The organism is Alteromonas sp. MMG017, from assembly GCF_018100795.1.
Taxonomy (GTDB): Bacteria; Pseudomonadota; Gammaproteobacteria; order Enterobacterales; family Alteromonadaceae; genus Alteromonas.
The window spans coordinates 1-230,686 of the sequence record NZ_JAGJDY010000010.1; the positions used below are offsets into that span (position 1 = coordinate 1).

174 protein-coding genes and 1 tRNA gene (1 of these 175 cut by a window edge) are annotated in these 230,686 nt (G+C 43.6%); 100 read left to right on the top strand and 75 right to left on the bottom strand.

Features of this window, described 5'->3' with window-relative positions:
* The first annotated feature begins 154 nt into the window (after nucleotides 1–154).
* From prpC to prpF, 3 genes are all read left to right on the top strand, one after another.
* Entirely contained in the window at nucleotides 155–1,279 is a 1,125-nt protein-coding gene (prpC, locus tag J8L84_RS15380) for a 2-methylcitrate synthase (protein ID WP_211071455.1), read from the top strand.
* A gap of 27 nt (nucleotides 1,280–1,306) precedes the next feature.
* Nucleotides 1,307–3,898 carry a Fe/S-dependent 2-methylisocitrate dehydratase AcnD gene (gene acnD / locus J8L84_RS15385; protein ID WP_211071601.1) on the top strand — a complete coding sequence of 864 codons (2,592 nt, stop codon included), beginning with the start codon at nucleotides 1,307–1,309 and terminating at the stop codon, nucleotides 3,896–3,898.
* A 348-nt stretch (nucleotides 3,899–4,246) separates the two neighbouring features.
* On the top strand, nucleotides 4,247–5,425 hold the full coding sequence (gene prpF, locus J8L84_RS15390; protein ID WP_211071456.1) for a 2-methylaconitate cis-trans isomerase PrpF: 1,179 nt from the start codon (nucleotides 4,247–4,249) through the stop codon (nucleotides 5,423–5,425).
* 69 nt (nucleotides 5,426–5,494) lie between these two features.
* Here the strand turns inward: prpF and J8L84_RS15395 are convergent, their stop codons facing one another.
* The 4 genes from J8L84_RS15395 to J8L84_RS20690 form a co-directional block, all read right to left on the bottom strand.
* The gene (locus J8L84_RS15395) at nucleotides 5,495–6,676 is read right to left on the bottom strand and encodes an ROK family transcriptional regulator (RefSeq protein WP_211071457.1); all 1,182 of its coding nucleotides are present in this window, start codon (nucleotides 6,674–6,676) and stop codon (nucleotides 5,495–5,497) included.
* A 74-nt stretch (nucleotides 6,677–6,750) separates the two neighbouring features.
* On the bottom strand, nucleotides 6,751–7,980 hold the full coding sequence (locus J8L84_RS15400) for a DUF4147 domain-containing protein (RefSeq protein WP_211071458.1): 1,230 nt from the start codon (nucleotides 7,978–7,980) through the stop codon (nucleotides 6,751–6,753).
* Nucleotides 7,981–7,991: 11 nt separating this feature from the next.
* Nucleotides 7,992–9,566 (bottom strand): sodium:solute symporter, encoded by a 1,575-nt coding sequence (locus tag J8L84_RS15405; protein WP_211071459.1) that lies wholly within the window; start codon nucleotides 9,564–9,566, stop codon nucleotides 7,992–7,994.
* Between the two features lie 82 nt (nucleotides 9,567–9,648).
* Nucleotides 9,649–12,102 (bottom strand): TonB-dependent receptor, encoded by a 2,454-nt coding sequence (locus J8L84_RS20690; RefSeq protein WP_211071460.1) that lies wholly within the window; start codon nucleotides 12,100–12,102, stop codon nucleotides 9,649–9,651.
* A gap of 189 nt (nucleotides 12,103–12,291) precedes the next feature.
* Here J8L84_RS20690 and J8L84_RS15415 point away from each other — a divergent pair, with 189 nt between their 5' ends.
* The gene (locus J8L84_RS15415; protein ID WP_211071461.1) at nucleotides 12,292–13,587 is read left to right on the top strand and encodes a trehalase family glycosidase; all 1,296 of its coding nucleotides are present in this window, start codon (nucleotides 12,292–12,294) and stop codon (nucleotides 13,585–13,587) included.
* Nucleotides 13,588–13,602: 15 nt separating this feature from the next.
* Entirely contained in the window at nucleotides 13,603–14,841 is a 1,239-nt protein-coding gene (locus J8L84_RS15420; protein WP_247670819.1) for an AGE family epimerase/isomerase, read from the top strand.
* Nucleotides 14,842–14,917: 76 nt separating this feature from the next.
* On the opposite strand, the gene J8L84_RS15425 is transcribed toward J8L84_RS15420, so the two are convergent.
* The 3 genes from J8L84_RS15425 to arcB form a co-directional block, all read right to left on the bottom strand.
* Nucleotides 14,918–16,588, bottom strand: coding sequence for a PH domain-containing protein (locus J8L84_RS15425; protein WP_211071462.1), 1,671 nt, complete (start codon nucleotides 16,586–16,588; stop codon nucleotides 14,918–14,920).
* Nucleotides 16,588–17,166: a PH domain-containing protein gene (locus J8L84_RS15430; protein WP_211071463.1), complete on the bottom strand. Its 579-nt coding sequence runs from the start codon at nucleotides 17,164–17,166 to the stop codon at nucleotides 16,588–16,590. The genes J8L84_RS15425 and J8L84_RS15430 overlap by 1 nt, the downstream gene beginning before the upstream one ends.
* 81 nt (nucleotides 17,167–17,247) lie before the next feature.
* A complete protein-coding gene (gene arcB, locus J8L84_RS15435) occupies nucleotides 17,248–19,605 on the bottom strand; it encodes an aerobic respiration two-component sensor histidine kinase ArcB (protein ID WP_211071464.1) in 2,358 nt (785 codons plus the stop codon).
* 650 nt (nucleotides 19,606–20,255) lie between these two features.
* Between arcB and gltB the strand changes: the two genes are divergently transcribed.
* From gltB to J8L84_RS15495, 12 genes are all read left to right on the top strand, one after another.
* Nucleotides 20,256–24,722, top strand: coding sequence for a glutamate synthase large subunit (gene gltB / locus J8L84_RS15440; RefSeq protein ID WP_211071465.1), 4,467 nt, complete (start codon nucleotides 20,256–20,258; stop codon nucleotides 24,720–24,722).
* Between the two features lie 13 nt (nucleotides 24,723–24,735).
* Entirely contained in the window at nucleotides 24,736–26,151 is a 1,416-nt protein-coding gene (locus J8L84_RS15445; RefSeq protein WP_211071466.1) for an FAD-dependent oxidoreductase, read from the top strand.
* Nucleotides 26,152–26,412: 261 nt separating this feature from the next.
* Entirely contained in the window at nucleotides 26,413–26,880 is a 468-nt protein-coding gene (locus J8L84_RS15450) for a hypothetical protein (protein ID WP_211071467.1), read from the top strand.
* The gene (locus J8L84_RS15455; protein ID WP_211071468.1) at nucleotides 26,880–27,107 is read left to right on the top strand and encodes a helix-turn-helix transcriptional regulator; all 228 of its coding nucleotides are present in this window, start codon (nucleotides 26,880–26,882) and stop codon (nucleotides 27,105–27,107) included. Before J8L84_RS15450 ends, J8L84_RS15455 begins: the two co-directional genes overlap by 1 nt.
* A gap of 142 nt (nucleotides 27,108–27,249) precedes the next feature.
* Entirely contained in the window at nucleotides 27,250–27,645 is a 396-nt protein-coding gene (locus tag J8L84_RS15460; protein ID WP_211071469.1) for a hypothetical protein, read from the top strand.
* Nucleotides 27,646–27,788: 143 nt separating this feature from the next.
* A complete protein-coding gene (locus J8L84_RS15465; protein WP_211071603.1) occupies nucleotides 27,789–28,376 on the top strand; it encodes a DUF2726 domain-containing protein in 588 nt (195 codons plus the stop codon).
* Between the two features lie 192 nt (nucleotides 28,377–28,568).
* Complete coding sequence (locus tag J8L84_RS15470) at nucleotides 28,569–29,267, top strand: 5'-methylthioadenosine/adenosylhomocysteine nucleosidase (protein WP_211071604.1); 699 nt, start codon at nucleotides 28,569–28,571, stop codon at nucleotides 29,265–29,267.
* A gap of 6 nt (nucleotides 29,268–29,273) precedes the next feature.
* The gene (locus J8L84_RS15475; protein ID WP_211071470.1) at nucleotides 29,274–30,242 is read left to right on the top strand and encodes a cobalamin biosynthesis protein; all 969 of its coding nucleotides are present in this window, start codon (nucleotides 29,274–29,276) and stop codon (nucleotides 30,240–30,242) included.
* Nucleotide 30,243: 1 nt separating this feature from the next.
* A complete protein-coding gene (locus tag J8L84_RS15480; protein WP_348771841.1) occupies nucleotides 30,244–31,080 on the top strand; it encodes a helical backbone metal receptor in 837 nt (278 codons plus the stop codon).
* Nucleotides 31,081–31,127: 47 nt separating this feature from the next.
* Nucleotides 31,128–31,532 carry a rhodanese-like domain-containing protein gene (locus J8L84_RS15485; protein WP_211071471.1) on the top strand — a complete coding sequence of 135 codons (405 nt, stop codon included), beginning with the start codon at nucleotides 31,128–31,130 and terminating at the stop codon, nucleotides 31,530–31,532.
* Nucleotides 31,533–31,706: 174 nt separating this feature from the next.
* Nucleotides 31,707–32,111 carry a DUF2721 domain-containing protein gene (locus tag J8L84_RS15490; protein ID WP_211071472.1) on the top strand — a complete coding sequence of 135 codons (405 nt, stop codon included), beginning with the start codon at nucleotides 31,707–31,709 and terminating at the stop codon, nucleotides 32,109–32,111.
* Entirely contained in the window at nucleotides 32,089–32,670 is a 582-nt protein-coding gene (locus tag J8L84_RS15495) for a GNAT family N-acetyltransferase (protein ID WP_211071473.1), read from the top strand. The genes J8L84_RS15490 and J8L84_RS15495 overlap by 23 nt, the downstream gene beginning before the upstream one ends.
* A 91-nt stretch (nucleotides 32,671–32,761) precedes the next feature.
* Here the strand turns inward: J8L84_RS15495 and tyrS are convergent, their stop codons facing one another.
* Entirely contained in the window at nucleotides 32,762–33,961 is a 1,200-nt protein-coding gene (gene tyrS, locus J8L84_RS15500) for a tyrosine--tRNA ligase (RefSeq protein WP_211071474.1), read from the bottom strand.
* A gap of 463 nt (nucleotides 33,962–34,424) precedes the next feature.
* Here tyrS and J8L84_RS15505 point away from each other — a divergent pair, with 463 nt between their 5' ends.
* Complete coding sequence (locus tag J8L84_RS15505; protein ID WP_211071475.1) at nucleotides 34,425–35,750, top strand: peptidoglycan DD-metalloendopeptidase family protein; 1,326 nt, start codon at nucleotides 34,425–34,427, stop codon at nucleotides 35,748–35,750.
* 7 nt (nucleotides 35,751–35,757) lie between these two features.
* Nucleotides 35,758–36,900, top strand: coding sequence for an anhydro-N-acetylmuramic acid kinase (locus J8L84_RS15510; RefSeq protein WP_211071476.1), 1,143 nt, complete (start codon nucleotides 35,758–35,760; stop codon nucleotides 36,898–36,900).
* A 15-nt stretch (nucleotides 36,901–36,915) separates the two neighbouring features.
* Here the strand turns inward: J8L84_RS15510 and J8L84_RS15515 are convergent, their stop codons facing one another.
* Both J8L84_RS15515 and fucP read right to left on the bottom strand, forming a co-directional pair.
* On the bottom strand, nucleotides 36,916–38,991 hold the full coding sequence (locus J8L84_RS15515) for an extracellular solute-binding protein (protein ID WP_211071477.1): 2,076 nt from the start codon (nucleotides 38,989–38,991) through the stop codon (nucleotides 36,916–36,918).
* A 284-nt stretch (nucleotides 38,992–39,275) separates the two neighbouring features.
* A complete protein-coding gene (gene fucP, locus J8L84_RS15520; protein WP_211071478.1) occupies nucleotides 39,276–40,607 on the bottom strand; it encodes an L-fucose:H+ symporter permease in 1,332 nt (443 codons plus the stop codon).
* 490 nt (nucleotides 40,608–41,097) lie between these two features.
* Here fucP and J8L84_RS15525 point away from each other — a divergent pair, with 490 nt between their 5' ends.
* Both J8L84_RS15525 and J8L84_RS15530 read left to right on the top strand, forming a co-directional pair.
* On the top strand, nucleotides 41,098–42,417 hold the full coding sequence (locus J8L84_RS15525) for a carbohydrate porin (protein WP_211071479.1): 1,320 nt from the start codon (nucleotides 41,098–41,100) through the stop codon (nucleotides 42,415–42,417).
* 272 nt (nucleotides 42,418–42,689) lie between these two features.
* Nucleotides 42,690–43,811, top strand: a complete 1,122-nt coding sequence (locus tag J8L84_RS15530; RefSeq protein WP_211071480.1) for an alkene reductase — start codon at nucleotides 42,690–42,692, stop codon at nucleotides 43,809–43,811.
* A gap of 128 nt (nucleotides 43,812–43,939) precedes the next feature.
* On the opposite strand, the gene J8L84_RS15535 is transcribed toward J8L84_RS15530, so the two are convergent.
* Entirely contained in the window at nucleotides 43,940–44,386 is a 447-nt protein-coding gene (locus J8L84_RS15535) for an SRPBCC domain-containing protein (RefSeq protein ID WP_211071481.1), read from the bottom strand.
* 238 nt (nucleotides 44,387–44,624) lie between these two features.
* On the opposite strand from J8L84_RS15535, the gene J8L84_RS15540 reads away from it, so the two are divergent.
* Entirely contained in the window at nucleotides 44,625–45,587 is a 963-nt protein-coding gene (locus J8L84_RS15540; protein ID WP_211071482.1) for a D-2-hydroxyacid dehydrogenase, read from the top strand.
* Here J8L84_RS15540 and J8L84_RS15545 read toward each other — a convergent pair.
* Both J8L84_RS15545 and erpA read right to left on the bottom strand, forming a co-directional pair.
* A complete protein-coding gene (locus J8L84_RS15545; protein ID WP_211071483.1) occupies nucleotides 45,581–46,153 on the bottom strand; it encodes a glutathione S-transferase family protein in 573 nt (190 codons plus the stop codon). The genes J8L84_RS15540 and J8L84_RS15545 overlap by 7 nt on opposite strands.
* Before the next feature lie 124 nt (nucleotides 46,154–46,277).
* Nucleotides 46,278–46,622: an iron-sulfur cluster insertion protein ErpA gene (gene erpA / locus J8L84_RS15550; protein ID WP_013782811.1), complete on the bottom strand. Its 345-nt coding sequence runs from the start codon at nucleotides 46,620–46,622 to the stop codon at nucleotides 46,278–46,280.
* Between the two features lie 211 nt (nucleotides 46,623–46,833).
* Here erpA and J8L84_RS15555 point away from each other — a divergent pair, with 211 nt between their 5' ends.
* Entirely contained in the window at nucleotides 46,834–47,667 is an 834-nt protein-coding gene (locus J8L84_RS15555) for a PPK2 family polyphosphate kinase (RefSeq protein WP_211071484.1), read from the top strand.
* A gap of 77 nt (nucleotides 47,668–47,744) precedes the next feature.
* Here J8L84_RS15555 and minE read toward each other — a convergent pair whose 3' ends face one another.
* The 4 genes from minE to J8L84_RS15575 form a co-directional block, all read right to left on the bottom strand.
* The gene (minE, locus tag J8L84_RS15560) at nucleotides 47,745–48,002 is read right to left on the bottom strand and encodes a cell division topological specificity factor MinE (protein WP_211071485.1); all 258 of its coding nucleotides are present in this window, start codon (nucleotides 48,000–48,002) and stop codon (nucleotides 47,745–47,747) included.
* Nucleotides 48,002–48,811 (bottom strand): septum site-determining protein MinD, encoded by an 810-nt coding sequence (gene minD, locus J8L84_RS15565; protein WP_013782808.1) that lies wholly within the window; start codon nucleotides 48,809–48,811, stop codon nucleotides 48,002–48,004. The genes minE and minD overlap by 1 nt, the downstream gene beginning before the upstream one ends.
* A 29-nt stretch (nucleotides 48,812–48,840) precedes the next feature.
* Nucleotides 48,841–49,596 carry a septum site-determining protein MinC gene (gene minC / locus J8L84_RS15570; RefSeq protein ID WP_211071486.1) on the bottom strand — a complete coding sequence of 252 codons (756 nt, stop codon included), beginning with the start codon at nucleotides 49,594–49,596 and terminating at the stop codon, nucleotides 48,841–48,843.
* A 298-nt stretch (nucleotides 49,597–49,894) separates the two neighbouring features.
* Nucleotides 49,895–51,286: a class II fumarate hydratase gene (locus tag J8L84_RS15575; protein ID WP_211071487.1), complete on the bottom strand. Its 1,392-nt coding sequence runs from the start codon at nucleotides 51,284–51,286 to the stop codon at nucleotides 49,895–49,897.
* Between the two features lie 380 nt (nucleotides 51,287–51,666).
* On the opposite strand from J8L84_RS15575, the gene J8L84_RS15580 reads away from it, so the two are divergent.
* The gene (locus tag J8L84_RS15580) at nucleotides 51,667–52,878 is read left to right on the top strand and encodes a putative manganese transporter (protein ID WP_348771843.1); all 1,212 of its coding nucleotides are present in this window, start codon (nucleotides 51,667–51,669) and stop codon (nucleotides 52,876–52,878) included.
* 64 nt (nucleotides 52,879–52,942) lie between these two features.
* Here J8L84_RS15580 and J8L84_RS15585 read toward each other — a convergent pair whose 3' ends face one another.
* Nucleotides 52,943–53,668 (bottom strand): DUF6776 family protein, encoded by a 726-nt coding sequence (locus J8L84_RS15585; protein ID WP_211071488.1) that lies wholly within the window; start codon nucleotides 53,666–53,668, stop codon nucleotides 52,943–52,945.
* 116 nt (nucleotides 53,669–53,784) lie between these two features.
* Here J8L84_RS15585 and J8L84_RS15590 point away from each other — a divergent pair, with 116 nt between their 5' ends.
* The 3 genes from J8L84_RS15590 to J8L84_RS15600 all read left to right on the top strand — a co-directional run bounded on the left by J8L84_RS15590 (nucleotide 53,785) and on the right by J8L84_RS15600 (nucleotide 56,158).
* Nucleotides 53,785–55,461, top strand: coding sequence for a chloride channel protein (locus J8L84_RS15590; RefSeq protein ID WP_211071489.1), 1,677 nt, complete (start codon nucleotides 53,785–53,787; stop codon nucleotides 55,459–55,461).
* A 2-nt stretch (nucleotides 55,462–55,463) separates the two neighbouring features.
* Nucleotides 55,464–55,892 (top strand): protoporphyrinogen oxidase HemJ, encoded by a 429-nt coding sequence (gene hemJ, locus J8L84_RS15595; protein ID WP_057789716.1) that lies wholly within the window; start codon nucleotides 55,464–55,466, stop codon nucleotides 55,890–55,892.
* Between the two features lie 68 nt (nucleotides 55,893–55,960).
* Nucleotides 55,961–56,158, top strand: a complete 198-nt coding sequence (locus tag J8L84_RS15600; RefSeq protein ID WP_211071490.1) for a hypothetical protein — start codon at nucleotides 55,961–55,963, stop codon at nucleotides 56,156–56,158.
* Here J8L84_RS15600 and J8L84_RS15605 read toward each other — a convergent pair.
* Entirely contained in the window at nucleotides 56,155–56,844 is a 690-nt protein-coding gene (locus J8L84_RS15605) for a UPF0149 family protein (protein ID WP_211071491.1), read from the bottom strand. The genes J8L84_RS15600 and J8L84_RS15605 overlap by 4 nt on opposite strands.
* Before the next feature lie 218 nt (nucleotides 56,845–57,062).
* Here J8L84_RS15605 and J8L84_RS15610 point away from each other — a divergent pair, with 218 nt between their 5' ends.
* Nucleotides 57,063–58,289: an Nramp family divalent metal transporter gene (locus J8L84_RS15610; RefSeq protein ID WP_211071492.1), complete on the top strand. Its 1,227-nt coding sequence runs from the start codon at nucleotides 57,063–57,065 to the stop codon at nucleotides 58,287–58,289.
* 128 nt (nucleotides 58,290–58,417) lie between these two features.
* Here the strand turns inward: J8L84_RS15610 and J8L84_RS15615 are convergent, their stop codons facing one another.
* From J8L84_RS15615 to typA, 3 genes are all read right to left on the bottom strand, one after another.
* The gene (locus tag J8L84_RS15615) at nucleotides 58,418–59,563 is read right to left on the bottom strand and encodes an aminotransferase class I/II-fold pyridoxal phosphate-dependent enzyme (RefSeq protein WP_211071493.1); all 1,146 of its coding nucleotides are present in this window, start codon (nucleotides 59,561–59,563) and stop codon (nucleotides 58,418–58,420) included.
* 141 nt (nucleotides 59,564–59,704) lie between these two features.
* Entirely contained in the window at nucleotides 59,705–60,097 is a 393-nt protein-coding gene (locus J8L84_RS15620) for a response regulator (RefSeq protein WP_211071494.1), read from the bottom strand.
* Nucleotides 60,098–60,292: 195 nt separating this feature from the next.
* Complete coding sequence (typA, locus tag J8L84_RS15625) at nucleotides 60,293–62,122, bottom strand: translational GTPase TypA (RefSeq protein WP_211071495.1); 1,830 nt, start codon at nucleotides 62,120–62,122, stop codon at nucleotides 60,293–60,295.
* Between the two features lie 432 nt (nucleotides 62,123–62,554).
* Here typA and glnA point away from each other — a divergent pair, with 432 nt between their 5' ends.
* The 4 genes from glnA to glnG all read left to right on the top strand — a co-directional run bounded on the left by glnA (nucleotide 62,555) and on the right by glnG (nucleotide 67,250).
* On the top strand, nucleotides 62,555–63,964 hold the full coding sequence (gene glnA, locus J8L84_RS15630) for a glutamate--ammonia ligase (protein WP_211071496.1): 1,410 nt from the start codon (nucleotides 62,555–62,557) through the stop codon (nucleotides 63,962–63,964).
* A gap of 105 nt (nucleotides 63,965–64,069) precedes the next feature.
* Nucleotides 64,070–64,639, top strand: a complete 570-nt coding sequence (locus J8L84_RS15635) for a DUF4124 domain-containing protein (protein ID WP_211071497.1) — start codon at nucleotides 64,070–64,072, stop codon at nucleotides 64,637–64,639.
* Between the two features lie 126 nt (nucleotides 64,640–64,765).
* On the top strand, nucleotides 64,766–65,851 hold the full coding sequence (glnL, locus tag J8L84_RS15640) for a nitrogen regulation protein NR(II) (RefSeq protein ID WP_211071498.1): 1,086 nt from the start codon (nucleotides 64,766–64,768) through the stop codon (nucleotides 65,849–65,851).
* Nucleotides 65,841–67,250: a nitrogen regulation protein NR(I) gene (gene glnG / locus J8L84_RS15645; RefSeq protein WP_057789694.1), complete on the top strand. Its 1,410-nt coding sequence runs from the start codon at nucleotides 65,841–65,843 to the stop codon at nucleotides 67,248–67,250. Before glnL ends, glnG begins: the two co-directional genes overlap by 11 nt.
* Nucleotides 67,251–67,365: 115 nt before the next feature.
* Here glnG and J8L84_RS15650 read toward each other — a convergent pair whose 3' ends face one another.
* Nucleotides 67,366–68,505: an HD domain-containing phosphohydrolase gene (locus J8L84_RS15650; RefSeq protein WP_211071499.1), complete on the bottom strand. Its 1,140-nt coding sequence runs from the start codon at nucleotides 68,503–68,505 to the stop codon at nucleotides 67,366–67,368.
* 232 nt (nucleotides 68,506–68,737) lie between these two features.
* Between J8L84_RS15650 and J8L84_RS15655 the strand changes: the two genes are divergently transcribed.
* The 6 genes from J8L84_RS15655 to J8L84_RS15680 all read left to right on the top strand — a co-directional run bounded on the left by J8L84_RS15655 (nucleotide 68,738) and on the right by J8L84_RS15680 (nucleotide 76,562).
* Nucleotides 68,738–69,463 (top strand): 1-acylglycerol-3-phosphate O-acyltransferase, encoded by a 726-nt coding sequence (locus J8L84_RS15655; RefSeq protein WP_211071500.1) that lies wholly within the window; start codon nucleotides 68,738–68,740, stop codon nucleotides 69,461–69,463.
* Between the two features lie 30 nt (nucleotides 69,464–69,493).
* Nucleotides 69,494–69,892 carry a ribonuclease E inhibitor RraB gene (gene rraB / locus J8L84_RS15660; RefSeq protein WP_057789688.1) on the top strand — a complete coding sequence of 133 codons (399 nt, stop codon included), beginning with the start codon at nucleotides 69,494–69,496 and terminating at the stop codon, nucleotides 69,890–69,892.
* 113 nt (nucleotides 69,893–70,005) lie between these two features.
* Entirely contained in the window at nucleotides 70,006–70,845 is an 840-nt protein-coding gene (locus J8L84_RS15665; RefSeq protein WP_211071501.1) for a choice-of-anchor H family protein, read from the top strand.
* Nucleotides 70,846–71,028: 183 nt separating this feature from the next.
* Nucleotides 71,029–72,435 (top strand): sensor domain-containing diguanylate cyclase, encoded by a 1,407-nt coding sequence (locus J8L84_RS15670; protein WP_211071502.1) that lies wholly within the window; start codon nucleotides 71,029–71,031, stop codon nucleotides 72,433–72,435.
* Between the two features lie 142 nt (nucleotides 72,436–72,577).
* On the top strand, nucleotides 72,578–73,864 hold the full coding sequence (locus J8L84_RS15675; RefSeq protein ID WP_211071503.1) for a substrate-binding domain-containing protein: 1,287 nt from the start codon (nucleotides 72,578–72,580) through the stop codon (nucleotides 73,862–73,864).
* 34 nt (nucleotides 73,865–73,898) lie between these two features.
* Nucleotides 73,899–76,562, top strand: coding sequence for an ATP-binding protein (locus J8L84_RS15680; RefSeq protein WP_211071504.1), 2,664 nt, complete (start codon nucleotides 73,899–73,901; stop codon nucleotides 76,560–76,562).
* 111 nt (nucleotides 76,563–76,673) lie between these two features.
* On the opposite strand, the gene J8L84_RS15685 is transcribed toward J8L84_RS15680, so the two are convergent.
* From J8L84_RS15685 to pepA, 3 genes are read right to left on the bottom strand one after another with little or no spacing between them, the layout of a single operon-like run.
* A complete protein-coding gene (locus tag J8L84_RS15685) occupies nucleotides 76,674–79,448 on the bottom strand; it encodes a valine--tRNA ligase (protein ID WP_211071505.1) in 2,775 nt (924 codons plus the stop codon).
* Between the two features lie 39 nt (nucleotides 79,449–79,487).
* Nucleotides 79,488–79,913 carry a DNA polymerase III subunit chi gene (locus tag J8L84_RS15690; protein WP_211071506.1) on the bottom strand — a complete coding sequence of 142 codons (426 nt, stop codon included), beginning with the start codon at nucleotides 79,911–79,913 and terminating at the stop codon, nucleotides 79,488–79,490.
* 6 nt (nucleotides 79,914–79,919) lie between these two features.
* Nucleotides 79,920–81,425, bottom strand: a complete 1,506-nt coding sequence (gene pepA / locus J8L84_RS15695) for a leucyl aminopeptidase (RefSeq protein ID WP_211071606.1) — start codon at nucleotides 81,423–81,425, stop codon at nucleotides 79,920–79,922.
* 261 nt (nucleotides 81,426–81,686) lie between these two features.
* Here pepA and lptF point away from each other — a divergent pair, with 261 nt between their 5' ends.
* Both lptF and lptG read left to right on the top strand, forming a co-directional pair.
* Nucleotides 81,687–82,787, top strand: a complete 1,101-nt coding sequence (lptF, locus tag J8L84_RS15700; RefSeq protein WP_057789675.1) for an LPS export ABC transporter permease LptF — start codon at nucleotides 81,687–81,689, stop codon at nucleotides 82,785–82,787.
* Nucleotides 82,788–83,849: an LPS export ABC transporter permease LptG gene (gene lptG / locus J8L84_RS15705; RefSeq protein ID WP_211071507.1), complete on the top strand. Its 1,062-nt coding sequence runs from the start codon at nucleotides 82,788–82,790 to the stop codon at nucleotides 83,847–83,849. It abuts the gene before it with no gap.
* A gap of 187 nt (nucleotides 83,850–84,036) precedes the next feature.
* On the opposite strand, the gene J8L84_RS15710 is transcribed toward lptG, so the two are convergent.
* Entirely contained in the window at nucleotides 84,037–84,498 is a 462-nt protein-coding gene (locus tag J8L84_RS15710; protein ID WP_348771845.1) for an RDD family protein, read from the bottom strand.
* Between the two features lie 446 nt (nucleotides 84,499–84,944).
* On the opposite strand from J8L84_RS15710, the gene J8L84_RS15715 reads away from it, so the two are divergent.
* The 16 genes from J8L84_RS15715 (at nucleotide 84,945) to J8L84_RS15790 (ending at nucleotide 106,170) form a co-directional block, all read left to right on the top strand.
* Entirely contained in the window at nucleotides 84,945–85,478 is a 534-nt protein-coding gene (locus tag J8L84_RS15715) for a sigma-70 family RNA polymerase sigma factor (protein WP_211071509.1), read from the top strand.
* On the top strand, nucleotides 85,475–86,176 hold the full coding sequence (locus tag J8L84_RS15720; RefSeq protein ID WP_211071510.1) for an anti-sigma factor: 702 nt from the start codon (nucleotides 85,475–85,477) through the stop codon (nucleotides 86,174–86,176). Before J8L84_RS15715 ends, J8L84_RS15720 begins: the two co-directional genes overlap by 4 nt.
* A 156-nt stretch (nucleotides 86,177–86,332) precedes the next feature.
* Complete coding sequence (locus J8L84_RS15725) at nucleotides 86,333–87,913, top strand: DUF4331 domain-containing protein (protein WP_211071511.1); 1,581 nt, start codon at nucleotides 86,333–86,335, stop codon at nucleotides 87,911–87,913.
* 12 nt (nucleotides 87,914–87,925) lie between these two features.
* Nucleotides 87,926–88,426, top strand: a complete 501-nt coding sequence (locus J8L84_RS15730; RefSeq protein ID WP_211071512.1) for an Ig-like domain-containing protein — start codon at nucleotides 87,926–87,928, stop codon at nucleotides 88,424–88,426.
* 76 nt (nucleotides 88,427–88,502) lie between these two features.
* Nucleotides 88,503–89,681 (top strand): hypothetical protein, encoded by a 1,179-nt coding sequence (locus J8L84_RS15735; RefSeq protein ID WP_211071513.1) that lies wholly within the window; start codon nucleotides 88,503–88,505, stop codon nucleotides 89,679–89,681.
* A 9-nt stretch (nucleotides 89,682–89,690) separates the two neighbouring features.
* A complete protein-coding gene (locus J8L84_RS15740; RefSeq protein ID WP_211071514.1) occupies nucleotides 89,691–90,845 on the top strand; it encodes a HupE/UreJ family protein in 1,155 nt (384 codons plus the stop codon).
* Between the two features lie 205 nt (nucleotides 90,846–91,050).
* On the top strand, nucleotides 91,051–92,424 hold the full coding sequence (locus J8L84_RS15745) for an MATE family efflux transporter (protein ID WP_211071515.1): 1,374 nt from the start codon (nucleotides 91,051–91,053) through the stop codon (nucleotides 92,422–92,424).
* An 86-nt stretch (nucleotides 92,425–92,510) separates the two neighbouring features.
* Entirely contained in the window at nucleotides 92,511–94,376 is a 1,866-nt protein-coding gene (locus J8L84_RS15750) for an IucA/IucC family protein (protein ID WP_211071516.1), read from the top strand.
* Nucleotides 94,363–96,129, top strand: a complete 1,767-nt coding sequence (locus tag J8L84_RS15755) for an IucA/IucC family protein (RefSeq protein ID WP_211071517.1) — start codon at nucleotides 94,363–94,365, stop codon at nucleotides 96,127–96,129. Before J8L84_RS15750 ends, J8L84_RS15755 begins: the two co-directional genes overlap by 14 nt.
* Before the next feature lie 16 nt (nucleotides 96,130–96,145).
* The gene (locus J8L84_RS15760; RefSeq protein ID WP_211071518.1) at nucleotides 96,146–97,453 is read left to right on the top strand and encodes an AMP-binding protein; all 1,308 of its coding nucleotides are present in this window, start codon (nucleotides 96,146–96,148) and stop codon (nucleotides 97,451–97,453) included.
* A 2-nt stretch (nucleotides 97,454–97,455) separates the two neighbouring features.
* Nucleotides 97,456–98,787: a DUF6005 family protein gene (locus tag J8L84_RS15765; RefSeq protein WP_211071519.1), complete on the top strand. Its 1,332-nt coding sequence runs from the start codon at nucleotides 97,456–97,458 to the stop codon at nucleotides 98,785–98,787.
* Complete coding sequence (locus J8L84_RS15770) at nucleotides 98,784–99,626, top strand: sugar phosphate isomerase/epimerase (RefSeq protein ID WP_211071520.1); 843 nt, start codon at nucleotides 98,784–98,786, stop codon at nucleotides 99,624–99,626. The genes J8L84_RS15765 and J8L84_RS15770 overlap by 4 nt, the downstream gene beginning before the upstream one ends.
* Before the next feature lie 33 nt (nucleotides 99,627–99,659).
* Nucleotides 99,660–100,754, top strand: coding sequence for a heparan-alpha-glucosaminide N-acetyltransferase domain-containing protein (locus tag J8L84_RS15775; RefSeq protein WP_211071521.1), 1,095 nt, complete (start codon nucleotides 99,660–99,662; stop codon nucleotides 100,752–100,754).
* A 166-nt stretch (nucleotides 100,755–100,920) separates the two neighbouring features.
* Nucleotides 100,921–101,007, top strand: a tRNA-Leu gene (locus J8L84_RS15780).
* Nucleotides 101,008–101,882: 875 nt separating this feature from the next.
* Nucleotides 101,883–104,468, top strand: coding sequence for a TonB-dependent receptor (locus J8L84_RS15785; protein WP_211071522.1), 2,586 nt, complete (start codon nucleotides 101,883–101,885; stop codon nucleotides 104,466–104,468).
* Nucleotides 104,469–104,661: 193 nt separating this feature from the next.
* Nucleotides 104,662–106,170: a tryptophan halogenase family protein gene (locus tag J8L84_RS15790; RefSeq protein WP_211071523.1), complete on the top strand. Its 1,509-nt coding sequence runs from the start codon at nucleotides 104,662–104,664 to the stop codon at nucleotides 106,168–106,170.
* Between the two features lie 72 nt (nucleotides 106,171–106,242).
* Here the strand turns inward: J8L84_RS15790 and J8L84_RS15795 are convergent, their stop codons facing one another.
* On the bottom strand, nucleotides 106,243–107,664 hold the full coding sequence (locus J8L84_RS15795) for a glycoside hydrolase family 32 protein (protein ID WP_211071524.1): 1,422 nt from the start codon (nucleotides 107,662–107,664) through the stop codon (nucleotides 106,243–106,245).
* A gap of 149 nt (nucleotides 107,665–107,813) precedes the next feature.
* Here J8L84_RS15795 and J8L84_RS15800 point away from each other — a divergent pair, with 149 nt between their 5' ends.
* The gene (locus J8L84_RS15800; RefSeq protein ID WP_211071525.1) at nucleotides 107,814–108,824 is read left to right on the top strand and encodes a LacI family DNA-binding transcriptional regulator; all 1,011 of its coding nucleotides are present in this window, start codon (nucleotides 107,814–107,816) and stop codon (nucleotides 108,822–108,824) included.
* Nucleotides 108,825–108,845: 21 nt separating this feature from the next.
* On the top strand, nucleotides 108,846–110,090 hold the full coding sequence (locus tag J8L84_RS15805) for an MFS transporter (RefSeq protein WP_211071526.1): 1,245 nt from the start codon (nucleotides 108,846–108,848) through the stop codon (nucleotides 110,088–110,090).
* A 207-nt stretch (nucleotides 110,091–110,297) separates the two neighbouring features.
* Here the strand turns inward: J8L84_RS15805 and J8L84_RS15810 are convergent, their stop codons facing one another.
* On the bottom strand, nucleotides 110,298–111,395 hold the full coding sequence (locus J8L84_RS15810; RefSeq protein ID WP_211071527.1) for a Gfo/Idh/MocA family oxidoreductase: 1,098 nt from the start codon (nucleotides 111,393–111,395) through the stop codon (nucleotides 110,298–110,300).
* Nucleotides 111,396–111,761: 366 nt separating this feature from the next.
* Here J8L84_RS15810 and J8L84_RS15815 point away from each other — a divergent pair, with 366 nt between their 5' ends.
* Complete coding sequence (locus tag J8L84_RS15815) at nucleotides 111,762–112,550, top strand: thioesterase domain-containing protein (RefSeq protein WP_211071528.1); 789 nt, start codon at nucleotides 111,762–111,764, stop codon at nucleotides 112,548–112,550.
* Nucleotides 112,551–112,834: 284 nt separating this feature from the next.
* Here J8L84_RS15815 and J8L84_RS15820 read toward each other — a convergent pair whose 3' ends face one another.
* Complete coding sequence (locus tag J8L84_RS15820) at nucleotides 112,835–115,978, bottom strand: glycosyl hydrolase (protein ID WP_211071529.1); 3,144 nt, start codon at nucleotides 115,976–115,978, stop codon at nucleotides 112,835–112,837.
* Nucleotides 115,979–116,238: 260 nt separating this feature from the next.
* On the opposite strand from J8L84_RS15820, the gene J8L84_RS15825 reads away from it, so the two are divergent.
* The gene (locus J8L84_RS15825) at nucleotides 116,239–116,496 is read left to right on the top strand and encodes a hypothetical protein (RefSeq protein WP_211071530.1); all 258 of its coding nucleotides are present in this window, start codon (nucleotides 116,239–116,241) and stop codon (nucleotides 116,494–116,496) included.
* Nucleotides 116,497–116,507: 11 nt separating this feature from the next.
* Here J8L84_RS15825 and J8L84_RS15830 read toward each other — a convergent pair whose 3' ends face one another.
* The 3 genes from J8L84_RS15830 to J8L84_RS15840 form a co-directional block, all read right to left on the bottom strand.
* Nucleotides 116,508–117,773: a GGDEF domain-containing protein gene (locus J8L84_RS15830; protein ID WP_211071531.1), complete on the bottom strand. Its 1,266-nt coding sequence runs from the start codon at nucleotides 117,771–117,773 to the stop codon at nucleotides 116,508–116,510.
* Nucleotides 117,774–117,966: 193 nt separating this feature from the next.
* The gene (locus J8L84_RS15835; RefSeq protein ID WP_211071532.1) at nucleotides 117,967–119,085 is read right to left on the bottom strand and encodes an adenosylhomocysteinase; all 1,119 of its coding nucleotides are present in this window, start codon (nucleotides 119,083–119,085) and stop codon (nucleotides 117,967–117,969) included.
* 238 nt (nucleotides 119,086–119,323) lie between these two features.
* Nucleotides 119,324–120,367 (bottom strand): UDP-N-acetylglucosamine 2-epimerase, encoded by a 1,044-nt coding sequence (locus tag J8L84_RS15840; RefSeq protein WP_211071533.1) that lies wholly within the window; start codon nucleotides 120,365–120,367, stop codon nucleotides 119,324–119,326.
* 223 nt (nucleotides 120,368–120,590) lie between these two features.
* Between J8L84_RS15840 and J8L84_RS15845 the strand changes: the two genes are divergently transcribed.
* Both J8L84_RS15845 and J8L84_RS15850 read left to right on the top strand, forming a co-directional pair.
* Nucleotides 120,591–121,673 carry an ADP-ribosylglycohydrolase family protein gene (locus J8L84_RS15845; RefSeq protein WP_211071534.1) on the top strand — a complete coding sequence of 361 codons (1,083 nt, stop codon included), beginning with the start codon at nucleotides 120,591–120,593 and terminating at the stop codon, nucleotides 121,671–121,673.
* A gap of 41 nt (nucleotides 121,674–121,714) precedes the next feature.
* Nucleotides 121,715–122,071 (top strand): RidA family protein, encoded by a 357-nt coding sequence (locus J8L84_RS15850; protein ID WP_211071535.1) that lies wholly within the window; start codon nucleotides 121,715–121,717, stop codon nucleotides 122,069–122,071.
* A 133-nt stretch (nucleotides 122,072–122,204) separates the two neighbouring features.
* Here J8L84_RS15850 and J8L84_RS15855 read toward each other — a convergent pair whose 3' ends face one another.
* The 9 genes from J8L84_RS15855 to J8L84_RS15895 all read right to left on the bottom strand — a co-directional run bounded on the left by J8L84_RS15855 (nucleotide 122,205) and on the right by J8L84_RS15895 (nucleotide 134,921).
* Nucleotides 122,205–123,341: a hypothetical protein gene (locus J8L84_RS15855; RefSeq protein WP_211071536.1), complete on the bottom strand. Its 1,137-nt coding sequence runs from the start codon at nucleotides 123,339–123,341 to the stop codon at nucleotides 122,205–122,207.
* Between the two features lie 8 nt (nucleotides 123,342–123,349).
* Nucleotides 123,350–124,036, bottom strand: a complete 687-nt coding sequence (locus tag J8L84_RS15860) for a hypothetical protein (protein WP_211071537.1) — start codon at nucleotides 124,034–124,036, stop codon at nucleotides 123,350–123,352.
* The gene (locus tag J8L84_RS15865; RefSeq protein ID WP_211071538.1) at nucleotides 124,033–126,213 is read right to left on the bottom strand and encodes a hypothetical protein; all 2,181 of its coding nucleotides are present in this window, start codon (nucleotides 126,211–126,213) and stop codon (nucleotides 124,033–124,035) included. Before J8L84_RS15865 ends, J8L84_RS15860 begins: the two co-directional genes overlap by 4 nt.
* 209 nt (nucleotides 126,214–126,422) lie before the next feature.
* Nucleotides 126,423–127,094 (bottom strand): hypothetical protein, encoded by a 672-nt coding sequence (locus J8L84_RS15870; protein ID WP_211071539.1) that lies wholly within the window; start codon nucleotides 127,092–127,094, stop codon nucleotides 126,423–126,425.
* A 23-nt stretch (nucleotides 127,095–127,117) separates the two neighbouring features.
* Nucleotides 127,118–127,744: a hypothetical protein gene (locus J8L84_RS15875; RefSeq protein WP_211071540.1), complete on the bottom strand. Its 627-nt coding sequence runs from the start codon at nucleotides 127,742–127,744 to the stop codon at nucleotides 127,118–127,120.
* Between the two features lie 113 nt (nucleotides 127,745–127,857).
* Nucleotides 127,858–128,442: a sigma-70 family RNA polymerase sigma factor gene (locus J8L84_RS15880; protein ID WP_211071541.1), complete on the bottom strand. Its 585-nt coding sequence runs from the start codon at nucleotides 128,440–128,442 to the stop codon at nucleotides 127,858–127,860.
* Nucleotides 128,439–131,699: a CHAT domain-containing protein gene (locus J8L84_RS15885; protein WP_211071542.1), complete on the bottom strand. Its 3,261-nt coding sequence runs from the start codon at nucleotides 131,697–131,699 to the stop codon at nucleotides 128,439–128,441. Before J8L84_RS15885 ends, J8L84_RS15880 begins: the two co-directional genes overlap by 4 nt.
* Before the next feature lie 152 nt (nucleotides 131,700–131,851).
* The gene (locus J8L84_RS15890) at nucleotides 131,852–133,060 is read right to left on the bottom strand and encodes a Xaa-Pro peptidase family protein (protein ID WP_211071543.1); all 1,209 of its coding nucleotides are present in this window, start codon (nucleotides 133,058–133,060) and stop codon (nucleotides 131,852–131,854) included.
* 85 nt (nucleotides 133,061–133,145) lie between these two features.
* Nucleotides 133,146–134,921: an ATP-binding protein gene (locus J8L84_RS15895; protein WP_211071544.1), complete on the bottom strand. Its 1,776-nt coding sequence runs from the start codon at nucleotides 134,919–134,921 to the stop codon at nucleotides 133,146–133,148.
* 108 nt (nucleotides 134,922–135,029) lie between these two features.
* Here J8L84_RS15895 and J8L84_RS15900 point away from each other — a divergent pair, with 108 nt between their 5' ends.
* Nucleotides 135,030–135,449, top strand: a complete 420-nt coding sequence (locus tag J8L84_RS15900) for a BLUF domain-containing protein (RefSeq protein WP_057789594.1) — start codon at nucleotides 135,030–135,032, stop codon at nucleotides 135,447–135,449.
* Between the two features lie 71 nt (nucleotides 135,450–135,520).
* On the opposite strand, the gene J8L84_RS15905 is transcribed toward J8L84_RS15900, so the two are convergent.
* The 9 genes from J8L84_RS15905 to J8L84_RS15945 form a co-directional block, all read right to left on the bottom strand.
* The gene (locus J8L84_RS15905; protein ID WP_211071545.1) at nucleotides 135,521–136,246 is read right to left on the bottom strand and encodes an HAD family phosphatase; all 726 of its coding nucleotides are present in this window, start codon (nucleotides 136,244–136,246) and stop codon (nucleotides 135,521–135,523) included.
* An 84-nt stretch (nucleotides 136,247–136,330) separates the two neighbouring features.
* Nucleotides 136,331–137,362, bottom strand: a complete 1,032-nt coding sequence (locus tag J8L84_RS15910) for an ABC transporter ATP-binding protein (protein ID WP_211071546.1) — start codon at nucleotides 137,360–137,362, stop codon at nucleotides 136,331–136,333.
* Nucleotides 137,363–137,372: 10 nt separating this feature from the next.
* On the bottom strand, nucleotides 137,373–138,203 hold the full coding sequence (locus tag J8L84_RS15915) for a carbohydrate ABC transporter permease (protein ID WP_211071607.1): 831 nt from the start codon (nucleotides 138,201–138,203) through the stop codon (nucleotides 137,373–137,375).
* A gap of 3 nt (nucleotides 138,204–138,206) precedes the next feature.
* Nucleotides 138,207–139,079 (bottom strand): sugar ABC transporter permease, encoded by an 873-nt coding sequence (locus tag J8L84_RS15920; protein ID WP_013782745.1) that lies wholly within the window; start codon nucleotides 139,077–139,079, stop codon nucleotides 138,207–138,209.
* A gap of 65 nt (nucleotides 139,080–139,144) precedes the next feature.
* Nucleotides 139,145–140,452: a sugar ABC transporter substrate-binding protein gene (locus J8L84_RS15925; protein WP_211071547.1), complete on the bottom strand. Its 1,308-nt coding sequence runs from the start codon at nucleotides 140,450–140,452 to the stop codon at nucleotides 139,145–139,147.
* A 158-nt stretch (nucleotides 140,453–140,610) separates the two neighbouring features.
* A complete protein-coding gene (locus J8L84_RS15930) occupies nucleotides 140,611–141,885 on the bottom strand; it encodes a hypothetical protein (RefSeq protein ID WP_211071608.1) in 1,275 nt (424 codons plus the stop codon).
* 800 nt (nucleotides 141,886–142,685) lie between these two features.
* Complete coding sequence (pedF, locus tag J8L84_RS15935; RefSeq protein ID WP_247670821.1) at nucleotides 142,686–143,186, bottom strand: cytochrome c-550 PedF; 501 nt, start codon at nucleotides 143,184–143,186, stop codon at nucleotides 142,686–142,688.
* A gap of 166 nt (nucleotides 143,187–143,352) precedes the next feature.
* The gene (locus tag J8L84_RS15940) at nucleotides 143,353–145,140 is read right to left on the bottom strand and encodes a PQQ-dependent methanol/ethanol family dehydrogenase (RefSeq protein WP_211071548.1); all 1,788 of its coding nucleotides are present in this window, start codon (nucleotides 145,138–145,140) and stop codon (nucleotides 143,353–143,355) included.
* 192 nt (nucleotides 145,141–145,332) lie between these two features.
* Entirely contained in the window at nucleotides 145,333–146,202 is an 870-nt protein-coding gene (locus J8L84_RS15945) for a transporter substrate-binding domain-containing protein (protein ID WP_211071610.1), read from the bottom strand.
* 223 nt (nucleotides 146,203–146,425) lie between these two features.
* Here J8L84_RS15945 and J8L84_RS15950 point away from each other — a divergent pair, with 223 nt between their 5' ends.
* From J8L84_RS15950 to J8L84_RS16020, 15 genes are all read left to right on the top strand, one after another.
* Complete coding sequence (locus tag J8L84_RS15950; RefSeq protein WP_247670822.1) at nucleotides 146,426–147,667, top strand: hypothetical protein; 1,242 nt, start codon at nucleotides 146,426–146,428, stop codon at nucleotides 147,665–147,667.
* Entirely contained in the window at nucleotides 147,664–148,644 is a 981-nt protein-coding gene (locus tag J8L84_RS15955) for a PQQ-dependent catabolism-associated beta-propeller protein (RefSeq protein WP_211071549.1), read from the top strand. Before J8L84_RS15950 ends, J8L84_RS15955 begins: the two co-directional genes overlap by 4 nt.
* Nucleotides 148,635–149,354, top strand: coding sequence for an ATP-binding cassette domain-containing protein (locus tag J8L84_RS15960; RefSeq protein ID WP_211071550.1), 720 nt, complete (start codon nucleotides 148,635–148,637; stop codon nucleotides 149,352–149,354). The genes J8L84_RS15955 and J8L84_RS15960 overlap by 10 nt, the downstream gene beginning before the upstream one ends.
* Nucleotides 149,355–149,399: 45 nt before the next feature.
* Nucleotides 149,400–150,209, top strand: coding sequence for an ABC transporter permease (locus tag J8L84_RS15965; protein ID WP_211071611.1), 810 nt, complete (start codon nucleotides 149,400–149,402; stop codon nucleotides 150,207–150,209).
* Between the two features lie 25 nt (nucleotides 150,210–150,234).
* Nucleotides 150,235–151,971, top strand: a complete 1,737-nt coding sequence (locus tag J8L84_RS15970; protein WP_211071551.1) for a leucyl aminopeptidase — start codon at nucleotides 150,235–150,237, stop codon at nucleotides 151,969–151,971.
* Between the two features lie 94 nt (nucleotides 151,972–152,065).
* Complete coding sequence (gene pqqA, locus J8L84_RS15975) at nucleotides 152,066–152,137, top strand: pyrroloquinoline quinone precursor peptide PqqA (RefSeq protein ID WP_073324441.1); 72 nt, start codon at nucleotides 152,066–152,068, stop codon at nucleotides 152,135–152,137.
* Nucleotides 152,138–152,207: 70 nt separating this feature from the next.
* Nucleotides 152,208–153,128, top strand: a complete 921-nt coding sequence (gene pqqB, locus J8L84_RS15980) for a pyrroloquinoline quinone biosynthesis protein PqqB (RefSeq protein WP_211071552.1) — start codon at nucleotides 152,208–152,210, stop codon at nucleotides 153,126–153,128.
* A gap of 1 nt (nucleotide 153,129) precedes the next feature.
* Nucleotides 153,130–153,885, top strand: a complete 756-nt coding sequence (gene pqqC, locus J8L84_RS15985) for a pyrroloquinoline-quinone synthase PqqC (RefSeq protein ID WP_211071553.1) — start codon at nucleotides 153,130–153,132, stop codon at nucleotides 153,883–153,885.
* Nucleotides 153,885–154,160: a pyrroloquinoline quinone biosynthesis peptide chaperone PqqD gene (pqqD, locus tag J8L84_RS15990; RefSeq protein ID WP_211071554.1), complete on the top strand. Its 276-nt coding sequence runs from the start codon at nucleotides 153,885–153,887 to the stop codon at nucleotides 154,158–154,160. The genes pqqC and pqqD overlap by 1 nt, the downstream gene beginning before the upstream one ends.
* Nucleotides 154,153–155,316: a pyrroloquinoline quinone biosynthesis protein PqqE gene (gene pqqE / locus J8L84_RS15995; RefSeq protein ID WP_211071555.1), complete on the top strand. Its 1,164-nt coding sequence runs from the start codon at nucleotides 154,153–154,155 to the stop codon at nucleotides 155,314–155,316. Before pqqD ends, pqqE begins: the two co-directional genes overlap by 8 nt.
* Nucleotides 155,317–155,334: 18 nt before the next feature.
* Nucleotides 155,335–157,053 carry an insulinase family protein gene (locus J8L84_RS16000; RefSeq protein ID WP_211071556.1) on the top strand — a complete coding sequence of 573 codons (1,719 nt, stop codon included), beginning with the start codon at nucleotides 155,335–155,337 and terminating at the stop codon, nucleotides 157,051–157,053.
* Nucleotides 157,054–157,182: 129 nt separating this feature from the next.
* Nucleotides 157,183–159,621 (top strand): TonB-dependent receptor, encoded by a 2,439-nt coding sequence (locus J8L84_RS16005; RefSeq protein WP_211071557.1) that lies wholly within the window; start codon nucleotides 157,183–157,185, stop codon nucleotides 159,619–159,621.
* A 215-nt stretch (nucleotides 159,622–159,836) separates the two neighbouring features.
* Nucleotides 159,837–161,066, top strand: coding sequence for a porin (locus J8L84_RS16010; protein ID WP_211071558.1), 1,230 nt, complete (start codon nucleotides 159,837–159,839; stop codon nucleotides 161,064–161,066).
* Between the two features lie 98 nt (nucleotides 161,067–161,164).
* Entirely contained in the window at nucleotides 161,165–161,965 is an 801-nt protein-coding gene (locus tag J8L84_RS16015; protein WP_211071559.1) for an SHOCT domain-containing protein, read from the top strand.
* A gap of 151 nt (nucleotides 161,966–162,116) precedes the next feature.
* Nucleotides 162,117–162,776: a response regulator transcription factor gene (locus J8L84_RS16020; protein ID WP_211071560.1), complete on the top strand. Its 660-nt coding sequence runs from the start codon at nucleotides 162,117–162,119 to the stop codon at nucleotides 162,774–162,776.
* A 53-nt stretch (nucleotides 162,777–162,829) separates the two neighbouring features.
* Here J8L84_RS16020 and J8L84_RS16025 read toward each other — a convergent pair whose 3' ends face one another.
* The 7 genes from J8L84_RS16025 to J8L84_RS16055 form a co-directional block, all read right to left on the bottom strand.
* The gene (locus J8L84_RS16025) at nucleotides 162,830–165,373 is read right to left on the bottom strand and encodes a PAS domain-containing hybrid sensor histidine kinase/response regulator (protein WP_247670823.1); all 2,544 of its coding nucleotides are present in this window, start codon (nucleotides 165,371–165,373) and stop codon (nucleotides 162,830–162,832) included.
* The gene (gene nosP, locus J8L84_RS16030) at nucleotides 165,360–166,535 is read right to left on the bottom strand and encodes a nitric oxide-sensing protein NosP (RefSeq protein WP_211071561.1); all 1,176 of its coding nucleotides are present in this window, start codon (nucleotides 166,533–166,535) and stop codon (nucleotides 165,360–165,362) included. Before nosP ends, J8L84_RS16025 begins: the two co-directional genes overlap by 14 nt.
* A complete protein-coding gene (locus J8L84_RS16035) occupies nucleotides 166,501–168,591 on the bottom strand; it encodes a 4Fe-4S binding protein (protein ID WP_211071562.1) in 2,091 nt (696 codons plus the stop codon). The genes nosP and J8L84_RS16035 overlap by 35 nt, the downstream gene beginning before the upstream one ends.
* A 39-nt stretch (nucleotides 168,592–168,630) precedes the next feature.
* On the bottom strand, nucleotides 168,631–170,148 hold the full coding sequence (locus J8L84_RS16040) for an aldehyde dehydrogenase family protein (protein ID WP_211071563.1): 1,518 nt from the start codon (nucleotides 170,146–170,148) through the stop codon (nucleotides 168,631–168,633).
* A 143-nt stretch (nucleotides 170,149–170,291) separates the two neighbouring features.
* Nucleotides 170,292–170,921 (bottom strand): response regulator transcription factor, encoded by a 630-nt coding sequence (locus J8L84_RS16045; RefSeq protein WP_211071564.1) that lies wholly within the window; start codon nucleotides 170,919–170,921, stop codon nucleotides 170,292–170,294.
* Nucleotides 170,918–172,159 carry a sensor histidine kinase gene (locus J8L84_RS16050; protein WP_211071565.1) on the bottom strand — a complete coding sequence of 414 codons (1,242 nt, stop codon included), beginning with the start codon at nucleotides 172,157–172,159 and terminating at the stop codon, nucleotides 170,918–170,920. The genes J8L84_RS16045 and J8L84_RS16050 overlap by 4 nt, the downstream gene beginning before the upstream one ends.
* A gap of 171 nt (nucleotides 172,160–172,330) precedes the next feature.
* Entirely contained in the window at nucleotides 172,331–173,155 is an 825-nt protein-coding gene (locus J8L84_RS16055) for an alpha/beta hydrolase (RefSeq protein WP_211071566.1), read from the bottom strand.
* Between the two features lie 687 nt (nucleotides 173,156–173,842).
* Here J8L84_RS16055 and J8L84_RS16060 point away from each other — a divergent pair.
* Together J8L84_RS16060 and J8L84_RS16065 are read left to right on the top strand one after the other, a co-directional pair.
* Nucleotides 173,843–174,574, top strand: a complete 732-nt coding sequence (locus J8L84_RS16060; protein ID WP_211071567.1) for a FadR/GntR family transcriptional regulator — start codon at nucleotides 173,843–173,845, stop codon at nucleotides 174,572–174,574.
* Between the two features lie 239 nt (nucleotides 174,575–174,813).
* Entirely contained in the window at nucleotides 174,814–176,277 is a 1,464-nt protein-coding gene (locus J8L84_RS16065; protein ID WP_348771844.1) for a polysaccharide lyase family 7 protein, read from the top strand.
* 161 nt (nucleotides 176,278–176,438) lie between these two features.
* On the opposite strand, the gene J8L84_RS16070 is transcribed toward J8L84_RS16065, so the two are convergent.
* The 6 genes from J8L84_RS16070 to J8L84_RS16095 all read right to left on the bottom strand — a co-directional run bounded on the left by J8L84_RS16070 (nucleotide 176,439) and on the right by J8L84_RS16095 (nucleotide 188,576).
* Entirely contained in the window at nucleotides 176,439–179,471 is a 3,033-nt protein-coding gene (locus J8L84_RS16070) for a TonB-dependent receptor (RefSeq protein WP_211071568.1), read from the bottom strand.
* A gap of 51 nt (nucleotides 179,472–179,522) precedes the next feature.
* Nucleotides 179,523–182,240, bottom strand: a complete 2,718-nt coding sequence (locus J8L84_RS16075; RefSeq protein ID WP_211071569.1) for a chondroitinase-B domain-containing protein — start codon at nucleotides 182,238–182,240, stop codon at nucleotides 179,523–179,525.
* A gap of 436 nt (nucleotides 182,241–182,676) precedes the next feature.
* Nucleotides 182,677–183,678, bottom strand: coding sequence for a polysaccharide lyase family 7 protein (locus J8L84_RS16080; protein WP_211071570.1), 1,002 nt, complete (start codon nucleotides 183,676–183,678; stop codon nucleotides 182,677–182,679).
* Nucleotides 183,679–183,723: 45 nt separating this feature from the next.
* Nucleotides 183,724–185,019, bottom strand: coding sequence for an MFS transporter (locus J8L84_RS16085; protein ID WP_211071571.1), 1,296 nt, complete (start codon nucleotides 185,017–185,019; stop codon nucleotides 183,724–183,726).
* Between the two features lie 75 nt (nucleotides 185,020–185,094).
* The gene (locus tag J8L84_RS16090; protein WP_211071572.1) at nucleotides 185,095–187,416 is read right to left on the bottom strand and encodes a polysaccharide lyase 6 family protein; all 2,322 of its coding nucleotides are present in this window, start codon (nucleotides 187,414–187,416) and stop codon (nucleotides 185,095–185,097) included.
* A gap of 413 nt (nucleotides 187,417–187,829) precedes the next feature.
* On the bottom strand, nucleotides 187,830–188,576 hold the full coding sequence (locus tag J8L84_RS16095; RefSeq protein ID WP_211071573.1) for an SDR family oxidoreductase: 747 nt from the start codon (nucleotides 188,574–188,576) through the stop codon (nucleotides 187,830–187,832).
* A gap of 771 nt (nucleotides 188,577–189,347) precedes the next feature.
* On the opposite strand from J8L84_RS16095, the gene J8L84_RS16100 reads away from it, so the two are divergent.
* From J8L84_RS16100 to J8L84_RS16120, 5 genes are all read left to right on the top strand, one after another.
* Complete coding sequence (locus tag J8L84_RS16100) at nucleotides 189,348–190,226, top strand: NAD(P)-dependent oxidoreductase (protein ID WP_211071574.1); 879 nt, start codon at nucleotides 189,348–189,350, stop codon at nucleotides 190,224–190,226.
* Between the two features lie 420 nt (nucleotides 190,227–190,646).
* Complete coding sequence (locus J8L84_RS16105; protein WP_057789516.1) at nucleotides 190,647–190,991, top strand: cupin domain-containing protein; 345 nt, start codon at nucleotides 190,647–190,649, stop codon at nucleotides 190,989–190,991.
* A 4-nt stretch (nucleotides 190,992–190,995) separates the two neighbouring features.
* A complete protein-coding gene (locus J8L84_RS16110) occupies nucleotides 190,996–192,303 on the top strand; it encodes an MFS transporter (protein WP_211071575.1) in 1,308 nt (435 codons plus the stop codon).
* 453 nt (nucleotides 192,304–192,756) lie between these two features.
* Complete coding sequence (locus J8L84_RS16115) at nucleotides 192,757–193,320, top strand: DUF2780 domain-containing protein (RefSeq protein ID WP_211071576.1); 564 nt, start codon at nucleotides 192,757–192,759, stop codon at nucleotides 193,318–193,320.
* Nucleotides 193,321–193,411: 91 nt separating this feature from the next.
* The gene (locus J8L84_RS16120) at nucleotides 193,412–196,741 is read left to right on the top strand and encodes a DUF748 domain-containing protein (protein WP_211071577.1); all 3,330 of its coding nucleotides are present in this window, start codon (nucleotides 193,412–193,414) and stop codon (nucleotides 196,739–196,741) included.
* A gap of 50 nt (nucleotides 196,742–196,791) precedes the next feature.
* Here J8L84_RS16120 and J8L84_RS16125 read toward each other — a convergent pair whose 3' ends face one another.
* Nucleotides 196,792–198,183, bottom strand: coding sequence for a DEAD/DEAH box helicase (locus tag J8L84_RS16125; RefSeq protein WP_211071578.1), 1,392 nt, complete (start codon nucleotides 198,181–198,183; stop codon nucleotides 196,792–196,794).
* 575 nt (nucleotides 198,184–198,758) lie between these two features.
* Here J8L84_RS16125 and J8L84_RS16130 point away from each other — a divergent pair.
* Nucleotides 198,759–200,837 (top strand): EAL domain-containing protein, encoded by a 2,079-nt coding sequence (locus tag J8L84_RS16130; RefSeq protein ID WP_247670824.1) that lies wholly within the window; start codon nucleotides 198,759–198,761, stop codon nucleotides 200,835–200,837.
* On the opposite strand, the gene J8L84_RS16135 is transcribed toward J8L84_RS16130, so the two are convergent.
* The 6 genes from J8L84_RS16135 to J8L84_RS16160 form a co-directional block, all read right to left on the bottom strand.
* A complete protein-coding gene (locus J8L84_RS16135) occupies nucleotides 200,834–201,262 on the bottom strand; it encodes a hypothetical protein (RefSeq protein ID WP_247670825.1) in 429 nt (142 codons plus the stop codon). The genes J8L84_RS16130 and J8L84_RS16135 overlap by 4 nt on opposite strands.
* On the bottom strand, nucleotides 201,250–202,449 hold the full coding sequence (locus tag J8L84_RS16140) for a hypothetical protein (RefSeq protein ID WP_211071579.1): 1,200 nt from the start codon (nucleotides 202,447–202,449) through the stop codon (nucleotides 201,250–201,252). The genes J8L84_RS16135 and J8L84_RS16140 overlap by 13 nt, the downstream gene beginning before the upstream one ends.
* Nucleotides 202,450–202,612: 163 nt before the next feature.
* Nucleotides 202,613–203,032 carry a hypothetical protein gene (locus J8L84_RS16145; protein WP_211071580.1) on the bottom strand — a complete coding sequence of 140 codons (420 nt, stop codon included), beginning with the start codon at nucleotides 203,030–203,032 and terminating at the stop codon, nucleotides 202,613–202,615.
* Nucleotides 203,032–204,228: a hypothetical protein gene (locus J8L84_RS16150; RefSeq protein ID WP_211071581.1), complete on the bottom strand. Its 1,197-nt coding sequence runs from the start codon at nucleotides 204,226–204,228 to the stop codon at nucleotides 203,032–203,034. Before J8L84_RS16150 ends, J8L84_RS16145 begins: the two co-directional genes overlap by 1 nt.
* 196 nt (nucleotides 204,229–204,424) lie before the next feature.
* Nucleotides 204,425–205,039: a bifunctional 4-hydroxy-2-oxoglutarate aldolase/2-dehydro-3-deoxy-phosphogluconate aldolase gene (gene eda, locus J8L84_RS16155; RefSeq protein ID WP_211071582.1), complete on the bottom strand. Its 615-nt coding sequence runs from the start codon at nucleotides 205,037–205,039 to the stop codon at nucleotides 204,425–204,427.
* Nucleotides 205,040–205,068: 29 nt separating this feature from the next.
* The gene (locus tag J8L84_RS16160) at nucleotides 205,069–205,998 is read right to left on the bottom strand and encodes a sugar kinase (protein ID WP_211071583.1); all 930 of its coding nucleotides are present in this window, start codon (nucleotides 205,996–205,998) and stop codon (nucleotides 205,069–205,071) included.
* Nucleotides 205,999–206,452: 454 nt separating this feature from the next.
* On the opposite strand from J8L84_RS16160, the gene J8L84_RS16165 reads away from it, so the two are divergent.
* On the top strand, nucleotides 206,453–207,184 hold the full coding sequence (locus J8L84_RS16165) for a FadR/GntR family transcriptional regulator (protein ID WP_211071584.1): 732 nt from the start codon (nucleotides 206,453–206,455) through the stop codon (nucleotides 207,182–207,184).
* Between the two features lie 446 nt (nucleotides 207,185–207,630).
* Nucleotides 207,631–208,956, top strand: coding sequence for a mechanosensitive ion channel domain-containing protein (locus J8L84_RS16170; RefSeq protein WP_211071585.1), 1,326 nt, complete (start codon nucleotides 207,631–207,633; stop codon nucleotides 208,954–208,956).
* On the opposite strand, the gene J8L84_RS16175 is transcribed toward J8L84_RS16170, so the two are convergent.
* Together J8L84_RS16175 and katG are read right to left on the bottom strand one after the other, a co-directional pair.
* Nucleotides 208,953–209,438, bottom strand: a complete 486-nt coding sequence (locus J8L84_RS16175) for a hypothetical protein (protein ID WP_211071586.1) — start codon at nucleotides 209,436–209,438, stop codon at nucleotides 208,953–208,955. The genes J8L84_RS16170 and J8L84_RS16175 overlap by 4 nt on opposite strands.
* Before the next feature lie 385 nt (nucleotides 209,439–209,823).
* Nucleotides 209,824–212,124 carry a catalase/peroxidase HPI gene (gene katG / locus J8L84_RS16180; protein WP_211071587.1) on the bottom strand — a complete coding sequence of 767 codons (2,301 nt, stop codon included), beginning with the start codon at nucleotides 212,122–212,124 and terminating at the stop codon, nucleotides 209,824–209,826.
* A gap of 501 nt (nucleotides 212,125–212,625) precedes the next feature.
* Here katG and J8L84_RS16185 point away from each other — a divergent pair.
* The 5 genes from J8L84_RS16185 (at nucleotide 212,626) to J8L84_RS16205 (ending at nucleotide 219,736) form a co-directional block, all read left to right on the top strand.
* Nucleotides 212,626–213,204 (top strand): porin family protein, encoded by a 579-nt coding sequence (locus J8L84_RS16185; RefSeq protein ID WP_057789472.1) that lies wholly within the window; start codon nucleotides 212,626–212,628, stop codon nucleotides 213,202–213,204.
* A 174-nt stretch (nucleotides 213,205–213,378) separates the two neighbouring features.
* Nucleotides 213,379–215,229: a monovalent cation:proton antiporter-2 (CPA2) family protein gene (locus tag J8L84_RS16190; protein ID WP_211071588.1), complete on the top strand. Its 1,851-nt coding sequence runs from the start codon at nucleotides 213,379–213,381 to the stop codon at nucleotides 215,227–215,229.
* Between the two features lie 188 nt (nucleotides 215,230–215,417).
* Nucleotides 215,418–216,578 (top strand): diguanylate cyclase, encoded by a 1,161-nt coding sequence (locus J8L84_RS16195; RefSeq protein ID WP_211071589.1) that lies wholly within the window; start codon nucleotides 215,418–215,420, stop codon nucleotides 216,576–216,578.
* A gap of 240 nt (nucleotides 216,579–216,818) precedes the next feature.
* Nucleotides 216,819–219,020, top strand: coding sequence for a VTT domain-containing protein (locus tag J8L84_RS16200; RefSeq protein WP_211071590.1), 2,202 nt, complete (start codon nucleotides 216,819–216,821; stop codon nucleotides 219,018–219,020).
* The gene (locus J8L84_RS16205) at nucleotides 219,008–219,736 is read left to right on the top strand and encodes an endonuclease/exonuclease/phosphatase family protein (RefSeq protein ID WP_211071591.1); all 729 of its coding nucleotides are present in this window, start codon (nucleotides 219,008–219,010) and stop codon (nucleotides 219,734–219,736) included. Before J8L84_RS16200 ends, J8L84_RS16205 begins: the two co-directional genes overlap by 13 nt.
* On the opposite strand, the gene J8L84_RS16210 is transcribed toward J8L84_RS16205, so the two are convergent.
* Complete coding sequence (locus J8L84_RS16210) at nucleotides 219,685–220,689, bottom strand: LysR family transcriptional regulator (RefSeq protein WP_211071592.1); 1,005 nt, start codon at nucleotides 220,687–220,689, stop codon at nucleotides 219,685–219,687. The two genes, J8L84_RS16205 and J8L84_RS16210, sit on opposite strands and share 52 nt — an antisense overlap.
* A 422-nt stretch (nucleotides 220,690–221,111) precedes the next feature.
* Here J8L84_RS16210 and J8L84_RS16215 point away from each other — a divergent pair, with 422 nt between their 5' ends.
* From J8L84_RS16215 to J8L84_RS16240, 6 genes are all read left to right on the top strand, one after another.
* On the top strand, nucleotides 221,112–223,712 hold the full coding sequence (locus J8L84_RS16215) for a TonB-dependent receptor (protein ID WP_211071593.1): 2,601 nt from the start codon (nucleotides 221,112–221,114) through the stop codon (nucleotides 223,710–223,712).
* Between the two features lie 118 nt (nucleotides 223,713–223,830).
* Entirely contained in the window at nucleotides 223,831–224,652 is an 822-nt protein-coding gene (locus J8L84_RS16220; RefSeq protein WP_057789454.1) for a sulfite exporter TauE/SafE family protein, read from the top strand.
* 32 nt (nucleotides 224,653–224,684) lie between these two features.
* Nucleotides 224,685–225,854: a histidinol-phosphate transaminase gene (locus tag J8L84_RS16225; protein ID WP_211071594.1), complete on the top strand. Its 1,170-nt coding sequence runs from the start codon at nucleotides 224,685–224,687 to the stop codon at nucleotides 225,852–225,854.
* A 249-nt stretch (nucleotides 225,855–226,103) separates the two neighbouring features.
* Nucleotides 226,104–226,472: a response regulator gene (locus tag J8L84_RS16230; RefSeq protein WP_211071595.1), complete on the top strand. Its 369-nt coding sequence runs from the start codon at nucleotides 226,104–226,106 to the stop codon at nucleotides 226,470–226,472.
* Nucleotides 226,469–227,053: a chemotaxis protein CheX gene (locus J8L84_RS16235; RefSeq protein WP_211071596.1), complete on the top strand. Its 585-nt coding sequence runs from the start codon at nucleotides 226,469–226,471 to the stop codon at nucleotides 227,051–227,053. The genes J8L84_RS16230 and J8L84_RS16235 overlap by 4 nt, the downstream gene beginning before the upstream one ends.
* Complete coding sequence (locus tag J8L84_RS16240; RefSeq protein WP_211071597.1) at nucleotides 227,053–228,336, top strand: ATP-binding protein; 1,284 nt, start codon at nucleotides 227,053–227,055, stop codon at nucleotides 228,334–228,336. The genes J8L84_RS16235 and J8L84_RS16240 overlap by 1 nt, the downstream gene beginning before the upstream one ends.
* 6 nt (nucleotides 228,337–228,342) lie before the next feature.
* Here J8L84_RS16240 and J8L84_RS16245 read toward each other — a convergent pair whose 3' ends face one another.
* On the bottom strand, nucleotides 228,343–229,350 hold the full coding sequence (locus tag J8L84_RS16245) for an MBL fold metallo-hydrolase (protein ID WP_211071598.1): 1,008 nt from the start codon (nucleotides 229,348–229,350) through the stop codon (nucleotides 228,343–228,345).
* Between the two features lie 220 nt (nucleotides 229,351–229,570).
* On the opposite strand from J8L84_RS16245, the gene J8L84_RS16250 reads away from it, so the two are divergent.
* Nucleotides 229,571–230,686: the 5' end (the start) of a DNA polymerase II gene (locus J8L84_RS16250; protein WP_211071599.1), read on the top strand. Its footprint extends 1,254 nt past the window's final position; only the first 1,116 of its 2,370 coding nucleotides appear in the window; the start codon lies at nucleotides 229,571–229,573; the stop codon falls past the right edge of the window.

Here is a 230,686-nt window from a genome sequence, read left to right on the forward strand (position 1 = left end):
ATGGATGCCGAAGCGGAGCCCCCATGGATGGGTTCACGGCGTGGCAGAGCCGCACTCTATACCTATGCAGCAAAGCGGCCTCAAGCAAATTGCGATAATTAATTAAACTAAACAAACTTTTGTACCTTACATACACAAGACCGGAGACAACAAGATGGCTAAACAATTAAGTGGCGCGGGATTACGCGGCCAAGTTGCGGGAAAAACAGCACTGTCTACTGTAGGCGTATCAGGTTCTGGCCTGACATACCGTGGTTACGATGTAAAAGATTTAGCAGCCAGCTGCCAATTTGAAGAAGTGGCTTATCTTATTTTGAAAGGCAAATTGCCTAACCAATCCGAGTTAGATGAATACAAAACCTTGCTTCGTGGAATGCGCGGATTACCTCAGGCCCTTAAAGATGTATTAGAGCGTATTCCAAAAGACGCACATCCTATGGACGTACTTCGTACAGGTTGCTCTATGTTGGGTAACCTTGAAATGGAAAACGACTTCAGCGAGCAAGAACACGCTACTGACCGCATGTTAGCTTGCTTCCCAAGTATTATTTGTTATTGGTATCGCTTTACTCACGATGGCATTCGTATTGATGTAGAAACCGATGACGATTCAATCGGTGGTCATTTCTTACACATGCTACATGGCGAAAAGCCTCGTGAGTTGCATGAGCAAGTGATGCACGTATCACTTATTTTGTACGCAGAGCACGAATTCAACGCCTCTACCTTTACCGCTCGCGTGTGTGCCTCAACCCTGTCAGACATGCACTCATGTGTCACTGGTGCTATTGGCTCTCTTCGCGGCCCATTACATGGCGGTGCAAATGAAGCAGCCATGGAAATGATAGAAGGCTTCACCTCAGCCGATGATGCTGAAGAAAAAATGATGGCTATGCTAGCGCGTAAAGACAAAATCATGGGCTTTGGTCATGCAATTTATTCTGAATCTGACCCTCGCAACGAGATTATTAAAGGCTGGTCTGAAAAACTAGCAGCCGATGTGGGTGACGATGTGCTTTACCCTGTTTCTGTGCGCTGTGAAGAAGTAATGTGGCGTGAGAAGAAATTGTTCTGTAACGCTGACTTCTTCCATGCATCAGCCTATAACTTTATGGGTATTCCTACTAAGTTGTTTACTCCTATCTTCGTAATGTCTCGCCTAACTGGCTGGGCGGCCCACGTGATGGAACAGCGCGCTGACAACCGCATTATTCGTCCGTCAGCGGAATATACCGGTGAAGATATTCGTGACGTACCTCCTATGTCTGCACGTAGTTAACGGCTAAGGCTTAAAATCATGAGTAATATGAATTACGAATACCGAAAACCTTTGCCTGGCGCAGGAATCGATTTTTTCGATACCCGCGAGGCCGTGGAAGCTATTGAGCCTGGCGCCTACGATAAACTTCCCTACACCTCTCGTGTGTTTGCTGAAAACTTAGTCCGCCGCTGTAACCCAGACGTATTAACTGATTCACTCAAGCAGTTTATTTACCGCAAGGACGATTTAGATTTTCCGTGGTTCCCTGCCCGCGTGGTATGCCACGATATTCTAGGGCAAACCGCGTTAGTTGACTTGGCTGGTTTACGGGATGCCATTGCCGCAAAAGGCGGCGATCCGGCGAAAGTAAATCCAGTCGTGCCTACCCAGTTAATTGTCGATCACTCATTAGCCGTTGAACATGCGGGTTTTGAACCCGACGCGTTTGAAAAAAACCGCGCTATTGAAGACAGACGTAACGACGACCGTTTTCATTTTATCGACTGGACTAAACTAGCGTTTAAAAACGTGGATGTGATACCGCCCGGTAACGGCATCATGCACCAAATCAACTTAGAGCGTATGTCACCAGTTATTCAATCACGTGACGGCGTAGCCTTTCCTGATACCTTGGTTGGCACCGACAGTCATACCCCGCATGTTGACGCACTAGGCGTTATTGCGATTGGTGTGGGCGGCCTTGAAGCGGAAAGCGTCATGCTAGGGCGCGCTTCTTACATGCGCCTACCCGATATTGTGGGTGTTGAGCTTACTGGTAAGCCTCAGCCAAACATTACTGCTACCGATATCGTGTTAGCCCTTACCGAGTTTTTACGTAAAGAACGCGTGGTGTCTTCTTATTTGGAATTTTACGGCGAGGGAACCACTCACCTCACCCTTGGCGATCGCGCCACTATTTCAAACATGACGCCAGAATATGGCGCTACCGCGGCGATGTTCTACATTGACCAGCAAACCATAGACTATTTGCGTTTAACAGGCCGAGAAGAAAAGCAAATTGCGTTAGTTGAACAGTACGCGAAGCACACCGGTTTATGGGCAGATTCATTAGCCAGTGCCGAATACGAGCGCGTTCTCACCTTTGATTTATCTTCTGTTGGTCGCAACATGGCTGGCCCATCTAATCCACATGCTCGTTTAGCCACCAGCGATTTGGCTCAGCGCGGTGTTGCTAGTGCCTGGGAACAAGAAGACGGCAAAATGCCCGATGGCGCAGTAATTATTGCTGCCATTACCAGTTGTACCAATACATCTAATCCTCGAAATGTGATTGCAGCAGGTTTAATTGCCCGCAATGCAAACAAGCGTGGTTTAACCCGTAAACCTTGGGTGAAAAGTTCGCTAGCCCCTGGCTCTAAAGCGGTAAAACTGTATTTAGAAGAAGCCGATTTGATGGGCGAACTAGAACAGTTAGGCTTTGGTGTAGTGGCTTTTGCCTGCACAACCTGCAACGGTATGAGCGGCGCGCTAGACCCTAAAATTCAGCAAGAAATTATAGACCGCGACTTATACGCCACAGCAGTACTTTCTGGTAACCGTAACTTCGATGGCCGTATTCACCCGTATGCGAAACAAGCCTTTTTGGCCTCACCGCCATTAGTAGTGGCTTACGCTATTGCAGGCACTGTCCGTTTTGATATTGAAAAAGACGTGTTAGGTATTGATAACGACGGTAACCCGGTCACGCTTAAAGATATTTGGCCAAGCGATGAAGAGATTGATGCCATTGTCGCGCAAAGCGTGAAACCAGAGCATTTTCGTAAAGTGTACGAGCCCATGTTCGACTTAAAAGTGAATACTGGCAGCGACATTAGCCCGCTATACGATTGGCGTGAAATGAGCACCTATATTCGCCGCCCACCTTATTGGGAAGGCGCGATGGATGCTGAACGTACTATGACGGGCATGCGTCCGCTGGCGATATTAGGCGATAACATTACTACTGATCATCTATCGCCTTCGAACGCGATTATGGCTGCTAGTGCAGCCGGTGAGTATTTGGCGAAAATGGGCTTGCCAGAAGAAGACTTTAACTCTTATGCCACCCACAGGGGCGATCATTTAACGGCGCTTCGCGCCACCCTTGCGAACCCGAAAGTGTTCAACGAGATGGTGCTTGAAAATGGCGAAGTGAAGCAAGGTTCGCTTGCTCGCATTGAGCCTGAAGGCAAAGTGGTTCGCATGTGGGAAGCCATTGAAGCCTACATGGAGCGCAGGCAGCCACTGATTATTGTGGCGGGTGCCGACTATGGTCAGGGCTCTTCACGTGATTGGGCTGCCAAAGGTGTACGCTTAGCTGGGGTTGAAGTGATTGCCGCAGAAGGCTTCGAGCGCATTCACCGTACCAACTTGCTTGGCATGGGTGTATTGCCACTTGAATTTAAACCGGGCACAACCCGTAAAACTCTCGAGCTTGATGGTACTGAAACCTACGACGTTAAAGGTGAACCTGCACCGGGCGCAACCTTAACCTTGGTGGTGAATCGTGCCAATGGTGAAACCTTAAACGTACCGGTAACCTGTCGCTTAGATACCGCAGAAGAGGTATCGATTTACAGCGCAGGCGGTGTACTTCAGCGTTTTGCCAAAGATTTCTTAGAAGCTGAAGCTACGTAGTTATCGCTGGGATAGGGGAAAGTAATGTCGGTACAGGGCACGCCGTAAATACGTCCCTGTAGGCTCCCAATTCGCATCCATGCGAATTGAGGGCCCTGAACCGACATTACCTTTCCCCATGCATTATCCAACAGCATTAATTAGAAGATGAATTTAGGTGGTAGATTTAGAGGTTGTTCAGAATTTAAATGTTTACCTCCCTTAACTACAGTATGGATTGGTGTGTTTTGAGCAGGGCTTAATCGTTATCACTCTTAGTAAGCAATGATCGTAATCAACCATTGCAACCAGCAATCGTAACAAATCATCGTAACCAACCATTGCCACCAATCAAAAAAGGAATAAACAATGAAGCATGCTCCTCAAATCCGTGTACCGGCTACTTATATGCGTGGTGGTACAAGTAAAGGTGTGTTCTTTAACGTATCTGATTTGCCCGAAGCGGCGCAGCAGCCCGGGCCGGCGCGAGATGCGCTTTTATTGCGAGTGATTGGCAGCCCAGATCCTTACGGTAAGCAAACCGATGGTATGGGTGGGGCGACATCAAGCACCAGCAAAACCGTGCTTCTAAGCAAGAGCGAGCGCGACGGCTACGATGTCGACTACTTGTTTGGTCAAGTCTCTATCGACAAGCCTTTTGTGGATTGGAGCGGTAACTGCGGTAACTTAACTGCCGCTGTGGGCGCATTTGCAATCAATAATGGGTTGGTCGATGCCAGTAAAATTCCAGACAACGGCGTTGCCGTAGTAAATATTTGGCAAGCGAATATCAACAAAGCCATTATTGCCAAGGTGCCTATTACTAATGGTGAAGTGCAAGAAACTGGCGACTTTGAGTTAGACGGAGTGACGTTTCCAGCCGCTGAAGTGGAAGTGGCTTTTGTCGACCCAGCCGATGGTGAAGGGGCGATATTCCCTACCGGCCGTTTAGTCGATACTCTTGAAGTGCCTGATGTAGGCTCTTTCAGCGCCACTATGATTAACGCTGGTATTCCTACTATCTTCATTAACGCTGAAGATATTGGCTATACGGGTACCGAACTGCAAGATGATATTAATAATGATGACGCCGCCCTAGCCAAGTTTGAAGCTATTCGTGCTTATGGCGCAGTTAAAATGGGGCTAATTAACGATATTGGCGAAGCAGTCACACGCCAGCATACCCCCAAGGTAGCTATGGTTGCGTCACCTAAAGGCTATAAGGCCTCTAGTGGTAAAGACATTTTAGGAAATGACATTGATGTACTCGTGCGCGCTATGTCGATGGGTAAATTGCACCACGCCATGATGGGCACGGCCGCTGTAGCCATTGCTGCAGCTGCGGCTATCCCTGGCACACTCGTAAACCTAGCGGCTGGCGGCACAGAGCGTGAAGCCGTTGTTTTCGGGCACCCATCAGGCACCTTGCGTGTAGGCGCAAAAGCTAGCTTCGAGAATGATAAATGGAACATTGAACAAGCGGTTATGAGTAGAAGCGCTCGAATTTTAATGGAAGGCTGGGTTCGTGTGCCCCAAGAGCAGAATTAGTTGACTGGCAATAAACGTAAGTGCCCCGTAACAGCTCACAAGCTAGTTATGGGGTACGATGATATTTTATTATTCTAAAAACCATTCCCTTAAAGGTAGCGTAGCCGCGCCAACCGCAACCGGACTTCTTGTGACTTCCGCGCACACAATTTCAGGTAAGGGTCGCTTTGCGCCTCGCCTGAACTGCGCATAAACATCAATTCGAGGAATGACCTTCTCAGCCAGCTGGGTAGGAATATGACCACCAATTATTATAGCTTGGCTGTCGAGTAACGCGGAGCTTGCGGTAGCGACCAAATCAAAAGAATCCTGAACCTTATAAATCCATTCATCTACCCCAGGCCAGTTAGGATCGAAGGTTTCATTTAACTTATAGATTGAAGGTACGTCGACACCGTGCTTTGACAAGATTCTCTGTAGCAATTGTAAGTTAGGATGACTATAAAGCTTGGCTGGAAGCATGTCACCGAGCTCACCGGCGTTGCCATGCGTACCACGAATCATGTCGCCGTTATTGACCAGCCCACCACCAAACGCACTTGAAACAAACAAGTACACAAAGTTTTTGTACTGTCGCCCTACCCCTGCAATACCCTCTCCAGCTGCCGCGCCAGTTCCATCGTTAACCACCCAAGTAGGCAGTTGAAAGGCTTCTGCAACCGTTTCTGCAATATTAATTTCCGCCCACTCTTCAATGGCATGGTGGGTATTCATTTTTCCATCAGTAGAACTGAAAAAGCCAGAGATCCCCACTCCCATACCTAAAATTCGGTCAGTAGGAATAGCGTGGGTCTCAATCAATTCATTCGCCATGGCTACCGCTTTTCGCAATACCGACTCAATACCCATATCATCAAGCTCAAGAATTAAGGTATCGACAACCTCGCCAGTAAAGTCCAGCACAGCTACCGAAATTGCATCGAGTAATACCGATAAACCAAACGAATAGGCGAACGCTGGATTGGGCGCTATACCTGATGCACTTTTGCCTTTCGATGATTTGGTTTCAGTGCTGCTTTCGTCTTTTTCTTCGTTAACTCGAAGTACGCCTTGTTCAATCAGTCCTTTCACAAGTCGTGACACGGTTTGCTGAGGAATTTGGGTCTGCTCTGCTATTTTGCTTTGCGTGGTGTTCATGTTCCAAAACACTTCACGCACAATAGCGCGAGGGTTATCCGGTAATAATTTATCACCTTTGCTAACAGTAAAAGCCGATCGTAAAAGCTGATTATTTTTAATAGACGCAAGCATAATTAGCACTTCATTAACGTAAGAGGGCAAGGTATAAAACCGAATTATACCCTTGCCATCACACAGTTACAGTTTTAAAAAACACAAATAACACGAAAGTCGTTTACGTTGGTGCGAGTGGGCCCGATGACAATATGGTCTTTTAAGCCATCAAAAAACGCAAAACTATTGTGCTGTTCAATAAGGTTATTTAAGTCTAGCCCTTTTTCTGATGCGCGAGAAAGCGTATTTTCGTCAATATAACCTCCCGCTACATCTTTGCTGCCATCAACCCCATCAGTGTCGGCGGCAAGCGCACATATACGTGCTTGTCCTCGCAAGGCTTCGGCCAATACCATCAAATATTCTTGGTTCGGCCCGCCCTCGCCCTCGGTATCACCCAAAGTAACTGTGAGTTCACCACCAGAAAACAATAAGCAGGTTTCACCTTTTCTTTTATAGTCTAACGCTATCTCAGCGTGACGTTTTGCCACCTCGGCAGCTTCGCCAGTTTCAGCGTAGCTAATAACGTGCGTATTCCAGCCCTCGGTTTGTGCTCTTTTAACCCCAACATCTATTGCCGTATTTGCGTTGGCAACAATGTGATAATCACCACTTATTCTGGGCAACGGTGGGGCGTGCTTCAAATGTTCGGCAATACCACTGACTTCATCCCAACCATATTGCTCTAATATAGCGAGTGCTTCGTCAGGGGTGGAGTTATCTTGTACCGTTAAACCAGACGCAATAAAGGCGGGGTTATCACCCACAACATCCGATATCACCAAAGACGTGTTTTTACCTTTGCTGGCTGCGGCTAACCGCCCACCTTTAATTAATGAAACATGCTTTCGTACCGTGTTCATTTCTTCAATACTGGCACCGCTTCGTAGTAAGAACTTATGTAGTTTTAGTTTTTCTTCAAGAGTAACGCCCTTAGCCGGTGCACAGGCCAGCGCAGAGCCACCACCAGAGATAAGAAAAATAACGTGCTCGTTTTTCGGCACACGGCTAGCGATATCCATTAAGGTATTAGCCGCTATAACACTTTTTTCATCGGGTACCGGATGAGAAGCACTCATTACCTTTATATTCCCAGTTGACCCCGTGGCTTCGTACCCATAACGGGTAACCACCGCGCCGTAAGCATTGTTGCCAAAATAACGATAGGCCTCTTGCGCCATATCGGCGGCGGCTTTACCCGCACCGAGTATGCATACCTTCTCGTAAGGCGAGAAAGCAGTAAAATAGGAGCCAAGACACGCTTTAGGTTTACTTACGTCTACCCCTGACAGGTAAAGCGAGGTTAAGAAATCTTTATTCATAGCACATCCTGTTAGCTAAAAAGTGATGGTAAAATCATGCAGGTTATCACCATGAAAGCGAAAAATGCGCTTAGTAAAATGATGTCTTTCCACGTTAAAATTGAATGGAAAGTTAATTTTTGCAGTGCTACCCCTTTTGGGTGATGTGTAGGCCATGCAATGCTAGTAACCCACGCTACCGAACATGTCACCACGAACCCAATCACGTTCCACCAGAACCAGAAAACCTCGGGTACAAATAACCACACTATGATATTAGTGCCTACGCCAGCGATAAGTCCTAGGTTCACATGGCGCCCTTTTAGCGTTTGACTTAATACTGCCAATAAGAACAGCGCCAAAATAGGACCATAGAATACCGAGCCTACTTTGTTGATAGCTTCAATAATAGTAGGCGCAATATTACCTGCGAACAGTGAAAGCACTAGCGTAATAGCGCCCCACACCAGCCCTGTAAACTTAGCCAGACGCAGGTAGTTAGAATGCTCTAAGTCTTTATTGGTAATGCGACAATAGTCTTCAACGGTAACCGCAGATAAAGAATTAATGGCCGAACTTAGTGAAGACATAGCCGCTGATAATATGGCTACAATCAGCAAGCCGATAAGTCCATGTGGCAAATAATTAAGAATAAACGTGGGCATTAGCCAATCAGGGTTATTGGCTGGAATTTTTTCAAAGAAATCTAAGTTCGTTAACGCCAGCGTACCGACAATAAGCCCTGAAAAGCAGTACAGCAAGGTGATCGGAAAACGTACTATACCGTTTGCCACAATCATTTTTCTTAGGTCGTTTTCATTCCTAGCCGATAAAGCGCGCTGCGCCTGTGTTTGGTCACAGCCATAATAAGATGCATATAAAACAAGACCACCAAATAGCATAGGTAGAAAGCCAAACCCATCACCATTGAAGCCGAATGATGTAAAGTTAATCGCCACTAGACGTTCTTTTGGCACCTCGGCGATAAGCACATCTAGCCCACCTAGTGCATTAAGGCCAATGGCGATACAAGCAATGGTGCCAAGCACTATAATAACCATTTGAATGGCATCAGCGTAAACCACCGCTTTCATGCCGCCTTGAAGCGAGTAAAGCACGGTAATAATACCGGTCAATATTACCGCTTGCCACGCTTCAATACCCATAGTGCCCTGTAGAATGATAGACACCGCATAAATCATTATTCCCGTGGCAAACGCGCGGCTAAATTGAAACACAACGCTAATTAACACCCGCGTTGCGCGGCCAAAGCGTTGCTCAAGGTAATCATAAATACTAACCACGCCCGACTTATACAGTGTGGGCAAAACAGTACCTAGTAGCAATATCATCGCAATAGGAATTGCTAGCTCGTAGGAAAGCCAAATCATGCCCCCACCTTCACGCAACCCTACGAATGCAGGTGCAGAGATAAAGCTAATGGCAGAAAGTTGAGTCGCCATGACTGAAAGAGTAAGAGGTTTCCAGCCTAATGAACGGCCGCCAAGAAAATAATCACCCTTGCTTTCTTGTTGTCGCATGGAAAAACCCATTACAAGCAAAGCACCCAAGTAGCCAACCACGACAATATAATCTAGTAAATTCATATGCGGTTCTTATTATGCGTTAGTAATAAAAAATGCTGATAGCGCCATACGGAACTATCAGCAATGGGGAGGTCAACGTCGACTAAAAATCGTAGCGTACACGCAGCGATACGCGGCGTGGTAAAATGGGACGACCTACAAAATAAGACTCGCCCGCCGTTTGGCTATTGCCAAGACGTGGAGAACCTTCTGTAACACCATCTGAATCAAACAAGTTCCAAACCGCGATACTGGTTCGAATGCGTTCACCTTGTCCAAGCTCCCAGGTGTAACCTGTATCTAAACGGAACACATGGAAATCATCTAGCTCAACGGAGTTCGCATCATTGGTGAAATTTTTACCGTGGTAGTTGTGATAAAAAGAGATGTCCCAGTCATCTAGCGTATAGCGTAGTGAAGAGTTGAACATAACTTTCGGCTTTCTGCGTAACTCGTTACCTACCACACTTGGATCAGATTCATACTCTGTGAACTCATGGTCGGTGTAGGTGAAGTTAGCATCGAAAATAAGGTCGTCGGTAATATTGTAGCTACCCACTACCTCAACCCCGTAAGCCTCGGTAGATTGAAAAACGGGCACTTCTACAGCAACGCCATTTTCATCATTTACAAAGTCGACTGAGCGGCGATCTTCAAGGTCGGTTTTAAACAGCGCTACGGTACCCACGAAATCGTTGAAGAAGAATTTGGCTCCAAGTTCCGCTTGCTTAACAATTTCACTTTCGTAGGTGCCTGGCTCACCGTTCGGATCGAACGCAACACCACGCAGTTCTGGGAAGAAGAACCCTCGAGAATAGTTGGCGTACACATTGAAGTTGTCTGCCATTTTATACAATGCTGCAACCGAGTAAGCGATTTCAGAATTAGACACGTTGCCATGTGTAAGCGCACCATTACCTGTGACGTTTTGCTGTAAATCGGTATAAAGAGAAGGGTCATCATTTACAATTACTGTTTGGCTTCCTTCGCGTGTTATGGTGCCGTCAATATCTTCCCAGCGAATACCTACGTCAATAATCCAATCGTCGCTTTGCATTTGATCGGCAATATAGAATGCGCTTCTGCGAGCAGAAATAGTGGCATCAGAGAAGCTTATGCCAGGGCCTGTTACCCCGTTTTGGCTAACAATAATGTCGTTGTTGTCGCCATCGGTGATGGTTAAATCAACCAATCTTGCTTGGTTGTTAAATTCACCTAAGTAACGGGTAATAACATTGTTGTCTTCTGCTTCTGAACTAGAAAAGAAGGTACCCACAGTAATGCTGTGAGAAAAGTCGCCTACATCTAAGTATTTCACTAGGTTCAGTTCAGATGAAAAGTCGGTAACCGGTCTGTCTCGGTCCAGAATACGGTTAGCAAATAACAAGTCACCTTCAGGTAACGCAATATCGGTACCAGCATAGGTAAACTGCGCATCTTGAACATCGCCTAAGCCACGGCTTGCTAAATATTCACTCTGCGTTTCGGGTACGTTGATTATACCGTCGCCATCAAGAAATAAGTTAAATTGATGGTCGTAGCTGGCATACTTAGCACGAGCAAGCACGTTGAAATCGTTGCCCAGTTCTTTTTGAAACTCCATAGAAATTGAGCCACCCTGAGTGGCCACACCTTCTTCAATGGGGGTTGTATATCTGCCGTTCGCGGTATCGTAGGATAAGCCAGAAGCATAGAAGGTTTGTGTCGACTCTACTTCGCTACCATCATTACCGGCTACGCGGTCTCGGCTTTGAGAATCCAGCGGTATAGGTAAAAAGAACTGCACTTGATCATCAATAGCTTGGCCATAAATAGTGAAATAACCACTCCCATCATCGAATTCTTTGTGTAAGTTACCGCGAAGCTGATAGCCCTCTGTAGGTAAACCAGTATCAATGGGGCCCTCATCGTAACGATAAAAACCTGATAGGGCGTAAAATAGCCCTTTTTCGTTAAGCGGGCCGCTAGTCGCAAAATCTATTCTTTTACGATTATTGTCTGAAAGCTCAAGTTGCACTGTGCTTTCCGCTTCTTCAGTGCCCTTTTTAGACAGGTAGTTAATGACACCGGCGACAGAACCTTGCCCAAACAAATTAGATACACCGCCTCGCACAAACTCAACCCGTTCAATACCTAGGTCATTTCGATAGTAAACATCGTAAGCGGACGAGTTTAAGCCAAACGCACTCAATGTTGGCGACCCGTCATATAACAAAGGCGTGAATTGAAACTGGCCTGAAGAAGGTAAACCACGAACTTGAAGGTTAGTTGCTACTTCACCTCCACCACCTTCAACTTTAACGCCTGGTACATAACGCAACACATCTGCTTGGCTACTCATCGAAAGCTTTGCCACTTCAGCCTCACCAAGTGAAGTTGTCGATTGCGGCGTTTCGGCAATTAGGCGCGCTCGGCTCGTTCCTGTTACGACAATCTGTTCGTAGTCGACTTTCTTCTTATCAACACTTTCTTCTTTGGTTTGCTGATTTGTGTCTTGCGCTAATGCATTTCCTGCTAATAGCGAAGAAATGGTAGTGGCTAGAAGTAGTTTGTTCACGGTGTATCTCCAATATGTTTTGGCATTTGGTGTTGCTAACGGCTTCCCACTTTGCCGTACATCACCTATTTATAATTAACTTCGCATTTACAATAAAACACATTTTTCTTACTTTCAACCCAAAATGGGTTTATTTTTTTAACTATTGTGTAATAATCATCTTAATTCGAACTCAAGATGGGTATTTAGATGACTACTATCGCCACACAAACTGACGAACAGTTAATTGCTGACGCAAAAGCTACGCTAATTAAAAACGACTTAGGTGGGTACACAGTGCCTACTCACGGCCTTTACCCGTTTCAGTGGAATTGGGACTCTGCCATTGTGGCGCTAGGCTGGCTTCCGTTTGATGAACCTCGTGCATGGGAAGAAACCACTTCACTGTTAAGTGCTCAATGGAAAAACGGCATGGTGCCTCACGTTGTTTTCCACCAGCATTCTGATACCTATTTCCCTGGCCCTGATATTTGGGGTGTTAAAAATAATCCCGACAGTACATCGATTACTCAACCGCCGGTGCTGGCCACGGTTATTCGCCAATTATTCGAACAAACTAAAGATAGAGCGCTAGTCGACTCTCAAATATCGCAGATTGTTCAACAACTTATTGACTATCACTTATGGTGGTATAAGCAGCGCGATCCTGAATACACTGGGCTAGTGGTAAGCTATCACCCATGGGAATCAGGCATGGATAACAGCCCAGCGTGGGATGATGCATTACGCGCTGTACCCAAAGTGGGTTGGGAATACACCCGCCGCGATATCAATCACATCGATGCCTCTGAGCGTCCGCACAAAGAAGAGTACGACCGTTTTCTATACCTTGTAGATTTCTTCCGCAAAATGAATTTTGATGACACGCTGATTTATCAAGACTGCCCTTATCGTGTTAATGATGTAAGTATCATCTCGATTCTGCATCGCGGGACAAAGGATCTCCTTGCCCTATGCGACACGCTAAACATCGATAACAAACAAACGGCCTATTTAGCCCATCGTATGGATTTAACCGAAGCGGCAATAGGTAAACTGTGGTCTGGCGAAACCAGTATGTTTCATAGCTTTGATACCCGCAGCGGCAAATTGTGCAGTGCAAGAACCAATGCTGGATTACTGCCATTTTTTGCAGGGCTGGTAAACGAAAACCTCACGCCAAAACTTATCGACGTACTTGATGACTGGCTTACCGATCAACCCTTTGCTATATCGTCAACTCATCCTGAAGATCCTTGTTATGAGCCACAACGTTATTGGCGCGGACCTATTTGGTTACACATTAACTGGATGATTACGCTGGGATTAGAAGACTACGGTTTCTTAAAGCAAGCTAAACAAGTGACCGATGCGAGCAGAAACCTTATTTACACTAGCGGGTTTAATGAGTCTTTCCATGCAGAAACAGGCGCAAGAAGTGGTGGAGCTGACTTTTCATGGACAGCGGCCATGGCACTTTATTGGCTTCTACCCAACCAAGAATAATAAGGTGAGGGAATAATGATGACTTCAGTGACAACGAATAAAACGCCTCGCGATCTCGCGTTCTCATCACCGGATTTTCTTAGCCAACATATAAAAAGTATTTTGGCATTTTATGAACCGAATGTTGACGCCCTGTCTGGAGGCTTCCATCAAAACTTTTCTGATGATGGCAGTGTGTTTGATGAAAACACACGCCATTTGGTTAGCTCAACCAGATTTGTTTTTAATTATGCTCGCGCTTATTTAGCGTTTGGTGATAGCCGGTACCTATCTAGAGTAGCGTCTGGAATTAAGTTTCTTCGCGAGTATCACTTAAACCCCGAAACTCAAGGCTATGCGTGGGTGTTAAATGTAGAGGGTGTTAAGCACAACGTTAAAGATGCTACCAATCATTGTTATGGATTAGCCTTCGTGATGCTGGCTTACAGCTGGGCATATCGAGCTGGTATGACTGAGGCGAAAGACTATTTAGACGAGACCTTCGCGTTAATGGACACCCACTTTTGGGATAAGGATTACGGGCTCTACAAAGACGAGTTTAATGCTGATTTTAGTACTTGCAGTGACTACCGTGGACAGAATGCAAATATGCATAGCTGCGAAGCGTTAATAGCGGCCTTTGAAGCCACTCAAGACCAGCGCTTCTTAAAACGCGCTTTACTGGTTGCCGAAAATATTACCTTACGCCAAGCAGCAAAAGCTGATAACCGCATATGGGAACATTACACTTCAAGCTGGGAGGTTGATTGGGAGTACAACAAAGACGATCCTAAAAACCTATTCCGCCCATGGGGTTTTCAGCCTGGTCATCATACTGAATGGTCTAAACTCTTGTTACAGCTTAATCAGTATAGCCCTCAACCTTGGCTGGTTGAGCGAGCGCAAAGCCTGTTTGATGCTGTGATAGATATAAGTTGGGATAGCATAAATGGCGGCATAGCCTATGGGTTTGCGCCAGATAGCAGTGTATGCGACAACGAGAAATATTTTTGGGTGCAGGCAGAAAGTTTCGCCTGTGCAGCAAGATTGGCTATCGTCACACAAGATGATAAATACTGGGATTGGTACCATCGTATTTGGCAATACGCGTGGACGCATTTTGTCGATCATGAGTATGGAGCCTGGTTCAGAATTCTATCGCCTGAAAACGGCAAGTTAGAAACCACTAAAAGCCCAGTCGGCAAAACCGATTACCATACTATGGGAGCCTGCTACGATGTAATGGACGCATTAACCTTTAATGCTCATAAATAGTAGATAGCTGATAGTAGCATTATCACTTTTTAATACCTTGGATGCAGCGGCACTTAGCTTTTTAACAACGTTGCCGCTACATCCAAGATTTTCGTTTCGATTCCACTTCAAACAACACATTATTCGCCAATTCATTCGCATAATTTTCAGGTAAAAATGGGACTGAAATAGCGCCAGATGCTAATACAAACTGCACCGTTGCCAGCTTTCGCCTTTTCATAAATACACTTTGCTTTACCACTACCTGCTGAACTTTGTAGGGTTCGAAGCATAAATAATCCACGCCTATGCGCCCTCGCCTTACATAAATGTATTTATCATCACTTGCCACGCCCCAGCGCCACCATCTAAGCGCAATAACACCCAGCAGTACTGCGCTAACAAAGGTGACGCCTGCGGTAATATCTAAATGCTCTATATAGATACCAAATCCAGTACCTACCACGAAAGGAATAGAAAGCCCGGCGATAACCCAATGTAAAATATACCGCTTGCTAATGGGCTGGTAATCGCTACGGCGAATTTTACTCTGCGGCATGACCTCTTGGCTTAATTCATCCGCTTCGTCTTCGGTAACAGAAGGTACAATAAGCCGGTTTGGCGACATTAGCTCATTGGTACTGTGCCCAATTGATGCGTTTTGCTCGAAATACAAGTTCACGCGCTTAAGAATTCTGTCTAACCAATCTTGCTTTGCCGAGATAACCTGAATGCGAGATGCTCGCATACTCACTTCTTGTTTGTTCAATAAACCACTTCTACGGATGTACCTGTCATGCTGACGAGATAACGTATAGTCGTAAAAGGTAAATAACGCGCCGCCGATACTAATCAGTGCCACTATTGCCATAGCCATCATCAGCATGACAAAGGCGTACAAACCAAACTGCCACCAGGCTATGGTTTGCTCACCAACCAGCTGGTTTAGCTGCAAGCCCTTTTCAGCCAACCATTCCGATAGATAGCCAAAGGCATTGTCATAAAACGGGGCTGCGGCGCCTAACAAAATCCATACTCGGTTGTTGGTAATGCCGTGAATGACAATATCGGTGATAGAGCGCCTGTTGAGTACGGTTTCGCCATCTCCATTGGTCTGTGAATAACGCTTGCCTTGATCGCCATTAACCACACTATTAATAGCGCTATCAGCATTGGCAACTGCAGTGCCATGATTTGTATGAGAACTGTCCTCGCTGTCTTCTACAAACTTGTGGTCTTGATGCTCGGCTAGTACCTGCTTTCTTAGCGCATGGGCATAGGCCAAAGGAACGGCAACTATTTTGGCCTCTTCTCCGGCACTTCCCGCGGTATCAAGTATCACCAGTGCAAAACCGAACGGTCGGTAGTAGAAAGGTAATTCAATTTTTACATTCTGAATGCGCCAAAAAGGCAGGTTAGTATAACTTCTTGAAAACACCCCACTGTGAATTTCAACGTGCTGATTGCTAACTCTAAAGCGGTACATAAAGAAGCTAACAACACCGCTTGAAAAGAAAATAATGAGAATAGCCGCAATACCTAATAGGGTGTTTGGCGATTGAATGTTATCGGTAATATTGGCCGTTACCGCTATGGCTGGTACGGCGTAGATAGCGCCTTGCGCCATGTTTTTAATGCTGCGAAGGGTGAAATACGCAATGGCTATGGGTGAAAGTCTTCGCCAGTCTTCGCCGGTGTCCACCTTAACGGCTTGCCCTCCCGCACTGCTTTCGGAAGGCTTCGCTGTGTCTACTTCGGGGGAAGCCACTATTTTGCACTCACATCTTTATGATCGAGAATGAACTGCCTTAATCGCTCGGCCACTTCCACTTCTATACCTGGAATTTCAAATGTGTGGGTGGCGCCACCAGCTGAAAATACCTGCAAAGAAGCTAACCCCGCTAATCGGGCTAGCGGCCCTCTTTTCAATTCAACGTGTTGAACACGCAATATAGGTTGGCAAGACAACGACCTAAATATTAAGCCTGACTGCAAGCTTAGGTCTTGTTCACGTAGGGCATATTTAATAAGCGGATCGGCAAAGAAATGATAGGTCGCCCATAAACAACCCAATACACAAATTCCTATAATAATGTATGGATACGCTATGGCTAAAGGTTCGGGCAGCATAAAGAAAGACTGATAACGTAATGCGCTTGCAACCATGATTAAAACAAACGCAATGCCAAAAGCCAATGAGATATTAATAACGCGGTAACGCGGAGAAATAGCTTCTAAGTTTAATTGGTTGAGTTGCGGTATGTCTGACGCAGTCTTGTGCTCATTAGTCGTTACAGCGTTTAGCTGAGCATTGCTAAACGTCTCGTTGTCGGTGCCCATTGTCATTACGTCTACCCCTTGTAAACTCGCGAAATCGACTTCCAAATAAAAACGGGGCTTAATCAGCCCCGTTTTTTGGTAAACGATTTAATCGTCTACCCGCTGCTGATTAAGCCACTCTTGTAAGGCTTTCATGTCGTGCTGTACGGCCATTTGCAACTCTTCAACCCAATCGTGGACGTTCTGCCACCACGTAGGGTGGTCACCCTGTTGGATTTGATTAGCAATACGCTGTACACGTGCAAGCCCTACAGAGCCTGCCGCGCCTTTAATCTTGTGTGCTTGTGAGCACACTTCAGATTTTTCATCGGCACTTAGGCTTAACTGCAAAATTTCCATGTATTCAGGCATTTTTTCCTGAAACACTTTAACGCTTGCCCGCACCATGTCATCGCCTATTGTATCCACTAACATCTGGAGCAAGTCCATATCTAAAATGTTACTTAATATTTTGCTAGGCTCTGGTGGGCGCTCTACCTGCCCTTCAACTTCTAACGGTGCAGGTGGCGCATGGAATAACTCGTTAAACACCTCAATCACACGAGACTTCTTGATGGGCTTGGCAATAATATCGTCCATGCCGTTCTGCAAATACTCTTCCCGCTTTTTAATCACATTTGCAGTAAGTGCCACAATAGGCGTTTGCATCACTAAATCTTCTTCATGCAGCGTACTGGCCACGTCGAAGCCGGTCATATCAGGTAATTGAATGTCTAACAGTATTAAGTCGTATTGATTCTCGCGGGCTTTATCAATAGCTTCTTGTCCTGTCATGGCCACATCCACCTTTTGCCCCATTTTTTCAAGCAAGGCTTTGGCAACCATCACGTTAAGCTCAATATCTTCTACCAACAGAATATTCAAATCGGTAACTTGAAGCTGCGCCACTTGCATAGGCTTTTTCGATATTTCTACCGGTAGCTCTATTTCAAAGCGCGTACCTTTACCTACCACACTGGTAACCTTGATATTGCCCTTCATTAAATCGACCATTTGCTTACAAATAGCCAAACCAATACCGGTACCCGTGGCTGATTGATGATCAGGGTGGTCAACTTGATAATACATGGCGAAGATTTTTTCTATCTCTTCTTCAGGTATTCCTACCCCAGTATCTTCAATCACAAAGGTGACGAACGCTAAGTCATTTTCAGGTTTGGTGGCTTCAATCGATAAACTTACGTGACCTTTTTGGGTAAACTTCACTGCGTTAAACAGGATATTCCACAAAATTTGGCGCAAGCGCGTACCGTCTACTTCAACCAACCTTGGAAGAGGTTCTTTAATTGTCGTTTTAAGTTCTAGCTGTTTATCACCGGCTAACAGTCGAATAATACTGCTTAGCTCTTCGGTAAAATCTCGCAGCGACACGGTTTTTAAACTTAGCTCGACCTTGTCTCTATCTAGCTTATCCAAATCGATAATATCGTTGAAGATGTTACCCAATGTGATAGCACTAGCATAAATAGTACTTACCCAGCTAAATTGCTCTTCACTTAATTCGGTATCGCGCAGCATTCTACTTAAGCCAACAATACCGTTTAGCGGCGTACGTAGCTCGTGGCTAATCGTGGCGATAAAGCGCGTTTTATCGGTACTGGCTTTCGCTGCTGCATTTTCTGCTTGTTTACGTTCAGTCATGTCTCGACCAAATGATAGCAAGCCTAAACGGTTGCCTTCTTTATCGAAGAATGGAACCCGCTTCATTTCGAAGTAGCGGCGGCGGCCATCGGCAAAGCGTAGCCATAACTCTTCGGTAATACTGGCGTTTGTTTCTAGTACTTCGTGATCACTGGCAACAATTTGGCGTGCCAAGTCTTCTTCATAAACATCGGTAGGGGTTAAGCCCAACAGCTCCTGCTCTGTTTTACCGGTCATGAGTTCTGCTATACGGTTGCAACCAGCAAAGCGCCCTTCTTCGTTTCGGTAGTAAATAAGATCTGGCGAGGCATCAATTATCGAGCGAAGTAAGGTAGATAAGCGGCGGGCTTGTGCTTCTTGTTCAGATTTATCCTGAATTTCACGCTCTAAGTCTTTAAATAAGGCTTCACGCTCTTCTTGTGCTAACTTGCGTTGCTCAATTTCGTGATTTAATTGGCGAATATTAGTTTGCAGTTCACGGTTGAGAAAAACATCTTCTTCTCGCAAGCGCTCTAATTGGCTCACCACTTCTTTAAGATTGGTACGTGAATTTTCTAACTGTTTTATCAGCTCGCTAAAAAAGTACAGCACCCAAGGTGCCGAAAGCATGGTGAGGATAACCGCGCTGATAAAGTCATCAGGTTGTACCGCACTGCCCATGCTTACGCGAATGACGTAAGAGCCACCAAGTGTGAAAACCAGCGACAGCACCACGAACAGAATACTTAACTTAAGCGTACCGAAGCGCTGCACAAATTGTGCAAAGCGAATAGCCCAAGAGTCATTTGGAGAATCTGAATGCATGAACGACTTATTGTTAGGATTATTTTCAGCATATCCTATCAGGCTTTATGCGTTACGGAAATGCTCACGAGGTCCGACGCGCTTGATGAGCAATGGCGCGGCAAAATGAATCTTGATTACACGGTGCATTTTTTGTACAACGCATTGTGATTCTGGTATCGTGTAATAAAGGCTTTACAACTACATAAAAATACAGCAAACACGCCCTTGACTAGATATTAAACTCCTCTATGTGAATTTTTATTCATTATTGGTGATTTAATGATACTTGCTATAATTACATTGCCTACCAATAAGACGATATATCGGGTTATAACAAATTTATTACAAAGATGAATTTATAAGTTTAACACTATGAAAATAGTGAAGATTTTAAACTATATGCTAAATCTTTGTTATACCCCCTGTTTTAGCGTTTGATTTTACATATCAATATAGGTATTTTGTACGCCCCGCAAAGCAATAATGCATAAAAATGCGGAACACGACTGGAATCCTCTAATAATAAATAACGACAAGAAAAGGCGCATAGAGCGGTAATAGTGCCAGCTCGACAAAAGACGTCTGAACAATGTTGTGATACGCAATACCTAGGCGCATCTACACGCAACGCACACCTTGCCCCAGTCAAAGGTTGAAGGAGTTAAGAGATGAGTTTATACAACCCCAACGATTCCCGGGATAACTGTGGATTTGGCTTAATCGCCCATACCCACGGAGAAGCTAGCCATGCGCTAGTTGAAACTGCTATTCACGGTTTAGACCGTATGCAGCATCGAGGCGGTATTGCCGCTGACGGGAAAACCGGAGACGGCTGTGGTTTACTACTGCAGAAACCGGATGCGTTCTTCCATACTATCGCCGCAGAAAATGGCTGGAAACTCAGCAAAAAATACGGCGTTGGCATGATCTTTCTAAGCCAGGACCAGGCCCTTGCGCAAACTGCGCGTGAGGTGTTGAATGAAGAACTTGAAAAAGAAACCCTTAGTGTTGTTGGCTGGCGCGAAGTGCCTGTCGATCGCTCTGTTTTGGGTGAACTTGCTCTTACCGGCGTGCCACAAATAGAACAAGTATTTGTGAATGCACCAGCAGGTTGGCGCAAGCGCGATCTTGAACGCCGCCTTTATATGGTGCGTCGACGCGCTGAAAAGCGCCTTGAAAGCGATCCAGACTTTTATGTTGCCTGCCTATCTGGTTTGGTAACGATATATAAAGGCTTGGTAATGCCGAAAGACTTACCAGCCTTTTATTTAGATTTAGCCGACGAGCGTTTAAAAAGTGCTATTTGTGTATTCCACCAGCGCTTTTCAACCAATACGCTTCCACGTTGGCCGTTGGCTCAGCCGTTCCGTTTCTTGGCCCACAATGGTGAAATTAACACTATTAAAGGTAACCGAGATTGGGCAATGGCACGTGCATCTAAATTTGCTACGCCGCTTATTCCTGATTTGAAAGAAGCAGCCCCTTTCGTTAATACCGAAGGTTCTGATTCATCGTCACTTGATAACATGCTTGAGCTATTTTTAGCCGGTGGTATGGATTTATTCCGTGCCATGCGTTTATTAGTGCCGCCTGCATATCAAAACAACAAAACCATGGATAACGACCTACGTGCATTTTATGAGTTTAACTCAATGCACATGGAACCGTGGGATGGCCCTGCCGGTATCGTATTGACGAACGGCCGCCATGTGGCATGTAACCTTGACCGTAATGGTCTTCGCCCTGCCCGCTACGTTATCACTAAAAATGGCTTCATCACTCTTGCCTCAGAAGTGGGTATTTGGGATTACGAAGAAGCTGACGTTATTGAAAAAGGCCGCGTAGGCCCAGGTGAAATGCTAGCCGTTGATACCTACACAGGTAAAATCTGGCGTTCCACTGAAATTGATGAAGATTTGAAAGCGCGTCACCCTTATAAAGAGTGGCTCGATAAACATATTCGTCATTTGACCCCTATTGAAGAACTAGATGCTTCACTGATTGGTAAGCGCGTTTTTGATGACGACACCATTTCAGTATTCCATAAGCAGTTCAGCTATAGCTATGAAGAAATTCAGCAAGTTATCAAGGTACTTGCGAAAGACGGACAAGAAGCCGTAGGTTCTATGGGTGATGATACGCCAATGGCGGTCATGTCTTCACGCCAGCGTACCGTATACGATTACTTCCGTCAGCAGTTTGCACAGGTCACTAACCCGCCTATCGATCCGTTACGTGAAAACCATGTAATGTCGTTAGCCACCTGTATCGGCCGCGAACAAAACGTATTCAGCGAAACCTCAGGTTATGCAGACCGCGTATTGTTTAACTCGCCAATACTTATGTATACCGATTTAAAACAGCTACGTGAATTTAACCCTGATAACTACTATTCAGAAGTGGTTGAACTTCAGTACCAACCGCAAGAAGGTTTGAAGAAAGCCATCGAGCGTATTTGTAACGAAGTAGAACACTTAGTTAAACAAAAGCGTGCGGCGTTCGTGATTTTATCCGACCGCAACATCAGACAAAACCGCTTACCTATTCCAGCTGCTATGGCCGTTGGTGCAGTACAGCGCCGTCTAGTTGATAAATCACTACGTTGCGACGCGAACGTAGTCATTGAAACCGCCAGTGCCCGTGACCCACATCACTTTGCCGTACTCATAGGTTTAGGTGCTACAGCGGTATATCCGTTCTTAGCCTACGAAACCATTGAGCAGCTTTGTGAAAAAGGCGAACTCGACATTTCACCAATGCAAGCCACATTGAACTACCGTAAAGGTATTAATAAAGGCTTGTACAAAATAATGTCGAAAATGGGTATCAGTACCGTGGCGAGTTACCGTAGCTCGAAACTATTCGAAGCGATTGGTATTAACGATGCGGTAATGGAACTGTGTTTCAGAGGTGTTACCTCGCGCCTTCAAGGTGCCGATTTCGACGACTTCCAACAAGATACGGTTAACCTAAACCGCGTTGCTTGGTTGAAACGTAAGCCTGTTGATCACGGTGGTTTGCTTAAGTATGTACATGGCGGCGAATACCATGCGTACAACCCAGATGTAGTTAGCACACTGCAAAAAGCAGTGATGACCGGCGAATACAGCGATTACCAGCAGTATGCAAAACTGGTTAACGAGCGCTCTCCTGCGCACATTCGTGACTTGTTAGCGCTAGACCCACAAAGCGAGCCTGTTGATATTAGCGAAGTAGAAAGCGCGCAGAACTTGTTCCCGCGTTTTGATACCGCTGCTATGTCAATTGGTGCATTAAGCCCTGAAGCGCATGAAGCCTTGGCGATTGCTATGAACCGCTTAGGCGGGCAGTCGAACTCAGGTGAAGGTGGTGAACATCCATCACGCTTTGGTACTGAAAAGAACTCAAAAATTAAGCAGGTTGCTTCTGGTCGCTTTGGTGTAACACCGCATTACTTAGTCAATGCGAATGTTATTCAAATTAAAGTGGCTCAGGGCGCGAAGCCTGGTGAAGGTGGTCAGTTACCTGGCGACAAAGTGAATAAGTATATTGCTCAGCTGCGCTTCTCAGTACCTGGTGTAACCCTTATTTCGCCTCCACCGCATCATGATATTTATTCAATTGAAGATTTAGCCCAGCTTATCTTCGACTTGAAACAGGTGAACCCAACTGCACTGATTTCAGTGAAGTTAGTGTCTGAACCTGGTGTAGGTACTATTGCTACGGGTGTAGCAAAAGCCTATGCAGACCTTATTACAGTATCAGGCTACGACGGCGGAACAGGCGCAAGCCCACTTACGTCGGTTAAGTATGCTGGAAGCCCGTTCGAATTAGGTTTGTCTGAAACACAACAAGCCCTAATTGAAAACGGCCTTCGCCATAAAGTCCGCGTACAAACTGACGGCGGCCTTAAAACAGGTTTAGACGTGGTTAAAGCCGGTATTTTAGGTGCGGAAAGCTTCGGTTTCGGTACGGGTCCTATGGTGGCGTTAGGGTGTAAATACTTACGTATTTGTCACTTGAACAACTGTGCGACCGGTGTAGCAACACAAGATCAAAAGCTTCGTGACGACCACTTCATTGGTTTACCAGACATGGTAATGAACTACTTTAAGTTTATCGCCCAAGAAGTACGTGAAATTATGGCCGCTCTTGGCGTGACTAAGTTTGACGACCTTGTTGGCCGTACTGAGCTACTTAAAGTGATAGATGGCGTGACTGCGAAGCAAAACCGCCTTGATTTAACGCCATTGTTGGTAAGACCGAAAGCAGGTGAACATACCCGTCTATTCTGCTCACAAACTACCAATGAGCCCGTTGATAAAGGTGTGCTTAACGCACAAATGCTAAAAGACGCGCAACAAGCAGTAGTAGATAGCGAATCTATTGAATTGAAGTACCCTGTGCGCAATACCGACCGCTCGGTTGGTGCATTGCTATCAGGTGAAATTGCCAAGCACCATGGTAACCACGACTTTGAAGATACACCGATTAAAGTGAATCTTACCGGTACTGCCGGCCAAAGTTTTGGTGTGTGGAACGCGGGCGGCTTGCACATGCATCTTGAAGGTGACGCAAACGATTACGTAGGTAAAGGGATGACTGGCGGTAAGCTTGTTATTCATCCACCAAGAAATATTACTTACGATGCGCATGAAAGTGCCATTATGGGTAACACCTGCTTATACGGTGCAACGGGCGGTAAATTATTTGCTGCGGGCCGTGCTGGTGAACGTTTTGGTGTACGTAACTCTGGTGCCATTGCGGTAGTTGAAGGTATTGGTGACAACGGTTGTGAATACATGACCGGTGGTATTGTTGCAGTACTTGGCCCAGTAGGCGTTAACTTCGGTGCCGGTATGACAGGTGGTTTTGCGTACCTTATGGACGACAACGACGACCTCGATAACCGTGTAAACCAAGATCTTATTGAGATTATGCCTGTTGACGGTAAAGCGATTTTAGTAGAGCACTTACGTGGCCTTATTAATCAGCATTACGAAGAAACTGGCAGCGACCATTCGTTAGGCTTGCTAACCGATTTCGCGGCAACGCTGAAACGCTTCAAGCTTATTAAGCCGAAGACCAGTGATGTGAAGAACCTATTAGGCCACATCAGTCGTTCAAGCGCTGAATTGCGCATTCAGGCTCAGTAGGAGGAAAAAGTTTATGGCAAAGAACGTATACCAGTTTGTCGATGTTGAACGTATCGATCCGCCGAAAAAGCCGATCATGGTGCGTAAACACGAGTTCGCTGAAATTTATCAGCCGTTAAGTCAATCACAAACCGAGGGCCAAGCAGATCGCTGCTTGGACTGCGGTAACCCGTATTGCGAATGGAAGTGCCCAGTACACAACTACATTCCTCAATGGTTAGACCTTGCCAATGAAGGTCGTATTATTGAGGCGGCTGAGTTGTCGCACAAAACCAATAGCTTGCCAGAAGTATGTGGCCGCGTTTGTCCTCAAGACAGATTGTGCGAAGGGGCATGTACCCTAAACGACGATTTTGGTGCGGTAACCATTGGTAGTATTGAAAAATACATTACCGATACCGCATTTAAAATGGGCTGGCGCCCAGATATGTCTGACGTAGTTTGGACTGATAAGAAAGTCGCTATTGTAGGTGCCGGCCCTGCCGGTTTAGCTTGTGCCGACATTCTTGTTCGTAACGGTGTGAAGCCTGTTGTATTTGACAAGTACGAAGAAATTGGCGGCTTGCTAACTTTTGGTATTCCATCGTTTAAGCTTGAAAAAGATGTTATTAAGCTTCGCCGCGAAATCTTTACCGACATGGGTGTTGAGTTTGTACTTAAGACTGAAATTGGTAAAGACATTGAAATGCAAACCCTGCTAGATGACTACGACGCCGTGTTCTTAGGCATGGGTACGTATAAATCAATGCAAGGTGGCTTTGAAAATGAACATGTACACGGTGTTCACGATGCCCTGCCTTTCCTTATTTCAAACACAAACCGCGTGATGGGTCTTGAAAAAGACGAAGCCGACTTTGTTGATATGAAAGGTAAGCGCGTAGTGGTACTTGGTGGTGGTGATACCACTATGGACTGCGTACGTACGTCTATTCGCCAAGAAGCCGACCGTGTAGTGTGTGCATATCGTCGTGACGAAGAAAGCATGCCTGGTTCTCGCCGAGAAGTAGTTAACGCAAAAGAAGAAGGGGTTGAATTCATGTTCAACATTCAACCTTTAGACATTGCTGTTGATAGCGAAGGCAAAGCTTGCGGTGTTAAATTCGTGAAAACCGAAATGGGCCCACCGGATATTAACGGACGTCGTCGTCCAGTTGAAATTGAAGGTTCTGAGCACGTGGTTGAAGCAGATGCAATTATTATCGCGTTTGGTTTCCAGCCTAGCCCTGCCCCTTGGTTTGCTGAGTTTGGCATTATGCTAGACGAAAAAGGCCGCGTACGCGCGCCTGCTGCCGGTAAATATGCTTTCCAAACCTCACACCCGCAAATCTTTGCAGGCGGTGATATGGTGCGTGGTAGTGACCTTGTGGTTACCGCTATCGACGAAGGCAGAAAAGCCGCAGACGGAATCATGGATTATATTGGCGTTTAATATCGACGTGTAAAACGGCACGTTAACCATGCCCCGCCGCATGTAATCTATTTAAAAGCTCGCTTAGGCGAGCTTTTTTGTGGCCAATATATCTAACCATTCAAATAAATCCGCTCTGGGCGCCTTCACCTATAACATACTTTGTAACAACCTGCTGCTAGCTTTCTACAAGCACCAATGTATATTATATTTAACATCGAGTTAAATTTAACATACACAAAGTAAAATTTAATCACCATTATTAGGGCATGGAGAAAGATAATGATTTCGTTCAGAGAGAAAAGTTTGTGGGTGTCTTTGTTAGTATCTGCGGTGATCGCCTCTATTTATGGAGATAGCGTATATGCACTTATATTTTTGCAACCAAATATTAGCCCTAGTGACACTACCGCCCTCATCGTGCGAATTACTATTGCCTTCATTATTTTAGAGGTAGCTTTGCATATTGCGTTAGCCATGAGCCAGCAAGAAGATGCCAACACACCTGAGGATGAACGAGAGCGTTTTCATCGACTTACCGCGAACAATGCGGGTTACTGGGTACTGTCAGTTGGTATCGTGAGCTGCGTGATACAGCACATGATCAACAGTAACATCGACTTTGAAGCGCAAAATAACTACACCAATTATGCTCTTGCACCTATCGAGCTAAAGTTAGTCCTTATTTTTTGGCTATCGGAAGTAACTCGCTTCGGTACTGAGATTTACTATTGCCGGAAAGAAAGTTAATGGCTGATAATTACATCATTACTAATAACATAAGAACCTTGCGCTTTCTTGTCGATGAAATGACACAGCAAGAACTCGCGTCAAAAGTGGGTGTTACACGACAAACTATCATGGCAATTGAAAAAGGAAAATACTCCCCTTCCCTTGAAGTCGCCTTCAAAATTGCTTTGGTTTTTAATAAACCCTTTAATGAGGTATTTCAGTATTCGAGAGAGGGGGAATGCTAATATGGAGCACCCAGTTCACGAATAGTTTTGACTCTATACCCATCATGTTATGAACATACCTTGTGCAACTATTTACCTATTGCTCTTATATAGTTAGCCCACTATTATCGATACAAAGAGTGATTACAGGTTAACAAGAATAATGACAAGCGGTTTACGTAAAAGCATCAATATAGTTTTACTTGGCGGGTTAGCAATGGCCAGCCAAGCTTTAGCCGATACTGTGACCACCAACAGTTCATTAGATGCACCTGTTGTTCAGTCTTGCCCTGCTTCCTTTTTTGACGTCTCGCTGATGGCCAATGCCCGTCAGTGTCAGCAATTCGACGATAGCTTGCCTGCTAGCTTGGTTTATTTTACTAAGCACACACCTAAAGATGTTATTGCCTACTATCAAAATGCCTATCCCCAACTTGTAAAAAAATCGCCGGTCAATCAACGCACCATGTTTGCAGCAACAGATGACTCAGTTCGTATTGTGGTGTCACCGGATAATATGGGCACGCAAGTTGATGTACTTATCATTAGTAAGCCGTAACCTCCCCTAAGTTTTATTATCGCCTAGCTTCTTTCCTCGTTCAATGTGGCACTGCCTTTGCAAAATCAGTGAAGAACCACAGTGGTGTCAAAAAAAGCGTCATTTTTATGACGCGCATTACACGTTGATATGCGAGGAATATGATGGAACTGGCAATTATTTTAATGATGTTACTTATTGTGGTGGCATTAGGCGCCATAAAATTATCAGATGGTGGCGTAGCGTTTCCTTTTCGCCGAAAGCCACAGCTTTTCACGCCTGTAGAGCACTCATTTTTAAACCTTATTGAACAAGCAATGGGGCGAGAGTTTCGTATCATTTGCCGTGTTCGCTTGAGCGACATAGTGTCAGTAAGGCAATCGGCCAATAAGAAAACGGCCAGCCAAGCTATCTCTAGAGCCTCTTCGCGCCAACTCGATTTTATCTTGGTCGACAAGCAGGACATGAGCCCGATATTAGCTATCGACCTTGTGCATAACCAAGGGAAAGAAGGTTACAAAACCCAGCGCGATTGGTTTGTATCTGGCGCATTAGATGCGGCGGGTGTTCCCCATGCTCGCATTAAGGTTAAGTCGGGTTATACCGTAGAAGATATTCGTGAATGCCTTGAAAACAAGCTTATTCCTTATAGAAGAATTCAACAAAAAATGTCACAGCTTCCTACGCACAACCCTGAGCCGACTAAGCGCCCTACTCGTCCAGTAAGGTCTAGCCGCGCGGCAGCTGCGTAAAATACTACTATTTCCCCCTAGCCTTTGTTGCGCTCCATTATTGCTGTAATAGCAGGTGACAAAGGCTTTTTCCTGTCAGTTTTCCTCATTTCCTTATACAATTCATTACCATATATATAGCAATTTTTGCTTCCCCCCATATTTGACTAAATCGTTAATGACGTGAAAGAGACTGACATGAAAGAGACAGGCATGAAAAAAATTGGCATTCTAGGCGCAATGGACGAAGAAGTTGCGTTACTTAAAGCTTCACTTTCAAACCTAAAAGAAACCACGTGGAAGCACTTAACCTTTTATGAAGGCAGCCTTAATAACGTTGAGGTTGTGTTGGTAAAATGCGGTATCGGAAAAGTAGCAGCGGCACTTGCCACTACGGTACTTATTGAGCAATACGCGCCAGATGCTGTAGTAAATACAGGTTCAGCGGGCGGCTTTGATAAAAGCTTAAACATTGGTGACTTGGTGATTGCCACCCACGTTATCCATCACGATGTGGATTTAACCCATTTCGGTTACAAGCTTGGCCAATGTGCTGGTATGCCTGAAGACTACCGCTGTGACAATACGCTCATTGAAGCTGCGAAAACGGCTACGGGCGAGTTAGAAAATATCCAATCTACCAGTGGCCTTATTTGTACTGGCGATTCGTTTATCGGTACCGACGAAGCGGTAGAAGCGCTGCGTGAAAGTTTCCCCGATATGAAAGCGGTTGAAATGGAAGGTGCTGCGATAGCCCAAACCTGTCACATGCTTGATGTTCCGTTTCTCGTCATACGTTCTCTGTCGGATATCGCTGGCAAGACATCAACCGTTAGTTTTAAAGAATATTTAGATACTGCGGCAAAGCATTCAGCACAACTCGTTATGGCTATGATCAAAGCGTTGGCGTAGCGGTAAATGGAAGCATTGCTGACCCAATCAGCATATCAGTCGGTGCTGGTGTTATGGTTGGCAGTTATTTTAGATGCCCTTTGGCGGTGGCCGCTTAGCAGCCACCCGCTTACTCTTATGCGTTATCTGGTTAGGCAGATGGGGTTTAAAGTTCTCCCCTCTTTAAGCTACTCACGTTCTCAACATTATATCTCCGGTTCATTAGCCGCCATTGTATTATTGGCGCCCTTAATTGTTTGCCTTGCCATACTCATATACATGGCCCAATACCCTGCTTTTTTCGAAGCCGTGATCATGGTTGCCTTGCTCGATTTTGCCTATCAGCGCCATCAATTCAGTCAAATTTTAAAAACGGTAGGTAAAAATAAAAAAGTACTTACCAGAGAAACCGTAGACACCATAGTTGCCCGTGAATGCACCCAATTAACCGATGTAGGTATTGCGAAAGCCGCTATCGAATCGTTATGGCTTAAGTTTTTATATCTTTATTGCGGCGTTATTTTTTACTTTATGTTGGCTGGCCCGATTGGGGCGCTCACTTACCGTCTGTTATTGCTCACCTCATGGCAATGGCACTATCGAAATCCTAAAATGGTGCATTTTGCTAAACCGGTGAGAAAGCTTGTTTCTTTGTTAGTTATTCCCCCTGCACTACTCGGTTGTATTGCTGTGCTTCTTTTCACTCATCCTGTAAAAGGCATTCGAGCGGTAAAACGAAGTAAGGCAAGAGATAAAACCTCCTTATTGCTCGCGTTATTTGGTGGAATACAAAACATTCAATTAGGTGGCCCTGCTATCTATCATGGCCGTAAATACCGCTACCCTCGCGTGGGTGGTGCCGAGCAAGTAAAGTATTCAGATATGATACGCAGCAAGCGCACAATAGTCGGTGCCATGGCTGTAGTTACCGCCATCGCGAGTGTCTGTTTGTTATTAGTCGCAGTACAAACACAAACTTTAAGCGAGGTCTTCTAACGTGAAAAGCGTATATCACAAGCTGCGCACGCAAGTTGCGTCAATAACCGCTACATTGCTACTCGCACTAGCCCCTCATTGTGTATCTGCTAACGAGTCAACGCCGCGAATTATCACGCTTGCACCTCATTTAACCGAGTGGGTTTATAGTCTTGGTTTAGAGTCACACTTAATTGGCGTTAGCGACTACAGCAACTTTCCTCAAGAAGCTCAGCTATTACCTAAAGTAGCCGACTATCAAGGGGCAGATTTATCCCAAATAATGGCGCTGCAGCCTACCTTAATTTTGGCTTGGGAGGGGGGCAATAAGCCGCAAGATTTGCACCGTTTAGAAAGCTTAGGTTATAAGGTGTTTCGAGCCAAAATCACCGAAGTTGAAGACATTGCCAGTGAGTTGAAGCGTTTAGGTAAAGCGACTAACACAGAAGAAAAAGCCAACGCGCTCACCAATGCGTTTTTACGCCATTTAGCGGCATTAAGAGACCAGTACGCCACGCCATCAAAACATGAAGTGTTCTACTACTCTTGGACATCGCCACTAATGACCATAGGTGACAATGCGTGGCCAAATAAGCTACTTAACGTATGTGGTGCGCAAACCTTATTTGCTGACAGCCCAGTCGATTACCCACAAGTGTCGGTACAAGAAGTGCTATCTAGACAGCCCTTTGCATTGGTAGCGGCAAGCAACCAGCCAGCGTCCGATCTTGAGCAATTTTGGCATCCCCACCGCCGCTTTATGTCAGCCCCCTTAATTGTCGTCAATCCGGACATTACCAGCAGGTTCTCACTGCGGTTAATTAATGAACTAAAAACACTGTGTAAGGGTATTAACTAGCACTGCCACAAGGTATAATACCGTCTCGTTTTATCTAAAGGTTATTCATGCGAATCGTTTTAGTCATGTTTCTCTGCGTTGTTGCAATTACGTTATTTGTGTCGATGCAATGCACAGCGAAAGCAACCTCTCAAGGATCGGTTGCGGCTTCCCCGTACCTCATTGAGCGGGTGAAAAACAATGACTGGATGCTTATAGACGTGCGCTCTCCAAGCGACTTTGCCGATGGACACATTCCTGGTGCCATCAATATGCCTCAAGAAAACATTAACGACTATCTTACCGAGTTAGAAGGTCATAAAGACAAGCCTATTATTATTTATTGCCAATCTGGCACTCAGGCTAAACTTGCTATGAAGTTTCTAAAAGACTTAGATTTTTCTGAAGTCATGCATTTAGAAGGCGACATGTTAGGCTGGAATGCGTCTCAAATGCCAATTGACAGAATGTAGCTTTCTGTAATTAAAACCTGTGTAAATATAACTTCTGTAAATAGAGCCTTTGCAACGGCGTTTCACTTTCAACAGCCAGCTAAACGCTCCTCTACACCGCTATTCACTATCAGACGACAACATCCCTACACTTTTGATACACTGACACGCATTCACCAAGGTGACAGACAATTCATGAAAATAGATCTCGCAACACCCGCCATGCTTTTTCCAGCAATCTCATTGCTGTTGCTGGCTTATACCAACCGTTTTTTAACCCTTGCTACGCTTATTCGTAACTTTTCAAAAGAAGAGCGTGACGACAATACCCTAGCCCAAATCAAGAACTTGAGACTGCGTATTCAGCTTATTAAGCGGATGCAAATTGCAGGGGTTGGCAGTTTCTTTTTGTGTGTCGTATCTATGCTTGCGATTTACCTTACTTATCAACAAGTGGGGAATTGGATATTCGCATTAAGCCTAGTGTCTCTTCTATATTCACTTTGGATGTCGGTAAAAGAAATACTCATTTCTGTAGAAGCATTAGATTTTCACCTTGATGGTATGAAAGAGCAACATGACAGCACCAAACTTAAATAGCGTTAGGTACCTACCTTTAGCGCCCGAACATTTTGATGATGTTATACGCTTAGGCAATGAAGTTCAGGGTGAAAATTACCTGATGCCTGACACATTAAAGACCATGTACGATAAAAGCTGGCACAACAATATCAATGCTAGCTTGGTAAGCTATTGTGGTAACGACATTGTTGGTTTTCGAATTACCTACGCTCATTCGCAGTGGCAATGTGATAAATGGTGCAACCCAGAACTATGGCCGGTGGCTCCGGAGAAAGTATGCTATTTCAAATGCAATACGGTATCGCCTGCTATGCAAGGAACGGGCATTGGAAGTACCTTATTAGCGAAATCGGTAAGCGCGGCCAAAGCACAAGGCGCTGAAGCAGGACTTGCCCATATTTGGCTTTCTAGCCCAGGTAATAGTGCGTTTAAATACTTTACTAAAAACGGCGGCGAACTCATTAAGAAACACCCAAACAAATGGCGCTATGAGTCAATCCACGAAGGTTACGACTGCCCTGTGTGCCCTGAAACCTGCGAATGCGAAGGCGCAGAAATGTTACTGCGGTTTTCCTAAAACCTACAGACATTAAAAAGCCCCGATAAGTCGGGGCTTTTTGGTATTTGCATTAACACCAAAATGCTAAGGCCTAAGCGCTAATACCAAACTAGGCTAACGTAATTCTCGCAAATTTACGTTTACCTACTTGATAAACGTTTTCGCCAGCTTCGGTCAGTACAAGACGAGTATCTTCTACTTTATCGCCGTTAATCTTCACAGCACCTTGCTTAATCATACGCATAGCGTCAGACGTTGAGCCTACTAGCTTGGTTTCTTTTAATAAGTTACCAATAGCAATACCTTCTTCGCCAAGTGCAATTTCAAACTCTGGCATTTCATCCGGAATAGCATTTTTCTGGAAACGCTGAATGAAGTCTTGGTGCGCGCCTTCTGCTGCCGCATCGTCGTGGAAACGAGCGATAATTTCTTTCGCTAGCAATATCTTAATATCACGTGGGTTTTCACCGTTTTCAACACGCTGTTTAAGTTCGGCAATTTCTTCAAGCGGACGGAAACTTAGTAGGTCGTAATAACGCCACATCAAGTCATCTGAAATCGACATCACTTTACCAAACATATCGTTTGGCGCATCAGTAATACCAATATAGTTATTTAATGACTTAGACATTTTTTGAACGCCATCTAGGCCCTCAAGTAATGGCACCATCACAATAGACTGTGGCTTGATACCTTGCTCTTTTTGAAGCTCGCGGCCCATTAGCAAGTTAAAGCGTTGATCGGTACCACCTAACTCAACATCAGATTTAAGCGCAACTGAATCCCAACCTTGCACGAGTGGATACAAAAATTCGTGTATCGCAATAGGCTGGCCATTGTTGTAACGCTTTTTGAAATCATCACGCTCAAGCATACGTGCAACCGTTTGGCTGGCAGCTAGTTTAATCATGCCCGCAGCGCCTAACTGATCCATCCACTCTGAGTTAAAGCGAATTTGAGTCAGTTCAGGATCAAGAATTTTGAACACTTGTTCTTGATACGTTTGCGCGTTTTCTAATACCTGTTCTTTGCTTAAGGGCTTGCGTGTCACATTTTTCCCTGTAGGATCGCCAATCAGGCCAGTAAAATCCCCAATAAGAAAAACAACGGTATGGCCTAACTGCTGAAAGGTACGCAGTTTATTGATCAAAACAGTGTGACCAAGATGAAGATCAGGCGCAGTAGGATCAAAACCCGCTTTAATGGTTAGGGTTTTGCCGGATTTTAATTTCTCAATTAAATCCTCTTCGGGGAGAATTTCATCCGTTCCCCGTTTAATTTCAGCTAGCGCTGTTTGCCAGTCTTTCATCGGTTATTTCACACTCTTGATGTTGTAGAATCTATTTTGAGCGGCATTTTACGCGGACATTGGAACCATTAAAAGGTTTCTGCGTCAAAAAGCGGATGACTTGTCGTCACGTTCGTTATTGAACGCAATGGTTACAGGCTTTTAACTGCTGCACTTTGCATATCAGGGTGCACGTCGAGGGCATTGAGATCAGGAGGAAGGGGGCTTCCGCAAACACGCGGTAAACCCATCCATGGGCGCTCCGCCATCGCATCCATGCGATGGAGGGTTTGCTACAGCCCCCTCCCTCCTGCTCATGCCCTCGATGCATAGCTACCAGCAGTCAAAGTCGCTTTTCGCTATTTATTATAGCCATTGCGTTCAATAATTAACTTTTGCGCTAAAAAACAATGAGAAAAGTTGCATTTTTGAGCAACTTATGTGACAAGTACATTGCACATAAAATTCTCAAGTAGGTAGTATTATGAGAATCAAACTAGACGCCCTAAAGGCGCTAAACATATTTAAACAATTGCCAAAGCAACACCGAACAGGATTAGCTATTGCTAGTATGTTTTTAGGTGGGCTTATTCTTTTGCCGTCTGACACGGTAGAAGCGAGTCGTCATCAAGACGCTTTGGTACTTGATACCGGTATTCGTTACCCTCTCGATTTGAAGATTATGCCGTCAACCGACGTGTTTTCAATTGAAGAAGAGTCGAACTGGCAAACCTATAAAGTTCGCAGCGGCGATACCCTTGCAAAACTGTTTAAGCGTGCGGGTTTTACCTCTCGTGACGTTTACAATGTTACTCAAGCTGGTGACCTTGCTAAAACACTGGTGACCTTATTACCTGGTGATGAGCTTTCGTTTAAAATTAATAACGACGGTACCTTTGGTGAGCTTAAATATAGGCTTTCTTCTACCGAAACCTTATTCATTCGCCCCGACCCCACCAGCGAAGATAATAGTTTAACGGCCGATCTTGAAAAACGTGACGTTGATATTCGCTATAACTTTGCACAAGGTGAAATTCATTCAAGCTTTTGGAATGCTGGGGCAACGGCCGGATTAACCAGCAATCAAATTATGAACCTTGCGGGTATTTTTGGCTGGGATATCGATTTTGCGACAGAAATTCGTTCAGGCGATACCTTCAATGTGGTGTTTGAAGAACAATACATCGATGGTGAGTTCGTAGGCTATGGCGACATAGTCGCCGCAGAATTTACTAACCAAGGTGAAGACTTTAGCGCTATCTTGCATGAAGATGGTACTTACTACACGCCTGAAGGCAGAAGTATGCGTAAGAGTTTCTTACGCGCGCCAATTAATTTTAGGTACGTGAGCTCTAACTTCTCCAAAGCACGTTTCCACCCTGTGCAAAAACGCTGGAAAGCACACCGTGGTACTGATTACGTAGCTGCAGTTGGTACGCCAGTGATGGCGGCGGGTGATGGTAAAGTCATTAAGTCAGCGTACGACAAATACAATGGTCACCATGTATTTGTTCAACACGGTGAAAAATATACCACTAAGTATCTGCACTTTAAAAAACGTGCAGTGAAAGTAGGCGACACGGTAAAACAGGGTCAAACTATTGGTTATTTAGGTAGCACTGGCTTGGCGTCTGGCCCGCATGTGCACTATGAATTCTTGGTAGACGGCGTACACCGTAACCCTCGCACTGTTTCGCTGCCAAAAGCATTACCTATTGCCGCTGAAGAGCGTGAAGCATTCATGGACATTGCCCATGTACGTCAACAGCAGCTTAATAACAACAAACGCATAATGCTTGCAATGAAATAGCCTACTTATGGCAAAGTATATTGGCCTTATGTCAGGAACTAGCATGGACGGCGTTGACGCCGTCCTTTGCGATATCACTGCCAATAAGTGCCAAACCTTACATGCGGTATCTATTTCTTATCCAGCCAATCTACTTTCTTTACTTCATTCACTTTGCACACCTTCTCCTAACGAGCTCAATGCTATGGCAACCGCCGATAGGTTGGTGGCCGAAAGCTTTGCACAAGCCGTAAATGTGTTGCTATCAGAAACTCAGCTTTCATCAAGCGATATCACCGCAATTGGCTCTCATGGACAAACCATAAGGCACTTTCCGCAGGGAATCGAACTTCAAAACGACATAGAACAAAAAGGTTTTACGTGTCAGATTGGCGACCCTAATACTCTTGCCGTGTTAACAGGTATTGATGTTATTGCTGATTTTAGGCGTAAAGATATTGCTCTTGGCGGCCAAGGTGCGCCCTTAGTTCCAGCCTACCATAATGCTATCTTCGCGCACGATATCCAGCCAAGAGTGTTGGTTAACATTGGCGGTATTGCGAACATTTCAGTATTAGCAGCAAAACAAAATACTATTGCTCCTCTTGGCTATGATACTGGCCCAGGCAATACCCTAATGGATGCGTGGGTTAAGCAGCATTTGAATAAGCCCTATGATGACAAGGGGCAATGGGCTAATACCGGTGAAGTAAGTGATGACTTATTAACAAAGTTACTTTCAGATGGCTATTTTCATCAAACCGCGCCGAAGAGCACAGGCAGAGAATATTTTAATATAGCATGGTTAACGTCTTATCTTGATACGCTCGCCAGCACACTTCCCCCTCAAAATGTGCAAGCGACGCTACTAGCGCTAACAGCAACGAGCATTGCTGATGAGATTAACAAGCAAAAAATGCCTATAGGCGCACAAGTCATCGTTTGTGGGGGCGGTGCCTTTAACCCTGTGTTGATGCAACGCATAGCCAACTTATTGCCAAGTTATCAAGTGAGTGACAGCCACAGCATCAATATTCACCCCCAACACGTTGAAGGGGCCGCATTTGCGTGGCTCGCTTTTGCACATCGAAATAGTATTCCAGGCAACGTACCAGCTGTTACCGGCGCTTCGCGAGAGGCTGTATTGGGTATTTTTTGCCCTGCAAGCTAAATGTAAGTGGGAATTTTAGTTTTGATAATAACCAGCGCGCCTCATTACAGCTTCAGATTGGTGTTGCGCTGTTTTTAATGCCTCTTGAATAGTAATTTGCCGCTTCACTGCTAAATTTATCTGTACTCCCACTAGGTAACCGAGTGCCGTAAATTCAGGGATTGGAACAAACTGGCTTCCAGTCGTGGGGATATTAATATTATCAAGCTCAGTCGCTAGCAATGCGTTGTATTCATAGCTAGCATAAGGAATAGCGCTTATATAGCTGTCACTGTAGGTTGAATGACGAGTGCCAGCTGGCGCTGCGTAATAACCATACTTACCTTTAACCGAAGTTATAAACGCTTTAGACGTTAACCAATAAGCTAATTCCTGTGCTATTTCTTTATTTTGAGATAAATGAGGTATAGCGAAATTCCACGACCAAAACCATTGTGCTCCTTTTGGTGTTGTTCCTATTGGCGCATAAGTCACACCGACATTCTCCGAAACCTTCGAGGAAGAAGGATCTAGGATGTAGCCACCTAATGATGATGCATCAACAAAGAATGCTAATTTTCCGTCAGCAAAGAGTTGCTGGTTATCTTTCCACCCTAAATCGTATTCACCTGGCGGACCGTTGTTTACCGCGATTGAAACATAGTCCTTGATTGCTCGCTCCCACGACCTAGAAGTAAGCAACGGCTTCATATCTTCATCAAACCAGCTTCCACCGTACGTATTTACCATGGTGCCAATTAATGCCATATTTTGTCCCCAACCTACTTTTGTGCGCAGCCCTACACCATACAGTTGCGATTTGGGATCTTGAATTTCCATAGCTATGGCACTTAAGTTTCTATAAGTCATCTGCTTGGGCAAACTAATATCAGCGTTCTGCAACAGATCTTTTCGGTAAAAGGTCAGCGTTGTTTCTCCTACAAACGGTAAACCATAGACCTCACCTTCGTATGTATTTGAATGCTTTGCGATGGGTACAATATCTTTCATATCGTAGTTCGAGGGCGGATCGGAGAAAGGTAACAACCAACCATTTCTAGCCCAAATAGGCACTTCGAAATTACCTAGCATTACCAAGTCAAACTGTGTTTCGTTAACTGCAAAATCTCCCTGAAGGTGCTTTCTTAGTATGCTCTCCTCCATGACACGCCACTGAATTTTTTGCTCTGAAAAAGGCGTACCGCTGTCATTCAAGTATCTAATAGCGGTTTCAATACCATTAATATTAGGCGCTCCAACTATTAATCCTCTTTCCCTAACAACATCATCCGGCTCGAGGAAAATACCGTATCGCTTTAATATTGTATCGATAGTTCCATCAGCTTCTAGAGAAGCCAATGCTTGATTGAAACGCGCCATAATTTGTGGGGCGTTGGGTAGTTTTTTAGATATCCCTAAGAAATGGGGATTACTTTTCCTAAGCGATTTAATGAATTTAAATTTTTGTGATAAATGGGGACGATGATTAGTTATTGTTTGTTTTGCGCTGTACTCATCGATATAAATGAAATCAACTCGCCCCCTATCTAACATATCTAACAATGTCGGTAATGATTTGGCTAAAAGTACATCGATATTTTCAGCCTCACGAAGACTCGACGGCAACTGTGCGCCGCGTAAAACCCCAAGACGGGAAAGACCTAAGCTATTGAATTGTGTAATCGAATCGCCTAATTCGGCGTTTAATAAGCTCTGAATGTTTCGACTGTTATGGATAAGATAGTTGATGCTCCCACCACGGATAGCATCGGAATATATCATCCCCTCAACACGTGCTGTGCTATCGCGAAGCGGAAAAACACCTTCAACTTGTCCGCCGTCGGCGAGATATATCGCTCTAGCATGCGGAAAGAATTCAATTTTGGGGATGTAGCCCATTTTTTCAAATGTAAGGTGAATGACCTCGTTTACGTACCCTTGTTTAGGGTCGTGCGCGCTACTGAATGGACTCGCTTCTGAGGTGGCTAAAGTAATTGTGTTTCGTTGATCGGCGTAAACGCCAAGCGAAAACGTATAGCTTCCAAATAGAATCAAAAATATCGAAAAAAGGCTGATGATATTGGAGTTAATAGAACCAGACCAATTATTCATAATCTCAATAGCAGTTGAAAACCATTAAGTTAGTATTGGCATGAACGACCAAAATTGCCAGTTAATCTAGTTTTTCGCGCAACTCGAATTTTATGTAATTGGCCTTTTGATATTGAGACAGCAATCTTATCTACTCGTGTTTTCAGTCCGCACAACGTTGCCCGCAACTATTAGCTCCTTGCTTCTTGAAACAAGCGACTTCGCTGTTCATCTCACATAAAAAATGCCAGCAAAGGCTGGCATTTTTTTAAATCATGATGAGCATCACTACAGTAGAGTAAGTATTACTTCGCCATGTTTGTCTTCAAATTGTTGGTCTTCAAATCGTCAATGGATACTTTCTGAGGACTTTTAACTGCTTTAATGTCAAACAGTCCATAGCCAGCCACAAACATAAAGCATACAGCAGGAACAATATAAGAAATAACGATACCTGCTGAGTCGATAATTGCAGCTTGGAAGAGTGGCATAATTGCACCACCTAAAATAGCCATTACCAAACCCGCTGCGCCAAGTTTAGTATCTTTCCCTAGCCCTTCTAACGCGATGCCGTAGATAGTAGGAAACATTAGCGATAAACATGCAGATATTGAAATTAGTGCCACCACACCGACTATATTTGGCGATTGTGTCATAACAATACACAACCCTACTGCCACCAGTGACATCACCATAAGCAGTCGTGCTGGATAGAGATATTGCATTACCCACGTCATCACAAAACGTGAAATAAGAAACACTATCATGCTGTATTGAAGTACATCGCCGCCTTGTACCTCATTACCTCCAATCGCTTTCATGACGTATTGGATAGTAAAAGTCCACACACAAGTTTGCGCGCCAACGTTGAAGAACTGAGCCATTACACCAAAACGATAATGTTTGTTCGCCACTAGGCGCTTCAATGACGCTGCAATGTCGATATCATCAGCTTTAGACTCAGTGGCTTCATCCACAGGGGTTTTAATCAAAGCTACAGCAACCCAAACCACAAGAAGCACACACGCCATAGCAACATAAGGGATCATCACCGCATCCAGTTCAGCACCTATAACAGATTTTAGCTCAGTCACAGACATAGCACTTCGCTCTTCAGCTGAAGCCTGATTCAAATTAGGCAGTATGAGCGTTGCGGCTAAGAATACGCCAAAGTTTGTCCCTACAGGGTTGAATGCCTGTGCTAGGTTTAATCTTCTGGTGGCGCTTTGCTCGTTGCCCATCGCCATGACATAAGGATTAGCGGACGTTTCCAAAATAGACAACCCACCGGCCATCACAAACAAGGCCAACAGGAAAAAACCATAAGTCATTGTTTGACTTGCAGGATAAAATAGAAAGGCACCAGCAGCAGCACATCCTAGCCCTACTAGCACACCCGTTTTATAAGAGTATCGTTTATTAATAAAGGCTGCGGGTATCGCTAAACAGAAATAAGCACCGTAGTAAGCGAACTGAACTAAGGCCGATTGTAGTGACGACATAGTAAATATCTTACTAAAGACTTTCACTAGTGGATCTGTCATGTTGGCGGCAACACCCCATGCAGCAAAACACACCGTTAATAAAATAAACGGTAATAGCGTATCTCTGGAAACTATAGGCGCTTTAGTTTGCATCACCCCAACCTCATCTTGTAAACAATTTGTTGAGCAATTTAAACAACAAAGAATGTCCATGTCAATAAATCAACAAAGCTTATTTAATAATAAATCAAACTATAAAACTCTCATCAAATTCACATTAATGCGATTACTTCAACTATTCATACCATTCCTATTTTTATAAATTCTTTATAATAAACAAGGCTTAAAATGCATTCAAAGCTGAAAAACATACTACAAAAGTTTATAAAAATTGCATTTCCGTACTCAAAAAATGTCATACCGCCTCATCTTAACCATTAACACCCATGTAAAATAAAAATAAATAAACATGATTGATTTATTGCTTTATCTGCATTAAATTGCGTTTCCTATACGAAAACTGTTAACACAATGTAACTCAAGATCACTCTGTTCTAGGCATTGAAAACAAATGTAAACATCGTGATGAGCACAAAGATAAGTGCAAGTTATAAGCACGTTCAATCAACTCTAAGGGTAAGATATGAAGCATAATTTTCATTGGTTAAAACAAAAAACGCTCAATTTAAAGCCACTTACACTTACTTCCTGCTATCTATTAGTCAGTTTTTCTTTTCCTACATTTTCTGCTCAAGATACATCGGAATACATAGAATGGCAGGCTAGCTACACGGGAGAAGCCGCTGCTAATGTTGATGGGGGTAAGCGTGAAGGGAGTGCTTATGCTGGTCAATTATTTTTGGGCGCAGAAATAGACTTAGAAAAATTTGTAGGTTGGGACGATACTAAAGTCCATGTGGCATTTACTAATCGTCACGGACAAAACCTAGCGGCTACGCATATTGGAAGCAGTACGTCTGTTCAAGAAATCTATGGCGGCCAAAACTCCCGTTTGGCCAGGCTTACCGTAGAGAAAAGCTTTTTTGACGACCAGCTACAAGTAGAAGTTGGCAGAACTGTGGCTAACATCAGCTTTCTTGGTTCAGAGCTATGCCAGTACTTTCAAACGAATTCTGCCTGCGGTAACCCCACCTTTGTATTTAAAACCAGTAACTTTACATGGTGGCCTGTTTCAAGTTGGGGAGGCCACGCAAAGTACTGGCTATCACCTGAAATCTATTTTCATACTGGTGTGTATGAAGAGAACACTCCTCACCAAGATTTGAGTGATCATGGTTTTGATTGGTCAACGGATGAATCTACTGGCGTAGTCGTACCTGTGACATTGGGCTATCAGACTACATGGGAAAATGACGACTACCCGAGACGTTACGAAATTGGCGGTTGGTACGATGGCGCTGACTATACCGATCCAGCTAAAGATGAGAATGGTGATTTTGCGGCTGCCACGGGCAACGACTATGCAACGCTAAATGGGCGCTCTGGTATTTTTGCCAGATTCGAGCAAACCATTTTACGTCCAGATTTACATTCTAAACGCAGCGTTACGATTTTTGGTGCCGTGTTAACGGGCACATCGGGTGAGCTTATAGAAGATGAATATATTAAAGCTGGCTTTGTTAAACGCGGTACCTTCGAAGGACGAGATAAGGACACGATAGGCTTTGTTGTCACTCAACAGTTTTACAATGAAGATGCCATTGAAGACCAACGTATATTGCGCGAAGCAAATGGCGGTTCAGGTCGCCCTGCAAGCAGCCAAACCATGATGGAGTTAAGTTATGGCATCCATATTAATGACAACATACGGGTTCAACCTAACGTGCATTATATTATCAATCCAGACCAGTTTAGCGAGCGTGATCGCCTTCAATCGTTAGATGATGTATGGGTTGTCGGGGTTCGGTTTGACGTTAACCTAGCTGGATTACTACTGCACTAATTACAGCAAACTTCCCTCTCATTTCCACCGGACGGGTCGTCATTTTGATGACCTTTTTTCTTTTTAGCTTATGCACATTTTCATTAGTTAACGCTTCTTTTCGTATTACGCTATTAACACCTGCATTACCAACTACGCAGGGTTCCCCCTAGCCTCTCTTGCTCTCATTTTGCTATTTATTAGTTCCAATCGGCATATCCTTTCATCTTGAATCAATCCAAGTCGCGTCCATTTCTGTAATCACTATCACACAGTATTAAAAGGATGGACAAATGTCAGAGTTATCTCTGTTTAAGCCTTTAGAATGGGCAGACAATACGCTTCAAAACCGCATGGTATTAGCACCAATGACACGTGGCCGAGCAGGCAGCAACCGCATACCTAACAAAATCATGGGCGATCAATACGTACAGCGCGCCGATGCTGGTCTTATTATTACCGAAGCGACAGCTATCTCAGAAGAAGGTATTGGCTGGGTAGACACCCCCGGAATCTATACCGATGAAATGGTAGAAGGGTGGCGCTCTATTAACGAAAGAGTGCATGAAGCTGGCGGCAAGATTATCCTTCAGTTATGGCATACAGGCCGTGCGTCGCACAGTGACTTTCATGACGGCGACTTGCCATTTTCTGCTTCTGCTATTGCCATTGACGGCGATGAAATTCACACGCCAAAAGGTAAAAAACCTTACGAAGTGCCACGAGCAATGACACAAGATGACATTCGTAGGACGGTTGCTGATTTCAAACATGCGGCGGTAAATGCTAAAGCTGCAGGCTTTGATGGTATAGAAGTGCATGCAGCTAATGGTTACCTGCTAAATCAGTTTTTAGACAGTCGCAGCAATCAACGTAGTGATGAATACGGCGGCAGTGTAGATAATCGATATCGCTTCCTTAGTGAAGTGATGGACGCGGTATTAGAGATTTGGCCTGCAGAGCAAGTCGGTGTGCGTTTATCGCCTAACGGCGTATTTAATGATATGGGTGCTGATGATTTCCGCGATACGTTCACTTATGTCGCCCAAGCACTTAATAAGCTTAACCTTGGCTATTTACATGTGATGGATGGTCTAGCGTTTGGTTTCCATGAACGCGGTGAGCCGATGACACTTGCTGAGTTTCGTGCATTGTTCGACGGCATGTTAATGGGTAACTGTGGTTATACCCAAGAAGAGGCAGAGAAACGTATTAGCGACGGTGATGCCGATATGATTGCTTTCGGGCGACCTTGGATCACCAACCCAGATTTACCGACACGGTTTAAAAACAACTACCCGCTAGCAGCGTTTGATGACCCATCTACATGGTACGGTGGCGGTGAAGAAGGTTATACCGACTACAATACTTACCGCGAAGAAAGCGGCAAAGCAGCTATGGAGTCTTTAACCTAAATAATAAGGTTAACCTCATCGCTGGAGCAAATATCTTGTAGTCAGTTGATAAAAAGCAGTCATTTGATGACTGCTTTTTTATATCTTTAGTAATACTGCGTTAGTACTATTTCGTGAGTAACACTGCGCTAGTTAAACGCCACTTGTTTATCGGCTAATACCGCAAGCTTTTCTAGGCAAGACATCCATGCATATTGATGTTGATCGCATTCTTGTTGGTTACTGAAACCACTATGAATTAATGTTAACGCCACTTCCCCTTCGCTCGTTTCTTCAAATGAAATATCCACTGAGCTCATAACGGTTTCTTCTACACCATCTTCCCACGCCCAAGAGAACACAAGCTTTTCGTTGGCTAAAATAGTCACGTATTCGCCAGTTAGCGCTATTTCAACGCCGTTGGGTTCAAGCATTTTTATACGGTATCTTCCGCCTTCTTTGAAGCTACTCATAATCTGCGATACCGTGCAATTACCCGGTGCAAACCATTCAGATAAGTATTCAGGTTCGTGGAATGCAGCAAACAAAAAAGAGATGGGCGCATGAAGGGATACATTCAGGGTAAATTGAAACATGTTAAGTCGCCTATAAAAAACCTAGTGCCTTGTTAAGTTTAGGCGCTAGAAGAAAAGGATTCTAGGCTGTTATCGGCTATGTTCGACATTTCCTTTAGTTCGAGCTGTAGCGTTGCCTTATGTAAATGATTATCTTAGGGTATCCTCACTAGCAGTATCGACCCTGCGTAAACTATTTAAGCTATGTATTGATGTGCTAATTATAAAAGCCACCAATAAAGATTCTTAAGGCTCACTTATGTCAACTCAATCGCCTACACTCAATGTCTCTATTCTCAGTGAAGATGCCAGTGCATTAGCAGAGGAAATAGCAAATGCATGGCCCACGCCTAATACTTTGCATATCTGCCAAGCCGTTACTACTTCTGAACAAATTAACCCTGACGAGGTTGAGGTACTACTTGCCGACCCTAATTTGGCGGCTAAAGTTATCGACCAATGCACGGGCTTGAAGTGGTGCCAATCCACGTGGGCTGGCAATGCACCGCTGCTTAATTTGGACAAAAGCGATTACATACTCACTGGCGTAAAAGGCGTGTTTGGAAAACTAATGCGCGAATATGTGTTTGCCTACCTTTTGCAATACGCACGCAATATTCCAGCGTTCGCGCATAACCAAAATCATCAGCCTCCAATTTGGAAAGAAAGTCCTCGCGCGCCTCTTACGGGTAAAACCCTTGGCATTTTAGGTGCAGGTTCAATAGCCCAAGCACTTATTCCCGTGGCTAAAAGCTTTGAAATGAAGGTCATAGGCTTATCGAGAAGCGGTCAAGCGGTAGAGGGATTTGATAACGTCTATGCAGCAACTGACCTGCTCAAGTTTGCTCAAGAAGTCGATCATGTAGTGAACCTGATGCCAGATACCCCCGCGACTACAGGGGTATTAGACCAAGCTTTCTTTGAAGCACTAAAGCCACACAGTGTGTTTATCAACGCAGGGCGTGGAAGTGCGATTGTCGATGATGCGCTTTTAAACGCACTGAACAGCGGGCAACTGCAAGCCGCCGTTCTTGACGTATTCACCCAAGAGCCCCTGCCAGAGCAGCACCCGTTCTGGCGCCACCCTAAGGTGGTGGTTACTGCACATACTGCGGCAGTATCATCACCTGAGGATGTAGCTGGCGTGTTTGTAACGAATGCAACGCGTTATATGACCAACGAACCGCTTCTATATCAATTTGATTTTAACAAAGGCTACTGACGGGGATCGGTAGCGGTTAGCTCTATACGGTCGCGGTGTTTTTCATGGAATTCCAGTAACAAAGGATAGTCTTTAAAACTGTCCAATTCTCTGAATAGCACCCAATCTACCATTGAGTACAAACATATTTCGGGATACGTCCAGCCACTAAAACCACCCGCTTCGAGCTGCTTAGACAGTGATGAAAAAACCGATTCGATACGTTCTTTTTGCAAACGAATGATGAGCTTATCTTGATTGATATCGATATCAGAGCGCTTAAGTAGCATCAATTGCACGAATGAATCGTTAGCTGCGTCTATCAGAGTAAGCAGGTTTTCTTCCTCCCATGACAGAGAGTCATGGTCGAGTTTGCTCGCCAAATAGCTATAAATAACTCTAGAATCAAAAATGAGTTGCCCATCGTCTTCTAGGCAAGGCACTTTCAAGGTGGGGTTTCGTGATGCGAGTAGCGCTCTGTCTTCCCCAGAGAATATTTGTAAATCGAGGAATTCATGGGGCGTGTTGGAAAGTACTACGCGAATTCGACGTACAAATGGAGATGTTACCGAACCATACAATTTCATAGCTTCAACCTGAGTGAATTTACTTACACACTTAGTTTAGCCATAAAATTAACGAGGAGAAAAGCACTATACCGTAAAGGCGAGACAAGCATACACCAAGATGCGGTGTACGCCCGATAATCATTTACACGCTGAAACTAGCGCCGCATCCACAAGTAGTGGTTGCATTTGGGTTTTGTACTAAAAAGCGTGACCCTTCTAAACCTTCTACATAATCAACAACGCCACCCACTAAGTATTGCAAGCTCATAGGGTCTACCACCAAGGTAACGTCATCTTTATCAATTGTCATATCTCCGTCGTTCACCTTCTCATCAAAAGTGAAACCATACTGAAAGCCAGAGCAACCGCCTCCAGTAACATAAACCCGCAGTTTTAACGCAGGATTTTCTTCTTCCGTGATGAGCGCTTTTACTTTTGTCGCCGCTGCATCAGAGAACTCAATTGGCAACGCCATTTCTACGGACATACTCACCTCTTCATTAACCATGTGCGCCTGCACGGATTCACGTACACGCATTGATAACCCAATTATCTAATACTTGAGTAATGCTATCAACTATTGGGGTGAAACTAACTGAAACAATAGCTATCGGCCTTTCATTTAGCATGAAAATGCGTGGCGACATGGACACTACTGGCCTTAAGGCATACTCTAAAAAGAAACCGGCGGGATTAACATGACGCATTCAGTATCTTCTATTTCCCTTCAAAATCGTAAGCTTAGGCTGCCAGAAGGTGCACAAGCACCTGCTATCGATGAACGTGAACATTACAAACAAGCATTGAAAAGCTGGCAAAAAAAGTTGCTCCATGTTCAACAGGCTTACTACCACCAAGGCCGACGCGCAATTATTGTATTTGAAGGATGGGATGCCTCAGGAAAAGGCGGCGCGATTAGAAGGGTAACCGAAAAGCTCGATCCTCGCGGTTTTCGAGTCCACCCCTTTGCCAAACCTACCCCAGAAGAGCAAGGTCGCCATTACCTTTACCGGTTTCAAACACGACTCCCCACACCGGGTAGGCTTGCCATTTTCGATCGCTCTTACTATGGTCGTGTCATGGTCGAGCGCATTGAAGGCTTCACACCACAACCTGCATGGGAAAGAGCCTTTCAGGAGATTAATGAGTTTGAGCGACTGTTAATTGATGACGGCGTGACAATTATAAAACTCTTTATGCATATTTCAGCAGCCGAGCAATTAGAGCGCTTTGAAGAACGCTTAAATAACCCTTACAAACGCTGGAAGCTAACCGAAGAAGATATACGAAATCGTGGCCGACGAGATGACTACATTACTGCCATAGAAGAGATGTTTGATAAAACCGATACTCAAATGGCGCCATGGCATGTGATACAGGCTGAGCATAAATGGTTTGCTCGTATTAGCGTGTTAAAAACCATTGTTGAGGCGCTGAGTGAAGGCGTGACAGTAGAACCTCCGCCAATCGACCCAACCGTGGTGCATTTAGCGAAGCAGCAACTTGGTATTACGTTTGACCAAAGCAAATAAACGACAGCAGTTTACCCATGCCTTGTTACTAAGACATGGGTAGTACTATTTTATGGCAAGTCGTGGCTGTGGGAGCCTTAGCTTTCAGGCAAGGTAACGTTTAGCTCTAACACGCTACAATCGTCACTGTTCTCCAACTGTACCGATACTTGGTCATCTGCAATGCTCACATACTTGCGTATTACCTGAATGATTTCTTGCTGCATCATTGGCAGATAATCAGGCTCAGTACGTTTGCGTCTTTCATGCGCAACAATAATTTGTAACCGTTCTTTGGCCACTGCCGCAGTACTCGGCTTTTCCTTTTTCTTGAGTAGGTAATCGAAAATACTCATTACTTGCCTCCTAGCAGGCGTTTAAAGAACCCTTTCTTCTCTGCTTCTAGAAATCTATGTTCAATGGTTTCGCCTAACAAACGGCGAACGGCGTCTGAATATGCCTGACCTGCGTTAGCTTCTAAATCTAGAATAACTGGCTGACCTTGGTTAGAGGCCTTGAGTACGGCTTCTGATTCAGGAATAACACCCAACAATGGTATGGCTAAAATTTCTTCAACATCAGCAACGCTAAGCATTTCTGCACTTTCTACTCGCTGAGGGTTGTAGCGGGTAAGCAATAAATGCTCTTTTACCGGCTTTCCTTGTTCAGCACGCAAAGACTTACTTTGCAAAATACCTAAAATACGATCTGAATCACGTACCGAAGATACTTCTGGGTTAGTAACCACAATAGCTTCATCGGCAAAATACAATGCCATCTGAGCGCCTTGCTCTATACCCGCTGGCGAATCACAAATAATAAAGTCGAAGTCTTCTTTCAACTCGTTAAGTACGGCTTGAACACCATCAATGGTAAGCGCGTCTTTATCACGGGTTTGCGATGCTGGCAGAATAAATAAGTTGTCGGTACGCTTATCTTTGATTAGCGCTTGTTTCAGCGTAGCTTCTTTATTTATTACGTTAACGAAGTCGTAAACCACTCGGCGTTCACAGCCCATGATCAAATCAAGGTTACGCAAACCCACATCAAAATCGATCACGACGGTTTTATGACCCGCTAAGGCTAAACCTGTACTGATAGCCGCACTTGAGGTGGTTTTACCCACCCCACCTTTACCCGATGTTACTACGATAATCTTTGCCATTTTTAATTCCTTGTAGAATACGTTAACACTTAGGCGATAGGCTCAATGCGTAACGTGTCCTCTTCTAAATAGATTTGTGCGGGCTGTTTCCAGCATGATGCTTTTACGGTTTCATGCATAATGAATTGCCCAGCAATTGAGATAAGTTCTGCATCTAACGACTGACAAAAAACGCGGGCATGCACGTTGCCTTTTACGCCCGCCAGAGCTCGGCCTCTAAGTGTGCCGTAAACGTGAATATTTCCATCTGCAAGTACTTCCGCCCCTTCACTTACTGCCGCGGTAATGACCAAATCACCACCTTCAGCATAGACTTGCTGCCCTGAGCGTACTGGGCGACTAATAACTTTTACTGGTTTTGTGACAGGTGCTGGTGTAGGCACTGGTGAAGAAACTGGAGTAGGTGCTGCAGGCTCATTCGCGGCCTGCTCTTTTAACGTGGTGCTTTCTGGTTTTGTTGTTTTCAACGAGCTTTCTGTGAATTTACTTTGGCTAACATCCGCTAAGCCCAAGTCGTTGATGATACTTCTCAGTGGCCCTACTTCACCGCGTACAGCCATAGGTTGAAGCTTAAAGCGTCGACACAATGCAACGAGCAACTCGAACTCGGTGGCATTCAGTGATTTGACTAAATGCAAAATTAGCGATGAACGAGTGAAAAACTGGGGTGCACTATTTACCTTCTCAGCAAGCTGAGATTCAAAGGTATCTGGATCAAAATCGATCACTTCTAACACGATACTGGTTAGTGTAGTGCCCTTCATGCGAAAGCATGTATCTGTCATTAATTATTCCTGAGTAATTTTTATTGCTCAACTGCCCAACCATGAGGGCTTAAAGCGAGTATGCACTCTATCAAATTCCGCTTCATCGGCAATAGGCAAGCGCTTAACAAGCGCACAACTGCTCACAAAATAATCACAATCTAGCATTCCTTTGCACTGGGCATCTAGTATCGACCAAAAATAACATTCGAAACCCATAAAAAAAGCGTGGGGCTCCACGCTTTGTATATCAACATTTTGTCCATAGAGCGTTTCAACCAGCGCATTAAAGCCCAAGTTAAACGCTCTATTTACAACCTTAACGCTGAGTTTCAGTCAGTTTTTTAGGATCTAATAACGATTCCAATTCAGACTTTGGTAAGTCGGTCATCGCTTCTGCAACATCGATAACAGGCATTTTATCTTTGTAAGCTTTTTTCGCTATTTCTGCGGCTTTCGCATAACCAATGATAGGGTTAAGCGCCGTCACCAAAATAGGATTCTTTGCCAATGCTTTCTCAAGGTTTTCTTGGTTAACCGTAAAACCTTCAATGGCCTGTTCGCCCAACAGCACACAGCTATTAGACATTAGCTTAATACTCGAAAGCAAATTATCGGCAATCATGGGTAGCATAACGTTAAGCTCGAAATTACCCGACTGCCCGCCTACTGTTATGGCTGCATCGTTCCCTATCACCTGCGCCGAAGCCATTGCCACCGCTTCGGGTATTACTGGGTTCACTTTGCCCGGCATAATAGATGACCCTGGTTGCAATGCGGGTAGCGATACTTCACCTAAACCAGCAAGTGGCCCTGAATTCATCCAGCGTAAGTCATTTGAAATTTTCATTAAGGTGACCGCGAGGGATTTTATCGCGCCAGATAAGGTTACCGCAGTGTCTTGCGAACTAATTAATGCGAAGCAATTGTCAGCAGGGGTAAATGCGATGCCAGTAAGCTCAGATAGCTTATTAGCAAAGGTTTCAGCAAAGTCAGGATGTGCATTTACACCTGTGCCCACTGCTGTTCCACCTTGCGCTAACGTTTGAATGGCAGGTTGAAGCATTTTTACGGTTTCTAACTGCTGGCTAAGCTGCGCAGACCAAGCACGTAAACTTTGATCCATCCTAACCGGCATAGCATCCATTAAATGAGTACGGCCCGTTTTGCAATAATCAGACACTGAATTCGCTTTGGTATCAATGATACTAATTAGCCTAGTAATGGCAGGGATAAGCGACTCTTTCAGTTCAATGGCGGCACTTGCGTGAATAGTAGTGGGAATAACATCGTTTGAGCTTTGCCCGTTGTTCACATGATCGTTAGGGTGAACCACTCCCCCTTTACGTTTCCCCTGTTGTTGATTCGCCAAGTTAGCGATAACCTCATTGGCATTCATATTTGTACTAGTCCCTGAGCCTGTTTGGAATATATCTACAGGGAAGTGCTGCTGTAACTCAGGTTCACTCAGTAATGTGTCACAGGCTTGTTCGATAGCGTCGGCAATGTCGGCATCAAGTGTATCGAGTTTTTTATTCGCAAGTGCAGCGGCTTTTTTAATTGTCACTAGAGTGCGAATGAAAGTAAGCGGCATTCGCTCACCACTTACTGGAAAGTTATTAATTGCGCGTTGTGTTTGGGCGCCATATAACGCATCGCTAGGGACTTCTAGTTCCCCCATACTGTCACTTTCTGTTCGGGTATTTGTCATAACGGTCCCCTTAATCTGAAGAAATAAATCTTACTGCTACTCTTGGCTACTTCGCCCTGCACGGTTTGGATCCTTATTTACCTTTCAACAACAGTGCATCTGTCAATACATTCATCAAAGCACTTATAAAAGCATTTATAGAAGCACTGCCCAATACATGTGTTTTATAAGCGTTGAAGATGAAGATTGACAGATTAATGTTGAATGATAATAATTACTATTATCATTAGTGGCATTTGCAGCATGATCTGAACACGCAAGTATTCGTAGGAATTAGTACAGTTCGCTAACGAAAAACGTTGTAAGAGTCTTCGGTAAAACTTTTATTTTTTACCATATCACGTGGGTTAACCACATATTGCTATCATTTGGAATCGAGAGTGTCTTCCCTAACCTCAACTGAAAAAGTCAGCATTAGGCAAAAAACACTAATGTTAAACAAGCGCCTCTTCTTACCGGCGTTTGTCGTTATGCTCCTTGTTTACTCATTCACTCAGGAAGCGACCATCGCGGTTTTGTCTGATGCCTATTTTCAAGTAGCGGCATTTGTTTACGCGTCACTTTCTATTTACTACATTGCCACGTTAAAAGTCTCTGCTGAAGCCATCGGCGACTTTATGCGCAAGCATCCATTTTATGAAGTAGGCTTAGCCTCATTCCTCGGTGCCCTTCCCGGCTGCGGGGGCGCGATCATAGTGGTCACTCAATACACCCGAGGTGTCACAAGCTTTGGTGCGGTAGTTGCTGTACTAACAAGTACCATGGGTGACGCCGCGTTCTTATTATTGGCACAAGCGCCGTTTGACGGTTTAACGGTCATGGGTGTTGGAATGGTGGTAGGTACCCTAACCGGCGTTATTGTGAACCGTTTCCACAATTACCAAACACCGTCCTCAACTAGAGCACTAAATAGTACCGATGGCCATGTAGGTAGCAATAGTGACGATAGTGAGCAAGCACCAAGCACGGCTCCCTCTTCTATTGATAAACTTTCTACCTACTTCTGGCTGATTGTAGCGTTACCGTCACTTGCCATCGCACTGGGCTTGTCGTTTCAATCGCCAGTTCATGAATATCTAGGTATTACGGAACCAACGTTGCAACTTATTGGTGCTGTGTTGTGCCTATCGGCAATTACACTGTGGTCATTAAATGGTGGCAGTGCAGGTTACGCCTCGCTTACCAAAGAAGATGCTATTACGCCTCCACCACGCTGGCAGAGTAAAGCCGCGTTAGACACCCAATTTGTATTAGCTTGGGTTATCGTCGCTTTTTTATTGTTTGAATTATCGATACTGTGGTTTGGACTAGATATAGGTGCCACGCTAACATCAATGGGCGCAAGCGTTGTAGGCCTAGCAATTTTAGTTGGCTTTTTACCTGGATGTGGTCCACAAATTTTAGTGACCAGCCTGTATTTGAATGGTGCAGTGCCATTTTCAGCTCAGCTTGGTAATGCTATTAGTAACGACGGTGATGCATTGTTTCCCGCCATCGCCCTATCGCCAAAAGCGGCCATTCTAGCCACTGTTTATTCCGCGGTTCCTGCCATAGCAGTAGGTTACGGGTATTATTTTCTATTTGAGAGATAGCGATGTCAGTAAGGCTAACCGTTGCAAGATACTGTCGGTTTGCATTTAATGTATCGACGAGGCGCTACTGAGTATCTTCCGACAAACTGTCACGGTTCAATGCGTCTTCCCATTTGACCGTTTTAGCTAAGTCTCCGCGCTTAGCATTATATTGGTACACGGTAGTTTCTAGCGTAATTGATGTCGGTTGAAATCCATCAGGTAGCGTAAAGCTTGTATTAATGGCTTGAAAATATTTAAACCTATACTCAATTTCTTGCTGAATAAACTCTGGCTCGCCAATAGCAACCGTGTACTCCTTCCCTTCCCGCTCACCTACTAAGGTGACTGCAAGTTTGCCCTTAACTAACGCTTTGTTTTGTCGCTGCTGAAGCACTACAAAACGCATTTGAAATTGATTAGGCTCTGGCAGTGAGACAACCTCTACCCCTTCAATGACAAAACCATCTTGGGTGGTTTCAGGTGCCATAATTCGCTGGTAAAAAGCCAATTGCTGTTGAAGCTCAGCCTGCTCGATTTGAACGTTGTTGAGCTGCTCAGCTATCGATTTTTTTTCCAGTTCTGTTAACTGTAACGCGACTTCCAGTTGATTAACCTGAGTCACATATTGATTATTTTCACTGACTAATATCGCAATGGTTTTATCTTGAGCGGCTACCTTCAGGCTATCACCCTCATCCACTATTCGCGCTAACTTGTAGCCAAACGCTATCATTACCAGTAACAAAGCAGCGACAAGCAATGACCACTTATAATCGCCTAGGAGTTGTTTCAATTTATCAGTTGTCATGAATAGTTTTGGTTCTTAATTTGCTTGAGCCAGAGACATTAAAATTCTTAACATTATGAATTTCAAGTGTTTGTGGTAAGCTGCTTATATCTACGATTTCTCTACTGTATCACAACATGCGTTTGCAGGCTTTACGACAAGAAGTGGCTCACCCGAGGACGTCTATACAACTTTGCCTCTTGGGTATAGTGGGCGGCGTAAGTGCTGCATCGCTGATCATCATGTTTCGTCTTTGCGTGGAATGGCTTCAAGCCTCAGGTTTCGGCGCACTGCGGGAGTGGTTCAATGATGAATGGCCGGTTTGGTTTCTCATGCCCTTACTTAGCGTGCTGTGTATTTTGCTTATTGCCTATATCACCGGTTTTAAGCACTATCGAATGGGTATTCCCTTTGTTATCCACCGAGTAAAATATTACTACGGCCATATTCCCTTTCGCACCACTATTAATCAGTTTTTCGGCGGTATGTTGGCCTTAGCCGGCGGCTTCGTGGTAGGCCGAGAAGGCCCCTGTGTTCATTTAGGTGCATCGGCCAGCAGTTTCTTAGGTCAATGGCTACGGCTTCCCTACAACAGCATTCGTATTTTAGCGGGCTGTGGTATTGCTGCGGGTATATCCGCCTCATTTAATACCCCGTTTGCGGCAGTTATCTTCGTTATGGAAGTGGTGCTGCGGGAATATAAAATACATATATTTGTGCCTGTAATGCTTGCCGCCGCCTGTGGATCGGTACTAACCCGTATCGTATTTGGGCAGGTAAACGAACTGTCATTTTTGTCTTTTACCGCATTTAGTCAATGGATGTACCTATACCTCGTTTTACTAGGCGTATTACTCGGTATGCTCGCTACATTATTTAATAACCAACTTATGCGGGTAATGACCTGGTTTAGACCTGTCCCTATGGTGTGGCGACTCATGCTGGCGGCGCTAATAACGGGTACCGTGGGTATGCTGTTGCCCGAGGCATTAGGGGCGAACTTTATTGATGTTGAAACGCTGTTTGCCAGTAACCCAGAAACCCTTTTACTGTGTGCTATTTTAGTGAGCAAGGTTGTACTGGCTGTATTTGCTATTGGGCTGGGTATTCCCGGCGGCATTATTGGGCCTGTCATGGTTATCGGCATGCTTGCTGGCGCTGTACTATTGGTGCCCCTATCATATTTTATCGATGTGCCTGAATTTACTAACAGCTTTGCCTTATTAGGCATTGCAGGCATGCTTACCGCCGTACTTCATGCGCCGTTAGCGGCATTATCTGCGGTAATGGAGCTATCTTACAGCCCTGAAATTATCTTGCCCGCTATGCTGGTCATCGTGCCTGCGTATGTGACATCAACACAGTTTTTCGGCAATCGGTCTATTTTTATTCGCCAATTAGACTATCAGAACTTACCCTATGCTATCTCTTCCATTCGCGAAGCCCTTGAAAAAACCGGTGTACTGGCGGCATTAAGTAAAGACTATAAGCTTTTTCATGATGCCCCAGATAAAGCGCTAGAAGACTATTTGTCGAAGAACCCGACAAAAATCGTCATTCAGCAGTCAAAATTTGAAATAGATGTGCAGTATCGTCTGGTCCAATATAATGTGAGCTTAGAACACGATGCTAATGCTCTCAGTTATCACGAGATGGAAGGCTTGAATGCCCAAAGCACTCTACATGAAGTGTATGAACATCTTAAAAATACGCGCTCTGGCGCGGTCTATATTTACGATCAGGAACACAACGACATCATTGGCGTTATTACCTGGAATATTTTGCAAAGCTTTTTACAAAAGGCACAGTATTAACAATGTACATTTTATGGTTCAAAGCACTTCACATTTTTTTTATGCTAGCGTGGATGGCAGGCATTTTTTACCTTCCTCGACTATTTGTTTATCACGCTGAAGCTACATCGCAAGACGTGAAAGATCAGTTTAAAGTGATGGAGAGAAGGCTGTGGTTTTTTGTCACCCCTTTCGCTTTTTTAACCTTAGCGTTTGGCGTCGCACTTATCGTAAGCTACGGCAGTACGTGGTTTAAAATGTCAGGTTGGCTGCACATTAAATTCATGCTTTTGCTTGCACTTTACAGCTATCACTTCTATTTGTTTAAGCTAGTAAAACAATTCTCCCGTGATGAAAACCGTCACAGTGCCAAATTTTACCGCATTATTAATGAAGCTCCGGTACTGCTAATATTGGCTATTGTTTGTTTAGCAGTAGTAAAACCGCTATAAATTGAACAGGCCGTATTACCACGGACTGATGTTATGGAATAACCGTTAAATAACCTAAAGGAAACTACATGGATGATAGTAACCAGCATTTAAAAGACTTGTTGTCGCAAACTGATTTAGCGTTTAAAGCGCTGATGCGCCAACCTAGCTCTAGCGAGTTGAGTAACGCTTACGACAGCGCTAAGGCTGAGTTAGACGCCTATATGAAGTCGTTGCGAAATACGCTTTCTCAGCGCAAACACCTACAACGCCAGAAAGCCCGTTAAGAGATTTTCGTAAAGGTTTCAAACTGGTTAGGTAATGCTGCGCTCAGCTCTCCAGCCAGAGCAATATAATCTTGGATCATCGCAGGAAGCTGCTTCCACAATAAGGGTAAGTTTTCTTTTAGCTGTTGAGCTTGGTCGGGGTTACGATACTGCAACGCCAGTTCAACATTCGCTAGGGTAGTAAATAACTTCAAGCAACGAGACAGCCTTTTCTCTGGGGTATCTGAGGCATTGATATCTTCTCGCAAGGCCTCTTTTGCACTTAGCTTTTCCCACGCCTGTTGCCAGACTTCTTCAAGTTGCTGATGCACATAAAGTAACCCTTCAAGCCATTGGGCTAGTTCAGGGGCGATTTCAGGCGAAAGTTCAGGCGCAGTATCAAGTTCACCATCTGAATACTCACAGCGCGTGGGCATTAAGGGTTTTTCGTCTGTCATACACTGCAGGTGAGCCCTTAAGTTATTCATCAGTACATCCGCTAAAGCATCTACATCTTTGTCTACTAGTGCACTTGAAGAGCTTTGAATCAACCATGGCATCCACTGCTCTGGCATAGGGATTTCTGGTGATGCCGCAACGGCGAATATCATACCGTCGGCTTTGTAAGCGCTAGGTAGTACGTGCGTTAATTTGCCCTTTTCAAACACAGGCAAAAGAATATCGATGGGACGCGCCGTTTCTGACATTAAAATTTCCTACTAGCGGTTGAAATGACCTATTTATAACCTGTACCCTTCGCGCCCGTTTACCATGTTGGATTAAAAACGTTGGCTAAAAACGTATTTTTTCAATTGTATCCAAAGCACAAGAACATAGTGAGCGAATAGCAATAGCGTTTGTTTGCGTAGTTGCGCAATAGCTAACCTATTGTCATGATAGCAAAACTAAACTAAGAGTGACTGCAATGGCAAAAGATAAATCAGGATATATTATCGCGGCCGCCTTTATTGGCCCAGGTACAGTAACAACGGCAAGTCTAGCAGGCGCTAACTTCGGTTTTCATTTGGTGTGGGCATTATTGTTTTCAATTTTTGCCACCATCGTATTACAAGATATGGCTGCTCGCCTAGGGGTGGCAACGGGCAAAGGCTTGGCATCAGCGATGAAAGATATGGTGTCTACGCCATGGCTGAAAATGCTTTTTATTGCGTTAATTGTTAGCGCAATTGGTATTGGGAACGCCGCCTATGAATCAGGCAACCTAACCGGCGCCGCCATTGGTCTGGATGCGTTTTGGGAAATTGGCACAGGCACTTGGGCACTTATTCTTGGTGCGCTAGCTATCGCACTGCTTTGGACGGGTAGCTATTCATGGATAGAAAGCGTACTGGTGTACCTCGTGTTTATTATGGCTGGGGTGTTTTTCGTTACCCTTGTTGTAGCTAAGCCTGATATATCATTAATGTTTAGCCAGTTACTGCAGCCCCGTTTAGCCGCCGATTCCATTACTACCATACTTGCGTTAATAGGCACCACCATTGTGCCTTACAACTTATTCCTTCATGCGAGTCTTGTGGCGAAGTCATCCCGAAACACAGAGAACCCAACCCCGGATAAAACGAATTCTGATAAAAGCGATGCGATTAAAGCGTGCAGAAAACAATCGGCAACGGCTATTAGCATGGGCGGCTTAATTACCCTTGTGGTGATGGCCACGGCCATGATGGCTTTTTTCAATCAAGCCGCCACCATGGATGCAGGTAACATGGGCGAACAGTTAAAGCCGGTGTTAGGCGACAAAGCCCAGTGGTTCTTTGCACTAGGCTTATTTGCGGCTGGGCTAACCAGCGCCATAACCGCGCCTCTTGCGGCTGCATATGCAGTATGTGGTGCGCTGGGGTTATCTGACAACATGAAGAGCAAGGGGTTTCGCGCAGTATGGTTAGCAATCATTGTGTGTGGCGTTGCCGTTGCTGCATTAGGATTTAAACCCTTGCCAGCTATCTTATTTGCTCAGGCTACCAACGGCTTATTGCTGCCTATTATTGCTATTTTTTTGTTAGTAGTGATGAATAAAAGCAAAGCCCTCGGTGATTTCAAAAATACCCTATGGAGCAATCTTGCAGGGGTTTTAGTGGTATCGGTTGTGGTGGGATTAGGTCTCTATAAACTGACTAGCCTATTCATCTAATCCGCTAATTTTAGCCACTAAAAAGCCCGTTATGCGTTAAGCAAACGGGCTTTTTTTATATGCTAGCGTTTAATGAGTAATTAGCGCGTAAATAGTGGCTAGCGTGTAATTTGTCGCTAACTTGTGAACTACTTAGCTAAACGTTGTAGTACATCATTAAGCATCGACTGGCTGCAGCCAAAGTTAATTCTGAAATGATCCGCTTTATGAAAATCTGCGCCAGGAGAAGGCCCTACGCCTTTTTCCTCTGCCCATGTTTGCACGTTTTCTACGCCTAAACCACTTGCGTCAACCCAAGCTAAAAAGGTAGCGTCAGGCTTCAACATTGATAACCCGTCGATACCGTTTATGGTTTCAAACACGGCATCACGGTTCGCACGTAAATAGTCAATTTGAGCACTGTGCCAATCATCACACAACGTAAATGCGGCTTCGGTAGCGGCTAATCCCAGCACGGTAACCCAAGGCATAATGCCCGCGGCTGCGCTGGTAAATTGCTGCCTAAGTTTAGAGTCTGGAATAATCGCAAAAGAAGTGCCTAAACCCGCAACGTTAAAGGTTTTGCTAGCAGCCATTAGGGTAACACTGTTGTCGGCTAAGTTAACCTCACGACCTGCAGGTATATGCTTAAGGCCTGGCTCTAAGATTAAATCACAGTGGATTTCATCTGAACATAAACGCACGTCATTGGCGTTACAAATATCAGCAACCCGATCTAGCTCTGCTTTAGTTAATACCGAGCCAACTGGGTTCATTGGATTACAAAGAATGAATAGCTTACATTTGGGGTCGGCCGCATGGGCTTCTAATGCTTTGAAATCCAACGTATAGCGCTTTCCTTGTGATTCTGGGTCAATCACAGTGCCAATATCGATACGCTCTAGTTCATTTAATTTTGGCGCCGCTAGCAATGGGGGGTAGTTAGGTGTTTGAATAAGCACCTTATCGCCTGGCTCACAATACGCTTTACAGGCTACGTTGAACGCAGGCACTACGCCTGGTGTCCACACAATCCATTCTGATTTCACATCCCAGTCATGTTTGAGTTTCAACCAGCGCTGAATTGCGCTTATAGCGCCTTGATGCTGACCCGGTAGTACATAACCTAAGTTGCCGTGCTCAACTTGTGCTGAAATTGCATCCAAAATAGGCTGTGCGCAACGAAATTCAGTATCGGCAACCCAAGCAGGAATAATGTCCTTACCTTTATATTTTTGCCACTTAAACGAATAGGTATCTTTACGAGGTGGAGTTTGGTCAAAATTAATCGTCACACATACATCCTGTTGCCATTACATTATGGGCACCAGTGTAATAATTCGTAAGCATATAAACTAGCGCTGCTTAGACCATTTAGGACTTTTTTATTTGTTTGCTAGCACCATTGCATACTTTTACTGACGAGTAGCTCGTTATTAACTAACGCGACTTTTCGTATTTGCTAGCACTACGGATTTCGCCTTTGCGGCCAAGGCGTCCATTTCCAGCGGTTTCGCTAAAAATCCAGATACACCTAATTTGCGCGCTTCCATGACGACTTCTTTATTGGGATCGCTAGTGATAAGTAAAAAAGGAACGGATAAATTCGCAGATCGGCATGCTTTTAACAAACTTAACCCGTCATACTCTTTCATGACTTGGTCGCTGATAATAAGCTGAAGGGTGTCTGGTGTTTGTTGGAGTAAGAATTCACGGGCAATTTTACTTCGGCTAAACGGGTAAACCGTCGCCGACAAGCGGGTTTCTAATGCATCGGTAATAAGATCGAGCGTGATAACATCGTCTTCAATAACTGCTACAGAGAACACGGGCTTTGCCTTTTTAGTTTCATTAACTTGATGATAGAGGCCAAACTCGATGTTGCCAACTCATCTTTCGTCGAAATTTCAGCAAAAAGCTTATGCAAAATGCTTTAGCAAAAAAAACGCCAGCGTTAACGCTGGCGTTTCTTGAATCATCTTTACTGCTTTTAATAACCTATGAGGCTAACAAAGCAAAAGTGATTACTTTTTCTCGCGTGAAGCACGCTTACGTTCGTTTTCAGTAAGAAGTTTCTTACGAATACGAATAGACTCAGGCGTTACTTCTACTAGTTCGTCTTCATCGATAAATTCAAGCGCTTGCTCAAGAGACATATTGATCGGCGGAACCAAAGTTTGCGCTTCATCAGTACCAGAAGCACGAACGTTGGTTAACTGCTTACCTTTAAGGGCGTTAACAGTTAGGTCGTTGTCGCGGCTGTGAATACCGATAACCATACCTTCGTAAACTTCTACACCGTGACCGATAAACAAACGACCACGCTCTTGTAAGTTAAACAAGGCGTTAGTTAGCGCTTTACCATTAGCGTTGGCAATAAGAACACCGTTCTTACGCTTGCCAATGATACCGCCTTTGTACGGACCATAGTGATCGAATGTATGGTAAAGCAAACCAGAACCAGATGTCATCGTCATGAATTCAGTTTGGAAACCAATCAAACCACGGCTAGGAATAACGAAGTCGATACGTACACGGCCTTTACCATCTGGAGACATATTGGTCATTTCAGCTTTACGCAGACCAAGTTGTTCCATGATAGAGCCCTGATGCGCTTCTTCACAGTCTACCGTTAGTGTTTCGAACGGTTCTTGTGTTTGGCCATCTTCTTCTTTAAGAATAACTTCTGGACGTGATACTGCTAGTTCGTAGCCTTCACGACGCATGTTTTCAATAAGGATACCCAAGTGAAGTTCACCACGACCTGATACGCGGAATTTATCCGGATCTGGTGTTTCTTCAACACGTAGTGCAACGTTGTGTACTAGCTCGTCGTTCAAACGCTCTAGAATGTTACGTGAAGTAACATACTTACCTTCTTTACCAGAAAACGGTGAAGTGTTTACTTGGAAAGTCATGGTTACTGTTGGTTCATCAACAGATAACGGAGTCATTGCTTCTACTTGGTTAACATCACAAATAGTGTCAGAGATTTTAAGCGGACCTAAACCTGTGATTGCGATGATATCGCCTGCGCTTGCACCTTCAACTTCGTGACGTGCTAAACCAAGGTAACCATATACTAGGCCAACTTTACCGTTACGCTTTTCGCCTTCAGCAGTTACCACAGTAACTTGTTGGTTTGGCTTAACAGTACCGCGCTTAATACGGCCAACACCTATTACACCTACATAAGAGTTGTAATCGAGTTGAGAAATTTGCATTTGGAATGCGCCAGATGCATCTGCGTCTGGAGGAGATACTTGGTCAACGATTGTTTGGAACAACGCATTCATGTCATCTTCAGGTTTGTCGGCATCTAATGAAGCCCAACCGTTTAGTGCTGATGCATAAACAACTTGGAAGTCTAACTGGTCGTCAGTTGCACCAAGGTTATCGAACAAATCGAATACTTGATCCATAACCCAATCAGGACGTGCGCCAGGCTTGTCAATTTTGTTGATAACAACAATTGGCTTCAAACCTTGAGCGAATGCTTTTTGCGTTACGAAACGCGTTTGAGGCATTGGGCCTTCTTGCGCGTCTACTAGAAGCAACACTGAATCAGCCATTGACATTACACGCTCTACTTCACCACCGAAATCGGCGTGTCCTGGAGTATCTACGATGTTGATACGGTAGTCGTTCCAGTTAATAGCAGTGTTTTTAGCTAAGATTGTGATGCCGCGTTCTTTCTCGATGTCATTCGAGTCCATCACGCGCTCTTCTTGCTCTCCGCGAGTTTCAAGAGTGCCTGATTGTTGTAACAGTTTATCAACCAAAGTTGTTTTACCGTGGTCAACGTGAGCAATAATAGCAATGTTACGTAATTTATTAATATCAGTGGTAGTCATCTAGGGAGCCTGTGTAAATCATTACATGCCAATAAGCATGCATTAGATTTGTTGCAAAAAATGCAGATAGTAAATTTTGCGCGGATTGTACAGAAAAACCACGGCGTTTGCGCACCTTTTTTTTAAAGGGAGGCATGTTTTTCATTATTATAGTCTTTGATTAACGAATTTATTACTTTTGCGCCCTGTTTTCGGTGGTAACTGAAGACGAGTTACTCTAGGCTAGCTAACGGCTACTTAATTTTAATTTGCACCAAAATATAGCGATTGAGCACCATTTGGGTGCATCACCATTAATCATTCAGTAATCCTCTTGCTGCTAAGCCAGCAAAATCGGAATCACGATAGATGGCATGAAAATCGCTTTTAGTTTTTCCACTGTTGGGATGAAGCTGATCATTCCGCATTTTTACATTAAACCTGGAGGACACGATGTCAGTAGAAAAGGCATTAGAGCTAATTAAAGAAAGTGAAGCGAAATTTGTTGATTTGCGCTTTACTGATACTAAGGGCAAGGAACAACACGTATCTATTCCTGCTGGTACAGTAGACGAAGAGACATTCGAAGAAGGTAAAATGTTCGATGGTTCTTCAATTGCTGGCTGGAAAGGCATTAACGAATCAGACATGGTTCTTATGCCAGACCCTACGAGTGCGGTAATCGACCCATTCGCAGAAGAAACACAAGTTAACATTCGTTGTGACATCTTAGAGCCTTCAACAATGGAAGGTTACGAGCGTGATCCACGCTCTGTTGCACGCCGCGCAGAAGAATTCCTAAAATCTACCGGCATTGGCGACACAGTATTCTTCGGTCCAGAGCCAGAATTCTTCTTGTTTGACGATGTAAAGTTCCACACAGATATGGCTGGCTCTTTCTATAAGATTGATGCTGCTGAAGCAAAGTGGAACTCAGGCGCTGATTTTGAAGGCGGAAACATGGGTCACCGTCCTGGTGTTAAAGGCGGTTACTTCCCAGTTCCTCCAGTAGATTCAGCTCACGACATTCGTGCTGCTATGTGTCTAGTAATGGAAGAAATGGGCTTAGTTATTGAAGCGCATCACCATGAAGTTGCTACTGCTGGTCAAAACGAAATCGCTTGCGAATTCAACACACTAGTAACAAAAGCAGATGAAATCCAAGTATATAAGTATGTAGTACACAACGTAGCTCACGCTTACGGTCAAACTGCTACATTCATGCCTAAGCCTCTTGTAGGTGATAACGGTTCTGGTATGCACTGTCACCAATCAATCTCTAAAGATGGCGTAAACATCTTTGCGGGTGATAAGTATGCTGGTCTGTCTGAAGAAGCGCTTTTCTACATTGGCGGTATTATTAAACACGCTCGTGCAATCAACGCTTTTGCTAACGCATCAACAAACTCTTACAAGCGTTTGGTTCCAGGATTCGAAGCACCGGTAATGCTTGCATACTCTGCACGTAACCGTTCTGCATCTATCCGTATTCCATACGTAACGAGCGATAAAGCCCGTCGTATCGAAGTACGTTTCCCTGACCCAACAGCTAACCCATACCTTGCTTTCTCAGCAATGCTTATGGCTGGCCTTGACGGTATTAAGAACAAGATCCATCCTGGCGACTCTATGGATAAAGACTTGTACGACTTACCACCAGAAGAAGCGGCAGAAATTCCAACAGTTGCTAGCTCGCTAGAAATGGCACTAGAAGCATTGGATAACGACCGTGAATTCCTTAAAGCTGGCGGCGTTATGACTGACGACATGATTGATGCATACATCGATCTTAAGTCTGAAGAAGTGACTACGCTTGCCATGTCAACTCACCCAGTTGAGTTCGATATGTACTACAGCGTTTAATCAACGTTTAAGTGCTTGAATATACAAAGGCCCGCTTATGCGGGCTTTTTTTTATGCTAAAGCTTTTCTACTATATAAGTAAGAAACTATGAGCAGGCCTATCTATTGAAAATTTATCCTTATATTGCGTTACTTACCGCGATTGCGTTAATCCCTTATGAAAGCCATGGGCAAAGCACCTCAAATGTCCCAGAGGAGACTAACACCACAAACACACCTGTGTATAAAGTGAAGCAAGCCGATGGCACTATCCTTTATACGGATAGCCCTTCACCAAAAAGCGACACCGTCGAGTTTGACGCGAAAACACAGAATGTTGTGTCTAGCCCATCAGCACCAAAACCCACTCTGGCTCAAACGACTAAATCGAAGACAAAAACCTATAACGTGGTTATTGCCTCTCCAGCCCCTAACGCCACCCTTCGAAACAATGCCGGAAACTTCACCATACGTGCGAACCAACCGACTTCAGTAAAGGCGCCGCGCTATCAATTAATCTTCGATGGCGCCCTATTGCAGAGCAATACAACAGGCGTATTTACCTTAAATGGCATAAATCGGGGCGAACATCAGTATAAGGTTGAGCTGACAGACAATAAGGGCAAGACTCTTGCATCCTCTGCACTACAAACGCTGTTTCTGCATCAAGCATCAGCGTTAATAAATAGCAACTAACGTTCAATCGTAGCGCAAAGCCCGCACCATAGCGGGGAACAGAAAAAAAGTAACACCAATTCTGTGCCTACAAATTTTGTTGATACGTTACAATGCACCTATATAGTGCAGAGGAGATAAGCTCGGATGCAATCAACCGAGTTAGACACGCAACAATTTTTAAATAGCCTGAATACTGCGCTTGTAATGGTGGACGATAAGTTAAATATCGTTTACGCCAACCACGCAGGGGAAGCGCTGTTTGAAACAGGCAGAAAGCAACTGTGCGGCCATCGTCTTGATGACTTTTTCTTGCCTGGAAATATTGACACCGCTCGCTTACGCGCAGCACTAAGACACGGAGAAGACTTTACCGAAAACGAAATTCGCCTGTGTTTTAGAGACAACCGCAATGTCATGGTTGATTTAACCGTAACGAACTTGCAGTTAGAAGAAGGGGCTAGGCTACTCTTTGAAGTAAAAAAAATAGACCAGCAAAAAAGAATATCCCGTGAAAATTTACAAAACGCACAACATTATGCAGCGCGTGAACTTGTCCGTGGGTTAGCTCATGAAATTAAAAACCCGCTAGGTGGCATTCGCGGGGCGGCGCAATTACTTGAAAAAGAATTGAGTGAAGAGCATAAAGAGTTTACTCAGATGATTATTGAGCAATCTGATCGACTGAGAAATTTAGTCGACCGCTTACTTGGGCCAAATTCACTTCCTCGATTTAATTGGAGCAATGTGCATCAAGCATTGGAGCAAGTGAGAAGCCTAATGCGGGTTGACTCAGAAACCCCCATAACCATCATTCGTGATTACGACCCTAGTATTCCGCCACTGATGATCGACGCCGATATGATTCAACAAGCCGTGTTGAATATCGTTAGAAATAGCATTCAGGCGCTTACTGAAAGTGAAACACCTAACCCTCAAATTCGTTTAGTAACGCGGATTGAGCGACAGATGACAATTCAGGGAAACCGCCATGCGCTAATCGCTAAAATAAAAGTGATAGACAATGGCCCTGGTATTCCCTCTGAAATAAAAGACACGCTTTTTTACCCCATGGTGAGCAGTAAGCAAAATGGTTCCGGCTTAGGGTTATCGATATCGCAAACATTGATAAACCATCACGGCGGAAAAATAGATGTAGAAAGCCACCCTGGGCACACCGAATTCGTAATTTATATTCCGATAGACCGCAAGGAGACAGGCAATGACGAATGAGTCAGTATGGATTGTCGATGACGACAGTTCTATTCGTTGGGTGCTTCAAAAGGCCTTACAAACAGCAAGCATTGGATGCTTGTGTTTTGAAAACCCGCAAGATTTACTCCTTCAGTTACAAAGCGGTCAAGCGCCAGAAGTGATTATCTCTGATATTAAAATGCCGCAGATGGACGGTATGACACTGCTTAATGAAGTGCATGCCACCCACCCCATGATGCCTGTAATCATCATGACTGCGCATTCCGATTTAGACAGTGCGGTAAACGCCTATCAAAAAGGGGCATTTGAATATTTACCTAAACCCTTCGATATAGATGAAGCGGTCACGCTTACTCAACGTGCGCTAGCGCATGCAAGGGAACAGTCAAAAACGCAGCAAGCCCCGCAGGATGATCCGGAAACCGAAATTATTGGTGAAGCCCCTGCCATGCAGGAAGTGTTTCGAGCCATAGGTAGATTATCTCGCTCATCAATTAGTGTATTGATTAATGGCCAGTCTGGTACCGGTAAAGAGCTTGTTGCCCACGCTTTGCATCGCCATAGCCCGCGCTCTAGCAAGCCTTTTATCGCACTTAACATGGCCGCTATTCCCGCCGACTTGGTGGAGTCTGAGCTATTTGGCCATGAAAAAGGCGCGTTTACCGGTGCACAAAATGCGCGTCAGGGTCGCTTTGAGCAAGCTGATGGCGGCACCCTTTTTCTTGATGAAATAGGTGATATGCCGTTAGACGTTCAAACCCGCTTATTACGGGTATTGGCCGACGGACAGTTTTACCGTGTGGGCGGACACCAATCGGTGGCAGTAGATGTACGTATTATTGCCGCAACCCACCAGAATTTAGAAAAGCGTGTGGCAGATGGAAAGTTTCGTGAAGATTTGTTTCACCGTTTAAACGTTATACGTGTGCATCTGCCTTCCCTCTCTGAACGCCGTGAAGATATTCATTTGTTAGCGCGTCACTTCTTACGCCGAGCGGCGAAAGAGCTAGATGTAGAAGCAAAAAGCTTAAGCAAAGATGCTGAAAAGTTGATGGCTCAGCTTCCTTGGCCAGGTAACGTGAGACAACTCGAAAACGTATGTCGATGGCTAACCGTGATGGCCAGCGGACAAGAAGTTTTACCCAGTGACTTACCTCCTGAAATCCACTCTGACAGCAGCATAGAAAAGCCCGCTGCCGAAGCTGGAGATTGGCCAGATTTACTCGCCCGTTGGACCGACAAACAACTTCGCGATGGCAGATACAATATTCTAAATGACGCCATGCTTACGTTTGAAAAAATCATGTTGGAACGTGCCCTTCAGCACACTCACGGTCATAAGCAAGATGCCGCTAAGCGATTAGGTTGGGGCCGTAATACCCTTACTCGCAAGCTAAAAGAGCTAGGTATTACTTAGTTTACGCTAGGTTTTAAGACCTGTTAATACACAAAAGCCCGCTTTATTCATTGTGAAATAGCGGGCTTTTTTATGTTTGTTGAAAACAAGAAATAGGTTCGTTAGTAATCGGAGACTAGCCGCCTTTTTTCAACAAACTTGTCATCGCTTGGTTGAACAACCTCACCCACTGCATGCTAAATTGGCCTTTGGCACTGCGGTTAATTTCAATAACCGCCTCTTTCTTGGATAGTTGCTTTTCATCATTATGGGCCCGAGAATGTGTCATCGCATCATAAGTATCAACAATGGCGAGTAACTTAGCCCCATCACTAATATCTTCTTCTTTAAGGCCTAATGGGTAACCGGTACCATCAGTACGTTCATGATGCTGCATCACTATTTTACGCGCCAAATCCCATTGGTCTAAGTGTTCGAGCAAACGAGAGCTTTTATATACATGGGACCGCATTAAGTTAAACTCTATATCGGTTAATGCCTCGCTTTTATGCAAGAGCTTTAATGGCATGAATGCCATGCCAAAGTCATGTACATAACTGGCTACGGCTAGCTGAGATTCATCAATTGGTTTGCCCGCAGTGCTATTAATATATAACGCTAGCTTAGCAACCCTATCCCCTCTTCCTACCCAAAAATTTGAGCGTTTTTCGATAGTTTGCATAAGGTCGCGAAAGAAAAGCACATCCAGCTTCTTTTCATTACTCATGTCTTTGGGTATGCCCGACGTTGCCAATGTCGGCGGTTTTATTTGGATATTTTCAGGGTTGCTGTCATCGGTAATGACATCTAAAGCGGGGTTGAGTAACAAAACCGCCTCAGTAAGACGCTTCTCATGTTCATCACCATTATCCGGTGTAATTCGACTTATCGCCATGACCAACTGTTGGTGCAAGGTATCGTCATATTCGGCTTTTCCTTCAGCCATAACAGCTTCTACAAATGCCTTAACCCTATCCATGGTAAGTAACACCAAGTCACTCATGGTGCTGGTATACGACACCTGCCCTTTACGTAAGTAATCGAGTAAGTCTTCTACATGCTGAAGCAAGGGGATCATAGGTGAGAAATTCACTAACCCAAGGTCGCCTTTAATGGTATGGATTGACCGGAACAACGCACGTTGCAGTTCATTGTCTTCTGGACGAAGCTCTAATTCGATTAATGTCTGCTCACTTGATTCGTAAAGCTCATTGATTTCTTCCATTAAGTCACAAAGAATATCTTCTTCGAGGTCGTCAGGTACAAATGTCTGCATTATAGATACCGGGTTGGTGATGGTGAGGTTACGCTTTCTCTTATTGTAAGATGCTATCGACAAAGTTACCTCATACTAAAGTTAAGTATTTTAGATTAACTTACCTAATTTGAACGTATTTCTAGCTATACCATGGCAACAGCACCGCTAAAGCATCTATAATAACTCATCGGACAAGTGTACGCTGAAACTTACTTTATACTTCGCGCGTCATTTATATTCAGGAGCCACTTTGATTGCTTTACTACGCGTTCCCGCGCTTTTACTCACCTTTTTGCTAGTTAATATAGCCCTATTTGCAGTATGCATTTTTCGTCCTTTTCACAAAGACAACGTACATACGGCAGGCAAACTTTATTCATTAATGTCGTATGTGATGGGTTTAAAGGTGATTGTTCGAAAAGATTCAGCCGTAGACATAAAAGAGCCCTACGTATTTATTGCGAATCACCAAAATAATTACGACCTGATGACTATTTGTAAGGCCGCGTTACCGGGCGTGGTGACTATTGGAAAGAAAAGCCTTAAGTGGATCCCCATTTTCGGTCAAATTTATTGGCTATCAGGCAATATTCTCATTGATCGAAAAAACTCGGGTAAAGCCCGTAACACGTTAGATATCGCTGCCAACCGCATTGCTAAAAAGCGGACCTCAGTGTGGTTTTTCCCTGAAGGGACAAGAAGCTATGGTCGCGGTTTATTGCCTTTTAAACAAGGCGCATTCAGGCTAGCGAAAACCACTAATGAACCCATCGTTATGGTGACTGCCAGTAATCTACACAATAAAGTAAAGTGGAACCGATGGAACAACGGCGTAGTACTTATCGATATTAGTGCACCTGAACCACTTACCGACGACAAGCCACTTAAAGCGTGGATGCAGTATTTCAACGACCAGATGAAAAACAAGATGGCTGAGTTGGATGCTGAAGTCGCTGAAATGGAAAAAAGCAGGTAAACTTGCGAAAAATGATTGAGGTTTTGCGTTATGAGTCAGTTTGATGAAAGAGAAGAATGGTATTCCTTTAACGAGGAAACCATAGAAGCGCTACTAGAAGACGGTAGTCAGGCCGATGCCGAATACACCATTGAGCATCACTTTGCGAGTAACGACTTCGACAAGCTAGAAAAAGCCGCGGTTGATACGTTCAAAGCAGGTTTTGAAGTGACTGACGCAGAAGAGTTAATGCTTGATGATGGCGGTACAATTTTTTGTTTCGATGCTATCGTTGAGCGAGAGTTAAACCTTGAAAAACTCAATGCTGATTCCGATGCTTTACTTAAAATTGCTGACAAACAAGACGTTCAATACGATGGCTGGGGAACGTATTTCATGCCCCGCGGCGATGACGAAGATGAGTACGAAGACGATTACCTAGAAGACTAAATCTCGCAGTCTACTCCCTTTACTCAACACTACATTAAGGGTGGCTTCAGTTTTTGTTCATCTTATTTAATCAACAATGGCACCTGTCATTTTGATTAGAAAGGATGTTAACAATGAAATCACCCATTCAACCCCTAGCAAAGCTCTGCCTACTAGCCCTATTACCTTGCTCGTTGATTAACACTTCATACGCGGAACAAACGCTATCAAGTGACACTGTGTCTGTTGAATCAACGGAATATCGCTACGGCTCGGTTTACTCTCCTAATGAAGCATCTACTCAGGCTGCAATTAACGCGGCGGCCAAGGTCGCCACTACCAGCGCCATTAACAATATTAAAAGCAATAACGTTACAAAAGCTGACACGTTGGGATCGGCATCACTGGCTGAGAAAAAAGCGAAACGTGAAAGCCTTTTTAGCGGCACCAGTAAATCCTATGCCGAAGCACAGTCAATCACACTATTGCCCGATTATTGGATTTATGACAGCTGGGTGTCTTTAGATACTGATATTGATTATGACGGCTATTATTCTGAGTTTACCGTTGAGTTCGATGCAGATACTGCTTACGACAGTGCTCTTGTATATGGGGTTATTTACTTAGGTAGAAACGATCGGTACGAAGCCATTCATGTCACCTCAGAATTTGTGCTGTATGGCGAAGATTCTTCAGATGCTTTTGAGGTGGAAAGCCACTTGCTTTCAGGCTTCCCTGCGGCAGATTATGATGTGCTCATCGAACTATATGATGCCTACTCAGAGCAACTGGTCGCTTTTTCTGACGGATACGATGACGCCGACCTTGCTTACTTAAGTTTAGAAAGCGACAACCATGAGTATATCTACGAAGATACGGTCATAGTGGTTGAGGAACACGGCGGTAGCACCACTATCTTCGGTTTACTATTCATCGCCTTTGTTCTAGTAGCACGTAGAGGAGTTCAACGATAGTACGTTAGCGTTTACTAAAAAGACTTTCATTGAAAAGCGGTGTTTTATCCGTTTATTACTATACTAAAGTAGTAGAACAAAAAATAAGCATTATGCAATAAGGTCAGCCCGCATAATGACTTACGAACGTGGTTACCAATTGGTAACCACATCGATATGTTAAGTCGAGATGGTATACGTGCGATGAAAATTGAAAATGTAAACCTGATAAACCTTTTGGAACATGCGCATATTGGCGTAGTGATACATTCTTGGGATTCACAGATTATTTATGCGAATCCTGCCGCGATGAAACTTTTTAAAACATCTATTGATAGCTTAAAAAACAAGCACCATTTGGAAGATGGGTGGGAGTTTATAGACCGGCAAAATCGTCGATTGCATCCAGACGAATATCCGGTCAATAAAGTAATATCGCTCAATGTCTCTATTACTGATGAAGTGATAGGACTGGTTGACGAAACCAGTGCTGAAGTGTGTTGGTTAAGTGTAAGTGCTTACCCAGAGAATAGTAATGATGCAGGCTTTGTGGTGGTTTATTTTACTGAAATCACCGAAAAAATTGCCGCTTTCTCATTCCTCGATATCGTGCAAAGTGCACAAGACATGATTGTAGTTACCGAAGCTAAAGCCATTGATGGTCCTTTGTCGCCTAAAATCATTTACGTCAACGATGCGATTTGTAAATTGACAGGTTACTCTCGAGAAGAGCTCATAGGGGAAACACCTCGAATTTTCCAAGGCACGCTTACAGATAAAGAGGCAACCAATCGTATTCACAGCGCCCTTGCAGAGCAAAAACCCATTACTGAAACGCTCCTCAATTATACTAAAACCGGCACCCCCTACTGGGTTGAAATGAGTATATTCCCCTTGCGAAACCAACTCGGAGAAGTGACTCACTTCGCTTCGGTTGAACGAGATGTAAGTGCCGTTAAGTTTCAAGCCGAGCAACTGAACAGCCGTAACTTTGAGCTAAAAAATATTCGAGAAAATTTAGAAAACTTGGTAACCCAACGCACTAGAGAGCTTCGTAACGTTAACGTGAAACTTGAAAAGCTCGCCTATTTCGACCCTCTCACAGACATTCCAAACAGGCGGGCGTTTGAAGAGGCATTAGATAAATCTGTGCATTTCGCTCATCGTCATGGACACTCCCTATTAATCGGCATTGCCGATGTTGACCACTTCAAGAAACTCAACGATACCTATGGTCATGCCTTCGGTGATGATGTACTGATAGCTATTGCGAAGTCGATGAAACAATTTTTTCGTCAAGAAGATGGCATTGGCCGGGTGGGCGGAGAAGAGTTTGCTTTTTGCATGGTATTACCCGGCTCCCACGACCCCATAGATATTCTTGAGCGTCTCAGGAAGCGGGTTGAAGTAATTTCAAGTACACTTCCTGCACTTAAGGGGTACAACGTAACTATTAGCATTGGGGCGTATTATGTGAGCGAGATAAGCCCTAACCAAACAAAAGAGATCGTAAGCAAGGCTGATGAAGCACTCTACCGTGCTAAACGGGACGGAAGAAATCAGGTTTGCCTAGCTAAACAAGATAAAACAGAATTTAATTCAGTGAGTTAATCACATACTGGGAACAGGGATGTTGAGTTAATTTTTATCGTTCTTTTGTCTAAAGCTTTACTCATATTGGCAAATAATTTGGTAAATATCGAAAATCGATGCCAGAATAAAAATACTATAAAGAACAACTGGAATCGTTCTAATGCCACCCAGCCAACGTTTATCTTCTCGCCCTCGGCGTAGTTTTATCAAGGGAGCGGCAGCGCTAGGTGTAACGGCTGGTGTCACTGCCGGGGTAGCGCCTTTTGCTATTGGCAAACCCAAGCCAACGTTAAAAGTCATGGGTACTCATGTCACACTGCAAGAAGAAATCCGTCAACATGCAATGGCCGACCTAGGCATCAATATAGCGTTTCAGCCGGGTGGAAGCGCGACTGTACTTCAAAAAGCATCAATGAACCCTGATGCTTTCGATTTATATGAACAATGGTCAAACAGCATTAATGTTTTGTGGCGTTCAAAAGCTATTCAACCTATCGAAAAGAAAAAGCTTACCTATTGGGATGAAATAAACGATTTAACCAAAACAGGTAAAGTGACGGATGCAGCACGATTAGGCGCTGGTGATGCCCCTCATAAGATTATTAATGTACAAGCTGATGGCAGTTTGGGTGTAGAACATACAGACACCATTAGCTTCCTCCCCTATGTGCACAACGTAGACTCGTTTGGCTACAATACATCTCAATTTCCTGAACAACTGCAAAACCAAGAAGAAAGCTGGGGATGGCTACTCGATAGTCGGTTGTCTGGCAAAGTGGGGATTGTAAATGATCCCACCATTGGACTTTTCGACTTAGCGTTGGCGGCACAAGCAAAGGGCTACATTACATTTGAAGATATAGGGGCAATGACCACGCAAGAGCTAGATAACTTATTCAGTATTCTTATTGAGTTATCCCAGTTAAATCACTTCAGTGGCTTTTGGACATCAGTGCCTGAATCTGTGCAATTTATGAAAAGCCAACGTGTCTCTATAGAAAGCATGTTCTCTCCTGCGGTATCGGCGTTAAACAGCCAAAACATCCCCGTTAAATTTGCTGCGCCGAAGGAAGGTTACCGAGGCTGGCATGGGGTAATGTGTTTATCGTCAGCTTCACAAGGAAGAAGTAAAGATGTGGCTTATGAATATATGAATTGGTGGCTGTCAGGCTGGCCCGGGGCATTTATTGCTCGTCAGGGCTATTACATATCTAATCCAGAGCGTTCTGCAAAATATTTGTCGCAAGCCGAATGGGATTATTGGTACAAAGGGTTACCTGCGAGCGAAAACTTAAAAGGCCCGGCAGGTAAGGTTAGCGTTCAAAAAGGTGAACAGCGCTCAGGTGGAAGCTATGAAGATAGGTTTAGTAACATCGCAGTATGGAATACTGTCATGCCAACCTACGAATATAGCCTCCAAAAATGGTATGAATTTATTACGTCTTAACCCCATTGGTTAAGTCAAAGGCACTATAATAGCTATGCTGTCATCGATTCGAACGCAACTTATTCTCGTATTAATTGCTTTAGTCGCTCTGCTCTTAGTACAAGGGTATATTGCTAGAGAGAACCAATCTGTATTAAGTAGCGGCATGGCGGCATCGAGTCGTGCTGTGGTTGATGTAGGAATAGTTAAAGAACTCGAAAGAGATGTTATCGACTTACAGCGTAATGTACTTATCTACAAAGAAAATGCGAGCCAATCTGCGGTAACGCGTTTTGAAAGGTTGATGCTCTCTATCAATAAAAGGCTAGATGAGCTTGCCGATCCTGTTACCCAAAGCGGTGAGATTGACGATACCTATGTGCTGTCTCGTATGCATAAGCACCTTAGTGCCTACCAAGAAAATTTTCGCCAGGTTATTGATGCACGCTCTAGAAAAGACGACTTAATCATTGATGGATCATTGTCAGATTTATTGGCGATTAAGCGGCTATTTGATACTGCCAATGAAGACTTCGCCCTTCCTCAAAGTACCATTGATAAACTTAACTTCCACATTGCTAAAGCGGAAAATGCAATCCTTCTCTATTTGATGAAGCCTGATATGGCGTTAATCACTCAATTCAATGAAGCAATTACTGCAGTTAAAGCGATTACCATAAACAATCAGACGCTTCATAGCCAAGTGAATGAGTTACTTGAAAAGGCCGAAGCTGACTTATTTAAGCTAACACAAATAACCCAAGGGAATTTGTTTTTGGTTAATGTGGTTATGGCCGGTTCGGCGAATGAATTTTTATATTTAAGCGGCGAACTTGCCAATCAAGTAACATCGAAAACCGAATCTATTACTCACAACACCTATTTGGTAGCGCAAGAAACACAACGTAATGGTGAGATATTTTCACTGGTCGCCATTCTACTTGCGGTCATCGCCGCTATATTTACTACCTATCGTATTTTAGGCCCTATTCGTACCATTACCCACGTATTCAATCGGCTATCTGAAGGCCAAAACATTTCGAGTATTCCAGGCAACAGCCGCAACGATGAAATTGGAAACCTTGCTCGAGCCGCCCATGTATTTAGTGATAAAAACAAGCAAACAGAAAGGTTACTATCGGAAGCCCGTGGACTGAATGGCAGATTGGAATCCTTAAACTCAGAACTGACTGAAAGTAAAATTAAAGCTGAGCGAGCGACGGCCTCGAAGAGTATTTTCTTGGCCAATATGAGCCATGAAATTCGTACGCCCATGAATGGTATTATTGGCTTAATAGAACTTGCACAGCAACACCCAGTGCCTGATATTGTAAGTGGCTATCTTGATAAAGCCGCCTATTCAAGCCAAATTTTAATGAGCGTTATCAATGATATTTTAGATTTTTCCAAAATTGAAGCCGGTAAACTTAAAATTGAAGAAGTCAGTTTTTCCCTTCATTCTTTGTTCGATAATCTCATTGCTGTTATTGCCCTTAAAGCCAAAGAAAAGAACTTAGCCGTTCGTTTTATTGTGTCACCATCCATACCCCCCCAAGTTATTGGCGATCCGCTACGTATTGCGCAAATCATCATGAATATTGGAAGCAATGCGGTGAAATTCACCGAGCAAGGGCAAATTTGCATTCGATTTGATGGCAATATTAACGATAAAGGTAATTTGCTGTCCCTAACAATGAACATTGAAGATTCGGGTATTGGAATGAGTGAGCGGCAACTTGCTCGTATTTTTAACCCCTTTACTCAGGCAGATGACGCGACCAACCGCAAGTATGGTGGAACAGGTTTGGGTTTAACCATTGTAAAACAACTCACCGACTTGATGGGTGGCTCACTATCAGCCACTTCAGTAGAAGGTAAAGGCAGTACCTTTAGAATATCCTTGCCCCTTCGTGTATTTAAGAACCAGCCTGGTATTTTTGACCTTACGCCTCAGTTGCCCACATCCAGTGTGTACTTGACCTCTTCACCTCTTCTACCAGATATCTATCAGTCGGTAATACAGATAAGCCAAGCCAATATCATGGACATCAAAGCCGCCCAGTCCCTCGACTCTCTGCCTAAACACCTTATTGTTGATATTCCAAGCTTTAGCGTGTTTAAAGACAATATCCGCTGGTTACATGAGCTCGCGGACAAAGGCACCCATGTTGGCTTGATCATGGATACTGTAGGTAGTGCGCTGCAAGATAAGTACAACAGCCTGTGGAAAGGCCCGCTTATTATGCACCCTTTTACGCCTGCACAATTTGAACATTTCATGTCTATGGTAGTCAGTAATGAAACACGAAAAACCATGACTAAAAATGCAGATATCATTGAAGATATTAGCTTAGAAGGACATGTATTGTTGGTTGAAGATAACAATATAAATCAGATTGTTACCGGTGAAATGCTGAAAACCTTAGGGATTACGTTTGATATAGCAGAAGATGGCAATCAAGCGGTGCGCAAAATAGAAAACGCACCTCATTATGATTTGGTGTTAATGGATGTACAAATGCCCGTAATGGATGGTTATGAGGCAACAAAAGCCCTAAGAAAAGCGGGCTTTACTACCCTTCCCATTATCGGGCTCTCGGCTAATGCTATGAAAGAAGACAAACAAAGCGCTATCGATGTAGGCATGAACGACTATCTTACTAAGCCAATTAAACGCAAAGCCTTGGTAGATATGTTAAAGCGATACATGAATCACTAAAAGCATTCAAATGTTACGCGGTACATATTGTGTAACGAGTAATCAAAAAAAAGGTTGTCTTACGACAACCTTTTTTCGTTAGCTTGCTAGCCTTAATTTATTAAACCGTGGCTATAACGCAGCAATCGTCTCGTACTGTGCTTTAAGCTTCTCGAGCTGCTTCTCGCCTTCTTCCAGCTTAGCGCGCTCTTTCTCAATTACGGCGTCTGGAGCGTTGCTTACAAACTTCTCGTTACCCAGCTTGCCGCGTGTACGTGAAACGTCTTTATCCACTTTATCCATGGCTTTAGTGATACGAGCAAGCTCGGCATCTTTGTCGATAAGACCCGCCATTGGAATAAGTATTTCCATTTCACCGACTAGCGCTGTAGCACTCGCAGGCGCTTCTTCACCGTCTTTAAGGATAGTGACTGTTTCAAGCTTAGATAACTTGTCTAAGAAGGCTTTAGCAGCCTCTAAACGGCGGCTATCTTCCGCACTTACGTTTTTAAGTAAGGCATTAAGCGGTTTATTTGGAGAAATATCCATTTCACCGCGAATATTACGAATACCCACGATGAACTTCTTCACCCACTCAATATCGGCAAGCACGTGTTCATCTTGCTTAGCAGCATCTTGTACTGGGAATGCTTGCACCATAATGCTGGCATTCTCTTCAACCTGTAGCGCGCTTAATGGCACAACACGCTGCCAAATAGTATCGGTAATAAACGGCATTAATGGGTGCAACAAACGTAGCAAGTTTTCTAGTACGTTAATTAACGTATGACGTGTACCACGCTTCTCAGCTTCACTGCTAGCTTCGTTGCTAAGCACAGGTTTAGTCAGTTCTAAGTACCAATCGCAGAACTGGTTCCAAGTAAACTCATAAACAATATGCGCAGCAATGTCGAAACGGTAGTCTTCTAACGCTTTTTCAAACTCAACAAGGGTTTGTTGGAATTTAGCCCAAATCCAGCGATCAGCAATACTTAATACCATTTCGCCGCCATCACGGCCGGTATCGTGCTCTTCGGTATTCATCAGTACAAAACGTGATGCATTCCAAATCTTGTTACAGAAGTTACGGTAGCCTTCAACCCGCGCCATATCAAAGTTGATATCACGGCTGGTTGACGCCATTGCAGCAAAAGTAAAACGAAGTGCATCTGTACCGTAAGCATGAATACCATCTGGGAATTGCTTACGCGTACGCTTTTCAATTTTTTCAGCTAGCTTTGGCTGCATCATGCCTGAAGTGCGTTTTTTCACTAGCGTTTCAAGGTCAATACCGTCAATAAGGTCGATAGGGTCTAGTACGTTCCCTTTCGACTTAGACATTTTATCGCCATTCTCATCACGGATAAGACCGGTAATATAAATATCTTTAAATGGAATTTGGCCTGTGAACTTCTTCGTCATCATGATCATTCTGGCAACCCAGAAGAAAATAATATCGAAGCCAGTTACCAATACCGATGAAGGCAAGAAGGTTTCAAGCTCAGGTGTTTTTTCTGGCCAGCCCATGGTCGCGAACGGCCATAATGCAGATGAGAACCAGGTATCAAGTACATCATCATCTTGGCGAAGGGAAATGTCGTCCCCCAAGCTGTTTTTAGCACGAACTTCTGCTTCAGTACGACCCACGTATATGTTGCCGTTGTCGTCATACCATGCAGGAATGCGGTGTCCCCACCACAACTGACGTGAAATACACCAATCTTGAATGTTGTGCATCCACTGGTAGTAGGTTTTGTTCCAGTTTTCTGGCACAAAACGAATCTCGCCGCTTTCAACCGCTTCAATAGCAGGCTTAGCCAGTGACTCAACCGCAACATACCATTGGTCAGTAAGGTAAGGTTCGATAACCGCACCAGTTCTGTCGCCACGAGGTACTTTAAGCTTATGCGGTTCAATTTTAACCAATGCGCCTTGGGCGTCTAAATCAGCGACTATCTGCTTACGTGCATCGAAACGGTCTAGGCCGCGATAAGCCTCTGGCGACTCATCGTTAATTTTCGCATCGTCAGTTAAGATATTGATCATTGGTAGGCTATGGCGCTTACCCATGTCGTAATCGTTAAAGTCGTGAGCTGGCGTAATTTTAACGCAGCCTGTACCGAACTCTTGGTCAACATAGTCATCGGCAATAACAGGAATTAAACGGCCAGTAATAGGCAGTTTAATGTCTTTACCAATGTAAGCTTGGTAGCGTTCGTCATCAGGATGCACCGCTACTGCAGTATCACCTAGCATGGTTTCTGGACGGGTAGTCGCGACCACTAACTCACCGCTGCCATCAGCAAGTGGGTAGCGCATGTGCCACATGTGGCCATCTTCTTCTTCGTTTAGTACTTCTAAATCTGATACTGCGGTGTGCAGCACTGGATCCCAGTTTACCAAACGCTTACCGCGATAAATTAGGCCTTCTTCGTGAAGCTTTACGAAAGTTTCGGTTACCGCGTCAGACAACTTGTCGTCCATGGTAAACACTTCACGAGACCAATCAGGTGAGGTCCCTAAACGGCGCATTTGACCGGTAATGGTTCCGCCACTGTGCTCTTTCCATTCCCAGACTTTTTTGATGAAGTCTTCACGACCTAAGTCATGACGGGTTTTACCTTCTGCATTTAATTGGCGTTCTACCACCATTTGGGTAGCAATACCCGCGTGGTCGGTACCCACTTGCCATAGGGTGTTGTCACCCTTCATGCGGCGATAGCGGGTTAAGGCATCCATAATGGTTTGTTGAAAACCGTGCCCCATATGAAGGCTACCGGTAACATTAGGCGGTGGAAGCAAAATACAATACGGATCGCCGCTGCCCGATGCTTTAAAAAGGCCCGAATTTTCCCATTTTTCATAGCATTGCTGCTCAATGGACTGTGGTTCGAAGGTTTTATCCATTACTTACTCTCGTTGTGAAGCTCGATTCTGATGTGATCACTAGGCAGTTTTCTTAAACTGCATATTACATCCGGCTTGCTGGTAGTTCTTATATCGCACCCGCGCAGCCTGTTTGGCTTCGTCATCTACGGGAACAAAATCGATAATTTGGCGATGTTGATTTGGCGAAGGCACCATACCCGAACCAACGTTGACCACCATTTGACGGCGGGCAACCTGCTCGGGTTGCCAACAAATTTCCACCGGCGTGCCGCTTTGTGGCCCTTCACCATATAGGTTGTGGGGAACAAAGCGATTAGCTGGCAGTTGCCATAAAAATTCATCAACTTCTTCGGCTTGCTTTTGCGTATCGCATAACACGCTTATCTTTTGCTTGTTCGCAAAAGCATCTGCAATAAGTTCGCTCGCACGAGACGCCACACTGGTGTCGCTCGCACTTAGTTGATAAAACACGACTTGAGGCATCGTGCGTTAGTCCTCTAACTTGGTGCCAGCGCGGTTCATTAAGAACTGCGATAACATAGGAACAGGTCGCCCTGTTGCACCTTTGTTCTTGCCACTGCGCCATGCAGTACCGGCAATATCTAAGTGTGCCCAGTTATATTTCTTGGTGAAACGAGACAAGAAACACGCCGCGGTAATGCTGCCTGCCGGACGCCCACCTAAGTTAGTCATATCAGCAAACGGGCTTTCAAGCTGTTCTTGGTAATCATCCCACACGGGTAAACGCCATGCGCGATCTGAGCTTTGCTCAGAGGCATTTAGCAGTTCATGGGCAAGCGGGTTGTGCGTGCTCATTACGCCAGTTGCATGGTGGCCTAGCGCAATAATAACGGCGCCGGTTAGGGTAGCCACGTCAATCACTAACTCTGGCTCGTAGCGCTCAACGTAAGTTAACGCATCACAGAGTACTAAGCGCCCTTCTGCATCCGTATTTAATACTTCAACAGTTTGGCCTGACATGGTGGTTAGGATATCGCCTGGACGATATGCGGTACCATCTGGCATGTTTTCACAGCCGGCTAATACACCAATTATGTTAATCGGTAGGTTTAACGCGGCAATAGTATGCATAGTACCAAGTACACCAGCTGCTCCGCCCATGTCGTATTTCATTTCATCCATGGCTTCGCCAGGTTTAATCGAAATACCACCTGAGTCAAAAGTAAGCCCTTTACCCACCAGCACAATTGGCGCTTGATCGGCTGGACCGCCACGGTGATGCATAATACTCATCATGCTTTCGTTTGCAGAACCACGGCCCACAGCTAAATAAGCTTGCATGCCTAATTCAGCCATTTGGGTTTCATCCACAACTTCAGCACTTATGCTTTCGTACTGGCTAGCTAATGACTGCGCTTGCTCCCACAAATAAGCAGGGTTACAGATATTCGGCGGCATGTTAGCCACGTCTTTGGTTACTTTCGCGCCGCGAGAAATAGCGAGCCCGTGTTCTACTGCACGCTCACCCACGGTGAGTTCGCGGCGTGTAGGTACGTTAAATACGATTTTACGTAACGGACGACGTGGCTCACCTTTCTTAGTTTTAAGTTGCAAGAAGGTATACAAAGAATCTTCGGTAGCTTCAACGGCCTGGCGCACTTTCCAATACGTGTCGCGCCCTTTTACGTGTAATTCCGTTAAGAAACACACCGCTTCCATCGAGCCCGTTTCATTTAGGGTAGTAATGGTTTTGGCAATAATTTGCTTGTATTGGCGCTCATCAAGTTCGCGCTCTTTTCCGCAACCCACTAGTAATACGCGCTCACTCAGTACATTTGGTACGTGGTGCAGCAATAGCATTTGCCCAGCTTTCCCTTCTAGGTCGCCGCGGCGTAATAAGTTGCTAATATAACCTTCACTGATTTCGTCTAGTTGTTCAGCCACCGCGGTAAGGCGGCGCGGCTCGAAGACCCCGACAACAATACAGGCACTGCGTTGTTTTTCCGGACTGCCACTTTTTACACTAAACTCCACGATATCACCTCGTTTTTCGTCGTTTAAGATTTGCATGCTGACTAAATTCACATAACGTTTCGCGCTGCTTTATGTTTTAATACGCAGCCATACTTGCATGCTAGCTGCGAATGACGCAATGTTGACGTAAATTATGTCAAATTTGCTTCGCCACACCATGCAATTAATTTTATGATTGCAGGCAAAACTTGTAAAAACGGTAAGTTTACTCAAAATTGTGGTTTCTTTCACTAAAATTCCAAAGTTTCCGGTAGGACTGAGATGTTGATATTCCGCTATTTGCTTAAGGAAACCCTTAAGTCTCAGTTAGCCATATTCTTCATTCTAATGGCGATATTTGTCACCCTTAGATTTGTACGTGTGCTTGGTGATGCCTCAGACGGCGATATACCAGCAGGACTAGTACTTGGCTTTCTTGGGCTCTACGCCCCTATTCTCGCATCACTCGTGCTGCCTATCAGTGCTTATTTAGGCATTATGCTTGCCCATGGGCGGCTGTATGTAGACAGCGAAATGACCGTCATGCGTGCATGCGGTATCAGTGAGTGGTACATCACCCGGGTAATGTTGTTCTTATCTGTACTCATTATGATAGTAACGGGGGCCATTACCCTCTACTTTGCCCCTATGGCGGCTGAAAACGAATACCAACTTAGGGAAAAAGCCCGTAATGAGGCGGGCCTTTCTGCCATTATCCCTGGTCGCTTCCAACAAACCGGTAATGCAAAAGCGGTTATTTTTGTTCACGACATTGATACTGACGACCAATTACGCCGCGTGTTTTTATCGCAAAATAAAACTGAAAATGGTGAAAATCAGGTTCAAGTGGTTTACGCGCAAACCGGGCAAGTGGCCAGCAACCCAGACGGCACTCGAAACTTGGTGTTAAAACAAGGGGTGCAGTACGAAGGTCAACAGTCGCAAAAAAGCTACCGGAAGGTAGAGTTTGATGAGTACCAAATTCAAATAGCAGACAAGCCCGCAGAGGAAGCAAGGCGCAAGGTAAGCGTATTGCCCACTACCGAATTATGGGGTGATGAGTCGATAGAAGCCCGTGCAGAGTTACAATGGCGTATTGCCATTCCACTTTCACTGCCCTTCTTGATTTTAATTGCCGTGCCCTTGAGTGCTGTAGATCCTCGCCAAGGTCGATTTGGAAAAATGTTCCCCGCTATACTGCTCTATCTTGGCTACTTTTTGTTGTTACTCGCCAGCAGACGAGTCCTAGAAGACGGCAAAATACCGCCTCAACTTGGACTGTGGTGGGTGCATACCATCATGCTATTTATTGGGGTTGCGCTAATTGTGCGAGACAGAAAAACAGGCACCCAATTTAGGGCCTGGATATTGGGGAAAAAATAGATGTTTAAAATCCTCGATTTATATATTGCTCGCACGCTGTTAGGTACAGTAACGGTTACTTTATCGGTCCTTATTGGCTTAAGCGCTCTTATTAAATTTGTAGAGCAACTGCGTAAAGTAGGCGAAGGCGACTACGACATGATGGTGGCGTTCCTTTACGTGGTGCTTAGCTTACCAAGAGATTTAGAACAGTTTTTCCCTATGGCAACCCTGCTAGGTGGATTAATTGGTATGGGTGTACTTGCCAGCAACAGCGAGCTTGTTGTTATGCAAGCAGCGGGCATGAGTAGATGGAACATTATTGTCTCTACCATGAAGTCTGCCACTATTATGATTTTATTGGTGATGGCGGTGGGCGAATGGGTAACACCGTTCAGTGAATCTAAAGCAAAACAAATTCGCACCGAGGCCATTTCAGGCGGTAGCTTGTTCTCTTCAGAGCAACTGGTTTGGGCAAAAGATGGCGAGCATTTCGTGAGTATCGGTGAAGTGCTGAGCAGCGATTCACTTAAAGACATCAATATTTTTGACTTTAACGACGACCTTTCACTTGAAAGTATTACCTATGCTAAATCGGGTAATTTCGATGGCAGTGAGTGGCGCTTAAACGATGTAGACGTTACCCGTTTTAGTGAAACTGCGGTAACGCTAGATAATGAAAAAAGCATGCAATGGAACTCGACGTTAACGCCAGATAAGTTGGGTATTGTGGCGGTAAAACCTGAAGCCCTATCTATTTCTGGTTTGCTAGATTACGTGGGCTATTTAGCCAATAACGGGCAAGATCCATCACGCTATGAGTTGGCACTGTGGCGTAAAATATTACAGCCTGTGTCAGTAGGGGTAATGCTGTTAATGGCCCTGTCGTTTATCTTTGGGCCATTACGAAGCGTTACCATGGGCGCCCGGGTGATCATGGGCGTACTAACGGGCTTTGGCTTCTTTATCTTAAATGAAGTGTTTGGCCCGCTTAGTTTGGTTTATCAAATTCCGCCGTTTTTAGGGGCTTTACTACCTAGCTTATTGTTTGCGGCCATTGCCGCTATTATGCTGCGGAAGTAGTCTAATTTCAGTAGCATAATTTAAAATCGCCTAGTTTGAGTCGCTTAAATTAAGCGTTTGGTTGAATCAGCATAAGTTAAAGCGGATTAGGCGTTGAATTACCAGACACTAAGTTCTACCGTTCAATAATGGATACAAAAAAGGGAAGCACTGCTTCCCTTCCTTAAATCTGTAAACTGGATTTCGCTTACCAGCTTTTATGGTCGTTACTTTCTTTCGTCAATTTAAGTACTTGGGTTTGCGCCAATCTATCTTGCAACGACTGCTTGTGCTTAAAATCAAAAAGTACTAACAACGTGCCTAATCCCCCTAATGATGCCACTAAGCGGATAATCAGACGCGGCCATGTCATGGGCGCATCTACCGTACTAAAGATACGCAGTCGCCATGCACGCATGCCCAAGGTTTGCCCACCTCGCTTCCAAAACCATAAAAAGAAACCAACTACCCACAAACCAACCCATACCTGGATAAGTAATTTATACCCCGTCGATGCCTGAATTAATTCAGCAGGTTGCTCATAACCTTGTAAATCTAACACACCGTTTGAAAGCAAAACGATAAGCGTCACTATTACCACCATAGCTGCACACATCCCCACTGCTACAGCAACCAGAGTATCGTAAATCATGGCAGCTAAACGGCGAATAAACCCTGCTCGCTCAGAGGAAGAGCTTAACTCGACAGCTTCATTTTCGGTGTGTTCTTCACGCTTATTTACTTTTTTAGTCTTGCGCGCGGCACGTGACGCTTTGTTGTTACTTTTGTTCAAAATACTTCCGATACAGTTCAATACCGCGCTAGTGTGCCACAACGCTGACAAGGCATAAATAACCGATAGTGAAACAGGGCTAGTTTTAATACTTAGTAATGTGTACTGCTAAGCCGTAATCGATTAGAAACAGCTGTAGGGTGAAGCTCACAAAGAAAATTTGTACTTTTTGCATCTAATTACAGGTGGTAAACGTTTAATAACATGTAAACACAAATAATCGATCGAAAAAATTCTTGTGTCTATACCCTGATCAGAGTTCCGATGCTTAAGGCCATTTAATTTCTAAATGTCATGTATGGCTCGGTAAAGAAGGATACTTTATGGAACATGAAACCTTGTTTCCCCTACTGTGTGAAACAGCGAATGGCAATAAAGCCGCTTTTGCTGAGCTATACAAATTAACCAGCCCTCAGCTATATGCTGTGGTGTTAAAGCTTTTAAAGCGGCCGGAACTAGCCGATGAAGCCACCCAAGATGCGTTTATAAAAATATGGCATAACGCAGGCAGTTACCAACGAGGTAAAGGTACGGTATTGACTTGGATGGTAAGCATTGCGCGCTACCGCGCATTAGATTTAATGCGCTATCACAATGTGCGAAACGAAGTTGAATTGGATAACGAAGCGCCTCAATTAGATGAGTCTTCTAACAACGTTCGGATGAATACCGAGCAAGATAAATTAGCCGAATGCTTGGATGAATTGGACCACTCCCAACGCCAAGCCATACAACTAGCTTATGTAAACGGACTTTCCCATCAAGAAGTTGTGAACCATTTGTCGTCGCCTCTGGGCACTATTAAAAGCTGGATCCGACGTGGCCTTCAAAGCTTACAAAGGTGTTTGTCATTATGAATTATTTAAAAGAAGAACGGTTAAACGCACTTGCGGCCGAATATGTGGTGGGCACCTTACGGGGCAAAGCGCGTTTACGCTATCAAAAGTTATTGATGCAGTACCAAATCGTAGGTGAAACCACAGCGAAGTGGGAAGAATACTTAGCGGGCTTTTCAGATGGCATTACTCCCGTAGAACCTCCTCATGCGGTGTGGGAGCAAATTCAGCGCCGTCTTGATCACGGCAATTCAACAAAACCAGCATCTAACGTGCTTGAATTTGAACAAGCAAAGCAGGCTAGGTGGCGCTATTTCTCTTTCTTATCTACCGCTGCTGCAATGATATTTGCAGTACTTCTTGTCGTAATGATGCCGGTAGCTGATGAAGAAATTTCACATGTTGCCGTTGTTAATAATGCAGACAACGCACCTTTGTGGGTAATAGAAGTATCTGAGTCTACTATGGATGTAAAAGTAACCAGCGCATTTGCTGCGATTACCGACAAAGACTATGAGTTATGGATGGTGCCCGAAAATGGCGAAGCCCCTATTTCGTTAGGCTTGTTGCCTGAATCTGGCTTTGAGCATTTTGCGACGAATGCCATATTACTTAATGGCAGTATTGCAGCGCTTGCCGTGAGCTTAGAAGCACCCGGCGGTTCCAAAACCGGCGCGCCTACTGAAGTGCTATACATAGCGCCGTTGGTTTCCGTTTAATAGCGAAGACGTTTTAAAACACACTGACAAAAGCCGGCGTTCAAGTCGGCTTTTTTATGTTTGATAAAAAGGTTTTAAATAAAAGTAAATTATTTTGCATCCAACTTCCCATCCGAATCGTTTGGCTTTATGAACTCACTCACTAAGAGACATAATATGATTTCGATAAAACGTTCAGTAGTTGCTGTATCTTGCGCACTTATTGCCGCAGGCGCAGTGGCTTCAAGCCATCGTGAAGCACCTAATATTACACGTCACCCTGCTTTAGACAGTACCGACTTTTACGCATTTAATAGCTATGAAGAAGGACGTGAGGGCTACGTGACTTTCATCGCAAATTACATTCCACTGCAAGATGCCTACGGCGGCCCTAACTATTTCGCCATGGATCCTAACGCGCAATACACTATTCATATCGACAGCGATGGCGATGCAGTAGAAGACATTAGTTTTGTTTTTGAGTTTCAATCTATGCTTGCCGCAGAAAACGAAGGCATTGCATTGCCTATTGGCGCAGCTGGCGAAGAAAAAATGGTGAAGGTCCCGTTAAAGAATATCGGCCCAGTCAGCGCAGACGATCAAAGCGCCGCTAATTTTTCAGAAATGTATAGCTTAACTATGGTGTCGGGCGACATGCAAAGCGGTGAGCGAACTACGCTAACCCCAAATGCTGGTGATATGTTTACCAAACCGCTCGATTACATTGGTAATAAAACCTTCACCAGCGAAGCAGAATACGCTCGTTATGCTGAAAGCTTTATCTATTCGTTTTCGATACCTGGCTGTGATGATATGGCGAAAGTATTTGTCGGTCAACGCAAAGATGCCTTTGTGGTAAACCTAGGTAAAACTTTCGATTTGGTTAACTACGTCCCCGTTGAAGGCGACAGCGCCCCTGGCGCTGGTGATGGAGGCGGCTTCCCCGGCGGTATCACCCAAAGTAATGACAACGATGATTTGGCCGATAAAAATGTGACGTCGATATCTGTAGAGGTGCCTTCTACCTGTGTGACTGGTGATGGAAACGGCGTAGTAGGAAGCTGGACAACAGCAAGCCTTCCGCAAGCCCGTATTTTAAACCCTGATGCTACCTTTGCATCGCCAGAAGCAAATGGCGGCGCGATGACCCAAGTATCTCGCTTAGGCAGCCCATTGGTTAACGAACTGGTTATCGGTATTGGCGATAAAGACACCTTCTCTAGTGCCCACCCAAGTGATGACGGCCAGTTCGCTGATTATGTTACCCACCCTGCACTACCAGAATTACTAAACATCTTGTTTAAAGATGCAGTGAACACAACGTTAGGAACATCAATTGAAACCTTAGCACCGACTAATTTCCCTAGAAACGATTTAGTTGCTGCATTCTTAACAGGTTTCCCTAGCGTTAACCAACAGGCCACGGTAACGGCGTCTGAAATGCTTCGTTTAAATACAGGCATTCCAGCAACACCTGCAGCCGATCAATCTGCATTTGGTGTAGCAGGCGACGATTTAGCTGGCTTCCCGAACGGAAGAAGACCAGGCGATGATGTGGTAGATATTGCTCTTCGTGTGGTAATGGGGCGCTTGTGTTATCCCATCCCAGTAAATGGTGAAGATACTGCTCTAGGCCTGTGTACTGAAGAAGATGCAAGCGTAGGTAATGTTCCATTCACTGATGGTGCGCCAGTTGATGCCAGTATGACTGATGCGTCATTCCCTTACCTTAAAACACCTATTGCGGGTTCTGAATAAGGAGTGATGATTATGAACAACACTCTTTTAAGAGGCTTAGTGTTAGTGGGCGCAGTAAGCGCGCTTACTGGATGCTTTGATAATGACGATGATAAGCCAGAAGTAAACGTAGCACCGGTAGCTGAAGATGCCATGTTCACTACCCAGGCAGATATTGCGTTTACCGACATGCTAAGTGCAAGTGATGCTAATGGCGACGCGTTAAATTATACGCTAGCCACAGACAGCGAAAACGGAACCACAACGGTAACAGCAGACGGTGATTTTACTTATACACCGAATGCGCAGTTTACCGGTACTGACTCTTTTGTTTTCAGTGTATCTGACGGCGTAGCCGATGCTGACACAGGTGAAGTCACTATTACTATAGATGCGCAACAAGTCTCGTTTTCAAGCTATACACGAGATGCGTTTACTCAAGAGGCGACTGATGAGCCCCTTCCGGTTAACGGAAGAGAATTCACTCAGGATGCCGAAGAAAGTAGTTTTGATGATTTACTACCTCAACAGTAAATAGCAGTAGCGCCATGGATGGCGCTCTTTTTTAAGGTTGCTTACCTTACGCTTATCAAACCTAGGAGATTAGGCAATGAGATTATTGACTCGGCTTGTCGCGTTTAGTGCTTTATGCACCTTGTGTTTATCGGCCTATGCGTTTGACGATGAGACTTCACCTAAAGACACACCTAGCAATATGCAAAGCGATATGGTTATTGCAACATGGCATGCACAGCCTCAAGCAAAAATGACCGTAGCACTCGCGCAAACCATACTCAATAAAAGCCGTTACCCCGATGCTACCGGCAATGAAAGACAGCAGGTAATGCGCTTCATCCATTATCAAAAACAGCAAAAAAATTCGCTTTCAGCCAGCACGCAAATTCAGCTGAAGGTGTTAGAAGCTAGGGTGTTGCAAGGCACCCACCAATTTAGCGAAGCTGAAGCTATTTTAAACAAAATCAAATCGCCTCTTTATGCCCCAGCTTTATTGCTACTAGCAGACATCAACATACAACAAGGCGCCCCCGCAGCGGCCAAAAACTTATGCCAACAACTAATTGGTAAAACCAGTTATTTGTTAGCCTTCACGTGTATTTTAAATGCCGAGTTCACACTAAATACCAATACTGCTAGCTACGAGAAATTACTAAATCTTGAGGCATTTGCCGAGAAATCTCGTGTAGAAAAGCCCTCAATAGAAAAAACTCGTTTAGAAAACCCTAACGCTAATAACACTGCGCAAGCGGCTGCGAGCGAACGTTTGTGGTATTACGAAACCTTGGCAGCAATGGCTTATACCCTGAATAAACCCGAGGCAACACTTTTACACCTGAAAAAAGTAGACGCACAAAAACTGCCCGTAAGCGCATTGCTGCTATGGGCTGATGCAAAGCTCAAACTTTCGAAACCCCAAGATGTCATTCAAAGGTTTACCGCAATTCAGGCTGCCTCGAATCGCACATCCTACAGTACAGACAAGAACATAGACGATGGTTTATTGCTTCGCTGGGCAAAAGCAGAAAGACAATTAAGTCTTCATGATACTGAAATTCAAAAGCAATTAGCTGATAGAATGGCCTTACGTACTTGGCGAGAAGATGTGTCTCATGCAGCGCAAGTGGCTAGTTACTTTTTAGATATTGACTATAAACCTGCTATAGCCCTGAAGTTCGCTAGGCTAAACTGGCAAGCGGCTCAAACACGAAGTGACGCAAGGTTACTTGCGCGAGCTGAAAGCGCCGTGGCCACATCATCTACATTAAATTAAAGAACATATATGAAAGCATTTGTAGTTACTCTTTTATTGTCATTTATTGTTATGAACGCAAGCGTTGTAAACGCCCACGAACTTAGTAGCGGGTATTTAACGCTAAACGCAGGCGAAGAAAACACTTACAGCGGCGAGCTTTTGTTAAAGCCGGATGATATTGGGCAAGTAGCAGGGCTAGATACTAACGGCAATGGCGCACTAACGTGGGGTGAAATTCACCAAAACCAGTCTTTATTAGAGAAATATATAGCAAATGTACTAAGCATTCGAGTAGATGACTCCCCCTGTAAAATTAGCCTTAGTATGCCAAATATCAGAAGTGTTTCCGGTGACTCTTACTTGGTTTCACCTATTAAAGTCATGTGTAAATCATCTGGCACACTCGGTATTCGCTATGACGGTATTTTTGAACATAGCCCTACTCACAAGCTTCTAGTGAACGTAAATCTTGCGGGTCAGTCAGGAAGCCGAACACAAAACAGCTCGCAAAGCAGCACAGAGAACACATCAGTTACCAGCGTACTTGATATTGATAACCGCAGCGTGACTTATGATGCTGTCACTACGTCGCTAACCGCACTGTTCATTTCGCTAGTGTACGAAGGGGTATGGCATATATTTATTGGCATCGATCATATCTTATTTCTCGTGGCCACCTTGCTTACGGTTAACCTAGTAAGAGAACAAAAACGCTGGCAAAAAGAACCTTCAGCCTCTCGAGTACTAAAGCATACGGTAATTTTAGTCAGCGCATTTACGCTTGCACACTCTATTACCTTAACCGCTACCGCACTTGATTTTATTGCGCTGGATAGCCGTTTAGTGGAGCTTGGTATTGCTATTTCAGTACTGCTAACGGCCCTTAACAATATTTACCCACTGATTGTGCGATTAGGTATTATCACCTTTGCTTTTGGTTTATTACACGGAATGGGGTTTGCCAGCGTATTTGCCGATTTAAATGCCCAGTCAAATAACCTTGTGCTGAGTGTGGCTGCATTTAACATTGGTGTTGAAGTGGGTCAATTAGCCATTGTGACCGTGCTACTTCCTTTACTATTGTGGCTGCGACATTTCGCGTTTTATGCCAAAACCTTGATGCCACTGGTATCATCAGTCATTGCCATCATTGCCATTAACTGGACGATTCAGCGCTGGTAGGTGTCTTCAAGGTAAGCCTTTTCTATCAGACCGCTTAGCACTGGTGTTAGGCGGTGCTTTTTGGATGCCATATCAAACGCACATCAAATGTCACAAATGTAACCTTAATTGCACCTAACGCTTCTCACGCATAACCTTTGCCTCTTCGCGCTGGCCACCGATGAGGTTCCCAGCACAGGCTTATATATTTACAAACGAGCAAGCAATGAGTAGTCGCGAGCAAAATCGGGTTCTGGCAGGCCCCACTATCCCCACGTTTTTTTATTACGTCATTCCCTCAATGATAGGGCTTCTATCACTGACTACAGCCAGTCTTGTAGATGGTATTTTTGTAGGAAACATCGTTGGTTCAGATGCCCTCGCGGCAGTGAGTTTACTACTGCCTTATTTAACCTTTCTTATCGCTATATCACTCATGCTCGCTATTGGCGGCGCAGTCACTGCAGGAAAGTACTTGGGCGAAGGAAACACTGCCGCCGCCTCTGGCATCATGAGTAAAACACTGATGACCGCCGTATCGGTTAACCTTTTTTTCGCACTGCTTAGCTTTGCTCTAGAGCCTACGCTCTATGTCATTTTAAACGTACCTGAGCCTATCCAACCGCTGGTGACAGAGTATTTTGCCATTATTCGCTGGGTATTTATTTTGCAACTTAGCACCATGGTGCTTTATTACTTTGTGCGCACCGATGGTCATCCTGTGCTAGGAACAAAAGCCTTAGCCATAGGGGCGCTTACTAATGTTGCCCTTGATTGGATATTCATACTGCACCTTGATATGGGAATAGCGGGCGCCGCCTATGCTACTGCCATCGCGCAACTTATACAGTGCATGGTGCTAACAACCTATTTTTTCAGTCCCAAACGTACCTTACGCTTTTCTTTTAAACAGCAAAATTGGCGCGCTATCGTGTCCACTGCCTATAACGGCGTTTCAGAATTCGTAAATGAAGTATCAGTTGGTGCGCTATTCTTACTACTAAATTGGCTACTGATTGCGCAGTTAGGTACAAATGGTGTTGCTGCGTTTAGCGTGGTGAATTATTTTATTTTTCTTAGCGTGATGGTGTCTTATGGGGTAGCCGATGCTCTTCATTTACTGGTTAGCCAGAATTACGGCGCCAAGAACACTCCTCGAGTTTACGCATTTTTAAAGATTTCACTTTCAAGTGTATTACTAACCGGCTTGCTGTTGGCGGGGGCACTGATTTTTGCACAAACATCTCTCACAACCTTATTTTTAAATGAACGGGACAGCGAGGTAACTGAACTTGTTGGTGACGTTATTGGCCTAATGTGGCCGGTATTTATTGTAAATGGTATTAATATTCTTTTAGGGTGCTACCTAACGGCCATTCATAAACCCGCGCCATCCGCACTGTTGGCGCTATGTCGTAGCATTTTGCTCCCTGCCACTATGCTGGTATTCCTCTACCTTGTTTTTTATCACAGCACACTATTGTCGCTGTCACCTTCCCCGCTACTATTTCTGATCGCACTGCCTATTGCAGAATGGCTTACCTTTGGCTTTGCACTCATATATAGCTTTCGATTTCGCCCCTCTACGCTTTTGGAATAAGTAACAAATGTAAACCAACTTGAGTATGATAATCATTCTCATTACGATGAAAGGGAATTTTAATGTCTGAGTAATGGGAGAAAAGCATGGCCACAACCGCCAAGCAAATCGCAGATAATGCATCCTACCAAGCTTTTGTTAACGGCTATTTAAAAGAAATAGATGAAGGAGTTTGGCACTCAATAGCACAATGGAAAACCGCGAGTGGTTTCGACACAGAAAATCACGACAAATTCATGCTGGAATTACAACTACAGCACAGTGAAATAAAGCTAGTATTCGGTGTGGCGTATCGGTCAATCGTAGGAAGACACAAACTCACTGGCATATACCATCAACGTCCAAACAGCATGGAATGGCACCCGCTAGACTCAGTGTCAGCCATCATGCTTTTGATTAAAGAAATTTACGCTCGGTCAAACAACACTTATGTTTGTGACCAGGAATTAGAGCTAACATCTCGCACTATTGAAAGCCATCAGGTCATGGCTGATTATATTCAAGAAAGAATAGATGATCCCGCACTACAAAGCCCTCGCTTTATTGACTCTGAACAATCGGTATTGTTTGGTCACTGGTTGCACCCAACACCCAAATCGCGTCAAGGCATGCACCGATGGCAACACACCCATTATGCCCCTGAACTTAAAGGTAGCTTCAAGCTCTATTTTTTTGCCGTAAAACGCAAATGGTTAAATCAAAGTTCGGCAATTTCACTGTCTGGCGAACAGATTGTGCTTCGTATTGCTGAGCAAGAAACTTGTGATGCACAACTCGCCGTGGTTAAACAGTTCAGTGAATCTGACAAGGCGTTAGTGGCAGTGCACCCACTTCAAGCAGAGTGGCTATTGAAACAAGATTACATTCAACAATTAGTTTCCACACAGCAACTACAGCCCCTAGGCCCGCTGGGCGCAACGTTCACACCAACGTCGTCGGTACGAACCCTTTATTGTGAACAGCTTAACTTCATGGTGAAAGTTTCCATTCCGGTTAAAATTACTAATTCCATGCGCATTAATATGGGTCATGAGCTTGATGCTGGCGTGACGTTAGCGAAGCTACTTAACACAACACGCTTTTCTTCTCTTCATCCTCAGTTTCAAGTGATAGGCGACCCCGCTTACCTCTCACTTTCTTTACCTAACAGGGATGAAAGTGGCTTTGAAATGATCTTGCGGGACAACCCGTTTACGCAAACCCAGCATGAATTAGGCATTGGAGGAATACAGTCGATAGCAGCACTGGTGCAGGACGCTATTGTTCCTAATGACCGTTCAAAGCTTGCCACCATTATTCACACCCTTTCGGATAAGCAGGGCAGCTCATTGCATCAGACAAGCATTGCATGGTTCAACCGTTACTGGCAATGCGCAATAGAGCCCGCCATACGATTATTCGATGAATTTGGTATTGCATTAGAAGCCCACCAACAAAACTCTTTGTTAGACCTTACAGAGGGCTACCCAAAAACGTATTTTTATCGCGATAACCAAGGCTTTTATCTTTCTAGTTCGGTTAAAAGCAGGCTAATGCAGCTAGAGCCCGATCTCATTAAATGTCCTGAGTTATTTTATGATAACAATATGATTTTTGACCGATTCGGCTATTACTTAGTTATTAACCAACTTTTCTCTGTCATTAATCGCTTTGGCATAGATGCGCTAGTTGGTGAAGAAACCCTGTTAAACCTAGCTCGCACCAAATTAGATAAACTATTCACCCAGCTCTCGCCCCTTGGGCAACATTTAATACAATCCATTACAGAGCGTAAATCTATACCGTGCAAAGGAAACTTACTGACTCGTGTAGATGACGTTGATGAATTACAGGCTGAGATGGAGCAAGCTGTTTATACCCAGATTAAAAACCCTTTCTATCGCAAAGCCCCCTCTATCTCTGTAACCGTAAACGTAACAACCACGCGCGAGGCCTGCCTTGAATCAGCCTAATATAGAAAGAAAAAACCAATTAGCGCATTGGTTGCATGGGCAAAATACAGCGTCAAAAGCTCGCGTGATCAAGCAGCTTGTTGAAGCCTTGCTCTTTGAACAGATTGTTCCTTACCACTACACCAATGGCAATTTTTGGTTTGCCGTTGGTGACACCCGGTATATTGCCCGCGGCCAGATATCAAGCTTTGGCCGCATTCGATTAGATGCTACTTATATAAAACAAATTGCCCCCTTTAAAACAGCTACTATTGATTTGCCTACGTTGGTAAATGCCTTGCCCGCAAGCGCTGCCACTAAAGGCCAATTACTGAACGAGTTATCTCAGACCATTGGGCTCTGTGAATGGAACGCTGCTCATTTAACCCGGCCTGAAAGCCGGCGCTCGTTTGATTACCCGGCATTAGAGTCAGCTATTTTAGAAGGGCACCCTTATCACCCTTGTTTTAAAGCGCGCACCGGTTTCAGCCTTGCCGATCATGCTAACTATAGCCCCGAAGCAAGTCGTTATTTCAAACTTCATTGGTTAGCTATCAAACGCACTTTTTTAGCATCAAATCTACCTACTGAGGAAGATTGTTTTTGGCAGCAAGAACTTGGCGATAAGACCCTACATGTACTCCAGCAACGTCTAAAGGCGTTAAGCCCACATAGCCAAGAATATGGTTTACTGCCAATACACCCGTGGCAACGCAACGCCCTCGACGAAGCACTCTTACACCCTATCAATAGCAAAGATATTATCGACTTGGGTGAATGTGGTGATAGCTATCAAGCCACCATTTCAGTAAGGACTTTACTGAATATCACTTCCCCCCAAAAAGCACATGTAAAATTACCGATGAACATGGTAAATACATCATCTTTGCGCACCATTGAGCCCCACTCGGTCACAACAGCACCGGTCATTTCAAACTGGTTAGATACCCTTATCAAGCAAGATAGCTGGTATCAAGAAAAGCAACATCTTGCCATTCAACATGAATATGCTGGCATCGTGGTTCGCCCCCCTAATACCGACGCGAGTAGCGAACATTGGGCAAGCCAATTAGCCCCAAGTCTTAGTGTGATATTTCGTAATAGCCAACCTCTACAGGAGTCACATTCACACGCCCTCCCCTTTGCTGCACTGTCACTTATTGAGCAAGACGGGTTACCTTTCATCGACCCATGGATAAATAAATACGGCTGCGAAACTTGGCTAAATCAACTCATTGAAGTTACCGTCATTCCAGTTTGGCATCTGTTAGTCAAGCATGGCATCGCTGTGGAAGCACACGCCCAAAATATGATTTTACGGCATCAAAAAGGATGGCCAACATCGGTCGTGCTTCGAGATTTTCACGAAAGTGTTGAGTATGTAGAAGACTACCTAGCACAACCTGAGCTAAAACCTGATTTCTGTGAATTACACCCCGACTATGTTGATGCACCCGATAATCAGTATTACTGGATGTCTGAAGTTGATGCCCTCCGGGAGTTATTGGTCGATACCTTGTTTGTATACAACCTTACCGATGTGGCCACACTAATGCAGCGCTTCTACCACTATGAAGAAGCCCAGTTTTGGCAACAGGTTACTCGTGCATTATCTGATTATGAGAAAACCGCACAATCGTGGCGTAGCCGCATACAAAAAATCGATTTGCTTGCACCCAAGGTTCAAACAGAGTCTCTGCTCGCTAAAAAGCTCAGCGGACAAGGTACGCAAGAATTCCATCACACTATTCCTAACCCTTTACATCCACTTTAATGTGCAGGAGATTTTCATGTTAAGTGTCGATTCCACTTTCTATTCCACCCACGATTTTGAACGTTTCTACCAGCAGTTCTCGAGCATTACCGCATTGCATGTTAAGCACGTCAACATAGCAGTCTGTCTTTATGACACTGCGACTTGGTTAGCGTTATGCCTTTATGCTAAAAACCATGAAATTTCTGTACTGCCAATACACCCAGACACACCACTAGAACTTGCTAAACGAACGGCAAGCCGGGCAAAGTGTACAGCGTTGTTTTACGGCGACATGCACAATCAAGTAACTGTTGAGTATAGTGGCGAGAACGACAAGGTAGCAGGGCTTATTCAGATGAGTTCAGGCACCACAGGTGAACCCAAATGCATAAAACGAAGCTGGGTGGCCATTGATATAGAAATTGCCAGTTACATTTTTCATTTTCAAGACGCGGATGACATGACCCCATTCGTAGCATGCCCCGTTACCCACTCCTACGGCCTCATTTGCGGCGTTCTGGTAGCCTTAGGCCGAGGCAAAAGCCCAACCGTTATTACCAATATTAATCCTAAATTCATTATAAAGAATGTAATGGCAGCTAAGAAGCCATTGCTATATTCCTCTCCCGCGATGCTAAGCATGATTAGCTTACTTTGGCCTAAAAACAGCTCGCTTTATGCTGCAATGACCTCCGGTACTTTGATGTCAAAACCAGCACTTGAAAAAGTGAGAGGGCGGATAACACATCTATACCAACAATATGGGTGTTCTGAGTCTGGATGTGTAAGCTTAAGCCGTATCGAATCTTCCAATACCAGCATTGGTAAAGTTCTCCCTCATGTTCAAATATCGAGTGGGCTAGATGCCAGTCATCCAAAAGAGATTGTTATAACCATACCTGCAATTAATGCGAGCCATCAGCCACAGGTTATCCATACCAACGACTTGGGCTATTTTGAACAGGCAGAAAATGGGTCGCCTACTCTGCATTTCGTTGCCCGCCAAGATGACACCATTATTGTGTCGGGTTTAAATGTATATCCGCAAGAAATTGAAGATATTGTTCTGGAACACCCAAGCGTATTAGATGCCGTACTATTTAAAGTGAACGATTCCGCAGCGGGCCAGCGTGCCTGCTTATATTTCACCACTGACACACTCGATGCTGATGCGCTGCGCACATGGTGCAGCGGCAAACTTGCCAAATACCAAATTCCACAATTTTTGCACGCCGTAGCACATATAGAGCGCTTGCCGAATGGCAAAGTAAATCGGAAAAAACTGGCAGAAAATTACGCACATCAAAAACAACAAAATACGCTTGAGCAGGTAACAGGTTAGCCATGAATAAAAACACCATTATTGATGCCATCAAATTGGTACTTGAACAAGAGCTTAATAATCAGAAGCTAGACCATTTCACTTCGTCGGCGCGGCTAAATGAAGATTTGTATTTAGACTCAGTACAAATTATGCAGCTACTCGTGCATATTGAATTAACCCTTGGCATCGATATACCTGACGCAGCGCTAAGCAATGACGACGTTGCTACCGTGTCTTCGTTAGCGGACTTCCTATTAACGCAATCTACTAGCGATAACGGTAACAGCAGCCATGCTCCTAATGACATAGCGCAGGTTCAAGAAGAATTTGAAGATATTAAGGTACACTGCTTTGTGAGTTGCTTATGTGAAAGCATTAAAGCTAATGAACAAGTTGATCACAGGCCTTTTTACTTTGGAGTATGGGACGCTGAAGTACTCGTTAACCAACATTATCAGTTAGCTTATCACTCCGATGACATCAACCACGATGTCTTTAGGGAATGGTATAAAAAACTTTATGGTGTCTCGGTTACCTCGTGGTACTGCGAGACCCTCAGTAAACAAGAGAACCTTCATACCTTACAAACGTTATTGGCACAGAAATCTAAAAGCGAACATATCATGGTTATGCTTGATATGTATTTACTGCCAGAGCGGGAGAACAAATTTAATCAAAACCCCTTCCCCCACTATGTGATGTTGGAAGAAACAAACGACCCAGCTACATGGTTCATGTACGACCCTGACTTTCGTTGGGAAGGGACCCAAAACAAAAACCAAGTCATCGCAGCTATTGAATCGGAAGCTGTGGCGGGCGGCTATATTTTTGATAGCAGAGACATAACGCCTACAAATAACACCGTTGTCGGTGAGTACTTTCTTGCCAGCTTCAATGCACAAAACAACCCCATGACCGATAAAGTGCGCGAAGTTGTTCATGCTCACATTGATAATGACAATAACGACACTGATGCCACCCAGCTAGGTGAAGCCCTTAAGCAACTTCCTGTATTAGCCATTCGAAAGTATGCCTATGAACACGGCTTTGCATTTTTCTGGCGTGACATTGGCTTTCCTGAAGCTGAATTTGAACACTGGTGTGATGTGATTGAAGCACTGGTTAGCAATTATAAAAACATTCAATTTCGCGCAATGAAATTAGCGACAGAGCAGCTTAGCTTAACGAATAAGAACGCATTAATCGCTGAAATATTCATGTTGTTAGATCAGCAAGATGAACGAGAATTCAGGATTAAGCAGCATTTATTCGACGTATTTTCACAGTGGTCCGCTTTACACAACCTACACCTGTATAACTCGCAGATCGTCGCAGAGGACGCTACAGCATGAACCTTTCAATTTGTACCATCTCTTTTCGACACCAATTGATATCGATAGAAGAAATAGCGCAGTGGGCACAGGCCAACCATTTTCAGGGCATTGAGCTTTGGGGCGCACATGCAAATAACCTTACTAACCAACCGCATTATGATAGACATTGGCTAGCATCATATGGTCTAAAGGCCACTATGCTTAGTGATTATCTTCCTCTGCTGGTTTCTGAAAACGTGCTTTACCACAAAGTACAACACCTTTGCAGACTAGCCAAACATTGGGGTGCAAGCAAAATTCGCACTTTCGCTGGGGGAAAAGGCAGTCATGATTACACAGAAACTCAAAAAGCAGAGTTGTTCAATCGTCTACAAAAAATATGCGACTGGTTAGCTCCCCATGACTTGAATTTGGTGATAGAAACCCACCCAAAAACCTACGCCGATTCAGTAACATCAACCCAAGAAATGTTTGCTCATGTGGATAGGGCTAACCTTCAGCTTAATTTCGACGTACTCCACGTGTGGGAATCAGGCGCAGATATAACCCGCGCGCTTGATGAACTACTGCCTCATATTAATCATTTCCATTTTAAGAATATTAGCAGTGAAAGCCACCTTTCTGTCTTCGCGCCTGAAAACGTTTATGCCGCTGCAGGAACGCGAGAAGGCATGGTACCTATATTTGAAGGGGCCGTAGATTATGAACATTTTATTGAGTATTTACACCTACACCATGGTGCAGGTATAGCCAATGCAGATACCTCATTGGAGTGGTTCGGAAACCATTGCAAACAAGTGCTCAGTCGCGATAGATATTTAATTCAGCAATTACAACAAACATGTTTAAGCGCATAGACGGCCACTTGTATAGTAAGTAAGGAAGTAAAAATGACCATTTCGGCCACAACGCCAATACAGGCTTCTCAGCCTGCTAATGAACGCCTTCTCACGTTCGATTTTGCCAGAGGAATACTTATTATCTTAATGGTACTGGTCCACGTCCTAGACTTCTATGGCGATACAAGTACGCGTGAAAGTTTAGTGGGCTCTACTATTAGGCTTCTTGCCAACTGGCAAGTGGCCGCGTGGTTTGTATTTATTATGGGAATGTTTATTACCTACAGCGGCCAACAATCGTTATCAACGGGTTTAAAACGCGCGTTAGGGTTATTCGCACTGGGCTATGCGCTAAATATTGCCAGAGGCTCCATTCCAATGTGGCTTTCGCTACAATTCGGGCTAGTAACACAGGAGCAATTGGGAAGCTATACGCCTACTACTGAATTTTTTATTGTGGATATTTTACAATTTGCTGGCTTAGCGTTAGCGTGCTGTTTACTTGTAAAGCATCTATTCTCCGCCCCTAAATACTGGATTGGCTGCGCCCTTTTAGTGACGTTTCTTTCGCCCTATTTTTGGGACATCACGACAGGGAGGAGTTACCCCGATGAAGCATTGAAACTCTTTTTTGGGAATAAACATCAAGGCGCAATGTTCCCTTTGTTTCCTTGGTTAGCTTACCCGCTTGCAGGCATGGTTTTTGGCTGTTGGTTAAAATATTCAAACAGCATTCAACTGTTTTTTAAAACATCACTTTGGATAGGCGCAGCATTAACCGCCACTGGCACGTTACTAACTATGACCAATACCGATTATCATATGGCCAGTAATATGCGAGCTGGCCCAGGAATGATAATTAGCCTAACAGGTGGTGCGCTTGTTTTTTTATGGCTCTGCCAACGTTTAACAGAAAATCTGAGTGCTAACCGTTTTGTTTCACTTTTGTGCTTTTGGGGGAGAAACGTTACAACCTATTACGTTATTCAATGGCTTTTGATTGGCTGGGGGTTAATGCTGGTAGGCTCTCAACAATTGCCGCAGATAGCGACGATTTCGGCAATGTTAGTGGTAATGGCACTGTCTCACTTTGGCGTATTGTTGTGGTTAAAGGTACATAGTGTTCGTGCAATGAGAGTAGCCTGACCAGCATCAACATTTTTGGCTGCAACCGGTATTCAACGCCTTTTGGAGCCAAGAATGTTTATCTTTTATTCAGTCAGACACATAACGGTAATAAAACCCTAAAAAAAACTTGTACACCTGAGCTACATCGCTATAATGCAGCCTCATTGATAGCAAGCCTATCTAAGCCAGTGTGATGGAATTGGTAGACATGACGGATTCAAAATCCGTTGCCAGCAATGGCGTGGCGGTTCAAGTCCGCCCACTGGTACCAAACATTTAAGCCAACTTTTTAGTTGGTTTTTTTGTGCCTGAAATTCATGAAATCGCCACGCAAGCGTGTCGGCCGAGTGTCGGCCCAGCCAAAGTCCGCCCACTGGTACCAAACATTTAAGCCAACTTTTTAGTTGGTTTTTTTGTGCCTGAAATTCATGAAATCGCCACGCAAGCGTGTCGGCCCCCGCGTGGCGACCAACCTAAAGTCCGCCCACTGGTGCCATCTCTTTTCTTACCAATGAAAGAGATAAACAATAAACCGACTTAATGTCGGTTTTTTTGTGTCTGAAATATATGAAGTCGCCACTCAGGCGTAGTGGCCGATCGACTTTTTTAATACTCCGATGACCTGAGAATCTGAATCGCGTGATGGTCCTTAGTCGTTTCCTGCATCAATTATTGTAGAAAACTTTAATTAGTCTGTCTCAGTTTAGGGGTAGTAGAGACAGGCTTTAAAACGCACTCAAATACTGTTCCGCGTAGCTTCATTGAAAGCATCTCTCCCCTCTCTTAACAGGGTAACACTCCCCTTAAAGGGCCATACCTATTTCCATAAGAGTGCTCTAACATTCAATTAACTTAATGAACGATATGTCAATTTTAAAGGGAGTACTGCGGGGCGGCAAATTTATATGTGAAAGCGATTGTATTTTATAGCTTTTCTTAGATTCAGCGGATTATTTTGCAGGAACCTTTTCATTAATCAAAAGTATAAATTTAGTTGAAAAGGCTAAAAACCTTCATTTTGTTGTTGCAAGTGAGTAAAATATTTGTAAAATGTCCAACGTTGGTCATAAACACACACATTATTACGCTACACAATTTTCGGTGTAAAAAGCACACTAAAAATTATTAGGTCTGTCAGGAGGCTTCATGAGTCATCGTCAAATAAGTCAACACAATACAAAGCATTTCCAGAAAAAGCGCTTGTCTGTTTTAGTATCCTCTCTTTTCGCATGCACTGGTGTAAGCATGCTAGCAATGAGCAATCTTGCTTATGCTCAAGAAGAAGTGCCGGAAAAAGAAATAGAACGAATCTTTGTTACTGCAGTGCCAGGTGGAAGTGCAGATCCACTGGAGTCTTCAGTATCAATTTCTAGCATAGACGCAGACAGCCCCGTTTTTGAAGTATCTCGTACAACAGCCGAGATACTTAGACAAATTCCAGGCGTTCGTTCAGAAGCATCTGGTGGTGACGGTAACGCGAACATTGCTATTCGTGGCTTACCGATAGCATCTGGCGGTGCTAAATTCTTGCAGCTTTGGGAAGACGGCCTTCCAGTATTAGAGTTTGGCGATATTTCTTTTGCTAACGCAGATATCTTTTTACGCGCAGACGCAAACGTTGCACGTGTTGAAGCTATTCGAGGTGGTTCAGCATCTATACTGGCGAGTAACTCTCCGGGTGGTGTTATCAACTTTATAAGCAAAACGGGCGAGCAAGGCGGCGGCTCAGCAAGACTTACCAAAGGATTAACTTACGATACTACTCGATTAGATTTTGAGGCCGGTCATAATTGGGAAAATGGTTGGTACGGACACATCGGCGGCTTTTATAGAGTAGGTGAAGGCCCTCGTGAAGCTGGATATGATGTTAACAAAGGCGGCCAGATAAAAGCTAACCTAACGAAAGAATTTGATGGTGGTTATATCCGCGGTAACGTGAAAATTCTTAACGATCGTGCAGTAGGTTATATGCCAACACCTATGTTCGTAAGTGGTACAAATGCGAACCCAACATATAGCTCTATTCCTGGCTACTCAGCCAATGGCGACACCCTGCAAAGTGTGCATACAGATACTATTCAAGTACTGGATGAACAAAATAATGTTGTGCAAAAGCGACTTTCAGATGGCATGCAGTCTGACGTTAAGCAATTTGGTTTTGAAGCAAGCTTGGATGACATTGGCGGCGGCTGGTCATTATTAAACCGCTTTAAAATGGCTGATATAAGTGGTGAATTTGTCGTTCCCTTCCCCGCGTCGGTTGGCACGCAGGACAATCGTGGTGCGTTCGTTGGAAATTATCTTGCTGGCTCTGAAGGGCGAACAGACTTCAGCTATATCTATGCAACGGGCCCCAATACAGGTCAAGCACTAGCGTCCGATACCTCTGTTGCCGTCATTCACACGTTTAATACAGAGATGCAAGATTTAAGCAACCTGATGAATAACTTAGATTTGAGCAAGGTGTTCACGCTATCTGATGATTCAGAGTTAGAAGTTCATACGGGTTGGTACCACTCAGAGCAAGCAATAGAAAACTTTCAAAGTTGGCCTTCTTATCTAACATCAGTTGAAGGCGGTGGTGACACTGCGTATGTCGATGTTGTAGATGACGTGAGTGGAGAAACTCTGACTAGTGGCGGATTAATTTCATACGGTCCAGCTGAGTGGGGAAATTGTTGTAATGGTGGTTTCGACTTAAACACTAAGATTGATGCACTTTATGCAAATACGACTTATTACAGTGGAGACTTAACGTTAGATGCAGGTATCCGTTACGACTCAGGACGTACTACCGGCTCTCGTTCACTTGATGCTAATTCAATTCGAGTTACAGACTTCGACGTGAATAACAACGGTACGATAGAGGGCGTAGAAGGTCAGGTATCTTTGCATAACCCAGAGCCTGAATTCGCTGTCGACTTTGACTATGACTATTTTTCATATTCACTTGGTGCAAATTACCTAATAGACACTGGTTTAAGTGTGTTTGGACGCTACTCCGTAGGCTATCGCGCTAATTCAGAACGTCTTATTGGCCTGGTCTATTCACCTGCGAATGTTGCAGATCCAGATAGCTCGGCCTTTGGTAAAAAAGTAGGTGATATTGATGATGAGCGTATTGAAGATCAAGTAAAAATGTTAGAAGTTGGTGTTAAGTATCGTTTCGATAGTTTAGATATCAACGCCGTTTATTTCTCAGCAGAAACCCAAGAAGTCGTTGGCGAAAGCCGTGTTACCGGCGGTCCATTATCGTTACGTGATTATGAGTCTTCAGGTATCGAAGTAGAAGCCTTCTACTCTATCAACAACTTTAACTTCTCTGGTAATGTAACCTGGACAGATGCTGAAATTGCAGCAGACGATTTATTCCCTGACTTTGTTGGAAACGTACCGCAACGCCAAGCGGATTGGGTATACTCTGCAATCGCATCTTATGACACAGACTCATACACAGTAGGGCTAAACATAGTTGGTACGACTGACTCATATGTACGAAATGAAAATGTATTAGTCATGCCCGGTTACCTAACAACAAATGTGTTTGCAACTTATCGTTTCAATGATGACCTTTCAGTATCGCTGAACGTTAATAACATAACAGATGAAATTGGTTTAACTGAAGGTGAGAATGCTGCTGTAGGTGCATCAGAGCCATTTACTAATGAATACGTAAGAATGCGTTCAATTAGTGGCCGAAGTGCAGTTGCAAGCATCAACTATACTTTCTAAGTGAGTTTACTTGCCAAAGTGTAAGTATGCCTCTCCATTATGGGTCAGTGTGCAGCCCAATATGTGAGAGTGTTGTGTGGCTCTTGTTATAAGAGCATGGAAGAGGGCCTTTGGCCCTCTTTTTTTCGTTATGCACGTTTTACGACATTTATAAGTACACTGAATATTTCATGTTGGTATTGAGAGTTTAAATATGCGCAAACCTGATAATGCGATAAAGAAAGTCATCATAGTTGGTGGCGGTACTGCTGGATGGATGAGTGCTTCTGCTTTAGCAAGCTCCTTTAAAAACAACAGCGTAGATATCACCTTGGTGGAATCTGACCAAATTGGCACCATTGGTGTTGGCGAAGCAAGTATTCCGCATATAAAAACATTTAACCGTCACGTTGGTATTACTGAAAAAGACTTTATGAGACGAACTCAAGCCACTTTTAAACTAGGCATTGAGTTTGTTGATTGGAAGCAAAAAGGCCATCAATACTTTCACCCTTTCGGGCCATATGGCGTAGATATGGATGGCGTGAGTTTCCACGCGTTTTGGCAGCGATTGCAGGCCTGTGGCCATAAAGACACCTTAGATCAGTACAACATAATGGCGATGGCTGCTAAACAACATCGCTTTAGGCACCCCGTTCAGCAGAAGAATACGCCGCTATCTGAAATTGGCTATGCGTATCACTTTGATAGCACTCTATACGCGTCTTATTTGCGTGATATCGCAGAGAGTAAGGGCGTCAAGCGCATAGAAGGCAAAGTCGTTGATACGACATTGCGAAATGACAATGGCTTTTTGAAAAGCATTACAATGGAAAATGGACAAACCTTAGAAGCCGACTTATTTATCGACTGTTCTGGGTTTTACGGTTTACTTATAGACAAAGTGTTTAAGGTCCCCTTCGTCGATTGGAGCCACTATTTACCAAATAATAGCGCTTGGGCCGTGGGTAGTGAAAAACTAAACTCTCAACCCCCTTTTACCCGGTCTACCGCTGTAGAAGCCGGATGGCAATGGCGGATACCACTACAATCACGTACAGGCAATGGCATTGTCTATTCTAGTGCGCACACGGACGATCAAAGTGCACAAGATACACTGCTGCGAAATATAGAAGGGAAATTAGTAGGTGAACCACGGAAAATAAGCTTCAAAACAGGTCATCGTGCACAGTTTTGGGTGAAAAACTGTGTTGCAATCGGACTGTCATCTGGTTTCTTAGAGCCTTTGGAATCGACATCCATTCACTTGATTCAGTCTGGTATCTCTAGGCTCATCAAACTCTTTCCAGATTTAGACTTTGAACAAATCGATATCGACCACTTTAATGAACAATCAACCACCGAGTTCCAACAGATTCGTGACTTTTTAATTTGTCACTACAAAGTGACAGAGCGCACTGATTCAAGCTATTGGCAGTTCTGCAAAAACATGGAAGTACCAGATAGCTTATCCCGCAAGCTTTCTCTGTTTGAAAGCAGAGGGCGGATCTTCAGAGAAAACGAGGAGCTATTTAATCGTTATTCTTGGCTTGCTGTCATGGTTGGGCAAGGTCTTACTTCTCGCGGATATGATGCAAATGCAGACATTTACTCTGAGCAAGAACTGAAGAAGAGAATGGCTGATATAAAACACATAATTGATGTAAACGCGAAGTCGATTCCGGAACACGGCGCCTACGTAGAGAATTACTGTAAAACCTAGTTTGCATAAGCGCTGAAACGCAATATCTTGTATGGCTAACTCACTAGATATTGCATTACAGCGCTTAAGTTTTTAAGTTAAGTCTTTTAAAGCAATGTTGGTAACATGTTCGGAAATATTCACGTTATTCAGGGAGGATGAAGGGAATACTAACGAGGTGATGCATTGCTCACCGTCGTTAAAAAAGCATTCGAATGAACACACATCAACATAAACCGCTAAACAAATAGTATCATTCACATCGAACACGATGGGTATGGTCGACGTTGAGTCAAATCCTTTGTCAGAAAAGCCCGTTTGACTTCGGTCTACTATTATTTCAGAGCGTTTTAGGTCAATAGAAATGGAAAAGACTTCACCTTCCTCATTAGTCCATACGATATCGGTTTGCGTTTCGCGTGGAGATATATTTAATGAGAGCTTGTAGGCTTGGGGTAGAGCCTGATTACACGCAAATTCTGTTTCTTGCGTTCCATATGAACTAAAATCTGGAAAGACTGGCGTCAACAGCCGATATGAATGATTACTTTTACCTAACTTAATGCTTCTAGGTAGCGTCATCGCACCACGCCACGTATCATCAGGGGTATTATTTGCGTAGTCCCAATTGCTCATCCACGCTGTGTACACTCTTTCTTCCAGTATATTTGGTGTGTTATCCCAAGTAATACCCGCATAGCAATCTGTACCATGGTCTAACCAACGAATTTCACCATCTTGCGGTACGAATTCGATACCGTCGAAGCTACCTATGAAATATTGAGTTGCCGAGCCACCATTAGGCCCACCAGGGTTAATGCTGATTAATAGCACCCAAAGTTGCTGCCCAGTTTCTTCACACCGTAAAGGAAACAAATCAGGGCATTCCCACACACCGCCATGAGCGCCAACGCCCTCACCAAACTCTGACAATTTTGTCCATGATTTAAGATTTTTAGACTTGTAGAAATGTACACAGTGCCCGGCGACTACAGCTTTAACCCAATATTGTTCGTCTTGTCCATCAAACCAAACCACCTTTGGATCTCTAAAGTCTTTAATACCAGGGTTAGCAATTACAGGGTTTTCATTAAACATGCTAAACGTATTACCACCATCAACAGAATAGGCGATACTTTGTACCTGTTCCTCTTTTATAGACTGTTGCGTGAAAGTAGCAATTATTGGAGGGACATTATCTATACCAAAGCCTGAAGTGTTTTTTCCATCGACTATTGCCCCGCCCGAGAAAATGTATCCCAACCCTTCTGGCTCAGCATACAACGCAATTGGTTTGTGCTCCCAATTGATCAAATCAGTCGACTCTGCTGCTCCCCAGTGCATATTGCCCCACACAGTCGCATCAGGGTTTAACTGAAAGAAAAGATGATACTTACCATCTAAATAAAACAGCCCGTTAGGGTCATTTATCCAATGACCAAACTTGTAAAAATGAAAGTGTGGCTCCCATTTGCCATTTTGCGATGGGGATGTCTCGCGAAGTGTACTATGCATAACTTACTCATCAATACGAATGTGGGAAAAAAGACTTGATTAAATGTCTATCGTTGGTCATTATGATGACTGATTTTAACAGTTTGTCAACAAATTCGAACAAATGTGAGACAATTAGTGTCTCCATAAACACATCGCAGTATATATTCATGTCATCTATAAAAGACGTAGCCGTAAAAGCTGGTGTATCAGTCAAAACAGTGTCAAGAGTGCTAACCAATTATGAAGGTGTAAGCGCTAAAACAAGGCTGAAAGTAAACAAGGCCATGGAGGAGCTAGAATTTTATCCTTCAGCTGCCGCTCAAGCCTTGAGAGGACAGGAAAAAGGCATTGTTTGTCTTATAACTGAGAACCTGACCACTACCCCTGACTCGTTCGACATTATTGCGGGGATCCAGCACGAGTGCGAAAAGCATGGCAAGTTGCTCATGATTGGTGAGTCAGGTGGCAATGTTAAAAGCTTTTCTCGCCTCGTTGATGATTTTAGGCGACAACGCGCTGAAGCAATCATTTTTGCTACCGTATCTCATAAAGAAGTAAGCATTAAAGAGTCATTCAACAAGTGCCCTCTAATATTGGTCAACTGTTACGAAAGCATTTTGAGACATCCAACAATAGTACCTGACGATTATTTAGGCGCGTTCAATCTCACCAGTGAATTGATCAAGTCCGGCCATAAGAAAATTGCCTACCTAACATTATTTGACGAGATGACCGCAACCCCACTTCGAGTAAAGGGCTTTAGAAAAGCGCACGAAGAAGCGGGGCTTAGCGTTGAAAACGAATTGATTGTAGAGGGTGTTTGTAAGAACCCAGATGATGAGTTTGCTAATCTCCCAGATGTCTTAAAGGACATTATGTCTATGCCAGAAAGGCCTACCGCCATCTGCTGTGGTAACGACAAAATGGCGATGCGTGTTTTTATGCTTATTCGAAAAATGGGGTACAAAATACCTGAAACTATCTCAATCGTTGGTTACGACAATTATAAATTGATTGCAGAAAACCTTGTGCCGAAACTCACTACAGTAAGCCTTCCGTATTTTGACATGGGGCAAATTGCCGCACAAATAGCTATTGATAAAGCATTACAAATAAACACTAAAACCCAAGAGATTAGCGGGCAATTACTTTTGCGTGATTCGCACCGCGCAATCTAACATCAAAACCAAGGAAAACTAATGACCGATGCCATATCAAAACGCAATTACTGGTTACTCAGCGGTTGCATACTTAGCTTTTTTTTAACATGGTCATTTTGTTTTTCGATTTACCCAATTTGGCTGAATCAGTCGATTGGTTTAGGCGGTACAGAAACAGGATTAGTTTTTAGCATTAATGCTTTAACCGCTCTTTTTATAATGCCCTGTTACGGTTTTCTGCAAGATAAATTAGGTATGCGTAAAAACTTACTCTGGTTTATTGGAGCAATGCTGCTACTCAGCGGCCCATTTTTTATCTATATATACACACCATTACTTACGCATTCTCTTTATTTAGGCGCAATAGTAGGAGGCTTTTATTGCTCTACTGCTTTTTTTGCCGGTGTTGGCGCTGTCGAAACTTATATTGAAAGAGTTGGCCGTTCAACAGGGTTCGAATTTGGTAAAGCTCGCATGTGGGGCTCTGTAGGCTGGGCTATTGCGACTTTCTTTACGGGTCAAATCTTTAATGTATCTGCAAGCTTGAACTTTGTGCTTGCTAGCTTCTGTGCGTTAATATTTTTGTCATGTCTTTACTTCGTTAAAATAAGTGAAAATACTGCGAAAGAATTAGATATTTCCAAACAAGCTAACTCATTGAAATTAAGTGACGCCCTTGGTCTATTTCGTCAGCGTAAGTTCTGGGCTTTTGCTACCTGGGTTGTTGGCGTTTCATGCATTTACGGTGTTTATGACCAACAATTCGCCGTCTATTTTGCAGCTCAATTTCCCACTAAAGCCGAAGGGAATGCTATGTATGGTTACCTAAATTCGTTTCAGGTTTTTCTTGAAGCTGGCGGTATGTTCATTGCACCATTCATCGTAAATAAAATTGGCGCGAAAAACGGACTGCTCTTAAGTGGAGCAATTATGGCGTTACGTATTATAGGTTCAGGATATGCTGCAGACCCTATCTCAATTTCAGCCATGAAGCTTTTACACGCCGCAGAGTTACCTATTATGCTGGTAGCAATCTTTAAATATATTGCAGCGATATTTGACGCTAGACTATCGGCGACTATTTATATTGTCGGCTTTCAATTTATGGGACAAGTTGCTGCCAGCGGTTTATCAGTATTACTTGGCATGTTGTACGATGGAATTGGCTTCGCCGATGCGTACAAAATTATTGGGCTTACCGTATTATTTTTCGTTTTAGTGTCTGCATTTGTACTCACTTCTGATAAGAAAGTTGACCCGTCTTGCGTTGCCTATGGCCGTTAAATAGGTGAATTTATTCCAGGCCAAAGAAGGCTAGTACCTTATTGATTGCCTTTTTATTTGAATCGCCACTGCTTTCTTAGACACCTCTTAGTTAAGTATTCTTACTATAAATAAAGAGGTGTTTATGAACGACAATCACTCCCACCGAAGAATATAAGCTGGTAGCGATTTATACGACGTAGTCGGTCTATTGTGTCTAACCACCACTCAAACCGGCACCGACTTTCCGGTTTGTGCAGCGCGAAATATTGCATTAACAATGCGAATATCGGCTAGCCCTTCACTTCCTGTTACTAGCGGTTGTCGGCCTGTAAGTATGGCTAAAGCATCATTGTCCATTTGAAGCGTTTGTTGCATGCCCTTAATAGGCTCAAGTATTTTCCCGTCAGAGGTTGTACCCGTTACACCGTTATAGCTTTGCATGGGTTTTAACTGATACCAACCTTGTTCGCAGTCCGCTTTAAAGTGGTTAAATTCTGTTACTACGCTGGTACCACAATCAGCCACCAATCCATCACCAAAATCCATGGTAAACATAGTAGTTTCATCAACGTCGGTAAATTTATTGGGGAAACGCTGGGGAGGATGACTACCTGTAACAGACAATGGTTCTTTGCCTGTTAAAAAACGGGCGCTATTTATAGCGTATACTCCCATGTCATAAAGCGCTCCACCTCCCATCTGTTTTTGCATTCGCCAATTGTTAGCGTCTCTACCTTGCCCTGCGTAACCAGCAAAGCTAGATACCTTTTTGAACTTCCCATAAGGCATGCTTTGCAGATAGTGATGAAAAGTGCGTGTGTTTGGCTCATGCTGCATTCGATAACCAATAGATAGCGTTACGCTATTCTTGTTGCATGCGTCTATAATGGCTTGGCATTCGTCACTGTCCATGGCCATAGGCTTTTCACACCAAACGTGCTTTCCTGTGTTCGCGGCTTTTACTGCAAAATCTTTATGTGTACCAGTTGGCGTAACGACATAAATAACATCAATATCTTTGTTATTCGCAATCTCATCCAAAGTATCGTAGGTATACACATTGCTATCCTGAATACCGTATTTACGCTGCCACTGTGAAATTTTGCTTTCTGTACCGGTAATAATGCCGCGCAGTTCACAATGCTCGGTATGCTGAAGTGCTGGTGCAAGTAAATTAGCACTGTAATTTCCTAACCCTAACAACGCAACGCCTAACTTTCTCTGCGATTGAGAGCCTCCTAATGCCAAGGAGAACGGACTATGAGCGGCTAATAAACCAGCCCCTGTCATACGAATAAAATGGCGACGTGTCACGTTTGACATAAAAACTCCTTAGCGAAGGCCTGTATTTCCATATAATTAATAGAGTGATTTATATACAGTTAGATCACTTTACCGCACCGCATTATTGCGTTTTATTCGGGGACGACTTTGATTGCAATCAATGGTGTATCAGCATTTTTATGAGCTTCGCATACTGCGGTTTTGTAGCCTGGTTATGATGATTTACTTCTCCTCTTTTGTTCGCCCTGCTTATTCCGCCCTCTACGTGACTTCTTTTATTCGCCCTCATTATTCTGTGCGTAATATCACTGAAATAAAAGCGCTGTAGCTTTATAGAATTCGAGTAATTGTGTGTGAATCTATTCAGATCACAATACAGAGCAAAGCGAGTTGATATAGTTTTCTATGAAAAAGCTGAAACGCTATCAATATGAACGATATGCTATTCTTTGCCAACTTGCCTATCCCGACGCCGAAGCGCATTACCGTCAAATACTTAAACCCTTTTACGAACGTCATTTAGTCGATAAATATGGCCGGATGAGTGTGAGAATATTATGGGTAGATAAAAAGAAAGAAGCTATCGTGGTATTTAGAGGCTCACTAGGTCTTAAAGACTGGTTAGCAAATCTGGTCTTCTTGCCGGCTAAAATTCAACAGGTAGATAAAAAATTCTATGTGCATTGGGGTTTTAGCCGGTTGCTTCATCAACCCATGTATTCAAGTACTAAAACGATTGACCAAGCACTACCACTACAGGAACTACTTGTAAAAGTATTAGAACCTTTGCAGCAACAAGGTAAGCGCTTTACGTTTATAGGGCATTCTTCCGGCGGCGCAGTGGCAGTATTAATGGCCGATTATTTCGAACGAAAAAATGCGAAAGCCGTTAAACGCGTTGTGACCTTTGGGCAACCTGCAGTGGGCAGTCGATCATGGTACAAAAACTATCTACTACACCATAAAACATATCGTATTTGCTGCGACTTAGACGTAGTCACGTTTATGCCCCCCTTCCCTTTTTATTTTTGGCACGTGGGCAAAATGCTATGGCTGCATGATGATCAAATTTATGAAAATACGCCTACGCATGAGCGCTTTTTAAAATCGTTACGTAGTTGGTTACTTCGGCCTATAACCTACCACTACATGCGAAAGTACATTAGAAATAAATCATTATTTGATGAGCATTAGGGCATGCTTATACGAGAAGTCTAAAATACATTGAGCTTACAAAAATAAAAAACCGACGTTAAGTCGGTTTTTGTTTAAATGTACAAAACATATCGATAATTTTTTGCTTTAGGCCAAGTGTTTAGGGCGTTCGAAAGTGCTATCGAACACCTGTCACCGCACCAATCGCTTAATTGATACATCCTATATAACGCAATCATTTAACGCGTTTATCTAATAGGCCCAATTTTAAGGGCCATACTTTAAGGACCATACCTTATGGACTTAGCCGGCTTACAAGCAGCCTACAAACTGTCTAAATCGTAAACGCCTTTTTCAGCAAGCGCTTCATTGACTGGCTTAACGTTTTCGTTAAATAGAACTTCTAGCTGCAGTTTGTACTTTTGCCATCTTGCTTCTAAATCTTCTAAACGTTGCACTGCACCAGCTTGCGCTGGCGCGCCAGTTCTATCGAAGTTATCCATTAGAAAGCGCACTTGCCTATCTAACATGTTAGGCCAGTTAATATCATCTTCGAATGTTTGGTGCTTAGGTTGAATCACCAAAGCCTCCCAGTCATCAATTGCGCTAATAATACGGTCAATAGAGGCCGACACTTCACTGGCCAGTACCACATTCGACTCAGTAACCCCATTGAGCGTTTTACGCACGTTCCGGGCTTTTTGCAAATGTGCAAATAAATCATTAAGAAGGGTTTCACTGGCCTGAATACTTTGCTCTACCACCTGTAATTGGGCAGCGTTAGCTTCTTCCCGTGGATCAGGTAACACCTTAAAGGCTCTGGTTTGAGAGTGCTCGCCTACGGTTATAGTGGCTTTATAGTCGCCAGGCATTACCCTAGCGCCTTTCCATCCACCAAACAGTTTTACATTATCAATACAATGCAATGGTGAACGGCGTAAGTCCCACACAAACTGGTTGTAGCCTGCTTTTGTAGAGGGGTGTTTAAACTTCAACGGGCTACGTGCATCTTCATTACCTTTCGCACATTTCTCAAACGCATCTGCGGTTGACGATAACGTACGCACAAGTTGATTTTTCGAATCAAAAATATCGATACGAAGGCTATCGTTTTCATTAAGCTCATCTTTTAAGTAGTAACGGAACCTTGCACCACGAGCGGGATTTTTCGCTTCTGGTTGGCCGCTCATATTACCGCCCGATAATAAACGCACTCCATCAACAGGGCTAAAGTGAAACAGCGCTTCGTTGTGTAACGAACTACTCACTTCACGCAGCGGGTTTATGTCATCTAAAATCCAGAAGCCACGCCCTTGAGTTGCCACAACCAAGTCATCACCTTTGACTTGCATGTCGGTTATTGCAACAGGTGGTAAATTAAGCGCCATTTCTTGCCAGTTTTTACCATCGTCGAAACTAACAAACATACCGCTTTCTGTACCCGCGAACAGCATACCTTCATGTTGCTTATCTTCGCGTACCACGCGAACAAACGCATCTTCCGGCAAGCCTTTATCTATACGAGTCCAGCGCTTGCCATAGTTTTCCGTTTTATAAATATAGGGCTTATAGTCATTCAATTTATAGCCAGTTACGGCCACATAGGCTTTACCCTCAGCGTGAACGCTTAGCTCAATCGCGTTAACTTGAGCTTCTTTTTTATGGGGCGTTATGTCCTTCCAGTTTTTGCCTTCATCTTTGGTTAAATGTAACTTGCCATCATCTGCACCTACCCATAATTCACCCGCGTTCGCTGGCGATTCAGCAATATAGAAAACCGTATTGTAGTATTCCGCTCCAGCTTGCTCGTTGGTAATAGGCCCGCCGTTTAAGCCCTGCTTTTCGGCATCGTTGCGCGTTAAGTCTGGGCTGATTTCTTGCCAATTAACGCCTCTATCAGTGGTTTTCAATATCATTTGTGTACCGTAGTACACTATTTTGGGGTCGTGCTGCGATACCAATACTGGAGCATTCCAGTTGGTACGGTATTTTTGATCTCGTGCGTTTCGGCCAAACACATATTCAGGGTAAGGCATGATAGGGCGAGTAAGCCCTGTGTCTTTATTAAACTCGGTTAGGGTGCCATTGATAGTGGTGGCGTAAATCAGCGTTGGGTTGTTTGCATCAAATGCGATATGTGCGCTCTCTCCACCGCCTACGGCGAACTGCTCTGCTATACCAATACCACTGTCATAAGTAGAAGAAGGGGTTGCCATGGTGGTGTTGTCTTGCTGGCCGCCATAAACATGGTAGGGTTCAAGGTTATCGGTTACTACACGGTAAAACTGCGCAGTAGGTTGGTTGTAAATACTAGACCAAGACTTGCCACCATCAAAGGTTACGGTTGCCCCACCGTCGTTGGCATTAATCATATTTAGGCTGTTTTCAGGGTTTATCCACATATCGTGGGTATCACCGTGTGGCAATGATTTTATTTCGAAGGTTTTGCCGCCATCAATAGATTTATGCAACTGTACGTTCATCACGTACAGGGTGTTTTCGTCGTTAGGGTCGACCTTAATATGATTGTAATACCAGGCTCTGGCTTTAAGAATATTGTCGCCATTCATTAGTTGCCAAGAAGCACCAGCATCATCGCTTCGATACAAGCCACCTTTGTCAGCTTCAATAATGGCGTAAACGCGCTTAGGGTTTGAGGCAGAAATATCAATTCCAACCTTTCCGATAAGCTTGGGTAAATCTTTTTCTAGTTTATCCCAAGTTTCGCCACCGTCGGTGGACTTATAAATGCCGCCACCGACGCCACCTGATTTTACAAACCATGGCGTTCTTCCGTGGTGCCACATGCTGGCGTACAACACTCGAGGGTTAGACGGGTCGAGTGCTAAATCTGCAGCACCCGTGTCGGCATTAACTTTAAGCACATGTTTCCAGCTTTTACCGCCATCGGTAGTTTTAAACACACCGCGAGCTTCATTTGGCGCCCAAATATTACCTTGAACAGCCGCCCACGCTATATCTGGATTGGTGGGGTGAATGCGAATTTTAGGGATTTGACCACGGTTTTCTAAACCGACTAGCTCCCATGTTTCACCTGCATCGGTAGACTTATATACACCTTTACCATGGCTGGTAGTTACACCGCGAATAGGTCCTTCCCCTGTGCCTACATAAATAACATTGTGATCGGAAGGTGCAATAGCAATAGCGCCAATACTACCTACTTCAAAGTGCTTATCTGACAACGGCTTCCAAGATAAACCGGCGTTATCTGTTTTCCAGACACCGCCACCTGCGGCGCCCATATAATACAGGTTGGGGTTACCATCAACACCTGAAACGGCAACAGAGCGACCGCCACGAAAAGGGCCAATATTACGATATTCCATTTTTTCGAAAAGCTTAGGGTTAACAGTATCTTCTAACGCAATTGCGGGAAAAGAGAGACTAACCAGCGTGCTAATAGATACTACTAAAGCGGCTAGTGTTCGCCGTAATGTCATCATTGAAGGCCTTTTTATATTTAGTGGTTTATTAAGGATAGGTTCTTATGATTTATATAGTGCAACGTATTTAGCCATACGGTAAAGGCTTAAATATTTAATTCATTAGTCATTCGCATTACCTTAATGAGTTCATGCACTTGTGTTTTTTTTAAACATTACCATTAAAACTCAGGGAAGGGATTTTAATTGGTACGACAAATACAGCGTCTTGTCGCATCTATACATATAAGTAGAATTGGAAGTGGAAAAGGCGGTGCAATATGGATTTTTTTAGCGATACCTTGTTTGCACTTAGCGTATTTGTAGGTTTCACTTTTGTTGTAGGCTTCTTTGTTCTCATGTATTTATGGGCCAGAAAACAAAAAGGTGCAGCAATAGTATTCGGTATGTTGATGCAGATGATTTTACCCGACCCCAAAGTGCAGCACACTATCGAAATGGTTACCGAGGCCAAGCAAGAAAAAAGCGGTCAAGAAGACATTAACCAAGATGATAACGAAAAGGGGGATGTCGACTAATTTCTGTAAGGTCAGGAAAAATCACTGAGAGTAGCAATACCCACAGCATTCTTTCCTTTATGCTTGGCGCTATACAAGGCTTCATCTGCGCTTGATAACATTTGGTTCGGCAAATCGGCCATCGTTAGCTGGTCAGGGGCAACACTGACTATACCAAACGAACAAGACGCACTAAATGAACAATCCCCTTTCCCAAAGCCTGTTTCAGCAATGCGTTTTCGAATTCGCTCGACAGTAGCAGGAGCGTAATTTTCATCCTGTTTACTGGCAAATAAAATGACGAACTCATCCCCGCCCAACCGTGCGATGCAATCAGACTGCCGAATATTGTCTTTGATAATATTCGTAATTTGGGTGAGCAACGCATCACCGTTTGCATGCCCGTATTGATCGTTGATGTTTTTAAAGTCATCTACATCAAATACGCATACTGATAGCCATTTCAACTCTTTACGAAGCATTAGGTTCACGGCTTCAGTTAAACGTATTTCTAGATAACTGCGTGAGAATGCTTGGGTTAAATGATCATACATAAGGCGGTTACTTAGCAAGCGCCTTTCTTCATAAAGTTCATCTATATGTAAAACCAAGACCCACGCGATACATGAAGTAACCGAAAATGAGCCTATCCAACTCAATGGCGGTAAATCAACTACCTGAATGCCCGTAAACGTATCGCAAAGTCCTGTAATCACCCATACGGTGTTAGCCATCAGCAGCAGCAACACTGTATTCGTATTGCTGTTTTCTTGCCTCACACGCTGGCGATTAAACACTCTCACGAGTATGAATATACAATAGGCGGCGAGTACTAATATCCATGCCCCCCACAACTGGAATAGCGCACCATACTTTAGGCCTGTGTAGTACTGAGATGTTGTGTAGAAAGCATTTTCTAGAAAGTAAGGATTAGGCACCAAAGTTAATAATGAAAAGACACCACAAATGACGTAGCACCATTTCAGGAAGGTGGGCACTTTGTATTGAAAAAAAGCAACGTAAAAATGCAAGCTTAGCACTATGGTAAACATTGCCGCAATAACGGTTATACGGTTAGAAATACTAAGATAAATAAGGTTATTGCTTGAGTTAACGAGCACCGCGAAGGCACCAAAAAAAATGCCACTGGTTAACGCTGAGAGCGCGAAAATCAGGTAATACTTCACAAACTCTTCATGGCGGGAAGTCAGGCGGTAATATAAAAGTAAAAAGAAAAAGCTTAAGAGTAAGCAGATACTGGCAGTAATAAACAAAGGGATAGAAGATGCTTGAACCATACTATTTTCCCATATCCCCAACTCCCTTTAGCTATACCTTGAGTCAGCGCCTTAGCAAAAGAAACGCTCTCGGCAACAGACAACACTGGTCCAGTGCTTACGCTTTTAAATTATGAATATGTTAGCGTAAATGTGCCCTGCTCGCTTACTTTTCGAAATAAAATCCTTACCCATGGTGGTAAAAGTTGGCGCCCTAAAGCGCCGCTTTCCATGCCTTTTCAGGTAATAAATATAGCCCATTTGGGTGGGTACTACCTTCCCCTACAATGTGCCCAATGCCCGCAGCCATTACAGCTAAAGTTACGTCGAAAGCGTTTAAGCTATCACCATAGCCTGCTGTCAGATTGAACATAGAGCCATCTGCAAGTAAGAATAGGGTTTTACCATTTAGGGTATAAGCATTCACGTAAGGCATTGGTTCGCTGTGGCTGGCATGCTCTTTAAGATAAGGCACATCAATTTCTTGCGCTACATGACCAACGTTCAATATAAAGGTGCCTTCTTTCATCGCATCCAGATGTTTCGCACTTACCACGCCGTAACCACCTGTGGCAGTAGCAATAACATCGGCATCTTCTACTGCGATGCCCAAATCAACCACCGGCCAGCCATCATATTTAGCTTGTAGCGCACGAGCAGGGTCTAGCTCTGCCACTTGCACTTGTGCACCAAAAGCTTTTGCAGATGCCGCAACGCCCTGCCCTACTAAACCATAACCTATGACTACTACTACTTTTTCATGCAGGGTTAGATGAGTGGTTTGGAAAAACGTTTGCCATGCACTCAAACCCACCATATGGCGATTGTGTAAGCCCTCTTTAACCGGTAAATCGTCCCAGTTAAAAATAGGATACTCGGGCTGCATACCGTTTAAACGCGTAATACCTGAACCTGTCGCCTCTAGTCCCGCAACAATGCTTGGAACCGCTTCATTCGTTTGCACTTTTTCATGCAGACGCGTGGTTAAATCGGCCCCCATTTCACACAAGTGGGTTGGCTGCCAAGCTAATGCTTTATCAAAAGAATCTGACCAATCGGCGTTGCTCATATCTCGCCATGCGTGAGCCGTAGCCCCTTTATCTACCAAATACTTCACTACGTCATCTTGAACTGTAGTGGGATTACAGGTTGTCAGAAACACCTCACATCCACGAGATAATAGCCCTTCAACCAAAGGGGCCATCTTTAAATCAAGGTGCATATTACAGGCTAGCCTAATGCCGTCTAAGCTGGGAAGAGAGGAAATAGCTTCACGAGTGCGCGGCATGTGTAAACTGGCCCAGGAAAGCTCAGCTTGAAAATCTTGATACATAGAGAAATCTTAATGTCGAAAAGGAGAAAACGCTATAGTACGCCACAATATCTTTGCTCTACAACTATCAATGTTGAACTAACCTATGGAAACAAGACCTTGAATTACATGAAATTAGTTTTCACAATCATCCATTTTTATGTCTAATGCTGTAACTAGCTTATTCTGGGTGAAAGGTTCAAGTTAGCGCTTGCCGATCAGGCGCTCTGTCAAAAGCGCGCTAAATCGAACGCCCTGATCACAACTTCCAATAGTTTAGTTTCTTTCTGATTTTAAAGTTTCTTAATAAGTTTTTAGGCTTTTTATCAGTCCAATTACTGCCCACCATTTCTTCCACCGCTTTCACCACGCGTTGTGACGATTTTCCATCTAGGTAGGGTGTTATTGATGGCCCGTATTTTTTTATGCTCTCGATAAGTTCAGACGATGGTGACAACGCGTGTTCTACCGCGCCCTCAAGCGCGTTGCTATCTGTGATGTTAATAAAGCAATCGAGTGGGTCGCGGTTGTTTACCGTAACGACAGGCTTATTTAATAATAAGAACTCTTGGAAAATAGAAGAGTTATCACAAATCATCACATCCGCTCTGTGCAACGCTTCGATGACTTGATTGTTTTCAAAAAACATTAGGTTTTCACTTTCTAACGCTTTGTATTTTTCAACCGTTGACGCTGCCATTTTGGGGTGCAATGTGACTAACCACTGCCAACTCCCGTTTTGACTTAATCGCTTTACCTCTTCATAGACGAGTTCAGCGCAAGACAAGGACGCAGAGAAAGTGGAACCAAATAGCACCTGCGGTTTATCGAAATGCTCTGACGATTGATATTGGAATAATGAGTCTAGCTTTACCCACCCAGTTTCAACCACATTGTAATGGCCTTTATTACTGCGTGTTAACGTACCCGTGCGTTCTGGCCCTTCTGTACAGTACAAGTCGAACAACCCTCGTTCAGGGTAAACATTGCCTCGTTTGCTTTCATTAAGACCATGAAAGACCTGCACCTTAATGCCGGGGATGAAATTGGGCACTCTATCACCGGGGACAAACACCGCATCAGGTTTAAAGATTATAGCTTGTTCAATAGAAGGTAATGACTGCTCATTTTCATGTAAAAAGTGTTTAGACGCATCATTTCCCACCACCAACCACTTAACCTGATGACCGTGCTTTTTCGCTTCATTTTGTATGGGTCGAAGAATATCGAAGGAGTAATTTTGCTCTACATACAATAGAAAATTTAAAGGTTTCCCTACGGTACTTGATGGCGATGCATGCATATCTTTACCCTTTATTTTCAAACTAAAACCCACACTAAAACTCAAACCAAAAAAAGAATAGTAATGAGACTGTCACTTTTTAGCAAATGGCTTTTAGAAACGCTCCCCTGCGATCAATATTCAATCAAACCACGTATTAAACCCTCTAATCATTCGATGTTATTTTACTTGTTGCGTATAAGACAAAACCAATAAGTGCATTAGCCTTTAAGGGGAAAACTAAGTGTCATCTGAATTATATAAATCACGGGTAATCGCGGCGCTAAAAAATGCATTTATTGCTGACGCTTTGGCAATGCCAGTACATTGGTATTATAACCCTGCCGACATTTTAAAAGATTTTCCCGGCGGCATTCAGCAGTTCGAAGACGCACCGTCATTTCACCCCTCCTCTATAATGTCACTGCATTCCACCAGCGAAGGTGGGAGGTCCAAAGTATCTAAGCAGGAAAAGAAAGACATTGTGGGCGATGTTATCTTAAAGGGTAAACGACAATATTGGACTGGTGCTAACCAGCATTATCATCAGGGTATGAAAGCGGGTGAAAATACCCTGAATGCTCATTGTGCAAGAGTGGTACTTAACGCTTCAGTACCGCACTATCAACAAGCTGCTTTTTTAGATGGGTACATCAAGCTGTTGTGCGCAGACAAGCCCGCCCACCCAGATACCTACGCGGAATCGTATCATAGGGGCTTTTTTGCAAATCTAGTGGACGGTAAACCTGCCGACAAATGCGCCGCAGTTACCCACGATACGGCATCTATAGGAGGCCTTGTTACCATTGGGCCTTTAGCCCTAAGTTGCGCGTTAAAAGGTAATGACCTGAATGATATTCAAAACCTATGCAGAAACCATTTGTTTTTAACTCACCCCAGTGACGAGCTTGGTGTAGTGTGTGACTATTATGTCGAGCTGCTGTATCGATTGCTCTATCGCACGAATGAATCTCTTCAAGACATACTTGAAGATATTGCCTTGCGAGGGAGCCACCTGTCTTTGGCAAAGCTGATCGCCAAGAATAAAAGTGATATCGAAATAGTGGGCCGTCAATTCTCTCCCGCCTGCTACATTTCTGATGCATGGCCCAGTGTGCTGTATTTTGCCTACCGCTACATAGCCGATGGAAAAAAAGCACTCACAGCCAACGCCAATGTAGGAGGGGATAACGTGCACCGTGGTTTTGTATTAGGTACACTCATGGGTTTGATTGAAGGCGCGCCAATTCGCGACATGTTTGAACAACTTGCTGATGCAAAAGAAATAGAGCATGAAATTCAGCAAGCTTGTAGAAATGAAAAATAAACCATTTAAACTCTTAGATTAAAAGCACGGACACCTCAGCAATGACCATAGAGCGAATAGAAACAAAACAGCGTATGAGCCGTATAGTAAAACATAACGGCACTATTTATTTATGCGGCCAAGTGTGCGCAGATGCAACCCAAGGCATTACCGAACAAACCCAAACTATGCTAGATAAAGTGGATACCTTGCTAGCACAAGCGGGTAGCGATAAAGCGCATATCCTATCAGCCACTATTTACATCAAAAGCATGGAATACTTTGCCGAGATGAACGCCGTTTGGGATAACTGGGTACCAGAAGGACATGCCCCAGCTCGCGCTTGCGTTACCGCTAACATGGCTCGTGAAGCTTTGTTGGTTGAAATAACGGTAGTCGCGGCTGAGAAGTGTGAATAGGCCATAGCGCTTATTCAAGGCTGCGTTGCACCTTTGAATTAATCACCATTCGCCATCAAGACACATTAGTGGCGAACTTCAAAGGTGCGCAACCTTCATGTTTAAATGAAGCAGTCTATGCAGTAACCCCACTTTAGTTACTGGAAAAAAAACTGTTCGCCAATTTCTTCAGTGATTCTGGTCTTATATTTACCGCAGCAAGATTTGTTTTATATTGAGGGGCCAATCTTAAACGTAATGTATGCATTAATTCTTCCGGCGTGTATACGCGCTCTGGCTTCCCTTGTGCAATGACGTCCAAGTCAATTTGATTGCTTAAAGGATCCCAACTTATATTTGTTGGAATAAATTTTCCGGTGACACCGGAAGGTACATTTATTGCGGAGTCTTTGGTTGCAGATTCATTAACTGAGGCGTCCCCCCATTGATTCTCTGGCGCCTCGCCATCATTACCCTCCGCCGATTTATCTACTGAAACTTGCTCTTTAAGGTCTTTCAGCGTCATTAGCCTACTTAATTGTTGACGCCAAAATGGCGCACCTAATCCAGCGAGCAATCCCGTCAACACACAGCCAAAAATCCATTCAATAGACATTCGATTTATACTTGGCGCTATGGGTCCAACTGAAAATGCTTTACTCTCTAAATCGGAGCGTTGATTTAACCTACTTCTTAACTCAATCATTATCGCCCCTGCGTTAGTCGGGTCGTCCTCTGCCTCAAGCCTAGTGTTTAAACTCTCAATTTGACTTTGAAGACGGGTCATATCTTCGGCATCAGTATTTTCAAGCTCATTTATCAATGACAAGCTGCTGATATTTAATGCCAAGGCAACAATGGTGGCAACACAAGCCACTTTAATGCCAGTCCTCAAACGAAATCGACTTGTGGCACTGTGATCGCATTTTGCTATTCTATCGGGCAATACTTGCGCTAATTTATCAGCCATTTTTGGTGCTGATACTTTACTGGCTGACGATAAAATATTATTCAACAATACTGACCTATTTAAATATGGCTTTGTCTTTTCACGCTCATATGCCATTAAGATATTAAGCTTTTCTAGCACATGTGCGCTTTGTGCTGCAGTAAAATCGACATCATGTATTAAAGACAACCGGACTTCTTCAACTACACATTCACACCAATAGTCATAGCCACGGGTTCGAGAACCCATCATAGACATGAGCTTATCGGTAGTCAGTGCTGAAAACTCAGCAACGGTAATGATCACTAAGGTCAACACTATAGCGGTATCAAGATAATCCATAATTCACCTCACAAATCTAAAGATAAAATATCGTTTTTAAATTTAGGAATAAACCGGTTGGCATTTTGAATAAAATCGACAGCAGGAAGCATATAGCCCTTACTCCCATTCCCAGCGATATGCATGCCCAATAGTGTTTCTCCATCTTCACTGAGAACAGGCGAACCACTATCTCCAGCCATTGTCTCTCCATCGTAGCTTGCAATAAGGCGATGTACCGCTTGAAGACGGCTAAGTTCGGGCCCATAGGTAACAATTTGTTGGTTACCCCTTTTAGCACATACATTGGATAGAGTGATTTTGGCGCGCGGACTATGCATGATGGCGGTCTTTGGTAATTCATCCATGTAATACAAAATTTTTGTTGGTACTGGACCGGGAATAGCGTTACGTACAAGTTTGAGGTTCTTTGGCTCTACTTTGGCAAACGCCACATCGAAGCTCCATGTATCAGTACCTAGCGGGGCGATACTTCCGCAAATATCGTTATAATGCGCAATAACTTTTCCGTCATGCTCAATGACGGCCTGTTGACAAGGCTGCTTTGCGTTTTTCGCTAATAATCCAAATAGATGAAAACAACTTACAAGATAGTGCTCAACGGATAGGTTTTTTCGGGTGCGGCGTATTAATGCAACCGCACTGCCTTGGTCGTATTTTGACTTTTTAGTATCAATGACTTTTATATAACTCATTGCACTTTCCCCTCTTGTAAACCGTCAATTTTGGCTTTTATTTCCTCATAATTACTGAACTTCAAATCGCTGTATTTTAATGTATTCCCCCCTGTAAACCGCTTAAGTGATTTGTTAATCGTCACTTTTGCTTGAGCGACTAAATCATCTACTTTATCTACATAAAGTGTTGGGCAAATTGAATCTAGGTCACGCAGTGTTACGGTCAGTATGCCCTGACTAAAATTCGAGTAGGCTAACGTAAAATCGTCACCGCAATCTCCAGCTTCCATTGGCGTGCGTAATGCACATTTTAGCCTTCCTACATCGTCATCGGCTTTGCAAACATCTGGTGTTGAGCTCAAGGCATTTGCTAAGCTTGCATGAGGCGTTAGCTTCTCGTTACTGGTAATGTTTTTACAATGTAGACTTTTTAGTAGAGGGTCGGTGGCGAGCTTCGCGAGCAATGCGCTTTTTACCGCCTCTATATTCCTCGCTTCAGGGGGGAGAGAAAACTGACCGGCAAGCGCTATTTCTCCTGATATAGTGCTTCCTAATAACGCTGGGTTTTCCAAAACAATACCATTCGCATGTGTTCCCATTACTGGGTAGCCAATAACACCGAAGGTTTCATTCCATGTATTGGTTTTACTATTTTCGCAGTTTTTCAACGCGGCTTGTGCTATCTCTACATCGTTCGCCGCCCCTTTATTATTCGCTGTCTCATTTTTAACCGGCTCTTTAATCGATACATTAATAATGGCGTGCTGAGTGCTGCTGTCTTTCACTTTAATCGTAAAGACTTCACCCGCCTTTGCCTCGCTAGTAAGCGTAACGATAATGCCTGAGCCTCCTGCCACCGTCGCAACATTTACCGAGGAGTTAGGTGTTCTAGTCAACTGTGCGGTATAAGGCTTCGTTCCACCAGATACTTCAACAGTGGCCGTTTGAATAGTGCCCTGTGTGAATTCTAATGAGGAATGATCGAGTTTTAGCTGGGTAGTAATATTATCAGTAAGGGCGCCACAAGATTTAAACGTAGTTTCATTTAAGTTGAGGGGCATCGCCAATAAACCATTTAATTCGCTGGCTCTTGCCAACATAATTTGACGCTTCGCTTGCATCTCTCCCATGGCAGCACTGATGTTAGAAATGACTTTTTCGTAAACGCCTATAATCGCATTTTTAACGTTCTCAGTATTCTCTGCGTTCTCTTTGGTTTTTTTATCGAAGTCCCCCATCGCCTGCGCTAACACTTCATTGATAACAGTATCCGTATTGGAACCTTCCGCACTAGCGAGTGTGGTTTGTAGTATTTGAGCAAAGTCTAGCCCGGGCGTAAAATACTGTGCGTAATCGCTTAATGACGCTATATGAGTACTGATGCTATCTGTACTCGCCAATGTTGATGTTAAGGCTTCGTCAACGGCGACACGAATATTATCCACTTGAGTAAACACTCTAGGCCCAATCGTGGACGACTTAGCAAGCAAGGTGTTGGTACTTTGAAGTAACTGTGCAGCGCGTTCTCTGTCGCTGTCTATCACCTTTAGCTGTGCTTGGGCTGCCGCTTTTAAGCTTTTGGTGGAATCATCGTAAAGGAAGAGTTGGTTCATGGTGTTGGTCAAGTCTCCGGCCGCTATGGCGTACTCGTCCATTGCGCTACGAAGCCGTTCGGCATTCTTTTGAATATGCTGATAATTGCTAGTAATTCCCACCATAGGGCTAACAATATCTTTTATGCACACCATTGCTCGCATACCAGCAATATACTGTGAACGCCTGCCAACATTTTCATTTGCCGTACCTAGTTGATAGGCTCCCGCGCCTAGTAAACCCGCGGCTTTAAAGGTATCTATATCGGCCTCGAATGATGCTAGACCTAATGTTGCTGTGGTAAGTGCAATGAGCCCTTGGCTTAAGTCTTGGCTTTGCTTAGCATCTTCTAAGAGCTTTCTGCGGTAGCCATCGTACGTGTAATCAACATAATCCATTGCCCGCTGAAGTTCCACTTCGCTTGACTCACACATAGTGCACTCTCTTATGAATTCGGGGCGAGGATCTTCAACATAAGGAAAAGTAGTACAGCCAAACAGAGAGCTTGCCAAAATACACACTGAGGATAATCGACTTGCGGTTTTATATCGGTTCAATGACTTGCCAAATTTGGCATAGCAATCGGAATTAATCACGTTCATGTTGCCCTCACAATCCATTTTTATTGGTATATGTGAGCTGTGCATGCACATTGATAATTCTCTCACCTAAATAATACTTTTATTTTCTAGGTGAGAGACAATACAAATGACGGGATAATAAAAAGAGGCTTTAGCTGAGCCAGGCTTAACTTCTAGCCCAGCGCAACTACAAAGTAAGAATACAGATAGCTAGTTCGCGGTTGCGGTACCTATGTACCTATACCACCACCATGGGTAGTATTGTGCTTCAGAACTTGATTTTTTCCTTTATCATGCGAGTGTGAACCATCGCCATCGTGATTATGAGCTCCGTCATTACTAAATTGCTTATCTCTGTGAAAGATACGGTAAGTCATCGAATTTTTATCACCGTGATAAACGTATATCTGCATAGAATGGGGATGGTCTGTCACGAGTGGAGCAACTTCTGTTCCATGTTTCGGGTTATCTAATGTCGGTATATAGAGAACCGTGAAATTATCCGTTTCATAAACCTGATAGCAATTTCCGTTATAGCTGATGTCATCAATGCTATCTTGGTGAATTCCATTAACGTCTGTAAATCCAACACTAATCTTAGGTCTTGGCGTGTTGGGGGTTTCTGAATTTAACTCACAAGTATCTTCAAGCGCTAAAGCACCGCTACTTTTATCTAAAATTAGAGCTCCCAATGCGTTTTTTCGTTGTGATTGGGAGGCGCTATCCGCCTTAAGGGTAGTTTTATCATTACCTAAAAATTCGACCTTATAACTCGCTGTAACTTTCGATAACATGCATTCTACGTCATCTTCGCACTTTTTATTGTCATGCGAACAGCCAAGTAATGTTAAAAGTAATAATGTCAGTCCTACACTTGATACCATTTTTTTGAATAAAGTCATTAGGGTCCGCTCCTAGTCATTGACTAATTAAATTGTATTAATCCACTATGCAGTGGTGTTTTTGTCATATCGTTGTAGCCCAACACTTCAAAATCGTATACTCCTGATTCGACGTGCTGTAATCCCATGTTGATGAAAATTTCGCTTGTAGAGGTTAAATGTAAAGCGCTTGTCGTGAACATTTGCTCTCCTTTTTGATTAGTTAACGTGAACCCATAACTGGGATAATCAAATTCAGGTATTTCAGTATCAACGTAGATTGCAAACACGAGCTGGCTGTCCGATTGAGTCACCTTAACCGCATCAAATTCTGAAGCTCGAACATTAGCCATTTCTAAGCGATAAACATTTAAATCGGGGTTTGGTGCTAAGCGCTGAGAGGTATTGAACGGCGTAGGCATTAACAAAACGAGAATCATTGCAGCTGCCGCGGCCCAAAGTGGTATAGGCTGCTTCCACATTCGAGATTTTTTTTGCATAGGCGTTATTTTCTCAACACTGTTTGCTTGCATTCCTTTGTACAAGCGCTCTGTAAGCTCTAGTTGATCTAAACACGCTTGGTTAGACAAAAAGTAAGCTTCAAACTCCGCTTCTTCACTCGGTGTCATTCTACCTAGCACATACCGTTCTATTCTTTCATCTTGCTTCACTACGCAAACTCCTAACCATAAGTACTCTGGTTCTATTGTTTGTGAAATGCCTATGCTCTTGTGTACTAACTTCTTGTGCACTAACTAGGCTAAACCTCTCAGTGAAATTCATATCAGTTATCTTCCATTACCGCTAACCACAGCGTTTTAAACCGCTGTTTACAGCGATAAAGCACATTGTCGAAATTTTTAGCGTTTACATTTAGCTCATTACAAATCATCTGCTTATCTTGTTCATGTATATAGTAACGATGGAGTAATTCTCTATCTCTCGAGGTATTCAGTTCTTTGATAACCGTTTGAACAAGCAAACCTAAATTATGTCGTTCTAGCGCATCCTCGGGCGATTGTGTCAACGGAGCGGAATACTCAGACTCCAACGCTTCCCCCATACCCGTTTGTTGGCGCTTAACGTCACTTTTTCTAAAATGCATCAGTAGCTGATTTTTGGCCGTCTGAAGAATAAACGCTGACAACTTTGCTGGTTCACGTAGCTCATTATTTCGAATACGTTCAATAACGATACGCCACGTTTCTTGACTAATATCTGCGGTCAAATCAAGGTCGTGACACTTTCGCCGAAGCACAAAACGTAACCCCCTTTTATATCGCTCTATCATTTGTAATTCTGCGGCAGCATCACCCGCTAAAATCCCTTTCACTAAAGCGGTTGCAATAGCGCTCTCAGATTCAGTCATGCCGCGTTACCATGTAAAACAAATCCCGCCCAGTAATAGGGCGATCGCCACGGGTGAGTTCCATTTTTTCTTTTGTGATTTTTCACCGCCACTTTCGCTTTTTCTAATGCTTCAGAGATAGGCAATTCGTGTTGTAGTAAATAACGATAAAACTCCTTCATCAGCATCGCGGTTGCATCGTCTTGTACTTGCCACAAACTGCCTATAACGCTATGAGCTCCAGCTTCGATGAAAGCACGGGTTAAGCCAAGCATGCCTTCGCCCTCTATTAAGTGTCCTTGGGTAGTTTCGCAACCGCTTAACACAACAAGTTGAGCCTTGAGCCTAAGCCGCCTAATTTCTGAGGCAAACAGCAAATTGTCGGCACTTGAAGCATTTGATAAAACGAGTCCGCCCAATTCAGGCACGTGATTATTTGCCAGCCCATGTGTCGCCATATGCACAATATTAAAGGTAGATAAATCTAATTCTACTAACGCTTGTTTACTGGCGTTACCTTTGTTTAGAAGGGTTATCGGTTGAGCAGAGAACGCGTTTATGTAACTTGCCTCTTTTGCTGTATAAGGCAATGAAGAAGACTGAAAACCATAGGTTAGCGGGCTGTTTTGGCCTTTTGGCATGGTCTTCATTAAAGGGTTTGCCACAACAAGAATACTGCCTTCATCCACAGCCGTAGCGAAATTGTCTTTTCTCGAATCTACTATGTTTTGCAAAGAATGTTGATAGCTTACTGACCACCCATTCTGCGCGGGGGAAGATGCTGACAGTAACGAAAATGGTAAACGGGTTAACGCGCCATCCGGTATTACAATTAAGTTCGTTTTGCCTTTGAATAGATACTCTGCATTACTAGGAAAAAGTGTATTGCGTAGCTCTGCCACCTCTTTACGCATTTTACGCAAAGGCAGTTTTTGCGATATCACATTCAGTACAGCGCCCACACGTTCACTAAAAAAACGCTCATGTTCACTCTTAAAGCTTACAATCTGCTGCTGATCAATAAACCACAACCTAGACTCCACTTCTGCGGTATCAATAAATAACACCACGTCATGCTCTGTTAAAGACTGCTGAAGTTGGGCCAATGATTTGGCCGAAAATTTAGCGGTAGACTGCGGAGCAACATAATTGTCACTCTCAAGCTGATATAAGGCTTCTGACAATACCCGTATCTCTCTAATGGTCTGTTTTCTCTGCTGTGTTTCAATTTGTGTACTAAGCTCAATCAATTTCACCTGCTGCTTTTGATTGAGCTTTTTTTGTTCACGTTGAATGTCATTATTAGTATTGTTGTCGCGGTAAAGCCCATACCCTATGGTGCGTGATCGCGCAGCCTCAGCAAGTAATAAGCTCTGCTCTGCAGAAAGTGAGTTATCAACACGAACCAGCAAACTGACCACCTTCTGATAGGTGGAGAAATACCCCCTGCGTAAATCGGTTCGCTTTATTTCTGAAAAAATAGCATTTATTTGATCGCTAATATCACGGCCTATTTGTAGTGCAAGCACTGGGTCGAGGTGAGCTACTTCATTGGCATAGGCATATGTACTGTCTAATTGAGATAACGTAGAACGCGTTTGAATAAGTTTGCTCGTTCCTTTGTTAAAATAGGTCTCAGCACTTTTAACGTTACCCATGGATGCATGCAGCGTGGCCATTTGTATTTGTGCTAAGCCGATTGACCGAATATCTTGCGTTTGCATTAGAACATTTAACGCATTTTGCTGATATTTCATTGCCTCATCTTTGCTACCAAGTAACGTAAGGGCATGCGCTAGATTTGAAGCAGCAATAGCATGCTCGTAATCCGTGGCAATTCCGTCAGTGTTAAACAAGTAACTCTCTATCCGCTCTTTCGCCTGTTGATGCTCTCCAAGCTGCATGTTGAGTAAACCAACAAAAAAGTCGATTTCACTCGCCCCCTTTGAGGCATTCAATTTAAAAAATCTGCGCTTTGCTATATCAAACGTATCCTTCGAATAAATATACTGCCCCGTTGCTTGCAGAAGCTTCGCTTTTTCTACATTAGCCCATGCATCTAAATATGCATGCTTAAACCTACCGCTTAGCGTTAGCGCCTGTGTAACATGATGATTGGCTTGCTCGATATTGCCTAGTTGTCGATACACGCCCGAGAGTTTGATATGCAAGTTCGTGATTGCGTAGTTATCTGAAACTTGAGTTGCTAATTTCTTGGCGAGAACGTATTGCTGCATGGCGTTGTTAAAATCGCCCGTGTGATAAAACAGCCACCCTAAAGAGGTCATGCTTTTAATAGCATTTGACACATCACCTTGTTCCAAGAAAATTTTGCTGGTTTCTTCAAACGCCGCTACAGCATTCAAATAGCTTCCTTTTTCAATTTCTATTGACGCTTCTAACTCTTTCGCCTCTGCATACAACAAGGGATAGTGCCCAGAATTTAGATGACCGAACACAATGCTTAAATACGCCACCGCGGTATCAAATTCACCTTTTTCATAAATATAGTAACTCGCTAAATCCATGTTAATTTTAATAAGGTAGGATTGGGGAATAGATGTCTGATGTAAAATACGTTTCAGTAAATCAGCTTGATTGTCGTATTCTCCAAGGTAGTGGCTCACTATGGATTGCATATAGGCACTGAAAATAATGAGAGAGTGATCTTCTAAAGATGTTGCAATATTCTCTGCTTTTTCATAGTGCGAACGCACATCATGCAAGGCTTCTTTATACTCCATCTCTGCAAGCTGATTTTCTGCCACAGACCACGTTAACGAAGCGAGTTGAATGGCATTGTAGAAATTCCTGTGAGCATCCAATCCGGTACCAATTGCACTAAAAAGGATATCGCTGCGACCTTGCGTTGGCGATGATGCCGAAGTATCTATTTCAACGTAACAAATGACACAGTCGTTCGCATCGAAGAGTAGGTATTCAGGTTGTCTATAGGCGGCTGGAATATCAAGGGTGAGTAAGGGCTTGCTAGTTTTATTTTCAGTGCCATAAAGTGCTAAGCGAACATTTGCTACTGATTGCGTCGCTTTAATAAGCACTGTCACCCCCTTTGTAGGGATAACTCTAAACGTTGCTTTTTCATTAAGGCTTAATTGAAAATCCGCCGTGGTAGCGTCCGATACTGTCACGGTGGGAATCAATGTATTTTCTTCCGCCCATCCAGAGAAAGAAAACACAAAAAGCATAGAAATAAAGAAAGGGAAACCACATAGCAAAGCTACTGATCTTTTGAGAAAAGAGACGCTTAGAGTTTCCATACATGCATTTACGCCACCAAAGTATTGTTCAAAAAATACACTAATTTATTTAAACACTCAAGTCGCCTTATATCAGCAGGTTTTAACACTCAGCGTTGGCTTTTCCTTTTTCTAACAAAACTGGCAGAACGTAAAATGCGTCTACCCTGTCTTTAAAAAGGCTCATCTATAGCTTTGCTAGGCTCAGTGAACCACACTGCGCCAGTGTCAGATACATAGAAGTGATCTTCTAAACGAATACCGAACTCATTAGGAACCACTATCATGGGCTCATTGCTAAAGCACATACCTAGTGCCAGAGGGTGTGGATTATTCTTCACCAAGTATGGCCACTCGTGAATGTCCATACCAATACCATGCCCTGTTCTATGGGGCAAACCAGGGAGATTATAATCTGGACCTAAGCCATCGGACGCTAAACTGTCTCGCGCGGCCTTATCAACATCTCCACAGGGTACGCCTAGCTTTACTGCATTAAATGCAGCGTACTGCGCGCGTCTTTCACTTTCCCACATCGCCTTTTGCTTCTCCGTTGGCTTACCAAAACAGTAGGTTCTCGTGATATCAGATAAATAACCATGCACCTTACAGCCGGTATCAATAAGCACCAAGTCGTTATCTTTCAACACTTGCGGGTCTTTCACTCCATGTGGAAATGACGTTGCTTTACCAAAAAGTACAATGCAAAAATAATTGCCATTAGCGCCCACTTTTTTGTGGGCATCATTGATAAAGGCTTCCACTTCTGTGGTAGTAATCCCTTTATAGAGCATGCTGGCTGTAGCTTTATGCACTGCAAGGGTCATATCCATAGCACGCTGTATAAGTGCAAGCTCATTTACCGATTTGTGCATTCGGCAGTGGGCAGTAATCTCTGCGCCATTAATAATGCTGACGCCTTCAGGGAGGGCTTTATTAAACCCGTCAACAACGAAGAATTGGGTCGATTCATCTACCGCGAATTTCTTGCCACCAGCAGTATCAATTTCACCCAGTAAATGAGCAACCAGTGCATAAGGGCTTTCGTGCTCTTGCCATCCAATAATGTCGCCGTTTATCACTTTACGCTCTTCAAGGGAGTCAATTTCAAAATAAGGTGCTACGTAGATAATATCGCCAAAGGCAGGAAGAATAGCGCCCACTAAACGCTCGCTGGCATACCACTGCATACCCGTAAAATAAGTTAAGTTAGTGCCGGCATTAAGGTACAGCGCAGCAATACTATTTTGCTGCATATAGTGCTGAGCTTTATCTATTCGAGATAAGTATTCATTTTTTTGAATAGGCGCTAGATCGCTAGTCATATTTGAAAGACTGCCCAGTGCTTCTTCCTTTGTTTTCCCGCCAATAAGTGTTGTCATAACCTGCCCTTATAATTTTATTCGTCGATGAAGCAGGTGCACTGTACAACACTGAAATAAAAAGTCGAGAATGCCAGTCAAAGGGTCATTCCCCCCCTACCTGCTTGGGTAATTTAAGCGTAAATGTAGTGTCTAATTCGCTCGATTCATCCACGGGGGAAAGTGCTAACGTTCCATGTATTTTCTTCGCTAAATTAGAACAGACAGACAACCCCATGCCTGTTCCCTTACCAACGTCTTTTGTAGTGAAGAAAGGGTCAAAAACATGCTTACGACTTTTTTCTGCTATACCGCCCGCGTTGTCTGAAACATTCATTAGCACAAACTCCGCTTTTTCTTCAACACTGACTTTGATGATTTTCTGCTGAGTTTGCTTCTCTGAGGTGGCGTGGGCTTGAATCGCATTTTTAACCAAATTGGCGATTATCTGTTGGATGAATCCTTTATGTGACGTTATCTGAATATCACTATCAATAGCTAGTTGAACTTCAACGTCATCACTCAATTCGTATTTGAGCATTCGAACGGTTTCTTTGGTTACTTCACTGAGGTTTATTGGCTGATTCTCTAGTGACTCTTTACGAGAATAGCTCCCTAAATCATTAATGATATCCCTTACTCTCAGTAAACCTTCTTTTGAATCGTGCACTAGCGCTTTTATATCTTCGGTCACAAAATCAATATCACGAGTTTGTTTGAAGCTTTGTATTGATTGGGAGAGTTTCTGATTTACTGGCTGCTCAATCTCGTTAATAGATTGAATAAGCTGTTCATGCAAATCCACCATGCTGATTAGCGTTTCTACGTAATGATCAAGGGGGTCGAAGTTGCTGATAACAAACGCCAACGGATTATTTATTTCATGGGCAATTCCAGCTGCCATATGACCAACAGAAGCCATTTTTTCTGCATGAATCAGATGATCTTGGGTTGTTTTCAGTTCGGCCAAGGTTTCTTTTAAACGCTGATAATGCGTGGCCATTCGCGATTCGGCAAATCGACGTTCTAATATTATTTTAAGCTGCAAGGAAGCATCACGCATAACGTTTAGTTGCGTGGTAGATACGCTATCTAGCGCCTCTTCACTTATGAAACAAACAATTGACGCCAAATTATTGTTGTACACAATTAACGGGAATACTAAATAGCTCGCCACAGGGTTTGGCAAAATATCGATTAATGCGCGCATAGGTGCAAGCTCGGGCGATAAGTTAACCACGGGGGCCTTACACTGCAGGGCTAGGTCGATGATGTATTGCTTTGTATCATCATCTACAGCTTCAAGTTCGCTCGGGCCGATAGAGGGCTGTGATGTGGGTACACAGGTAACTTTAGCGGGGGTAACCACTAATCCACTATGTCCACCACAAAATTGCAGCAACGCTTCTGCATAGGATGCGATTAATGCTTGAATGTTCTGACGTTGATGAGAAAATCTATTCACCGAGGTAAGCATATTCACTTGCGCATCTTTTTCCTTTAGATGCTTTTTGCTAATGATAATGCGCTTAATAATGCGCGCTATTTTACGTTGTACAAACGCAGCGTCTTCCTTATTTAAGCGGATAACATCGTCCACATCCGCCCTATTCATTATTTCACTTGGTGTGGTAGAAACTGCATCACCCACGCAAATAATCAAAGTGCTACTATGCGATGCTAATGACGTTCGCACGTAGTGTATGATCTCAATACTGTCCGATTCACTTCGTGCATCATTAATATGGAAAAACAATTTATCTGGCGTATTGGAACGCAGTGCTTTTTTTAGCTTCTTGGCTGATGAATAACAGTGGGTGTCGAGACCTTCGGGTAAAAACTCCGTCAACTCAGATGGCGCGTTAGTAAATATTATTGCCATTTGAGGCAGGTTAGGATTCACCATAGATTTGAAGATTTCATCCTTTTGCTCTATTTATTCTTAATAAACTTATAGTTTGTTTTTGCAAAAAGGAGTATTAATAACTCTATGAAAAATATCGTGCGCTTAATTTATTTGAGTTCGGCAACCCGAGATATGTCGCTTTCAGACATGAAAGATATCTTAACTTATGCCCGTAAAAATAATCAGTCTTTAGGGATTTGCGGGATGCTCTGCTACGACAACCGCTATTTTGTACAAGCCTTAGAAGGTGAGCGCGAAGCGGTTAATGAATTATTTTTTCATATTTCAGATGATGCTCGACACTCAGATGTCATTATCACCAGTTACGAATATATTGATAAGCCCACCTTCACCGAGTGGAATATGGGTTACGCTGGCAGTACACCAATTTTTACTGAGTTACTTGCTCGATTATCACAAACCGAGTTTGAACCCACTAAACTTCCCCCAAAGCAAATTTATGCCTTACTTAGGCACCTTTCAGCACATCAGCAAAAGGTGTAGTGTTAACCACATTTCGCAATTTTTAGCGGCTGTTTAATAACCGGGGTTTAGGCTTTAACTTAACGCTTTGCCTAGTCAGTTGTTTTTAAATTTGGGTACAGATTGAAAAACTCACACCAATGAGAAATCGACGGTACCTTGTCGTTCTTATCTGCGCTAATTGGTTCATTCTTATCTGCGCTAGTTGGCAGTACACCTTTAAAATGGCTTGCGCCGGTATATTTCACCACCTGCATATCAGCAGCTAGTGCGCCTTGAATACCCGCTTCTGAGTCTTCGATAACTAAACAATTTTTAGGCTTAATTCCCATCTTTGATGCGGCAAGTAAAAAGATATCAGGGGCTGGTTTCCCATTTTCAACTTCTGTACTTGTGGTAATGCGCCCTTCAAAAAAAGAAAGAAGACCTGTTTTTTCTAGCGCAAACGCAACCCGCTTTGGGCTACTGCTGGTTGCAATGCAGTTTCTAACATTCAAGCCGGCAAGCACACTGTTGAGCTCGGGCGTAGTTTGTAACTCTTCAGCAAACACCTTTAATAGCGCGGTTAGGTAGTTATCTCTAAACTCAGCAGGAAGCGAAATGTTGAAGTCGGTTAAAATCTGCTTATGTGCAGATTCATAACTTTTACCCAGAAAGTGTTCGTCAAAGTAAGCGCTTGAAACTACTACTTTTAAATCAGCCAGCATGGCGATTATTACCCGTTTACACAATACTTCGCTATCAATTAACACCCCATCACAGTCGAAAATAACGAGCTGAATGTCTGTACTGTCGAGGGAGGTTTTACTACTACCCATTTGATAATCCTTGTATCTTTTGTCCTTAAAAAACGTGCGAGTTATTCTTGAATGCAATAACCCGCACATTAACTTAAAAACGACTTATGCTACACGCTCTTCGCCCCAAGAAAGTGAGGGAATGGTTACGCCATCTTTGTCGAAATGCATAATTTTGCTTTCTGCGGCAGTTAAATTAATGGTATCGCCGTAGCTAACTGGGCAATCGCCATCCGCTTTAACGGTAACGGTACCCACACCTTCCACATTAACGTGCAAGAAGGTTTCAGAACCAAGATGCTCTATTACACCTACTTTGCCTGTCCATAACCCTGGCTCTTCGGTAATTTTGAAGTGCTCTGGGCGCACGCCAATACTGTGAGTGTCGTCACCTGCTTTCGCTGGCACTTCAATGAAGTTCATTTTTGGCGAACCAATAAAACCAGCTACAAAGCGGTTAACCGGTTTTTGGTAAAGCTCTAGCGGCGTGCCCACTTGTTCAATAATACCACCATTAAATACCGCAATACGGTCTGCCATGGTCATGGCTTCCACCTGATCGTGGGTTACGTAAATCATGGTGGTATCTAAACTTTTATGAAGTTCTGATATTTCTAGGCGCATGTTAACCCGAAGCGATGCATCAAGGTTAGATAACGGTTCGTCGAACAAAAATGCCGAAGGCTGGCGCACAATAGCACGGCCAATCGCCACACGCTGACGCTGCCCACCAGATAACTGACCAGGCTTGCGGTCTAGATAATCGGTAAGGTTCAGCATTTTTGCCGCTTTTTCGATTTTTTCATCAATAATCGCAGGAGCAACTTTTGCGCGCTTAAGCGGAAACGCAATATTGCTGCGCACAGACATATGCGGGTACAACGCGTAAGACTGAAATACCATCGCCAAGCCACGTTTAGCTGGCGGCATATTGGTGGCATCTTCACCGTCAATATCTATGTTACCACTGGTGGTATCTTCAAGCCCTGCAATCATGCGAAGTAAGGTAGATTTACCGCAGCCCGATGGCCCAACGAATACAATGAATTCACCGTCGCGGATATGCAAATCTAGCGGCTTAATAACATTTACATCGCCAAAGCTTTTTGTCACTTGTTTTAAAGTAATGCTTCCCATTGGAATACTCCTACTTAACCGCGCCGAAACTTAATCCGCGCACTAATTGTTTTTGACTGAACCAACCAAGAATAAGAATTGGCACCACAGCCATCACCGAGGCGGCTGATAATTTTGCGTAAAATAAGCCTTCTGGGCTTGAGTAACTGGCAATAAACGCTGTTAACGGTGCTGCATTGGCAGCGGTAAGAATGAGCGTCCAAAATGCTTCATTCCACGCCAAAATAACGTTTAATAGCAGGGTTGATGCTATGCCGGGCAAGGCGATTGGAAGTAACACATGAAAAATTTCTTCTTTTATTCCAGCGCCATCCATACGTGCTGCTTCAAGAATTTCATGAGGAATTTCTCTGAAATAGGTATAAAGCATCCACACCATGATAGGTAAGTTAATTAGTGTCATTACAATCACCAAACCTAAGCGGGTATCTAGCAATCCGAAGTCTCGGAACAATAGATAGATAGGAATAAGCACCCCTACTGGTGGAAGCATTTTGGTTGATAGCATCCACATTAATAGGTTTTTAGTCCGCTTGGTTTGCACAAATGCCATCGACCATGCAGCCGGAATAGCAATAAGCAGTCCAAGTAAACTTGCTCCTAATGAGATGATCACAGAGTTCATAAAGTGATCGAAATAAGGTGAGCGTGCTAACACATCTTTGTAGTTCTCTAGCGTCCACTCAAACATGAATAAACTTGGCGTAGCCGAGATGGCTTCAGATTCCGTTTTGAAGCTGGTGATCATGGTCCAAAGAATGGGGAAGAAAATCATTCCACTTATGGTCCATGCCAATATGGTGTATATGGCTTTTGATTTATTGCTGTTGTTCATTGCCATCACTTAACCCTCCAAATTTTTGCCGATAAGGCGCATTAAGAAGATGGCAACAATATTGGCAATAATAACTGCCACAATGCCACCGGCTGAACCACCGCCCACATCAAACTGAAGTAACGATTGGGTATAAATGAGATACGTAATATTGGTGGACGAATAGCCAGGCCCGCCGCTGGTTGTGACCAAAATTTCTGCAAAAATAGACAGTAAGAAAATGGTCTCAATTAAAATCACTGCGGTAACCGCCCGTGATAAATGAGGTAATACAATATAAATAAACTTACTGAACGGACCTGCACCATCTAAGTCTGCGGCTTCTAGTTGCTCTCTATCTAGCGATTGAATTGCGGTAAGCAGAATTAGCGCTGCAAAAGGTAGCCACTGCCACGACACAATAATGATGATGGACAGCAACGGAATTTCTGCAAAGAAATCGATTGGTGTTGCACCAAAGAACTCGGCAAGGTGAGCAAACAGCCCATTTACTGGGTTCATGAACATATTTTTCCATACCAGCGCTGAAACCGTTGGCATGACGAAAAACGGTGCTAATACCATTATGCGGACATAGTTTCTGCCCCATATGGCTTGGTCGAGCAATATGGCTAAACCTATACCGCCGCAGATTGTGATAAACAGCACACCTCCTACTAGCAATAAGGTATTAAAGAATGACTCTATGAAGGCAGGGTCAGTAAGAAAAAACTCGTAGTTTAAAAAGCCTATGTATTCATTATCGCCAGGCATGAGCAGGTTATAATCTAAAAATGAGAAATATAACGTCATGCAAAGTGGAACAATCATCCAAGCTAACAGCAAGGTGACCGAAGGAAACAGCATCATTTTGGCTAAGGTACGAGATTGGGTTGTCGCCATTACTAAGCCCCTTACAAGTAAATGAAGGGTAAGTGCACCTTGCACCTACCCGTAGTTAATATTTATTATTTTGGGTAACGCGCTTTGCGCATGGCTCTTTCAACTAATCGCTGAGAGCTCTGTAGTGCTTGGTCTACCGTCATACGGCCGGTTAATGCTGCACTAAACTGTTGTCCTACCGCCGTTCCTATTCCTTGAAACTCGGGTATAGCCACAAACTGCACACCCACATAAGGCACTGGCTCTACGGTTGGGTTTTTAGGATCTGCTGAGTTAATTGAATCAAGGGTAATTTGTGCAAAAGGCGCCGCACTCATGTACTCAGGATTTTCATAAAGTGAAGCGCGGGTACCTGGAGGTACATTTGCCCATCCTTTCTTTTCAGCCACTAACGCAGAGTATTCTTTTGAGGTAGCCCAGCTGATGAACTTCATCGCCGCATCGCTCTTTTTGCTGCTTGAGGGAATAGCCAGTGTCCATGCCCATAACCAGTTACCGCGCTTACCTAGGCCGTTATCTGGCGCTAGTGCAAAACCTACTTTGTCGGCAACTTCAGAGTCTTTCTCGTTAGTCACAAAACCGCCTGCAACCGTTGCATCAATCCAAATACCGCACTTACCGGTTTGAAACAGCGCTAGGTTTTCATTAAATCCGTTCGCTGATGAACCTGGAGGGCCATACTTGTCCATTACATCAACATAGTATTCTAGGGTGTCTTTCCATGCTTTTGAGTCGAACTGAGGTTTCCAATTTTCATCAAACCAACGTGCGCCAAACGAGTTAGACATAGACGTTAACAACGCAATGTTTTCACCCCATCCCGCTTTACCACGAAGGCAAATGCCGTAAACACCTGAATCTTTGTCTGTCATTGCAGCAGCAGCTTCGCGAATAAACTTCCACGTAGGCGCTTTTGGCATTTCAAGGCCGGCTTTCGCCATTAAGTCAGTGCGATACATTACCATCGAGCTTTCACCATAAAACGGGGCAGCGTACAGCTTGTTGTCTACCGACAGACCGCTTCGAATCGCAGGTAATAAATCTTCTACATCGTAATCAGCGCCAAGGCCATCAAGCTCTTCTAGCCAACCTTGGTTACCCCAAATTGGCACTTCATAAGTACCAATGGTCATCACATCGTACTGACCACCACCGGTGGCTACATCAGTAGTTACACGTTGACGTAGAATGTTTTCTTCTAGTGTTACCCACTTAAGGTCGATACCTGGGTTCTTCTTTTCAAAGTCGCTACTAAGTTCTTTCATGGCAATCATGTCGCCATTATTTACCGTTGCAATAGTAATGGTTTCTGCATTCACTGCTGCACTCATCGTCATTGCACCAGCAAGCATTAAAGATAGTTTTTTCAACATCGGGTTCTTCCCCTTTAGGTTTTGAAGGGTATGACTTTCCCCTCCCCTATATTCAGCTGGGGACGAAAGTCATACTGCTTTCACAACTTAATGTTTTGGTTAGTTTAAAAGCGCGAGTCGCTAAGGACCTGCCACTCGCGCTGTGGTTCGTAAACTGATTAGAACTTAACTGAAATTTCAGAGGTGATGCCGTCAAACCCTGTGCCTATTTGGCCACCTGAGTTAACGCCTTCATCTTGATTGACATATTCTACTTTCCACAATGTTCTATTGTTTATCCAGTAACCTGCAGATACTTGCAAACGTGTGACTTCATTGTCGGTTTGTTCAATTAGGTCAGAGGTATTTTCAGATTCTGCGTAACGTGCTGCCACGTAAAGCTTCTCAGGAAGAATATATTGTTGAGCTTCTAGCGCCCAGTACTGCACCGACGAGTCACCTTCAATGACTTGGTTTGAATCAAAGGTAGTGCCAGAAGGGTCTGCCACGCCATCAGTGCCGAAATAGGTGATACCAGCAACCGCGTTACCGTTGGCATCTGCGAAAGTGTAGTCGTCAGAAGACTTACCTAACATGACAACAACACTCGTTTGATCAGACGGCTGGTAAGCTAAGTTTAATTGCATAATTGATTGGTTCAAGCCTGGCAGTGCGCCAACATGGGTATCACGTTCACTAGATGCAGAGGCTGAAAAGTTATAGTTTTCACCATCGCCGAAACGATAGTTGGTGGTCGTAACGCCATCAAGGCTTGCTACACCATCGGCAAATACAAGCTGGTCGCCTTGATTAGCTTTGAAAACGTTCAAACCGGCTTTGAAACCACCTTTAAATTCTAATGTGCCTTGTAGGCGGTAGTTATACCCACGATCATCTTGAAACGCCTCACCAAAGCTTGATGTGGTCATGTGACCCGCTACGTTGTATGAACGAAGAATGCCGCTATCGAAGGTTTCGGTGTAGCTTAATTGAATGCCGTTTTCAGCTGTGGCGTAGTCGTTAATACCATTACCAATTAACGCATTACCTTGGTTGTCTGCGCCATCTTGGAATCCTTTGAATTGGAAAGGAGAGGCGCCAATATTACCTACTCGCAAGATAAGGCTTGAATTCTCTTTTTCATAACCAGTAAGGCCAAACATATCAAACTCTATGCCGGCGAAGTCTTGGTGGAACGAGAAGTCTCTGTCGCCATTATTACCAAAATCATTTGGCTCTTCAGCAATATCAATATCGGCTGTGATGTTGTCAGTAATTTTAAACTTAAACATTAAGTTTACGCGCAAACGCCCAAAACCATCTGATTGGGTTTCGTCTTCAGGGCGAAATGCACCCTCTGAGGCTTGTATAGCTTGGTAGTTCTGCATCGCTAGAAAATTAACTTGAACCCGGCCATCTAAAAACTCATTAGGTTCATTTGGCGGAACATACATAGGCTTTTCTTCACTTAACTCTTGCGCTGTCACTACGGACGGCGCCATTGCAAGCATAACTGCAGAAGCTAATGCACTCACTACGGCAATTTTAGAATTAGGTCGAGAAGTTGCTATTTGATGCTGGTTATTTTCTAACATGGTGGACCCTCAAGTTTCTATGTTTGGTTTTATAAAGTTATTGGAATTTTAGGCAAACCCTTGTCCACCCATATTCTCTGTTCGCTTTGAGCAAAAAACCTTCGATAAAAACCAAATCGGTCAGATGCTCAACTTGAGAGCATATGACCATTTTTATTTTTTAACGTCAACAACTTTTTTAACAATTAATTTTCATTTACTCTTTAATTTATTACAAAACCTTTATTTTCATAAACTTAACTATTAGTTAAGTTTTGCTAAATTGATGTAGCATGTAAATACCACTGGTTAAACTATGAGAAAAACTAGGTTTGCCAAAACTTAATATTAACAATTCCACTCAAAACACTGCGAGCAAAAGTTAACACCTGTAGCAATAAACCAATTAATCGACATGTTTTAGTGGCAGCCATATAGCAAATACTGTGAGGATAATTTTGAAGGGTTAGCAATAAGCGCTGTGATAGTTAGTAAAGATAGTTAGTAGAGATAGCCCTAGAGATAAGAGAGCTGGGCATAAGCTTGGATTTTAAAATAAGCTGGTGTCATTTAATGCTGCAAATTTATGCTTTTAGGAGAGTAAGCGTTGTGGTGAAGCCATCTTAAAAACAAAAAAAGCCGGGCGATTTCTCGACCCGGCCGACAAAACGGGAATGCATTTAATCTACTTCAATCTCGCCTTCTTCAATTGCTACTATTCTGCGTGCTTCTACATAGGTTTTAATGGCCCATAATGTCTCTTGATCTAAAATAGGCTCTGATTGACCTTCAGGTATCCCCCCTAAAGCAGGCATGCCTTTTGATGAACCAAAACGAAGGCGCTCCACGTACCATTCATCGTCTTCCATACTTTCTGGGTCGAGCAAACGCAAATCGGGGTTTATGCCACCTGACTGCGCATGTAAACCATGACATACCGCGCAATTATTGGAATAGGCTGACTCACCAAATTCGTACACTTTTTTGTGCGTTTCTGCATCTAAATTACGATATGGATTTTCAAACACCCAGCCATCTTCAGACTCATCACCGTTGGTAATTTTTTGCATTTCAGAGCTGTCAGCGCCTTGTGGCGTCACATTGCCATGTGCAGCTAACTTGTGCGCCGTTAAGGCTAGAAAAAGCGTTGTAATTAAAAGAGATACTTTTACTTTCATCATTCGTACATCCTCAAAAAGCTGATGAAAAAATTATACTTAATGTGATAATTGGGGTAACTCTACTTTGGTTTTGAAAGGCTCCTCCTTTGGGAGGATAAAGGCTATTTCGGATATAAAAAAAGCCGATACCTTTGACAGTACCGGCCTCAATTGTATTTATGAACTATTAGTTTTTGGCGACCTGCTCATAACGTTTAGGTAATTTGAATGTCCATACCGTTCCACCTTGATTAAGGTGTTTAACCCGTTTAGCCACTTCACCGCCCCATAAAGGTACTGCGCCGCCCCAGCCGGATAAGACAGACACATATTGCTCGCCTTCCATCTCCCACGTTACAGGTGAGCCTACAATGCCTGAACCTGTTTGGAACTTATAAACCATCTCGCCAGTTTTATCGTCAAAGGCCATTAAGTAGCCTTCTGGGTTACCGGTCCAGACTAACCCGCCGCCCGTGGTCATTACCCCACCCCATAGTGGCGCGAAGTTGTTATAACGCCACACTTCTTTCCCAGTTTTCGGGTCAATGGCGCGAAGCACACCAATATAATCTTCATTAACAGATTTGATGGTAAAGCCAGCGCCTAGGTAAGCCGCCCCTTTCTTATATGAAGTAGTCTCGTTCCAGATATCCATTTCCCATTCATTGGAAGGTACGTAAAACAAACCTGTATCAGGTGAATACGCCATTGGCATCCAATTCTTACCACCTAAGAAAGCAGGGCGAGCAACAACCTGTGCGCCTTTCTTTCCGTCGTCAGATAATGAAGGGTTGCCTGGGCGAACATCGTCAATGTAAAGAGGACGTCCATTTTCATCTAAACCTTTAGCCCATGTTAATTTATCTACAAACGGGAAGCCTCGGATGAAATCTCCATCCTCACGGTTCAATACATAAAAGAAACCATTTCTATCCGCTGTTGCAGCAGCTTTCACTGTTTTACCAGCATCTTCGTAATCAAAGGATATAAGCTCGTTTACACCATCAAAATCCCAGCCATCGTGAGGCGTAGTTTGAAAGTGCCACACAATTTTTCCCGTTTTAGGGTTAATTGCTAAACGAGATGATGAGAAGTAGTTATCACCTGGGCGAAGGTGAGAGTTCCAAGGTGATGGGTTACCTGTACCAAAAAATAACAGCCCGGTATCAGCATCATATGTGCCGCCGAGCCAGGTTGCAGCGCCCCCGGTTTTCCATAAATCTGCAGGCCAGGTTTTACCCGCTCCGCCGCCAGAAATACCATTCTCGGTTTTTTTACCGTCTTTCCACATATACCCCATGTGGCCTTCAACGGTAGGTCTAACCCAAATTTGTTTGCCGGTTTTAGCGTCAAAGGCGTATACCTTCCCTACCACACCGAACTCACCACCTGAGTTCCCCGTGATCACCATGCCATCAATAATAATAGGCGCAGCAGTAATAGAGTAACCAGCCTTATAGTCTTCTACTTTTTTCTTCCAAACGGTTTTGCCTGTGTCTTTATCAAGGGCTACCAGTTTGGCATCTAGTGTGCCGAATATAACCAAGTTGTCGTACAAGGCAACGCCACGATTAATAACATCACAACAAGGCATAATGCCATCGGGCAAACGGGCTTCGTACTGCCATAACTCTTCGCCAGTCATAGCATCAATAGCCCAGACTCGAGAGTAAGAACCTGTGACATACATAACACCGTCTTTCACCATAGGCTGAGACTCTTGGCCCCGCTGCTTTTCGCCGCCTAGTGAAAATGCCCAGACTGGTCGAATTTCTTCAATGGTGTCTTTATTAATCGCAGACAATGGGCTGTATCGCTGTGCGCGTAGCCCCATACCATAGGATACGATATCGTCAGTAGTGGCTTGATCGTTTTGTATGTCGTTATCGGTCACGTTAGCTTGGGCAGGTAAAACGGCACCGGCACAAACCAATAAAGCTAAGGCAATTCTTTTTAGTGGTAGTTGTTTATTCATAACGTTTCCTAATGCGTATTGGCCATGAATGTGTCTGGTTCGCAGACTATTCGATGAATTTAGAATAGCGGTACACGATGGGCGTGCCTATGGAACGCCTGAGTGATTTGTCCCCTCCTTTAGTAGGAGGAATTAACAGGAAGAGTGCCTAGCAAGGGAGGGTTTTTAGTTCAATCGCATTGCTCAACGACATTACTCGCCCGCATAATAATCGGGCACTTCGTAGGTGGCATGATACTGACTAAATATATCTGCCATCTTGCCGGTTTGAACCATTTCGGTGATCACATCACCGACCTCGTAAGCAAGCGTTCGGTAGTCGTTTTTCGCGGCTATACCTAGGTCCCACTTCTGCTTTCCTATAAGAGGAAACGCATTACTAGCAAGCTGAAATTTTGCGTTATCAAGAAACTGAGACAAATAACTGATTTGCGTTCGAAGCCCCATTACCGCATCAACATCCCCTTTTTTCATGGCATCAATGGCGAGTTCGTTACTGGCATACTGCGTAGTGTTCTTTCTTAACCTTCCGCCAAAGGCAGAGGTGAGGTAAAAATGAGGAATACTGTCAATTTCAGCGCCAATCTTGTGATATTGAAACATCGCCATGGTCTCTACCTCTGGCAATTGCTCAGTGTTGTGAATTATCTGCCAACTTTCTTGATGGTAGGGCGCAAACATATGAACTAACTCATTGGCCAACAAGCCTATATCGTCTCGCTTTTGGGAAAATGAACGGTCGTAAGGAGCACGCATCATCAAGTCGGCTTTTACTTTGTGAATGATATGGCCCTTCCACAAAAAATTGCGGAAATCATCTTCAGTCGTCTCCCCTGGCGTCATCCAAGTTAAGATAAGTTCCACGTTTAACTTAGCTGCAATTTCTTTAGCAATATCGACATCTATTCCCCTAGCGGTGTCAGCGTCTAAATATGAATAAGGAGGGTAATCGTTATAAACCGCGATATTGATGTACTTACTTTCGACAATGTCATCAAAAGACCGAGCAGAGACGTTCGCACTCCACCAGCAAAGTAAAACTAAAGGAAAAAATAAGGTAATTCGAAAACCTGCCACTTGGAGAACTCTGTTTACGCTAGGTACTTTTTATACTAATGCGCAGGCGGGTATTCCCGAATGCTACTTTAGCGCCATAGCATTCCTCCTTTAGGAGGATGTCATTCGGGAATAATGCCATATACCCTTTTTGTATCGCGACTGACAAAAGGCGCACTTTCAAAAAAGAAGTGTGAAAAGAAGTGTGAATAGAGCCCTTCGCTGGTTTATGAAAAAAGCAAAAGTATGGATAGGGATATCAACCCTACTGCTAAGCGTATCAGCCTTGCATGCCCATGTGTATGCCCAATCCCCAAACCAGTCTGGAACCAAATTTAAAGGGCAAGCTGAAGCTCAACCTAACACTACGAACATGGTTTACCTTAATCTGAGACGCACTCCGCCCGCGGGCACGCCTTCGTATTTAATTAGCCCTACTGACGAAGGAATTGCAGGTGCCGAAATTGGTATTGAAGATGCCAATATTACGGGAAAGTTTTTAGGCTACGCGTTGACGCTTTCATACATAAACGCTTTAGATTCAGCTGCTATCGACGCTATTACCCATGCCCCCGTGGTGCTTATCGATAGCCCAGATGCGCAATATCAAGAAGCCGTCCGTTCAGTGGTGTCGATTAACCCCAGCGCATTGGTTATGAATGTAGCCAGTGGTAAGGATGCATTTCGCCACATGCACTGCGAGCTTAACGTATTACACACCTACCCTAGCTACCAAATGAAAACCGATGCGCTTGGTCAGTGGCTTAGAGTTAAGCGTTTGGGCTCTGTGCTTACCTTGCGCGGCGCTCATGAAAGTGACAAGGCTTACTTAGACGCGTTTTTACGTACCGCGAAGAAATTTAAGTTAAACATTGTTGAAGCGAAAACTTGGCAGGCAAGCTTTGACTTACGTCGTTCCGCGTTTTCTGAAATTCCTCTTTTTACGCGCACTAAGCAGCCATACGACGCTATTTTTGCTGCCGACACCCAAAGTCAGTATGCCTACAGCTTACCGTTTAATACCCACCTTATTGTGCCCATTATGGGCTCAGCAGGTCTTAAACCTTTAGGGTGGCATTTTACCCATGAGCAGTGGGGAGCAAGGCAGCTTCAAAATCGCTTTAAAGACAAGTTCTCACGCACCATGAATGAAGTAGACTTTGCTGCTTATGCCGCCATTATTGCTATATCGACTGCTTTGCAGCGAAGTGAAAGTAGTGATTCTGAAAACAACGGCTCTGTTACAGGAACTCAATTATTTAACGCACTCATTGGTGAACAACTAAGTGTTGCCGCCTATAAAGGAAGACAGCTCACCTTTCGTGAAAGCACGCGCCAACTTCGTCAACCTATTGCGTTAGCACATGAAGACGCCCTGGTGATACACGCTCCTCTCCCAGGTTTTTTACACCAGCGCGATGAACTAGACACCTTAGGTGACACCACTAACACTTGTAAGGACACCTTATGAAAATTCGCTTTTCAGGCACTCGCATTTTGTTATCAGGCTTGTTGGCCTCTAGCTTGAGTGTAAACGCTATGCCACAGGCCTATGTGACCAATGAAAAGGACAATACCCTATCAGTCATTGATATGAATACATTTGAAGTGACTGATACATTAGACATTGGCGAGCGACCAAGGGGCTTTATATTAAGTGCTGATCAATCTCGTGCTTATATTTGCGCCTCGGATTCAGATCGCATTCAAATTATCGATTTAGACACCCATACTATTGTGGGCGACTTACCGTCAGGTGAAGATCCTGAAACCATTGCCCTTCATCCCAATGGCACTACCATTTACACCGCTAATGAAGATGATGCCCTGCTCACCGTTATTGATATTCCCACCAGCCAAGTAATTGCACAAATAGATGTAGGGGTTGAACCAGAAGGGTTAGCGGTAAGCCATGACGGCCGCATGATGGTGGTTACCTCAGAAACAACAAACATGGTGCACTGGATAGACACCAACACCCACGAGAACATTGCCAATAGCTTAGTGGATGCTCGCCCACGTGACGCTCACTTCACCGCCGACGATAAGTATCTTTGGGTAAGCTCCGAAATTGGTGGCACAGTCACCATATTTGATACTCAAACCAAACAAAAAGCGCATACCTTGTCTTTTGCAGTTAAAGGCGTGTACCGCGACAAAATACAACCCGTAGGGATATTGTTGATGCGACACTCCCCCTTCGCGTTTGTGGCTCTTGGCCCTGCAAACCGCGTTGCCGTGGTAAACACCAATACGTTTGAAATAGAAAAATACATAGTGGTAGGTAGACGCGTGTGGCAATTAGCGTTTAACCAAGACCAGTCATTATTGCTCACCACAAACGGGGTAAGCGGCGACGTATCGGTTATCAATACTGAAACATTCGATGTTGAAAAGACGATTAAGGTGGGACGTTACCCATGGGGAATTGCCGTTAAATGGAAATAGATATCCAAGGGGTTAGCCACACTTACGGTAAAGTGACAGCCCTTGATGACATTTCACTTACCTTAAAGCCGGGTTTTAATATTTTACTTGGCCCTAATGGTGCAGGGAAAAGCAGCCTGTTTGCGTTACTCACAGGGTTACAACGAATTGGCCATGGCAATATCTTATTTAATGGCAGCACAATAACGCAAAACCGCGCTTCAATTATGAAGAGCCTCGGCGTGGTATTTCAGCAAAGTACTTTGGATATTGACCTTACCGTAAAGCAGAACCTCGCCTATTTTGCATCCCTCCATGGGCTGCCCCCAGAGAAGTCAATTTCACGCATCAGTGACCTATTAAACGAACTTGATCTTAGCGACCGTCTGAATACTAAAATCCGTCATTTAAATGGTGGTCACCGCCGTCGTGTTGAGCTGGCAAGATGCCTTATTCACCAACCCAGCACCTTGTTACTCGATGAACCCACGGTAGGGTTAGATATTGCCTCTCGGCAGCTAATTCATTCGGTGGTTCATGACTTAGCAGTGAAACAAGGCGTGACTGTGTTGTGGGCTACCCATCTATTTGAAGAGGTATCGCTAACTGATCCCCTCGCCATATTGTTAAATGGCCGACTAGTAGAACGAGATATTTGCTCGGCATTGCTTGCTAAACATCACGTCTCGGATATTCATCGGCTTTGGGAGGTATTAACTCATGCAAACTAATATCAATACCTACTGTAAGTGCGAACAGGCTAGGGATCGGGCATGATGTATTGGCGCTGTTTTGTGGGTGTTTTAAATCGAGAAATGCTGAAGTTTTGGCAGCAGCGGTCTAGACTGCTTAGTGCCTTAGTGCGCCCCTTGTTATGGTTATTTGTATTTGCTGCGGGGTTTCGTTCGGCACTAGGGCTTTCGATGATCCCGCCTTATGAAACTTACATTTTGTATGAGGAATATATTGTGCCGGGTTTAGCGGCGATGATTGTCCTTTTCAATAGCATGCAAAGTTCGTTATCTATGGTTTACGACCGTGAAATGGGTAGCATGAAGGTACTGCTAATGAGCCCAGTCCCCCGCTCATTTTTGTTATGCAGTAAGTTAGTAGCCAATACACTGGTTTCAGCAATACAGGTTTATTTATTCTTTTGCTTGGCGTTACTTGTTGACGTGCAATTGCCCTTAATGGGTTATGTCTACGCGCTGCCCATCATTGCATTACTGTCGATTTTTCTCGGCGCGCTAGGTTTATTGTTGGCAAATTCTATTAAACAATTAGAGAACTTTGCTGGGGTGATGAACTTCGTTATCTTTCCTATGTTTTTCCTTTCGAGCGCTCTTTACCCTTTGTGGAAAATGCAAGAAGCAAGTGAGTGGTTATATCAAGTATGCGCGTTCAATCCGTTTACCAGCGGCGTTGAATTGCTACGCTTTGGGCTGTATGAAAAGCTTGCGACAAAAGAGCTTATGATTGTATCCGTACTTACCTTTATTACCTTTACCCTAGCAGTGAGAAGCTTTAGACCAAAACCGGCTGCCGTTGGCTTTGGAAACAGAAGCCTCGGAAAAAATAGCGCATAAAAAGTCCTGACCAACAAGGCCGCCCATGACAAACGTGATATTAGTACCCGAGTGCAACTTACACAAAGTAGACGCCGATTGCGTGATTTGGCTTTGCTCGCCGGCAGATATAAATCCCACCGTTAACAACCTCCCCAAGAACACGCAAGCTTTTATCCAGCAGGTATTTGTTGATGAAGCGTTTATAGGCGCTAAGGGGCAAAGCATTTTATTACATCGACCTGTAGGGGCGACTGCAAAACGATGGCTTATTTGGGGAGTGGGTGATTTAGCAGAAAGCCTTAATCTTAGTTTTGATCATCCCTCGGCTTCTCATGGCCCCCGTAAGCTATTTGTAGATATGTTTAAGTACGCCATTTCGTTAAAAGCGGCAACGATCACTTTGGTGCTACCTTGCCGTGCTGTTTCTCGCAGTTTGAAAGACGCAAGTAAACAGAGTAAGCAAGAAATAACACTTGTTAGCCAGTTATTGCGCGCATTTCATTTTTGTTGTTACCAGTTTGAAGGGTATAAATCGGCTCCCTGCTTAGCGACGAAGAAAGTGACATGCTTAAATATACAAGTATCATCAAAAGACATGGCAGCTGAGCTAATTTTAGATAAGGTTTTACATAGCACGTTAGATGAAACGTCAGGCGAGGCTCTTAGTGCGGACTCAGCGTTAGCATCGGGTGACATTTCAGATGAATTACTAGCCTGCATTAATTATGAGGCAGCCCTAGCAAAAGGTATGGGCTTAGCGCGAGATTTATCTCACATGCCAGCGAATTTATGTACCCCCATGTATTTGGCAGAACAAGCGACAATACTCGCTAACACCTACCCTCAAATTACCACTGAGATAATCAATCAAGATACGTTAGAAGCACTAGGCATGAATGCATATTTAGCGGTTAATCGCGCATCGGCATTCCCAGCTTCTATGCCGGTAATTCATTATTCAGGTAATCACTTTGCAAATGCCCATAGCGGTAATAGTGCCCACAGGGGTGAAAACAACGATAGCATTACCGATAACGGCAACAGTCAAAACTCCAAGCCAGTGGTCTTAATAGGTAAAGGTGTGACGTTTGATTCAGGCGGCATCACCTTAAAACGCGGTGGTGACATGCATCACATGATTTACGACATGGCAGGTGCCGCTTGCGTCCTCGGAGTAATTAAAACCGCTGCCGAACTAGGCTTGAATATTAATATTATTGGAATATTGGCTACCGCTGAAAACAGTATCGGCGGTGATGCCTACCGGCCCGGCGATATTATTACTACCCACTCCAAACAAACTGTTGAAGTTATAAGCACTGACGCTGAAGGGCGCATGCTAATGTGTGATGCACTAAGTTACTGCGAACGGTTTTTCCCTCACTCAGTCATAGATATCGCCACCCTAACCGGTGCTGCAATCACCGCATTAGGGCACACGTGCAGCGGTGTAATGAGTAACTCCCGTTCGCTAGAACAAGCGCTAGTTAAAGCCGGAGAGCAAAGCCACGACCCAATATGGCCCTTTCCGCTGTGGCCTGAATATCATGACGCCATCGCCTCTTCTCATGCTGATATGACTAACGCAGGGAAAAACTCCCCAGGTATGATTACCGCAGGTTGCTTTTTATCTCGCTTTGCTCAGAGTTTTCCTTGGGCTCATATGGACGTGGCTGGTACCGCATTTAAATATGGCACTGCTAATTCGGCCACCGGCCGCCCTATCCCTTTACTGGTGGCCTATTTACAACGCTTAGCCACTACCCAAAAATCATCATGATTCATGGTAATTCTCCTCCTTTAGAAGGATATCTGTTAACAGGTAATCAACATATACTCATATTGAACTCATCTAAAAGACAGAGGAAATGACAATGTGGACTAAACCTCAATACACTGAAATGCGCCTAGGTTTTGAAGTAACGCTATATATCAGCAACCGCTAAACCTAAGCCATTGTGATAAGTAATCAAAAGGCTGCTATTGCAGCCTTTTTCAAATACCCAAGGAGTAGTTATGCAGGTATTGATTCTTGGCGCAGGCGCAGGCGGCGGTTTTCCTCAGTGGAATTGTCATTGCGAGAATTGCAAAGGCGCACGTCAGCACACTATTAAGACAACCCCTCGTACCCAATCGAGTATTGCGGTTAGTGTCGATGGTAATAAATGGGTACTCATTAATGCCTCGCCCGATTTACGGGAGCAAATAAATAGCCACCCACAACTTTGGCCTGAAGAGCACGTCGCCCGAGGTACACGTATTTCATCTATCGTGCTAACCGACAGCCAAATAGACCATACCACCGGCTTGCTTACCCTAAGAGAAGGCCTGCCACTCCCTGTTTATTGCACCGATGTGGTAAACGAAGACTTAACCACCAGCTTTCCCTTATTTACTGTGCTGAAACACTGGCACGGTGGCCTTCAGCAACGCTCAATTAGTACTGACTTTACCCATACCTTTGTGCCTGAAGGCGCAGACGGGCTTTTATTCCAACCTGTAGTGCTAGAGTCGAATGCGCCGCCCTATTCTACTTACCGCGATAACATTGTTCCGGGCAATAACATTGGCCTTAAAATTACCGATACCCAAACAGGGCATGTGTTGTTTTACGCACCAGGATGCATGCAGGCCAATGACACAGTGAAACAGGTTATGGCAGACGCTGAGTGCGTGCTTTTCGATGGCACCTTATGGGTGAATGAAGAAATGATTGAACACGGCTTTAGCCAAAAGCTAGGTACGCAAATGGGGCACATGCCAGTAAATGGCGAAAATGGTGCCATTGCGCTGCTTAACCGCTTCAACGTTAAGCGCAAAGTGCTGATTCATATTAACAACACTAACCCCGTGCTGAATGAAGATTCACCAGCCTTCCATGCCTTACAAGAGCAGAATATAGAGTTGGCCTACGATGGTATGCAAATAGAGGTGTAACATGTTGAAACCTGCATGGACTAAAGAAGAATTCGAACAACAACTACGCGCTAAAGGCGCTTACTACCATATTCATCACCCCTTTCATAAACGTATGAATTCAGGGCTTTGCAGCAAAGAAGAAATACAAGGCTGGGTGGCAAACAGGCTGTATTATCAAATGGCCATTCCGGTTAAAGACGCCGCCATATTAGCCAACTGTGAAGATCAAGAAGTAAGACGTACATGGATCCAGCGCCTTATCGACCATGATGGTCGCGAAGGTGATACCAGCCTCGGCGGAATAGAAGCTTGGCTTCGTCTAGGAGAAGCGGTAAGGCTTAACCGCGGTGAATTACTTGATGAATCTCACATATTGCCCGGTGTTAAATTTGCGGTAAATGCCTATGTGAATTTTGCCCGCCGCGCATCGTGGCAAGAAGCTGCTTGTTCGTCGCTCACCGAAATGTTCGCCCCTGAAATACATCAAAGCCGACTTGATACCTGGCCTACCCATTACACCTGGATAAACCAAGAAGGGTTTACCTATTTTCAAATGCGTTTAGGGCAAGCAAGACGCGATGTAGAACACGGGCTTCAAATAACCCTCGACCACTTTGTTACCCGAGAGCAGCAAGAGCGTGCTTTAAACATTCTTCAGTTTAAAATAGATATTCTGTGGAGCATTGCCGATGCCATCTGTTTTGCCTACGAATATGGCAGAAAACCTTTCGATGGCATTGCAGACCAACAAGTTTGCCATAAAGGGAGATTCTAATGACAAGCACACCAAAAACCCCATTAATGAACCCTTTGTTTCGCTTACAATACGAAAAAGTGCAAGATGGTTATGTGCTTCTCTTTCCTGAAGGCATGATTAAATTAAACCCATCGGCATCGGAAATTTTAACCCTTGTTGATGGCGTGCGTACCACTGATGACATTGCCGTAGCGCTTAGAAAAGCATTCCCAGATGCCCCTGAAGATTTAGAAGATGACGTAACCACTTTTCTGCAACACGCTGAAGAGAAAAAGTGGGTGGTTTATGACTAACCAAGCATCTCAAGCTACCAAGGCTTCACAACATACAAAAGCGACTACACCACCTTTATGGCTACTCGCCGAGTTAACCTACCAATGCCCGCTGCATTGCCCCTATTGTTCTAACCCCGTGAACATGGAAGAAACCTTTAACGAACTCAACACTTCTCAGTGGAAAAAGGTGTTTAGGGAAGCCAGAGAAATGGGTGCGGTTCAGTTAGGTTTTTCTGGCGGTGAACCTTTGCTACGAAAAGATTTAGAAGAGTTGGTAGCGTACGCTCGGGAACTCGGATTTTACACTAACTTGATCACCTCTGGCATAGGCATGACAGAAAAACGCATTGCCACATTAAAAGACGCTGGGCTTGACCATATCCAGCTTAGCTTTCAGTCAGCGAATGCAGAAGTTAACGATCTTATTGGCAATAAACGCCACTCGTTCAAACAAAAACTCAACATTGCTAAGTTAGTAAAAGCCTACCATTACCCTATGGTGCTTAATTTCTGTATTACCGCACAGAACATTCATGAAATTGAAGAAGTGATGGCTCTTAGCACTGAACTTAAGGCCGACTTTGTAGAGCTTGCCACAGTGCAATATTATGGTTGGGCGTACGAAAACCGTGAGCATTTACTACCTACACAAAGCCAGCTAGTAGAAGCTGAGCAGGCCATCAACCGTTATAGAGATCAGCAAAGTAGTGGCCCAAAGTTTATGTTTGTCACCCCCGACTATTACGAGAACCGCCCCAAGGCATGTATGAATGGATGGGGAACTACTTTTTTAACGGTAACGCCAGATGGCAGTGCGCTTCCTTGTCACAGCGCCAAAATTCTTCCTCTTACCTTTCCCAACGTGAAAAACTCTTCGGTGCAGAATATTTGGGAGCACGATTTTAGTTTTAATCACTTTAGGGGCGATGACTGGATGCCATCGCCCTGCAAAACTTGTGATGAAAAAGACAAAGATTTTGGCGGGTGCCGTTGCCAAGCCTTCTTACTGACTGGTGATATGCACAAAACTGACCCTGTTTGCGATAAGTCGCCAGACCATCATTTGATGAAAACCATTACCGACAAAGCCGGACAAAAGGCTAGCGCTGCCCTGAAATTTCGCACAGTGAAAAACAATATTCCTGTGAAGATGATACAAGACCTTACCGTTTAAATGCTTAAACGCTCAGCAATGATTAATATTCGGTATGTACCACACAATGCTCAAAGTCCTGAAGGCAGCGCATCACCATTCACGGGGGTATTTGTTGTTAATACCCCAGCGCGTGATCATTCTGGCGTATCTCACCTGGCAGAACACATGTGCTTTCGTGGGTCGCCGTACTACCCCGCCGACCATGAGCTTTTTGTAGCAAATGCCCTGCTACCCTTATCGATAAACGCGACGACCTACGCAGGCTGTACGTATTTTTATGTGCAATCTTATAATAAAGCGCTTTTCACTAATGCTATCCAATTCCTGTATAGCGGCCTTGTGAATACCCACTACTCCCAGTGCGCTTTTGAAGCAGAACGAAGCGGCGTACTTTTCAATGAACTCACGCTGCTTGAAGGTAATATCGATTATGCCAATAACATTGCAATACGGCGAAATGATACCAGCCCCATGGCCTATCAACATGCCGGCGGCTTTTCAGATTCAGTATTAGAGATTAGTTTTGACGACTTAATTGATTATAAGAAAACATGGTATGACGGTGATCACATCACCCTTTTAGTCAGTGGCGAAGATACTGACGGCAATGAAATAATTTCGTTATGTAGCCAGGCTATCGCAGAGGTTGGTGCTGGAGATTTTAATACTAAGTCAGGCGATGCTATGCCTCGTGGTAACGCTGCTGAAGAGCCCGCAAACACTTTGAAGCCAACAGAAAATTACGTGTCTACGTGGTGGGTGCCACAAGAATTTACTCACGACTTGCTTGAGGTCGAAAGCCTGATTAAAAGTAAGATTGAAAGCTTGGTTAAAGAAAAGCTCAAAAGCAGCTCTGACGCTTTAGGCCATTTTTTTATTGATGATGAAGTAAACCATGCGGGCATGATTGCTCTTCGGTTTGTGCACAATACCAAGGCCAATGCTCAAGCTCGTAGAGATGCACTCGAAAATGTGGTGTCCCTATTAACTGACCTTAACATTGAAGCCAAACCTCGTTTATTTACCGACGCTAAATTACCCAACGCAGTGCAGCAACTTATTAGAGATTTTCAACAACAAACGCATTCTCGGTATAGGGAACCGCACTCGCCGTTAAAATTATCACCGTTCGCCGACTATCTTTGTAGTGTGCATGTTTGCCAAGCAGCTATGCATGAAGTTGATGTTAAAAATAAGAACCCAGACACGCAGATAAACAGTAGTTGGTTTCCTACTGCTGAGGTTGAAATTGACTATGGGGATGGGGATGGGGATGAAAATGGGGGTGAGGACAAGGTAAAACCCAATACAACCGCGCTACTTGCTACCAGCTTTGCCTCGTTATTGTCATTAGATAATCTACCTGTATTACCTAGATTACTGCATAAGCTTGCCGCGCTTTCGGTACAAACTACACAGACTATACAATTCGCACAAACGGCTCGATCCGCACAGTCGGTACTGTCGACACAAACGATACAAAACCCGGAGAACAGGTTCCAATGTATTGGTAATCACTGGGTGTATCGAGTAGATACCCAATTCCATCATTACTTGATAGATATCGTGACTGGCGCTTCGTTCTGGCAACCTCGTACAAACGGAGAGTGTTACGCACTAGGGGTAGCACAGTTTAATGGTGAGATTGTCATTTATGGAGCGCAAGATAAACAAGCGTCGGTCCGTGATCTGTGGTGTGAAAACACGCTCGCCCAAATTGACATCAATGCTGGTGTAAGTCATAGCCCTGCATAATAAAAACCGCCCACTTAGGACTTTTATATACTACCAATTTACGACTCTTCCTCCCCCTTTAGGAGGATATTTTTCGGGACCCACCTCCACGATACTGATTGCATGCTCGTACATTGAAGAATCAGAATCATGATAAGAAAAAACACAACGCCTTTATCATACGCACTCCTTGCCTCTAGTGTGTCTTTAGCACTTTGTAGCCCAGCCTATGCAAATACTAAAACAGACAGCGGCCTAACTAATCATGATGTTGAAGTGATAGAAGTTCATGGTGCCACATCGTTGCAAACCGGGAGTGATGCAGCGCCAATTTTCGGCAGCGTACAGTCGTTGTCTCAAGAGGAAATTGAGGCCAGTGTAAGTCGCTCTTTGCCAGAACTCTTAAAATCCCAACTTGCTAGCGTGAATTTGAATGATGCGCAAAACAACCCGTTTCAACCCGATTTACAATACCGAGGTTTCACCGCGTCGCCACTGCTAGGCTTACCCCAAGGTATTTCGGTGTACATGAATGGTGGCAGAATTAACGAGGCGTTTGGCGATACCGTAAATTGGGATCTTATGCCTCTTGATGCTATCGATACGGTGTCGCTGTATTCAGGCTCTAATCCCCTGTTCGGGCAAAATACCCTTGGGGGCGCACTAGCACTAAATACGAAAACCGGCTTTTCCTTCGATGCCAACGAAGTAGATGCCACTGTAGGGCAATATGGTCAGTCAGCGCTGTCGATAGAATCAGGTGGTAATAATGGTAATTGGGGCTATTACATTAATGCTAATCATTATGAAGAAGATGGGTGGCGGGATTACTCACCTTCAGAGGTAAATCAAGTATTCAGCGCCGTGTCTTACCAAGACAGTAAGCGACGAATCGATTTCAACTATCTATATGCCGATAGCGAGCTATTAGGCAATGGGGCCTCACCAATTGAACTACTAGAAATAGAAGGCCGCGAAGCGGTGTATACTCACCCCGATCAAACGAACAACGAGCTACATCACTTTAGTCTTTCTGGCGATCTACAGTTAAGCGACAACCATCTACTCTCGTTCAACGCCTTTTACCGCGACAATGAAACCACCAGTATAAATGGTGATGACAGCGACTTTGGCGCATGCCAATTTAGCGATGGTCGCATCACCTTGTGTGAATTGGAAGACGATGATGATGACGATGATGATTTTGATAACGGTGACGACGAGGATGATGACGAGCTAGCCACGGTGGGTGATGATGTAGACGCTGTTGCATTCATTGGCTACGATGAAGATACCGCACTTTCTGATATTTCAGACGTATCCCCTGATGAGATAGACGGCACTTACAATACTGGGTTATCAAGTTCAGAAGCTTTCGGTGTTTCTTCTCAGCTTGCCAGCAATTATGAATTATTAGGCAAACCATCTGTGCTGGTGATTGGCGCGACTTACAATAAAGGTGATATCAATTATTCTGCCGATACAACCTTTGGGATATTAGAAAACGATACCGCAAGCGATTCACGCACGGTCATCCCACTTCAAGGTCTACAATCAGCTGAAGCGAGAGTAAGGCTTGATGTAGACACCACTGCCTGGTCGTTGCTTTTTGTTAATACCACCCAACTTACCGATAAGGTATCACTGAACATTGGTGGCCGGTTCAATCGTGACCATGTGCTAATGGAAGACTTAAGCGAAGATGGTGATGATTCACTTGATGGCGACCATAGATTCACGCAGTTCAACCCCGCTATAGGGTTAGATATTTCACTTAGTGAAACCTCCCAGCTGAACCTTGCGTTTAGTCAGTCATCAAGAACACCAAGCCCTGCAGAATTAAGCTGTGCAGACGAAGACGACCCATGTCGCCTACCCAATGGCTTTGTGGCCGATCCACCGTTAGATCAAGTCGTAACCCAAACCATTGAAGCAAATTATGCCGCGACCTTTAACAACATCGATATGATGTTAAATGTTTATCGCAGCGAAAGTGAAGATGACATCATATTTCAGCAGGCAGGCTCGGTTGCGTCTAGAGGCTACTTTATTAATATCGACGCTACCCGTAGACAGGGCGTTGAATTCAGTATCAGCTCATTTTGGAAAAAGCTTAATTATCGATTTAATTATAACTATCTAGACGCGACCTTCGAATCTTCCTTCACCTCCTTTAGCCCTTTTAATCCGTTAGGGGCAAATAGACAAGTTGAGGCAGGTGACACCATTCCTGGACAACCAAAGCACAATATCAAATTTTACCTAGACTACGCGTTTAGCCAAGAAACCACATTAGGTGCAGAAGTTATTTCAGCCTCTAGCCAATACTTCCGTGGTGATGAAGCCAACGAAAATAACACTTTAGATAGCTATGTGGTGACTAACCTTTACTTGAACCATCAGTTTAATCACACCTTTAGTGCGCAATTGCGGGTAAACAATGTGTTTGATAAAGACTATGAAACCTTCGGCACTTATGGCGAGGCTGATGAAGTATTAGAAGACATTTACCTTGATGTAGAAAGCCCCTTATTTGTAGGCCCAGCCCAACCTCGCATGGTGAGTTTAAATGTGAAAGCTAAATTTTAATTTAGCGAGCTTTTAAACTAAAAATATAAATTAGGCGCTATGCGCCTAATTTTTCTTAGTCCTAAAGAACGAGGCTAACAAGCCTTACGTCCAATGGTTCAAAAACTATATAAATCTATTATCAATTTTACTGACACCCGAAATTTACATTAGGGCATATGAGAAAAGAATAAATTCTCATTATTAAAAAACACCACTCACACTGGGACAGTAAAATGAAAAATAAATTACTTGTTAAGTCGTATTTATCAATTGCCATATTAAGTACATTAAGTTTAAACAGTTATGCCGAAGATGAAAAATATTCTTGGAATATTTCAGGCTGGATTAATGAAGGGTTAACCTATTACGATGACGGCATAGGCAGTGATGTTGCCCAGCTTTCAGATAACGGTACCACACTTGGCAGTCGTATTACCCTATCGGGAGATTACAAACTTGAAGAGCATGGTTTAGACGTAGGGTTTGAAGTTATTATTGAACCGCTTTCCGGTACACCGAACTATGGTGGCGGCGGCCATCAAACACCATTGTTATTTGCCAATCAAGATAACTTAGACACCTTCAATGGCGGCGATATTGGGCTTCTAGGCAGTAGCCTTCATATTGGCGGCGATTGGGGAAAAGTCACCATCGGCTTACAAAGCTTACCCACAGATAACATTGCTGTACTTGCCGATCCCTCCGGTACTATTTGGTCAGGTATATCCCCATTATTCAGAGCCAACGGTTTCTTCATTCGAGGCATAGATGAAGGTTCAACCAATGTGGCATGGGGACAATTTGCACAGTGCTTAGCCACACCGGGCCTCGGAATAGGCCTAGACTGCAATGGAATTTACCGCAATGGCGTACGTTATGATTTACCTAAAATGGGTAATTTTAGTGTGGCGGTAGGCTATGCCAATGATGAAATCTATGACATCGCGGTTAAATACTCGGCTGAACACAATGGGTTTACAACAAACCTACATGGCGGGTATTCGGTGAATAAAGATGGTGGCTCCAACGTGGGTGGCGACGGCTCTTCGACCCTTCAATTTCAGGCCGGTGCAATGCACTTGGAATCTGGCGTGTTTGGGGTGGCCACCTATCAAATGGAAGAAACTGATGACGCTATTGTCGGTTCTGGTGATGACACAGACGCATACTATTTTAAAGCGGGTATCCGAAAGCAATACAACAACTTTGGTGATTCAGCATTTTACGCAGAATATGCAAGCTATAACGACCAATACGGTATGGCGCATTTAGATGGCGTAGTAGGTTCTGAGTTGAGCCAATGGGGCATAGCAGCGGAACAATACTTTGGCTCTCGCTTTCTCATTTACGCTAAATATGAAAATTTGAGTTTAGATGTCACAGGTTCTGATACCGCTCAGTCAATATATAACAGCGCAGAGGATCTTACACTTATTCAACTAGGTGGCACTATTTTCTTTTAATTGTTAACCAGCTTTAGGACGCAAAATTGCGGCACTAAAGCTGGCAATTTTTAAAATAGGTGATTTTTATAGCACTCAAATTTGCAGGGTAATAAACAATGACTAAATTAATGCCAAAAATCCTGTTAGCTATTATTTTTATGATTTTCGCCACGCCATCATTTTCATCAAGTACGATTTTGTGGCGTGGTGATAAAAACACAGAAATAAAAATACAAGATAATAATGTTGAAGAAAAATATTTAAACGGTGGAAACAATAGCCAACCCGTAGTATTAAATGAAAAAAATGTATTAAGCTTTTTATCAAGTATAAGAGTGGTAAAAAATAAGAATACTACTGAGCCCCTTTTTACGAAAGAACAACAAAGTCAACTTGCAAAATATTTATCGATAGGCTTACAAAAGGCAGGCCCTCACCAAGATATTGTATTTTCTATGGCAAAAGAAAGCAGAACCCTAGGAGGGTTAAAAAAACAAACTTACTATATTGCGGGTAGAGCATTTTACAACAATGCGCTACTCAACATTATTATTGGTGAGTACAACCGTTTAGCTAACAGTGCCTATGAAATGGCTTACGATCCCACCAACCAAGGTCTGGTTGAATACGACTTTAATTACGGTGACCGAGCTGCGTCTAAATTTCCATTTAGCGAAAAATTACAATTCACTTTTTCGGGTGTAACCATGAAGCCTGATAGAACTGATTGGATGACGGTAAACCTAGAAGAGTTGAAGAAAACGACATCCTCATCAAAGACCCTTAAGGAAGTTTTAAAACCCAATGAAGATACACTTATAAAAAGATTTAAAACCCTTGAAAAGCTTAGAAAAGAGGGGCTAATTACCCAGGAAGAGTATCAACAAAAGCGTAAAGTACTTTTAGGGAATTTATGATGATTTTTAAGGCTTTTTTATTATAAGACTTCGGTCGTATTCGCTTGCTCACATTGTAACTATTTTGTTAAAATAAATTTAACAAACATGCGTCAAGTTACGTATTGTGTGAGTGCATTTGGGTACTTGCTAAGCCGAGGGTAGTAATAGTATGCAAAGAATTCTTATTATTGACGATCACCCCATTTTTCGTCACGCCATGGTGACGATATTGGGTAAGAAATTTCCTGAGTCTCAGACCCTTGAAGCCAACTCTCTATCTGAAGCACTTGAGTTACTTGAAGCTGATTCTGCTTTCGATCTTGTAATGCTTGATTTAAATATGCCAGAAACCTGCGGGCTTAATGGTTTACTTGAAATTAGGAACCAACATCCTAACCTTCCTGTTGTTATCATCTCGGCGGAAACCGAGAAACATAACATTCTTCAAACCATCTCTTATGGTGCAGTCGGGTTTATATCAAAGAGTAGTAAAATCGAAGAGATTGCAACGTCAGTCGAATCTATCTTTGAAGGCAACGTGTGCCTTCCATCTGAAATCTTGCGTACGTCATCAGTCCGAAATCGCGTAAAAAAAGAAGATGCTATTTCGCTTGATCAAATTCGTTCATTAACCAGAAAAGAATTGGCGGTTTTGAAGTATTTAACCCAAGGGCTAGCAAATAAAGTTATTGCTTATGAGCTAAATATTTCAGAAACAACCGTGAAATCGCATGTATCATCGATTTTGAAAAAATTAGGAGCAAGCAATCGAGTCAAAGTAGTGGCCAGCGCTGCTAATATCGATTTTAACCAGTACGTATTCAACTAATACGTACTATGCCTTCATGCCACTTGTCTATTGGCTTAAGTAAATAGCACGTATTATGAAACAGACGATTTTAGTGCTTGTTTTAAGCGTGCTGAATTAATGGGTTTGTGTAACAACTGTATGCTTGTCCCTTCTAACTCGTTTTCTAGCGCTTTTGAGTGATTAGCCGTGCACAACATGATGGGCATAGAAGGCAATGTTTGCTTAATTTGCTTCGCTATTTCCAAGCCGTTCTCTCCGTCATCCAAATGATAATCGACGATAAGTAAATCACAGTCATCAAAGCAGTTGTCCATCACCGCCATGCATTGCGCGAAACCAGAAAATGTAACCACTTCCATTCCCCAGTTTTCAAATAGCGTTTGCATTGCTATACGCATATTAGTGTCGTTGTCGATATGCCATATTTGCTTATCTAGAAGGTTATCAGGCAAATTATACTGGGGTATAGCATCGAACGTAGCCTCGTGCTCAACTTCCTGAACAGATGCTAGGGGCACCGATAAAGTAAAACAAGACCCTACCCCTTGCGTAGATGAAACGCTGATGTCGTGCTCAAGTAGCCGACTCATTTTATCTACAATGTAAAGCCCAAGTCCTAAACTATAAGAGTAGTTAAAGTCATTTTCCAAACGGCTAAATTCTTTGAAGATTACCGTTTGATCTGCTTGGCTTATTCCTACGCCTTGGTCAAATATACTAATACGAAGATGACTACCCATCGTCCTAGCCGCAAAAAGCACTTTCCCTTTTGCACCGTACTTCATCGCATTACTCAGTAAGTTACGTAAAATTCGGGATAGTAAGCTTACGTCTGTATGAACAATAGCGTCTTGAAATTTGTAGCGAAAATTTACCTGGTAGTCGTGGCTAATGTGGCTGAACTCCTCGGCTAACTGCGTTAGCAACGGAAGCGCATTCTCGCGCTGTTTATCAGGCTGCACTACGCCCGCATCTAACTTCGAGGTTTCAATCAATGTACGTATTAGACTGTTCAAATCAGACAGCGAGTTATCTAATGCACTCACAATTGGGCCCGCCGAGGCTTGCACTTGATCTCGTAACGACTCATTGAACAAAATTGCTGCACTTAAGGGCTGCATTAAGTCGTGACTGATCGCCGCTAAAAACTTGCTCTTAGAATTCATTGCATCTTGCAGTGCGATATTTGCGTGGTGGAGTTCGCGGGTACGTTTTTCAACATTTGACTCCAGCTGATCTTTCGCGGCCTGCAGTTGCTGCTTACTTCTTACCTGTTCCGACACATCAGTCGCTAAAACAAAGTGCCCTTCTATTTCGTGCTTATCGTTAAAATGCGGCAAATAGACTTTTTGTAAGAAACCCGTTTCGCCCTGAGCATTGGTTTCTTCACTTTGAAACGTGACAACTTCTCCTCTATTCACTCTTTCAACATAAGGCATCAGGTGAGGGTAAACATGTTTAAGATGACTTTGCTCCATCGCTACGCCATACAAAGGTTCTGCGCCTAATCCATACCAATCTCGATAACCCTTATTGGTATATAGAAAGTGTTTATCGGTACCGATATAGGCGATAAGTGCGGGCACATTATCGGTAATCATGCGGATCCAGCTTTCGTTCTGCTTTAAGGTTTCCGCATACTGATGCTGGGACGTTACATTAGTAAAGGTGCACAGGGTGTTACCATCGGGCAGCATCGTAATACGTCTATCAACTACCAAGTTTTCGTTGATGATTTGGGTGGTATCCCCCGTTTTCTCAAGGTTTAACCCGCTCCAGTCAGTATGCATTTGCAGGGAATATATGTTCTTGCAATCGAACATTGTCTGCTTTGACAAATTAGATTGGGTTAAAAACGTATCGTTCCAAAAGGCAACGCCGCCCTCTTGGTTAATAAGTAATATACCAACATCAACACTATCAATGAGGCTTTGCAGCAGTTTATTTTTCTCTTTGATGACCTGCTCATACCGGTTCGACTCATTGAGCTTCACTTCGGTAATATCATTAAACAAGATAACTTTGCCGCCTTCTTGGGTGCGGCGTATAGTAAGTTGATACCACCGGCTATTAGACAGCTGATAGATAACCCGGCCTTCTGAATCAGGAGGAAGTACGCGACGGATCACTCCCAAATGCTTCGCGTGTTGAGTAATATCGTAATAATTATCGCCAATTTGAGGCGTAATGGTCAGATTATCCCACACGGTGCCGAAATGACGATTAAAATAGATAACTGCACCTTTGCTATCTAATAACACCATGGCTTGATTAATACTTTCGATGGCATCATTTAAGCGCTGCTTTAACTGGTTGGTCTCTTGATGCGCTCGCGCTATTTCAGCATTCGATTTTTCTAATTTCTGCAAAACAACTTGCAAGGCTTCGGTTTTTTCATTTACCTTTTCAGATAACTGCACTGCATGCTCGAAAGCTCGATAACTATGATGGTCGAATCCCCCCTCTTCAATACGGTACATAAGCGCCGCATTAATTTTTTCCAGCTTTTCATTTTCATCAACTTGGCGTGTGAGTTCGCGACGAAGCCTCTCTAGTTCAGTTTCCTCGTGCGCCTTGTTTACTTCAGTCTCGATGTGCGACTCAGTTTTTAGCAAAATACACCCCCGTGAAGGTCTGGTTTAAATGCACCGAATGTATATGTTCACCATAAGCATTAAACCCAGCTACTTGATATTTATTTTGTAGCCGCTGAATTTCAGCCGTTTTTTTATTTTGCTCTATTTCTAAGCGCCGCAAAAAGCAATCACACGTATACACAAACTCGGCTTCCCCCAGTTCCTCGCTAAGGGTTTCTAACTTTTGCTCCATAGCATCAATACAGTCACCAAGCTGCACAAAGGTAAGAATGATGCCGATATCTACCGCACAGTAAAAAGTAATAGCGTTGGTGGCTAAATCGACTTTTTGTATCGATCGGATAAAATACCTATCCCCTACCAGTACCGCCAATGGAAATACTGAAAACACATCAGGGGTTAAATCAGCAGCCTTTAGCCCAAGTAAACTCGCATAGTATTGCGCAGCTGGTTCGCCGTTAATCTCGTAAACCGTACGAGATTCAGGATCTGCCTTGGTGACCACCAGCTTAGATACTGGCGAGTCGATATGATCAACTGAAAAAACAGAGAAAGGTTTACCGGTTCCCACCAACATTAATACCGCGGCATTCTGGTGAAACTCACCTTGATAAAAAACATAGGTCGCTTCAAGTTTTAAATCATCGCCGGCACTTCCTCCTAAATGAGGAATATTGCCAAACGCGGTAGCGAACGTCTCAAGGAAATGCTCCTCGTGGCGGGTAAGCCCGTCTAAAACAGAGATTACAAAATGTTGATTGGTATCGTATCGTTTGTCTCTTGCCTGCAAGGTATTACGCAGCCCACTTGCCGTATCGTGGGCTTCGTCGAAATTAATTTCATCTAAATTTGAAACTAGCGCGGTAGCTATGGAAAATTCGCATTTTAGAAAAGCCACAACAACTAGGCTTTCAGTACAGTACCCGTTTTTATTAAACTCTCCTGCGCTAGTGCAACCTACTGTGGGCACATTGGCAAACAGCGATGTCATTTGCTTCGCAACTTCATCTAAATCAAAGGATGTGGATGTATGGAAAAGTACCAGCTCTATTTCATCTAGTGCTGCTTTAGATAATATTTCACTGGCCACATCGTGACACGCATCTGTCGCTAAGTAGGCGGCATGCCCAGACTGGCTTGCGGGTTTACTCAGCGCGGACAGGATGGAAGTTTTTGACACGTGTTGGCACCTTATTTTTCTTATATTTATCAATTTTGCATAGATTGGGATTATCTAGCGTTACGACACACTCAAAGCACTGTACGCATTCTGCATAATCAATGCTGCCATCTGACTCGATGGCATCTACGCCGCACTTTTTCTGCTTACACAGTTGGCAAGGGCTACCACATTCTTTACGCCGTTCTAAAAGCTTCACGATAGGAAAGCGCCCTAAAATCGCTAAACCGGCACCTAATGGGCAAAGGTAGCGACAATAGACTTTGTGAATTTTTAAGCTTAATCCTAAAAGTAAAAGTGCATAAAGTACGAACGGCCAGTAGCGTACAAAATGGAGCGTAATTGAGGTTTTAAACGGCTCAACCTCGGCCAGCTTCTCGGCCAATGTCAGTGAGTAAAACGACGTTGCAACCAAGCCAACAAGCACTACATACTTAAGTTTTTGTGCATATTTATGGTGTTTTGGCTTTATTCGAATCTGCCTTATTTTTAACTTTTGTGCAACAACAGCCATGATTTCCTGAAGCGCCCCAAAGGGGCATAACCAGCCGCAATAAAGCCCGCGCCCCACAATAAATAACGACACAAATACAAAGCACCACAACACAAAGATGACAGGGTCGAGCAAATAGACTTCAATAGAAAAACCATCCGCTAAATCGAGTAACAAAGTATAGATATTGACGACCGACAATTGCCCTTGTGCGTAGATGCCAATAAAGAACAAGACAAACAGCAGTGATGCCCCTCTGACTACATGCACCATGCGCGTGTATTTCATTAGCTTTCGCTGGAAACCAAAGAACAATGACAGCGCAATTAAGTAAACAATTGTAATACTGAGCGCCAGCCACCTGCTTTGCCACAATTGCTGCCAAAGGGGCACAGCAGCACTTTGCTGTGCATCGGGATTTTCCATAAATAGCACGTCAGGTAATAAAAACGTGTGGTTAAACAGGTGCTCATCTAGCTCCATAAATCGAGGGCTAAAGGGCAAGCTAATGGAGGCTGTCATTTCCTGGTCAAGTGACAGCCCACCTTGTGATTTAATTCTTAGCACCTTTATGTCGGTAAATTCAGGTAACGGTTGGGCAAAGCGAGGATCGTAAAAACTATAAAAATCTAAATCCCTTGCATCAATCGTAAATGCAGATTGCGATAGGCGAAAAAATTCCGGTGCAGTTTGGGGAATAAATTCATCACTGACAAAACTAAAGCCTTGAGTATTCATTACTAACATGGCTACTTCGCCAGGCTTTAAGCTTTCTTGAAGCCTGAGGTATTCATCTTCACTGAGCAGGTTTTTGCCCACGATAGGTAAACTAAGAAAACCATAATAGTGCTCAGAGAATAAGGGCGTTTCGGGATCGGCAACGCTATTAGCAGCATCGATAATTTCAGTAGCAAGGCCCTCCATTTCAGAACGGTAAATGGTTTGTTTTTGAATATAGCCGGCGTTTACAAGCTGTTCAAAGGTTAGCGCTTCAAAAAATTCGGGGTTAATAATTCGCGTACTGGGCAATACAAAACCATCTAGTTTAGCCCGTGCTACCGCCAACGCCGATGTCACGATAGTATCGTTAATAACCAGTACCGATACCGTGGCTTTGGTCACACCATCAAAGTAAGTCGCATTCTTGCCTACATGGCTTTTGCCTCCAACGACGAAACGTTCTTTCACGTTGTGGCTTTTATATTGAGCGATAAAATCTCTTAACGACTGTTCCCCTAACCCATGTAAAAAGATGGGCTCACTGTGTTTTTTAATGGCTAAGTCAGCAAAATTGCCTTGGGTATCTAGTCCAATTAATACATTGACGGGCTTACCGGAAAATCCAATAAAATCGACGAAATCTTTCGATTCGAATACGTACCCTAGCAATTGCTGCAATTGATAAACCGGTATTACATTAATGTCTGTGTGCGCTGCGCCTACTCGGGTAGCGTTAGGAAACAATTGATGTACCTCTTGAGGGATCTCAGTTGCGTCAGATTGCGCAAAGGCTAGCGAGATAGAGGTTATCGTAAAACAAAGAAACAGGAGCGACTTCAACATAAAGACATAGGCAGCACATATGTGCTGCCCTCCCCTTAATTAAAAGAAACCAAGTGGATTAATGTCGTAGCTCACCAACAAGTTTTTAGTCTGTTGATAATGATCCATCATCATCTTGTGCGTTTCACGGCCGATCCCAGACTTTTTATATCCACCGAAAGCAGCATGCGCTGGGTAAAGGTGATAACAGTTTGTCCATACGCGCCCCGCTTCAATAGCTCTACCTACTCTAAAAGCAATATTCGCGTCGCGGCTCCAAAGCCCAGCGCCTAGTCCAAAGCTGGTATTGTTAGCAATTTCAATAGCTTCTTCTTCGGTTTTAAAAGTTTGCACTGCGATAACTGGGCCAAAAATTTCTTCTTGGAACACACGCATTTGGTTGTGCCCTTTTAAAATAGTAGGCTGAATGTAGTAACCTTTATCTAAACCGGGTAATTGTTCTTTTTCACCACCAGTAACAACTTCGGCCCCTTCAGATTTACCAATATCAATGTACTTCAGGATTTTATCGAACTGTTCACTAGACGCTTGCGCGCCGACCATAGTTTCTGTATCAAGTGGGTTTCCACGTTTAATCTTGTGGATTTTTTCAATCACCTTATCCATGAACGCATCGTAGATATCCTCATGAATAACCGCTCGAGATGGGCAGGTACACACTTCACCTTGGTTGAAGTAACCAAGTACTAAACCTTCTGCACATTTATCAATGAACTCAGGCTCATGATCCATAATGTCTGGGAAGAACAGGTTCGGTGACTTACCGCCAAGTTCAACCGTAGACGGTATAAGGTTTTCAGCGGCGCAACGTAGAATATGTTCACCCACTGGGGTGGAACCCGTGAAGGCGATTTTGGCAATTCGGGTACTTGTGGCAAGCGCTTGGCCTGCTTCTGCACCAAACCCATTTACAATATTGAGTACGCCCGGCGGTAGTAAGTCTTGAATAAGTTCAGCAAAGACCAAGATAGACACTGGCGTTTGTTCTGCGGGTTTTAACACCACAACATTACCCGTTACGATAGCCGGCGCAAGTTTCCACGCCGCCATAAGGAGTGGGAAGTTCCATGGAATGATTTGACCGACGACACCGTATGGTTCGTGGAAGTGATAAGCCACTGTGTTCTTATCTATTTCGCCGATAGTACCTTCTTGGCTGCGTATACAACCAGCATAATAGCGGAAATGGTCAGCAGCCAATGGAACGTCGGCGTTCAGGGTTTCACGCACGGCCTTACCGTTATCCCATGTTTCCGCTACCGCAAGCATTTCAAGATTAGCTTCAATACGATCGGCTATTTTTAACAAAATATTTGAGCGTTCAGCGACTGACGTATCCGCCCACCCTTTTTTGGCAGCATGAGCAGCATCAATGGCCAGCTCGATATCTTCAGCAGTAGAACGTGGGATTTGTGCTATATCACTGCCATCTACAGGCGACGTAGTAATAAAGTATTCACCTTTAACCGGCGCAACCCATTCACCGCCGATAAAATTACCATAACTTTCTTTGAAACTGACTACTGAACCTTCACTTCCTGGATTTGCGTAAATCATAATGACACCTTTTTTGAATGCTTAGCGCGTTAACACGCTGCTAGTTCTCGTTTACTGTGTCATTTGATAATCGTACTTTTACGGCCAATCCACCATAATGCGATAGGCCGATTTGGCTCCTACTTTAGGAGGGGAAAGGAAGTCTATGTCTTGCCAATATAGCCATGCTTAGTGGCAAGCTCAGTAAATTTTGAAGGGGTTGTATTTAACTTTCGCTTTATCACTGTTAGCGCGTTTGACACTGTTTTCGAAGATAAGGCTAATTCATTGGCAATATCAAAACGGGTTTTCCCCATCGCGGTTGCCATGAAGATTTCGAACTCCCGCTTCGTCAGTTTTGCAGCAATATCAACTTCGGCATTTAACAGCTGATTAGCCAAATTTACCGCCAATGAACGTTCTATGTATTTTTGCCCTTTAGCAACCACTTTTATGGCTGATATAAGTGTATCTGGCGGGCTACTTTTACTGATATACCCCATAGCCCCCGTTTGCATGGCGCGCTGTAAAATGGCGCAATCTTCAAACATACTGAAAAAAATGATTTTCAAACTAGGCTGTTCATTTAAAAAGTCAGCGGCTAATAACAAACCACTCTCTTTCGCAAGATTAATATCCAGAACCAAGGTGTCGATAGTATGCATTCTAAGTAAGTGATGAGTTTGCTGGCCATCAGCGGCTTCTAAAACCGTATATTCAGGCAACATGGCGTTTAGCAGTGCTTTATAGCCTTCTCTTACTACTGCGTGGTCGTCTACAAGCAAGATATTCATGCCACGTCAACCCGACGCAAACTTTCAGTGCCCAATAAACACAAGGACAACTGAACCCTTACACCGCCTTCTTTGTGTGATTTTACCGCGCAGATAGCGCCAATACACCTAGCTCTACTGTGCATAGATGACATACCAATACTTTCAACGGCTTTCCCGTCAAACCCTTTGCCATCATCTCGAATATTGATAGTAAGCCCTTGCTTGTCACCGGCTATGTGCACCCATACTTTTGACGCATCAGCATGTTTTACCACATTATTAATAGCTTCCTGAACAAAGCGATAAATATGAATATCTCGCTCATGCTCTTGGGCAAATTTATTCAAATTGATAGACACTTGCCATTCTATTTGAGGGTGGGCTAACTCTTGTTCGAATACCAGTTTTTCAAGAGATTGCTGTAACGATACCCTATCTAATACTAACGGGTGAAGATGGGCAGTTAAGTGGCGAATGGCGTCACTAATTTGCTGGCTCATGGTCTGCACTTTTTGAGCCGACAACTCAAGTACACTGGGCTCATGTGAATTCACTAAAATATAGGCGTGGGCTTTAATGGTGGTAAGTAGCTGCCCCACATTATCGTGTAACTCTCTCGCCAGATAGCTTCTTTCTTGTTCCTGTAACAGTGCGAGTTTTTTATCTATTTTAACTAACTGCCTTTCTTTATCTTGTAGTGAGTCTTGTAAACGTTGGAATTGCCCAATAACACGCTTTACTTCTTTGATATCACTGTCTTCAATATCATTCGTTGTTTCGCCATCTACAAGTTGTTGCAAAGCGTCACCTAATTGATTTAAGGGCTTCAATCGCTGCGTTACGGCAACCTTAAGCGTAAATAGCAACACGCTTAGCGTTGTAAAAAACAACGCGGCCACTAGCCAAAATAGGTTCATATTTTGCACCAACTCGGCAGTATCGTGGGCTCTTACCACCAAATATTGGTTTTCATGGATGGGAATATAGATAGGTTGATTGTCAGAATGATAATTAGTAGGCATGGATAACCGACCAGTAAAGCCTGTTACCGATAAATGCGGGCTTTGCTCTGCCACTGCTTTAATATCGTTAGCATTCATATTCGCTTTGAGCATCTCTTGCACTTGGTTTAGCGCACTTGATGTTTCATCATTTATATTTTGACGAATTTGGAAATAGACCGAACAAGAAAAGACAACAAAACACACGATAAAGACGGCCACGATGGCACTGGATATTTTCTTAAATCCCGACATGGCAACACCATAAACACAAAATAGACGTGTTTATGCTAACCATTCATCGTTAACAAACACATCCTGCAATAGCGCTGTTTTATTCATTCAAAAGGAGGAGAAGATAGTGGCGGCTAACAAGATAGTTACCCATATTACCGATGTTAAGCCGCCAGAAGTACTTTAGTAAAGTTACAAGAACGCTACAAGTGACTCTGACACAGATTCAGGTTGCTCATCAGTAACCCAGTGTGCCGCGCCTTCAATCCATTTGATTGACGAATCAGGGATGGTATCCGCTAAGATTGGTGCATATTTCGGTTTCTGAAACTCGTCCTTATCACCCCACAGAATCAGTGTTTCATGGGGAAGGTTATGCAATGCACCCACTATGGCTTCGGTATATTCTTTGTTAAGCCTACGCATATTTCGGAAAAAGGCAGACTTCCCTTTCTCATTACTCCACGGCGTAATGTATAACTCTATCATCTCATCAACCGGCACCTTGTCTCCGTAAACGCCGTTTGGAATGAAATCTTCAAGAATACCGCTAAATTTTTCCACACTCGTGCTTTCTTCGAAGCCAGGCTCTAGCATGGGTTCAAATTCGGGAATGGGCCAAGAGTCGAAACAAACGCTGTCAATTAACACTAGCTTGTTTACCTTTTCAGGAGCGTTCACAGCCATCAATTGTGCTATACCACCGCCAATGTCATGCGCCACCACGTGTGCGCTAGCTATACCCAGTGCATCCATCAACTTTAAAATGATTCGACATTGCGCGTTAATGGATACATCCACATCGGTTGGCATGTCAGACTCACCGTAATTGAGAAGATCGGGGGCAATCACCCTGTGTGTCTGACTAAGAGTTGGAATTACATTGCGCCAAAGAAATTTATTAGTCGGTATGCCATGCAAAAGCAACACTGGCACTCCTTCACCAACATCCTGATAGGCAATATTATGACCTTCAATTTTAGCGTATTGCGTTTCAACAACCGTATTAGTACTCATTAAACCCTCCTAGTTTGTCTGCCATCGCTAATCTGCAAAAAAAGACAAGTTTGCGTCTCTCATCTTGTTTTGCTCACATAATTAGTACCAATGCCTATGAGCGAGAGATCAAAAGTGATTGGTTCTTCGACCTGCAACTACGCTTACAAACTTTTAGTGTCTAGGGGGAAATTGATTAGTAAGTATGTATGTTGTATTTGGAAACCGGGTTCGAAGTTTTATTATGAATAATCAATTATGTTAATACTGAACAGATGAAACCAGTGAAAAATGAACATCAAATGTTAACCAATTGATAATTTAAAGCGCAAAAAAACACCCCAAATTGTTGACCAATACACTCTATATGCTATAACTAATAGAAGATAAAATCCTTCAAACCCTTAGTTTTTGAGCACCTTCAGCTGTAAATAGCATAATTTCAATCTCGTTGGTGCACATAAATATATGATTTGATAAGCCTCTTTTAACAAATACTTCTGTATTTGTAGAATAAGACGTAGAATATCCTAAATTGATTGTTTTAAATGGTAGGTTTTGTTAGCGGATTTAGCAGAACAAACGCAGCTAGGCACCGGTATGCTTGAACCTTTTAAAGCAATTGAATTGTGTTGAACAATAAGTACAATTTAACCGATTAAGTTGTATCTGTTTGTACCTAATTATTGCAGTTATAAGGTTTAGTTGATGAAAAATCGTCGCATGTTCTGGCATATCGTTGAAAAAATAGAAGCGCAAATTGACGCTGGCCGATATCCCCCTGGAAGTCGCTTGCCGCCAGAAAGAGAACTTGCCGAAAATTTCGACGTCAGCAGACCAACCATCAGAGAAGCCATTATTGCACTTGAGGTGCGAGGCCGCGTGGAAGTTAAAGTAAGTTCTGGTGTGTATGTGCTAGACAATCAGCCTCAACAAAGTGAAGTGCAACGTATTAGTGCTTTTGAGCTTACACAAGCCCGCGCGCTGGTAGAGGGCGAAGCGGCGGCACTGGCGGCGCTTTCAATAACCGATGAAGAGCTTAATAGTCTTAACGACACCCTTATTGCGATGGAAAATGACGACGAGCCGGAAAAAGCCGATAGAGAATTCCACTCTATTATCGCCAAGGCTACTCGCAATAACGCATTGCTATTGTCTATTCAACATTATTGGAAGTTAAGAGAGTCTCAGCCTCAAATCATATCGTCGTACAAAAGCGTTTGCAGCTCCAGTAGTCAAGACCGGCTAGAAGAGCACAAGCGTATATTTATGGCGTTAAAATCACGTGATTCACAAAGTGCGCGAACCGCTATGCATGGACACTTTAATCGATTGATTAATGCTTTATTTGAAGCTTCAGAGGCCAAAGCCTTGGAAGAAATCAAAAAGAAATCAAGCGAAACCCGAGACAGATACTCTATTACTCATTTAGTCGGTTAAGCCGACAGCTAGACCTATCACTTAATATTAAGCCGCTTAATTCACCTTAAGCGGTTTTTTTATGTCTGTACACCCCCCCTCTAGAAGATATTCAGTAACAAAAACCTTCACTCCAGCAGACTTACCAAAGTGTAAGAATAATAAATAATTTTGGTATGACATAAGTGTTGGATAAAACTATCCACGCCCTTATACTTGAAACTTATTAATTACATTGCGTTTACATTAAGGAGTGCGCTGTGTTTTCTCAAAAAGTACTGACCAATCAATCTTACCTTTCCCTTTTTACGAGTTCATTACTCGTTCCACTACTGCTAACCGGCTGTGGTGGCGGTGGAAGCTCCGGCAGTACATCCCCGGTTACAACAACCGCTCCACCTGCTGTTGAAACACCTGTAACTGAAGTTTGCGCTAACAAAATACATACCATAGTCAGTGCAACCGATGATGGCAGTTCGGCAACAGAGTTTTCGCCTGCGAATGCCATCGATGGAAACACCGCTTCAATATCAAGATGGTCTAGCGATGGGGTAGATAAAGCCCTCACGCTCGACTTAGGAACAACTGAAACCGTTGGCGCGCTTACCATAAAGTGGTTTGAAGGCGCTGAACGGGTTGCCAGCTTTTCGGTTGAAACCTCTTTTGATCAGAACACATGGGTTACTGTTCTCACTCAAGCTGAATCGAAAGGTAACCAAAGTGGCTTCGAACTCGTCAATGTCGACTCATCGCAAGCACGCTATGTCAAAATTACTGGGTTAGGTAATAGTGAAAACACCAACAACGGCATTGTTGAAGTACAAGTTCACCGTTGTGAAGACGCCACAGGGCTATTTACCGACGTGTTACCGAGCGAGGTAGGTATTGAACTTGTGGATTGGTATTTAAGTGTTCCAACCGACGATGACAATACTGGAACGTCTGACTCTATCTCGGAAACTGAGCTTGCTGGCGGTTACAGTAACTCAGAGTACTTTTATGCGTCAGATGATAACGGCATTGTTATGCGCTCACCAAGCTATGGCTTTAAAACCTCAACAAACACCAACTATGTACGGGTCGAATTGCGTGAAATGTTACGAAGAGGCGACCGTGCTATAAGTACACAAGGAGTGAATAAAAATAATTGGGTATTTGGCAGTGCATCCGCAGCAGGGCAAGCAGATGCTGGCGGCGTAGATGGTGATTTACGTGTAACCCTTGCAGTAAACAATGTGACTACCACCGGTGAAAACTATCAAATTGGCCGACTAGTAATAGGTCAAATACATGCCAATGATGATGAGCCAATTCGCTTGTATTATCGCAAGTTACCGGGTAATGAACTTGGTTCAGTGTACTTCGCGCACGAAAGCCGTGTTGAAGACAGTGAAGGCGATAATATTGAAACCTATGTCGAACTCATTGGCTCAAGAAGCAATTCAGCCAGCAATCCTGTTGATGGCATTGCTCTAGATGAGAAATTTAGTTACCACATAAACGTGAACGTAAACTTATTGACCGTGACCATTAGCCGTGAAGGTAAAGCTGATGTTACTGCACACTATGATATGAGTGAAAGTAAGTACGATGAAGACGGTCAATATCACTATTTTAAAGTGGGTGTATACCACTTAAATAACTCAAGCGATCCTGAAGAATTTGCGCAAGCTACATTTTACGAGATTAAAAATAGCCATACAGGTTATGCCCAAAGCGAATGAGCTTTTAAAACACTTTACGCCTTAAGTTTCAGATAAGGTAGAACGTTCTTATTCAAACTACTTAAAACAAAAAAGGCTGCCTGTAACAGGCAGCCTTTTTTCTGGTTGGGTAAAGCCGTAATTACTGCCCTACCCAACTCTCATTTCTACTTACTCAGTTTCTAGTATTTCAAGCTAACGCCAGCGAATAAGCGAGGACCGTAATCGTTCACTTCACCTAGGTTACCTTGTACGTAGTAATCCTGTGATTTAGGCGCACTGAATAGGTTAATGGCTTCAAGTTTCACGCGAACATGCTCGTTAACTTTGTAAGACATACGCGCTTCCCATACACCTACTTCATCTACATAACGTAAACGGGTACCGTTACTAGTGTAAGGTTGGAAGTACTCACTACGATACTTGTAGATAATAGCCGTATCTAAATCGCCAATTTGGTAGTAAACCTGAGTACTGAATACGTGCTCAGAGAAACCTGGTACCGAAGCTGGGTCAACAATACCTGCTGTTAACTGCGTGGTGTTACCGTCTACGTCAGTGATAAAGGTGTCACCATACAAACTGTCTTCAAACTCGAAGTCTGTGTCTGCGTAGTTGTAGCCTATTTTAACACCGATGCCGTTGTCCCAACGGTAAGCGATTGACGCTTCTAAACCAAAAATGTCACTCTCATCATCGGTAGTTACAGAGTTGGTCACTGGAAGTGCAAACTCTTGACCATCAATCACGAAGTTTTCCAATACTGTACGCTGTTGGAATCCACCTTGGAATTGCTTGTAGTATAAGCCAAACGCAAAGATTGAATCTTCGTTAGGATACCATTCGAAAGCAACATCATAGTTCCACGACATAAGCGGCTGTGTATCAGGGTTACCTGAACCGTTTACACCTACTAATAAATCGGCAAGTGACGTTGGCGCTAAGTCATCATCGGTTTGGAACGTACGGCTGTAACCTAAATCAGATGGATCGGCACGTGACATACCACGGTATATACCACCACGAATAAGAATATCATCGCTATAGTCCACAACTAAGTTGAAGCTTGGAAGCACTTCAGTGTAGTCACCGCCACCTTCAATTCTTTCGAGAGAGTCGCCGCTCACTAAGCTAACAACACCTAGCTCGTCAGTAACAACGTCGAATGAGTTTCTAAAGCCTACAGAAGTCACTTCAGTATCAACAATACGTACACCAAAATTACCGCGAATGTACTTATCGAACATTTCAGTGTCGTAACTTGCCATTACGTAGGCAGAGTTAGTCTTCTCAGTGACGTCAATTGTACCGCTGTTTTCATATTCTACGTCTGGGTAACCGAACTCTCCGTTTTGAGAGGCAACCACAGCTTGTGAGAAACATACGTTATCGTATGTAGCCCAAGAAGAACCGCCACCAATTACATTGCCGTCACTATCGACATTTGTAATGAGGTCGCCATCTGACACACCGTCTAAGAAGTCCGATTCAGGAAAGTCTTTCTGACAGCTCTGCAATAACTCAAGTGCATCTGCATTTGCAGTATCTAGCGTAAACTCGTTGCGTGAACCATTACCTTGGCTACCACCATATTGAATGAAGCTCAGTTCAGATGTTCTCAAGCCTGCTTGAACACTGGTGAACACATCGCCACTTAGTGCATATTCAAAATCTAAACGTGCAGACTTAATTTCGTTATCGCGTGTATTTTCTCTATCGATACGAGTACGAAGGCTATCTGTGTAGTTAGAAATATCAGTAACATCGAAGTCACTTACAGTGAAATGAGGAATATATTCGCCCATGTCCCAGCTAAAAGATTGTCTGTCAGCAGTTCTCGCACGGTTGGAGATTTGTAACTCTTCACGTGACGTTTTTGAGTAAGCCAAATCCAATTTAACCGTTAATGCATCAGTCGCGTAGTGCTCGATATTCAAGCCGTAACCACGGTAGTTCTCTTCACGAGAAAATTGCTCGCCTGAAGATTCAATACGATCTTGCCCTTCCCAATGCAGAATACCACCCACATCGTTGGTCACCAATGTAGGACCAGTAAGCCCAGGAATAGCACGTTTTTGTAAGAAGATTAAATCGTGACGTGATTCTTGTTGCGTTCTATCCGACACCTGCGCATCAAAGTTAATATCCCAAGACTCAGAAGGTTGGAACTGAAGCGCTAAGAATAGTGCATCACGTTCATCAGACGTTTCATTTTGACGGTAACTACGGCTGCTTCCAGTCCATGCGTACGGCGTACCATCGCTAACCGCTTTGCCTGTTTCAGGGTCAATGGCCGTATCGTAGCCTTGGTTACTGCTGCCGCTAACTTGGTCTTCACAGTCACCTGCACTACTACGGTAGAAACCTTCGTTAGTGTTAGTTGGGTCGTTCAAACACGCCCACAGTGAAGAACCTGTAGGGCTTGAACTTCTGTATTCTGCTTCTGGCTGACTGATATCTTGACGTTGCAAACCAAAAGAAATACCTAACGCTTGGCCGTTATCAAATTCAAACTGGTCTACGTAACTAAAGGTTCCACGAAAACCTAGATCACCTTGAAGTGAGTTGTCTACGTTACCTTCGTCAGGATTGTAGTTAGTTTTAACTTCACCTTGAATACGTTGCTTGCCGTAATCTAGCGGCTGTACTGTTTCTAGTGAAATAACACCGGCCACACCACCTTCAATCATAGAGGCGTCTTGGGTCTTATAAATAGCCACTTTCTTCACAAGCTCTGAAGGGAACTGTGAGAAGTTTACCGAACGGTCACCACTACCATTTGTCGCCTCACGACCATTGATATGTGTAGCACTCAAAAACGGGCCAAGACCACGAATGGTAATTTCAGTAGCACCACCATTTTCACGGTGAGAAGCTGCACCAGTAATAGACTCTAGTGCTTCACCAATTGAAAGTGCAGGCAATTCACCAATATCTTCTGATGATAAACCATCAACAACCGTTGTTGATTCACGCTTAATAGCAATTTGGTCTTGAATTGTCTTTCGTGTACCAACTACGTCGATAACTTCGACGTCAGCCTGGTCTTCTTCAGTTACATTGGCTTCTTGAGCGTGAAGTGAAAATGCGCTGGTAGTGGCTACACTGGCAATAATTGCCGTACGTACCCACTTGGCCACAGGGCGAAGCGTGAATTCAGCATTCTCCACGTTATCACCGCTCAAGGTTTTACTCTGTTGTATTTTCAACGACATTACGAGATCTCCGTTGTGTCTTTTAATGTGTATAGGGCTGTGTGTGTTGTGTTATTCATCGTCTGCTGTCCATGTAGAGCCTACGCCCACATCAGATGCTTGAATGTAGTAAAGGCCTTTCGCACCAGCAATTGCCTGCGCACCGCTTCCGTCTGTTTCGATAAGCGTGCTCTCAGCAACTACAAATTCAGGCACTTCTTTGCCATTCCCAGCAGGGTCTTGGTCAATGGCGCCATCGGTATCAAACTCGCCATTTCCATCGATATTTCTAATATCTACCCAGTCATCAGAGGTATCACCCGACATGTAGCTGTCGCTAAAACCAAAGTTGTTGGTGAGGGTTGATTCTGTGTGGTTGATTAAGTCGCAGTCGTATTCGAAGGAATGGTCACTGAAACCACCGTCGGCATTAAGGTATAAACCTTCAGTCGAAGCGTCATTGTTTAAGCCATTGGCAATTAAGTTCGCGTCAAAGTCGATAACGAAAAACTGGTTACTAAGGCCGTATAGTGTTGTGGTTTCCGCTAAATCATCACAATCATCAACACCTGCTTTTGAACCAATTTCAGTACTAAAGACGATAGGTTGTAGCGAGTTAAGTACCGTGTTGTTAGTTACGGTAAGCGATAGGTCGCCAGAACCGTCTAATACCGCTTGGTTACCAGAATTTGGAACGCCGCCGTCAGCTTGAGAGAATGGGTTTACCGTAAATACGATGCCGCCAGCCTCTTTGTTGCCAGAGCGAATACCCGCAATATAGTTGTTGGTAATGGTGTGGCCTAATGGCGTTACAAGAACACCACTTGGTCTTTCGCTAGAGCTTGCAATATCGGTTGTACGGATAATGATGTTATCGCTAACCGTATTAAACCCACCGTCTTCTAGTGAAATACCACCACTAGCATCAACGATAGTGTTGCCTTTAATAGTGGCACCTGAGGTTTGAACTCGCATCAAGCGGCGGCCAGTAGTCACATTGTCAATCAAGTTATACTGAACCGTGAAGTTAGCCATGTCCGCTGAATCGTCGCCAGTAGTACTACCTAGGTTAAGCAGAAGAAGGCTAGAATTATCGAAGTTTTCATTCGGGCTTTCGCTAAACAAGTTGTATTGAATAATGTGGTCAGCACCAGAAGAAGCTAGTTTAATAATAGAACCTTCTGCAGCCACTGAGCGGCCAGAGAAGGTGTTACGTTCAATAAGTGCGCCGCTACCTTTCACTACCATCCAATGGAAAGCGTCATCAGGGTAGTTCAATGAAGCTTGTTCATTACCCATGGTGTTTTGCGAGAAAACGAAGTTATCACCTTCAGAATAAATCATGGCTTCTTCGCCGCTATCACAAGTAGAGCCTGAAAGGGTATCGATATCGGTGAAGGTTAAGCCTGTTACCGCAGCGCCATCAGCCGAGCTTGCAACGTGAATACAAAAATCACCAGTAAAGGTAGGGGTTTCACCTTCAACCGCACGAAGTTCAATACCACTGGTTAATTCCAGCGCAGCCATACCTGTGTAGGTATTCGTATTTAAGCCGAGTACATCGCCATCAGCTAAGCTAACTAATGCAGATTCAAGCGCTGTAGCATCACCTACTACTTGGGTATAAACCACAGAATCTAACGCATCCGTTACTGTGTCAGTAAACGAATCGTTATCGGTATAAGCTGCACTCACTGAAATAATCGCGCCTGCATAAGCAGTTGGCGTAAAAGTTTTAGCGTTTGAGTCGGCAATTTCAACACCATCAGCTGACCAGGTGTAAACAACGTTCGCTTCATCAATGCCGTTATTATCAGTGATTTCAGCCGTTAGTGTGGCACTGGCCAAGTAAGGCGCAGTACCCATAATTTCGATACTACCCGCTTGGTCTACCGCAACGCTGGTAACTGGAATAGTGGGTGCAGATGTAATGTCTTCTTCAAAACCGTTGTCATCTACATAGGTGACTTTCACGGTGATCACTGTGCCAACCAATGAGGCACCTACCACGTAAGTACTGGCGGTTGCGCCATCAATGGCCGCATCATCAGCATACCACTGGTAAGAAATATCACCTGTTGCACCGTCTTCATCAGCAATTTCGGCGGTAAGCGTATTGCCTACTGTCGGCGTACCTGTAATAACAACTGCACCCTCAGAGTTAACTCGTGCCACTACATCCGTTGCCGCTGAAGTGACAGATTCACTAAAACCACGATCATCTTCGAATGTGGCATTAGCAGTTATGACTGTGCCGAACTGAGCGTCGGTAAGTTCTAATTCTGCAGTAACTTCATCTTCTATTTGCGTATCGTCCGCGAACCATGCGTAAACGATAACCGCATTTTCAATTCCATTTTCGTCAGCAACGGTGGCTGTTAACGTTGAACCTACAAGTGCGTCGCCACTCAGCGTAATTGTCGCATCTGACGCAATAGCCATTACATCGTCGGAAGGGTCACTGATGTGGGATTCATTAATGCCACCATCATCGGTATAAAGGCCTTGAACTGTAATTGGTGAACCAATCTGATCATCGGTGAGTGTGAATGATGAAGAGTTAGCGCCTTCAATAGCAACACCGTCGGCGTACCAGTAATAGGTTACGGTGTCAGAAATACCATCAGGATCGCTTACGGTCGCACTTAATGTTTCACCGCTTATTGCCGTCCCTGAAAGCACAATTGAACCCAATGTATTGGGATTGTTGTCTGAACTAACATCTGTACTAACGTTACAGCCTGTAATTGCTGCAGCAATGGCACAAAGTGCGAATGTTTTAAACTTCATAATGGCTCTATTCTCCGAGTGATTGGTTTTGGTTATTAAGTAGCGAACCACACCATATTATTACCAAATTAAAGAGTTATAGGTTACCAATTGAAATTACATTAAGACAACATTGTTAACCTGTCGGCACATATAACCACAATAAAATAACTTTTACCACCATTATCATGCCATTGCGATAACATTTAATTCACAAAGATGTTTCTAGATCTTGCTGACAGGGCTAGCAACTTTTGACCAATGGTGAACACATTGTTATTACCAATTTATTTTTACGGTGAATGTTGGGTATAAAGCGTCAAGATACACTCGCGAAGAAGTACTAAAAGTAAGGCATGGTGCCATGTGGAGTAGAGTTAAGAAGAGTTGAATTGAGCAGAACGAAGTGAAAAAGGGACATCATTAGGGTTAATAATACGAGCTTGATTACCCCTTTTTAATGTTGATTCTCTAGATGATAAAAGGTGGCTTGTACGTAATCTTTATCCGAACCACTATTGTTTTGATTATAAACACCCGCTTTAAAATACATATACTGGTTGTTTTTGTTATAACCACTTTTGCTCATATCAAAGCTTTTGGTTAGGTTTGATTTACCCTCACGGATTAAGGTCACAAATAAGATGTCGTTTTGTACCGTAATCTTATAACTAAACTTTTCGTTAAGGGCTATCCCCTCTTCAGGATTTTCTAACGTATGAGAGCGACTTCCCACCATGTTGACCCATACATCATCGCCACCGTTAATTTCATGGGCAAAGTAGATTGAGCCGTTGTCATTGCCAGGTAACTTGCGGAAATAGAGTCTAATGGGTTCGTCATCAGTCGCATGAATTTGCCCTATAATAACTCGACCAACTTTGTTCTTGTCTCCGGTAGTAGAAACGCGATTTACCGCAAGAGTTGCTTCTAGACTGCCTTCCACTGCTCCCGCTTTTCGCTTAACTGAACCGTGCGCCGAGCTAAACACCCAATTGTTCTTCGTGACACCTTTGGTCTTAAAACGTGTATTACCCCTGCGCAGCATTTCTCGTAATTCAGTTCGTGCGTACTTGGTATTTTTGGATGTTTTTGCCCCAGCATTAGGGCAGGCAAATACCATTCCCCCGTCTGTAGCTGTGTAAAAAAGCGGCTTCAATGAAAAACTATCGCTTAACGCTTTTTCATAAATGATGTCGGCTTTTAAATCTTTATTTAAATCGGTAGGGAGGCTAAGAGTCCAACTTAATAAATCAAAATTCTCATTGGGAGATTTTGAAGGGTCAAGTGAATTAAAATCACCAAGCAACTCCCCTTGGGGAAGTGCTTGATGTGATTCAGGAAGTGTATGGGTAGCCGCCAAACTTTCAGCTAGTGAAGTATTAGCAGCCACGGTGTTCGCCAGTGTTAATGTAGTAAAAACTACACTGCCTATTAACACTTTTGCTATTGCCGCCATAAACGCTACCTACCCTATTTACAAAGCCATAGAGCTAAGCGATTACTATCGCTTAGCTTCAACCGGTTCAATTTTAGGGCATAGAACCCAAATACTTAGTACAGCAACGATGGCAAGTGCCGCACCAATAACAAAGACCACTGTGTAACTACCGTCAGCAGTTAACGAAGGTACTGCGTATATCAAAAGTCCTGCCGCTAGTTTGGCCGCCATACCCGCAAAGCCAGCCAATGTCCCCACCGACTTACCGCCGAATAAATCGCTAGGCAAGGTTTGTACGTTTCCAATTGCCGTTTGAAAGCCAAATAGAATAGTGGCCATAATTAATACAGCAGCAACTTCACTGTTCGGGTTAGATAACATCAACAATGCTGGCAACATGATTAAGCAACCCAGTGTAATCACTAACTTACGCGCTTTGTTTACTGACCAACCTGCTCCCAGTCTGTTTTGCGCAAGCAGTCCGCCGAACCAAGCACCTAACATGGCACCTACATAAGGAACCCAACCATAAATAGCCAAGCCCTTCACATCCATGGCATAAACTTCTACCAAATAGGTGGGGATCCAAACAATAAATAGCCACCAAATAGGGTCGATTGCCGCAGTGGCGATAATCACGCCCCAGCTCTGTTTGTGTGATAACAACTGCCCAGTGGTAGGCGTGTATTCAGCAATAGCGCTGCCATCGGCATTGGTCGCTTCGTTTCTTTGGCCGGTAAGGATGTACTCTCTTTCTTCATCGGTGATCCAAGGGTGTGAGCCTGGTGGCGATTTAACCACAATGATCCAAGGAATAAGCCAAAGTAGACCGGTACAACCCACTATTACGAAGATGGCTTTCCAACTGAAAAATAAGGCAAGGTAAGCAATCAGAGGAATAGAAATAATGCCGCCAATGGCTGCACCAGAGTTAAATATACCTTGAGCTAAAGCACGCTCTTTAGTGGGAAACCACTCGGCGTTAGCTTTTGCTGCGCCTGGCCAGTTTCCTGCTTCTGAAACACCTAAGATGGCGCGGAACACACTGAAGGTTAATATGCCTTGTGCAAAAGCATGCAGCACGGTAGCAATAGACCAAATACCAATAGAAAGAACAAAACCTATGCGTGTGCCTACCCAGTCAAACACCTTACCGAATATAGCTTGGCCGAAGGCATAGGAAAAAAGAAATACAATACTAATAATACCGTACACTTCTTTTAATTCGGCATCCGTTTTATTGGGGTAAATCTCCTTTCCCATAAACGGCCACAATACACTAAGCGATTGTCTATCTATGTAGTTAATCACTGTTGCCAGTGCAACCAGTGCAATTACCCACCATCTCAAATTCTTCATGTTACTACCTTACCTAATATTACTTTGTCGTCATTTTTATAAAACGTACTGTCTAAAGCGTTAGCCCGCAGGGTGTCACTTCGACTGGTTCCCTTTTAACGTTGCCGTTGATGCCCCTTTAGTAAAGGTTTCGGTCACTTCAGGAAGTGGCGTAGAATCAAAGGTGTTATTAAGAATTTGAGTTTGTGGCTCACCTACCGTGTGATCGATAGTTACAAGCTTGCTATCTACAAACGTATTGCCACTAATTAGGCTTTGTTGCACACCCAGTAGGAAAATAGAAGACTTAGATTTGTTGCGCTTCCCCTTTCCAACATTAGTGATATCACTATCCGTCAAGGTGAAGTGCGGGCCAAAGGTACTTTCATCTGTGCCGCCGCGATAAATTTTTGCAATGGCACCTTCAATGTTCGAAAAAGTAGAGTTTTTGATGGTGACGTATTCGGCATTGTAAATGCCTAAATCATCTTGCTCTTTATCTAGTCGCAATACGTCACCCGTGATGTTTTCAAATACACTGTCAGTAATGTCGATGTTATCGGCTAAGCTTCTGTAACCCGCATCGAATACATGAGAGGAATGGTTCACGTTTAAATCGGTAATGTGCGTATTGTGAATGGCAAGCTTATGATTAAACAAAGTAGGCAACTTAGTGTTGCGGATAAGTACATTGCCCGCACTGTCAGGCGATTTTTTACCTGATATATTTAGCCCATCCAGTTTCAAGCTTCCCCCATCTTCAATTTCAATCATTAAAGAACGCATGGGGTACAGGGTAACTGAGCGCGGTGACTCTGCTTTAAGTGTTACTACGCTTTTAACCTGCATCTGTTTGTTTAGCGAGTAACTTCCGGCTTTAAGCAGTATCGTACTTCCGCTTTCTGCTTCGGCCACAGCACGGTAAAGCTCATCAGCAGAACTTACGCTAACAGTTTTACCAGAATCAAATTCTATAGGTAAACCTGCTTTCTCATACCAGTTTACGCCTGTGTCTTCTTTTAGCGTTGGGTTTAAAGATGCGGGTGCGCCAACCTCTAATTGCTGCGCTTGTTTACTTTGCAACAACCCGTTTTCGCCTCGTACTAATTCGATATTTTTAACATCGAAGCCTTCCGCTAGTTCATCTTGCGGTAATTGGCTTGCAAGGTTATTTTTGAAACTAATTCCTGACACATCGTCAAAAATTTTAAATGGATTTTCACCGCTATTATTTATCACTAAGTTTTTCGCGAAGCTGCTATTAATAGGCGTCGCCGAGCGTTCTGCGTCACTACCCGCTGCTAGGTTGATATTATCCAAGTTCACCAAGGTATTGTTATCAATTTTGGCGTTTTTAACTTGATGGTAGCGGTTAATAGATGAATTCGGCACACCATTCATAACGGTAAAACCACCGCCAAACCTTATGCCTGTTAACCCTTCCATGTAGTTATTACGAACCGTTTGGTCGGCATTGATAATACGGATACCACCGGTGTGGTGTTTGCCGTTACCAAAGAACACATTCCCTTCCACTAGGTTTCCATTGCCGTGGCGAAGGGTAAGCGTACCTCTGCTTTCAAAAAATACGTTATTTAAAAATTGGTTCTTGCCCGATTTATTCGAAATGATTTCTACTTCGCCGTTACATCTGTCGAAATAGTTATTTTCAACAATGGTAAATGAGTCACTTAATGAATACTTACTGGTACCTATGCGAAGGGTTTCACCACCATTAGAGCCCAAAATTGGACGAGGGCCAAAGTAGTTATGATCGATACGATGATGATTTTGTTGGCTATCTTCCGTATTCAAGCGTACCGCCATTGTGACGCCCGCATTACTTTTCCCTTCTAGATGACTGTGGTCGAAGCGGTTGTGCTTACCGTACATCACAACCCATTTATCAGAGTTGAATTTATCTGGATTACTGAACCCATCAATAACCACTTGAGTAACCCTGGAATGGTAAGCAAGGTTATCGTCGTTCTCTTTAAATGATACCACTTCACCGGTAGGACTATATCCGTCTTTAAATACTAAGCCCTCTACGACAAGATACTCACCTGCTAGTCGAAGGTTAGATAACCCTGACAAGACGACACCACCGTTAGTTTGCGCTTTTAGTGTAATGGGCTTTTCTGGTGTACCGACACCTTTAAATAAAATTTCAAAATTTTCCCAAACGCCATCAGCAAGTACAATGGTATCACCCGCTTTTAACGACTCAGCTTGTTTGAGAAATTGCTCTTTGTCGGCAACTAAAATGCCATCTGATTGAGATACTTGTAACGAAGGATTGGAAATATCGGCGCTGTCTTCTTTTACACCAGCTTGTGAGGAAGTTGAATTACAGCCGGCAACAAAAAGTAGGCTACAAGTGACTAAAACAGGAACAGAAAACACACTAGCATTCATGCAAACAACCTAAGTTATCTGAAAGACGACAATCGCCTTTATATGATTAAAGAAGGGGCTCTTCAACACTTAACACTTGCATGAAGCATAGCAGCGATATCAAATAATGAGGTGCTGATTAGCGTCATACCAAAAGTCAAAAATGTTTCAACTTGAGCCGAAAGATACTAGGTATCAATGTAACCAACCCCACAACACAATGTCAACCAGTTGTTAACTTTCTATATTACCAATTAATATACCTATTGATATTACCAAACTTCAAGGTAAGTATAAGATCATGATTTAATGAGATTATATTAACTTCGCCTTTGTAAACCAGGCAAAAATAAAAGCCTCTCGGAGGAGGCTTTTATTTAACTATCGGTAATAATTTATCAACATCTTCGTTGATAGAGTTTAGTTATTAACTGTTAAGAGAAAAGCAAGCCACCGTTAATATCCACATTATTGCCGGTCATATAAGACGCATCATCACACGCTAAAAATGCCACCAGCTTTGCGACTTCTTCAGATGTACCTTCTCGCTTAATACAGGTGGCCCCTGCTACATTTGAGCGTACATTGTCTGGAGTGAAAGTGTCATGAAATCCGGTGGATATCATACCTGGGCAAACTGAATTCACGCGGATATCTGGTCCTAGCTCTTTCGCTAAGCCCCTTGTAAAGGTAGAGACAGCACCTTTAGATGTTGCGTATGGGATAGCGCCACCGCCACCGCCATCTCGTGCGGCTTGAGACGAGAAGGTAACAATTGAACTACCCGGTTTCATGTGGGGGATAACCCCTTGCACCATGAGGAACAAAGACGTTAAGTTTACATCGAGTACTTTATGCCAATGTGCTAAATCCATTTCCACTATCTTTTTACGCTCTACCAAACCACCTGATACGTGGACTAGGCAGTCTATTGCCCCATAAGTCGACAATGTGGTTTCAACCGTATTATGAACATCAGCTTTTTGAGTGAGGTCGGCATGAATAGCAATAGCATTCCCTCCCGCAGCAACTATCTGCTCAACAGTGTCTTTCGCCCTGTCTGCACTTGCCTGATACGTAATAACAATATTAGCACCACGAGCAGCAAGCTCTACCGCACAAGCAGCACCAATATCTCTGCCCCCACCCGATACAATTGCAACTTTACCTGTCATCGACATTGTCTTATCTCCCGAAATTCATGTTTCTATGTAAGTAGATATTCACGCGAAAGGCTCGTTGATAGTAAACCAGTGAACTGGATGACTCGAATCTATGGCGAAAACTGCTAGAATGAATATCTGAATCTGGTTTAACCCTCAACCTGTTCAAAGACTAACCAACCCAATCATAGTCGTCAACCCACTACCAAACCACTAGTTACCAATTAAAATTACCAAATAGATCAAGATATTCACGGTTATTAAACATTTCAAAAGCACTATCAATGAACAATAAAAACCATTAAATTTCAGTAGCATGAATTAATTAAGCTTTGTAAAATACAATTTTACGGCAAAGAAAACCGTTAACAAAAAATTCAAATTAAAATTAAAAAACAAACCAAATTAGTACCATTTTTTAATTATTGGTTGACAATATGGCATGATACTAATAATGTTTTTGATATGCTGATTGGTTCAAGAAGCAAAATGGACTGTCATCATACTAGTCGATAAGAGACACGAATTAAGTTTGGCATTGGTTAATGGTGAATATTTAATTGGTAAGTGGTCTTTTGATAGGAAGAATGTATTGCCCCTTCAATTTTAGCGGGTACATCTATCATCAGTTACTCTGTTCATTACTGAGCCCAATTATTTAGCGAGACGTTAATCTTAAGCTCAAATTACTTATTAAATTAATTAGAAGCAAGATAGCGCACTCGGCTATGAAGTGAAGTTCACATCACTCTCATCACAGCCTGTGCCATGATATTTTAGGAGTTATACATGTCAAAACCTGTCATCGGTTTCATCGGTCTAGGCCTTATGGGCGGCAATATGGTCGAAAACTTACAAAAGAAAGGCTACGAGCTTAATGTAATGGACCTTAACAAAGATGCGGTAGCAGCATGTGTTGCTAGAGGTGCTAGTGCAGTTTCTTCGGCTAAAGAACTAGCTGAAGCATCAGATATCGTTATGCTTTGTTTAACTACTTCAGCCATTGTCGAAAAAGTAATGTATGCAGAAGACGGCATTCTTGCAGGCATGAAAGAAGGCTCTGTATTGGTAGACTTTGGTACTTCAATTCCTGCATCTACTCGCAAGATTGGTGCTGACCTAGCAGAGAAAGGCGTTGGTATGATCGACGCACCTCTTGGTCGTACACCAGCTCACGCTAAAGATGGTTTGCTTAATATTATGGCTGCAGGCGATATCGATACCTTCAACAAGGTTAAGCCTGTACTAGAAGACCAAGGCGAGAACGTTTTCCACCTTGGCGCATTAGGTGCTGGTCATACAACTAAGTTAATCAATAACTTCATGGGTATGACAACAGTATGTGCAATGTCTCAAGCATTTGCTGTAGCTGACTTGGCTGGCGTTGATCGCCAACAACTTTTCGATATTATGTCGACAGGTCCTTCAAGCTCACCATTCATGCAGTTCTGTAAGAACTATGCCGTTGATGATGTAAGTGATCTTGGTTTCTCAATCGCAAATGCGAATAAAGATCTTGGCTATTTCTTACAAATGGTAGAAGACTTAGGAACACAGTCTAAAATTGCAGAAGGTTCATCTTCTAACTTGCAGGCTGCATTTGAAGCTGGCATGGGTAACGGAAACGTACCAGAGATTTTTGATTACTTTCTAAAATTAAAAAAGTAGATCCTGTCTGAACTACTTGGGTGCTTGATGCCAACCAATCGCTTTATTAATATTGGTTAGTATTAAGCCCCCTGTTACACCTCAATTTACAAAGCAAATAACTAGACTACTGTGATTTTTGGGGTTACTAGGCTATAACGAAAGCGCACACCTGTAGTTAACGTGCTGTGAAGTTAACCGAACTCTTACTGTGTTAGTAACTGAACTGTTTCATTAACAATAAAAAGGTGAGGTAACACCCTATGTGCTTCTTATCCTACATCACACAAACAAGCCCCTTTTCTTCTACCGTATTTGCTTCGTTTAGTAACAACACATCTCTGAATGACACTCGTTTCAAATTCACATAAGAATTCAAACCCTATTTGTTAAATGGTAGACCGCCATTTAAGAGCTATTTAATTATTAGGAGCAAGTAAAATGCAAAAGCAAAGCGCACTTTTTTTATCAGGCAACGAAACTGAAATAGAAGATATCGGCGGCGGGCTAAAACGCCAAATGCTTGGGTATAACGAAGAATTAATGATGGTTAAAGTCTTTTTTGACAAAGGCGCAGAAGGGTACGTGCACGCGCACAGACACTCTCAAGTCACTTACGTTATTGAAGGTGAATTCCACTTCAGCATCAACGGCGAAGTTAAGGTAATGAAACCGGGTGATAGCTGCCTTATTCCACCTCATGCAGACCACGGCGCAGTTTGTCCTACTGGCGGCATTTTAATTGACACATTTAGTCCTCCTCGCGAAGACTTTTTAGAGGAATAACATTGTGAAATTAAATGGCTTACGTTGGTGGGTAATCGCATTAATTGCGCTTGCCACCGTGATTAACTATATCGACCGTCAGGCGCTCAGCGTATTGTGGCCTGATATTGTTGAAGAGTTATTTCCGGATGAATCAGCGTTAGAACGCAAGCAAATTTACGCTAATATTTCCATTGTGTTTGTATTTGCTTACGCGTTTGGGCAAGCCATTTTTGGTAAGATTTTCGACTGGGTTGGTACTCGTTTAGGCTTTGTATTGTCTATCGGTGTATGGTCGTTGGCCACCATTGCTCATGCATTTGCACAAGGTCTATTAACCTTTAGCCTCTTTCGCGCCATATTAGGTGTTGCGGAAGCTGGCAACTGGCCAGGTGCGGCTAAAGGGAATGCAGAATGGTTTCCCACTAAGGAACGTGCACTCGCACAGGGTATATTTAATTCCGGTGCTGCCATTGGTGGCATAATCGCTATACCCTTGATTGCATTTTTAACCGTTTATTTTAGTTGGCAAATGCTGTTTGTTGTTGTGGGTGCAGTAGGATTACTTTGGTTGATTCCTTGGTTAATTCTAGTGAAAGCGCCACCTGGCGCACACCCATGGATTACTGATGAAGAGCGTGAGTACATCCTTACTGGTCAACGTCAAACCACCATGTCAGCTGACTTAGTTGAGACTGAAGTAGAAGAATATAACCCTTCTACTAGCGAGCTACTTAAGCGCAAGCAAAGCTGGGGCGTAATCATAGCCTCTGCTGCTATTGACCCTATCTGGTGGCTGTTTGTATTCTGGATCCCTATTTACCTAAATGAAGTTTATGCCATGGATGTTAAGTCTATCGGTATTTACGGCTGGGTACCTTATGTGGGCGCAATGTTCGGTGCTTGGTTTGGCGGGCTTCTTGCTCAAAATAGACTTAAAGCTGGCTGGAATACAGATAAAACCCGAAAGCTAACCATCACCCTTGGTTGCTTAATTATGCTTCCTTCGCTTTTGGCTATGTCGCAACCTGGTTCCCCAACTATGGCGGTGATTATTATGGCGATTATCTTGTTTGGATTCCAAACCGCCATTGGTAATGTACAAACACTACCTAGCGATTTACTGGGTAAAAAAGCCGTAGGCACCTTAGCGGGTTTTTCAGGCATGGCTGCAAAGTTAGGCGCGGTCGGTTTAACTGCATTGGTCCCATACCTTACCGCTGATGGTAACTATGCTCCTGCGTTTATCATTGGTGCGTCACTTGCCATTGTAGCAATGGCGGCAGTATGGGTATTAATCCCTAAAATTGAACCACTGAAAAAGCTAGACTAGATTTAGACTAAAATAAGCACTGACGATGGCTACAACACACAGGTTGTAGCCATTTACCTGCCGGCTTACATGCCTTATGAAGTAACAACCTCAAGTACTACTTCCCTACCCAATGTGTGTAGACGATATTTCCCCCTGCGCTTTTACACGATGCTTTCGACCCAAAGCACTTAGCTTAATAACAACTCTTAGCCTCATATAAAACGCCCGCCTATTCTATAAAAGATAATGACCACAGGACTTACTGCACGCATCGTATTTCCCCACACGAATGTAAAGCGGCTTTACACTTTATTTCAGGCAATAGCACTAAATTTACGTTAGGATAGCGCTTCAGAATACCGCCTAAATTTCACCTATCGCATTATCGAGCTATGCTTGCGAACACCTTACTTTTAGTGAGCTGACACACTAGCTAAAGCCCGGTAGATTTCTACTTCAAAGGAAAGTCTTATGAAAATTTTATCTTTATTCGTTATCGCTACATTATCATTTTCGGCACACGCTTCTGCCAACGACACGCTTAACAAACTAAAAGGTATGTTGGGTGATGCCAATACATCCACTTCACAAACCACAGAAGTAGCTGAGGCTAGTTCGTTGGATGTGTCTAGTTTGGTCAGTATGGTGTCAGAAAATTTAGGCGTAAGTGAAACGCAATCTGAAGGTGGTTTAGCATCTATTTTTGATTATGCTAAAGGCAACCTCACTACTGCTGATTATTCAGAACTTGCCAGTGCCATCCCTGGGTTAGAGTCTTTGTTAGAAAACGTACCTTCTGTTGCGGCAGATTCTACCAATGGCGGTTCAACCATGTCAGGCTTACTAAGCAAAGCCTCTGAATACAGTAGTTCTCTAGGTTCTATAAACGAATTGAAGCAACAATTCGATGCACTGGGTTTAGATGCAGATATGATAAGCAGCTTTATCTCACAAATTAACACTTACCTGAACAGCAATGAAGAAACACAGTCTTTACTTCAGTCTGGTTTAGGTAATTTAGCCTCAATGCTTTAATATTTATTTTTGGCGGCTGAGTGAGTGATTGACCTATGCCATCACTTATTCGCCGCCTTTTCCTCTTCTTTTTAATACGTCTAGAATAATTATGCCCATAAAAAACTTAACCACTTCATTTAAGCAGCAACCTAAATGGCGGCGTATTGCTACCTACTTTCTGTCGGCATACTTATTCTACGCGTTAATACTGGGCCTAGTTGCGCCTTTAGTTCTTGAATCTAAAGCGCCCAAAATATTAAGTGAAAAGTTAGGGCGAAATGTCAGTATCGACAATATTCGAATTAATCCTTTCTTGCTGCGCGCCAGGGTGTCTGGATTTACGATTGAAGAAGCGAGTAGCGACGACGCATTTATTGCGTTTACACTACTTGAGCTTGATGTGGGCTTTTGGCAAACCCTATTCAGCTTTACCCCTACCCTAGAGCATTTTTACTTAAATACGCCTTATGCACACCTTGCTAGGGTATCGGAGAGTGATACTTCACCGCAGCCTGATCAAAAATCCACTGTATTTAATTTTTCTGACATTATCGACACGCTCGCTAAAGCGGACGAAAACAGTCCAGAGCCTGAAGCGCAAGAGCAAAGCGAAATACCTCATATTCGCTTGGCAGAATTTCGCCTGAGCAATGGTCATATTTCAGTGGCCGATCATGTCACCGACACGCAACTTGATTATCCAGAACTGTCATTCACATTAACCAACCTTGATACCCTCGCCACCTCCTTAAACCTAGATACAGGCAATAGCAGCGAAGAAAAATCTGCTAATCACTATGCGTTCACCTTAGCGACCACCGAAGGCGGAAGCGTTCAATTTGATGGGCAGTTTCAACTTTCCCCTATTGATGTGGCAGGTAGCTTCCATGTAAATCAAATTGCGTTAGCGCCCCTTTGGCCATTATCAGATGACGTGATTGATGCAAAAATAACAGACGGCGCACTCAGCTTTTCGTTAAATTACCACTTGTCAGAAACCGATAACGACTTTCGCTTTCAGGCAGATGATGCCGAATTCTCTTTATCTCAATTAGTTATCTCTGATAAACAAAGCCCCAGAGTTAAGCTAGCTGAATTACGTGTTAGTGACATAAATCTAGACACAAAAACCCAGCAGGTTGATGTGGCCAATTTTAGCCTACAGCAACCTTGGATAAGTGCACAAATCGACCAATCGGGGGTAGATTTGGTCTCAATGTTTACCCCAAAAGGGCTTGATGAAAAAGCGCCGCAAGCGGCCTCGAGTTCTCTTTCTACAACAGCCCCGTCTTCTACAACAGCCGCAGAAGCTTCGCCTACGTCATCAGATTCTAGCGCCAGCGCAGCGCCAAACACAGGGAACTCAGCTTCTGTTGACCCCACACAAAGTGATAAAGCGGCTTGGCGCGTAATATTGCAAGGGTTCGCTCTAAACAATGGCGATGTACTCGTTCAAGAAGGTATGGTTTCTAACGGGGTTAACTGGCGAGTATTCCCGTTAAACGTAAGCACAGGCGTGATCGATTCAACTCTGACCACGCCTATCGATTACGCTATTGATATGAAGCTCGGTGGCAGCTTAGTGCAGTCTTCCCCTTCAAGCCTATCAGACACTTCATCGATAGCCCCACCCGCGTCATCAATAAGCAGTAAAGGCACTATTGTAGCCAATGAGCAAGCCGTCTCGGGTACTATTGATGTCAGCCAGTTCGGCCTTTCACAACTTCAGCCTTATGTGGAACAGTATTTAAACCTTGCTCTTAAAGACGGTAGTGCAACCCTTTCAGGGAGTTTCGAAGCGGACAGTGACAGTAAAATAATATTTGATGGTCAGGCAAATATAGCGTCACTCACAATTATCGATGGCTTAAAGCAAGAGCCTTTATTGCAATGGGCTGACTTTCAAGCAAAGGGTATTGCATATAGTTCTACTGACAGTACCCTTTCTTTAGAAAAAATTACGCTGGATAAACCCTACGCGAAGCTTTTAATCGCTGAAGATAAGCAAACTAACTTTAGTAATATTGTGGTGGAGCAAACAGCCTCGACAACAAATACGCCCGAAGGTGTCCAATCTGATTCTGAACCTGAATCGCAAACTGAAACCCAATCTACTTCAGCCGAAGAAACCTCTGAGCTGGTTATCCGCATTCAAGAAATAGTCTTTAATGATGGTAGCGCCTACTTTGCTGATAATTCTTTACGCCCACGCTTTGCGTCCGGTATTGAAAGTCTAAACGGCAGTATTACCAAGCTTTCATCTAGTGCCGACACCGCCGCTGATGTAGACATAAAAGGCAAAATAGATGGCTACGCACCCGTCGCTTTATACGGCTCTATTAACCCGCTAATAGAAGATATCTTTTTAGACCTTACGTTCACCGTAGAGGGCGCTGAACTAACATCTGTAAACCCTTATTCGGGCACGTATATGGGCCACTTCATCGACAAGGGTTTATTGTCACTTGATATACAGTATTTTCTAGAAAACAATCAATTAGCGGGTAATAACCACGTGGTCATCGACCAGCTTACCTTGGGTAGAAAGACAGACTCTGACCAAGCGCTTAGCTTACCCCTTGGGCTCGCCATTGCATTATTAGAAGACTCGAACGGGGTTATTGATCTTGGTCTTGAAGTGTCAGGTGATTTAGATAGCCCCACCTTTGGTTTTGGCTCCATCATATTAAAAGCAATTGGTAACTTGATCACGAAAGCCGTGACTGCCCCCTTTTCGTTGCTAGCGAACTTAGTCGGCAGCGACGACGATGAGCTTAACGAAATTGACTTTACGCATGGCTCATCACAGTTATCTGACGCCGCATCAAGCAAGCTCGCTACCCTTGCAGATGCGCTATCTAAACGCCCAGGGCTTCGCGTAAACATTGAGGGTACAGTAGATGAAGTACCTGACGCCTATGAACTAGCAGAACAGAAACTGCAACAACAGCTGTTAACGCTTTCTGGTCAAGAGGCACTACCTGTAGACTTGTCGCCAAGTACCATGCCAGTGAGCGGCCCTCTCGCTGACGCATTAAGTGCGTTATTCGTTAGCACCACCGGTAAAACCGTGGAAGAAGAACGTGTAGTGGTTATAGCTAAATTGCAGCAAAGCGCGGACGGTGAAGGTTCAGGTAATGGTATACGCGAAGAGACACGTGAAGAGACTGCGAATAGCGAAACAACGCCTACTCAAGTAACACCTGATGCAGCACTAATTGAACAAGCACTTTATATCGCCATGTACAACCAAGTTAGAAGTGGTATTGATGTACCGAAGCGGGAACTTGCTAATTTAGCCGAGGCTCGTGCTAAAACAGTGAAGAACGTTTTGGCGAATAATTTTGAGGTTGACGCGAATCGCCTATTTTTACTTAATAGCCGGCAACATCTACAGCTTAAAAAGAGCGGCGTGGTATTAACGCTTGAAGCTAATTAAAGTAAAGCGCTAACGTGTTCGGGCTAATCCCGAACACGTTAATTTATGTCTTAGGCTTTACTCGTTGGTGCTCTACGCGAACTAGGTTTACCAGCGTTTGAACGACCTGAACCGCTGGGTTTTCCAGAGCCGCCTGGCTTACCAGAACCGCCCGGTCTACCCTGCCCACGAGGTCCATTTCGGCTACCTGAACGACGTGCTGGTCTGTCACCTTGGCTATTACCGTTACCATTTCCACCTTGAGATTGGCGTGGACGCTTAGGCTTGTTTGGCTTTTTAGGCGCTGACAATGTGGTTTCTGGTACTTTAGCTTGAGGCTCGAAACCTTCAATAACGTGGCGCGGAAGCAATTGTTGAATTAGGGTTTCGATATCTTTAAGTTGATCTAGTTCGTCAATACTAACGAAAGACCATGCTTGACCACTCGCCCCTGCTCTACCTGTTCTGCCAATTCGGTGAACGTAATCAGCAGGCGTGTTTGGCAAGTCGATATTAATAACAATCGGTAGCTCGTTGATATCGATACCGCGGGCAGCGATATCAGTCGCTACTAGCACATCAATTTCACCGCTTTTAAACTCAGACAGCGCTTTAGTACGTGCACCTTGGCTTTTATTGCCATGGATTGCTGCACTGGGAATACGCGCTCTACTCAGTTTGTCTGCAATACGGTTAGCGCCATGCTTAGTTCGACTAAACACTAACACCTGTTTCCAACCATTTTTCTTAATTAGGCTAATTAAGGCTGCTGTCTTCTTAGACTTGTCGATAGGCACTAAATGCTGCAGAACCGTTTCAACAGTCGTATTAGCAGGTGCCGTAGACACTTTTTCAGGGTTGTTCGTAATGGTTTGCGCCAGCGTGGTTATTTCAGAAGAGAACGTCGCTGAGAACAATAGAGTTTGTCGCTTAGTGGGCAACAATTTAAGAATACGCTTTATGTCATGGATGAAGCCCATGTCTAACATTCTATCCGCTTCATCTAACACCAAAGTTTCTAATTGGCTGAACTTCACCGCGTTTTGTTGGTAAAGGTCAAGCAAGCGGCCTGGGGTGGCGATAAGTACATCAACACCTGAGCGTAGCGCTTTCATTTGCGGGTTAATACCCACACCACCGAATACCACGGCGGTTTTAAGCGGTAGAAATTCACTAAACGATTTTACGTTTTCTTCTACCTGCGCCGCCAGCTCTCGGGTTGGCGTTAAAATAAGTGCACGAACACAGTTTGATGCAGCGGGTCTGCCATCCAATAAACGGTGTAGCAAAGGCAAAGAAAAGCCCGCGGTTTTACCTGTACCTGTTTGCGCTGCTGCCAGTATGTCTTTGCCTTCAAGAATAATGGGAATAGCTTGCTGCTGAATAGGCGAAGGCGTTGTATAGCCCTGTTTTTCAATAGCTTGTAGTAGCGGGGCAGCTAAGCCCAACTCAGAAAAAGACATGGATAACTCCTGGAAATAAAAATTAGGTTACGCAACGTAACCGGTCTGCGCTGAAGGGTTATCAGTCTGAAGCAGGTGTAAAACGGTAAAGTTCGTAATGTGAAACGCGAGAGGGACTTGCCAAAGTAATTATAAAAGCAGAAACAATTATCAAATTAAGATAGTACCTACAAAATGCGGGCGCATTCTACCACTATTTGCCCTTACTCGCTAGGTTAATTTTTAACCTTGACCTTGACCTTGAGTGCAAGAGCAAAGAAGATATGAATAGGCTATCGATAGCTATTATCCTCCTCTTTGCAGCTCACCACCGATAACCCGCTAGAAACCACAGATTAAAAACTACGCTTGTGTCTAATTGAAATAATTTGAGAAAACGACATAATTGTGTGTAAAACAACCTATTATTAACTATTACATGCGCCTGATACTGGGGTTATCAACCGTTTCGCCAGCGAAACTAGGCAACCCGTATTATACTCATCGTCAAATGGCATCACGTTGGTGTTTACTAATTAAAATTAACTAGGCCATGACAATGACATCAGACATTTTAATTATTTTGGGTTTCTTATTTGAAAAGTCTTCGTTCTGACATTGCGCTTACATCTATAGCTTCGGTTGCGATTATCAGTGTATTGATAATGGCTTTGTCTATTCGTGTTTACGAAACCCTATATCAAGATTTTGTGGCTTACCAGTTTGACGCACTGGCCGAAAATATGGCTGTCGATTTACTGCCCGTCATCAATTATAGCGCAGGAAGCTTTGACCAAACTCAAGTTCTACTTCGGTTAGACAAATACGAGTATGTTGAGTTTGCGCGTATTTACAACGAATACGATGAATTGGTCAATCATTATATTGGTAACCCAAATATTGGTAGTGGGTCAGCGGTGACTTCGGTTGTTGATGAAGCTGATTACCTTCATTTAGACAATGGCTTTCACACCATTAATAACAACATCTTTGTTATTAAAACTATTGGTGAAGTGGATCTCCCCATGGGAAAGCTCGTTCTATCCTATGACATTCAACACCCTCTTGCCGAAAACCGCTGGAAATTTATTGGCTTAGTTACGCCTGTTGTCATCATTCTGCTTCTTATCACCGTCATTACTACGGTGCGCCTACAAAGACGTTTGCTCACACCTTTGACGTCGTTAATCGCGAAAATGAAAAAAGTGGAAGAAGAAGCAAACTACGATGTCAAAGTATCTGAAGAAGGCAAAATTGAAATTGCCTCTCTTGGACGCGGTTTTAATAGCATGATGCTACATATTAAGAATCAAATAGATATTAATAAGCGTAAAACCCTGTTACTCGAAAGGCAACAATCTCAGATGGAGAAGCTTGCCAATTTTGATACATTAACAGGCTTACCCAACAGGCAATACCTAATGAAGAGCTTGTCGATTGAATTAGCTCGCGCTAAAAGAGACAAGACGCAAGTTGCGCTGATGTTTCTAGACTTGGATGGATTCAAGCAAGTTAATGACTCTTTTGGCCACGACGCGGGTGATAAATTACTTTGCGGTATTTCAGCTGAAATTTCTGATGCTATGCGTGATGGCGACATCGTGGGGCGGCTTGGCGGCGATGAGTTTCTTATTATCTTAGTGGGTAACCCTACTAATCCACAATTAGGCGCAATTGCAAAACGGCTCATCACTAAAATAACCCAATTACATCATATTGATGGTTGGAGAGTAGACCCAAGCGTTAGTATAGGTATTGCTTTAGCCACAGACAGCGATTATGCAGCGTCCACTCTGGTTACAAACGCTGATGTGGCTATGTACAAAGCGAAAAGCGAAGGTAAAGGTCGCTACGTTTGGTTTACCGCGTCAATGCAAGAAGCCACCAAACGCAAAACTCAGGTGGCTACTCACCTTCCTCAAGCCATTCAAAACAATGAATTCCACTTAGTATATCAAGCTAAAGTAAACGGCGAAGGAAAAGTCGTCGGTTTTGAGGCCTTATTACGCTGGTTTGACAATGAACTTGGAAACATTTCTCCAGCAGAGTTTATACCGATTGCTGAGCAAAGTGACCGAATTTCAGAAATCACACTTTGGGTTATCGTCCAAGCTTGTTTGGAGATACCTCATATAACAGAGCACTATGGTGAAGACATTAGAGTTTCAATCAACCTATCTGCTTACGACCTAAAAAACGTTTATGTAACCCAGTTTATTTTAGAGGGTTTACGTTCTGGTGGGATCCCTAGCAATAATGTGGAATTTGAAATCACCGAATCGGCTTATATGAATAACTTTTCTATCGCAAACGCCTTTTTGGCCGACCTAAAAAAAGAGGGCTGTAAGATATCCTTGGATGACTTTGGAACTGGTTATTCGTCATTGAGTTACATTACAGAGTTCAACATCGACACGCTTAAAATAGACCGGCAATTTGTGAGTCAAATTGGGACATCCAAACGTTCTGAGCTTATCACTATCACCATTATTGAAATGGCCAAGAACCTTAATTTAGACGTATGTGCTGAGGGTATTGAAACTCAAGAGCAATCCACTTTTTTAACCGATAATGGTTGTAATATCTTACAAGGTTTCCTTTACAGCAAACCCATCCCACTGGATGCTTTGTTTTCGCAACAAGAAGAACAAGCCTTGCTGCGGCTAATAAACTAAATGGATACGTACACCACGGTGAGCCCTTTAGGAATAGATGTTCCTTCGGGTAAATAGCCCACACTGGATTTATGCTCTTTAAGAAAAGTCAGCATTTCTTCAATATTGCTAACGTTCGAAGGGGGAACACTGCGACCACTGAATTTCATTTGCGCCCAAAACGACTGAATTCGAGCTTCGGGTAATCCAATAACTTGCGTATTAAAGACTTTTCGAAGATAGGAACCAGGTTCGAATTCTACTGGTGACAACCCATTAATAGCGCCCCCCATAAATAGGTTACGTAGTTCGCTTTTGCTAAGCTGAAGTGATGACTCGCCAGAATTAGCGACCACTAGTACAGACTCTCGCGCTTGCGTAACCTGTGTAATTGCCATAGAAGACATCAGCACAAGTAACGGTAAATAACGTATCAAAATACCCATTCTAGGCCTACTTGATAGAGAGTCGCTCGCCTATTAAAATCAGTATTTTCGGGCGGAACGTAAAATAGCGATGTTTTGCCCTCTTTGCCCTTCAAAAACGACACTTCGGTTTTGAACGCTAAGCTAGTACTGTAATCCCAACGAACACCGAACGTTAAAGAATCCAAGTCATCCGTGGGGAACAAAGCGTTAATAGAATCAACCGTGGTTGATAATAAATCGAATAACGGGCTTACGCCTAATGGGATGGTGTTTACGATACTGTTCTCGTCTTGACGTGACGTGGCTATCGTAGCGTGGAATAGCAACGTATTATAGTAACGCCCAATTGTGAGGTAGTAACTGTCGATACCCGATAGAACATCAAGATCAGAATCTACCGACATGGATTCTGCGCTAACAAACCAATCTAGCGATGTGTAACCTGCACCAAATACATAAACAGATACACCGTTGTCTAATCTAAATTTTTCAGCAAGCTCGTCGAAGCCTGCCGAGGTTAATCCTCCTACTAATTGGTCGATTATCACGCTATTGTCTACTACTTCAGTCACTCTCATAAAAGAAGAACGAAAGTGAAACCTATGATAAGTCAGTGAAAGCACCGCACCATAAATACCATTAATATCAACATCAAATGCCTGTTGGCCTGAAAAAAGCTCGCCATCGAAATCGCCCCAATAGCCCTCAATCTCGAACCCAACGTTTTTAATTTGTGTTTTATGCCTTATGTTCAGACCTTCATAACCTGAATAAAAAAGCCTTCTGCTGTAAACCTGCTCGGGTGCATTTAGCCAAGGATAAGAAAATCCCACATCGGCAACATCAGAATACTTAAGGACAGGAATTCGAAGTCGACCAAGGTTGAACTGCCACGAAGATGATGGTTGATAAGTAAGATAAAGCCAATCTAAGCCAGAATCTCTATCTGGGCCGCTGTGAAGTATTCCCTGAGCAGAAACCGAAAACTGATTATTAATGGCATAATCAGCTTGCAGTGCGATGAGTGAATCTTCAGAAAAACTCCATGAGTTATCGTAATTGGCATAAGACGCTTCGCTTGTAGATAATTGGCCACCAATCCCTCTAGCAAACCCAGAAAACTCAAGGTTACTCGGGATACCTGCAACTGCAAAAGAGGCAGAAAAGGCCAAGGTAAGCAAAGCAGCGGTGGTATATTTCAGCATTCAGGTTATAACTCGGTAGATATCCATAGCAGAACAAGACAAAAGGGTAGCTCCTGTCTCTATTACATTATTAATAGCAGAGGTGCGTACAAATACCAGTCTAAATGAAGTATTGTGCAATGTTTATACTTCTTGATAAATCCCCGATGCGACGCTAGTTACTTTATTGAGTTGTAAGGATAACGGTAAGACTGTCGGGAAGTTCAACGCCTTCGGGTAAGTAGCCAATACTGGCCTCGTTTTCAACTAAGTAACTTATCATTTCATCGACATTATCGACACTGATGGGCGGCTTATTCCTGCCGCTGAACTTCATCTGTGCCCAATAAGACTGAATTCTAGACTCTGGCAGCCCTATAACGTAAGTATTGAAGACAATTCGAATATGGGATCCACTAGCTATTTCTACAGCCGTAAGATTAGATTCTGATACCCCACCCATGAAGATATTTCGGATTTCGCCCCTGCTCAATGAAACAGATTGATTAGCTAAATGCGCGACCACTACCACTCGCTCGCGCCCTTGAGCTACAGCACAAAACATAAAAGAGATGATGATTATAGCGAAGGTAAATTTCGACATCAGAACACCCACTCCACGCCTAGCTGGTAAAGTGTGGCTCGCCGGTCAAAATCAGAATCAATGGCATCTAATTCAAAAAACGATGTTTTACCTTCTTTTCCTTTCAAAAATGAAACTTCCGCTTTAAATGCTAGATTGGTTCGAAAATCCCATCTAGCCCCTAACGTTAATGAATCTAGGTCATCTGTTGGGAAGTACGCTGTTACTTCCTCTACAGCGAAATGAAGCGCATCCAGTTGCGGTGCAATACCAACAGGGATCGGGTTTTCAATATCGTTCAAAGACTGTCGAGATGACCCCAAGGTGGCGTGAACTAAAACATCATCAAAGTAATAACCGAAGGAGACATAAAAACTGTCGATACCAGCTAGGATGTCCAAGTCTGATTGAACCGACATCCACTCGGCTGATGTAAACCAATTCAACGAGTCGTAGCTAATTCCGAACAAATAAGAGAGCGCGCCACCATCAATATCTAAAATGTCTGCGGTGTCGAAAAAACCAGCAGCTCGCAACCCTTGAATTAATGGGTCCAGCTCGGTTAAATCAGTATCTGTGTTATTGGCATGAATAGTGGCAGTTCGAAATTGAAACCCACGGTAACTTACCTCCACCACCCCGCCATACATACCATCGACAGTAACGTCAAAAGCAGTTCCACTGGAGTATATTTCATCACTGTAGTTCCCCCAATAAGCTTCAAAGGAATACGACACTTCATCAAGAGAGCCGAGATAACGCGCATTCACGCCTTTGTATTGGGAAAAGAGATAGCTACTGTAGAGTTGTTGTGGTGCATTCAACCATGGATAAGCGAAACCGACGTCTATCACTTCAGAATACTTTAGAAAAGGCGTGCGTATTTGGCCAAGGTTAAACTGCCACGATGCACTAGGTTGGTAGGTTAAATACAACCATTCTACACCTGATTTTCTTGTATCATCGCTATGCCACAATAGTTGGCCTGAAAGAGAAAAGTAATCATTGATGACATAATCGGCTTGTAGCGCTGCTAACGATTTTTCAGAGAAACTTACTGAATTATCGTAGCCCTCGTACTTAGCTTCATCGGTAGATAGATAACCGCCGACCAAACGCGCAAAACCAGAAAATTGTAAATCATTTGACGTTTTTGCGAGCGCGCCCAATGAAGTGAAATTCACAATTAAAAGCAGTAATTTGAACCGACCAACCAAAGGGAAACCTTATAAGCAAACAAGTATTAAATTAACTCTCACCAGTATCTTGTGATTATTAACCTAAAATCCACTTTTCGCCAGTTTGGACAGTCAGTTAAGAGAATTATTTTTGCAAGGAAATGCTATGCGCTACCAGAAGTAAAAGTGAGCCTCTCACTCTGGCAGCAACTTGAAGAATATACTGTTTTCTTAACTATTTAACGTCTAGGCACGCATCAGTAATAGCCTGCCAGTTTTTCGCTTCAACCCACTCGGGTTTCGCTACCCAAGTTCCACCCACAGCAAAGATATTGCTCATAGATAGGTAATCTTTGTAATTGCTTTCCGATACACCGCCAGTTGGACAAAAACGTGTATCTTTAAATAATCCGCCTACCGCTTTCAAAAACGCAGCGCCGCCAGATAGTGATGCAGGAAATAACTTCATTTCACGAAAGCCATGCTCTCTTGCTAATATAATATCAGCAACGGTTGAAACACCAGGTAGTACAGGTAAACCAGAAGCGGTTAATGCTTTGAGCAAGCGCTCGGTGACAGCCGGTGTTACGATGAAATCGGCACCTGCGTCTTTGGCAATTTTCAATGATGCTTCATCAATAATTGTGCCTGCGCTTACAATCATTTCAGGCAGCGCAGCTTTTATTGCTGTAATGGCTTCGGCAGATTTTTCTGAGCGTAGTACCACTTCTACCGTGCGCAAGTTCGCTTCGTACATCGCTTTTGCGATATCTACACCATCATCTGCATTGTTGACTTGGATAATAGGTAAAAGCTTCTGCTCTCCCATAATTGAAGATATAGAATTCATAGTTTTCTCTGTGTAATTTTGCGTAAGGATCAGGTTAAATTTTTACTAAAGAGGCTATAAGCGGTGGCATCCACAATCGCGCCTTTATGCTGGATGACAAACCCTGCACTTTTAGATGCTTTTTCAACCGCTTCTTTCTGTGAAGCATCTTCTAGTCTTGCTCCAAGATAAACACCATTGAAGGCATCTCCTGCAGATGTGGTATCTACGACATTTTCAACTGGCGTAAGCGGAACTTGAGATATATCGCCATGCTGATTAATAACGGTAACAGCATCACTTCCATTTTTTATAATCACTTCGTCAAACGTGTAATCACTCAAAAATTTCAGTGTTTCGTCAATTGTGTCTATGCCGTACAAGAAATTGAAGTCTTCAATACCGGGAAGGATTATGTCAGCAAGTTCATAAGCTTTTGCGTATAGACGCTTGGCGTCGTCTTTGCTTTTCCACAATGACGGACGATGGTTGATATCGAAAACTAATTTAACACCAGCCGATTTTAATCGAGATAATAAAGCGAAATATTTGGGAAGATCGTCTTCGTTTATTATCGCTAGGCTAATACCACTAAACAACACCATGTCGAAAGCAGTCATTGCAGCAATATCGTTGCTATCGAGGGTTTGCATCATGCTTTTTGCAGCAGAATCCGAACGCCAATAAACGAATGAGCGTTCGCCGGTATCATCAGTATATATACGATAAAGGCCTAAGTGCTTTTCTTCATGCCTGCCAATAAATCGCGGATTTATTTTTTCATTTACCGCATGCATAACCATTTCATCACTTAGCGCATCGTTGCCAACTGCCGAAATGTAATAAACATCATGTTGAGGAAACGTACGTTTCATGTAAACAGCTGAATTATATGTGTCACCTGCGAAACCTTGAGAGAGTAAGCCGTTTTCGGCTTCTCTAAGCTCTGACATACATTCGCCAATAAAACCAACTCTCATGCTACACAGACTCCAATTTAATATGCACTCTACTTAACGTAGTAGTCGTTCAATCCTAAGGCCAGCTAAAAATTGCTAGTACTAGATAGACTTCACTTACTTAATCCCGTCTTTTATGGGACTATCATCGCTGTCTAGCCTAATCGCACTGGCTCTTAACTGATTTCACGTTTTGTTCGCCACTCAGCCTTATTAGGGCATTAGCGATGTTCGTTTTGTGTAAACGAAATGTCACACGATAAATACAATCTAACCAATTGGGCGACCAAATACAACCAATTTATTTTACCAGAAGCTAGACGGGTTATTACCAAGAAAAAATTTCTTTGGTTTTGTTCGAGCATATTTTCGTAATCAGTCATGCGATTATTGTCGCACTTTGCGAATACACATACTTTCAGGCTACAATCATTGTAACAACGACGTTACCAATATATGTAAATAAGGTTAAAACATGAAATCTCGCCGGCTTTTCTGGAGTATCGTAGAAAAACTCGAAAACTTAATCGATCAAGACATATACCCAGCTGGGAGCCGACTGCCAGCGGAACGAGAGCTAGCACAGACCTATAATGTAAGCCGCCCTACTATTCGCGAAGCAATAATAGCGTTAGAGGTTCGTGAACGTGTGGAAGTGAAAACGGGCTCTGGAGTTTACGTATTAGCGCAAAAAAATACTCAGCATTCATCGAAAACGATAAGTGCCTTTGAGCTCACGCAAGCCAGAGCGTTAATTGAAGGTGAAGCGGCCGCGCTTGCCGCATCGACAATAAGCGACGATGAGGTTTCTGACCTTCAAAAAGCCTTGTCAGATATGGCCTCCCCTGATCTTGCAGATGAAGCGGATCAACGCTTCCACCATATAATTTCACAAGCCACACATAACCATGCCGTGCAGCTTTCGGTTGAAAATTTATGGGAACTTCGTCGTTCAACGCCTGAAATAGTAGCGGCCTATAACGATGTCTGCTCTCAAGGTATTGAGCAACGCATAAAAGAGCACACGGAAATTTTCAATGCAATTGCTAACAAAGACACGGCTGCGGCTCGCAAAGCCATGCACATCCATTTTAACCGTTTAATAAATGCGTTATTTGATGCTAGTGAAGCAAGAGAGTTAGAAGAGATTAGACGCAAGACAGATAAGACGAGAGGCTTATATTCAATTTCTCATCTAAGTAAATAAATCATCTACCTCGGTTAAAAGGTGTAAATCCTTTTGCGAATAGCACAAACAAAACAGGCTTCTTTCGAAGCCTGTTACTTAGTAGGGTACTCAGAGTATTTTTATTTTTCTTGATATGAGTTTGTATTTGGATAAATCTGTTTTTACTAATACGGGTGTCTCAAAAGTAGCGCGTCAGTATTAGTCGCGTTAACTTCAGCTCAAAATATATAAACATCACGCCACTTTGTCAACCACAAACACAAAAAGACATTACCAATAAACATTACCAATAAACTGTAAGCAACTATACCGTTAGCTTCATCAACGCTGATAGTTTTATATAAATACCTACTCTGTGTAGAAAATTGCTTTACGGCATGCAATATTCAGTTTAAAAAGCGCGCTATTGTTTAGTCTATAATTTCGAGTATTCTGCTCGTCATGGTTTTGCGAATTATAATCAAATGATCCTAAATACGTTTTTCGACTTCATACAAGAAAAATGGACCCTGATACAAGCATCGGTTTATACCTCGACGTTTCTCATTCAAGTTTTGCTCATCGCCGTGATATACGCGCTTGCCTTTATTCTAGCAAGACAAGTTAGAAGGCCATTCAAGTTCACACGGGAAGCACCAAAAAGCGGGGCACATACTTTACACAACATGCTATTCAAGCTTGGCGGAACACTGTTTCCCGTCATTACCATTAGCATACTGAAACTGACTACTGTTTTAGGTGAACAGTTTCAATTCGATGCGTGGGTGCTTGAAATAGCTGTGGTTGTGGCTGTTATGCTATTTGTTGCTTCCCTAATTAAAGGTTTTATAGACAATCCCGTTTTCGCCGGTTTCATGCGGTGGATAGGCTTACCTATTTTATTTCTACATCTAGTCGGTGTATTACCTGTTGTTACCGGTGCATTAGAATCGATGTCGTTATCCATTGGCAATGTCGATATTTCGGCCTATGGAATAACACGGGTATTTCTCTTTGGCGGCTTGTTGTTTTGGTTAGGCAGAGCTTCGAATACCCTCGGAAAAGATATTATTCGCAGCCACACTACGCTAGATGTGTCTACCAAAGAAGTGTTCGCCAAACTCTTTGAAGTGGCCCTATTTTGCATTGTATTCCTACTGCTACTCAACGTAATGGGAATAAACCTAACTGCCTTGGCGGTATTCGGTGGTGCACTGGGTGTGGGCTTAGGTTTGGGGCTGCAATCTATCGCTTCAAACTTTATATCAGGCATTATCATATTACTTGATAGGTCGCTTACGGTAGGTGATTTCGTAGAACTTGAAGATGGCCAAAAAGGTATAGTGCGGGAATTTAAAATGCGCTACGCGGTGCTGGAAACCTTCGACGGTAAAGACATACTCGTACCTAACGAAAAGTTTATTAGCTCATTGCTTATAAACTGGACCCACAAAGATCCTAAACAGCGCTACCGCATCGATTTTTCAGTTGCTTATAAAACTGATATTCGAGCAATGGTAGAAATTATAAAAGATGCAGTAGCACAGCACCCTCAGGTTATTAGCGGCGAAGGCATACCTTTTGAAGAACTGCCTGATTGCGAAATTGACAGTTTTGGTGACTCAGGCGTTAATATGTTTGTTGAGTTTTGGATGGATGGCGTTGATGATGGAAAAAATCGCGTTGGCGGCGACCTTTTATTAACCGTGTTCGAAACCCTGCGAGAACACCAGATTGAAATCCCCTTCCCTCAACGTGAAGTGCGTGTGGTTAACGAAAACGGTATTGGTATTCGAAATACCACCCCTTAGTAGCGAGAAAGTAATACATCCCACTGCCATTGGGCATCGCGCAGATTTAGCAGGTCGATAAACTTCTGATAGTCGGCCTGCCCCATGGCATGGGCCACCGTTTTTAGCTGAGCTTTGGCTCTTATAGCTTTTACCTGTAGTAACTCTAAGCGTTTGTCGGCACTTTCACCAAAGTTACTGTCTAATATTTGATTGGCCTTTTGATTTGCGTCCCAGAAAGTGAGCACGTAGCCAATAAGTTTTAGGTGTACACCTATCATCTGCTTACTTTCCAGAATGTGGGCTAACGTAGACGTCGCCAGCCTTTTTTTAAAGCCACTTTCCGTTTCAGGTTTGGCACTATCTGATAAGTGCTCAAGGGCTTCTTTGTATTCTTCAATGAGCTTAATATGCTGCTCGCCTCCATACTGCTCACTTGAAAGTGAAGCCAAATCCTCGGCCAGTATTTCTAGGTTCACAAGCTGTCGCTGTATAGTTGCCATGATTATTTATTAAATACTTAGGTATGCTCGGTGGTTTTCTGGGTTATTAGCTGATGCATCAGTATCAATCACTACCTTCTCATCAAGACTTTACAGATATTCTCTGCCTTTAACATCTCGCTTTCACTACCTGTCTACACTGCTGTGACTGTCATGTCTTCATAGTTATTCTATGCAACTGCTTCTCTGCTGTTATATCGAAGTAATTTACAACATTGCTAGCGCGTATTGTTTTTTATCTAAGCTATTCAGTGTATAGAAAGTTTGCGGCAGGTGCAGCGTTAATCTTTGGTATCTTTTTACCTCTTTCACGTAGTGTCTAATTTCTTAGCAATAAAAAACGCGGGCATGCCCGCGTTCTTATTCAGTCAGTTAATCTTTGACTTTACTGCTTTAAAGGACTGCTTAAGTCATGACGTAAATCGAAGCGGTCTAGTGTCATCACTTTTGTCCACGCATCTACAAAATCCTCTACGAATTTAGTTTTTGCATTGTCATAAGCGTAAACTTCTGACACGGCGCGCAATTCGCTATTTGAACCAAACACTAAATCAACAGGTGTAGCTGAGTAGAGCACTTCACCGGTTTTACGGTTTATGCCTTCATAAACCGCAGCATCGTCTGTTTTTCTCCACTTCACATTCATATCAAGCAATGTAGTAAAGAAATCGTTGTTCAGTGTACCTACATTACTTGTGAACACACCATGAGTGCTATTGCCATTATTTGCACCTAAGGAACGCAAACCACCAATTAACACCGTCATTTCTGGAACGGTTAAGTTCAGTTGGTCGGCTTTATCTACCAACATTTCTGCAGGTGAGCGATAGCTAGTGTCTGCGTTGTAGTAGTTTCGGAATGCATCAGCTGTTGGCTCTAACAGTGAGAACGAGTTCACATCAGTTTGCGCTTGTGTAGCATCACCACGCCCTGGAACAAACGGTACCGACACATCAACGCCTGCATCAGCAGCCGCTTTTTCAATAGCGGCTCCACCTGCTAATACAATGAGGTCAGCCAACGAAATTTTAGGGCTTGATGATTTACCGCCATTAAAGTCTTTTTGTATCTCTTTTAACGTAGATACTACAGCTTTAACGGTTTCGGGTTCATTTACCGACCAATCCATTTGTGGTGCAAGTGCGATACGACCTCCGTTTGCGCCCCCTCGATAGTCTGATGCTCTAAAGCTTGCTGCAGAGCCCCACGCTGTTTTAACTAACTGTTGTACGCTCAGGCCCGAATCTAAAATAGCCGCTTTTAACTTTTTAGCATCGCCATCACTTACCAACTTGTGATCTGTGTTAGTGACTGGGTCTTGCCATACAAAATTTTCTTCAGGAATATCGTTTCCAAGATAACGCGCTTTAGGGCCCATATCGCGGTGAGTTAACTTGAACCAAGCTTTCGCAAAGGCGGTTTGATATTCTTTTGGATCAGCAAGAAAGCGTTCCGCTATCTTGCGATATTCAGGGTCGTACTTAAGGGCGAGGTCTGCCGTTGTCATCACTGGCGCGTGTCGCTTCCCTTCTACATGAGCATCTGGCACTGCAGTTTGCGCCGACTCATCAGTAGGTATCCATTGAATAGCGCCTGCAGGGCTACGAGTTTGTTTCCACTCAAAGCCTAATAGATTTTGCAGATATAAACTGGTCCATCGCGTTGGAAGCTGCGTCCACGCCCCTTCTAAACCACTAGTAACGGTATCTTCAGAATGCCCTTTGCCGCAGTTGTTTTTCCAACCTAAGCCTTGTTCTTCAAGACCTGCACCACCGGGTTCAGCTTCTAAACAGTCGGCAGGCTTGTGAGCGCCGTGCATTTTACCGAAGGTATGTCCACCTGCGATTAGCGCCACAGTTTCTTCATCATTCATGGCCATGCGTTTGAATGCTGTACGAATATTTTTCGCTGATCCCATAGGATCAGGTACACCTTTAGGCCCTTCTGGATTAACGTAAATTAAACCCATGTGAGTCGCGCCTAATGGGCGTTGCAGCTCACCGCCTTTTTCTTCGCGATCACTAGCCAACATTTCTACTTCTGGCCCCCAATAAACCATATCAGGTTCCCAATCGTCTGTACGACCACCCGCATAACCATAGGTATCAAAACCCATGTTTTCCATACCTACCGTGCCGGCAAGTATCATGAGATCTCCCCAAGATAATGCTTTGCCGTACTTCTGCTTTATTGGCCAAAGTAATCGGCGTGCTTTATCTAGGCTTGCATTATCAGGCCAGCTATTAAGCGGGTCGAAGCGCATTTGACCACCATCGCCCCCGCCTCTACCATCTAACGTACGGTATGTACCTGCACTGTGCCATGAAAGTCGGATAAAGAAGGGGCCATAGTTACCATAATCTGCAGGCCACCAATCTTGCGACGTAGTCAGCAATTCATTCACATCGGCTTTAACCTGGTCTAAATCGAGTGAAGAGAATGCTTTTGCATAGTCAAAGTCTTCACCAAACGGGTTTGAGCGGCTGTCATGGTCTCTAAGTTGAGATAAGTTTAATTGTTCTGGCCACCAAAAATTATTCGTTCTTGCTTGAAAAGGCTGAACCATGCCGGTTCCTTTTGCGCCTGCTGGTTTACTAATTTCACTGTTAGCAAATGAATGCGTTGTTCCTAGCGCCAATGAAATCAAACCTGCTAATGTCGCTTTGCGTACCCTGGTAATTTTCATGTTGTTGTCCCATTTAGTTGTGTTTACCCCGCAAACAATAGTGTTGGAAAACCGCTGACCAACCTTACTTCAAGGTTAACAATTAATTTACATTAGAGAAGATAGTGATCGGGTAGCTTAAAAGACAGTTAATAAATTGAATGAACCCGATAGGAAATACTGATTAAGCTATTTTCGTTCGAGTTAAATGCAAAACTCCCCTCATTATGTACGGGTTATTAGCTTCCTTTTTTGGATATTTATTAGCCATGTACTCTTTTCATACTGTAAGAAAGTTATGCCGTACAACTTTTAATCGGCGGCTAAAACTTATTCAACCCTAATTCAAAATTAGGTCAGATCGTGAAACTCTTTCCCACTAATCCACCCATTTATGACAATTTTACGCTGGCACGCCGATTGAATAGTTAGTGTTATCAAACGTGAAGCATTTCATCTTCACGTGGATCTTCCTTTATTGGAAGCTAATGGAACGTTGGAAATTAAAACGAGGATGTCATTATGAAAAACACACTTACAGCACTTGCAGGTATTGCAGCACTTACATCATTCGGTAGTTACGCTCAGTCGAATGACTACTCCGTCGACGAAAGTGGCTTTTATGTCGGTGGTAACTACGGATACCTTCGCGTAGAAGGTGAAGACGATTTTGATGACGACAAAGATGTATGGCAAGGATTGCTAGGCTATAAATTTAACGAGTGGGTTGCGGTAGAAGGTAGTTTCATCGATTTCGGTGACTATGGCAACGATATCGCTGGCGGGGATACCGATGGGTACACGGCAGCAATTAAAGGTATCCTTCCGGTAACAGACCGTTTCTCTTTGTACGCGAAAGTAGGTCAATTATGGTCAGAAACTGAATACAATTTAGGTGGTATTTCTAGCGACTACGATGACGAAAGTCTTTTCGTTGGTGCAGGCTTAAGTTACGCCATTACTAAAAACTTTTTAGTTAACGCCGAATACACAGTGTACGACGCAGAGCTAGATGCGGACGAAGCAGTAGATGATATCGATGACACAAACTTCGAGACAGACCTGAAGCAGGCAAGCATCGGTGTTGAATACCGATTCTAAATACTAAAAGTTAATTGAGTTACACCTAAATGCGGCGCTGCAAAGCGCCGCATTTTTATTCACATCCCTTTCTATAAACAGTTACCTCAAAAACAGATAAATGAATATCAAGCTAACCACATGTTTTTGAGATAGCATAAATAATTCATATCACAGAATAACGGCAGAGACTCCATGCTAACACTTGCTCTTATATATCTTGGTGCTGCGCTAATTGCTGTACCTATTGCTAAACGATTAGGTTTGGGCTCAGTGCTAGGCTATCTCATTGCCGGAATTCTTATAGGTCCATTTGTTTTATCGCTAGTAGGCGACCAAACCGAAGTCATGCACTTCGCCGAGTTTGGTGTGGTAATGATGCTGTTTCTTATTGGGCTGGAGTTGCAACCTTCACGCTTATGGACGTTGCGGCATTCCATAGTAGGCCTAGGTGGGCTGCAAGTGCTACTTTCTACTGGGGCTATCTTTGCCATTACCTATTACGGATTAGGGCTTGCTTGGCAAAGCGCATTAGCAATTGGCTTAATGTTAGCCCTCTCATCAACCGCTATTGTTATTCAATCATTGGAAGAGAAAGGCTGGTTAAAATTAGACGCAGGGCAAAATAGTTTCTCGGTACTGTTATTTCAAGATATCGCCGTTATTCCTATTTTGGCACTTATGCCGTTACTCTCATTTCTTCCCGCCAGTGCCGTTGATGGTTCGAGCCACTCTCTAGTATCGGATTGGTCAGCCATGGGTAAAGTGGGTATTTCTATTGCCGTGATTGTTACCATTATCCTAGCGGGCAAATACATTTCCACCCCTATATTTAGGTACATCTCCCAAACCCACATGCGAGAAATATTCACGGTTTTTGCGCTATTCTTAGTGATTGCAATAGCACTACTCATGCAGACCGTGGGCCTTTCTCCGGCTCTAGGCACTTTCTTGGCGGGCGTGGTGCTTGCAGAAAGTGAGTTTAGGCATGAACTAGAAGCTGATATTGAACCCTTCAAAGGGCTGCTACTAGGGCTATTTTTCGTTACCGTTGGCGCATCCATTGATTTCGGATTATTAGCTGAGAACAGTTTACTTATTTTGCTGCTGGTTGTTGGCCTTGTCGCTATTAAAGGCTTAGTACTTTATGGCTTAGCCCATCTGTTTTCGATTAATTCTCGTCAACGATTGTTATTCTCTTTAGCCTTAGCACAAGGCGGGGAGTTTGCCTTCGTGTTGCTTTCGCTATCTCGAGAATTAAGTATTTTAAGTTCTGAGGAAGCGAGTATTGTCACCTTGGTAGTGGCGCTTTCCATGGTTATTACCCCATTGCTGTTAATGATTTACGACCGCGCACAGAAATTTCAAAAGTCATCAGCACCTGCATTTGATAAGCCTGAGGAAATAGAAGCTTCTCGACACGTGATTATTGCGGGCTACGGTAGATTCGGACAAGTTATTGGACGACTGTTGAAAGCCCAAGGCTATGAAGTAAGTGTGCTTGATCATAGCCCTAGTCAAATCGACTTGTTGAGACGATTTGGCAACAAAGTTTTCTACGGCGACGCCGCCAGAAAAGAATTGTTAGAAGCAGCAGGGGCGAACACCGCCGATCTGCTTGTTATCGCCATTGATGATCCACACAAAACCATCGAAATTATCGACATTGCCCGTAAGCACTATCCAAACTTGAAGCTAGCGGTTCGTGCTAGAGACCGGCGACATGCTTATGAGCTTATCCGCATGAAGGTCGGCACATTTAACCGAGAGACTTTCGACTCAGCATTGGTACTTGCGGTTGAATCGTTAAAATTATTAGGGAACGATGATATCGACGCCGAACGTGCAGGAAGATTATTTAGAGAACATGATGTTGAGTCTATGAATTTACTTGCTGAGTTGTGGGGCGACGACCACTCTTATGGCGTAGCAATTAAACAGCGGATGGATGACCTCACCCAAGTATTAGCACAAGATACTGAAGCAAAAGATAAGTTTAATACCTGCGACAGTACCGTTAATCCCAACGAGGTTAAAGAAGGGTAAGTTTAAAAAGGATGAGGCTAAACAAGTGTGATACTGAATAAAGGCAAAACTTCAACGAAAGATTGGCCATAATAAAGTATAGGATTTAATAACTTTATCTAATTTACAATACCAGCCTTAGGATGAGTGCCCTATTGCACTTTTTATACTTTGGTATAATCCTGCCTCGAATCAATCTTAAGGGCTGTGTGTTGTATTTTTTTCTAGCCACCTGCATTCTTGTTTCTATCGCAGTATGTGCGGCACTTTGCGGCTACTTCACGATAAAAACGGTATATCAGAAAAAGATAATATTTCGCTACTGGTCAATTGCCAGTGGCTTGCTTTGCGGTAGCTTAATTTCTCGCCTTAGTGATACCCTATTTGCACTTCCCTCTTCTTTTTTTATTTTAGGGCTCATTGCCTTTCTAGTGGGCTTCTATCAGATATTTTTGGGGCTGGAGTCGCTTCAGAAGCACAAAGACTACAAACTTAATCGCCATGCACTTCCTGTGCTCGGGGTGGGTGTAAGTGGAATTTGCGTGTTATGGACAATGCCTGCCCTAGCCGAGTCTGTGGCTATGTTTTTTTGTGCCGCGCTTGTGCTGTTAAGCGAGGGCGTACTTTACAACGATAATAGAGTAAAAGAGGAAAGGCGCGCCTTGCTTCGCCATTTGCTGCTTATCTCCTCTTTTTCGCTTTTCTTACATGGCACGGTATCGGTGGTGCATTCTATTACCGGAGGTATGGATGATTTATCGTTGTTGTACCAACTCACTTCTATGCTAATGGTGATAAGTGCAGCATTAATTGTTTTATCGCTGATGCGATGCAGCACACAGTCAGCTTCTCAATCACGTTATACTCGTTCGCTTAGTGGCTCTGGTGCAGTGGTACTAACCCGTGACGACTTTATTCAACAAGCCATAAAGAAACTTCAACACACTGACAAAGATGAAAACGTGCTCTTGCTAGTTGAAATAGATGGCTATCAGGAAGTTATCGATAACTACGGTGCAAGTGCCGGTGAAAGCGCCAGTTATCAAGTAGGTCAGTCTCTCATTCATTTTACCCGCTCAAATGATATAGCAGGACAAATAAGTGAGAGTAAATTTGCGATTATGCTAAGCGGTGTCACCATTGATTCGGTTCATGTAGTCGCAGATAGATTAGTGAAACAAGTGTTTTCTAAAAATGTCCAAACATTAGAAAGCGCCCCCATGTTTACTGCCAGTATTGGTATTGCGCCTTCATCTGATATCGTATTTTCGTGGCAACAAGGAGAGTCCTTCGATGTAGACAGCGTTAAACGGCAAGATGGAACCAGTTTGGTTTATATGCTGCCAACGCTTTTAACGGCGACTCTGTAAATTATATGCTTCCCCCCCCATCTTTAGTTCATCCGTTCATTACGCCTCAATTACTCTATTTCTGTGAAAAAGTTACACTCTTAAATTTTAGCCCATTGAAAAATTTTCACTAAAAAATCCTTAAAACCAATAATATTAATAAGTTAGCGTTCAAACTTACCTCTTCAGTGATCCGGAACGTTTCCTGCAACTTCTCACGTATATTTACTTTATTACACGGAAGCGATTTCGGGAGACGACATGGTTGATAACAATAATATATTCAAACCAGGTGAAAACTGTTGGGTTAGCAGTAAAGCTAATTTTGTTGCACCACTGATAGACTGTGGAAACTATTACAAAGCGCTACACAGCGCTATTGTAAAAGCCAAGCACAGTATTTTTATCATTGGGTGGGATATTGATAGTCGTATACGCCTCTTAAGAGGTGATGATGAAGCAAACAGTGAAGCCCCGAGTGTTGTCAGTGATTTACTTGCGTGGAAAGCAGAAAATAACCCCGACTTAAATATTTACCTACTTCGCTGGGATTCTTCTCTCGCGTTTTTCTCTAAACGAGAAATGTGGGCAAAAGAAGTGTGGGAAGAAAAGACCCCAGATAACGTGCAAACCGAGCTTGATGACACCATTCCAATGGGCGGCAGTCAGCACCAGAAAATTATCGTGATAGACGATGAACTGGTTTTCTCTGGCGGCATGGATATTTCAACGAACCGTTGGGACACCCGTGACCATCCTGTTGTGTCGGAAGAGCGAGATGGTCCAGACGGTGAGTATGCGCCACTACACGATGTGCAAATGGTCTCTTCAGGCCCCGTGGTTGCCGACTTTTCTAAATTAGTTCGCTGGAGATGGCTGCGGGTTGCCGAAAGTGAACCAGTAGAGATTCGCGAGCAAGCGGATACGTCTTTAGATGGCCCTATTCCGGACACGTGGCCGGAGGGTTTCCCGCCTATATTTGAAGAAGTCGATTGTGCGCTAGCCAGAACCATTCCGTTTATGGACGAAGTTGAACCCGCGCAAGAAGTACGCACTATGCTGCTTGATTTGATTGGTCAAGCTGAATCGCTTATCTACATTGAGAATCAATTTACTACTCGTCAGGAAATTGCTGAGGCGCTTAATAAACGTATGAAAGAGCGTCCTGACTTACACGTCATTATCGTCAGTTCTTACGAGCCTAAAGGTAAGTTTGAGTGTGAAGCCTTCTGGGCAAGTCGCATTGAATTTAAATCTATTCTTGAAAAAGATATCGACCCGAAAAGAGTAAAGTTGACTTATTCGTCGTGCGAAGACTTACAAGGCAGGAAAGCCTATAAACGCATTCATTCCAAAGTTATGACCGTTGACGACAAATACTTAGTGATAGGTTCGTCTAACCTAAGTAACCGTTCAATGACGCTTGATACCGAAATTGACGTTGTACTTAGCGGTAACAGCGACTTAAACAGAGCGGCTATTTTGAATGTCCGTAACGACTTGCTTGCTGAGCATACGGGTAGAGACATCTCAGATATGCCTGCATTGTTCGCTGAAGAATATCCTGTTGAAGCATTAATCCATGGGCAAATTGCTCACGGGTATGTATTAACAGAAGTTCGTGATGAAGTATTCACTACGCAGTCAGTGAACAACGTATTTCGTTCTTTGTCAGATCCAGAGGAGCCATTGATTTCTATGCCTTCATTTGATGGCGGGGCATTACCCGCGCGTAACCCAAGACGTCGAACTATTATGATCATGCTGGGGGTGGCCGTTATTGCCCTGCTCGGTGGCCTTATGTTTTGGGCTAGCCAATCCATTTCATGGTTAAGTGGTGAAAGCATTAATGCGTTTCTTGAAAAGAGTCGAGGAACTTATTTTGCACTGCCTACGGTACTATTAGTTTACGTAGTGGGAGGCATACTCTTCTTCCCAGTTACTGTCTTGTCGTTAGCGGTTGCCGCTATTTTTGGACCCATTTGGGGGCCAATATACGGCATCATGGGTGCACTGCTAAGCTCTGCTATTTTATTTGCTATCGGTAAACTTTCTGGTGACGCTGGTCTTCGAAAAGTAGGTGGACCTAAAGTAGAAGCCTTGGATGAAAAGCTTAAACAAAGCGGGATAGTGGGTGTAGCAGCTATCAGAATGCTGCCTATTGCGCCGTTCAGCTTAGTGAACTTAGTCGCCGGTATTTCGTCTATCGGTTTATTACAGTTTCTAATCGGTACCTTCTTTGGCATGTTCCCTCCAATGATTGCGAAAGGACTAGTAGGCGACTCTATCACGCAAATCTTCCGCAACCCGTCGGTTGAAACCATTAGCTATTTAGTGGGTGGTATCGTGCTGTGGGGATTAATGATTTGGGGTTCTCAAAAGTTCGCTCGTTATTATCAGGAAAATCGTCAAAAGCGTGCATCAGATAATGAAGCGTCGGAAAGTAAAGAATGTGCCGCATAATCAGTTACAACATTCACAGTGGGCTGGGCAGAGACAAGTTACAAAACTATCAGCGAATTGGGCAATTCCTAGCTGAATCGGGTGCCGATATTGTACTGTTACAGGAGATGGACACCCGTCCTTCAGAGCGCGCAATTGAGCGAGATATTGAAGATATTTGCGCTAAAAATGTCTACAACTTGGTGTCTTCTCCAGCGCTAAACGAGCCAAGCGGATGGTACGGTAATGCCATACTTTCCCGCTTCAAAGTTCTTGAACGAGAAACCTTCGATGTAAGCCAGCATGGGCGTCAGCCCAGAAATGTACAAGTGGTGGTGTTACAAACTGACAAGGGGCCGCTTACCGTGGTTAACACCCACAAAGGGTTGAAGCGATTAGAGCGCCGCTCACAATTTGCGTTATTGCATGATTATCTTGAACAAAGGATGCAAGCCAACCCCATGCCATTGGTATTGGCCGGAGACTTCAATGAGTGGCAATTCTTTTCTCGGGCTTTCACATCGTTAAACCAGCTTTTGAATCAAAAAAAGGTAGGTCCGACTTTTCCTAGTCAATTTCCTATTTTTTCTTTAGATCGTGTGTGGGTAAGTGATGACATCACTGTTTCACAATGCAAAAAGCTCACATCTAAAAAGGCAAGGGTCTTTTCTGATCATCTGCCGGTTCAACTGGACATTAGACTTCCAGAAGCTAATACCCCTTTCATTTCTGACTGATCCGTAAATGCCAAGGAACCTCGCCAGTGCTGCAGCGCCTGCTCACTGGCGACAACCTGCTTTATCACTTTAAGCATTTTTAAGACGGCTTCATTTAACGGACTCGTTTTGTTTGTAGCAGCCAATACCAGACGCTGCATTTCTGGCTCAACTATTTTTAAGGTTGAAACCAAGCCCGATTCTTCAAGATGAAAAATGGCCGATGTCGGTAATATCATTACCCCCTCACCTTGCATAACTTGTCGCAAACCTGTCATTAACTGCCCCGAATAGGCTAGATTGTGCTGTAAACTTACCCCTGTCGCGTTTTCATAATGTTCGATAAGTTTGCCCAATGCATCTTTATTCCCAGGCGATAGCAAAGGGAATTGGCTCAATGCCCAAAACGGAATACTTTCTCTGCCCGCAAGATGGCTGTATTCACTGGACGTTGCTTGATTGGCCATCACTAAATGCAAATTCTCACGAATAAGCGGTGAAACCGTCATAAACCTTGGGTCAACGTCTTGCTCATAGGTTAATGCAATATCGACCTGCCGCCCTTCTAACCACCCCTTTACTGAATACGAAGGGCCAGTACTTATTTCTAATTTCAGTTTCGGATGGTTTTGTTTTACTTCAGCAATAAGCGGCATAGAGAGTACATTGCCAATAGACGGAAGCATACCGACTTTTACCGTGCCTGCGGTCTTACCCACTAACTCTCGCAGTTCAGATTTAGCCGTATTGATATCATCCATGATCCTAGTGGCATGGGTGAGAAACAAGTCACCTGCTGGTGTTAACGTTACTCCAGAGAAGGTTCGACTTAGCAATTGCGCCCCCATCTCTCTTTCGAGGCTAGCCAATTGCTGGCTAATGGCTGGTTGAGCGATATCAAGCTCACGTGCTGCACCTGCAATACTGCCTTTGTGTACTGTGGTCAAAAAATACTGAAGTTGTTTAGAGTTCAATGTCTAGTTTCCCGAATATGACAGTTTTGTAACACATCGTCATAAAGCACAGGTCGCTTTATTGAGATTAAAATCAGCAAGTTACATGCCACAGGCCAGTAAAGCCCAACTGACATTTGTTAATGCAAAGTTAAACTTGAAGCTGTATTTATTTTTTTATCGTCAAACTAAAACAATTAAGATTAGTAAAATCAGTCAGTTAAATAGAACCTCAATACTTTCCTTATACCCCTCAATATTCTTTTTTCTTTCGCGATTTTAAAAGAATTTTTAGCCTGAGCACTAATACAGGTAACCACACAAAACATTTATAAGATGCAGGATGCATCAAGGTGGTGCTTGTTATGCCAAACGTGGGCGGCATTAGTCCCTGCTCCAAGTGAAGAATAACAACTCATAACGGCTCGTTTTAGGGAACACACATGAGAAAAAACAAAATACATAATTCAATTGCACTAGCGTTCACTGGAATCACTCTATCTTTGGCAGCACCACTCGCGCTAGCGCAAGAAGCTGAAGAAACCGCAGTAGATACTCAAAATGTTGAAAAAATTGCTGTTGTTGGTGCACGTGGTGCACCTCGGTCGGTAACTAGCTCCCCTGTACCTGTTGATGTATTAAGTGCTGAAGATATTGAAGCAGTAGCCTTCACCGACATGAACAACGTACTAATGACTTTGGTCCCATCTTATTCAGTAGCTCGACAGCCAATTTCTGATGGTGGTACTTTCATTCGTCCTGCAACCTTACGTGGTATGCCCACAGATAAAACGTTGGTGTTGGTTAACTCTAAGCGTCGTCACAGAGCAGCCTTGGTATCTATTGGGGGTTCTGGTACACAAGGCCCTGATATTGCCACTATCCCTACTGCTGCGATTGGCAGTGTAGAAGTATTACGCGATGGTGCGGCAGCCCAATATGGTTCTGATGCTATTGCTGGTGTTATCAACTTCCAGTTAAAAGAAAATACCGAAGGTGGATCATTTACCGCCGATTACGGAAGCTACTTTGAAGGTGATGGCGACCAAATTACCATTACAGGAAACAAAGGTTTCGCACTTGGTGATGATGGTTTCTTAAGTATTTCAGCGGAATACTCAGACAGCGAAGCCACATATCGCGGCGAGCAGTACTGTGAATCTTGGTTTTGTGTAGATGACCAGTCAGAACAATACATCGCAGATGCCACTGCAATGGCTAATACTGTGCACGGGTCGGACGTAGTTCAGCCTTGGGGACAGCCAAACACTAGCGGCGCTCGTATCTTCTTTAATGCTGGCTACGCATTAACTGCTGAGATGGAGCTTTACGCATTTGGTAACTATTCTGAAAGTGAAGGTGATGGTTCATTCTATTATCGTTACCCAGGTAACGGCACTATTGAAGATATCCGCTTAGAAGATGGTTCTATATGGAGCCCTACTGAATTTTTCCCAGGTGGCTTTACACCGCGCTTTTCTGGCGATGTTACCGACTACTCTTTTGTTGGTGGTATTAAAGGGATGTCTGGCGACTTAGGTTATGACATAAGTGGTCGTTACGGCTACAACGATATTTCATATACGCTTGCCAATACCATTAACCCGTCTATGGGTAATGAGTCACCTACATCATTTCAACCCGGTGACTTAACCAATGAAGAAACACAAATTCAAGCCGATTTCACCTATGACTTTGACGAATATATTCTAGCCTTTGGTGCAAGCTACCTTGATGAATCTTATGAAATATCAGAAGGCGAAGTTGATTCTTACTTTGCAGGGCCTTACGCAACATCTGATCCTTGGGGCTTCTGTGACGGAGATGCGGCTAGTGCAGCTGGTTTAGCCGTCATTGCGACCGGTTCAACGCTAGATTGTGCTAACAGTGATGATGCGGTTTATACCGTGGTGGGTGTAGGCTCAAACGGTTTCCCTGGTTATTCACCTGACTACTCAGGTACGTATAGCCGAGATTCTTACGCGGTATATACCGATATTTCTGGTGATATTACCGACGAATTGTTTGCACAAGCGGCTATCCGCTATGAAGACTACTCAGACTTTGGTTCTGAGGTGGTTTATAAGGTTGCGGGTATTTATCAAATAAATGATGAAGTTGCGGTAAGAAGTTCATACGGCACAGGCTTCAGAGCACCGACGCCAGGTCAACAAGGTACTACAAACGTATCGACCCGTTTACCTGATGGTTTCCCAGTAGCAACGGGCTTGTTCCCTGCTGGTGGCGATGTAGCTCAAGCGTTAGGCGCAGAAGAGCTTCTTCCTGAAAAATCGACTAACTTTACACTTGGTTTAACTGCTAGCTTTGGTGATTTAACCCTTACTGCCGATTACTACAACATTCAACTAGAAGACAGACTGTACTCAGTATCTACACGGGACGTTTCTACTACAGTAGTGACCGACCCAGACGCTGATGGTTATGCTGCATACCAAAATTACTTGGCACTATCGGGTGCTGGTGTATCAGGTGCAGAATCAATTGGTGGTGTGTTCTTCTTCCAAAATGCGTTCGATACGGTTACTGAAGGTGTTGATCTCGTTGCCACTTATAAAATGGAAACGACCTACGGTTCAACGATGATTACAGGGTCTATTAACTATAACGATACTTCGTTCGACTCAGATCCTAGCGAATACCTAGACCCTGAAGACATGTTCGATTTTGAAAATGGAACGCCAGAAATGCGCGGCGTATTCTCTGTCACACATAGTTATGATGTGTGGTCTGCGGTGGCACGATTGAGTTACTACGGTGAATACGAAAATGTAGGCAGCGATGATGGTACCGTAATCGATGCCGAAACAATTCAAACTTACGGCTCTGAATTTATGTTTGATATTGAAGGGTCATACCTCATCAATGAAAACCTAACGTTATCAGTAGGTGTACGTAACCTATTTGATAGCTATCCAGACCCTACAATAAATGGTGATGCTTGCTGTGGTCAAGTCTATGACTCAGGCTCAGTCGTCGACTGGCAGGGTGGTTACTACTACACCCGCTTAGCGGCAAGATTCTAAAAGCAACTAATAATAAACACCGGCAAATGCCGGTGTTTATGTTTTCACCCCTCGTTTTGTAAGTAAAATTTAAAGGTCTGTTCATGTTATTAGAAGTATTTGCTGGAGATGTTATTTTATGGAAATAGAGCTTCTCTGGTTCGTTGTTACTCTTTGTATTACAGGTGCTATTGCAGGTATAACTGCTGGTCTTTTTGGTAATGGAGGTGGATTTGTTGTTGTTCCCGCTCTATTAGCTGTATTTCCATTTTTTACGCCCCCGTCACAAGAGTTAGTCAAAGTTGCAATAGGCACTTCTTTAGCTTCAATTGTGGTATCTAGTACCCGCTCAGTAATGGCTCACCATAAAAAAGGCGCTGTTGATTTTGATATTCTAAAATCATGGAGCATCTGGATAGTAATGGGCGTAATTGGCGGTATTTACATTGCCAGTAGCACAAGTAGCGATGGTTTAACGGTCGTTTTTGCGGCAGGTGTTTTACTTTATTCTATTTACTTCTTGTTCCCAGAATTTGTTATTCGCCCTGGTGTAGCGTTATCTATGCCTGAAGGTATTGCTAAATCTGCACTTGCTTTTGTACTTGGAGGCTTTTCGGCTCTTCTGGGTATTGGCGGCGGCACACCCATGGTAATTACTATGGTTATCTGTCAACGCACCATCCAGCAAGCGGTAGCCACAGCCGCTGGCGTTGGCTTCCTAATTGGTCTGCCTGGCGCTATCGGATTTCTCTTTATGAAACATCCTGAAGCCGCCATTCTGCCCGTTGGAACAATAGGCTATATCAATATCCCTGCGTTAGTTGCTATTAGTATAGGGGCCATTATTACAGCACCTATGGGAGCAAAAATGGCGCATAACTTCAGCGAGAAAAAATTAAAACGAATGTTTGGTATTTACTTAGTAATTGTTTCTAGCGCTATGTTTTACAAGGCCCTATAAACACTTACGATGTTTGAGATAAGGAATTAACAATGTCACATAATGTTTCAAGACGCCTATTTTTGGGTGGCAGTGCCGCCGCTACTGCCATTGGTGCTTCTGGCTTGATTACCTCTGCGGGCCTTCAAGCTGCCACGCCGACTATGTCCAAGGTACTGTATGGTCCAAAGCCAGGTATCGCTAAATTAAATGCGAATGAAAACCCATTTGGACCAAGCTCAGCAGCGTTAAAGGCAATTGCTACTGCCTCTGCCGAGGGTGGCGCATACTATGCCTACCCCGCCGCAATGACTTTGCTAGATATGATTGCAGAGCGCCATGGGATTACCCCTAAGAATATTTCGTTAAGTGCAGGTTCTAGCCCCATTCTTTCTTACGCCGCCCTTGCTGCGAGCAAGAAAGGAAAGATTTTAGGCCCGGATCTTTTTTGGGATACCACCTCTAAAGCACCAGAGAAGCAAGGTGCACCTGAGATTGTTCGGGTACCTAACACAAAAGATTTAGCAATCGATTTGGATGCCATGTATGCAGCCATTGATGACAGCGTTGGCATGGTGCATATCACCAATCCTAACAACCCAACAGGACGCCTTCTAGACCCTGCAAAGCTTCGAGAATTCTGTATCAAAGCTTCTAAAAAGACGTTAGTACTTGTTGATGAAGCTTATAATGAACTTACAGACGATCCGCCTGCAAACTCAATGATTCCGTTAGTGAAAGCCGGGCACAATATTATTGTTGCGCGAACCTTTTCCAAGATTTACGGCTTAGCGGGTATGCGAGTTGGTTACATGATTGCCTCTGAAGAAAATACAGAATGGATCAATCGCTATGGCATGGGGGGTTACACATTAAACCAAGCAGGTTTAGCTGCAGCCATTGCTTCATATAATGATGAAGCCTTCCTTACGTTTGTTAAAGATAAGGTTGTAGAAGCAAAAGGCTTAGTGATGGACGGCCTCAAGGCCAATGGCCTAACAGCCCTCCCTTCTAGTACTAACTTTGTCTTTGTGGATCTTGGTAAAGGAGATGCTGAATTATTTAGAGCCGCCATGGCGGAGAAAGATATTCACATCCGCGGTATTTATCGCACCTATACTAATTGGTCAAGAGTAAGCATGGGCAAAATCGCAGATGTGCAGCGCTATGTCGATGCTATCCCGCAAGCACTTGAAACAATGACTAAAAAACAGAATTCTTAATTGAGTTAACACCTCTTTATTTTATGCGTGCAGCCACGCTAGGCTGTACGCTTCTCTCGTTTTCCCCCATCCACAAGCATTTACACGTAAAGTATAATGCTCATAAATGCCCTCCTTGTCATATACTCTTAAAGTACCTTGTGCAAATACACCTACCTAGGTTTTAGAATCTTAGAATGTCTACTAAGCTTCTTTCAGGCGCTGAGAAATTGCACACACTGTTCTAACAGACGTAAAAGGAGGCTGTTGATGGCACTATCTGTTTTAGTTGCTGACGACTCTAAATTGTCACGCCGTAGCGTAAAAAAGTCGCTACCGCCGGAATTAGACTACGATATTTCAGAGGCAACGAATGGCCAAGAAGCGATAGATTTGTTAGCTGAAAACACTTTCGACCTTGTGCTGCTTGATTTAACCATGCCAGAGGTTGATGGTGTGGATGTGCTGGAATACTTATCCAAGCGTGAAGAAGCCTTCCCTAATGTCATCGTGATCAGCGCAGATTTTCAGCCAGAAAAACAGCGCATCGTACTGTCCTTAGGGGCACAACGATTCATTAGAAAACCATTAGACAAAGAAGAGCTGGCAATGACTATGTTCGAGTTGGGGTATCTATGAGCGCTGTAATACCATTAGACGAGGAACAACGCGATGCGCTGCAAGAATTGCTCAATATTTCAATGGGCCAAGCAGCAAATTCACTCGCGCAACTCATTGAAACTAAAATTGATATTTCAATTCCTAAAATAACGTCAGTTACCCCTACTCAGCTTTACACCTTGCTGTTTGGCTCTGCAGATACATTTCATACCCGCCAGTCTTTTCTAGGTGATATTCAAGGTGAAGTGATGTCGGTACTTTCCCGCTCGGGTCTGAGCGAGATGGCAAAGCTGATGGAATACAGTGAACCGCTGAGTAAAGAAGATGTAGAGGAAATTATACTCGAGCTTTCTAACATTCTAGCCGGCGCGTGTTTGGCAGGCTTATCAAGCCAATTAGAGCTGACCACCAATTTGAATATGCCAACGTTGTTTACCCCTAACAAAGAGAACTTCGACGAGCTAAAGTGGCAACATAGCTTGGTCATGGAAGTGCAATTCACCGTAGCCGTTTCATCCTTTTCTATGCGTGTTGTTTTCTGCTTAGATGACGATTCACTGACAAGAATGAAAGATACTTTAGATGAACTTCTAGAATAATGTTTGAGCAACTGGTTGAAAAACTTCCGGTTGGAATTGGCATCGTTGATGAAGATTTTCTGGTTGTTTATTTAAACGACTTTTTTAGAGATCGTCTTCCTCACGAAAATCGCGATTCGTACAAAGACAGCCCAGTTACCGATATTTTTAGCGGCCAAGGCAAATTTCTAAAACGAAGGTTAAAATCGGTTTTTGTTCTCCAGCATCCTAGTTTCAGCTACTGGGAACAGCGCCCCCATATATTTCCGTTTAAAAGCAGTAGACCGATAACTGGCGAAGAAACGCAAATGTATCAAAACATGGAGATATTGCCGGTAAAGGATAAAAGCACAGGCAAAAAATACGCCTGCATTTTTTTGCAAGACGTTACCGCGCAAGCCAGCTACTTCCGTACCCAACAAAAGCTATCCGCCGCATTGAAAGTAGAGCACGAAGCCCAACGCAAACTTATTCGTAAACTTGATACCGCACAATCTCAACTCATTCAAGCCGAAAAAATGGCATCAACGGGCCAATTAGCTGCGGGGATAGCCCATGAAATTAATAATCCTATTGGCTTTATCAATGCAAACTTAGACACCCTGTCACAATACGCTAATAACTTAATATCTATTTGCGATGGGGTAGAAAATCGCGTTACCGATTTTAACGATGAAGTAAAAGAACAAATAAAAAACCTTTTCGAAGCACAGCACTATGATTTGATAAAAGATGACATTGAAGAGTTGCTTGAAGAATCGAAAGCGGGCTTAAATCGCGTTAAGGATATTGTCGATAATCTAAAACAATTCTCCCTCGACAGCACACAAGGCAGTCAGATTGTAGAGTTAAATGACGTTGCCTCACAAACCATCAAGCTTGTATCGACCCAATATGCTTCTCATCACTATAAGGTCGAATCAGCCGACGAAAAAATAGAGATAATGGCCAACCCCGGGATGATAAAACAAGCCTTGATGAACATATTACTCAACGCCGCCCAGGCTATTCCAGACAAAGGCTACGTTAAGTTATCCTTATTAAAAAATAGCGAGAACATTACCATTAAGGTGCTGGACAGCGGTGAAGGTATAGAGCAAAAAAATATGAAAAGAGTTTTCGAACCCTTTTTTACTACCCGCCCTGAAGGTCAAGGCCAAGGGTTGGGATTATCTACTGCCTATACCATTGTAGAAAAGCACAAAGGAAAAATTTCAATCAATAGCAAAGTGGGCAAAGGTACGGTGGTTACAATAGAGCTACCGATCACTTCAGAAGACGATTCAGCAACAGCACCTCAGTAAGCTCTATTATTGCACTCCATACAAATAAATTCCGTCATCAGATAAATGCCGCGTTATTTTTCCATGGGACAAGAGGTAGTTTAAGTGGGACACACATTCAGCGACGGCAAACACGATATTTCTACCACTCAGTTCCCGTTTAAACAAGACGGGCAACAACTCGACCGCCGTCTGAGGTTTACTGCAAGCCTCCACTAGTGCATTTAAATGACGATGGTGATGTTCAATAAGTTCATTCACTCGGTCTTTCACACCAACAAAGGGTTGCCGGTGTGCGGGTAATACCAAGGTTTTTTCCGGTAAGTCAGTGAAAGGCAGTAGCGTACACAAATAATCTTGTAACGTATTAGCCTCAGGCTCCGTTGAATATACCCCTATATTAGGAGTTATCTTTGGTAAAATATGATCGCCCGCGAGTAGTATTCCAAGCTCTTTAGAATATAAGCACACGTGCTCTGGTGAATGCCCCTTCCCTATCATCACTTCCCATGAGTTACCATTTAGCGTAAGCACATCACTTTGCTTCAATCGTCTATAGCTGATGGGAATGGGCGATACCACATTGCTATACCCTTTATTTCCTGACATCAGCGATGTCACGTCATCAGCTTTTAAACCTGCGCGGTGATAGTATTGCTCATCCCGCCATGCGGAAGTGTCACTTTTTCCCCCTGTAAAAGCCCTCGCAGTAAAATACTCAACCTGCGACATGTAAAGAGGCACTTTGAATTGGTCTGCTATCCAACCGGCTAAACCCACATGATCAGGATGCAAATGCGTAACTAAGACCGCTGAAATGGGTTTATCCAATGCGGTAAAAATCTCATTCCACAATGTCTTAGTTGTATTCGTACCGAGCCCAGTATCAATAACCACCCAGCCATCATCATCTTCAACAAGATAGAGGTTTATGTGGTCAAGGTCGAAAGGCAATGGCATACGAAGCCAAAGGACGCCATCCGCTATCTCTGTCCACTCACCGGGAGACGGTTGCTCAATTGCTGGGTAATGCATACATCTTCACCTTTTCGCTGGTATACTTAGTTCTATAACGATAGGTAGGTAAAAACAAACGTATCTGTTTGATAATCAACTATAGCGTTAAGTAATAGCACCGGCAGACTACGTGATAGCGAGCAATAGTGACTATTAACCTGTTTGTCTTCTGGTAGAGAAAATCGGCCGCCCTGTATCATGAGTCCTTCATTATTCCACCAACTAAAATTAACGTGTCGTGATTAGAAAAGGTTATATTCTTAGTAAACATACTACCAATAAACATGCGTCCGGTAAGCATAACGGGGTTTGTATTGAAGTGTGGGTGTCTACCGATGATGGCCCTGTATGTCTTCAAAGCGCCCCACAGAAACCCTCTTGCTTTGTTGCCACTGAAAACACCACAAACATAGTAGAACAGGCAAAGCGAGAAGGTATTCAGGTTGAAGTTTCCTCAGACAATTTTTATACCCTTGAGCAAGTGGAAGTAGACACCCTTAAAACCACCTCTGACTCTCACATGCACCAATTAAGGCAGCTTGCTAAAAGTTTACACATCACTTTGTATGAAGCTGATATAAGACTTGCCGATAGGTATTTAATGGAGCGGTTTATATACGGTTCGTTGGAGTTTGTTGCTGCTGACGAAAACGCAACATTAATACCTGATGCGCGAATTAGGCCCGCAATCTACACGCCTAATCTTTACTCGATTAGCATCGATATTGAGTGCGATGAAAATGAAAACCTATTCAGTATAGCGCTAGCTTCCAGCGACGTTAACGAAGTGATGTTGGTTTCTGCGTCCACTCACCCCAAGACACTATATGTGCCAGACACATTTTCACTGAGTCAGTTTTCGACTGAATCAGCGCTACTTACTGCATTTGCAAAGCGTATACGCGATATTGATCCCGACGTTATCTTAGGCTGGAACGTCAAACAATTTGATATGGCTGTGCTTGCAAGGCGAGCAAAAAAACAAGGTGTCAAATTTACAATAGGCAGAGACAAACGAGAAGCCTTCGTAAGGGATTGGGATGGCCAAACTATCGTGGATATACCCGGTCGCAGTATTGTAGATGGCATTGAAGCGCTAAAGACTATGACCTATCAATTTGACTCTTTCTCTTTAGACAATGTTGCACAACAATTACTGGGAGATAAAAAGCTCATTCAGAGTGAAGACAAACTTGCAGCAATAAAAGCCTTGTATTACGAAGACCCCTCTTCGCTTGCCAGCTATAACCACAAAGACTGTGTGTTGGTAAATGAGATTGCTGCAAAAACCCGATTTATCGAATTTCTTATTTTAAGAGGCACCTTAACTGGGCTCGATTTAGGAAGACCCGGT

Excerpts from the sequence above, each read along its gene's own strand:
- J8L84_RS15870 (WP_211071539.1), bottom strand. The coding sequence starts at position 127,094 with ATGACTTTATTCAAAAAAATGGTATCAAGTGTAGGACTGACATTATTA.
- minE (WP_211071485.1), bottom strand. The coding sequence starts at position 48,002 with ATGAGTATTTTCGATTACCTACTCAAGAAAAAGGAAAAGCCGAGTACT.
- glnA (WP_211071496.1), top strand. The coding sequence starts at position 62,555 with ATGTCAGTAGAAAAGGCATTAGAGCTAATTAAAGAAAGTGAAGCGAAA.
- J8L84_RS15590 (WP_211071489.1), top strand. The coding sequence starts at position 53,785 with ATGCGTTTGCAGGCTTTACGACAAGAAGTGGCTCACCCGAGGACGTCT.
- J8L84_RS15665 (WP_211071501.1), top strand. The coding sequence starts at position 70,006 with ATGAAATCACCCATTCAACCCCTAGCAAAGCTCTGCCTACTAGCCCTA.
- J8L84_RS15790 (WP_211071523.1), top strand. The coding sequence starts at position 104,662 with ATGCGCAAACCTGATAATGCGATAAAGAAAGTCATCATAGTTGGTGGC.
- pqqE (WP_211071555.1), top strand. The coding sequence starts at position 154,153 with ATGACTAACCAAGCATCTCAAGCTACCAAGGCTTCACAACATACAAAA.
- prpF (WP_211071456.1), top strand. The coding sequence starts at position 4,247 with ATGAAGCATGCTCCTCAAATCCGTGTACCGGCTACTTATATGCGTGGT.
- J8L84_RS16115 (WP_211071576.1), top strand. The coding sequence starts at position 192,757 with ATGAAAATTTTATCTTTATTCGTTATCGCTACATTATCATTTTCGGCA.
- J8L84_RS16145 (WP_211071580.1), bottom strand. The coding sequence starts at position 203,032 with ATGTCGAAATTTACCTTCGCTATAATCATCATCTCTTTTATGTTTTGT.
- J8L84_RS16230 (WP_211071595.1), top strand. The coding sequence starts at position 226,104 with ATGGCACTATCTGTTTTAGTTGCTGACGACTCTAAATTGTCACGCCGT.
- J8L84_RS15485 (WP_211071471.1), top strand. The coding sequence starts at position 31,128 with ATGCGAATCGTTTTAGTCATGTTTCTCTGCGTTGTTGCAATTACGTTA.
- J8L84_RS15885 (WP_211071542.1), bottom strand. The coding sequence starts at position 131,699 with ATGGAAACTCTAAGCGTCTCTTTTCTCAAAAGATCAGTAGCTTTGCTA.
- tyrS (WP_211071474.1), bottom strand. The coding sequence starts at position 33,961 with ATGAAAGACTGGCAAACAGCGCTAGCTGAAATTAAACGGGGAACGGAT.
- J8L84_RS15905 (WP_211071545.1), bottom strand. The coding sequence starts at position 136,246 with ATGGGTAGTAGTAAAACCTCCCTCGACAGTACAGACATTCAGCTCGTT.
- J8L84_RS15605 (WP_211071491.1), bottom strand. The coding sequence starts at position 56,844 with ATGTCAGAAACGGCGCGTCCCATCGATATTCTTTTGCCTGTGTTTGAA.
- J8L84_RS16095 (WP_211071573.1), bottom strand. The coding sequence starts at position 188,576 with ATGTCGATGACAGGTAAAGTTGCAATTGTATCGGGTGGGGGCAGAGAT.
- J8L84_RS16080 (WP_211071570.1), bottom strand. The coding sequence starts at position 183,678 with ATGGCGGCAATAGCAAAAGTGTTAATAGGCAGTGTAGTTTTTACTACA.
- J8L84_RS15770 (WP_211071520.1), top strand. The coding sequence starts at position 98,784 with ATGAACCTTTCAATTTGTACCATCTCTTTTCGACACCAATTGATATCG.
- J8L84_RS15800 (WP_211071525.1), top strand. The coding sequence starts at position 107,814 with ATGTCATCTATAAAAGACGTAGCCGTAAAAGCTGGTGTATCAGTCAAA.
- J8L84_RS15920 (WP_013782745.1), bottom strand. The coding sequence starts at position 139,079 with ATGGCGACAACCCAATCTCGTACCTTAGCCAAAATGATGCTGTTTCCT.
- J8L84_RS15785 (WP_211071522.1), top strand. The coding sequence starts at position 101,883 with ATGAGTCATCGTCAAATAAGTCAACACAATACAAAGCATTTCCAGAAA.
- erpA (WP_013782811.1), bottom strand. The coding sequence starts at position 46,622 with ATGTCCGTAGAAATGGCGTTGCCAATTGAGTTCTCTGATGCAGCGGCG.
- J8L84_RS15545 (WP_211071483.1), bottom strand. The coding sequence starts at position 46,153 with ATGAAATTGTATGGTTCGGTAACATCTCCATTTGTACGTCGAATTCGC.
- glnG (WP_057789694.1), top strand. The coding sequence starts at position 65,841 with ATGACGAATGAGTCAGTATGGATTGTCGATGACGACAGTTCTATTCGT.
- J8L84_RS15530 (WP_211071480.1), top strand. The coding sequence starts at position 42,690 with ATGTCAGAGTTATCTCTGTTTAAGCCTTTAGAATGGGCAGACAATACG.
- J8L84_RS15510 (WP_211071476.1), top strand. The coding sequence starts at position 35,758 with ATGGCAAAGTATATTGGCCTTATGTCAGGAACTAGCATGGACGGCGTT.
- J8L84_RS15840 (WP_211071533.1), bottom strand. The coding sequence starts at position 120,367 with ATGCATGCATCGCCATCAAGTACCGTAGGGAAACCTTTAAATTTTCTA.
- J8L84_RS15825 (WP_211071530.1), top strand. The coding sequence starts at position 116,239 with ATGGATTTTTTTAGCGATACCTTGTTTGCACTTAGCGTATTTGTAGGT.
- typA (WP_211071495.1), bottom strand. The coding sequence starts at position 62,122 with ATGACTACCACTGATATTAATAAATTACGTAACATTGCTATTATTGCT.
- J8L84_RS15535 (WP_211071481.1), bottom strand. The coding sequence starts at position 44,386 with ATGTTTCAATTTACCCTGAATGTATCCCTTCATGCGCCCATCTCTTTT.
- fucP (WP_211071478.1), bottom strand. The coding sequence starts at position 40,607 with ATGCAAACTAAAGCGCCTATAGTTTCCAGAGATACGCTATTACCGTTT.
- J8L84_RS16190 (WP_211071588.1), top strand. The coding sequence starts at position 213,379 with ATGCTAACACTTGCTCTTATATATCTTGGTGCTGCGCTAATTGCTGTA.
- pedF (WP_247670821.1), bottom strand. The coding sequence starts at position 143,186 with ATGATGAAAGTAAAAGTATCTCTTTTAATTACAACGCTTTTTCTAGCC.
- J8L84_RS16120 (WP_211071577.1), top strand. The coding sequence starts at position 193,412 with ATGCCCATAAAAAACTTAACCACTTCATTTAAGCAGCAACCTAAATGG.
- J8L84_RS16015 (WP_211071559.1), top strand. The coding sequence starts at position 161,165 with ATGACTAAATTAATGCCAAAAATCCTGTTAGCTATTATTTTTATGATT.
- J8L84_RS16050 (WP_211071565.1), bottom strand. The coding sequence starts at position 172,159 with ATGTCGGGATTTAAGAAAATATCCAGTGCCATCGTGGCCGTCTTTATC.
- J8L84_RS16090 (WP_211071572.1), bottom strand. The coding sequence starts at position 187,416 with ATGAATGCTAGTGTGTTTTCTGTTCCTGTTTTAGTCACTTGTAGCCTA.
- J8L84_RS15855 (WP_211071536.1), bottom strand. The coding sequence starts at position 123,341 with ATGGATTATCTTGATACCGCTATAGTGTTGACCTTAGTGATCATTACC.
- J8L84_RS16075 (WP_211071569.1), bottom strand. The coding sequence starts at position 182,240 with ATGAAGTTTAAAACATTCGCACTTTGTGCCATTGCTGCAGCAATTACA.
- J8L84_RS15450 (WP_211071467.1), top strand. The coding sequence starts at position 26,413 with ATGATTTCGTTCAGAGAGAAAAGTTTGTGGGTGTCTTTGTTAGTATCT.
- J8L84_RS15685 (WP_211071505.1), bottom strand. The coding sequence starts at position 79,448 with ATGGATAAAACCTTCGAACCACAGTCCATTGAGCAGCAATGCTATGAA.
- J8L84_RS15900 (WP_057789594.1), top strand. The coding sequence starts at position 135,030 with ATGAAAAATATCGTGCGCTTAATTTATTTGAGTTCGGCAACCCGAGAT.
- J8L84_RS15835 (WP_211071532.1), bottom strand. The coding sequence starts at position 119,085 with ATGTATCAAGATTTTCAAGCTGAGCTTTCCTGGGCCAGTTTACACATG.
- J8L84_RS15950 (WP_247670822.1), top strand. The coding sequence starts at position 146,426 with ATGAAAAAAGCAAAAGTATGGATAGGGATATCAACCCTACTGCTAAGC.
- J8L84_RS15555 (WP_211071484.1), top strand. The coding sequence starts at position 46,834 with ATGACGCATTCAGTATCTTCTATTTCCCTTCAAAATCGTAAGCTTAGG.
- J8L84_RS16205 (WP_211071591.1), top strand. The coding sequence starts at position 219,008 with ATGTGCCGCATAATCAGTTACAACATTCACAGTGGGCTGGGCAGAGAC.
- J8L84_RS16140 (WP_211071579.1), bottom strand. The coding sequence starts at position 202,449 with ATGCTGAAATATACCACCGCTGCTTTGCTTACCTTGGCCTTTTCTGCC.
- J8L84_RS15880 (WP_211071541.1), bottom strand. The coding sequence starts at position 128,442 with ATGACTGAATCTGAGAGCGCTATTGCAACCGCTTTAGTGAAAGGGATT.
- J8L84_RS15475 (WP_211071470.1), top strand. The coding sequence starts at position 29,274 with ATGGAAGCATTGCTGACCCAATCAGCATATCAGTCGGTGCTGGTGTTA.
- hemJ (WP_057789716.1), top strand. The coding sequence starts at position 55,464 with ATGTACATTTTATGGTTCAAAGCACTTCACATTTTTTTTATGCTAGCG.
- J8L84_RS15765 (WP_211071519.1), top strand. The coding sequence starts at position 97,456 with ATGAATAAAAACACCATTATTGATGCCATCAAATTGGTACTTGAACAA.
- J8L84_RS15795 (WP_211071524.1), bottom strand. The coding sequence starts at position 107,664 with ATGCATAGTACACTTCGCGAGACATCCCCATCGCAAAATGGCAAATGG.
- J8L84_RS16070 (WP_211071568.1), bottom strand. The coding sequence starts at position 179,471 with ATGTCGTTGAAAATACAACAGAGTAAAACCTTGAGCGGTGATAACGTG.
- J8L84_RS15650 (WP_211071499.1), bottom strand. The coding sequence starts at position 68,505 with ATGCAGACATTTGTACCTGACGACCTCGAAGAAGATATTCTTTGTGAC.
- J8L84_RS16125 (WP_211071578.1), bottom strand. The coding sequence starts at position 198,183 with ATGTCTTTTTCTGAGTTGGGCTTAGCTGCCCCGCTACTACAAGCTATT.
- J8L84_RS15690 (WP_211071506.1), bottom strand. The coding sequence starts at position 79,913 with ATGCCTCAAGTCGTGTTTTATCAACTAAGTGCGAGCGACACCAGTGTG.
- J8L84_RS15815 (WP_211071528.1), top strand. The coding sequence starts at position 111,762 with ATGAAAAAGCTGAAACGCTATCAATATGAACGATATGCTATTCTTTGC.
- J8L84_RS15735 (WP_211071513.1), top strand. The coding sequence starts at position 88,503 with ATGAGATTATTGACTCGGCTTGTCGCGTTTAGTGCTTTATGCACCTTG.
- J8L84_RS15750 (WP_211071516.1), top strand. The coding sequence starts at position 92,511 with ATGGCCACAACCGCCAAGCAAATCGCAGATAATGCATCCTACCAAGCT.
- J8L84_RS15930 (WP_211071608.1), bottom strand. The coding sequence starts at position 141,885 with ATGTATGTTCCGCCAAATGAACCTAATGAGTTTTTAGATGGCCGGGTT.
- J8L84_RS15415 (WP_211071461.1), top strand. The coding sequence starts at position 12,292 with ATGACTACTATCGCCACACAAACTGACGAACAGTTAATTGCTGACGCA.
- J8L84_RS15525 (WP_211071479.1), top strand. The coding sequence starts at position 41,098 with ATGAAGCATAATTTTCATTGGTTAAAACAAAAAACGCTCAATTTAAAG.
- acnD (WP_211071601.1), top strand. The coding sequence starts at position 1,307 with ATGAATTACGAATACCGAAAACCTTTGCCTGGCGCAGGAATCGATTTT.
- J8L84_RS16225 (WP_211071594.1), top strand. The coding sequence starts at position 224,685 with ATGTCACATAATGTTTCAAGACGCCTATTTTTGGGTGGCAGTGCCGCC.
- J8L84_RS15465 (WP_211071603.1), top strand. The coding sequence starts at position 27,789 with ATGGAACTGGCAATTATTTTAATGATGTTACTTATTGTGGTGGCATTA.
- pqqB (WP_211071552.1), top strand. The coding sequence starts at position 152,208 with ATGCAGGTATTGATTCTTGGCGCAGGCGCAGGCGGCGGTTTTCCTCAG.
- J8L84_RS15460 (WP_211071469.1), top strand. The coding sequence starts at position 27,250 with ATGACAAGCGGTTTACGTAAAAGCATCAATATAGTTTTACTTGGCGGG.
- J8L84_RS15860 (WP_211071537.1), bottom strand. The coding sequence starts at position 124,036 with ATGAGTTATATAAAAGTCATTGATACTAAAAAGTCAAAATACGACCAA.
- J8L84_RS15965 (WP_211071611.1), top strand. The coding sequence starts at position 149,400 with ATGTATTGGCGCTGTTTTGTGGGTGTTTTAAATCGAGAAATGCTGAAG.
- J8L84_RS15850 (WP_211071535.1), top strand. The coding sequence starts at position 121,715 with ATGACCATAGAGCGAATAGAAACAAAACAGCGTATGAGCCGTATAGTA.
- lptF (WP_057789675.1), top strand. The coding sequence starts at position 81,687 with ATGTTGATATTCCGCTATTTGCTTAAGGAAACCCTTAAGTCTCAGTTA.
- J8L84_RS15805 (WP_211071526.1), top strand. The coding sequence starts at position 108,846 with ATGACCGATGCCATATCAAAACGCAATTACTGGTTACTCAGCGGTTGC.
- J8L84_RS15405 (WP_211071459.1), bottom strand. The coding sequence starts at position 9,566 with ATGAATTTACTAGATTATATTGTCGTGGTTGGCTACTTGGGTGCTTTG.
- J8L84_RS15515 (WP_211071477.1), bottom strand. The coding sequence starts at position 38,991 with ATGAATAATTGGTCTGGTTCTATTAACTCCAATATCATCAGCCTTTTT.
- J8L84_RS15865 (WP_211071538.1), bottom strand. The coding sequence starts at position 126,213 with ATGAACGTGATTAATTCCGATTGCTATGCCAAATTTGGCAAGTCATTG.
- J8L84_RS15495 (WP_211071473.1), top strand. The coding sequence starts at position 32,089 with ATGACAGCACCAAACTTAAATAGCGTTAGGTACCTACCTTTAGCGCCC.
- J8L84_RS15925 (WP_211071547.1), bottom strand. The coding sequence starts at position 140,452 with ATGTTGAAAAAACTATCTTTAATGCTTGCTGGTGCAATGACGATGAGT.
- J8L84_RS15895 (WP_211071544.1), bottom strand. The coding sequence starts at position 134,921 with ATGGCAATAATATTTACTAACGCGCCATCTGAGTTGACGGAGTTTTTA.
- J8L84_RS15675 (WP_211071503.1), top strand. The coding sequence starts at position 72,578 with ATGCCACCCAGCCAACGTTTATCTTCTCGCCCTCGGCGTAGTTTTATC.
- J8L84_RS16000 (WP_211071556.1), top strand. The coding sequence starts at position 155,335 with ATGATTAATATTCGGTATGTACCACACAATGCTCAAAGTCCTGAAGGC.
- J8L84_RS16060 (WP_211071567.1), top strand. The coding sequence starts at position 173,843 with ATGAAAAATCGTCGCATGTTCTGGCATATCGTTGAAAAAATAGAAGCG.
- J8L84_RS16135 (WP_247670825.1), bottom strand. The coding sequence starts at position 201,262 with ATGGGTATTTTGATACGTTATTTACCGTTACTTGTGCTGATGTCTTCT.
- J8L84_RS15955 (WP_211071549.1), top strand. The coding sequence starts at position 147,664 with ATGAAAATTCGCTTTTCAGGCACTCGCATTTTGTTATCAGGCTTGTTG.
- J8L84_RS16175 (WP_211071586.1), bottom strand. The coding sequence starts at position 209,438 with ATGGCAACTATACAGCGACAGCTTGTGAACCTAGAAATACTGGCCGAG.
- J8L84_RS15940 (WP_211071548.1), bottom strand. The coding sequence starts at position 145,140 with ATGAATAAACAACTACCACTAAAAAGAATTGCCTTAGCTTTATTGGTT.
- J8L84_RS15430 (WP_211071463.1), bottom strand. The coding sequence starts at position 17,166 with ATGACAATGGGCACCGACAACGAGACGTTTAGCAATGCTCAGCTAAAC.
- J8L84_RS15910 (WP_211071546.1), bottom strand. The coding sequence starts at position 137,362 with ATGGGAAGCATTACTTTAAAACAAGTGACAAAAAGCTTTGGCGATGTA.
- J8L84_RS15775 (WP_211071521.1), top strand. The coding sequence starts at position 99,660 with ATGACCATTTCGGCCACAACGCCAATACAGGCTTCTCAGCCTGCTAAT.
- J8L84_RS15890 (WP_211071543.1), bottom strand. The coding sequence starts at position 133,060 with ATGACAACACTTATTGGCGGGAAAACAAAGGAAGAAGCACTGGGCAGT.
- J8L84_RS15610 (WP_211071492.1), top strand. The coding sequence starts at position 57,063 with ATGGCAAAAGATAAATCAGGATATATTATCGCGGCCGCCTTTATTGGC.
- J8L84_RS15720 (WP_211071510.1), top strand. The coding sequence starts at position 85,475 with ATGAATTATTTAAAAGAAGAACGGTTAAACGCACTTGCGGCCGAATAT.
- J8L84_RS15725 (WP_211071511.1), top strand. The coding sequence starts at position 86,333 with ATGATTTCGATAAAACGTTCAGTAGTTGCTGTATCTTGCGCACTTATT.
- J8L84_RS16045 (WP_211071564.1), bottom strand. The coding sequence starts at position 170,921 with ATGAATATCTTGCTTGTAGACGACCACGCAGTAGTAAGAGAAGGCTAT.
- pqqC (WP_211071553.1), top strand. The coding sequence starts at position 153,130 with ATGTTGAAACCTGCATGGACTAAAGAAGAATTCGAACAACAACTACGC.
- J8L84_RS16240 (WP_211071597.1), top strand. The coding sequence starts at position 227,053 with ATGTTTGAGCAACTGGTTGAAAAACTTCCGGTTGGAATTGGCATCGTT.
- J8L84_RS15680 (WP_211071504.1), top strand. The coding sequence starts at position 73,899 with ATGCTGTCATCGATTCGAACGCAACTTATTCTCGTATTAATTGCTTTA.
- J8L84_RS15505 (WP_211071475.1), top strand. The coding sequence starts at position 34,425 with ATGAGAATCAAACTAGACGCCCTAAAGGCGCTAAACATATTTAAACAA.
- J8L84_RS15585 (WP_211071488.1), bottom strand. The coding sequence starts at position 53,668 with ATGACAACTGATAAATTGAAACAACTCCTAGGCGATTATAAGTGGTCA.
- J8L84_RS16185 (WP_057789472.1), top strand. The coding sequence starts at position 212,626 with ATGAAAAACACACTTACAGCACTTGCAGGTATTGCAGCACTTACATCA.
- J8L84_RS15970 (WP_211071551.1), top strand. The coding sequence starts at position 150,235 with ATGACAAACGTGATATTAGTACCCGAGTGCAACTTACACAAAGTAGAC.
- J8L84_RS16010 (WP_211071558.1), top strand. The coding sequence starts at position 159,837 with ATGAAAAATAAATTACTTGTTAAGTCGTATTTATCAATTGCCATATTA.
- J8L84_RS16085 (WP_211071571.1), bottom strand. The coding sequence starts at position 185,019 with ATGAAGAATTTGAGATGGTGGGTAATTGCACTGGTTGCACTGGCAACA.
- J8L84_RS16165 (WP_211071584.1), top strand. The coding sequence starts at position 206,453 with ATGAAATCTCGCCGGCTTTTCTGGAGTATCGTAGAAAAACTCGAAAAC.
- arcB (WP_211071464.1), bottom strand. The coding sequence starts at position 19,605 with ATGCATTCAGATTCTCCAAATGACTCTTGGGCTATTCGCTTTGCACAA.
- J8L84_RS15960 (WP_211071550.1), top strand. The coding sequence starts at position 148,635 with ATGGAAATAGATATCCAAGGGGTTAGCCACACTTACGGTAAAGTGACA.
- J8L84_RS16215 (WP_211071593.1), top strand. The coding sequence starts at position 221,112 with ATGAGAAAAAACAAAATACATAATTCAATTGCACTAGCGTTCACTGGA.
- J8L84_RS16105 (WP_057789516.1), top strand. The coding sequence starts at position 190,647 with ATGCAAAAGCAAAGCGCACTTTTTTTATCAGGCAACGAAACTGAAATA.
- minD (WP_013782808.1), bottom strand. The coding sequence starts at position 48,811 with ATGGCAAAGATTATCGTAGTAACATCGGGTAAAGGTGGGGTGGGTAAA.
- glnL (WP_211071498.1), top strand. The coding sequence starts at position 64,766 with ATGCAATCAACCGAGTTAGACACGCAACAATTTTTAAATAGCCTGAAT.
- J8L84_RS16160 (WP_211071583.1), bottom strand. The coding sequence starts at position 205,998 with ATGAGAGTTGGTTTTATTGGCGAATGTATGTCAGAGCTTAGAGAAGCC.
- J8L84_RS15745 (WP_211071515.1), top strand. The coding sequence starts at position 91,051 with ATGAGTAGTCGCGAGCAAAATCGGGTTCTGGCAGGCCCCACTATCCCC.
- pqqD (WP_211071554.1), top strand. The coding sequence starts at position 153,885 with ATGACAAGCACACCAAAAACCCCATTAATGAACCCTTTGTTTCGCTTA.
- gltB (WP_211071465.1), top strand. The coding sequence starts at position 20,256 with ATGAGTTTATACAACCCCAACGATTCCCGGGATAACTGTGGATTTGGC.
- J8L84_RS15760 (WP_211071518.1), top strand. The coding sequence starts at position 96,146 with ATGTTAAGTGTCGATTCCACTTTCTATTCCACCCACGATTTTGAACGT.
- J8L84_RS16020 (WP_211071560.1), top strand. The coding sequence starts at position 162,117 with ATGCAAAGAATTCTTATTATTGACGATCACCCCATTTTTCGTCACGCC.
- J8L84_RS15820 (WP_211071529.1), bottom strand. The coding sequence starts at position 115,978 with ATGATGACATTACGGCGAACACTAGCCGCTTTAGTAGTATCTATTAGC.
- J8L84_RS16055 (WP_211071566.1), bottom strand. The coding sequence starts at position 173,155 with ATGAGTACTAATACGGTTGTTGAAACGCAATACGCTAAAATTGAAGGT.
- J8L84_RS15715 (WP_211071509.1), top strand. The coding sequence starts at position 84,945 with ATGGAACATGAAACCTTGTTTCCCCTACTGTGTGAAACAGCGAATGGC.
- prpC (WP_211071455.1), top strand. The coding sequence starts at position 155 with ATGGCTAAACAATTAAGTGGCGCGGGATTACGCGGCCAAGTTGCGGGA.
- J8L84_RS15395 (WP_211071457.1), bottom strand. The coding sequence starts at position 6,676 with ATGCTTGCGTCTATTAAAAATAATCAGCTTTTACGATCGGCTTTTACT.
- eda (WP_211071582.1), bottom strand. The coding sequence starts at position 205,039 with ATGAATTCTATATCTTCAATTATGGGAGAGCAGAAGCTTTTACCTATT.
- J8L84_RS16035 (WP_211071562.1), bottom strand. The coding sequence starts at position 168,591 with ATGTTGAAGTCGCTCCTGTTTCTTTGTTTTACGATAACCTCTATCTCG.
- J8L84_RS15600 (WP_211071490.1), top strand. The coding sequence starts at position 55,961 with ATGGATGATAGTAACCAGCATTTAAAAGACTTGTTGTCGCAAACTGAT.
- minC (WP_211071486.1), bottom strand. The coding sequence starts at position 49,596 with ATGACAGATACATGCTTTCGCATGAAGGGCACTACACTAACCAGTATC.
- J8L84_RS16100 (WP_211071574.1), top strand. The coding sequence starts at position 189,348 with ATGTCAAAACCTGTCATCGGTTTCATCGGTCTAGGCCTTATGGGCGGC.
- J8L84_RS15915 (WP_211071607.1), bottom strand. The coding sequence starts at position 138,203 with ATGGCAATGAACAACAGCAATAAATCAAAAGCCATATACACCATATTG.
- J8L84_RS15490 (WP_211071472.1), top strand. The coding sequence starts at position 31,707 with ATGAAAATAGATCTCGCAACACCCGCCATGCTTTTTCCAGCAATCTCA.
- J8L84_RS16200 (WP_211071590.1), top strand. The coding sequence starts at position 216,819 with ATGGTTGATAACAATAATATATTCAAACCAGGTGAAAACTGTTGGGTT.
- J8L84_RS15470 (WP_211071604.1), top strand. The coding sequence starts at position 28,569 with ATGAAAAAAATTGGCATTCTAGGCGCAATGGACGAAGAAGTTGCGTTA.
- katG (WP_211071587.1), bottom strand. The coding sequence starts at position 212,124 with ATGAAAATTACCAGGGTACGCAAAGCGACATTAGCAGGTTTGATTTCA.
- J8L84_RS16245 (WP_211071598.1), bottom strand. The coding sequence starts at position 229,350 with ATGCATTACCCAGCAATTGAGCAACCGTCTCCCGGTGAGTGGACAGAG.
- J8L84_RS16220 (WP_057789454.1), top strand. The coding sequence starts at position 223,831 with ATGGAAATAGAGCTTCTCTGGTTCGTTGTTACTCTTTGTATTACAGGT.
- rraB (WP_057789688.1), top strand. The coding sequence starts at position 69,494 with ATGAGTCAGTTTGATGAAAGAGAAGAATGGTATTCCTTTAACGAGGAA.
- J8L84_RS15540 (WP_211071482.1), top strand. The coding sequence starts at position 44,625 with ATGTCAACTCAATCGCCTACACTCAATGTCTCTATTCTCAGTGAAGAT.
- J8L84_RS15400 (WP_211071458.1), bottom strand. The coding sequence starts at position 7,980 with ATGAATAAAGATTTCTTAACCTCGCTTTACCTGTCAGGGGTAGACGTA.
- J8L84_RS16170 (WP_211071585.1), top strand. The coding sequence starts at position 207,631 with ATGATCCTAAATACGTTTTTCGACTTCATACAAGAAAAATGGACCCTG.
- J8L84_RS15830 (WP_211071531.1), bottom strand. The coding sequence starts at position 117,773 with ATGGTTCAAGCATCTTCTATCCCTTTGTTTATTACTGCCAGTATCTGC.
- J8L84_RS15575 (WP_211071487.1), bottom strand. The coding sequence starts at position 51,286 with ATGACAAATACCCGAACAGAAAGTGACAGTATGGGGGAACTAGAAGTC.
- J8L84_RS15670 (WP_211071502.1), top strand. The coding sequence starts at position 71,029 with ATGAAAATTGAAAATGTAAACCTGATAAACCTTTTGGAACATGCGCAT.
- J8L84_RS16005 (WP_211071557.1), top strand. The coding sequence starts at position 157,183 with ATGATAAGAAAAAACACAACGCCTTTATCATACGCACTCCTTGCCTCT.
- J8L84_RS15730 (WP_211071512.1), top strand. The coding sequence starts at position 87,926 with ATGAACAACACTCTTTTAAGAGGCTTAGTGTTAGTGGGCGCAGTAAGC.
- J8L84_RS15420 (WP_247670819.1), top strand. The coding sequence starts at position 13,603 with ATGATGACTTCAGTGACAACGAATAAAACGCCTCGCGATCTCGCGTTC.
- J8L84_RS15455 (WP_211071468.1), top strand. The coding sequence starts at position 26,880 with ATGGCTGATAATTACATCATTACTAATAACATAAGAACCTTGCGCTTT.
- lptG (WP_211071507.1), top strand. The coding sequence starts at position 82,788 with ATGTTTAAAATCCTCGATTTATATATTGCTCGCACGCTGTTAGGTACA.
- J8L84_RS16040 (WP_211071563.1), bottom strand. The coding sequence starts at position 170,148 with ATGATTTACGCAAATCCAGGAAGTGAAGGTTCAGTAGTCAGTTTCAAA.
- J8L84_RS15740 (WP_211071514.1), top strand. The coding sequence starts at position 89,691 with ATGAAAGCATTTGTAGTTACTCTTTTATTGTCATTTATTGTTATGAAC.
- J8L84_RS15445 (WP_211071466.1), top strand. The coding sequence starts at position 24,736 with ATGGCAAAGAACGTATACCAGTTTGTCGATGTTGAACGTATCGATCCG.
- J8L84_RS16235 (WP_211071596.1), top strand. The coding sequence starts at position 226,469 with ATGAGCGCTGTAATACCATTAGACGAGGAACAACGCGATGCGCTGCAA.
- J8L84_RS15810 (WP_211071527.1), bottom strand. The coding sequence starts at position 111,395 with ATGTCAAACGTGACACGTCGCCATTTTATTCGTATGACAGGGGCTGGT.